A 230,686-nucleotide genomic window follows, 5' to 3' on the forward strand; every position below is an offset into this window, starting at 1 on the left:
GTTAACGGCCTGCCGAGACATTCCTGCGGGTCGAAGGGTGTTCCTCTCGTCGTACCTCGATGGCATCATGCTCAGCGTCATCCCGGTGGCGCGGTGGTACTCCCAGCTGGAGAAGGAGCAGCACCAGCTGACGAGCGAATGGGTGTCGCTCGCCCGGTTCTCCCTGGGCGACGAGTTCTACTACGGCAGTTTTGTCATCCGCCACGACGACCTCGCCGCCGGTCGGCTGAACGAGGCGCTCTCCGTGACCGAGTTCAGTGAGTAGAACAGACCTGCGCTGCCTGCGATCACCCGTCGATCAAGCGGCGGGCTACCCTGACCGGCGGTGCCTCGAACCGCGTGACCAGAGGAGTCGGTGCTGACATGACGGCAGGACGACCGATGCCGACCCAGGACGACGTGCTCGGGTACTTCGACACGCTGTCGAACTGGGGGCGGTGGGGCGACGACGACGAGCGCGGAACGCTGAACCACATCACCGACGATGTCCGGCTCGCGGCGGCGCGGGCCGTGCGGCACGGCAGGAGTGTGTCCTGCGCGTGGGAGGTCGCCGCACCGGCAGACATGGAGCGGTCGACGACGACGTGCCCGTGCACCGCCGACATGCCGGGTGCGGAGAACATGCCGCCCGCCTTCCACGCCGACCGGCGCTGGGGCTTCTCGTCCGAGCGGCTCGGCATCTCGTACCACGGCAACACCATCACCCACCTCGACTCGCCGTGCCACATCTACTGGGACGGCACGATGTACAACGGGCGGTCGCACTCGTTTGTCGACGCCGCGACGGGCTCGGCATGGGCGGCTGTCACGGCGGCCGCGACCGGGATCGTCACGCGTGGTGTCCTGCTGGACGTCGCGGCGGCCCGCGGTGTGCCGTGGCTGGAGCCGGGGGAGGGCGTGTATCCCGACGATCTCGTGGAGGCCGAGCGTCGCCAGGGTGTGCAGGTTCGACCCGGCGACGCGGTACTCCTGCGGACCGGCTATAGCCGTTTCCGGCACGAGAACGGTGCGGCCAGCGGCTTCACGCAGGCCGGCTGGCACGCGTCCTGCCTGCCGTGGCTGCACGAACGGGGCGTGGCGCTGATCGGCGCTGACACGCCCCAGGACGTTCAACCGTCGGGGTACGACGACGTGTTGATGCCGGTCCACGCCGTGAGTCTCGTCGCGATGGGTCTGTGGATGCTCGACAACTGCGACCTGGAGGCGTGCGCGACGACGGCTGCCGAGCTCGGCCAGTGGGACTTTCAGCTGGCGGTCGCACCGGTCCGCTTCTCCGGCACGTCCGGCAGCCCGGTCAACCCGATCGCCACGTTCTGACCGTTGCGGCGGTGCCGAGCGCGTACCAGGTGGTGCAGCACCATCAGGGGAACCACGCCGGCCGGATACCAGGCCAGGTCAACGGGATCGAACTGCACACCCAGCGCCAGCCTCGCGGCCACGCTCCGCGCCGACAGGTCGGCTGGCACCCCGGTCAGCTGCGCGAGTTCGACCACCCAGCAGAAGGCGATGGCGAGAACTCCGGCCGGTGCCGGCGCCACCCGCGGCCACAGGAACAGCACCATTGCCCAGACCATCGACGCGTACAGCGCGGTGCCGGAGTACTGCCGAAGCGCCCCGTCGTCAATGGCGCGGATCAGCAGGGCGAGGCCCAGGAACAGCAGTGCCGCCACCGACATGAGCATCCGCACCGTACGGGCCGTGATCGGTGTTCTCGCCGTGGTAGCCACCGCACCACGGTACGGGCCCCGGTCGGCCGTGGTTCGCGCCGCTCAGCTCAGTTCCACGGCGGGTCGGGTCAGGATCTCGTCGGCGTTACCCGTCGTCAGAGGCGGGCCACTGGCCGAAATCCTTGTCCCGGTAGGCGGTCGCGAGGGCAAGCCACCCCAAGAAGAAGCCGCTGCCGCTGCAGGTGGTGCTGCCGCCGCACACGGTAGTGCGCTCGATGGTTGCCTCGTGCCTGTACGGATCTTGCCCGATCGTCAAACCCCACAGGTTGGTCTCGCGGGGCGTGCCGACTGGCTCACGCCGTCCAGCTGTGCCCTCAGGCCGTACTCCTCGGCGCTGTCGGCGTAGCTGCCAGCTGGTGAGGGGTGGGCCGGAAACGGACCGCGTCGTGACCGAGCGTGGGTCGGCCGCCGGGCACCAGCGCGAACCGCATCCCGTCCCGCTCGAACAACGCCACCCGGTGCGACCGCCCCGCGTACACCGTGTCCTGAAGGCCGACCGGCACGGTCAGACCGTGCCGGTCGGCGATCTCCTCGGAGAGGCGGCGCGCAGCCCCGTCGGCGAGGTCGTTCCACTGCGCGACAGTGAGATCGGCGTACGACGCCGCGCAAGGATAGGACCGGACGCCCCGCTCCCGCAGGGGCGATCCTGGCGGAACCGTTACGACCCGAACGCGTAGCCGCCGGGTCGGACCGGGTAGCGAACGAGGTTGTACGGGGCGGTGTCGATGCAGTACCGCTTGGCGGGTCTGTTCGGATCGCCGCCGGCCTGGAGCGTTTCGATCTGGTCGGCTCGACCCGGACCGCCGTCAATGATCTTGATCGCGAAGACGTGGTTGACCATTGGGCTGCCGCCTTCCGGGACGACAGCGGTTACCAGTGCGGTGTCGCCCACCACGCTGACGCACGTCACCTCGGCGTGTCCCTCGCTCGCCACGCTCCCGTCGGGCCACGCGTGCCGGAATCGGAACACGCCGTGGCCTGTCCCGTGGCGGTCGACCCAGCCCAGGACGCCGAACCGGATCTGATGATCGACCAAGCCGGGCTCGTCGTAGACGAAGCCGCCGACGCCGGCGATCCACGCGCCCGGCGTGGCCGGCACCTCGGGTGGGTCCTGGTCGTCGGCCCGCGCCGATGCCGGGGCACCGACCACCGTCACGACCCCGGCGAGCATGGCGACAAGCAACCTGCGGATTGTCATGGCTTCTCCATTCTTCGAACTATGGCTGCGCGCCGGCCGTAGTCGGCCGCCACGGCGATGACGAGCGGTCCCCACCCGAGCATCGGGGCGTAGTAGCGGAGCACCTCCCAGCCGGGAGCCGGGTGCACCGGTTCGTCGTCGCCGATGCCTACCCAGGTGCTCTGCACGAGGTGGAACCTCTGGTTCAGGAGGAAGTAGACGCAGATGGCGACGAGCGACCAGCCGCCGATCAGCGCGACGCGCACGACCGGACGCGTGGGGACGCGGCGGCCTCCGACGCGGGGTAACCAGTGCGGAAATCGCTGTCCCCACCTGTGCACCAGTCCGAGCGTCAACAGGGCCAGTCCCATCGACAGCGCGGACAGGAAGATCATGTACCACTGTGTGACCGCCTCGTCGGTGAACACCAACGACAGTCGCCAGAGTGCGGACGGCAGGACGCAGATGGGTACGGCGTAGGCGGCCCAGACCGCCCACCGTGGCGGGGCGGCGGTCGAGACGCGGGCAGTGTCGGTGGTGCTCATGGGTGCTCCGATCCTGGAAGGTCGGTCATGGAGGTCTTGGCCGAGGTGGTGAGGGCGTAGCCGGTGGTGGTGACGACCAACGACACTCCCCAGCCGAGGAAGACCAGCAGCGTGGCGGTGACGGCCCATCCGTCCCACACGTCGGACCAGCGGGTGTCACCTGCGAGTAGTTCGCCGACGAGCACCGCGATGCTCAGCACGCCGTAGGTGACCAGCGTGAGCGCCACCACGCCGGCCGGGATCACCGCCAGCCGTCGGGGCACCTGTCGACCGTGGAGTCCCGGCACCCAGTGCGGAAACTGCTGCCCCCACCGCTGTACCAGCCCGAGAACGAGCAGGCCGGCGACCGGCGGAACGAGCGTGATCGCCACCCCCGTCGGCGTGGAGAGGTCCCGCTCGATGTCGTTCAGTGCCCGCTCGGAGATGCCGACCGGCACGCCGAGCACCCACAGCGCGTGGGGCACGGCCCAGCCGACCACGGGCAGCGCGACGGCGACGTACGCCCAGCGGCGTGTCCACCGTGGCACTGGTCGGTAGCCGGCGGCGACCGGTCCGCGCCGGGGCCCGGATGCATTCGCGAGCCCGGCGAACAGGACGCCACCGGCCACCAGTACGAGCCGGGCTCCGAGGTCACGCCAGTCCGAGGGCCGACCCGCCAGCGCCGCCGGGACCTCGAAGACCAGGTGCAGCGGGAACGCGACCACCAGGAGCAGCGCGGCCGCAGCCCAGCTACCGACGGTCGCCCACTTGCCGGGAAACCGGACCGTGCAGCCGAGCACCACCGCGAGGCCGACGCCGACTCCCAGCGCTCCCCACCCCGACCAGAACGGCACCGTCACGACCTGGTCCGCGCCGCACCCGCCGGCCGGATCGACAAGTTCGGTGCGATCGCAGGCGGTGTATCCCCACCGGCCACCCGCGATCCAGTACAGCCGCTGCGCCACCGCGGCGGCGACGAACACGACGCACGCCAGCGCCCACGGTCTGGTACGGCTCGGTTTCTCGACGACAGCCATGGACCAACGATCGCTGGCTGCGGGTCAGCTCTCCTCCCCGACAGATGGGGAAGGGCTCCCTCCGCCGAGGGACGGGTCGACCGGGGGACGGACGCGCGGAGCGGGATCGGCGGCGGTCGCCTCAAGGAATGCTCAAATTCGATCGACGTGAACCGCTGCGGCGCTGATCGCACATACGCTCACCGGACCCGGCCCGCCGGCAATCACCCGTCGTAAGCAGAAGGAGGGGATATGCGGCGTCATCAACGGCGTATCGCGCTTCTCGCACTGTCCACCCTGGTGGGCAGCGTCCTCGTGACGACCGGCCCCGCGGGCGCGGATCCCACGGAGTCGTCAGCCGCCGCCAGCCGATCCCAACCCGAGGATCGTGAATCGGTACGCCTCGTCCACATCCGGCTGACCGGCGCCGACATGCTGGACAAGGTGGCCGCGGCCGGCTTCGACCTGGAGCACGGCCTCCGGCGCGTGCCGAACGGCATCGAGGGCGAGGCGGTGGTGAGCGCCGAGCAGGTCACCGAACTCACGGCGATGGGCGTCGAGGTGCTCGGCGACGACGCCGGCTTCGCCTGGAGCGACGAGGCCGACGGCGGCATCGGCGTGGCCAGCGCGCGGACGGTCCAGCCGGCGAACCACGAGGCGACGGTACGGGTCGTCCGCGCGGACTGGTTCACCACAAAGGGGCAGGGCTTCCTCTACGTCGAGGCGCGGACCACCGAGGGGCAACAGGCGGACCCGATCGTCGGGATGCAGGTGGAGAACGACTCGGGGAAGGGCACGCCGTTCGGCTTCGCCCGGACGATGAGCCGGTTCGTCGACTCCGGGCAATACATGTTCCACCGGAACCTGTTCAAGCTCGACGTGCGCCCCAGCAAGATCCAGGTGACGAGCTCCACCGGTGGCGTCACGACCGGCGTCGTCTCCAACTGGTTGGAGGACGCCCCGCCGCCGCTGACGGCGAACCCGTCCTACAAGTCGGACTTCGTGGACGGCTACCGGCATCCGCAGCAGCTCTACAGCCGCGCCAAGGAGATCGCCCGCCAGTACCCGGACATCGCCGAGATCGTCTACCTGCCGAACCAGACGAACGGGTACCAACGCAAGGCACAGGCCCAGATCGGCGGCACCGGGCAGGCGGCGGTGGTCGTCACCTCGGCGGCGTGGGGTCACCAGGGCGGCAACGACATCACTGTGGACTTCGTGGACCGCCCCGACCCGGATCTCCCGCTGGCGGTGGAGGTCACCGGCACGGCGGTCCGTGTCCTGCTCGCCACTGACGCCTCGGGTGCGCCGACGAGCACGGCCGCCGAGGTGGCCGAGGCGCTGCGGACCCGCTCGGCGGGGCTCATCGACCGTGCGCACCCGTACCGCACCAACGAGGGCACCGGCATCGTCGCACCGACGGCCGGGCCGGTCGCGCTGACCGACTTCCTCGACCAGAAGCGGGTCGGCGCACCAGCGGGGGAGGTGCCGCGTGGCCCGGCCACGATCCCGGTCCTGCGGATCGGCAAGCACCGTGACGGTAAGAAGCCTGGTGTCCTCATCCAGGCGCAGGACCACGCCCGCGAGTGGGTGCCGGCGACGACGAGCCTGGAGTCCGCCGAACGTCTGGTGCACAACTACCGGTCCGACCGGGAGACGAAGAAGATCGTCGAGAACACCGACGTCTTCTTCATCCTGTCGAACAACCCCGACGGGGCGAACTACAGCTTCTACAACTTCGCCTCCCAGCGCCGGAACCTGACCAACCACTGCCCGGACGCCAACGCCGATCCGGGTCGACGCAACTCGTGGGGCGTGGACTTGAACCGGAACTACCGGGTCGGGTCGGGGCACGACGGCTACGCGGGTGCGTCGACCAGTTGCGTCAGCGACACCTACCAGGGCCCGGAGGAGCTGTCCGAGCCCGAGGCGAAGAACATCGTCTGGCTGGTCGAGAAGTACAAGAACATCAAGTTCATGATGTCGGTGCACTCCAACGGCGGTCAGCTCTTCTGGCAGCCCGGCGCCTACATCGCGGACGGCCGGATCACCACGCCGCGCCCGCCGCTGGGTGACGAGGCGTTCTACTGGCAGTCCGCCGCCCGGATCCTGTCGCAGGTCAAGGCGCACCGGGAAACCGTCGTCACGCCGGAGAACGTCGGCGGCTCGTCCGACGTCCTCTACTCCTCGGCGGGCAACGTACGCGAGGACCTGTACCACACCTACGGGATCTACGCGTTCGGCTGGGAGGTCGGCGGCTCCGTCTACAACCCGGCTACCGGTGACTGGCAGGGCGGTTCGTTCCAGCCGGAGTGGGACGGCAACCCCGAGCTTGTCAGTGGTCACGCCGAGACGATGGAGTACGCCAACGGGATCATGGAGATGTTCCGGGTCGCGGCGGACTGGGGCAGGGACAAGAAGGACCCGACATCGCAGCTGGTCCCGGGCGCGGGGCGCTACTCCGGGCCTGTCGACGTGCACTTCGAGACCAGCGAGCCGGCCACCATCTACTACACGACCGACGGCAGCCGACCCACGCTCGAGTCACCCCGCTACGCGGCGACGGAGTTCCGTGAGCCGGGGCAGGTGTTCCACGTGACCGAGACGACGACGTTCCACTGGTTCTCGGTCGACAGCGCCGGCAACATCGAGAAGAACTACGACCCGACGAAGAACGACAGGCGCAACAACTACCGCACCGCGACGATCAGGATCGCCAAGAGGTAGCGCCAGTCCGACAGTCGTTGCCCCGTCGGTGCGGTCGCCCGCGCCGACGGGGCAACTGTCGTCCGCGGTCACCGCTGCCCGGGCAGGTCGCGCCGGTCAGCCTCGTCGGCCGGCCCACAACGGGCTGTCCACGTAGTGGTTGTCGTAGCGGTCCTGGGTTTCGCCGACGTCCTGCCAGGTGGCTTCGCCCCGGTGCACCTTGTCGAGCAGTCGGTAGTAGTCGAACCGGGGCTTTCCGGGGGTGATCACGACGAGGAAGTCGGCGTCCCGGCCGTCGACGGGGGCGAAGGCGTGCGGGGTGTTCGGCGGGACGAAGAGCGCGTCTCCCTGGTGAAGGGTGTGCAGTTCGTCGTCGACGAGCATCTCGAGGGCGCCGTCGAGCACGAAGAACAGCTCACCGGAGTGGATGTGCAGGTGCGGGGGCGCACCGTCAGTGCCGTGCTTGAGCACTGTGCGGTTGCTGGTCAGGGCGCCGCCGGTGTGCTCGGGGTCGAGGAGCAGTGTGATCACGCTGGCCGGGTCGCTGTCGAGAACCTCGGCCTGGGCTGCGCGTACCAAAGTCATTGTCGGCTCCTTCGTCGTCCGTCGATTCCTAGACATTAGATGTCCAGGATCTGTCGCCGCCAGCGATCATGGTGATCGTCACAAATCCTGGACAGGTAGAGTCCAGGAATATGCGGATGAGTCAGGGCGTCGAATGGGCCCTCCACACGTGCCTCAATCTGAGCTGGCTGGACGCCCCGGTGCCGACCAGCACCCTCGCGGCGTTCTACGAGCTGCCGCCGGCGTACCTGAACAAGCAGCTCCAGGCCCTGGCCCGGGCCGGGATCCTCACCTCGACCTCGGGGCCGCGCGGAGGCTTCCAACTGGCCCGGACCCCGGCGGCGATCTCACTCCTGGACATCGTGGCCGCGATCGAGGGCCCGGAGGAGCTGTTCCAGTGCGACCAGATCCTCCGCAAGGGCCCGGGCGAGCACACGGGTGTCGACTATCGACAGTCCTGCGCGTTCGCCCAGGCCATGCGGGGTGCCGACCTGGCCTGGCGGCGAGAGTTGGCCGGCAGGACCGTCGCCGACGTCCGGGCCGACGTCGAACGCGGGCACCCCGAGGCCCCGGCCGACACCCGGGCCAGGATCGCGGAACTGCGCTAGCCGGCGCACGCTCAGCTGCCGTGGACCTCCAGCTTCCACAGCGAGTAGCCGTACGCCGGCAGGGCCCGCTGGGTGCCCTGGACGCGCAGGTAGCGACCGGTGGCCGAGATGGCGATGTCGTCCACACCGCCGTCGCCAGTGGTCGTGGTGTGCACCGGCGTCCAGGTGACGTTGTCCGGAGAGACCTGGATCTGGTACGCCCGCGCGTACGCCGCCTCCCAGGTCAGCCGGACCCGGTCGAGGGTGCGGGACGCGCCGAGGTCCACCGCGATCCACTGCGGGTCGGCGTACGCGCTGCCCCAGCGGGTCGTGGCGTTGCCGTCCACGGCGTTGCCGGCCACGTGTGTGCTGCCCGGCTCCACGCTGGACGCGGTGACCGGCCGGCCCCGGGAGAGCAGGGTGCCGCCGGCGGCGGTGCCGTAGACGTTCAGGTCCCACAGCGAGTAACCCCACTGGGTGGCGCGTTGGGTGCCGTACACCCGCAGGTAACGACCGGTGCCGGTGACCGTGAGGTCGTCGACGCCGCCGTCTCCGGTGGTCGTGGCGTGCACCGGTGACCAGGTGACGTTGTCCGGCGAGACCTGCACCTGGTACGCCCGCGCGTGGGCCGTCTCCCAGGCCAACCGCACCCGGTTGATCGCGTACGTGGCGCCCAGGTCGACGGTGATCCACTGCGGGTCGGCGTACGCGCTGCCCCAGCGGGTGGTCGTGTTGCCGTCCACGGCGTTGCCCGCCACGTGCACGCTGCCCGGCTCGACGCTGGACGCCGTCACCGGCCGGCCCCGGGCCAGGTCGGTGGCGGGTGGCTCACTCGGGCCGTCGGCCTTGATCCGTACGTTGCGGTAGTTGATGTCCATTCCGGCGCCGTCGTTCTGCAACCCGATGTAGCCGTTGGCGATCGCCCGGCTGCTGACGTAGTCGTTGACCTTGACCCCGTTGAGCCAGATCTCGACCCGCTGGCCGTGCACGCCGATCTCGTAGGTGTTCCAGGAGCCGGGTGGCTTGAGCGCCGCAGCGCGGGCGGCCTGGTCAGGTGCCTGGAAGCTGTAGACGCTGCCGGTGGTGCGCGTCGGGTCGCCGTCGGTGGCGTCGATCTGGATCTCGTGACCGGCGGCGACCGGGGCCCAGGGGTCGCCCTGCGGATCGGGGAAGCCGATGAAGACCCCGCCGTTGTCGTCGCCCGGCATCATCCAGTCGACCTTGAGCGAGTAGTTGGCGAAGGTGCGCACCGGGTACCAGAGCAACCCCATGCCGCCATTCGACGTGAGGGTGCCGTCGGTCAGCGTGAAGCCGCCCGGCCCCGCCTGCCGCCACTGCCCGAGGCTGGCCTGGGTGCCGTCGAACAGCGGGGTGTAGCCGGGCTCCGGCCGGCAGTCGGCCGCCACCGCCCCGGCCGCCACCTGGATGCCGCCGAGCAGCATCCGGGTGAAGTTCGGGTCGGTGTAGCTCTGCGCGGTGTGGCCGAGGCCGGTGTACCAGGAGCGTCCGCCGCCGTAGCTGTGGCACCAGGTGATCGGGTGATCGCCGCCCATCGACCCACCGGAGTACGACGACTCGTCGAGGCTGGCCAGCACCTTGACCGCCGAGCGGGGGTTGGCCCGGTAGTTGTACCACTCGTCGGTGCGGGTCCAGGTCGACGGCAGGTGCGCGGTCGAGGCGTTGGCCCGGTCCTCGGCTCGCACTGTCGCCTGCTGGGTGGCCGGATGCGAGGCGAAGTAGGCGCCGACCAGCCCGCCGTACCACTGCCAGTCGTACTCGGTGTCGGCGGCGGCGTGCACTCCGACGAAGCCACCACCGGCGGCCACGTACGCCTCGAACGCGCCCTGCTGGGCGGAGTTGAGCACGTCGCCGGTGGTGCTGAGGAAGACCACCGCCTGGTATTGCGCGAGGTTGGCAGTGGTGAAGGTCGCCGCGTCCTCGGTGGCGGTGACGGTGAAGCCGTTCGCCGCGCCGAGTTGCTGGATGGCGGCGACGCCGTTCGGGATGGAGGAGTGCCGGAAGCCGGCGGTCTTGGAGAAGACCAGGACCTTGCCCAGCGGTGCGGCCTCGGCCGCAGTCGATGCCGTGCGTGCCGCGGTCACTGGTCCAGCCGGTCCGACGGCGACGACGCCACCGGCGAGCAGAACAGCGAGCGCGATTCGTAGCGGCGGCGTCATCTTCATCTTCATCGACACGATCTCCTCTGGATCGTCGCGGATGCAGGTCTCGCACCCCGGGAAGTGCCCCGGTGTGCCCACGTCCGCCGAAACGAGGGCGATGTCGAGACGACGCGGAGCGGTGCCACCGTGCCGGGTTGACGGCTACCGGATGAACATCGATCCACATCGCTGATGTGCAGTTAACATCGGGCTTCGGTGAGGGTCAATCCCTCGGAATTGTCAGCACCGCTTCAGGAGCGGTGAGCAGCCACGTTGATGACGTTGCCGTCCGGGGCGCGGACGAAGAACCTCCGCACGCCCCACGGCTCGGTCGTCAGCGGGTGCACAATCTCGTAGCCGAGCCGCTGTGCCTCGGCATAGGCGCCGTCCACGTCGTCCACCTGCACGCTGATCACCGAATCCTCGGGTGCGGTGGCGTCGCCGGAGACGAGCTGCACGGCCACGTCGGGGTCGGACGAGGTGTAGCGGGCCACCCAACCCAGGTTGAACGCCTCGGTGCTCAAACCGAGAAAGTCGGTGTAGAAGCCCTTCGCGGCGCTGACGTCAGCCACCGGAAGGTTGGGCAGAATGCGGACGACGCGCATGGAGACCTCCAGCTCAGGCGATCGATAGCTCCTGATTATCCCGACCCTCAGGCCCTGATCCGCTCGGCGACCCGTACCGCGACGGCCCTGAGCTGCTCGGCGGAGAGCGGTGGCTCCGGCTGCGCGGCGACTGCCCGCTCGTCGACCCCCACCATGTTGCTGACACTCGCGCTGAGCGCCCGGTTGCCCGGCAGTTGGATCGAGACGATGTGCTGCAGGCTCGCGGTCCGCTTCCCGGTCAGCGTCTCGGTCTTCATCCGGAGGCCCCCGGGGGTCGTCCCGGCCACGCAGACGCGGTGGTAGCGGTTGTCTCCCGCGCCCTCCGGCAGCTCGCACGGCCAGTGGAATCCGGCGGGCCCGTCGGGCGCCGAAGGATCGACGGGCTGGCCGGTCGGTCCCGGTTCGAGGACGTCGGGGTAGATCGACACTCCCAGCGGACCCTTCCGGCCCCGATACGACAGGCCGGATCCGCCGTCGACCATGTCGTCCCGGCCGTTGTGGGTGAACACGGGCGGCCGCCCGTCCGGCTGGCGTGCCTCGCCCACGTGGTTGGGGATCCAGAACCACGTCGACCCGGGCGCCACCGCACTCAGCGCGGCATCGAACTCCGCGCCGAGGCGCTTCGCGCTGGCCTCGGCGCTCTCGTCGGTGTCGAAGACCAGGCGGAAGCCGGTGCCCACGGCGGTGGGGGAGGGCGCGGCCAGCGACCGAGCCGGCTCCTGATCGTGTACGGCGATGCCGACGCCGACCGCCAGCGCCAGGACAGCGGCCAGCGGACCGCCGGCCAGCCGGGCACGGCTCGCGCGCCGCTCGCGCCGGACGATGCCCTCCACGTCCACCTGGGGAGGCGGAGGCGTCCCGATCAACTCATCGAACAACTGGTGACCCATCTGCTGCCTCTTCCTCAGGAGTGGCCGGTGACGACGGCGCGCAGGTTCGCCAGCCCGCGGGCCGACTGACTCTTGACGGTGCCGGTGGAGATGCCGAGGATCTGCGCGGTTTCCTCCACCGAGCAGTCCAGGTAAAAGCGGAGCACGAGCACTGCCCGCTGCTTCGGGCCGAGGGAACGCAGCAGCGCGGCGAGTCCTTCGCGGTCGGTGACCGTCTCCGGGGCCGCCGCGGCCACGTCCGGCAGCGTCGCGCTCGCCTGTTCCCGCCGCTTCCAGGGCCGGCGCCGCTCATCGAGCCAGGCGCGGGTCAGGACCCGCTGGGCGTACGCGTCCCGGTTGTCCGCCCGACCCGCCGTGCGCCAGTTCCGGTAGAGCTTCGCCACGGTCACCGACACGACGTCGTCGGCGGTGTGCCAGTCCTGGCAGAGCAGGAACGCGCTGCGTCGCCAGCGATCCATCCGGCGCGCGACGAAGTCGTGGAAGTCGGTCTCGTCGGCCCGCCTCACCGGGTTCTGTCCTCTCCGGCGACCATCACGGGTCTGTTCTCTGCGCTGACTCTCACGGCCGTACGACGCGGCCCTCCCGCCCGGGGGTTGCACGCCGGTCGGCTGTCATTGCCGCGGAGGATCTGGAGGCGGTCAGTCGGTGCGGATGCCGGCCAGGATCTGCATCGCCTGGCGTTCCCGGTCGGCGAGTTCGCTGAGGATCGCCGAGGCGTGGGTGAGATGGTCCGGGTCGCAGGTCTGTCCGGCTAGCGCGATGTGGTGGGAGACCTCGGTCCACATCGGGGCGATCTCGGCGTACATCTGGTGAGCCAGGCGGAGGTCGCCGTTGTCGACGATCGTGGCGCACTCGGCGAGGAAGTCGCGGTACATGGCGCGGAACAGGGCGCCGCCGGTTCCGCCGTGTTCCATCAGCGTCGCGGCGAGCGGCAGGTCGCGTGACGGGTCGCGGGAGCGGTCCAGCCACCGGGTGACCTGCCGGGCCGCCTTGGCGATGCCCCGGTGGCCGAGGTTGGCGATGGGCGGGTTGAGAAAGGTGTCGGCGTTGCTGCGGATGCTGGCCCGGATGGCGGTGCCCAGGTCCGGCTGGCCGGTCGGGCTGGCGACGGTGTAGGAGAGGTGGCGGGCGGTCATCGGACCGCGTTCGTTGCGGGCCTGCGCCAGGCTCGTCAGTGTGGTCGTCACCGCGCCGCCCTGCTGAGCCGTGTCGATCAGGTAGGCGTGGGTGTCGTCGTAGCCGTACATGGCCACGAAGTGGCCCCCGAAGTGGACCTTCGTGGTGAAGTAGTCCAGGTGGTAGGAGTCCAGTTGCAGGCCGACCGGGCGTCCGGCGGCGAGGGAGGCGGCGACGTTCCGCCACGCCTTGGCGGGTGATGCGGTCTCCTGGATCTGCAATGTCAGGCCCAGCCGGTCGGCCACGGTCCGGGTGATCGTGGTCGGCTTGGTACGGCCACCGAGGAACGGAAAGTCCATGCTCCTGGCATCCCAGTAGACGAAGCCCAGACCTTCGCCGAGGCCGAACAGCATGGGCTCGGACAGGTCCAGGCCCTCGTGGCGCAAAAGGGCACCGAGGGTGGTGGTCTCACAGTGCTGACCGGCGGGGAACGCGACATTCTCGATGATCATCCGGCTTCCTGATCTGGGTGTTCGGGCGGGCCGGCCAGACGGTCTGCCGACTAGACTGCCGGGCCTAGCAGGTAGTGGCGATGCCAGCGGGGGCGACGATGAGCACCGACGATCGGATCGTACGGGCCCGAGAAATCTATGAACGGGCGGTGTTCGGCGGCGACACCAGCGGGCTGATCGACGCCGAGCAGGGCCTGCACGCCGTCGAGGCTGATGCGGCGTTGGCGCGGGGGATGATTCTGCACGCCCGGTTTCAGGGCGCCCCCGCCGACGGTGACTCGTCGCCTACCGAGGATCCCTCCGAACTGCTTCTGTTCGAGCGCGCGCTCGAGCTGTACCGGGCACTGGGGGACCCGCGCGGCGAAGCCGAGGCGTTGTTCTGGATCGGTTGTCTGCACCAGTTCATCCGGCGTGACGACGAGACCGCGGTTCCGTACCTGGAGCGGTCCTGCCGACTGGCGGCGGAGACCGGCGACACGTCGACCCGGTCCGAGGCGCTACGCCACCTGGGCATCGCTGCGCACGCGGCTGGCCGGCTGGACGAGGCGCGCGAGCGGTTGGAGGAGTCGACCCGGCTGCGCCGGGAGGTCGGGGCGCTGCCGGGAGTGGCCTCTAACATGATCGGGCTGGCCTACATCGCCGCCGCCCAGGACCGTCGAGCGGACGCGCTCGCCACCCTCGACGAGGCGGACACCATCGCGCACACACATGGTGCGCACGCCATCAAACGGCACATCGAGCAGGCGAGAACGCAGATCTGAGCCTGCGGCCACGGGCAGGCGAGCGGCGATCAGGTGCCGGCCGGGGGTTGTGGAGGAGTCAGCTCAGCGTGGCCGCCTTGCGCAGCAGCACCGAGCGTTCGCGCTGGTTGGCGCAGAGGCGGGCGGCCAGCTCCAGCTCGGCGCGGGCTTCCGGAAGCCGGCCGAGGCGGGTCAGCAGCTCACCGCGTACGGTCGGCACGAGGTGTGAACCGGGGAGCCGGTTGGAGGCGATCAACTCGTCCACGATGGCCAGAGCCGGCGCCGGTCCGGAGGCCATGGCGACGGCGACGGCCCGGTTGAGGTCGACCACCGGCGAGGGTGCGACCCGGCCGAGCGCCCCGTAGAGCCGGGCGATCCGGGCCCAGTCGGTCTCCTCGACCGAGGGCGCCGACGCGTGGGTGGCCGCGATCGCGGCCTGTAGGCCATAGGGGCCGAGGCACTGCCGCGACGCCCTGGCCAGCGCGGCCAGCCCACGGCGGATCGCCGGGACGTCCCACAACCGGCGGTCCTGGTCCTCGAGGAGGATCGGGGCGCCGTCCGGATCGGTGCGGGCCGGGAAGCGCGCGGCCGTCAGCTCGCACAGGGCGAGCAGACCGTGCACCTCCGGCTCGTCCGGCTGGAGCGCGGCAAGCGTGCGGGCCAGCCGGATCGCCTCGTACGCCACGTCCGGGCGCAGCAGCCGGTCGCCCGACGTGGCCGTCGAGCCCTCCGTGAAGATCACGTAGAGGACGCTGAGCACACCGCCCAGCCGCTCCCGGCGCTCGCCGGCCGGTGGCAGCTCAAAGGGCACTCCGGCCGCCGCGATCGTCTTCTTGCCCCGGGTGATGCGGGCCTGCACGGTCGGCACGGGCACCAGGAACGCGCGGGCGATCTCCTCGCTGGACAGGCCGCCGACCACCCGCAGGGTCAGCGCCACCCGTGCCTCACGGGAGAGCACCGGATGGCAGCTGACGAACATCAACGCCAGCACGTCGTCGTCGATCCGGTCACTGTCGATCTCCTGGTCGGGTGTGGGATCGGCCGCCAACAGGGCGTACCGCTCCTGGAGGGCGACCCGGCGGCGGATCGCGTCGATCGCCCGCCGCCGGGCCGTGGCCATCAGCCACCCGGCCGGGTTGGCCGGAGAGGCACGCGGCCAGGACACCAGCGCCTCGGCCACCGCCTCCTGGGCGGCGTCCTCGGCCAGCCCGAAGTCACCTGTGAACCGGGTCAGCGCGGCGACGATCCGCGCCGACTCGATCCGCCAGACGGCCTCGACGTCCGCCGTACCCATCAGATCTGGCCGCTGCTCTCGCCGCCCTGCGGGACCTCGTCGGCCTCGGCCACCCGCCGGACCTCGATCTTGGACCCGCGGACCGCCGGGACCCGCCTGGCCCACTCGACCGCCTCCTGCTTCGTGGCGACATCGAGCAGGAAGTAGCCCCCGAACAACTCCCTGGTCTCGCCGTACGGGCCGTCGGTGACCACCGGTGCCTCGCCGCCGAAGTCGACCACGACGCCCTGGCGCGGATCGTCCAGCCCTTCGGCCGCGACGAGAACGTCCGCCTTCATCATGTCCTCGATGAACTGGCGGGTGGTGGCCATCATCTCGTCGAGGTTGGCCATCATGGCCGCGTTCGTCTCATCGGTGCCCCGCATGATCAACATGTACTTCGACATCGCGTTCTCCTCATCCGACGGGGCCGCCTCCCGGCCCCAGCATCCCCACGTCGAACGAGCGGCCGACGGATCGACACGGACCCGGAACATTCTCCCTCTGACCGAGGCAGTCAGGGTCAGTCGTCCTGCGGCGGCGCGGTCAGTTCGGCGTGCCGCACTGTGAAGTTGCCACGTGTCACAGTGGCGAACGCGGCCGGCGCGAGGCACGTACCGATTCGGGCCGGGCCCCATTGGCCCGCCTCGTCCTGGTCGAAGCTGGCTGACCAGGTGAAGCCGACCCGGTCGCCGTGGCGCCCGCCGTCCTGCACGCTGAAACCGACACGCTTGCCGACGAAGTCACTTGCCCCCTGGTCGGCGCGGGTGACGATGCCGGTCAGAGTCGCATGGCCAGGGCTGGTGATCATGCAGTCCACCGACGCCTCCCACCGTACGGTGATGTCGGTTGCGGACAGCCAGTGTGAGACTCGCACCGTGCCCGCCGCGTCCGCGGGGCTGCCGTGCCCCCCTCTCGGAATCGGGAGCGGGCGGCTGTACGGCGCCGACCGGGCGTCGAAGGTGAACGACTGCACGTCATCGTCCTGCCCGTACGGTAGGGCGAACTCCCCCGATCCGGTCACCCGCGCCGGTCGGTGCTCTGCCGCCCGGGCCGGCGTCGCCGCTGCAACGAGCATGGCCACTGCGGCCATGCTCCACCCGAGTGTTCTGCGCATCGTCGTCCTCCTCATCCGGCCGCTGCACCGCGGCCCTGCGATGCCTCCAGAGTCGGCGAGGTGGGAGTAGGAGTGATCCCCTCCGAGAGGGGAGTGGCTCCCTCGCACCTGGGACGCCGGGCCTCGATCGCCGGGAAGCACACCCGGCCGGCGACTATTGATTCAATAGGCAATCATCAATAGATTGAGGGTGGGCGCCGCCGGGGTCCGGGCACCGGGCCGTCGGCGACTGACAGGTCCACCTCGAGCCGGGCACTTCGGTCGTACGCACGACCGGCCGCTGTGGCGCACCGCCGCGCCGCATCCAGGGCACGTTGTCACGCCGCGTCCGTCCAGGACGCGCCGCCGTGCCGCCTCCGCTCAGCTCGATGGCAGAAGGACCCTTCATGACGATTTTCCGTGCCCGCCCGGCCGCGACCCTGGTGGTCGCCGCCGCGCTGGCCGCCGCCACGACCACCACCGGAGCGGCAGTGCTGACCGGCCCGGCCGCAGCCGCCCAGGGCTGCCGGGTCGACTACACGCCCAACCAGTGGCCCGGCGGATTCACCGCCACCGTCAAGGTCTCCCCGGGGGACGCGGCCGTCTCCAGTTGGACCGTCACCTGGACGTACGCCGGGGACGAGCGGGTCACCAGCGGCTGGAACGCCACGGTCAGCCAGTCCGGATCGACGGTGACCGCCCGCAACGCGTCGTACAACGGCAGCATCCCGGCCGGCGGCTCCACCGAGTTCGGGTTGCAGGGCACGTACGGCTCCAGTGGCGGCGTGCCGACCGGGTTCAGCCTGAACGGCGTGCCGTGCAACGGCGCCACCCCGCCGCCGACGACGCCTCCGCCCACCACCCCTCCGCCCACGACCCCTCCGCCCACCACGCCTCCGCCGACCACCGAGCCGCCGGTCGGGTGTGCCGGCGCGGTGCTCTGCGACGGCTTCGAGGGCCAGACCGGTTCGACGCCGTCCGGTGACTGGACAGTGGTGAGCCCGGACTGCTCCGGCGCCGGTACCGCCACCATCGACACGGCGACCACGCACAGCGGCAGCCGGTCGGTTCGGATCAACGGTGCCGCCGGATACTGCAACCACGTCTTCATCAAGGCCACGAAGAACCTCAGCAGCGTGGGCAGCGTCCGATACGGCCGGGTCTGGGTCCGGCACACCACCGCCCAACCCACCGAGCACACCACGATGATGGCGATGGCCGACGCTGCCGACGGCAACAAGGACCTGCGGTTGGGTGGCCAGAACGGCGCGTTGCAGTGGAACCGCGCTTCCGACGACGCGACCCTACCCGAGCAGAGCCCGGCCGGGGTCGCGCAGAGCCTGCCGCTACCCACCAACCGGTGGACGTGCGTCGAGTTCATGGTGGACGGCGCGGCCGGTCAGCTGCGTACCTGGGTGGACGGGACCGCAATCCCCGGGCTGACCGCGGACGGCGCACCGACGCACGACATCGACGGCCAGTGGTACAACCGCGCCTGGCGGCCGCAGCTCACCGACCTGAAGCTGGGCTGGGAGAGCTATGGCGGCGGAGCCGACACCCTCTGGTACGACGACGTCACGCTGGGGTCCAGCCGGATCGGCTGCTGACCCGTCGAGGTCGTGGTTGGGGGCCGTCAGCGGTGCCCCGCCGTGGGGATGAATGCGTCGAGGGTGTGACCCAGGTTCCGGGTCACACCCTCGACTGCGCCGGCGTCGGTCTGAGCGGGCGCCGGCCGGAACGCGGGCCGGCGTCCGCCGTCGGCTGATGCACCGCACCCCCGCCTGCCAGGCCGCGCAGGCGCTGTTGATATGTTCCCGCCCATGAAAACCGTTTTCATTAAGGCGGGCCTGTGCCTGGTGCTGGCCGTGGCTGGCTGCTCCGATCGGGGAGCCTCCGCACCGCCCGCGCAGGACCACCTGGCCACCCCCATCCACCTGACCAACTGCGGACTGCCGGTCAGCGTCTCCGCGCCACCCCAGCGAGCGATCGCACTGGAACAGAACGCCACCGAGATCATGCTCAGCCTCGGTCTCGCCGATCGGATGGTCGGCACCAGCTACCAGACCGACCCGGTGCTGCCCGAGCTGCGCCCGGCGTACGAGGAGGTGCCGGTGCTGGCCAAGCTCTACCCCTCACGAGAGGCGGTCCGGGCGGCGACCCCGGACTTCGTCTACTCGACCTACACCTCCGCGTACGCCCCGGACGCCGCTGGCTTGCGCGCTGACCTGGCCACGCTCGGCGTGCCGGCGTACCTCTCCGAGTTCGCCTGCGAGAAGCCGGCGGACGCGACCCAGACGGTCACCTTTGACGGGATCTTCGACGAGATCCGCGACATCGCCAGCGTCTTCGGCGTCCCGGAGCGGGCCGACAAGCTGATCCACGACCAGCAGAGTCGGTTGGACGCCGCCCGAGGTACGGCGCCAACGGCCGCGCCGAGCGCCGGCCCGTCACTCCTCTGGTACTACTCCGGAACGAGCACCCCGTACGTGGCCGGGCACGGCGGGGTACCGGACGCGATCAGCTCGCTGCTGGGCGCCCGCAACACGTTCACCGATGCCAGCCAGAAGTGGCCGGCCGGCAACTGGGAGGAGATCGCCAAACGCAACCCGGAGGTGATCGTGTTGGCCGATCTGACCCGGGGCGGCGACGGCGACAGCGCCCAATCGAAGATCGACTTCCTGCGCCGCAACCCGGTGACGTCGAAGCTGGACGCGGTGGTCGCCGGACGGTTCGTCACAGTGCCCGGCTCGTCGATGGACCCGTCGATCCGCAGCGTCCAGGCGGCGGAACTGGTCGGCGCCCACCTGCACGGGACCGCCCGATGACCCCGCTGGCCGGCGCCGAGGGCGCCGCACTGGACCAGTCGGCCGCCCGCCGCCTGCTCGAACTCTGGAACGACCAGCAGTCCGCCTACGTGGCCCATCGCGACCCGCGGTTCGACGCGATGGCCGACGTGCTGCGGCTGCACTGCCCGAACGACCTCACGATCCTCGATCTGGCCTGCGGTCCCGGCGCGATCAGCGACCGGATGCTGGCGCAGTTCCCCCGCGCCACCGCCGTCGCGGTCGACTACGACCCGATCCTGCTGGAAATCGCGCGGCGTGCCTTGGACCGGTACACCGCACGGGTCGAGGTCCACGACGTCGACCTGGTGGCCGACGGCTGGGAGGAGGCGCTGACCGGACGGCGGGTCGACGCCGTGCTCACCTCGACGGCACTGCACTGGCTCGCGCCGGAGGAACTGCTGCGGGTCTACACCACCGCGGCGCGGCTGCTGCCCCCCGGTGGTGTGCTGCTCAACGCCGACCACCTCCGCTACGACGAATCGGCGTCCACCCTGCGCGACATCGCCGGCCGGCACGACGCGCAGGTGCAGCACGAGACATTCGCCGCCGGGGCGCTCACCTACTCCGCCTGGTACGCCGAGGCGACCCGACACCCGGAACTGGCCGGCCTGGTTGCGCAGCGGGAACGGCGGTTCGCCGACCGACCGCCGCAGGCCCCAGCCTCACTGGCGTTCCACCTGGCTGCCCTTCGCACGGCCGGGTTCGCCGAGGTCGGCACCGTCTGGCAGTACCTGGACGACTACGTGGTGTTCGCCCGCCGATGAACCCGCGAGTCGCACGGTCCCCAGTCTCGGCGAGCGGCCGGCGGGACTCGCCGCCCCCTGCCGGCATCTCGAGAAACGGGCGGTACGTCCTTCCGATGGCCATGCTCCTGCTGCTGGTCACCATCGCGGCGGCGGTCAGCGTGGGTTCGGCCGATCTGCCGGTCGGCAGCGTTCTGCGCGCGGTGGCCAGCCATGTGGGCCTTCCGGTCCAGCCCCTGCCGGCGTTGCCGGACAGCATCGTGTGGGATCTCCGGTTGCCCCGGGTGCTGTTGGCCGCGTTGGTTGGTGCCGGTCTGGCGGTGTGCGGGGCGGTGCTCCAGGCGCTCACCCGTAACCCGCTGGCCGACCCGTTCCTGCTCGGTGTCTCGTCCGGCGCCTCCACCGGAGCGGTGGCGGTGCTGGTACTCGGCATTCGGATCGGCGCCGGCCCGGTCGACCTGACCACCGGCGCGTTCGTCGGCAGCATGGCCGCGTTCGGCGCGGTGCTGCTGCTGGCCGGCCGGAGGGCCGGCGAGCCGACCCGAATCGTTCTCGCCGGGGTGGCCGTCTCGCAGCTCTTCAGCGCGGTGACCAGCCTGATCGTGATCTCCGACGCGCACACCCAGGACACTCGTAGTGTGACGTTCTGGCTGCTCGGTTCGCTGACGGCGGCCTCCTGGCCGTCGGTGGCGCTGAGCGCCGTGGTCGTCGGCGTCGGCGTGCTGGTCTGCTGGGCCAGTGCGACGGCGCTGGACGCGTTCGCGTTCGGCACCGATACCGCCCGCTCGCTCGGCTTCTCTCCCGGGCGTACCCGGCTGCTGCTGTTCACCGTCACCGCTCTGGTGGCAGCCGCGCTGGTCGCGGCGAGCGGCGCCATCGGTTTCGTCGGGTTGACCGTGCCACACGCCGTACGGTTCCTGTTCGGCTCCCGGCACCGCACGTTGCTGCCCGCGTGCGCGGTGATCGGCGCGATCTTCCTGATCTGGGCGGACACCGTGGCGCGGACCGTCTTCTCGCCACAGGAGCTACCGGTGGGCGTGCTCACCGCGCTGCTCGGGGTGCCGGTGTTCGCGCTGGTCATGCGACGCCGGACGGGTACGCCGTGATCGCGCCGGGCACCGCCGACCGGGGAGTGGGCGGCAGTGGTCGGGCGACCGGCGGTGACCCGTACCCGGCGGGAGCGTCGCCGGCGCGGCTGCACGCGGACCGGATCGGGTGGGGCGTGCCCGGCGTACGGATCCTGGCCGGGGTGGCGCTCACCGCCGAACCGGGTGCCACGGTCGGGCTGCTCGGGCCCAACGGCTCCGGCAAGTCGAGCCTGCTGCGGCTACTGGCCGGGCTGGCCCGGCCCGATTCCGGGCGGGTGCTGCTCGACGACGTCGCGGTGGACGCGATACCCCGGCGTGCGCTGGCTCGACGGATCGCGGTGGTCACCCAACAGGTGGCCACCGACGTGGAGATGTCCGCGCTGGAGGTGGTTCTGCTGGGCCGGACTCCGTACCGGCCACGCCTCGCCGGGGTCGGCGCCGCGGATCTGGAGCTGGCGCGGCGCGCGCTCGCCGAGGCCGGCCTGGCCGGCTTCGAGCAGCGCCGCTGGTCCAGCCTCTCCGGTGGTGAGCGGCAGCGGGTAGACCTGGCCCGCGCGTTGGTGCAGGAACCGGATCTGCTGCTGCTCGACGAGCCGACCAACCATCTGGACATCCGGCATCAGCTGGAGTTGCTGCGGTTCCTCGCCGAGTCGGCCAGCACCGTCGTGGTGACCCTGCACGATCTCAATCTGGCCGCGCAGTACTGCGACCGGCTGGTGCTTCTGTACGGCGGGCGGGTGGTCGCGGCGGGTACGCCCGTCGAGGTTCTCACCACCAGCCGGATCGAGCAGGTCTACCAGGTGCGTACGGACGTCGACATCGCCGCTGACGGCCGGCCCCGGATCTGGTACCGCAGCCACGCGCCGTAGGCGCCGACGGAGCTGACGAAGCGCGGGCCGAGACACCGCGACACTCAGTCGCGTACTCCAGGCGGGAGGATGTCTAGCACTGTTTGGTCCGCGCGGTGGCAAGGGGCGGGAAGCGTATTGCCGCGTCCACCCTCGGCGGCGTGCGGTCGGGGACCGAAGAGAGGCGACAATGAACCGCACGTTGACCGACATCCTGGACGCGGCGGCGGATGGGCACTTCCCGCCACCGGACGGCGGGACCACAGTGGTGCCGCAGCCAAGCCGCCGCGACGCCGGAGTCATCGCCTTCACCGGACACTCGGTGGTGTTCACCGACGAGGACCCCCAGTGGGTACGTCATACGCTGGCCGCCCTCGACTGCGACTCCCTGGCGGCTACGATGAATCCGCGTTTCCTGGGTGCGTTGCTCGACCGCACCCGGGGCTCAATGGACAGGCAGCGGGCTTTCGACCGGTGGGTGCCGAAGCGCTTCTACTCCAGACGTGGGCGCCGCACCGGGCGAGCCGCACGTGCCACGTGGGCCGAACTGTGATCAGCAGGAGGTTTCCGAGATCACGCCCGGGGGCATCCCGGCGGATGAAGTCAGCCGCTCGTTACCCCTGATCGAGGAGAGCACCATGTCGGTCCAGGCATTTCTCTACGTTGTCGCCGTAATCCTCATCGTGCTCGCTGCTCTGCCGCTGCCGACGAGGGGTGTCTCGCTCGCGCTTCTGGGTGCCGCCTGCGCCCTGCTCGCCTACGCCTGGCCGGTGATCACCGACTGACCTTTCCGTGAGTCGTCGTTGGTGCGGTCGGTGGCAGGCAGCCAGAGCGTGATCTGGCTGCCGGCCACCGACCGCGATTCTGTTGCCTCATGGGACTGCTGCATCGCCGGCGGCGTGCTGCTGCGGCGCTGCCCACGAGCGGTTGCGGGCGGACACATCGACGCTTGCTGAGTTTCTTTCACAAGCGTAGGAAGGACACCACCCGTCGATCCGCCGTGCAGCGTCGAAGGAGATGCGTGTGACCACCTCCAGAGGGCTCCGTCTCACCGTGTCCGTGCTGGTGACGGCGGGCGCCGTCCTGCTCGGCACGGCGGCCCCCGCCGCGCCGCCACGGACTCCCGCGCCGGCCGGGCACCCGTCCTGCGACCCGATCGACCCGACCGCCTGCCTGCTGCCGTTTCCGAACGACTACTTCACGGTGCCGGACCGGAGCAGCCCCACCGGGAAGCGGGTGCGCTTCGCCGCCGCCGCGATGCCCGCGAACGTGCAGGGAACCCCGATCGACCCGACGGAGTGGAACCGGCAGGACGGGTTCAGTCCGGGCTCGCCGATCCTGGTGCGGGTACCCGGCCTCGACGCCGCGGCGAGCGGGATCGCGCCGGTCACCGACATCGGCCGTTCGCTGGCGCCGAACGCGCCGATCGTTCTGCTCAACACCCGGACGGGGGAGCGCACGCCGTACTGGGCCGAGCTGGACGCGCACGCCACCGGGCAGCCCGACCGGCAGTTGCTGATCATCCGGCCGGCGGTGGCGCTGGCCGAGGGCACCCGCTACGTGGTCGGGCTGCGCGGTCTGCGCGACGGCGACGGGGCGTCGATCCGGGCGCCGAAGGCGTTCACGTCGTATGTGACCGGTGCCGGCGTTCACCAGCGGGACGCCCGGGCGCCGCAGCTGAGGCGGATCCTCACCGAGCTGACCCGGGTCGGCGTCCAGCGGCGCAGCCTTTACCTGGCCTGGGACTTCACAGTGGCCAGCCGGCACGGGCTGACCGGTCGGATGTTGGCGGTCCGGGACGACGCGTTCGCCGGCCTGGGCCGGGCCGCGCCGCCGGTCACCGTCACCCAGGTGACCGACTATTCGCCGGAGCAGGATCCGCTGATCGCCCGGCAGGTGACCGGCGCCATCGGCGTACCGTCCTATCTGACCGGCGACGGCGGGCCCGGCTCCCGGCTGCACTACGGGCCGGCCGGTGGCGCTGGGACGCCGCCCACGCTGAACGCCCTGCCCACGCCGTCCGGGGCGACGGTGGCGGCGGACTTCGTCTGCAACATTCCGCGCAGCGCCTCGGCCGCGCGGCCGGCGCACCTCTCGCTCTACGGCCACGGCCTGCTCGGCCGACCGACCGAGATCAACGCCGGCAACGTCAAGACGATGTCGAACACCCACAACTTCACGTTCTGCGCGACCAGCTGGATCGGCATGGCCGCCGCCGACGTGCCCTACGTGGCCGGCGCCTTCACCGACCTCAGCGCCTTTCCCGCCGTGGCGGACCGGTTGCAGCAGAGCTTCCTGAACTTCCTCTTCCTGGGGCGCGCGATGATCCACCCGGCCGGCTTCGCCGCCCACCCGGCGTTCCGGGACGCCACCGCCCGGCCGCTGATCGACCGCCGTGGCGGACTGCACTACGACGGCAACAGTCAGGGCGGCATCAACGGAGGCGCGCTCACCGCCATCGCCCAGGACTGGACCCGGTCGGTGCTCGGCGTACCGGCGATGAACTACTCCACGCTGCTGCAACGCAGCGTGGACTTCGCACCGTTCCAAACCGTGCTGGACAGCTACTACCCGGACAAGGTCGACCAACAGTTGATCCTCGCGCTGCTGCAGATGTTGTGGGACCGGTCCGAGGCCAACGGGTACGCCCAGCACATGACCGGCCAGCCACTACCGCGCACCCCGGCGCACCAGGTGCTGATGCACGTGGCCTTCGGCGACCAGCAGGTCTCGCCCGCTGCGGCGGAGGTGCAGGCGCGCACCATCGGCGCGCGCCTGCACACCCCCGCGCTCGCCGCCGGCTGGTCACTGGACGTGCGGCCGTACTGGGGCATCACGCCGATCCGCCGTTACCCGTACACCGGCTCGGCGATCGTGATCTGGAACAGCGGCGCGGCCCACGCGCCACCGCCGACCAACCTCGCCCCGGCCGGGCCGGAGTTCGGCGACGATCCGCACGAGTTCCCCCGCGCCCAGGCCGGGGCCCAGAAACAGAAGGCCGTCTTCCTGCTCACCGGCAAGGTCGTCGACGTCTGCGGGCGGACACCCTGCCCATGACGCCGGATCCGCCATCCCGGCGGGCCGGGGCGCGCTACCGAAATGCAGGCTAGTGCGCCGCCCTTCAGGCGGTGGTGAAAGCCCGCGCGGAGGGTCGCCAAGGCCCGAGCGTGCCCCGGAATGTCTCCCGGATCGGCCGTGAACCAATGGCAGACTGTGGTGGTGTTGCTTCGGTTCAACTACCGCGTCTATCCGACGTCGGGCCAGCAGGAAGCGTTGGCGCGGGCGTTCGGGTGTGCGCGGGTGGTGTTCAATGATGGGCTGCGCGTACGTCAGCAGGCGCGGGAGGCTGGCCTGGCGTATGTGACGGACGCGGAACTGTCCCGGCGGGTCACGGCGGCCAAGCTCACCCCGGAGCGTGCGTGGCTGGGTGAGGTGTCGTCGGTGGTGTTGCAGCAGGCCCTCGCGGACCTGAACACCGCGTACCGCAACTTCTTCACCTCAGTTTCCGGCAGGCGTAAGGGCCGCAAGGTGGCTGCGCCTCGGTTCCGGTCGCGTAAGGACAACCGGCAGGCCATCCGGTTCACGGCCAACGCCCGGTTCAAGGTGCTGGACAACGGACGGCTCAGGCTGCCGAAGATCGGCGACGTGCAGGTGCGCTGGTCGCGGACGCTGCCCGCCATGCCGACGTCGGTGACGGTGATCCGGGACGCGGCGGGTCGGTACTTTGCGTCGTTTGTCGTGCAGAGCACGGACGAGCCGCTGCCGTCGGCCGCGTCCGAGGTGGGTATCGACCTGGGCCTGACGCACTTCGCGGTCATGTCCGACGGCACCAAGGTCACCGCGCCGAAGTTCCTGCATCGCGCGGCACGCAAACTGAAGCGGTTGCAGCAGGACCTGTCCCACAAGACCAAGGGCAGCAACCGGCGTAAGAAGACGGTGGTGAAGATCGCCCGCGCCCATGCGCGGGTGGCCGACACCCGGCGAGACTGGCAGCACAAGCTGTCCACGGCAATCATCCGCGACAACCAAGCGGTGTACGTCGAGGACCTGTGCGTGACCGGGCTCGGCCGCACGCGGTTGGCGAAGTCGGTGCACGACGCCGGATGGGCGCAGTTCACCGCCATGCTGGAGTACAAGGCAGCCCGGTACGGGCGCACCTTCGCTCGGGTGGACCGGTTCTTCCCGTCCACCCGGATGTGCTCGGACTGCGGCCGCGTCACCGACAAGATGACGCTCAATGTTCGTACGTGGGTCTGCCCGTGCGGCAGTCACCACGACCGGGACGTGAACGCCGCCAGGAACATCAGGGCCGCCGGACGGGCGGACCTCAACGACCGTCGAGCGCAGATAAGACCGGCACCCGTGCCGGCACCGCGCAGCGAAGCGGTAACCCACCGGAAGCTTGCCCCTTCAGAGGCGTAGCAGACCGGAATCTCCGCCCTCCAAGGCGCAGAGGACGTCAATACTACAACAGCGGCAACGATCGGTCTCGGACTTCACCGACTCACCCGCGCCGCCCGCCGCAGCTCTGCGGCGGGCGGCGCGCTCGTGGGTACGGCACTGGCTACGCCGGCGGCTCGACCGCCTCGACGAGCACCTCGAGCACATGCCGGTACGCCCGGCCGGTGGCCCGGCTCATGCCCATCTCGCAGGTGCGGTTGCAGGAGGCGTATGCGTCGTGGTCGCGCTCGTTGATCTCGGCGGCCTGCGCCGCGGTGGCGCCGGCCGTGACCTCGGGGTGCAGTAGCCCCCGGTCACCGGCGAAGGCGCAGCACCCCCAGCTGTCCGGCACGGTGACGGTGTCGGCGACCGCCCCGGCCACCGCGCGCAGGTCGTCGATGCCGCCCAGGTGCACTGTGGAGCAGGTGGGGTGCAGGGCCAGTGAGCCCAGTCGCCGGGGCTGCGGCAGCGCCGGCAGGAGGTGCTCGGCGGTGAAGGTCACGCTGTCGACGAAGCGCAGCGCGCCGTACCGGGCCTGGTCCTCCTCGGCCAGCGCGGCAGTCAGCTGCGTCAGCCCGTGCGTGCAGGATGACGCGTCGCACACGACGGGCAGGCGACCCTCGTCGCTGGCCACCCAGAGCGCGGTCAGGGTCCGCTCGGCCATCTCGCGGTGGCCGGCGGGGTAGCCCTTGGACTGCCACGGGGTTCCGCAGCACAGACCGGCCGTGCCGGTCGGTACGACGAGCGGCACCCCCGCCAGTTCGCAGAGGCGAAGGAACGCTGCCGCCGAACCGCCGGACGAGCTGTCCTCCGGTGCGAAGAGGCTGCCGACGCAGGCCGCGAAGAACACCGCCTGGGCGTCCGGCGCGCTGCGGGGGTTGGGCCGGGGCGCACCGGCGCGCGGCATGTCGTCGCTCCACAGCGGCACGAGTTCGCTGGCGCCGAGCCCACGGATCACCCCGGTGGCGGCGCGGGTCACCGGCGTCGGTACGGCGTGCGCGGCGGTCAGTCCCACCCGGACGCCCGCGACGGCGGCCTGCCAGTGCCGTGCGGCGGTGCGGGCGGTGCGCTGGGCGCGCGGGGTGTGCCGCTCGGCGCGCAGCCGCTTCATCGCCGCACCGGTGTCGATGCCGACCGGGCAGGCGGTGACGCAGAGGCTGTCCGCGGCGCAGCTGTCCACCGCGGCGTACTCGTAGTCGGCGGTCAGCTCCCGGCGGCGCTCCTCGTCGCCGGCGGCGGTGGCGAGGGCGATCTGCCGTTGCAGAACGATGCGCTGCCGGGGCGTGGTGGTGACGTCGGCGGTGGGGCAGACCGGCTCGCAGTAGCCGCACTCGACGCAGGCGTCCAGCTCGGGGTCGACAGTCGGGACGGCCTTGAGCTGCCGCAGGTGCACTGTCGGGTCGTCGTTGAGCAGCACACCGGGGTTGAGCAGTCCGCTCGGGTCGCACAACCGCTTGAGTTCGCGCATCACGTCGTACAGCTCGTCGCCGTACTGCCGGCGGACGAAGGGCGCCATGGCCCGGCCGGTGCCGTGCTCCGCCTTGAGGGTTCCCCCCTCGGCCAGCACGAGGTCGACCATGTCGTCGGTGAACCGGGCGTAGCGGTCGATCTCGGCCGGGGTGTCGAAGGACTGGGTGAGCATGAAGTGCAGGTTGCCGTCGCGGGCGTGCCCGAAGATCACCGCGTCCGGGTAGCCGTGCCTGTCGAACAGGCGGATCAGCCCGTCGCAGGTGCCGGTCAGGCGCGGCATCGGCACCGCGACGTCCTCCAGCAGGGCCGTGGTGCCGGGCGGGCGGGCCCCGGCGACGGCGGTGTAGAGGCCCTTGCGCAGGTGCCAGAGGTTGGCCCGCTCGCGTGGGTCGCGGGTCAACTCGGTGCCGGTGACGGCCGGCAGTCGGTCGAGCACGGGCCGGGCGTCGGCCAGCGTCGCGGCCAGCCGCTCCGCGCTGTCCTCGGCGAACTCCACAAGCAGCGCGGCGTGGCCGGCGACCGTCAACCCGCGCAGGGCCGGGCTCGCACCCGCGTCGCGCTGACTGACCCGCAGCGCGGCCGCGTCGAGCAGTTCGGCGGTACGGGCGCCGGCGGCGAGCAGGGCCGGCAGCGCGTCGGTGGCGTCGGTGAGACCGGGCAGGATCAGCAGGCCGGTGGCGGCGTGGTCGTGGATCTCGACGGTACGGAAGACGGCCTCGGCCACGAAGCCGAGCGTGCCCTCGCTGCCGATCATCAGGTGGGCGAGCATCTCGACCGGGCTGGTGTGGTCGAGCAGCGAGTTCAGCCCGTACCCCATGGTGTTCTTCATCGCGAACAGCCGCTCGATGGTGGCGCGCGACCCCGGCGCCGATCGCACCCGGTCGCGCAGTCGCAGCAGCCCGGCGTGCAGCTCGGGCTCGTCGACCCGTAGCCGGTCGTCGGCGTCGCGGGCGCCGGAGTCGACGACGGTGCCGGACGGGAGCACGAAGCGCAGCGACTCCATGGTGCGGTACGCGTTGTCGGTGGTGCCGCAGGTCATCCCGCTGGAATTGTTGGCCACCATGCCGCCGACCGTGCACGCGGCCTCGCTGGCCGGGTCCGGGCCGAGCCGGCGCCGGTAGCGGGCCAGCCGGGCGTTGGCCTGCCGGATCGTCAGGCCCGGCTGGAGGCGGATGCGGCGGCCGTCGTCGAGGACCTCGGCGTGCCGCCAGTCGGTGCGGACGTCGACAAGCACGCCCGCGCCACCGGCCTGCCCGGCGAGGCTGGTGCCGCCGCCGCGCAGGGTCAGCGGCACGCCGGCCTCCCGGGCGCCGGCCATCAGCGCCCCCACCTCGGCGGCCGAGGCGGCGCGAACCACTGCCTGCGGCTCGAACAGGTACGGCGAGGCGTCGTGTGCCGCCGCGAGCCTCCGGGGCAGCTCGGCGCTGGCCCGGCTCGGATCATCCAGGCGCGAGCGCAGCAACTCGGCGACCGCGCGGGCGCGAGCGCCGGCCGCGGTTGGTGTGGGTACCACGGTGCTCATGGGCGATCCTCCCTGGAAGGGACGGTCAGTCGGCGACGATCAGCAACCGGTCGGGAGCGGTTCCGACCGGGGCTGGCAGCCGCAGCGGCTGCCGGCCGGGGGTGATGCTGCCGAGCACGGAGGCGTGCCGTGCGCCGGTGCCCGACGGCAGTGTGCCCGGCAGTCCGTGCGCGGTCAGGTAGCCCAGCAGCGCGAAGGCCAGCGCCTCCTTGGCGTCCGACGCGATGCCCAGGTCGTCACTGGAGGACAGCTCGATGCCGGGCAGCTCGTCGGCGATCATGCGCATCAGCGTCGGGTTGTGTGCGCCGCCGCCGGAGACGACGAGCCGGGTGACGCCGTGGTCGCGGCAGGCGTCGGCCACCGTGACCGCCGTCAGTCGGGTGAGTGTGGCCAACACGTCCTGCGGGTCCGGTGTGGGCGCGTCGGCGAGGGCGGCGAGCAGGTAGGGCAGATGGAACAGCTCCTTCCCGGTGCTCTTCGGGCTGGACAGCCGGTAGTACGGCTCGTCGAGCAGCCGGCGCAGCAGGTCCGGGTTCACCTGCCCGGCGGCGGCCCCGCGCCCGTCCCGGTCGTACTCCTCGGTGCCCCCGCTGAAGTGGCGGGCGCCAACGTCGAGGAGCGCGTTGGCCGGCCCGGTGTCGAAGGCGAGCGGGTCCGCGTTCGGCGCGACGACGGTGATGTTGGCGATTCCACCCAGGTTCAGGGCGGCCGGGACGCCGGGCAGGCCACCCAGCAGCAGCGCGTCGAAGAGGGCGACCAGGGGAGCGCCCTGTCCGCCGGCGGCCACGTCGCGGCTGCGCAGGTCGGCCACGACCGGGAGGCCGGTGGCCTCCGCGATCCAGGCCGGCTGGCCCAGCTGGAGAGTGCCCCGAACCGTGCCGGCCTCGACCCAGTGGTGCATGGTCTGCCCGTGCGAGACGACCAGGTCGGCCTGGCCGTCGCACAGCTGGGCGAGGGCCCGTACGCCGGCCTCGGCGAAGGCCTGGCCGATGCCGGTGTCCAGCACGCAGATCGCCTCGGTGGTGGTCGCCGCGGGCGGCAGGGCCGCGGCGATCTGCGTGCGCAACTCGTCGGAGTACGGGTGGCTGAGCCGGCCGAGTGGTCGCATCCGCAGTGTGTCGCCGCTCAGCTCGAACTCGGCCGCGGCGGCTTCGATGCCGTCGTAAGAGGTTCCGGACATCAGGCCGATCACGCGCATCACGTCCTCCTTCACGCCCGGCCGACGGGCGTCGCCGCCGCGTCGTCGTCGACCTCGTCGCTACGTCCATGGTCGTACGGCGTCTCCGGGGCCGGGTGGAACCGGCTGGACACCGCGCCGACGACCAGGGTGATCAGGACGCCGATCGGGACCAGCCACTGGGCGGCGATGGCGGTGGCCGTGGTGGTACCCGCCGTCGTCACATCGATCTTGACATAGCGGACGATGTAGGTCATCACCGCCACTGTGACGAGGAAGGCGATCACCGCGTCGACCTGGTTGGCCCGCTGGACGAGGCGGCCGAGCAGGAAGGCCCCGAGCAGCGCCCCGTAGGTGTAGCCGGCGATGGTCAAACCGGTCAGGTAGACGTTTCCGGTGCTGGAGCTGAACGCACAGGCGAAGACCGCCATCAGCACCGCCCAGACCAGGGTCATCACCCGGGCGAGTCGGAGCATCGCGTCGTCGGACGGGACCTTGCGGAAGAAGCTGTGGATGAAGTCGGCGACGGTGGAGTTCGACATCGAGTTCAACGCCGAGGACAGCGAACCCATCGCGGCGCCGAGGATGCCGGCCACCAGCAGACCCGAGATGCCCACCGGCAGGGCGTGCAGGATGAAGCTCGGGTACAGGTTGTCGCTGCTCGCCAGGCCGAGTTCCTTGAAGGTCTGACCCTTGTTGTACGACCACAGCAGCGCCCCCACCAGGGAGAACGCGGCGAACTGGATCACCACGAAGATGCCCGAGGAGATCATCGCCTTCTGCCCCTCCCGCAGTGTGCGGGTGGACAGGATGCGCTGGACGATCAGCTGGTCCGACCCGTGGCTGGCCATCGCGAAGATCGCGCCACCGATGATCGCGGTCGGCAGGGCGAACGGGCTGGTGAGCACGTGCGCGAGCGTGAAGTTGGTGTCGAAGAGCTGGAACTTGCCGGCGTCCAGCGCCTGTGAGTAGCCGTCGAAGCCGACGGCGTGGCTGAGCACCGCGATGGCCAGGATCGCCCCGCCCAGGTACAGACCCATCTGGATGGCGTCGGTCCAGATGACCGCCTTGATGCCACCGAGGTAGGTGTAGATCACCGTGATGAGCGTGAGCACGATGATGATGGCCTGATAACCGACATTGAGCCCGAACTCGTCGAGAAGGAGCTTGATGGGGATGGCCGAGGCGAACAGCCGTACGCCCTCGGCGAGGAGCCGGGTGAAGACGAACGTCACGGAGGCCAGGCCCTGGAGCTTCAGGCCGAACCGCTCACCGAGGTACTGGTAGGCGCTGACGAACCCACCCCGCTTGTAGAGCGGGATGAGCACCGCGGCCACGACGACCCGACCGATGACGTAGCCCAGGGCCAGCTCGACGTTGCCGAAGCCCTGACCGCTGTAGGCGCCGCCGGGAACACTGATCACGGTCAGGACGCTGGTCTCGGTGGCGACCACGGAGAACGAGACGGTCCACCAGGGCAGTCGACCCTCGCCCACGAAGTAGTCCTTGGCGGACTTCTGTTTACCGGACAGGCGAAGTCCGACGAAGGCGATCACCACGAGGTACAGCACGATCACGACGAGGTCGAGTTGACGCACGGCTCGCTCCCAACCAGCGATTGTCAATAAGTGACGCTGACCCACCCTAACGCGAAACTTTTTGCCACCGCCCGTCCGGGCTGGTTACGCTGTGGTTTCAGCCTGCTGATACGGGGACTGTTCGCGGCTGCGCCCTCAGCCTGGCCGCGGCGGCAGGTCGCGAAGACGCGCTCGACGGCGAGCCGTCGCCGCCGCCGGGCGACCGGAAACCTCTCCCCGCCGGCTGGCGACTGCACACCAGCGAGAGGAACGAGCACCCCGTGGACCTCAGCACCCTCGGCACCGAGACCCGCAACGACAAGACCAGCGACCTCGACCGGATGTCTCCCACCGAGTTGCTTCTCGCGATGAACGACGAGGACCGGACCGTCGCCGACGCCGTCCGCCGGGCCGTGCCGGACATCGCCGCCGCCGTCGACGTCATCGTGGCGTCGCTCCGTCAGGGCGGACGGCTGATCTACCTCGGCGCCGGCACCAGCGGCCGGATCGGCATGCTCGACGCCGCCGAGATCCCACCCACCTTCGGTACGACGCCCGAGCGGGTCGTCGGTCTGCTCGCCGGCGGGGCACGAGCCTTCGGCGTCGCCGTCGAGGGTGCGGAGGACGACCCGACCCGCGCCGTCGCCGACCTCGACGCGGTCGGCCTGACCGCCCGCGACACGGTGGTCGGGCTCGCCGCCAGCGGCCGTACCCCGTACGTGGTCGGTGGGTTGGACCATGCCCGTGCGATTGGCGCGGCTACCGTCTCCGTGGCCTGCAACACCGACGCGGTGACCAGCCGGCACGCCGACGTCGCCATCGAGGTGCCCACCGGCCCCGAGGTGCTCACCGGCTCCACCCGGCTCAAGGCCGGCACCGCCGAGAAGCTGGTCTGCAACATGCTCTCGACCGCCACGATGGCCCGGCTCGGCAAGGTCTACGGCAATTTGATGGTGGACATGAACGCCACCAACGAGAAGCTCGTCGACCGGGCGCGGCGGATCGTCGCCGAGGCCGCCGACACCGACCTCGACACGGCGGCGCGGGCGCTCGCTGCGGCGCACGGGCACGCCAAGACGGCCATCGTCCTGCTGCTGGCGAACTGCACCGCCGAGGAGGCCTCAGCCCGGCTGCGCGCCGCCGACGACGACGTCCGGGCGGCCGTCGCGGCCTGACCCAGGGGGTTCGCGGTGGGGTCGTGACCGGGCAAGGGTGAGCGGTAGCTCGTTGCCCGGTTCGGGTCAGTCCTTCAGGTCGAACGCGAAGGTGCCCGCCTCGATGCGGTCGATGAGCTGACTGACATCGTCGGCCTGCCGGATGGCGGTGTCCCACCCGTCGCTGGCGATGTCGACAAGCAGCACTGGGGCGGGGTCACTGCGCAGATCGAGGACGAGCTGTTCCCTGGAACCGTCACCGCCGATGATCGCGATACCGGGGTGCGTGACGGTGGCCTGGTCCCACGCCTCGTGCACCTCGAGCGTCTCGCGTGGCGAATTGAGCCACACGTAGGCCTCGGTGGTCATCCAACCTCGCCGGAAGCACGACTCGCCCTGGAGGTAGGTGCGCCACGCCTCGGGCAGCGCCCGACCCAGGGCCTCCTCCGCGTCGGTGAACTCCTCGTCGTCGACGGGGCCCCGGTACTCGGCCTCCGCGATGATCGCGCCGACGAGGTGGGCGTTGAAATCGTCAAGCTCCTCGGCCGGGATCCAGTACTCCAGCACATCGCGACCACCGGCCTGCTGAACCTGGTAGCGGTCCAGGTAGGAACGCCGCACGTCGAACCGGGTCACGTAGCCGACGCCTTCGGCGGGGACGTTCCACTCGCGGGCGATCTTCGTGGCGTACCAGCGGTTGAGCACGGGGTAGAAGATCGGCTGGTCGGGCAGGCGTGGTGGCCAGGCCCGCCAGCCGGCCGCCGCCACGAGGTCGAGTTCGGCCTGCCCGGTGGGCCGCCACAGCGTGATCGTGTCGGAGGTGCCGATGGTCTGCTCCCTGTCGGTCCCGGTGATGGCGGCATGATGCCACCGCCCGACATTCTGGTGGTACGGGTTCCCGGGTGGACGCCGCGGCTCGTGCCGGCGACGATCGCCGTGCTGTCGGCACGGATTCGCTGTCGGTCAGCCCGCCTAGAGTGCGCCGCATGTACTTCGTCTGCCGGTGGCGCGAGGAATCGCCGTTCAGCAAGCGGGTGGTCACCGTGCCCGACACGACAGTGCTCGACTGGTTCCGTCGGGGCTGGGGCCGCGACGACCCGCGAGGCTGGATCGAAAGCGAGCTGGGCGAGATCGTCTACGGTCTGGACTCGATCTTCGACGAGGCCCAGGAGCGGCACCTGCCACCGCCGGAGACGGTTGACGATCTGCGCGACCTGCTGAACGAGCACCTCTGGGTGGAGGGCGACGACGACGGCGCGTTCATCCGGCTTGGTGAGCACGCCCTGCGTGTGCGGACCGACGACGACGAGGTGGATCTGGCCTACTACTTCATCGACGAGGACGCCGCCGCCGCGTCGCCTGACCGGCTCGCGTACCTGCTCCACGACACCTGGCCGCTGCCCCCCGACGCCGCCGCGCCCGGTGCGGTCTTCGAGCATGGCGTGCCGGTACGTACCGTCCGCATCGCTCCGTCCGGGCCGGAGGCCGTCTTCTCGGTCCGTCTGTGCTGGGATCCGCCTGGTATCGAGACGAACCTGGATCTGGCTGGCGCCCTCGTCTTCCCCGGCCTCACTCTGTCGGGCTTCGCCGCCCGTCTTCGGGCCGTCGACGCGCCCGGCACCCGGCTCTGGCCGCACGACGCCCGGTTGCTGCGGGCCCTGATCGCGCCGAACGAGGAGGACGTTGGCGTGGCGCTGGCGCGCTACGCCCGGCTGCCCGGATACGACCCGTCGCCCGCCGGCCTTGACCGCGTGTCCGCACACCACGAGATCCACCGGGAGGCACTGGAGATGATGGCCCCGGAGTCTTCCGTCGGGTCGTTGATCCGATTGGACCCGCACATCGTGCAGGTCGCTCGATACATCGACGACTTCTTCGGGTTCGACCAGTGGTTTCTGTTCGACACCAGATGGGCGGCGGCGAACCCGGACCTGGCCCGCTCGCTGCTGCGCTACGCGGCGCACTGGGACCCGTACGACGGCGTCACGCCGAAGTAGCTTCTGCCGTCGTCCACGGCGTCGCGTTGATCAGCACTGTGTCTGCGTCGAGAAGCCAGATCGACGAAGCGCCCCGTCCATAGCGGACGGGGCGCTTCGTGGTGTCAGCCGAACTGCGTGTCCGGAACCGTTCGGTCCCCGTCCGCGTCGATGCCGGGGGAGCTGGCCAGCTCGATCCGGGGGGACCGATCCGGCGGGAGGTGGGCGAAGTCGGCGATGACGACGACATCCACCTCCCCGTCGATCATCGTCTGCTCGACGGTCTCCCACGGGGCCCGCATGATTCCTGCGAATCGGTAGGAGTGTCGGCGAAGGTGGCTGAGACACCTCGCGACGGCGGGCTCCGACGGCTCGATGTGGGCGGGAATCCAGATAACGGCGATTTCCATGAACCTCTCCTGATCAACGTCGTGGACGTGGGTGGGTGATCAGGAGTTGTCGGGGCGGGGGAGGGCCCCGCTCCACGGGACGGCTGGTAGCGCGCCTGTCGACGCTGGTGACGGTGAGCCCTGGGCGCAGCGGCGAGGTGGGCGGCGGAGCGTCGGCTGTCGACGTGGGTGGGTCAGCGCCGCCGGTGCCGGCGCCGGTCGGTGCCGACGCGAGGGCCAGCACGACCGCCGGCGGCCCCGGTGCGGGACGGGCGGGCGGGTTGGGCCGTTGCCCGGTGGCGCTGGTCATCGTCGCCCGCGCCCGCTTCGACGTCCGGCCATCGAACGTGCTGTGGCCGGCGTCCCGGGGCGTCGTCGCCGGCACACGCGTCGACGGCGCCGGCGATGGCCGCGAGGCAACGCGTGCCCCCGAGGCCGACGGTGCCGGTGTGGCCCGCGGCGACGACGATGGCGTACGGGCCGGCCGACGTGGCGGGGCGGTGGAGGGTGCGGCCGACGGCGTCGGCAGCGGAACGGCCGACGGCAGCGGCAGCGGGTCCGTCGACGGTAGCGGCAGGGGCAGGGGAACGACGGCGGTCGGCAGGGGCAGGGGGACGATCGGCTGCGCCTCGACCACGTCGGCCACCGAACCCGTGATGGCCTTCGGCGAGGCGGTGACCTCCATCAGTGGCAGACGCGACGGCGACGGCGTGTCGGCATGGGCGGGGTCGGCACCCAGAGCCGCGCCGAGCGCCACTGCGCCGAGCGCCACCGGGGGCAGGCTGTGCCTCAGCCGCATCAGACGGAGGCCGTCGGCCGCGGGGTCGCCAGCCCTGCCCGGTCCGGCTCACCGATCCGGTGTCGCTGGCCGAGCAGTCGCCCCTCGCACAGTGCTGCTCCCTCCATGCGCGGTTCTTGCCCCGGCAGATCGCGGGCTACACCTTCCGTCGATATCCCGACCGAGCGATGTGGACAGAGGCCGGGAACGCACCCGGCCGGGTCAGACCCGGGCCTCGCTGGGTGTCGGCGCGGGGTCGAGCGGCAGGTCACGCAGCCGACGGATCGGCGTCGACAGGTAGATGATCGGGGACAGCACGGTGAGCGCCCCGAAGATCAGCAGGGTGGTGCGGGCGCCGAGTGGCCCGGCCAGGATGCCGGCGAGGAGACCGCCGACCGGGATGGCACCCCAGGAGACGAACTTGACCGTGGCGATCACCCGGGACAGCAGTTCCGGCGGGCTGGCGAGCATCCGGTAGGTACGGGTGGTCACGCTGAGCACCACAGTGGAGCCGGCGAAGATGAGGTTCCCGACGGCGAAGGCCAGGAACGCGGCGGTGCCGGTGCCCAGCGGGATGATGAGCGCGCCGACCACGCCGACGAAGGCCGAGATGATCAGGCCGCGGGCGGTGCCGAACCGGTCGGTGAAGCGGGTCGTCAGTGCGGCGCCGATGAGCGTGCCGAGGCCGTCCGCGGCGAGCAGCAGCCCGACCATGAATGGCGATGCGTGCAGTTCGCGCACCAGGTAGAACGGGAACAGGGCGAGCATGGCGCCGTTGACGAAGTTCGTCGCGGTGGCGTCCCACATGGCCGGCCCGATGATCGGGTGTCGGAGCACGAAGTGCCAGCCCTCGCGGATCATCGTGACCATCGGTGGCCGCTCGGTCGGTCGCTGCACCCGCCGGGCCGGCAGGGTGCGCAGCAGCACGGCGGAGAGCAGATAGCTGACGGCGTCCACGAACAGCGTCGGGACCGCACCCAGCACCTGCACGGCGAGGCCGCCCACTGACGGTCCGCCCAGCGATGTGGCGGCATGCGTGCCGGAGGTGAGGCTGTTGCGGGCCTGCAACTGCGCGGCCGGCACGATCTCCGGCAGGAAGGTCTGGTTCGCCACGTCGAACAGCACGTTGGCGAAGCTCACCACCAGGGCGACAGCGATCAGTTGGGCCACCGTCAGCATGTCGAACCACCAGGCCAGCGGGACCGACGCGATGGCGAGGGCCCGGACCAGATCCAGGGCGACCTGCATGCCACGCAGCGGCACCCGCTGCACGATCACCCCCGCCGGCAGGCTGATCAGCAGGTACGCCAGGTAGCTGGCCGCCGTGATCAGACCCATCTCGAAGGCCGACGCGTCGAGCACTGTCAGCGCGGTCAGCGGGAGCGCCACCGCGCCGACCGCCGAGCCGAGTTGGCTGGTCGTGCCAGCGACCCACCACCGCCAGAACGTAGTAAGTCCCATAATGGAACTCACTATAGGGGTGCGCGCGAGACGGCGTCGACCCCGCCCATGCGGGCTTATCCCGCTCTGCGCACCATCTCGCCGATCCAGATCGGCGCGAACGGGGACGTGCAGCCGGGGGAGGTGGGGTAATCCTTGAGCACCTCCAGGCGTTCGCCGATGTCGATCGCCCGGGCGCGGTACTCGGCGTGCTCGATGCCGATCTGGGCCAGGCAGTGGTTCATCGCCCACTGCAGGCGATCCGGCGCGTCCCTCATCTCGGTCTCGATCACATCGAGCAGTCCCGGGAGGTCGAGACTCCCGGGATTCTTCGTCACGCGGTCGGTGGTCAACGCCCAGCCGGCACTCGCGACCACGGGATCCGCGTCGGCGAACCAGGCCAGTCGCAGCTCGTCGGAGTGCGGGCTCTTCTTCACCACGTAGTTCACGAGCCAGTCGTGCACCTTCGGGGTGCGCGCCTCGCGCACCATGGCGTCCAACTCGTCCCGCTCGAACGCCCTGGGACGGCAGATCAGGACTGCCAGCAGCCGCGCCGAGGCGTCACCCGTCGCCCAGAGCTGGCGCGCGAGATCGTGCTGCGTCTTCAGCCGCTTCGCGAGCGCCCGAAGCGCGCCGAGGTGCACACCATGATCGTCACCGTGTCTGGCGTTCACCTCCCGTGCCTTCGGGTCCTCCAACTCGGCCAGCTCGGCCATCACGTCGGTCACCGTCGTCGTAGCCATCGCAGCCTCCTGCCACATCGGGACCGGACGTTTCACACTCGCGTAACGGGTATCCAGGCGTACCAGTGCGACCGGCGGTGAACAGCTTCACGGAGTGAGGGGGCACCTATCATGCCTGATCCACAGCCCACCATCGTGCTCGTGCACGGCGCGTTCGCCGAGTCGGCGAGCTGGAACGGTGTGCTCGAGCGGCTGAGCGGCGCGTACGACTTGGTGGCCGTTGCGAACCCGCTGCGGAGCCTCGCCGGCGACGCCGCGTACGTGCGGGATGTGGTCCGTAGCATCGGTGGTCCGGTCGTCCTCGTCGGCCACTCGTACGGCGGCATGGTGATCACCCAGGCCGCAGCCGGCGACACCTCGGTGCGCGCCCTCGTGTACGTGAACGCCTTCGCCCCGGACACCGGTGAGTCGGCGCTTGCGCTGTCCGCGAAGTTCCCCGGCAGCACGCTCGCCGACACGCTGGTGCAGTACCCGGTGTCGACCGGTGGGAACGAGGTGGCGATCGGTCAGGACCAGTACCACGCGCAGTTCTGCGCGGACGCGTCGGACAAGCTGGCCGCGCTGATGGCGCGGACCCAGCGGCCGATCACCGAACAGGCCCTGGGCGACACGCTCACCGGCGACCCCGCCTGGCGATCGCTGGCCAGCTGGTTCGTGTTCGGGGACGCTGACAAGAACATTCCCGCCGAGGTGCACCGCTTCATGGCCGAGCGGGCCAATCCCCGGGGGCAGCGCGAGGTCGTCGGCGGCTCGCACGCGATGGCGGTGGCCCGGCCGGGTGAGGTCGCCGAGACGATCATCGAAGCGGTCCGGGGCGTGAGCTGACGGCCCGGACGGACAGCTGACGGGTGGGCCGACGACGAGAGGTCGCCGGCCCACATGCCTGTTGGTCAGCGAACCCGCAGCTGCTGGTGGACCGCCGCGGTCGGGGCGTGGACCCTGTCGCCGGAGTAGGCGACGTGCACCGGGTACGACCCGGAGGGCAGCCCGTCGGTCGGCAGCGTGACGACGGCCGCGCCATCGCGGAGCGGCACCACCCGGGTGGTGCCGCCGAAGGTGACGGCGACCTCGCCGTTCACCGCCGTGGCAGCTTTCCGGTGCGGATGCTGCGCCCGCACGTCGACGGTCAGCGTGAACGTGTCACCACGGACGACCGAGGCGGGCGTGGCCTTCGTCTTCACCGTGACTCGCGCGGGGCCCGGAGGCGTCAGGGTGACCTGGGCCGAGCGTGATCTGGTCGGGTCGACCACCGACGTCGCCACGACGGTGAGCGACGACGCGGTCTCCGCGGCGGCGACCGAGAGCAGACCCTCCGCAGAGATGGTGGTGCCGGTGGAGGTCGCACCCTGAACCGACCACGTCACCGCCGGGCTCACACCCTCGTTGGTCGTCACCTGCGCGGTGAACTGCCTGGTCCAGTTCCAGCCCGTGGTGAGGTTCACCGTCGCCGGCGTCACCGACACGGAGTCGACCCCCGACCACAGGTGATCCCGGGCGAAGATCGTGAACAGTTGACCCGCCGTCATCCCGTCGTGCGCGCCGGGGACCTGGGTCGTCGCGGCGGAGTACCCCCGGGCCCGGAAGTTGTCGGCGATGGCGTTCTGGGCGTTGAGGTTGCCCTCGAAGACACCGTTGCCGAGAAAGACGGAGAGGTCGTCGTCCCCGACCGCGTTCGCGATGGTGTCGTAGTCCTGGGTGGTGAGGGACGGGTTGCCGGAGAAGTGTCCGTAGAACGCGAAGGTGGTCGGGTAGTTCTTGATGACGACGCCGCCGGTCATTCCGCCGTACGAGAACCCTGCGTAGGCGCGCCCGGACCGCTCGGTCGAGACGTTGTAGCTGCGCTCGATGAGGGGCAGGATCGTCTGGACCAGGTTGTTGGCCGCGTTGGTCTGGTTGTAGGACGCGAAGCCGAGGCCGGTGCCCGTGAAGTGGTTGCCCATGGTGACGACCACCGTCGGCTCGATCTCGCCCCTGGCCGTCATGTTGTCCAGGATGTTCGGGACGTTCGCGGGGACCATGAAGTCGGTCTCGTCGCCGAAGATACCGTGGGCGAGATAGGCGACCTTGTACGGCTCCGCGCGGTTGGCGTCGTAGTTGGCCGGCAGGTAGACGCCGAGGTAGTGGCCGCTGTCACCCAGGATCGTGGTGTACGGGACGTACCGGACGGTTCCCCGCTTCGCGCGGTCGGCCAGCGGCAACTCGTAGTCCGCACGCTCCTTCAGCACCGGGTCGTTCTGCTTCTTGGCGTACGGCACGTACACGGCATCGAGGACGTCGTTGTTCCGGACCCGGAACGAGGACTCGCCCGGCGGCCGAGGGTTCGTCGAGGCGGGATCCCAGATGCGCTTGTTCTCCCAGCCCTGGGTCGGGTCCCAGACGCGGTACCAGTAGCTGAGACCTCCGGCGTGCAGCGGGAGCGAGACCGACCAGTTTCCCTTCGGGTCCCTCGTCATGTCCCGGAGGAACTCGGTGCCGCCGGCGTGGTAGCGCCCCGGCTGCCACTCTTCCGGCTGATAACGCGTGCTGCCGGTGCCGACGTCGAGCAGGGTCAGGTCCCCGGCGAGACGGACCTGGGTGGCATGGGGATTGCGGTAGACGAATGTGACGGTGTAACCGGTCGGTGAGGTGCGGTCCGCCTTGACCGTCGTACCCGGCACGGGCGCGGGCCTGCCGGCGGCGGCAGCCGGCGCGGGGAGGACGGCCCCCGCAGCGAGTGCCGTGAACGCGAGAATCGAGATCGCAAGCCGGAGCCTGCGTCTTCCGGTCGTTTCCCTCATGCGCGAAGACTCCTTTGTGGTGGTCGCTCGTCGCGGTCTGGTCCGGTGGTGGGAGTTGAGGGCTCCGATGGCAGCTAAATCGAATTAGCATCGGGAGTGTGGCTGGCTACACCCGTCGATGTCAAGGGTGTCCGAGGCCCGAGGCTGGCGAGCGCCCCGATGGGTGCGTTACCCGCGGCCTGCGGGTTTTCGCAGCTGGGCGGCCCCCGGATGGCAAGGTGAGGGGCATGGACAGGACGCACGTCGAGGAGTGGCTTGCCACCTACGAGCGGCTCTGGCGGACCCCGGGCACTGACGCGCTGGTCACGCTCTTCACCGAGGACGCGAGCTACCAGCAGGGGCCGTACTGGACGCCCGTCGTCGGCCTGCCGGCCATCGCCCGGATGTGGGAGAAGCAGCGCAAGGGCCCCGACGAGGTGTTCCAGCTGACCACGGAGATCGTCGCGGTCGACGGCGACACCGCCGTGTCGCGCCAGGAGGTCCGCTACGGCGACCCGGTCGACCAGGAGTACCGCGACCTGTGGGTCATGCGGTTCGCCGACGACGGACGGTGCCGCTCATTCGAGGAGTGGCCGTTCTGGCCGGGACAGCAACCCGCCGATCCTCCCGACGGCTCCTGACCGCGAGTGGCTGCGGTGACGCCCCAGCCATCGGGGTAGGAGACCTGACCGACACCACGTCGGACCGGTCGCGCTACCTGCCGAGAGCTGGGGCGTCACAGTGACGACCTCGCCCCGTCAGACCGGGGCGGCCGGACAGCTCGCGCCGACCGGTGGCGTGGTTCTGGTGATGAGGTACCGCTCCACCTGACGACGGGTGCACTCGGTCCGTGGGTAGCTGGCGTGGCCCGACCCCTCGTAGGTGACGAGGTGGCCCCGGCCGCCGAGCTGGCGCACCACCCGCTGGGCCCCGTCGTACGGGGTGGCCGGGTCGTACCGCCCGTTGAGCACCAGCAGCGGCGCGCTCGTCCGTACCCGCAGCTGATGTTGTGGGTTGGTCGCCGTCCACCCCAGGCAGATCGCGCCGAAGCGGACGGCCAACGGGGAGGCCCGCAGGTGCGGTGCCGCGGCGCGGGACAGTTCGAGATACCGGTTCCAGTCGGCGAACCCGTCGATCGGCAGCGACCAGTCCTGGCAGAACGCCGGTAGCGCGTACTCGGTCAGGTCCGTGTCGCCGTCGACCGGCACCATCGGGGACGCGAGTGAGGCGGGCTCGCCCCGCTCCAGGGCGAGCAGCATGTTTGCGAGATCGGCCCAGGTCGCGTCGAAGAAGTTGACGAATGTCGCGAACCCGAGCTCGAACCAGGTCAGCGTGGTGCCGGTGGCCGCGTCGACAAGCGTGCCGGCATCGGCGCGGCGCACCAGTCGGTCGTAGAGCGCCGGCACATCGCGTCCGTGCAGCGCGCAGCCGGGGCTCCGCTGGCACCAGGTCACGAACTCGTGGAACAGCGCCTCGTTGCTGGCCGCCCCGCTGCGGAAGTATTCCCTGACCCCCTGGCTGTGGTCCATCACGCTGTCCATGACCAGTGCGCGGACGCGGTCAGGAAACAGCTCCGCGTAGGACTGCCCGATCAGTGTGCCGTAGGACCACTGGTAGAAGCTGAGCTGCCGCTCGCCGAGTGCGGCCCGGATGGCGTCCGTGTCACGCGCGACGCTCACACTGTCGAGGTGGTCGAACAGCGGGCCACTGTGGGCGCGGCAGTCGTCGCGCAACTGGCTGTTGTAGGTACGGAGCCGCTCGAACTCCGCAGCGTTGGCGGGCGTCAGGGAGGGGTGCCGGCCCAGCAGCGCCGACGAGCAACGCACCGGTTCGCTGCGGACCGTGCCCCGCGGATCGAAGCCGACGATGTCGAAGCGGCGCAGCACGTCCGGCCCGAGCTGGCTGGCGGCCGTCAGCGCCACGTCCACCCCGGACAGGCCGGGACCGCCGGGGTTGAAGACCAGGACACCGATGCGGGCCGCCGGGTCGGTGGCGGGACGCCGGGCCAGGGCCAGTTGGAAGGTCTCCCCGCCCGGACGGGCCCAGTCGACCGGCAGGCGCAGGGTGCCGCACCGCGTACCCGGATCGTCGGGCTGTTCCGGGCACGCCTGCCAGTCGATTCGACCGTTCCCACCGCTGGCGGTGTTCGCGGCGACCGGCCCGGTGCCGCCGCCCGCCGACGTGGTGGTGCCAGCGAGCGACGGTGGAGCGTTGAGCGAGAGGGCGACCAGGACCGCGACGACGGCCGAGAGGCTACCGAGGAGCCGTCGGCGTCGCCGGGCGCCCCCGCGGGGATGCCGGAAGGTGGTGCTCTTCGTGGTCAACATTCGCCCAGCCTGCCGACGCCCGGTCCACGTCTGATCCATGCCGGTCCGGGGACGGTCGGCGAAAGGCATTCACCGGTACGCCTCAAGCCGCTCGGACAGCGCCGTGGCCTGCGGATGACCGACCCGGTCGAGGATCGCCAACGCCTGTCGCCACAGGTCGACCGAGGTGTCGTGGTCGCCCACCGCCTGGTGGGTGTCGCCGAGGCGGACGAGTGTGTCTGCCCTTCCGCACGGGTCCTGGACGTCGGAATAGAGCGCCAGAGCGCGCCGGTAGCAGTCCGCCGCGGTCGGATGTTTCCCGAGGCCCTGATAGGCGAAGCCGAGGCTGTCCCAGGTGTGGGCCGCGCCGAGCCGGTCCTCGGCCTTCTCGTAGAGCGCGAGCGCCTGCTCGCAGTAGGAGATGGCGCGGTCGTGCTCGTCCAGCCGCGCGTGGCTCCAGCCGAGCGCGTTGAGCGCAGCAGCCTCGCCGAGCCGGTCGTCGATGCTGCTGGCCAACGCCAGCGCCTGCCTGGCATGCGGCAGTGCCGCCCGGGCGTCGCCCTCGATGTCGGAGAGCCAGGCGAGATGCAGGTGTGCGCTGGCCTGCCCCGGGCGGTCGCCGGCCTGGTCGTACCGTGCCATCGCGCGTTGAAGGTGATGGTGGGCCGCACCGAACCGGCGGTACTGGATGTGTGCCAGCGCCAGGTCCCGGTGTGCCAGCGCCTCGGCCCGCGGATCACCGAGGCGCTGCGCGACAGTGATCGCATTGGCCTGTACGGCGGCCAGGTCGTGCCACTGTGACAGCCTGCTGAGCAGGGGAGTGAGGGCCTGGGCGAGGTGCCCGGCGTGGGCGTCGAAACGGTGCGCGACCGCGTCGTCGACGGCAGCCAGCAGCACCCGCTGTTCGATGGTGAACCAGGCCAGCGCGGCCCGGTGGTCGGCAAACTCCGGCGGTGACGTGTCGGCGGGCAGGGGCGGCGGATCGAGCGGCTGCCAACCGGTGTCGACCAGCCTCGCCGCGTCACGGGCGACGCGTAGGTAGTGGTCGAGCACGCGCCTCCGGACGGCCCTGTGGTCGGCCGGGCAGTCGAGCGCGTACGTCAGTTCCTCCCCGTACGCCCGGAGGAGATCGTGACAACGGAACCGGTTGGGGGACTCCTCGGCCAGCAGGTTCGCCCGGGTCAACTCGTCCAGCGCCGGCCGGATCAGGTGCGGCGGCGCCCCGGCGAGGCTGGCTGCCGCCGCCGCGCCGACGTCGGCGGCGGGGTGCAGGCTGATCTGCCGGAACAGTCGGGCCGCGTCCGCGCTGAGCAGTCGGTACGACCAGGACAGCACCGTTCGCACGTCGGTGGCGGCATCGTCGGTGGCCAGGGCGGCGAGCCCGCCCCGAGTCGCCGCCAGATCGTCGGCGATGGCCTGGAGCGAGAACGTGGGCCGGGCGGCGGCTCGCGCGGCCACGATGGCCAGGGCCAGGGGCAACCGCGCGGTACGGCTGATCAGCTCGTCCACAGCTGCCGGCTGGGAGGCGGCTCGCTGCGCACCCAGCCGGCGTACGAGCAGCTGGCGCGCTTCGCCGTCGCCGGGCAGGTCCAGCGCGAGGGGATGGGCGCCCTCGGCGGCGACCAGGCCGGGCAGGGTGTGGCGACTCGTCACGAGCACACCGCAGCCTGTCGACCCCGGAAGCAGCGGTCGCACCTGCTCCGCGTCGCGGGCGTTGTCGAGCAGCACGAGCAGCCGCCGGTCCGCGGTCAGGCTGCGGTACAGGGCGAACTGGGCCGCCGACTCGGCGGGGATCTCCAGAGGCTTCACACCCAGGGCGGGCAGGAGCGATCGGACGACGACGGCCGAGGGTGACGCCGCCTGCGTCGCGGTGCCGAATCCGTCCAGGTCGACGTGGAGCTGCCCGTCGGGGAAGTGGTGCAGGTTGTCGTGCGCCCAGCGCAGCGCCAGCCAACTCTTTCCGACGCCGCCCGTACCGGTGATGACGACGGTGCCGGCCGAGCCGGGGTCGCCGAGCAGCAGCGTGGTGAGCCGGGCCAGCTCCCTGGCCCGGCCAGTGAACAGGGTCGGCGGGGCCGGCAGCTGCCGGGGGACGACCCGCGGGGGGCATCGTTCCGGTGACCGCGCCTCGGATGTCAACAGCTCCCGCTCGGCCCGCAGGACGCGGGTGTGCAGGAGTTGGAGATCGGGACCGGGCTCGACTCCCACCTCGTCGGCGAGGAGTTGGCGTAGCTGCCGGTAGGTGGCCAGCGCGTCGGCGCGTCGGCCCGCCCGCGCCAGGGCCACCATCAGTTGCCCCCAGGGGCGCTCGCGCAGCGGATCGGCGTCGACCTGGCTCCGCAGCGGTTCGATCAGCTCCTGGTGCCGTCCGGCGCGCAGCTGCAGGTCCACCACCTCTTCCACCAGGCTCGACCGCTGCTCCTGGAGCCGCGCTCGGACGGAGAGCAGCACCCCCCAGCCGGGAAGGCCCGCGAACGGCTCCCCACGCCAGAGTGCCAACGCGGCCTCGAACGACTCCTGGGCGGCTGACCAGTGACAGTGCCGCAGCGCGGAATATCCGCGCTGGGCCAGGTCGTCGAAGGCCACACTGTCCATCGTCAGCCCGTCGAGGGCGAGGCGGTAGCCGGTGGGCCCGGCGAGGATGGCGGCGTCGGGGGAGCCCGGGGACCGCAACGCCCGGCGCAACGCCCAGACATAGGTCTTCACGTTGCCGGCTGCCGTCTTCGGTGGGCGCCCCTGCCACAGCTCGTCGACGAGTTGGTCGATGGACCACCCGGTGCCCGGCTGCGACATCAGGACGGCCAGGAGGCGCACCTGCATCGGCGTGCCGAGGGCCAGCCGTTCCCCGTCGGCCGACCGCACCTCGACCGGCCCGAGCAGGTGGTACCGCGCCGCCGGTGGCGCCCCAGCGGGGTCCATCGCCTCATCGTAGGGGCCCGAACCGTCCCGCCTCATCGGCTGGACGGCCGCGGCCCGCGCCCGTCTGCCGAGTGGTGTGCTCCGTCACCCGAGTGGGCATCGTCAGGACGTTGGGGTGTCGCGAGGCGGCTGCTACAGTCGAGATTGTTGCGGCCGCAAATTTATCAGCGGCAACTACTTTGGGAAGGATGCCTCCGATGACCAAGCTCTCCGTCATCTACTACTCGTCCACCGGCACTCTCCACGCCATGGCCAAGCGCCTGGCCGAGGCCGGCGAGAAGGCTGGCGCCGAGGTGCGGCTGCGTCAGGTTCCGGAGCTCGCCCCGGCAGAGGCCATCGCCTCCAACGCCGCCTGGAGCCAGCACTTCGACGCCACGAAGAACGAGCCGAAGGCGACCGCCGACGACGTCGTCTGGGCGGACGCGGTGCTGTTCGGCACGCCCACCCGTTACGGCAACGTCGCCAGCCAGCTCAAGCAGTTCATCGACACCCTCGGCCCGCAGTGGGCGCAGGGGCTGCTCGCCGACAAGGTGTACGCCGGCTTCACCGCGTCGATGACCGCGCACGGCGGCCAGGAGTCGACCCTTCTCGCGCTCTACAACACCGTCCACCACTTCGGCGGCCTGGTCGTCGCCCCGGGTTACACCGACCCGCTGAAGTTCGCCGACGGCAACCCGTACGGCGTCTCGCACGTCACCGGCGGCAGCAACGACGCCCCGCTGGGCGACGCGCAGTTCGCTGCCCTCGACCACATGGCCGAGCGGGTCGTCAAGATTGCCGGGAAGCTCAGCGCCTGAGCGCTGCCGCCGTACCGGACGCCCACGTCGATGCGGGTGCCCAGTTGGGCGAGGGCCGGTCTTCCGCTACGGGAGGCCGGCCCTCGGCGTCCTCACACCGCGATCGCCGCGATGGCGGCAAGCGGCCGATGCTCGTCGGTGCCGGGCCGCTGGACGCGTTCGACCTCCCGGAAACCGGCTCGGGCGAGACGCTCGGAGATCTCGTCGGGCGGCCAGCGGTAGGCGGTCAGGACCTTGTGGTCGAAGGCGCCGACCTCCTCGGCGGCGAAGACGCCCAGGACGAAGCGTCCGGCCGGGACCAGCACCCGCCGGAACTCCCTGAGCACGTCGTCGAGCTCCGGCGGCGGAAGATGGATCAACGAGTACCAGGCCAGGATGCCGTCGATGGAGTCCTCGGCGATGTCGAGGCGTTCCATCGAGCCGAGGTGGAACTCGACGCCCGGGTGGGTCGCCCGCGCATGGGCGATGAACTCGGGGACCAGGTCGATCCCCATCGCGTCGACGCCCAGCTCGCGAAGGTAGCCGGTGAGGTGGCCAGGCCCGCACCCCAGATCGAGCACCCGGCCGGACCGGCTGCCCAGGTGTCGTCTGATGAGGGCGAGGTCGTCGGCGTCCACCTGCTGTTTCGTGCCGAACAGCTCGATGTAGAGCTCCGCGACGGACGTGTAAGCCTGCCGTACCGTGTCCGTTTCCATCGCGGAACTATACGGGTCACCGGACCTTGCTCAGGCGGCCTACCGTGATGGCCATGACACGTCGAGCCACGCTGGCCGGCATTTCTGCGGGCCTGCTCCTGCTGGGTTGCTCGGTCGGCGCACCGACGGAGAACGAACCCCAACCCGAATCCGCCCCGGTGTCGGCCGCCAGCGCCGATGCCACCACGACGGCCGAGGCGATCGGCCTGCTGCGTGGGGGCACGGCGTTCGTCAATCAGACGAGTTATCGCAGCGACGTCGACATCGCCAGTCAGATCACGACGCTGTCGCACACCGACAACGTCCACAAGCGCTTGACCGCCAAGGTTTCGGCGCCGGGTGGGGTCATCGAGGTCCGGATGATCGACGACGAGGTCTACATGAAGATCGGTCTACCCATGCGCGGTGTCGGCGACGGATGGATGGTCCTGGACCCGGCCCGGGTGCCGTCGGACTTCGCCCTGAGCTTCGCGCCGGGCAGGAACGACTTCGGCGGCTCCGGCCGCCTCATCGACGCGATCGTCACCGCCCGGGCGAACGGGTCTCAGATCACCGGGACGATCGACGCGACCCGGATTGGCGCCGGCAACGGGATCAGTTTCCGCCCCGCTCCCGGTGCCGTCTTCCCGGACAGTGCGCGCAGGCACGCGTTCCGGGCATCACTGGACACCGAGGGCCGGCTGGTCAGCTTCCTGATGCCGGAGGCGAGCGGATTGCCGAACGCCTCCCTGCGCTACAGCGATTTCGGTGCGACCGTCACTGTCGCTCGGCCTCCCGGAGCGGTCGCTGCCCCCGACGCCCTCTACCCCCAGCTCGGCCTGGGTGGGGGCGGGTAGCGGCGGCGGGCTTGCCCTCCGGGGCTAATGCGGTTAGCCTTTAGCTAATCGCATTAGCTCACTTGGAGGGCGTCATGACCGAACGTCTCGGCATTGCCGGCAACACCATCGCCTACGAGGTGACCGGGCAGGGTCCGCTGGTCGTCCTGGCGCACGGCATGGGCGACAGCCGGCACTCCTACCGGTTCGTCGCTCCGGCCCTGGCCTCGGCCGGATACCGGGTCGCCAACGTCGACATCCGTGGCTGCGGCGACTCCAGCCTCGGCTGGGACGGCTACAGCCGCACCGACATCGCGGGTGATCTCGTCGCCGTGGTGCGTCACCTCGGCGGTCCGGCCGTGATCATCGGTCAGTCGATCAGCGGCGGTGCCGCGACCATCGCGGCCGCCACCGCACCCGACCTGATCACCGGCGTCATCGAGCTGGCGCCCTTCACCCGCGCACAGTCCTTCGACCTGGGTGGGCTCGTGCGGGTGAAGCGCTTCCGGGCCGGCTTCATCCAACTGGCGCAGGTCCTCCTGCGCGGGAGCCTGGCGAACTGGAAGAAGTACCTCGATGTTGCGTACCCCACCAAGCCCGCCGACTGGCACGGCGAGCTGGCGCGCATCGAGGCCACGATGAGTGAACCCGGCCGGATGAAGGTCCTCCAGGCCATGGCCAAGACCAGCCCGGCCGACGCCGGTCGGCAACTGCCCAACGTTACCTGCCCGGTCCTGGTGATCCAGGGCAGCGCCGACCCCGACTGGGTCGACCCGCGAGCCGAGGGCGAGCGCATCATCGCCGACCTGCCGCGAGGGCTCGGCGAGCTGGCAGTCATCGAGGGCGCGGGCCACTACCCGCACGCCCAGACGCCCGACCAGGTACTCGCCCTCGCCCTGCCCTTCCTCGCCCGAACGCTGCCCAATGCCTAAGGCCCGGCTCACCCCAGCAGCGGTCACCGAGGCCGCAGCCGCGCTGGTCGACGAGGTCGGCTTCGACAACCTCAGCATGGGCCTGCTCGCCGAACGGCTCGGGATCAAGACCCCCTCGCTCTACAAGCACGTCAGCAGTCAGGCCGACGTGGCGCACCGGATCGCCACCCTGGCCATGACCGAGGCCGGCGACACCATCCGCGACGCCATTCAGGGCCGGTCCGGCAGCGATGCCCTCGCCGCCGGCGCGCAGGCCATGCGGACCTACGTGCGGGAACACCCGGGCCGGTACGCGGCCGCCAACGCCACCCGCCCGACCGGCCCCGACGATCCGTTCATCCCGGCCAGCGAGCGGGTGCTCGCCTCCTGGGCGGCCATGCTGAGCGGGTACGGGCTGGAACCCGGCCAGGAGATCCACGCCATGCGGACGCTGCGCAGCGTCCTGCACGGGTTCGCGACCCTGGAGGCGGCCGGTGGGTTCCAGATCGACGCGTCAGTCGACGAGAGCTTCGACTGGTTGATCAAATTCATCGACCAGGGCCTTCGTGTCGGCGCCACCAGCGGCAGCGCCGTCACCCACTGACCCACCCGTACGAGCTGCCTCGCCGCGCGGTGCCTACCCCTGGCAGGGAGTGGTTGGGACAGGCGGGGCTCGCAATACTTCGAGTCATGAACGCGAGAGGACAGCTCGGCGATTTCCTCCAGGCCCGGCGCTCCCAGCTACGGCCGGAGGACACCGGCGTGGCGACGTACGGTGAGCGGCGCCGGGTTCGAGGGCTGCGCCGGGAAGAGCTGGCCCTGCTGGCCGGGGTGAGCGTTTCGTACTACACCCGGTTGGAGCAGGGGCAGGCCGTCAACGCCTCACCCGAGGTGCTCGACGCGCTCGCCCGGGCACTGCGACTCGACGACGCGGAACGCCGCCATCTGAACGAGCTGGCGGCCGGTACCCGCCGCCGGCCCGCCGTCCGTCGCCCGGCCCCGGAGCGGCTGAGCCCGGCGGTACGCCAACTCGTCGCGACACTTGGTGACGTACCGGTGGTGGTGCTCGGTCGCCGCGCCGACGTGCTGGCCTGGAACACCGCCGGTCATGCCCTGTTCGCCGGCCACGTGGACCCGGAGATCCCGGAGCGGCCGAACCAGTACCCGAACATGGCACGGCTGGTGTTCCTGGACGCCCACACCCGCGACCTGTACGTGGACTGGCCCGCCAAGGCCCGCGCGGTGGTGGCGACGCTGCGGATGGCTTCCGGGCAGCACCCGGACGACCCGCTGATGACCGCGCTGGTCGGTGAGCTGACGGTGCGGAGTTCGGAGTTCGCCGCCATGTGGGCCGACCACCGGGTGAAGGCCGGCGGCGACGCCGTCTACGAGATGCGTCACCCGCTGGTCGGCACGATGAACGTGACACAGCAGTCCCTGCGTACCGAGGACGGCCAGACCGTCGTCGTCGCCACCACCGAACCCGGCTCGGCATCTCAGGCTGCGATGACGTTGCTCGTGCACGGCGCCGTTACCCGTGCCGTGGCGTCGCAGCCGCTCGTCAGGCGCGAATAGCGCCGTCCCCATCGGCTCGACACGAGGTGCTCCGCAAGGAGCGCCGGACCCGTCGCGCCCATTTCACGCCCACCAACAACGCACTGAGTAAGGACAGAAATGCGCAAGAGAACGATGACCCTCGCAGTCGCTGTCGCAGCAGCGGGGATCGGCGTCACAACGGTCGTACCGTCGAGCGCCGCACCGGCTGCTACCGCGCTGGCCCTCACCGTCGGGCCGCCCCGGGTGTCGGCCGCACCGGTGCCGTCGCGGATCGCTGTCCACTTCGACCTGGCGAAGGGGCAGTTGCCGGAGAACGTCGCGCTCGGCCCGGACGGCACCGCCTACGTCACCTTCGCGGCCGCCCGGCAGGTCGCCGCGGTCAGCCCGTCCGGCGGGACGCGGATCCTGGCGACGCTGCCGGCCCCGGCCGACGGTGGCGTCAACACCCCGGTGCTCGCGTTCGCGCTGACCACGGGCATCGTCCGGATGGCTGACGGCACGCTCTACTTCCTCTACGCGAGCGGCGATGCCGCCACCACGGGGCTGTACCGGCTACGCCCCGGCCGGTCCCCGCACCGCATCGCGGCCCTGCCAGCCGACGGGCTCCCCAACGGCCTGGCGTTCGACGCGGAGACGAGGAGGTTCTACCTCGCGGACTCCGCGCTCGGCACGATCTCGACGGTCGCTCTGGAGGGCGGTCGCGCCGAGGTCTGGTCCTCGGCACCCGAGCTCGCCGCGGCGGGCTTCCTCGGTGCCAACGGCATCAAGGTCCGCGCCGGCGCGGTCTGGGCGACCAACCTCGACCAGGGCACGCTGCTGCGCATTCCGTTGCGGCACGGCCGACCCGGGCCGGTCCGGGTGGCGGCGACCGGCCTGGTCGGCATCGACGACTTCGCCTTCGCCGGTGCCGGTGACCACCAGGTCATCGCCGCGCTGAACGGACCGAACACGGTGGTGAGCATCGACGCGGCCGGCCGTTCGCGAACGCTGATGAACGCCGTCCACGGGTTGCAGAATCCGACCTCGGTGGCCGTGCGCGGCCGCACCGTCTACGTGCTCAGTGCCGCGTACACCACCGGCATCGACCCCAACCTCGCGCTGGCCACCCTGCCGCTCCGCTGATCCGTCACCCTGTGGAGGAACCCATGCACGAGATCCAGCTCGGTGACGTGAGCGTCACCCGCGTCGAGGAGACGCACGGCCCGATCATGCCGACCGGTGCCTTCTTCCCCACCATCCCAGCTGACGCCTGGCGTACGGACCGCGACCTGCTGACTCCGGACCACCTTGGCGCGGACGACGACATGGTGCACGTCGCCATGCAGAGTTGGCTGCTGCGCAGCGAGGGCCGCACCATTCTTGTGGACACCGGAGTCGGCAACGACAAGAACCGGCCCGCGGTCGAACCCTGGCACCAGCAGCAGGTGAACTACCTGGACCGGCTGGCCGAGGTGGGGATCAAGCCCGAGGATGTCGACCTCGTGATCAACACCCACCTGCACGTCGACCACGTCGGCTGGAACACCCGGCTCGTCGACGGCCAGTGGCTCCCGACGTTCCCGAACGCCACCTACCTGATGCCCGCTGTCGACTTCCAGCACTGGAACCCCGCGAACAATCCCGCCATCGCCGGCAGTGTCAACGAGAACGCGTACGACGACAGCATCGTTCCTGTGCACGCCAACGGGCAGGTCCAGCTGTGGGAGGACACGTACCTGATCGACAGCAACCTGCGGCTGGAGGCCGCGCCCGGGCACACGCCCGGCCATGCCGTGATCAAGTTGGAGTCGGCTGGCGAGCGGGCGTTGTTCGCCGGCGACATCCTGCACACCCCGCTCCAGTTGCGCCAGCACGACCACAGCAGCTGCTTCTGTGAGGACCCGATCCAGGCCGCGATCACCCGACGCCGCCTGCTCGGCTGGGCGGCCGACACCCGGGCGTTGGTGCTGCCGGCGCACTTCAGCGGTCACTCCGCCCTTGAGGTCGAGCGGCAGGGCGAGTCGTACGCCGCCAAGCAGTGGGGCCCGTTCCCTCGATACTGAGCGCGCGGATCGCCCGCCGCCGTCGGATGACGGCGACGGGCGATCCGACGCTCTCGCCCAGGCGGGGGAGGAGTGGGCCGGTCACGGCGCGGCCCGGAAGTACGGCCGCCCGCTCGACGACCGGTCGGGCGTGCGCGGGCGCCGACGGCCGAGGTGGAAGGCCGTAGCCGCGGCCAGCGCGGCCACCACGATCAGTGCGGCGAAGGCCGGGTGCATGTCCTTGGACAGGCTCGGGGCGCGGTCGGGCCCGATGGCCCAGAGGATCAGCGGGATGGCGTAGGCGGTGGCGAGAGCGACCGTCCAGCGGCGTAGCCCGCGGAGGTATGCGTGCCGCAGGCTGACGGTCAGCGCAAGGACGACCGGGACGATGGCCAGCATGGCGAACTGGCCAACCACCAGGACCGGGACCGCCCAGATCGAGATGATGACGGTCCGGTCGGCGCGCCTGGGAGGCGAGGCGGAGGGCATGGTCGTCGCCGTCATCGGGTCGGGTTGGTGGTCGCGGGACGCCACGCCAACCAGCCGCGGCACAGCACGTAGGCAGCCGCGACGACGGCGACGAGCCCGAAGTCGATGATGGCCGACGGTCGTGCCTCGGGGACGTCTCCGATCAGCGCGCCGAACACGACGAGAGCGGCTTTGCCGACGAGCACGATCTCCCAGACGCCGGCCGCTTGACGGGGCCTGGCCGCGAGCAGGGCGAAAAGCGCGGCGAAGATGCCGAAGCTGGAGACTCGCCAGCCTTCGATGAACAGGCGGTCGTCGTTGGCGTTGATGGTCAGCAGTACGCCGTTGACGAACGCGACGCCGGTGGCGAGGGACGCGAGAGCCGCCAGCCCCCGGCCGGCGAGGTCTGCGCGGTGGGTGGGGGCGGTGATGTCGATTCGGGTAGCTGTCGTGGCGGTCATGAGAGGCCCCATCTGTAGGAATCAGCCGTAAACTTACGTTCGTTAACTTACGCCCTCGCCTAACGCCTGTAAAGTCAGGGAGTGACCACACCGAGAACACGGGCCCGCAACAAGCGCGGCGAAGGCGCCCAACTGCGCGACGAGATCGTCGACGCCGCGATGACGCTCCTGGAGGACGGCACGGCGCAGAACGTGACCCTGCGGGGGATCGCCCGGCAGGCCGGCATCTCCGCGCCGTCGATCTATTCGCACTTTCCGGACCTGGACTCGATCCTGCTCGCGGTCGCCCAACGCGCGTTCGGCATCCTGGAGCAGGAGTTGGGCGCGCCGGATCACGCGGATCCGGTCGAGCGCCTGCGCGCGATCTGCGCGGCCTACCTGACCTTCGCCGAACGCCGGCCCCACCAGTACCGGGTGATGTTCGGTGCCGTCTGGGACGCCGGACAGGCCCTTGAACGGGCCCCGGCCATGGCGGACGAGCTCACCGTGCTCGGCATGGGAGCCTTCGAGGTCATCCGGCGTACGCTCGCCGACTGCGTTGCGGCGGGACGATCGACCACCGCGGACCCCTTCGGCGACGCGACGGCACTCTGGGTCGGGCTGCACGGATTCGCCCAGCTCCGGGTGGCGGCGCCACTGTTCCCGTGGCCACCGGAGTTGCGCGACTCCATCATCAACCGATTGGCGCAGCTGCGCTGAGCGAAAGGCTCAGGCGTACGCGAGCAGGAAGTCGACGGTGCCCGTGCCGCCAGGCTGGCCGGCCGGGACGGGCAGGCCGGGCTCGCTGTTCAGGACGTAGAACCCGCCGCCGCCGGTCAGGCGGGGCGTCACCGCCAGCATCTGCGCGGCCATTGTCGCGCCGGTCGGCCGTACCACGCTGTCGAGCAGGAGCCGGAAGAGGTTCCCGTTCAGGTTCGCGACGTGCAGCACCCGGTACGAGCGCGGGGCGGGCTGGCCGGTGCCCGTCAAGCCCCAGACCGGAACGATCTGGTTCCGCCACCGCGACGGGTCGTTGCTGATCGCACTGTCGTGGTTGTTCAGTTGCGTCTGGATTCCCGAGTGGATCCCGGCCAGGTGGATGTGCAGCTGGTCCTGCATCCGGATCGTCGGGTCGGCGGAGTTGACGCCCAGCCCGATGTGCGGGTAGACGACGTGCCCCGGCTGCCCCGGCTGCGCGTTGTCCCACGCCTCCAGCCAGTAGTTCGGCGCGTTGGCGGTGGTGATGAACGGACACTCGATGCCGCTGATCCGGCAACTGGGGACGAGCAGGAAGTCGTGGTTCGAGCCCGACCCTCCATTGAGGATGACGTACGTGGGGGTCGTGCGCAGACACTGGGGGAACGGTGGGCCGGTCTTCGTGCCCTCGCAGACCTGGACCCGGTCCCACAGGTCGTACCTGCCCCCGGTGTCGGTGGGGTAACCACACAGGGCCGAGGGTGTGGGGCAGGCCGCAGCGCCGGGGCCGCCGGGTGTCGATGGGGACGGCTCGGGGGTCGGGCCTCCGTCGGCCAACGCCCGGTCCGCGCCGACCAGACCCAGCAGTCCCGTGGCACTGGCGGTCCCGGAGAGTCTGACGAACTGACGCCGTGGCATTCCGCCCATCGTCACCCTCCATGGTTGCCGTGCCGAGGCGAACATGAACGTGTCGAGATTAGGGTTAAAGCGGGCATTCGGCGCGTCGGCCGGCGAACGAGTCGCCTGATCGTGTCGTCGTCGTGCGAGGATTTCCGGCGTGGTAGAGGCTGCGGCGACGTTGACCGAGATCCGTGTTCGGATCGACGAGCTGGATCGGGAGTTGGTCGGGCTGCTCGCCCGGCGGGAGGCGCTGGTCCGGCAGGCCGCCCCGCTCAAGAGCGACGCCCGGCGGTCCGTGCCCCGGACCGGGTGGCGCAGGTGGCCCGGGTCCGGACGTTGGCCAGCGAGGCCGGTGCCGAGCCGGATCTGATCGAACGGATCTACCGGGGCATGATCCAAGCCTTCATCGACATGGAGACCGACGAGCATCACCGCATCACCGGCGGGTCGGCGCCGAGAACGCGGTGATCGCCCGGGACGTGCGCGGTCAGGTCGCTGCGCGGATCTCACTGTCCGCGCTGGCCACGGAGGGCGGCGCGTAGCCCAGCTCGTACGAGATCTTGTTGGCGGTCTCCAGGAGCAGCGGAAGGTTGCTCTTCAGCTGGTCGAGGCTGGCGATGACCTCGATCGCCGTGATCGAGGCGGCGGCGATGACCTGCCCCCGCGAATCCCTGATCGGCGCGGCCACGCACATCACGTAGGCGTCGTGCTCGCCGTTGTCCACGGCCCAGCCGCAGTCGTGGATGCGGGCAAGTTCGGCTTCCAGGGCGTCGTGGTCGGTGAAGGTGGTGTCGGTGAATCTCTCGAAGACGACGTGGGAGAGAAGGCGGTCGCGTTCCTGCCGGGGAAGGTAGGCCAGGATCGTCTTGCCCACGGCACTCGCGTAGATGGACACCGCGCGTCCCACCCGCGACGGCAGCTTGACGGCGTCGAACGCCGGGCTGTCCACCTTGTCGATATAGATGATCTCATCGCCGGTCAGTTGCGCCAGGTGTACGGTGTGGCCGGTCTCGCGTTGCAGCGCGCGCAGGTGTGCGGCGGCGGGTTGGCGGAGGTCCATCGAGCCGAGCGCTAGTTCGGACAACTCGATCAGGCCGCTGCCGAGCACGTAGGTGCCCGCGCCGGTCCGGCGGACGAAGCGCGCGGACTCCAGTGTCTGCAGGATGCGCAGGGCTGTGGACTTGTGGACGCCGAGCACGTCCGCAGCCTCCGTAAGGGACAGCGGGTGCTCCGCGGATCGACGGATGAGGTCGATCGCGCGGCGAATCGATTGCGCCAAGGCTGTGTCTCCCCTCGCGCGACGGCAACACCGTCGCTGTCATTGCACATTATGCAATATAGATGACGCCATGCGCAATCGCCACTTGACACCGTTGCACATGGCGCTACGATCGTTGCAATTTCATCGGCTTGACGTCATCTCGTAACAGTGGAGTAACGATGGGTAATAAGCGCGCTCATTTCGGCATCGCCAGGGCGACATGTGCCCTCGGCCTGGTCGCCACCCTCCTGACCGGTTGCGGTTCGGACGGCGATTCCGGCGACGGCGTCACCAAACTGACCTTCGCCGCCTCGACCTTCGGCGACCCGGGCCGCGGACCCCTGTTGACGAAGTGGCTCGACGAGTTCAACCAGAGCCAGACCAAGGTCCAGGTCTCCGCCGCCGCGGTGCCGTACCCGACCTTCGGCCAGACCGTGCTCACCCAGATGGGCAGCGGCAAGGGCCCCGACCTGATCCGCTTCGACATGCCCGAATTCGAGGCAGCCTCGGACGCCGGCCTCGTCGCGCCGCTGGACAAGGTGATCGACGCCAGCAAGTACGACCTGCTCAAGCAGCCGGACCAGTTCATGGTCCACGACGGTGTCCGGCACGGCGTCATCTTCGAAGCGTCGAACTACGCGATGTTCTACAACGCGGACCTGATCCCGACGCCGCCGACCACCTACGAGCAGTTCACCTCCACCGCGAAGTCGCTGACCAAGGGTGACGTCTTCGGCCTGGCGTTCCGTCAGACGGAGGCCGAGGAGGCCGGTGTCTGGCAGGACATCTTCAACTACGTCTACGGCTTCGGCGGAGCGTGGTCCGACGGGAAGAACCTGACGATCAACTCGCCCGAGAACCTCAAGGGCCTGCAGGCGTTCAAGGACCTGTACGACGCGAACGTGATCCCGCGCGGCGCGGACGCGGCGACGTTCCGGCGGATGTTCGCCGAGGGCAAGGTCGGGATGGAGCTCAACAACGGCGGCTACGTGACTGCCACCCGCGGCCAGAACGCGAAGTTGAACTTCAACGTCGCGCCGATCCCGTTCCCGGTCCGCAAGCAGGGCGCGATCCTCGCACCAATCGTGATCAACGAGGCGAGCGAGGGCAAGGAGGAGGCCGGCACCTTCATCAAGTGGGCGCTGGAGCCGCAGAACCAGGTCAAGCTGCAGGAGATCCTCGGCGCGAGCAGCGTCGCCACCGCCACGCAGCGCAGCGCGGAGGCGCTCAAGGCGACCGCGTTCCTCCCCGTCTTCGACGGGCTCACCGAGACCAGCCTGCCGCAGATCGTGCTGGGGTTCGAGGCGAAGACGCCGGACATCCGCAAGGTGGTCGTGCAGAACGTGGTCGCGGCACTGCAGGGCAAGGCCGACCTCAAGTCGGCACTGGATCGCGCCCAGCAGCAGGCGACCGAACTGGTCCGCTGACCGCTCGACACGGCGACGCTGCCGGCGCGACGTTCCGTGCGCCGGCAGCGTCCTTCCCCCGAAGGACCGAACCCGATGACTGTGGTCGAGCAGACCGGAGCACCGAAGACAACACCCCCAGGCCGGCCCCGGCGTCGGCCCAGCCCGCTGGGTAGCAAGTGGACGCCCTACCTGTTCCTGGCACCCGCCGCCCTGTTCATCCTCGTCTTCCAGGCGGTACCCCTCGTCCAGGAGGTGTACCTCAGCTTCACCAGGACGAGGCTGCTCAACCCCACCCGCAGCGAGTGGGTCGGGCTCGAGAACTTCAACCGGATCTTCGGCGACCCCGAGTTCCACCGCACCCTGCTGATCACCGTCGTCTACGTGATCACCTGTGTGGTCGTCGCGATCGGCGCCGGACTCGTCGTCGCACTCCTGCTCAACAGGAAGTTTCGAGGCCGGGGCGTGGCACGGGCGCTGGTGACCGTCCCCTGGGCCGCCCCGGGCATCGCGGTCGCGCTCATCGCCACCTGGATGCTCAACGCGCAGTACGGCATCGTGAACCGCTTCCTCGACGCCGTGGGACTCGGCGTCCCCGGCGGCGCCATCCTGGACAGCCCGCGCTACGCGCTCCCGGCCGTGCTCGCCACGACCATCTGGCAGCTGTTCCCGTTCACCTCCGTGGTGCTGCTCTCCGCCCTCCAGTCCGTTCCGCAGGACCTCAACGAGGCCGCGACCGTCGACGGCGCGGGGCGATGGGCCACCTTCCGCGCCGTCACCTGGCAGGTCATCAAGCCGACAGTGGGTCTGCTGGCCCTGCTGATGACGATCTGGTCGCTACGGCGGTTCGAGCTGATCTGGTTGATGACCAAGGGCGGACCGGTCGGTGCCACCGAGACGCTCGTCATCGACCTGTACTCGCAGGCGTTCGACTCGAAGGAACTCGGATCGGCGGCGGCCATCGGAATGGTCGGCGTCGTCATCTCGCTCATCGTCATCATCGGCAGCCGCCTGGTCGCCCGTGCCGTGGAGAAGGGGGACGTCCGATGAGGCGCTTCCGTTTCGGTGTCACCGCACGGATCGTCGCCGTGCTCGTCGTGCTGGGCATCGCGGTGTTCCCGCTGTACTGGATGTTCGTCACGGCGCTGTCCAGCAACAGCGACCTCTTCGCCGATCAGCCCCGGCTCACGCCCGACCTCGGCCAGTTCGGGGTCTTCGTGGACGCGCTCGCCGAGGGCAAGGCGGCCGGCTGGCTGCTCAACAGCCTGATCATCGCCGTCGGCACGATGGTCCTCTCCGTCGGCCTGGGCATCCCGCTCGGTTACGCGCTGTCCCGGTTCTCGTTCTGGGGCAAGGCCGTGCTGACCGTCGTACTGCTGTTCACACAGATGCTTCCCGAGGCACTCATGGTCGTCCCGCTGTTCGCGCTGTTCCGCCGTTTCGAACTGCTCGACTCGCTGACCGGCCTCGTCCTGGTGAACTCCGCCTTCGTCCTGCCGATCGTCGCGCTGATCCTCAAGGGCGCCATCGACGGCATCCCGAAGGAACTGGAGGAAGCCGCACGCGCCGACGGCGCCCGGCCCTTCACCACGCTGACCCGCATCAACGTGCCCCTCATCGCACCGTCGATCGCGGCCACCGCTGTCATCGCCTTCTTCCACGCCTGGAACGAGTACGTGTTCGCGGTGACGTTCATCTTCAACCCCGATCTGCAACCCGCCTCCGTCGGCATCGCGAACTTCATCGGCGAACTGGGTACACCGATCCAGACGGTGATGGCCGTCGCCTTCCTGTTCACGCTGCCCGCCGTCGCCTTCTACCTGTTGGTCCAGAAGTACGTGGTGTCCGGCATGACCGCCGGTGCGGTGAAGGGTTGAGCCGAAAGATGAAGATCGTCTCTGTCGACACACTGGTCGTCGACTTCTACCGCACGAACCTCGTCATCGTGCGCGTCCACACCGACGAGGGGATCGTCGGGCTCGGCGAGGCCACCCTGGAGGGCAAGGAACGTGCCGTCCAGGGTGCCATCGCCGAGCTGGCCGAGGCGGTGGTGGGCCTGGATCCCACAAGCATCTCGAAGATCCTCTACGAGACCGCGCGGGACTGGTACTGGCGCGGCGGCCCGGTCATCATGACGGCGTTGAGCTCGCTGGAGATGGCCCTGTGGGACATCTCGGCGCGCCAGCTCGGCGTACCGGTGTCCCGGCTGCTCGGCGGTGCGACCCGGGACCGGGTCCGGGCGTACGCGAACGGTTGGTTCTCCGGCGCCGTCACGCCGGAGGACTACGCGGCCGCCGCGCGCCGGACTGTGGAAGCCGGCTTCCGGGGCCTCAAGTGGGACCCGTTCGAGAACTACGACCTCACCATCACCACCGCGCAGTTGGACCGGGTGCTCGCCCAGATCGACGCCGTGCGCGGGGCAGTGGGCCGCGAGGTGGAGCTGTTCGTCGAGGGCCACGGCCGCTTCGACGTCCGCCACGCCATCAAGGTCGCCAAGGAGATCGCCCAGTTCGACCCGGTGTGGTTCGAAGAGCCCTGCCCACCGGACAATCTCGACGCGCTCGTCGACATCCGTCGCGCGTCGCCGGTGCCGATCGCGGCGGGGGAGCGGTGGTACGGCCGGCAGGGCTTCGCGCCCGCGCTGGCCCGCCAGGCCGTCGACTTCGTCCAGCCCGACGTGACGCACGCCGGCGGGATCGCCGAGCTGGCGTTCATCTCCACGCTCGCCGCGACCAGCTACGTGGGCTTCGCGCCGCACAACCCGAGCGGTCCACTCAGCACGGCCGCGACGCTGCAACTCGGGGCGACGCTGCCCAACTTCCGGTACCTGGAGATCATGGCGACCGACGTGCCCTGGCGTCCCGAGATCACCAACGAGCGGCTGGTGCTGACCGACGAGGGCGACATCCTCATCCCGACCGGGATCGGCCTGGGCATCGAGGTGGATCTCACCGCGATCGAGCAACACCCGTTCACACCGCACCCGCTACGGATGTTCCAGGACGCCGTCTTCGACATCCGTCCCCGCGACGAGCGGTCCTTCTTCAACCTGGAGAGCGACTCATGACCGTGCCACGGCCCCGAGGGCTGGCCGCGGACGCGGACTGGGTCGGTACCGCCGCCGAGGCGTTGCCGGACGACGCCGACAGCATCCTCATCGGCCGGATCTGGGACCCGTCCGGCGACGGCCCCTCGCCGGTGACCGTCCGCGACGGCGAGGTCATCGACATCAGCCACCGGTTCCCGACCGTCCGCGACATCTGCGAGCTGCCCGATCCCGCCGCGACGGTGGCCGGGCTCGACGGGCCGAGGGTGGGCGACTTCGGGGAGATCCTGGCCAACACGGGGGCCGCGACCCGGGACCCTAACCGGCCCTGGTTGCTCGCCCCGGTCGACCTCCAGGCGCTCAAGGCCGCCGGGGTGACCTTCCCGATCTCCATGATCGAACGAGTGATCGAGGAACGGGCACGGGGAGACCTGGCGCTGGCGGCGGACATCCGACACCGCATGCTCGCCGACGTCGGTGTCGACCTGCACAGCCTGGAGGCGGGCTCGCCGGAGGCCGACCGGCTCAAGAGTCTGCTGGTCGCCGAGGGCATGTGGAGTCAGTACCTGGAGGTGGGAATCGGCCCGGACGCCGAGATCTTCACCAAGGGCCAGATCCTCTCCGCCGTCGGCACCGCCGTTCCGGTCGGCGTGCTCGCCGCATCCACCTGGAACAACCCGGAACCCGAGGTCACGCTCATCGTCCAGTCCAGCGGTCGGATCGTCGGCGCCACCCTCGGCAACGACGTGAACCTGCGTGACATCGAGGGCCGCTCGGCGCTCCTGCTTCCTCTGGCGAAGGACAACAACGCCTCCTGCGCCCTCGGCCCCCTGATCCGGCTCTTCGACGACAGGTTCGGCATGGACCGGGTACGCGAACTCGAGGTGCGCCTGGAGGTTCGCGGCGTGGACGGCTTCCACCTGGAGGCGGTCTCCGAGATGACCCAGATGTCGCGTGACCCGGAGGAACTGGTCCGGCAGTTGATCGGGCCGCACCACCACTATCCCGACGGCGCCGCCCTGATGCTCGGCACCATGTTCGCGCCCATCCAGGACCGGGACCGCCCCGGCGAGGGCTTCACCCACAAGGTCGACGACGTGGTACGGATCAGCTGCCCGGCGCTCGGCACCCTGGTCAACCGGGTGCGGCACGCGGAGGAGTGCGAGCCCTGGCACTTCGGTGTCCGCGATCTGATGGGCAATCTGGTGAGGAGAGGACTGCTGTGAACGTGGTCATGACGGTCGATCCGCGCGACGGTCAGCGTCGCGCGACGGAGCTGACCGAGACCGACGAGTCTCGACTGGAGGTGATCGCCGGTCAGACGTCCCCGGCGGCGCAGTGGCTGGCCGCCCGCGGGAGGCTCGGCCGCGCCGAGTTGCTGGACGCGATCGCCACGTCGCTGGAGTCCCGCCGGGTGGACCTGGTCGCCGCCGCCGAGGCGGAGACCGGGCTGAGCCACGCGCGACTCGACGGGGAACTCACCCGGGCGGCGCTGCAGTTCCGGATGTTCGGCGAGGTGCTGCGCGACGGGGCGTACGTCGAGGCGACCATCGACCACGCCGCCGACACACCGCTCGGACGTGGCCCGGACCTGCGGCGGATGCTCGTACCCCTCGGGCCGGTCGCCGTCTTCGGGGCGAGCAACTTCCCGTTCGCCTTCTCGGTCGCCGGCGGTGACACGGCCGCGGCCCTCGCCGCCGGGTGTCCGACGATCCTGAAGGCCCACCCGTCCCACCCGCTGACCTCGCACGCCTCCGCCGCAGCGATCGAGGCGGCCGTCCGCGACCTCGGCGGGCCCGAGGGTGTCGTCGCGACCGTGTACGGGGAGCAGGCCGGTCGGTCGCTGGTGCGCCACCCGGTGATCCGCGCGGCCGCGCTGACCGGCTCGGTGAACGCCGCCCGCGCCATCCAGGCGGCCATCGACGAACGGCCCGACCCCATTCCCCTGTACGCCGAGCTGAGCAGCGTGAACCCGATCGTCGTCCTGTCCGACGCGGCCGCCGGTCGGGGCGACCAGATCGCCGAGGGGCTGTTCGGCTCCTTCACGAACTCGGGCGGTCAGTTGTGCACCAAGCCCGGCCTGGCGTTCATCCCGTCGGACCCGGGTGGTGACGGCCTGGTCGACGCGCTGCGGGCCAGAGTCGACGCGTCCGGTGGCACGGTGCTGCTCAACGAGCGGATCCGGGACGCGTACGAGAACCGGGCCACGGAGTTCGAGCGGGCCGGCGCCCGCGTCTCGGCGCGACCGAAGATCGACCCCGGCGCGGGCTTCACAGTGGCCCCGACCCTCCTGGAGGTCGGCGTCGCCGGCCTGACCGCCGAGATCGCCGACGAGTGCTTCGGTCCGCTCCTGATCGTGGTCCGGTACGACGACGCCGCCGACCTCGACGCCGCGCTGGCCACCGTCCCGCCGTCGCTGACCGGCTCGCTTCACAGCGGACCGGGCGATGACGCCGACGTGGTACGCCGGCTCGTCGACGTGCTCGCCGCCCGCGCGGGTCGCATCGTCTTCGACGGCTACCCCACCGGTGTCCGGGTGTCGTGGGCCCAGCACCACGGTGGACCCTGGCCGTCGACCAACGCCGTGCACACGTCGGTGGGCGCCACGTCGATCCGACGGTTCCTCCGCCCGCTGGCGTGGCAGGACGCCCCGTCCTGGGTCCTCCCCGAGGAGTTGCGCGACGAGTACACGGTCATTTCCCGGCGAGTCGACGGGAGGTTGCAGCCAGCGGCCGAATAGACCGCGTCCGCCGGTCTCCTGGGTGCGTTTCCGGGCCACCTAGACTGGCGCGCGAATTCCTTGACGAATTGACCCGACAGAGAATTCGCGCGCCAGTTGTCCTGGCGCCGATGAAGCGCGCCCCACATTGTTTCGACGCGATTCTCTGCTGCGATTTCCGTCTTGACCGTCAATGCAATTCATGGTTCTGTTTTCGACAGGGAACGATGTTAGCGCTCGCACTGCTGCATCGCTCGTTACTGGTATCCCCTCCACCTCACCATCGAATGGTCGGTCGGCCGCTCGGTGCGGTCTGACCACACGCCGAAGAGGGAGCAGGAACATGCCCGTCGCACTTCCCCGTCCCCTGAGGCCGGCACCGGCACGCCGGCTGATGCTCGCGCTGCTCACCGCCATCACCATCACGGCCGGAACGGCGGCAGCCCCGGCGGCCTCGGCCGCACCGCCCGCGCCGCTGGGCCCGACCGTCACCCGCACCGACAAGCCCCCGACCGGTTACACCGTCACCTTCCGGTACCGGGCGCCCGAGGACGTCCAGCAGGTCCACGTCTACGGCGACTGGTTCTACTCCCGACCGGAGAACCTCCCCTGCCAGGACTGCGGCGACGCGCGGCCGCCCGCCGAGTGGCAGCCCGGAGATGTCGCGGCCACCCCGTGGCACATCCAGGCCATGAGCAAGGGCGCCGACGGGGTGTGGACCTTCACCACCCCGCTGCCGGCGGGCACCTTCCGTTACGCGTTCACCCACGACTGTGCCAACGAGCTCGCCACCGGCTGTGCCCTGCACGACGACCCGGCCAACCGGTGGCAGATCCAGCCGCAGTACCCGGGAGCGCCCGGCGCGGTACGCAGCACCATCTACGTCCCGGCCAGTCGGAAGTTCCCGACGTACGACACCGGTTACCAGGCGCCGGTCGCCAAGGTCGGCCGGCTGGAGTCCCGGCGGTACACCTCGCCGTTGTCCACCAACCCGGCCGGCGTCCACGACATCGTCGTCTACCTGCCGCACGGCTACGACCCCAACCGGGCCACGCCGTACCCGACCCTCTACCTGAGCCACGGCAGTGGCGACCACTCGACCGCCTGGACGATGCAGGGCGTGGCCCACCTCATCCTGGAGAACGCGATCAAGGACCGCGCGGCGCAGCCCATGGTGATCGTGTCCACCGACTTCAACGGCCTCCCCGGTGGCAACGAGGGCTACGTCGACGAGCTGCGGAACAACATCTTCCCGTTCGTCGAGCAGAACTACCACGTCTCGACCCGGCCGCAGGACCGCGCGTTCGCCGGCTTCTCCGCAGGTGGCAGCCGGGCCTACACCATCATGTACAACCACACCGACCTGTTCGGCTACCACGCGGCCTGGAGCGCGGGCGGCCCCACAGCCACCCAGACACAGGTCGACAGCATGAAGTCGGTGGCCGGCGGCATCATGATCGGTACCGGGCTCCAGGACCGCCTGGGCAACATCGCCGAGAACTCGCAGCGCAACGCCGCCGCCCTGCGGGCCGCCGGCGTCCAACTGGACGAGTACAACGTGCCGGGCGTACACACCTGGCACGTCTGGCGCCCGCTGCTGAACCACTACCTGCGCAGCCTGGCCTTCCGGGCCACCACCACCGACCTCGACGTCACCACGTCACCGGCGGGCCTGTCGCACCACACGAAGGTCACCGCCACCGCGACGGTCAGCACGGTCAGCACCAGCACGTCGGCCCCCTCCGGCACTGTCGACTTCTACGCGGGGGACACCCACCTGGGGTCGGCCCCGGTGCACCACGGCGTCGCCCGGCTGAAGAAGACCGTCCACGGTGAGCTGGGCGGGCCGGTGGTCGCCCGCTACCAGGGCGACAAGCTCTTCAACGAGTCCCAGAGCGCACCGGTCGACGCCCGGTAACAGGCTCGACCCCGTACTCCCTGTGGTGGGGAAGCCCCGGCCGCGCAGCCCTGGTGAAGCCAGGGTGTGCGCGGCCGGGGCGCGTCCGGAATCGGCGGGCCGGCGGTTCGTCAGCCGATCACGGGGTCGTGTCGGTGGCGCGGAGCCGCAGCATGGTCCAGGACGCGGGCGGGAGAGTCACCAGGACGCTGGCGTCGGCGCCGCGTGCCGTGCCGTTGGGGCGCGGCGCGGCGTGGTCCGGACCGTCGGCCGTGTTCTTGGCGTGCAGGTCGGTGCCACCGACGCTGACGCACTCGAGGATGTCGCTCACCTGGGCGCCGGCGACGTCGATGGTCACCTCGGCCGGGGTGTCGAGGACGCGGTTGACGAGGAAGATGGTCATCTCCCCGGTGGTGTCGTCCCAGGTGGAGACCGCGTCGACGGCGTCGATCTCACCGTACCGGTCGGTGGTCGTCGTGCTGCTGTCGCGCAGCACGTCGAGCACTGTGCCCTGGGCGTGCCGGGCGGTGCGGGCGAAGGGATGGAAGATGGTCTGGCGCCAGGCCGAGCCGCCCGTCTCGGTCATGATCGGTGCGATGACGTTGACCAGTTGGGCCTGGCAGGCCGCGCTCACGCGGTCGCTGTGTCGGAGCAGGCTGATGAGCAGGCCGCCGACGACGACCGCGTCGGCCACGCTGTAGTGGTCCTCCAGCAGTGGCGGTGCCACCGGCCAGTCCTCGCCGCTCGGCGGCGTGGACGGGGCGGCGGACTGGTACCAGACGTTCCACTCGTCGAACGCGATCATGATCTTCTTCGTCGACCGGCGGATCGCTCCGACCGAGTCGGCGATGGCGGTGACGGCGTCGATGTACCTGTCCATGTCCTCGGCCGAGGCGAGGAAGCTGGCCAGGTCGTCGTCGACCGGCTGGTAGTAGGCGTGCAGCGAGATCAGGTCGACGTCGTCGTACGCCTCGGTCAGCACGTCACGCTCCCAGCTGCCGAAGGTCGGCATGCCGAGGTGCGAGGAGCCGCAGGCGACGAGTTCGAGATCGGGGTCGAAGCGGCGCATGGCCTTCGCGGTCTGCGCCGCGAGCCGCCCGTACTCGGTCGCGCTCCGCTGGCCCACCTGCCACGGGCCGTCCATCTCGTTGCCCAGGCACCACAGCTTGATCCCGTACGGATCGACCGCGCCGTTGTCGCGGCGCTGGTCGGCGAGGTGGCTCCCACCGCGGTGATTGGCGTACTCGAGCAGGTCGACGGCCTCGGCGGTGCCCCGGGTGCCGAGGTTGACCGCCATGATCGGATCCACGCCGGCCTTGCCGACCCAGCGCATGAACTCGTCGAGCCCGAAAGCGTTGGTCTCCAGGCTGTGCCACGCGAGGTCGAGCCTCGCCGGTCGCTTGTCGACCGGGCCCACACCGTCCTCCCAGCGGTAGGAGGAGACGAAGTTGCCGCCCGGATAGCGCACCGTGGTGACGCCCAACTCCCGCACCAGCGCGAGGACGTCGCCCCGGAAGCCGTCGGCGTCGGCCGTTGGGTGCCCCGGTTCGTAGATTCCGTTGTAGACGCAGCGACCCAGGTGCTCCACGAACGAGCCGAAGAGCCGACGCGGCACCGGTGCGACGCGTCGGCGGGGATCCAGGGTCAGGCGGGCCGTGTTCACGACGTTCTCCGGCGCGCTGTCGGGGTGGGTGTTCAGGGCTGGCTCCCTTCGTGCAGGTCCGACGCGGAGGTCTCTGCCCGAGCGCCGGAACCGAGGGGTGGTGGAGGCGGTGTGAGCTCTGGACAACGTGATCGACTTCGATTACGTTCTCGATCTATGTAAACGTTACCGATTACGTTTACGTAAGGGAACACGGCACCTGGATCAATGTCTGGCCGGCACACCCCCGCAGGGCCTGCCGCCCCGGCTGAAAGACCAGCTTGTCGCGGTGATTGGGGTGACCGGGTGACCACTGTTGAGCCGGAGATCGAGGCGACCTACACCGACGCGACCGCGCCCGTCGACGAACGGGTGTCGGATCTGTTGGCCCGGATGACCCGCGAGGAGAAGCTCGCGCAGCTGGGCAGCACGTGGGCGTTCGCCCTCCTGGAGGGCGGTCGGTTCGCCCCGGAGCGGGCCCGCCCGATCCTTCGGCACGGCCTGGGGCACGTGACCCGCGTCGCGGGCGCGACCAGCCTGAAGGCGGCGCAGGTGGCGCGGGTCGCCAACGCTGTCCAGCGCTTCCTGGTGACCGAGACCAGGCTGGGGATCCCGGCGATCGTGCACGAGGAGGTCTGCTCGGGGGTGATGGCCCGCGAGGCGACCATCTTCCCGCAGGCGATCGGCGTCGCGAGCACCTGGGCACCGGAGCTCAACCGGCAGTTGGCGGACGCCGTTCGCGCACAGATGCGCGCCATGGGAAGCCACCAGGGGCTCTCGCCGGTGCTGGACGTGGTGCGCGACCCACGGTGGGGCCGGACGGAGGAGACCTACGGTGAGGATCCGTACCTGGTGTCCCGGATGGGAGTGGCGTTCGTCCGGGGCCTCCAGGGCGCCGACCTGACCGACGGTGTCCTCGCGACCGCCAAGCACTTCGTCGGCTACGGGGCGTCCGAGGGTGGGCTGAACTGGGCGCCGGCCCACCTGCCGCCCCGTCTGCTGCGCGAGGTCTACCTGTATCCGTTCGAGGCGGCGGTCCGCGAGGGCGGGCTGAAGTCGGTGATGGCCGGCTACCACGAGCTCGACGGCGTTCCGTGCCATGCCAACCAGGAACTTCTCGCCGACGTCCTTCGTGCGCAGTGGAGCTTCACCGGCAGCGTGGTGTCCGACTACTTCGCCGTCAACGACCTCCACTCGTACCACCACTTCGCGCAGGACAAGCAGCAGGCCGCGACGGTGGGCCTCGGCGCGGGGGTGGACGTCGAGCTTCCGGCGACGGACGCGTACGCGGACGCCCTCGTCCGCGCCCTGGACGCCGGCGAGGTCAGCGAGGCCCGGCTCGACGAGGCGGTCTCACGGGTCCTTCGGCACAAGGTCGAACTCGGGCTCTTCGAGAACCCGTACGTCGACGAGGATGCGGCCGCGACGTCGGCGAACGCCGAGCGGCACCGGGACGTGGCGCTGGAGATCGCCCGCCGCAGCCTCGTCCTGCTCAAGAACGACGGCGTCCTGCCGCTGCTCGCGGGAGCCGGAACTGTCGCTCTCATCGGCCCGAACGCCGACGACGCCCGACACATGCTCGGTGACTACTCGTTCGCGGCCCACATCGAGGCGTTGGTCGAGGCGCGCAAGCGGCGCGGCCTGCTCGGCGAGATGATGACGATCCCGGACGATCTGGAGATCGACGAGAGCACCGACGGTGTGCCGACGGTGCGGGACGAACTCGCGGCGCGGCTGGGCGACCGGCTGCGCTTCGCCCCGGGCTGCGACGTGCGACGTCGCCGTGCTGGTCCTGGGGGACCGCTCGGGTCTGACGCCCGGGGCCACCACTGGCGAGTCGCGAGACCGGTCCAGTCTGGACCTACCGGGCGTGCAGGAGGATCTCGTCCGTGCCGTCGTCGCCACCGGCACGCCCGTCGTGGCGGTGCTCGTCGCCGGCCGACCCGTGGGCAGTGACTTCCTGCACGACGAGTGCGCCGCGGTGCTGATGGCCTGGTTGCCGGGGGAGACCGGGGCGCAGGCGATCGCCGAGGTGCTGCTCGGTGAGGTGAACCCGAGCGGAAGGCTGCCGATCTCGTATCCCCGTGGCGTGGGCCAGATCCCCGTCTTCTACGGCCACAAGGTGTCTGGAGGGCGGTCGCACTGGCACGGCGACTACGTGGATTCGCCGGTCTCGCCGCGATATGTCTTCGGCCACGGCCTCGGGTACACCTCGTTCGTGATCGAGGACGCCACTGTGGGAAGCGCCGAGGTCCGCGCCGGGGACAGCGTCGGTGTCGAGGTCACCGTCGCCAACACCGGAGACCGGGCGGGGGAGCAGGTCGTGCAGCTCTACGTCCGCGACCCGCAGGCCACCATCACCCGGCCGGTGCTGGAGCTGAAGGCCTTCGCCCGTGTCGAGGCCGCGGCCGGTCAACGGGTAGCGGTGCGGTTCGCGCTCCCCACCGGTCAGCTCGGGTTCTACGACCGGAGCATGGCCTACGCGGTGGAGGCCGGGCAGATCGAGGTGTACGTCGGCTTCTCGGCTGCCGACCATACCCACGCCGGCACCTTTGTCATCAGCGCGGACCCGGACCGACCGGTGTCGAAGGTCTTTACCGGAACCGCCGAAGTTCGACAGCTGTGATCGTTCACCCGGGTCGGAGAATGGTTCTTGACGGAGCGTGCCGTCCCGTTGTCAACGGGTAGCACCAGCGCAGAAATCGTGGCCTCACTCCGGCCGCCGGGAGAGCCGCCGATTGCGTTATTCGCAACGGCATCCAAGGGTCAACCACGCCCTCGTGAGCATCCAGTTAGGACGTTCTTCCCGATGGTCGGGTAAGGACGAAGAGGTCTTGTGTTCGTAATCGTTCTCAGTTACGTTGGCAACATCCTGGAAACGTAACCGATAACGATTGCAGTCCAGAGAGAGCGGCATGATTGAAGTCAATGCGCCGGTAACCATGAGTGATGTCGCCCGAGCGGCCGGCGTTTCCACCGCCACCGTCTCGCGCGTCGTCAACGGGCATTACGGCGTCAGCGCTCGCACTGTCGCTCAGGTGCGCTCCGCCATTGAGCAGCTCGGCTACGAGTCGAGCCTGGTGGCCACGAGCCTTCGGCGCAGCCGCACCAACGTTCTGGGCCTCGTGGCGCACAGCTTCCAGTCGTACACGGCGGAGGTGCTCAAGGGCGTGATGAAGGCGTTGAGCCGCTCGGGCTTCGATCTGATCATCTACGCCAACAGCGACCTCTACGGGTCGTATTCGGAGGGTTGGGAGCAGCGGCACCTGACCCGCCTGTCGGGCACCCTCACCGACGGGTGCATCGTCGTCACGCCCTGGGGTGAGGTCCGGAGCCGGACTCCGGTCGTGGCCATCGACCCGGTGCGCGGTTCGACGGCGCCCTCGGTGACGGCGGACAACCTCGCGGGCGCCACCACCGCTGTCGAGCACCTGCTCAGCCTGGGCCATCGACGCATCGGGTTCATCGCCGGCCGCGACAGCCTGGCCTCGGCCTGGTCGCGGGAGGAGGGCTACCGGGCCGCGCTGACCAACGCCGGCGTTCCGGTCGACCCCACGCTGATCGGCCGGGGCGATTTCAACCCCGAGTCGGCGACTCCCTTGGCGCGCGTCCTGCTGCAACGACCGGACCCGCCGTCGGCGATCTTCGCGGCGAGCGACGGGATGGCCCTCAAGGTGCTGGAGGTCGCCAGGGAGCTGGGGTACTCCGTGCCGGGGGACCTGTCCGTCGTCGGGTTCGACAACATCCCCGAGTCGGCGTTGACCGAACCGGGTCTGACCACAGTGGACCAGTCGATGTACCAGCTCGGGTATGAAGCCGCCCGGATGCTGAAGTCACTGGTGACCGGCGAGTGGGACGAGCCTCGCCAGATCGTGCTTCCGACCAGCCTCGTCGTGCGCAGCTCGACGGCACCACCGACGAGCGCGGCACGACCATGACATCCACCCATGGGCGCGCAGGCCTGATCGCTCCGGACAGAGCGATCAGGTCAGGTGTGGCCGTGGCAGCGGCCTGAAGGAGGTGCACGCACTACACGGCAGATCCACAGTTGAGTTGAGCCGGCCAGTCGGGTCGCATCCGCTGCCGGCACGTGAAAGGAGTGGAGTGTGGCTACCGAACAGTATCACGGGCGTTTACGCCGTCTGGGCGTACGTCGGCGGCTCTCGGCGGCGTTCACCGCCGGGGTCATCGCCACCGCGGCGGTGCTCATCGCGCCGCAACCGGCAGCGGCGGACACGCCGTGGCTGAACGTCTCCGCGGACCGCTACGCCACGTTCGCCGTCCCGGCAGCGTACGTCCAGGAGAACCTGGGCACCGTCTCGCAGGTCGTCGTCGAGGGAAACTTCGGCCCGTCGGCCAGCTGGGCGGAGTTCGGTCTGACCCGCCGGGGTGACGTGTGGTCGGGTGTTCTCGGCGCGCTGGAGCCCGGGCTGTACAACTACCAGCTCACCGCCGACGACACCAAGACCATCAAGGACCCGACGAACAGCACCGGTGTCACGTCCAACCCGCTCCTGAGCACCTTCTTCATCGCGGGTGACTCGGCCCGGTGGCTGGTCGATGCGCCGGCCGGCACCGGCGGGAAGATCGAGACGCTGACCTATCGGACCAGGAACGCACAGCGCTCCGCCCTGGTCTGGACGCCACCGGGTTACGCGGCCAAGGGCTCCAAGGGATACCCGGCGCTCTTCCTGCAGTCGGGTGACGGTGTGGCCGCCACCGACTGGCTCGACCTCGGTCGATCCAAGCAGATCCTCGACAACCTCTCGGCCGCGGGCGCCATGAGCCCGATGGTGGTGGTGATCAACGACGCCGACGCCTCGGACGACAAGGAGCTGAAGGACCTCCGGAAGGCGGTCACCGACAACTACCGGGTCCTTCGCGATCCGGCGCACCAGGCGATCGCGGGTGTGTCCGACGGTGGCACGCAGGCGCTGCGGGCAGCGCTCACCAGGCCGGGTCAGTTCGGCCACGTCGGTTCGTTCTCGGGCACGTCGGCTCCGGAGATCGACCGCAAGGACGCTAAATCGATCAACCGCGGCGTCAAGCTGCTGCGCCTGTACACCGGTAACGTCACCGATCCCGCGTACAACCCCACCTACCGGCTGACGAAGGCGTTGACCCGAGCTGACGTCCGGTTCGAGTTCGACGGGGTCAACCCGGACGGCGGCGCGACCTGGACCACCTGGCAGGAGAACCTCGTCGACTTCGTGCCGCGGGTGTTCCGGCACGTGGCGGACCACGGGCCGAGCCCCGGTCACCAGCCGCTCAAGCGGGAGTTCACCCCGCCACCGGCCGGCACCACCCCGACGCCCTTCATCAGTGAGGACGGGTTCGTCACCTTCGAGACGACCACGGACTTCGCTGACGCCCAGCACGTCACGGTCTGGGCGAACGTCGCGCCGGGCGGCAGTTGGCTGCGACTGCCACTGACGCGCGACGGTGACCGGTGGCGGGCAACAGTGGGTCCGCTGAAGCCCTGGTTCTACTACTACCGGCTGATCGTGGACCGGGTCGCGGTCAAGGACACCTCCAACCCGACGACTGTCACCACCGAGCCGATGTGGAGCACCTTCTTCATCCCCGGGCCCGGCGCCCGACTGCTGTCGGACGTGCCCGCCGGTCGCGGCGGCAAGGTCGAGAGCATGACCTACACCAGCACGGTGGCCGGCCAGGACCGCACCGCGCTGGTGTGGACCCCACCCGGGTACGACCCGGGCCGGGCGCAGCCGTACCCCGTTCTCTACCTCCAGCACGGCGGTGGCCAGAACTACACGGACTGGGTTGAGATGGGCCGCGCCAAGCAGATCCTCGACCACCAGTACCTCGACGGCGATCTCACGCCGATGGTCGTCGTGATGGGCAACGGCAACTCGTCGAACTTCAACCGGGAACTGCGGGAGAACATCGTTCCGACGGCCCGTGCCCGCTACCACATCTCCAGCGACCCGTCCCAGCAGGCCCTCGCCGGCCTGTCGATGGGCGGCGGGCAGGCGTTCGGGGTGCTGCGGGCCTACCCGGGCGAGTTCGCCTACGTCGCGGCCTTCTCGGCCGGGTTCGGGAGTGGCACCGGCGTCGACGTGGAGGCGATCAACAACGGCACCAAGATGCTGCGCCTGTACGTCGGTGACCAGACCGACTTCGTGTACCCGAGCTTCATGACGTCGCTGACCACGTTGGACAACCTCGGTATCCGCTACGAGTTCGACGGGGTCACCCCGGGGCCGCACGGCTGGGACGTGTGGCAGAAGAACCTCATCGACCTGGCGCCGCGTCTGTTCAAGCGCTAGGAGCCTTCGCCGGCGACGCCACCGGGAGCAGGGCTTCCTGCCCCGGTGGCGCCCGCCAGCGTATGGATGCAGTGCACCGCCATCGCCGAAGGGAACCATCTCAATGAAGAGAAGACGGATACTCGCCACGGTAGCCATGCTCGCGGCGGGGACCGGCCTCGTCGCCTGCTCCTCCGATGAGGGCGGCAGCGACGCGAGCAATTGCACGAACACCATCACCAAGCAGAACGTGCCGGTCGTGACGATGTGGGGCTGGTACCCCAACACCCAGCTCGTCGTCGACAACTTCAACAAGCAGCACGACGACGTGCAGGTCTGCTGGACCAACGTCGGCCAGGGCGGCGACGAGTACGACAAGTTCCAGACCGCCATCTCGGCGGGCACCGGCGCGCCTGACGTGATCATGGTCGAGGCGGACCGGATCCCGACCTTCCAGATCCAGGGCGCGCTCGTCGACATCAAGCAGTACGGCTACGACGCGGTCAAGGCCAACTACAGCGAGGGCGCCTGGAAGGACGTGTCGGTCGGCGACGCGGTCTACGGCGTCCCGGTCGACGGTGGCCCGATGGGCATGATCTACCGCAAGGATATCTTCGACAAGTACAAGATCACCCCGCCGAAGACCTGGGCCGAGTACGAGCAGGCCGCGCAGAAGGTGAAGGACGCTGGCGGCCCGCTCTTCGGCGACTTCGGCGCGAACGTCCCGGCGGTCCTGATGGCGCTCCAGATCCAGAAGGGTGCCACGCCCTTCACCTCCGATCCGGCGCAGCCGAACGCTATCGGTGTGAAGCTCAACGACCAGGCGTCCAAGGACGTGCTGGACTACTGGGGTGGCCTCGCCAAGAAGGGCCTGGTCGGCACGCAGAACCAGTTCACCCCGGAGTACATCTCCGGCGTGATCAACGGCAACTACGCGACGTACATCTCGGCGGCGTGGGCACCCGGCTACCTCACCGGCGCGGGCGTCGGCAAGGGCCAGGACACCGGCAAGTTCGCTGTGGCGCCGCTGCCGCAGTGGGATCCGGCCAACCCGGTGCAGGTGAACTGGGGCGGGTCGGCGTTCTCGGTGACCAAGCAGGCGAAGAAGCCGGAGCTGGCCGCGAAGGTTGCCTACGGGCTCTACGCCGACAAGGAGTCGCTCACCGACGGCTGGACCAACCAGATCATCTTCCCGCTGAACCTCACGGCGCTCAAGGATCCCGCGTTCGTCGACCTGAAGGTGGCGTTCTTCGGCGGCCAGCAGGCGAACAAGGAGGTCTACGTCCCCGCCGCCGACGCCTACCAGGGCGTCCAGTACGCCCCCTTCGGCCAGTACTACCTCGACGCCATGGAAAAGCAGGTCAGCGAGGTCATCAAGGGGTCCATCACCGGATCGCAGGCTGCCGACCGGCTCCAGGAGGACGTGGCGAAGTACGCCAAGGAACAAGGCTTCACCGTTCAGTGACCGGCTGGGTGGGCCGCGCCCGCAATGCGCCGGCCGGCCCACCCGCCACCTCTCAGCGTCCACGTCCCGGAGACCAAGATGACATCCCTGACCGAGAAGCGCGCAGCGCGTACACAGCCTGAAACGCGCAAGATCCGTGGCAAGGTACACCTTCGCGAACACCTGATGGGATGGCTCTTCGTCGGGCCGTTCGGGGTCGTGTTCCTGGCGTTCCTCATCGCGCCGCTGGCGTACGCGCTGTATCTCAGCCTCTTCCAGAAGAAGCTGATCGGCGGCACCAGCTTCGTCCTCTTCGACAACTACGTGAAGGCGTTCACCGACCCGAGCTTCCTGTCCGGGGCGTGGTTCGTCATCCGCTTCTCGCTGGTCTCGATCCCGGTGCAGATCATCATCGCGCTCGCGATGGCCCTCATCCTGGACTCGGTGACCACCCTGTTCGCCCGCTTCTCCCGCCTCATGATCTTCCTGCCGTACGCGATCCCGACCGTCATCGGTGCTGTGATGTGGGGGTTCCTCTACAGCCGGGGGTTCGGCCCGCTCACCGACATCTTCGGGCTGTTCGGCGCCAGCGCACCCGACTTCCTGGGCAGCGACCTGATCTTCTACGGCCTGCTCAACGTCGTCACCTGGCAGTGGGCCGGCTACTACATGATCATCCTGTACGCGGCGTTGCAGGGCGTCGACCCGACCCTCTACGAGGCGGCCCGGATGGACGGCGCCGGGCGGTGGCAGATCGCGACGCGGATCAAGATCCCGCTGATCGCGCCCGCCCTGATCCTGATCCTGGTCTTCTCGCTCATCGGCACCCTGCAGTTCTTCAACGAACCGCAGATCCTGCGGTACCTCGCCGCGGGCACGATCGGCTCGGACTTCACCCCGAACATGTACGCGTACCAACAGGCGTTCTCGCTCGCCAACTTCAACTACGGGTCCGCGATCTCCTTCGCCCTCGGCGGGATCGTGTTCATCTGCGTGTACGCCTTCCTGTTCTTCACCCGCAAGCGGAGGAGCTTCCTCTGATGACCGACCACACCAGCGTCCGCGCCGGCGCCCGCCGACCGCAGCGCTATCTCCCCCTTCAGATCCTCCTCGGCTTCCTGGTGATCTACTTCCTCGTACCGTTCTGGTGGGTCATCGTCAACAGCTCCAAGGACGCGCCCGGCCTGTTCGGTGGCGGCAACACCCTCTGGTTCACCGACCAGGTCGACTACCTCGGAAACCTCCGGCAGCTCTTCACCTACGACGGCGGCATCTACCTGCGGTGGATCCTCAACTCCACGCTGTACGCCATCGCCGGCGGAGTCGGCGCCACGATCCTGGCGGTCATGGCCGGCTACGGGTTCGCCAAGTACCGGTTCGCCGCCCGACGCTTCAGCTTCGCCGTCGTGCTCGGCGCGCTGATGGTGCCCGCCACCGCCCTGGTCATCCCGACCTTCATCATGTTCTCCCGGCTCGGCCTGACGAACACGGTGTGGGCGGTGATCCTCCCGTCGCTGCTCAACCCGTTCGGCGTCTACCTGATGCACGTGTACGCACGCGACGCGGTGCCCGACGAACTCCTCGACGCGGCGCGGGTCGACGGCGCGGGGGAGATCCGGACGTTCATCCAGATCGCCCTTCCGCTGATGCGTCCCGCGGTGGTCACCGTGCTGCTCCTGTCGGCGGTGGCGTCCTGGAACAACTACTTCCTGCCCCTGGCCATGCTCTCCGACAACCGGCTCTTCCCGGTCACCGTCGGCCTCGGCCTCTGGCAGGGAATCGCGTCCGCGAACAACGCGGGAACCACCTCGCTGTGGAGCCTCATCATCCTGGGCTCCCTGGTGTCCGTGATCCCACTGATCATCGCGTTCTTCAGCCTGCAACGACACTGGCGCGGCGGCCTGTCCGTCGGAGGCCTCCGGTAGGTCGCGCCGCTACCACCAGCCAATCCACCACACGCGCTTTGATCGCCGCGCAGGACGCGGCCGGACGGATGACAGAGAGGTGTGCTGATGTCGACGACGAATCGACCGCTGCGCAGCGGGGAGTGGTTCGGTGCGGAAGGCCGCAACGGGTTCATCCATCGGTCCTGGATGCGCAACCAGGGGTTCGCGGACGACGTCTTCGACGGTCGCCCGGTGATCGGCATCGCCACCACCTGGTCGGAGCTGACGCCCTGCAACGCCCACCTGCGCGACCTGGCCGAATCGGTGAAGCGGGGCGTGTGGGAGAGCGGGGGCCTGCCGCTGGAGTTCCCGGCGATGAGCCTGGGCGAGCCGCTGATGCGACCCACGACCATGCTCTACCGCAACCTGCTGGCGATGGAGCTGGAGGAGTCGGTCCGCGCCAACCCGCTCGACGGGGTGGTCCTGCTCTCCGGCTGCGACAAGACCACACCCGGCCTGCTGATGGGAGCGGCGAGCGTCGACCTGCCGACCCTCATGCTGACCGGCGGCCCGATGCTCAACGGCAAGTTCCGCGGCCAGGACATCGGCTCCGGCACTGTCGTCTGGCGCTTCACCGAGGAGATGCGGGCCGGCCGGATGACCGCGGCCGACTGCTCCGAGGCGGAGGTCGGCATGTCCCGCAGCCGGGGCCACTGCATGACGATGGGTACGGCGTCCACGATGGCCTGTGTGACCGAGGCGCTGGGCGTGCAACTGCCGGGGGCGGCCGCCGTGCCAGCTGTCGACTCCCGGCGGTACGCGCTCGCGCACGCCGCCGGACGCCGGATCGTCGCCATGGTCGAACAGGACCAACGGTTGTCCTCGGTGCTCACCAGGCAGGCCTTCGAGAACGCCGTTCGGGTCAACGCCGCGATCGGTGGCTCCACCAACGCGGTCGTACACCTGCTCGCGATCGCCGGGCGCCTCGGAGTCCCCCTGTCGTTGGAGGACTTCGACATCCTCACCGCCGACGTGCCCATGCTCGTCAACCTCATGCCGTCCGGGAAGTACCTGATGGAGGACTTCGCCTACGCGGGCGGCCTGCCGGTGGTGATGAAGGAGCTCGCCCCACTGCTGCACATGGACCACGTCACCGTCAGTGGCAGGAGTGTGGCGGAGAACGTCGACGGCGCCCAGTGCTGGAACCGGGACGTCATCGGCACCATGGAGGAGCCGTTCCAGCCCGCCGGCTCGGGCACCGTCGTGCTGCGCGGGTCGCTTGCGCCGTCCGGGGCGGTGTTGAAGGTCTCCGCCGCCTCCGCCCACCTCCTCACGCACACCGGCCCGGCGCTCGTCTTCGACCGGATCGAGGAGTACGTCGTCGCCGCCGACGACCCGGACCTCGACGTCACCCCCGACACGGTGATCGTCGTCCGCAACGCAGGGCCGCGGGGCTACCCCGGCTTCCCCGAGGTGGGCAACGTGCCCATGCCACGACGGTTGCTCGCCGACGGCATCACGGACATGGTGCGGATCTCCGACGCGCGCATGAGCGGCACCGGCTACGGCACCTGCATCCTGCACGTGGCACCGGAGGCGTCCGTGGGCGGCCCTCTCGCACTGGTACGCACCGGCGACCTGGTCTCCGTCGACGTTCCGACGCGCCGCCTGGACCTCCTGGTCGACGACGCGGAACTCGCCCACCGCCGCACCGCCTGGCAGCCCCCGGGACCGGTGGCCGACCGGGGTTGGGTACGGCTCTACAGCGAGCACGTCCTACAGGCGGACAGCGGCGCGGACCTCGACTTCCTCGTCGGTGGCAGCGGCAGCGCGGTGCCCCGTCACTCACACTGACGGCCACGAACGGACGAGGCCCACGAGAAACTGATTCCATGGAAGAACGGACGGCCCGCCAGTGCGAGTTCACGCAAAGGCCGCTGTGACAGCGGCCGACCGGCCACCGGTCATGGCCGACGTCGCTCGCCTGGCGGGCGTGTCACACCAGACGGTGTCCCGGGTCATCAACGGGGCACCCAGCATCAGGCGCGAGACGCGGGAACGGGTCCTCGAGGCCATCCGACGACTCGACTACCGCCCCAACACGGCCGCCCGCGCGTTGGTGCGCGGACGGTCCGGGATGATCGGCATCATCGGCACGGCCAGGACGTTGTTCGGCCCGACGAGCATCCATCGCAGCGTCGAGGACGCCGCCCGCGCCGCCGGCTACTTCGCCACCTCGGTGAGCCTGTCCGAGGTGACGGTACGGGCGCTCAGCGACGCCACCGAACACCTCATGCGCGTCGGCGTGGAGGGCGTCGTGATGATCGCTGGCAACGACGAGGCGCTCGAGGTGGTGCGGATGACGCGCTCGAGTGTCCCCTTCGTCGTCGTGGAGGGCGACCTGTCCAGGGCCAGCGTGACCGTCGGCGTCGACCAGGTGCTCGGCGCCCGGATGGCCACCGACCACCTCCTCGAACTCGGACATCGGGAGATCGTCCACGTGAGCGGCCCGCTCAACTGGGCGGAGGCCCGCGCCCGCCTCGAAGGTTGGCGTCAGGCGATGAGTGCCGCAGGGCTACGCCCGCCGGAGCCGGTCGAGGGCGACTGGAGAGCCCACAGCGGGTACGTCGCCGGGCTGCGGGTCGGTGCGATGCGCGGGACCACCGCAGTGTTCGCTGCCAACGACCAGATGGCCATCGGCGTGCTGCGCGCGCTGCACGAGCGCGGGCGACGGGTGCCAGAGGACATCTCCGTCGTCGGATTCGACGACGTCCCCGAGGCGCCCTACCTCATCCCGCCGTTGACGACGATCCAGCAGGATTTCGACGCTGTCGGTCGACGGGCCATCACCGCCGTCACCCAGGCCATCGACGACACGGTGCCGCAGCGCCTGCCGTTGGTCGTCCCCAAGCTCGTGGTGCGGCAGAGCACGGCGCCGCCGCTGTCGGCCGACAAGTCGAGTGGCCGATAAGTCATTTCACCGACATTCGACCTGCTGTCAGGTTCTGTCCGGTGAGTGCTCAGCTGACCTCGCCAGGCTCAGGACATGACCTGACGGAGGTCACCGCCAGCAGGGTCCTGGCCGACGGCGTGACCCTGACCTAAACCGTGCTGGCCTCGCGTACGATCCGGTTCGCAGTTTCGGGCTCGGAGCCTGTCGCGCGGAGCAGGTCGCTGGCCATCGTGCGTAGCTGGATCACCATCGCGTCGGAGAACGGCTTCCTGCCCTTGCGATAGGCGTGGCCGGCCAGTCGCGCGCCGTCCAACACCGCCGCGTACGTCTGGTCGAAGGGTCGACCCGCCCGAGCCTCCCGCCTGAGCAGGTACACCGCCTCGGCGATCTTCTCCACGGCTGCCGGGAGTTCCTTCGGCACCGGTTCGTCGTACTCCAGTGTCGTGACCGCCCACCGGGCCAACTCGCGGGCCTCGAGACTCACCCGATCGATGTGCGGGATACCTACCTGGTAATGCTCGACATCGTGACGGCGTTGCCAACGCACTGGCGCAATCACTGTGACCTCCTCGGCGCCGCCGAGGGCCTCGTGCATACGACCCAGGTCAGGATCCATGGCACTCAGCTGATCCAGTGCGCGCGTCGCCCGGCCTCGGTCACGCTCGGCCAGTGCGTAGGCAACCTCCCGCAGTTGCGTGCAGAGTGTCGCGACGACGGGTGCGGTGGCGCGTTCGAGGATCCGCATCGGATTGATGGGTAGCAGGATCGCGACCACCACCAGTGCGATGATGCTCCCGACGGCGGCGTCGACGATCCGCGCCCACTGGAGGCCCCGTTCGGCCTGGGCGAACGTGGCGATCAGCACGGCGGTGCCGCCAGCCTGGGCAACCAGTGCCCCGCTGTGCCCGCTCGCCAGCAGGGCGACGGTGATGGCCAGCGCAACCACGAGGCCGATCTGCCACAGCCCGAAGCCGATGACACGCACCAGGAGATCACTGACCACCAGACCGACCCCCACGCCGAGCATCAGTTCGGCGGTGCGTCGAGCCCGCTGTCCCAGGGCGGCGACGATCGTCCCGACGGCCGCGCTGGGCGCGAAGATCGGCGAGGGGCGGTCGAGAAGGTGGTGCGCCACACCCCAGGACAGGGCCGCAGCGAGCCCGCACTGAGCGGCGACGAGCAGGATGATGGAGAACAGCCGCAGCCTCAACCGTCCCGCCTCGCCAGCGCGGCGCCGAGCCTTCGTCGCCGCGCCCCTGGCGAGCCCGGAAGCGGCGGTGGGGCGGGAGACGTCCCCCCGGTCAGCAGCCATGGCGAGAATTACCCGGCCCGGCGGGCATAAACCGGCCGTTCGTTCCTCCCTGACGCCGTCGACGCGATCGGTGGCTCGCTGAACACCTCCGGGCTGATGGGCGCACTCCGGTCCCGACTGTGCACCGTCGCGGCGGCGGCGTCAGACAGGTGGGTGCCCCAGCGCGTGGCTGGGGCACCCGCGACGCCGACCGTGCCAGGGTCGAGCAGAGTTCTCAGAGGGTGAAGACGAGGGTGGAGATGCTGCGGGCGCCGACGTTGATGGTGGCCTGACCGCCGTTCACGGTGGTCGGTTGGCTGGCCGCGTTGGCGTTCTGCGAGGTGAGGTAGTGCTCGGCCCGGCTGACGTTCTGCGGGGCCTGGATCACGGCGTTGTTGACCGCGCTGTTCGAGCGGTTGAGGATCACCAGGGTGATCTTCCCGTCCCCCTGGTAGGCGGTCACCTCCAGCGGCGACGCCTTCGAGCTCTTCGTCAGGGCGACCCGCTGGTAGCCGGGGCGGACGTACTTCGCGTACTGGGAGAAGGCGTACCCGCGCTTGAGCGGAGCGCCGGCGGTGGTGCCGAATGCGGCTTCGCCGTCACCGATGAAGGAGTAGTAGCGCTTGCCGTACCACCAGATGTAGGCGTTCCAGTTGGCCTCCATCGACTTGTGCACGGTGCGCATGATGTCGTCGAGGGTCTCGTTCCAGACCGCCGTGTTGGCGGGGTTGCCCCAGATGTTGGAGCCGCCACCGTCGGCCGCGTGCAGGTTCCACTCGGTCATCCACACCGGCTTGTTGTGCTGCTCCGCCAGGGAGTACGGCCGCAGCCGACCCGACTCCTCGGTGCCGTACAGGTGCCCACCGATGTAGCCGATGTTGTTGCGGGCGGCCGCGTCGTTGAGGGTCGGGTCGGTGAAGTTGTAGTTCATGTTGACGGCCTCGGCCACCATCAGCTTGGTGTTCTGCACCTTGGTGCCCTGGTCGCGGACGAAGGTGCGCAGCTCGGTGCCGCTCCAGTCCATCGAGTCGTAGTCCGGGTGCCAGTCGGGCTCGTTCTGCACCGAGGTGACATCGATGGGTACGCCCTGGCCGCGCATGTACTGCACGTAGCTGTTCAGGTGGTTGGCGTAGTCGTCGTAGTAGTCGGTCTTCAGCTTGCCACCGTTGACCCGACTGTTGTTGGTCTTCCACGCCGCCGGCGCGGTCCACGGTGAGGCGAGGATCTTCACGTTCGACCCGTACGACTTCGCCGTCTTCAACGAGTTCACGTGCGTCGCCCACTCGCTGGATTCCGGCGACAGGCCGGTCCGCACGATGGACAGCCCCAACTGGTTGGCACCCGTCCCGACGAGCGTCTGGGTGTCCGTCGTCGACCAGGCGCTACCCCAGATCGACTGCGCGGCCCCGAAGCCGTCGACCGTCTGGTACCTGGTCGCGCTGTTCACAGTGATGTCCGCCGGCCCGTTGGGCGGCGGGGTGGTGGGCGGCGGGTCGGTCGGCGGCGGGGTCGGCTCGGTGCCACCGGTGCAGCCCACCCCGTTCAACGCGAAGATGGTCGGATCGGGGTTGCTGCCGGTCCACGAGCCGTTGAAACCGAACGAGACGGTCCCGTTGGTCGGGATGGCCCCGTTGTAGCTGACGTTCCTGGCGGTGACGGCAGTGCCGCTCTGGGTCAGTGTCGTGTTCCACGCCTGCGTGACGGTCTGACCGGCGTTGTAGTTCCAGGTCAGCGTCCAACTCGTCAGCGCGTCACCGAGATTGGTGATGGTGACGTTGGCGCCGAAGCCGCCCTGCCACTGTGACGACACGCTGTAGTTCACCTTGCAGCCGGCGGCTGCGGCCCCGGCCGGCACCGCCACGGCCACCGCCGCCGACGCCAACAGGACCGCGCCGGCCGACACCAGGGCGGCGGTGGTCACTCTTCTTTTGCTCATGAAACTCCTCCTGAAGTGGTGGTGGCTTCCACGCCTCGGGAGGGCTCGTCTGCGGCGAGATTCAGCGGTAGTGGGCGGCGGAAGGATTGGGAGCGCTCCCAGGTGGTGATCCCAGAAAGCTAATTCGTATAACGAATCCTGTCAATGCAATCGACCCGGGCGCAGTGGTGCCGTCAACGGCCGCAGGTGCCGCACTGCCTGCGAGTGCGCAGGTGGTAGTCAGTGGACCCGATCACCAGGCCCACCCCCATGACGAGGTACGCCGACATCGCCACCCACAGGAACGCGTCGGAGAACTCACTGTGCGAGCCCGACGACACCTGCACGATCCCCATGCCGAAGTAGGCCACGATGCCCGCGCCGAGCCCGAAGCCGGGCACCAGCAGCAGCGGGCGAGGAATCGTGCGGCCGGCGAGCAGCGGCACCCACCCCGGCCAGACCTCACCCCAGTGGTGCACCAGCGCCAGCGGCAACAGCACTCCGGCCAGCACCAGGCCGATCTCCAACCCGTACAGGGCGGCGCTCTGGTCGACGCGGTCGAACCCCACCACGAACTGGGCCGCGAAACGGGTCACGAGACCGCCCACCGCGGCCCACGCGGCCCAGCGCGCCCACCGCGCCGGTGCCGAGCGTCGCACGCCCGGTGGGACCGTCCGGCAGCAGTCCGAGCAGTCGCCTCTGGTCCGCCGCTGATAGCGCGCGGTGGCCAGAGCGAGCAGGGCTGCTCCGGTGACACAGCCGAGCCGGCTGGCGAACGCCAGCGGGTCGAAGAACGGGCCGACGGTGAACAGCAGGAGGCCCACCAGTTCCGGCAGCAGGATCGCGGCTGCCGCGACCAGCGCTCCGGCGACCGCCCAGGCGAGCCCCGCGAGCGCGGGCCGCCAGGTCGCCACCCGGTCCAGGGCGACCGCCAGCCCGCCGGCGGCCACGCACAAAGCCACCGACCACCAGCCGGTGAAACCGAGCAGGTCCAGCCCGAGCCGCCCGAACTCGGGGGCCTCGCCGACCGTCCACGCCAGACGCACGCCCCCGTATGCCACGGCCCAGCCGAGCACTGCGTACGTCAGGCCGTGGACGCTCCGACCGACGATCGATGCCGATGTCGTCATGCACCCGATCCTGCCGATGGCCCGCAGCTGGCAGGCCCCGCTGGCAGGGGACGGCGCTCCCTCGCGGGAGGGACGTACCGACGGCGCGGGGCGGTGATGCGCGCGGGGCGGCGCCCGCTAGCCGGACTCGGTCGGGTCATCGGACCCGAACAGCACCGAGGTGGGCGGTGCCGGACGCGGCTCAGGGACGGTGCGGTCTTCTGTGGAGTGACCGGGTGTTTGTGGATCCCCGGCCTTCGATACCGTGGCACGGTCAGGGGTGGCCACTTCCTCGACCGGGCTGTCCCGCGACGCCGTCGCGTACGCGTTGGATATGGGGGTTCGCCGTGACCATGGAATCGCCGACGACCGGCCGGCCCGAGGCTGGTGAGGCTGGGGAGCAGCAGAAGATCGACACGTCGGTGCCGCATTCGGCGCGGATCTGGAACTACTGGCTCGGTGGCAAGGACAACTTCGCTGTCGACCGCGAGGCCGGGGACCAGTATCGCCAGGTCTTCCCCGGCGTCGTCGACGTGGCCCGGGCCTCCCGGCAGTTCCTGGTCCGCTCGATCATGTTCCTCGCCGCCGATGCGGGCATCCGCCAGTTCCTCGACGTCGGCACCGGGCTGCCGACCGCCAACAACACCCACGAGGTGGCCCAGCGGATCGCGCCGGACGCGCGGATCGTTTACGTCGACAGCGACCCGCTGGTGCTGGTGCACGCTCGCGCGTTGCTGGTCGGCACGGCCGAGGGCAGGACCGCCTACATCGACGGTGACCTGCACGACCCGGCCGCGGTCATCGCCGAGGCCGGCAAGACGCTCGACTTCACGCAGCCGATCGGTCTCATCCTCAGCGGCGTCATGGGGCACGTGCCCGACTACGAGACGGCCCGCTCGATCACCCGGCAGTTGGTGGCGGCGCTGCCGGGCGGCAGCTACCTCTCACTGAACGACGGCACGAGCCTGATCAGCGCCGAGATGCAGCAGGCGCAGGACGACTACAACGACACCGGAGCGACGCCGTACACCCTGCGCTCGCCCGACCAGATCGCCGGCTTCTTCGACGGCCTGGAGTTGGTCGAGCCCGGCGTCGTGCCGTGCCCGCAGTGGCGACCGGACGACGCGGTCGACACACCGGCCGACATCGACGCCTTCGGCGGGGTGGGCCGCAAGCGCTGACGCTGTCTCCCGGCGGCGTTCGGCACCGGGGCGGGTCGTCCTGGTGCCGAACGCCGCCGACAGGACCGAGGGTCAGCCGGACTGGTCGGCGGGAGGAAGGACGCTCTGCACCGCCACGCAGGGGTCCGTGGCGGGTGCGGCGGCGTGGATCGCTTCGGCGGCCCGGGCGGCGAGGTCGCGGAAGATCGGGCGCTGCTCCTCGGGTAACCCGCCCAGCACGTGGTCCTCGGCGTGGGCGACCCGCCGTTCGGCCTCGGCGAGCGTCTGACGGCCGCGTTCGGTGGCCACGACCCGTCGGGCCCGGCGGTCCTGGGGGTCGGGCCTGCGCTCGATGAGACCGGCGTTCGCCAGGTCGTCGATGACGTACGTCAGCACGCTCCGGTCGATGGCCAGGCGAGCGGCCAGGGCACCCTGCGTGGGCACCTCCTCGTGTACGACGACGGCCAGGATGTGGTAGCCCCGGCTGCCGTGCGGCAGGTCCTTCAGTAGCTCCTCGACGCGCTCGTGCCAGCGGCGCAGCACCATGCCCAGCGACCAACCGAAGGTCGAGCCGCGCTGGCGGTCGGCCGGCAGCTCGCAGGGATCGGTCACGGACATGTCTCGATGCTAGTGGCCGGCACGTTGATCACCAGCGGACATCGCGGCAACCCAGGAATGATTGGCCGAGAAGACAGGTTGCTAGACAAACGATAGGCGCACAACATGATTGGTTGATCAAACGACTGCGTGGATGGTGGAGCAATGTCGGACTACGGGCACGAACTCCGGTTTGGGTCGTTCCTGACGCCGAGCGTGCACGACCCGGATCAGGTGGTGGCGCTGGCCGAGCTGACCGAGGCGGCGGGACTGGACCTGGTCACCTTCCAGGACCACCCGTACAACGCGGAGTTCCTCGACACCTGGACCCTGCTGAGCTGGGTCGCCGCCCGCACGGAACGGCTCCGGATCTCGGGAAACGTCCTCAGCCTGCCGCTGCGCCCGCCGGCCGTGCTGGCCCGGGCCGCGGCGAGCCTGGACCGGCTGTCGCACGGACGTTTCGAACTGGGCCTCGGCGCCGGCGCCTTCTGGGACGGGATCGAGGGCATGGGCGCTCGTCGGCTGACCGCGGGGCAGGGGGTCACGGCTCTGCGGGAGGCGATCGACGTCCTGCGCGGTGTCTGGGACGACACCGCCACCGGACCGCTGCGGCTGGACGGGGAGTACTACCCCGTACCCGGCATGCAGCGCGGCCCGAAGCCGGCGCATGACATCGACATCTGGCTCGGCGCGTACCAGCCGAAGATGCTGGCCCTGACCGGCCAGAAGGCCAACGGCTGGCTGCCGACGCTGGAATACCTGCGATCTCCGGACCGGGTGACCGCCAACCGGCTCATCGACGAGGCGGCCGTCGCCGCGGGCCGCGAGCCGCGGGAGATCCGCCGGCTGCTCAACCTGTTCACCGTCGACGTCTCGTCGCGCAGCCGCGGCTTCCTCCAGGGACCCGTCGAGCAGTGGGTCGAGCAGCTTCTTCCGCTGGTCCTCGAGGAGGGGTTCAGCACCTTCCTGATCGGCCGCGACGACCCACGCCTCATCCAGACCCTCGGGCAGGAGATCGCCCCCGCGCTGCGGGAGGCGGTCGCCAGGGAGCGCGCCGGCGGTGAGGTCGGCACCGGACCGGTCCGCACGACCGTCGCGCTGGCCGAGCGGCACCCCGGCCTCGACTACGACGCGCTGCCCTCGTCGCTGGCCACCAGGTCCGTCGAGCCCGGTGACCCGGAGTACGAGCGGGTACGCCACACCTACAGCAGGCACGGGTCGCCGGCCCTGGTGATCCGTCCGCAGAACGCCGCCGAGGTGGTCGACGCCGTGTCGTACGCCCGGACCCAGGACGTCCCCCTGTCGGTGCGCAGCGGCGGGCACGGCATCAGCGGTCGGTCGACGAACGACGGGGGAGTCGTCATCGACATGTCGAGGATGCACAAGGTCGAGGTGCTCGACCGGGCGACCCGTCGGGTGCGGCTGGAGCCTGGTGCCCGGTGGGGCGACGTGGCCCAGGCGCTCGCCCCGTACGGCCTGGCCATGAGCTCGGGCGACTACGGAGACGTGGGCGTCGGTGGTCTCGCCACCACCGGCGGCGTCGGATACCTGGCGCGCAAGCACGGCCTGACCATCGACCACGTCGTCGCCGCCGAGATCGTCACAGCCGATGGCCGCCTGCTCCGCGTCGACGACGAGCATCACCCCGACCTGTTCTGGGCCATCCGGGGCGCCGGTGGAAACTTCGGTGTGGTCACCGCGCTCGAGTTGGAGGCGTACGAGGTCGACAAGGTCGTCTACGCCCAGCTCGTCGCGGACGCGACCGACACCGCCCCACTGCTGCGCCGGTGGGGCCAGCTCGTCGAGGATGCCCCACGGGAGCTGACGAGCTTCCTCTCCCTCTTCCCGGGCCGCCGTGGCAACCCGCCGGCTGCCCAGGTCACCCTCGTCTACGCCGGTGACGACGTCGAGGCGGCGCAGTCCGCTCTGAGCCCGTTCCTGGAGATCGGGCCGATCCTCGACCAGCAGGCGCAGCTCGCGCCGTACCCGGCGATCGTCGTGCCACCGGGCAACCAACATCGGGGGCAGGGGCTTGAGGACACCCGCAGCGGTCTGTTGCACCACGTCACTCCGCAGGCGGCCGACCTCATGGAGAGCATGATCCATTCCGGCGATGTGATGATCATGCAGTTGCGATCCGTCGGCGGGGCGGTCAACGACGTCGCCCGCGACGCCACCGCCTACCCGCACCGCGAGCAGAACTTCTCGGTGCTGGCCGCCACGGTCCCGGACCGCCGGCCCCAGCTCGACAAGCTGTGGGCCGAGCTGTACCCGCACCTCGACGGCCTGTATCTCAGCTTCGAGAGCGACACCGATCCGGCTCGACTGCTGGATGCCTGGCCCGAACCCACCCTCGGCCGGCTGCGCACCATCAAGGCCAGCTACGACCCGGACAACGTCTTCAACCGGAACTTCCCGATCCCACCGGCCGATCCGGTCGCCTAGAGGGCACCGGCCAGGTAGTCACGGCGACGCTGCGGTTCGAACTTCTCGATCGCGTACCGCAGCATCACCCGTGGCATGACCCGGTAGCGGCGGGCGAGGAACTCCTCCTCCGCCGCTCTGTCCCGGTTGCCCACCTCGCGCAGCATCCAGCCCACCGCCTTCCGAACGAGGTCGTGCGGGTCGTGCAGGAGCCGGTCGCCGAGTCGGAAGGTCCACTCGAAGTCACCGGCCCTGATGAAGGCGAAGGTCGCCATGATGGCGATCCGCCGCTCCCACACGAGGCTCGACTCCGCCAACCGGTCCAGGACGCTCCGGTCCCTGTCGATCAGCCAAGGGCCGACGATGTACGGCGCGGACGAGTCCACCAGGTCCCAGTTGTTGATCCGGTCGGTATTGGCCAGGACGATGTCGAAGACCTGACCTCGTTCCGGCTCGTCGCCCTTGGCGAACTTCCGCACCAGGATGAGCAGCGAGGTCAACCGCTCCTCGTGCGCGCCGTCGATGAGCAGCTTCGCCGTCTCGGCCAGCGAGAGGTCGCGCCAGTACCGGGCGGCCACTGTGCGCTGGTCGGGCACGGAGACACCGAGGGCCCGGTCGCCCTCGCCGTACCCGCCAGGGACCATCTGGAGGAACCGGCTCGACGCCTCGGCTCGACGTGGATCGGCGAGGCTGGCGAGTTCCCGAGACACGTCGACGCTGGTGGCCATGACGCTCCACGTTACCGAGGGCCAGCTGGCGCGGCGGAGGCGTCCGAGCAATGGCCTGCCGCATGCGAACCGACCCGCTTGAGCTGGTCGACGGACACCCGTGCCGCTACCTCCTCAGCAGGGTGTGAGCCGGTGATTCCGGGGGTAGGACCACGATTGCCGACGACCGCCCCGGGGCGGAACTGCCGGGCATCTGGCGAGGTGCCGGCCGCGCCGGAGGTTTCCCATTCCGGCGGACGCCGATCGAGGAGGGCGTACTGCGATGACGCAGCCGACGATGGATCCCGCCGACGCGTTGGCCGAGCTGGGCCGGGTCAGACTCGATGAGGTCAGCCTCGACGACATGCTCCTCCGGATCGCCGAGCTCGCCAAGGGGAGCATTCCCGGGACGAGGGAGGTGACTGTCACCCTGGTTCGGGGTCGGGTCGGTTGGACCGGGGCGTTCACCGGCGAGTTGGCCCGTGAGCTGGACGAGTGGCAGTACGAGCAGCACCGGGGCCCGTGCCTGGATGCCTCCGCCAGCGGTGACACCATCTCGGTGCCGGACATGGCCACCGAAGAGCGCTGGCCCGTATGGGCCGAGAGGGCTCGCGCCGCCGGTGTGGAGAGTTCCCTCTCCATCGGGCTTCCCATCCAGGGGTCGGTGGTCGGCGCGCTCAACGTCTACAGCGATTCGGCGAACGCGTTCGATCCGTCCTCGATCGCCAGCGCGGAGGGCTTCGCCGCGTACGCGGCGGTCGCACTGGCCAACGCGCACCTGTACGAGAACGCCGCCACGCTCGCCGCACAGATGCAGGAGGCGATGCGGAGTCGGGCCGTGATCGAGCAGGCCAAGGGGATCATCATGGGGAGCCGGCGGTGCTCGTCGGAGGAGGCGTTCTCGCTGCTGTCGAAGATCTCCCAGGACACCAACCGGAAGGTGCGCGAGGTCGCGGAGGCCCTGGTCGCCCAGGCGGTGAGTAAGACTCAGGGGTGAGTGTGGGGTGCCTGGGCTGGCGGGACGGCTGCATCATGCTGAAGCGAGCGGTGTGGCAGGGACTGGTTGCGGGCCTGGCCGGGGCGGCGGACGTCGGCCCGCTGCCCCGGGAAGCCGCCCGTCGGGCATAGCCGCCGCGGAGCCGCCGACGGCGAGGAAGCTGCGTGCGGGGCCGCGAAGTGTTTAGCTGCACGGATGATCACACCCGTTCCCCTCGGTACGTGGCCGACGCCGTTGGAGGCCGCACCCCGGCTCGCCGCCCGGCTCGGGCTGGCCGAGCTCTGGTTCAAGCGTGACGATCTGACCGGCCTCGGCGGGGGCGGCAACAAGATCCGCAAGCTGCGGTACGCCTGCGCGCAGGCGATCGCCGCCGGCGCCACCACGGTCATCACCTCGGGGGCGCCGCAGAGCAACCACGCCCGGCTCACCGCGGCCGCGACCGCGCGGCTCGGTCTCTCCTGCGTGCTGGTGCTCGCCGGTCCGCTCCCGGAGCGGCGGCGAGGCAACCTGCTGCTCGACGGGCTCGCCGGCGCGGAGATCGTCTGGGCCGGAGACCGTCCACTCGCCGAGGTGGTGGCGGTGGAGGCGGAGCGACGATCGGCGTACGTCATTCCGTTCGGCGGCACCTCACCCGCGTCGGTCCAGGGTTACGTGGACTGCGCTCGCGAGCTGCGAGCCCAGCTGCCGACCGTCGACGGGGTCGAGGTCGTGACGGCGCTCGGTTCCGGCGGGACGATGGCCGGTCTGGTGCGGGAGTTGGGCCCGCAGCGGGTGATCGGCGTGGATGTCGGTGCCGTGCCGGACCCCCGGGCGACCGTCGCCGGGTTGCTCGTCGGCGAGGTCGAGCCGGACGCGCTGCGGATCGACGGCACCCAGGTGGGTGCGGGGTACCGCACGCTGACCGACGCCGCCCGGACGGCGCTGGAGGTGACCGCGCGTACGGAGGGGGTCTTCCTGGACCCGACGTACACCGGTCGGGCGATGGCGGCGCTGCTGGCCGGCAGCTTCCCGCGCGGCGACCGGGTCGTCTTCCTGCACAGCGGCGGGCTGCCGGGACTCTTCGGCCACCCCGAGCTGTAGGGGCAGCAGCCGGGAGCACGGAGGTGCCCTCCGGGCAGGATCACGCCGGAGGGCACCGTGCCGGGCTGTCGACGGATCAGGCGCTGGCGAAGTGCTCGCGGTGATCGCTGGCGAACTCGGCGAAGGTCCGCGGCTGCCGGCCGACGATTCGCTCGACATGGTCGTTGGTGAAGTCGCCCCACCCAGAGCCGTAGGCGACCCGGTACTCGGCGAGGACCTCGGCCGACCACTGGTCGAGGCCGGACTGGAGCAGGCCGTCGCGTGCCTGCTCCGGGCTCTGCGGCACGTAGCGCACCGGCTGGCCGAGCGTGCGGCCGATCTCGTCGGCGGCCTGGTCCAGCGTGATGCTCTCCGGTCCGGTGGGGGTGTAGATCATGCCCTCGTGCCGCTGCGGCGCGGCGAGGATCGCTGCCCCCGCGGCGGCGATGTCCCGGGCGTCGATCAGGCCGACCCGTGCGTCACCGAAGAGCCCGTAGAGGTGCCCACCGGCCTTGGCGCCGAGCAGGTTCTGCATGAAGTGACTCGGCCGCAGGATGGTCCAGGGGATGCCCGACTCCTGTAGTTCCGCGTCGGAGAGCGCGTGCAGGCGGCCGTTGCGGGTGGGCGCGTCGTGCGCGGCGCCGATCGCGGAGAGCCGGACGATGTGCCGCACGCCGGCCTGCCGGGCCGCCCACACCGCGTTCATGCTCTGGCTCGGTGCCAGTGGGCCCATCGGCATCAGCAGCCAGAGCGTCGTCACACCCTCGAACGCAGAGGTCAGTGTGGCGGGGCGGTCCAGGTCGCCGACGACGTACTCGACCCCGTCGAGCCCTGGCGTGCGCGACGCGTCCCGGACGAGGGCCCGGACCGGCTGCTTGCCGGCCAGCTCCCGCAGCACCTCCCGCGACACAGTGCCATTTGCCCCGGTTATCAGAATGGTCATGGTCATCCTCTCGGTCAGGCGGACCGAGGTCGGACCACGGTCGCCGCCAGTGACGATATAGTCCATAAGTTGTACCGTCCAATGATTGGACCAAATTATGAAGCGCAGCACACTGAAGGAGCAGGACCCCGACCTCGGGATCCTGGCCGTGCAGCTCTCCGCGCGTGTCCAGCGGGAGATCTTCCGACGCTCGGCGGAGCAGGGGTTCGACGACGTCCGACCCCGCCACGGCGCCGTCCTCGCTTACCTGGACGCCGAGGGCACCAGACCCGGCGAACTGGCCCGGCTGGCCGGCCGCAACAAGCAGACGATGGGCGCGATCCTCGACGAGTTGGAACGGCTGGGCTACGTCCGGCGTACGCCCGACCCGGCCGACCGCCGGGCGAAGCTGATCGTGCCGACGGATCGGGGCCTCAGCTTCATGGCGGCCTCCGACGGCTTCGTGCACCTGATCGAGCAGAAACTCGCCGACACGCTCGGCCCCGATCGGTACCGCGACTTCCGGGACGCGCTGGCCCGTGGCGTGGCGAGCCTCCCGGCGACCGGCCAGGACACCGAGGGCTGAGCTGGCATGTGCCGTCGCCAACCGGGTACGCCGCCGTGGCCCCGGGGGTCGGCGGAACGCCCAGGCTGACCGCTTTTCACGCAGCCGAGGAGCACCGACATGCCTAACGCGGGGCGGGCCCGACTCACACCGACGGTCTCCCTGGCGCTGCTGGCGTCGATCCTGGTGTCCTTCCTGGCCGCGTCGGCGGCCCCGACCCCGCTCTACGGCCTGTACCAGGAACGCTGGCACTTCTCGCCGGTCACCACGACAGTGGTGTTCGCCGTCTACGCGCTCGCGGTGCTGGCGTCGCTGCTCACGTTCGGCAGGTTGTCCGATCACGTCGGTCGGCGGCCGGTGCTGGCCGTCGCGATCGCGGTGCAGATGCTCGCGCTGGTCGTCTTCATCTTCGCCAACGGCGTCGCGGCCCTGCTGGTCGCCCGCCTCGTGCAGGGACTGGCTGCCGGCGCCGCCACCGGCGCCGTGGGCGCCGCCATGCTCGACATCGACCGTGCCCGGGGCACGCTCGCGAACTCGATCGCCCCCGGCATCGGAACCGGGAGCGGTGCCCTGCTCTCGGCGCTGCTCATCCAGTTCCTACCCGCACCGACGCGACTGGTGTACGTCGTCCTGCTCGTCATCCTGCTGATCCAGGCCGTCGGGGTCGCGCTGATGCCGGAGACGGTCACCCCGATGGCCGGAGCCCGACGCAGCCTGCGACCGGACGTCACGCTGCCCCGCTCGGTGCGCCAGCCGGTCCTGGTCGTCGTCCCGGTGCTCTTCGCGGTCTGGGCGCTGGCCGGGTTCTTCGGCGCGCTCGGCCCGGCGCTCGTCCGCAGTCTCATGAACACGTCGATCGTGGTCGGCGGTCTGGTCCTCTTCGTCTTCGCCGTCTTCGGGTCGATCGCCGTGCTGGTGCAGCGCAACACCGCCGCGCGGACCGTGATTCTGACCGGGATCGTCGCGCTCATCCTGGGCATGATCGTCACGGTGGTGTCGGTCATGGCGCAGTCCGTCCCGGGCTTCTTCGTCGGCCTCGCGCTGGGGGGCGTGGGCTTCGGCAGCGGCTTCCAGGGCAGCCTCAAGACGGTCATGCCGCTGGTCGAGGCGCACCAACGCGCCAGCGTGCTGTCAGTGCTCTACGTCGTCTGCTACGTCGGGTTCGGTCTCCCCACGGTGATCGCCGGCTTCCTCGTGGTCTACGCCGGCGGCCTGCCGCGGACCGCCGACGAGTACTCCGTCGCCGTCATCCTGCTCGCTTTGGCCGCCCTGTTGGGGGTACGCAGGGCCACCAGGATGGCACCGGGTTGAGGCCGGGAAGCCGGAGCCGAGCACTGACGCCAGCAGTGGCGTGATGATCAGAGAGGGAGGGGCGATGAGCCCGAAGGTGGCCCAGGGCGAGGCGAGCGCGACGTCGCGGATCGAGAGCCTCGACGTCAAACTCGAAGTGATCGTCATCCCGGTGTCGGATGTCGACCGGGCGAAGGCGTTCTACGAGCGCCTCGGGTGGCGGCTCGACCAGACCCCGCCCGGCATCGTGCAGTTGACGCCGCACGGCTCCGCGTGCTCCGTGCAGTTCGGTCCCGGGCTCACGTCGGCGGCACCCGGCTCGGCCATGGCGTACCTGATCGTGTCCGACATCGAGGCGGCCCACGACGCGCTCGTCGCCGCCGGTGTCGAGGTCGGCGACGTCTTCCACGTCAGCCCGGACGGCCCGGTCGACGGGCCGGACCCGCAGCGGCGCAGCTACTTCTCGCGCGCCACGCTGCGCGATCCGGACGGCAACACCTGGCTGATGCAGGAGATCACGACCAGGCTCCCTGGACGCATCGAAGGGGGCCTGACGTCCTTCGGCTCCGCGAGCGACCTGGCCGGGGCGCTTCGACGCGCCGCCGCTGCCCACGGCGAACACGAAGAGCGCACCGGCGAGCATGACGAGAACTGGCCCGACTGGTACGCGGAGTACATGGTCAGCGAGCAGTCGGGGGCCAAGCCGCCCGAGTGAGCCGCAACGGCGCGCGCCGGTCACCGGTGATGCCCTCGGTCCGTAACCGGCGTTGGTGGCCGCTGCTCCGGGGTTGGTGGTCCGGCTCGATGCCCCTGCGCGGCAGGGGCCGGCGCACGGCGCGAGCGCCACCGGCGGATGCCGGTGGCGCTCGCAGGTGGCCGTGATCGCATGTCAGCGGGCGAGGCCGCCGTCGGCCATGATCGTCTGACCGGTGACGAAGGCCGCGTCGTCGCTGGTGAGGAACGCGATGGTCCCGACCAGGTCGTCCGGCTGGCCGCTGCGCTTGATCGCCTGGGCCTGGGCGACCGCCGCGAGGGTTTCCGGCGGGTGGACCTCCCGCACGCCCGGGGTAATCGTCAGGGTCGGGCCGACCGCGTTCACGGTGATACCGAAGGGGGCGAGGTCGTTGGCCAGACCCCGGCTGAACCCGATGTTGCCCATCTTGCTCGCCATGTAGTGCGACAGACCAGGAGCCGCGGTGACGATCGAGTTCGAGGTCAGGTTCACGATCCGACCCCAACCACCCTTCTTCATTCCTGGCAGAACGGCCTTGACCATCAGGAACTGCGAGTCGAGGTTGACCGTGAGCACCCGCCGCCACTTGTCGTAGTCGAGCTCCTCAATGTCCCAGAACGGGAAGATACCGGCGTTGTTCACCAGGATGTCCACCCGGCCAAACCGGCGGATGACCTCGGCGCCGACCGCCGCTGTCTGCTCCGGATCGGAGACGTCGGCCGTGAGACCAATCGCCGTGTGGCCACTACTGGTGAGCAGGTCCACCGTCTCTGCCGGGCTCTTCAGGTCGACCGCGACGACCGTCGCGCCGGCATCGGCGAGACGCTTCGCGATGGCCTGACCGATACCCCGGCCTGCACCGGTAACGACAGCCACCCGGCCTTCATGCGTGGCAAAAACAGACATGGTAAGACTCCTTTGTCTTCGACTTCTTGTGCTCCGGTGCCCCGTCTCGGGCACGTATCCACTGCGATCCGGTGTCGTGGCGGAGCGATGACGGTCATGCCATCGACAACAGGAGAGCTGGTCAGAACCTATTCAGGTCCGGCAGACATGGTTGAGATGGTGCGCATCTCTGCAGGAGATAATGTGCGTGTGTGGAACTGCGAAACCTGCGGCACTTCGTCGCCCTCGCTGAGGAACGGAGCTTCACCCGCGCGGCCGCACGAGAGCTGATCGTGCAGTCCGGGCTGTCCACGTCGATCCGGGCGCTGGAGAGGGATGTCGGGGCGCCGCTGTTCGTACGGGGGACCCGGCCGGTGCGGCTGACCGCAGCGGGTGACGCACTCGTCGGAGCGGCTCGGCGCGCACTGGAGGCGGCAGCCGCAGCCCGGCAGGTCGTCCAGGACGTCGAAGGCACACTCTCGGGACGGCTACGAATCGGAACCATCAACAGTGTCGGGCACACCCTGCCCTTCAACGCCTGGCTGGCCGAATTCGCCCACACCTACCCAGGAGTCACCATCGTCGTCACACAGGATGCGACGCTACGGATGCTGGAGATGGTGCGAAGCGGTGAGTTGGACTGCGCGCTGCTCTCGGCCCCGCAGACCAGCGGATTGTCCGCCGTCCAGCTGATCTCCGATCCAGTGGTGCTGGCCTGCTCCAATGATCATCCGCTGGCGGGTAACAGTACGGTCCGGCTGTCCGACCTGGACGGCGAACGATTCGTGGACACGCCCGTCAACTGGGCGGTCCGGGTGTTGGTCGACGAGGCGTTCCAGGCCGCGAACCTCTCGCGGCGGATCGTCTGTGAGGTCAACGAGTGGACGAGCGTGCTCGACCTGGTCAACGCCGGCGTCGGCGTGTCCCTGGTCCCCGCCGGCTTGGACTTTGGGCACTATCGACGTCAGCTCGGCATCCGGCTGATCCCGCTCGCCGACGTGCGGATGGAGCGCCGCCTGGACTTCGTGTTCCCCACGGGGGAGGCGATCAGCCCCGCCACGCGCCGCTTCGCCGAGTTGCTCAAGCGTCGGTGCCCGCCCGACCCGGGGGAGGGGCCCGCCGGAGGTCAGGGGGACTGACCCACCTCGGGGTCCCCGGAAAGGCGCCCGTAGGGTCCGGTCGATCCGTGGCATGGGCCCCCGGGGCGTGACCGCCGGCCGGTCAGCGCAGTCCGCGGATGAGGTTGTCGACCAGGGTGCGGGCGAAGTCCTCGGTGAGCGGCAGGTCGGCGATGAGGAGCCGGTGGTAGCAGGCGCCCCAGAGTTGGTCGACGACGGATTCGGGATCGATGTCGGCGCGTAGCTGCCCCCGGGCCATGGCCCGGGTGAGGGTTTCGACGGCGAGGGCCCGACGAGGGCCGGAGTAGCGCTCGCGGTAGGCAGCGGCCAGTTCCGGGTCGGTCTGGGCCTGCCCGATGAGCTGGCTGATGACCCGACCGGCGGTGGTGTCCCGCACCAGGTGGACGAAGGCGACGAGCTGGTTGGTCAGGTCGGCGACGATGTCGGCGGTGTCGGGGAAGGCCAGGGTGGGCGCGACGACTGTGAAGTAGCCGTCCAGGGCGAGCGCGCCCTTGGACGGCCACCACTTGTAGATGGTCATCCGGCTGGCTCCGGCGCGGGCCGCGACCTTCTCGATGGTGAAGCCGGCCATGCCCTCGGCCAGCAGGAGTTCACCGGCGGCCGTGAGGATCTCCGCGCGTACCTGGTCGGCGGGGCGACGGCCGCGACCGCGTCGTGCTGGCGTCTGGGCATCCGGCGTGAGCTCGGCCACTGGTCCTCCGGTTATATGGACACGCTGTCTACTTGCTGGTTATATGGACACAGCGTACACAGCGGTGCCCGGACACCACGACGCACCGCGACGACGACCGAAGGAGACGAGCGACATGACGGGTCTACGACGGCGACGGTTGGGTGCCTCCGGGCCGGAGGTGTCGACCATCGGGCTCGGCGCCATGGGCATGTCCGACCTGTACGGGCCGGCCGACGAGGCGGAGAGCGTCGCGACGTTGCATGCGGCGATCGACGCCGGTGTGAACCTGATCGACACCGCGGACTTCTACGGATCGGGTCACAACGAGTTGCTGATCGGCCGGGTGCTGCGCGAGCGTCGCCGCGACGAGGTGGTGCTCAGCGTGAAGTTCGGCGCACGCCGGACACCCGACGGCGGCTTCCAGGCGGCACCGTACGACGTGTCGGCGGCGGCGGTGAAGGACCGGCTGGCGTACTCGCTGCGACGGTTGGGCACCGACCACATCGACATCTACCGGCCGTCGCGGCTGAACCCGCAGGTGCCGATCGAGGAGACCGTGGGCGCGCTGCTCGAGATGCAGCAGGCCGGCTACATCCGGCACATCGGGCTCTCCGAGGTGGGCGCGGACAGCATCCGCAGGGCCGCTGCGGTGGCGCCGATCAGCGACGTCCAGATCGAGTACTCGTTGCTCTCCCGGGGGCCGGAGGCCACCATCCTGCCGGTGCTGCGGGAGTTGGGCATCGGGCTGACCGCCTACGGGGTGCTGTCCCGGGGTCTGCTCAGTGGCCACTGGTCTGCCGACCGTGCGCTGACCGGCACGGACTTCCGGGCGAACAGCCCACGGTTCCAGGGCGAGCACCTGGCCGCGAACCTGCGCCTGGTGGACGCGCTCGGCCGGGTCGCACAACGGCTGGGGGCGACGACGAGCCAGGCGGCGATCGCCTGGGTGGCGGCGCAGGGCGAACAGGTCGTGCCGTTGGTCGGGGCGCGGCGACGCGACCGGCTGGCCGAGTCCCTGGCCGCTGTCGACGTGGTGCTCGACCAGGACGCGCTGGACGAGATCGAACGTGCCGTGCCGGCCGGCGCCGCCTCCGGCCAGCGGTACGCGACCGCGATGATGGCCCTGCTCGACAGCGAGAAGTGAACCCCGGCGGGTGGGTTCAGGACGCTGCTCGCCAGACCCAGTTGCGGCGTTCGTAGAGCGGCACCAGCCCGGCCCGGCGCATGTTGTTCAGCGACGGGTTCTGCTGGCCGGGCGCGGGCTTTCCGGTCTCGGCGAACAGCCACCGGCATCCCGCCTCGGCGGCGGCGCGGGCGCGGGCGGCGATCAGCGCCGACTGCGCCCCGAGGCCGCGGTGGCCGGAAGCCGTCGCGGCGGCGTTGAGCGACGCGGCCTCGCCGTGCAGGAACAGGTTGCCACCCGCTACCAGTTCACCGTCGTCCCAGGCCGCGTACGGTCGCCACGCCGGCTGGCCGACCGTCGCGGCCAGCATGTCGGTGAGCCCACCGCTCGGCATGCCGAACCCGGCGAGCAGTACGTCGGCCCAGCGCCGCGCCTCGGCGGCCGGCACCGGTGCGACGCGCAGACGGGTCTGCGCGCCGGTGACGTCCTCGGGTCGGGCGGCGAGCTTGATCCAGGTGCTTCCCGGCTCAAGCCCGCGCGCGGCGGCGACCTCGTCGAAGCCCGCGGGCAGCACCGATGGGACAAGCTGGAGCACTGCCTGGTCGACGCCCTGCTCCCGGTAGAAGTCGAGGACGCGATCCAGGACCTGCACGGTGAACGGCTCGGTGGTGCCGAAGCCGAGGGCCTTGCTCCAGTACCCGCCAGAGGGATCGTTGCGCATGGCGAGGGCGACACCGCCGCCGACGCGGGTGGTCGCGATCCCGAGATCGGTGTACGTGGGCCCGGGCGCCTGCGACTCGTAGGAGTGCATGAATTCGCACTCCACGGCCTCGGCGAGCGGGGTCAGGTCGGCTGGCGCGGTCATCGGCTGATTATCGTCTGGTCCGTTCCCAGGCCCGTACCAGCTGCATCCGGTTGTGGATGCCCAGCTTGTGGTATATGGAGCGGAGTTGGGTGTCCACGGTGTGGAAGGAGACGAAGAGGCTCCTGGCCGCCTCCTTCTTCGTGGCGCCGGAGGCGAGCATCTCGGCCACCCGCTCCTCGGCGGGGGTGAGCGCGCCGATGCCCTGGCTTGGCTGCTCGTCGATCGACGGCCGGCGCTGTGGGCGGGCGGCGAGGTCGGCGTAGCGCCGGTCCGCGATCGCCTGGTCGCCGGGAGCGCCGATCCGGGCGTAGAGGGCAGCCGCCTCGTGCGCGGCATCGCGCGCCTCCTCGGTTCGCGCCCGGGGGTTGTTCGCGAGGTCGAGCAACGCGTCGGCCAGCGCCGGCCGGGCTGCGGTGGTGCGCAGCTGGTCCACCGCCGACCGGAGGGCGTCCGGGTCGCCGTCGCGCAACCCTCGGCTCTGGTCGGCCAGCGCGTGCCACAGCGGCACCGGCGTACGGGTGGACACCAGCTCGACCAGTTCGGTGACCCGGCGGGCGGCCCGGACGTCGCCTGCGGCCACCGCCGCGCGTACCAGTCGGGGGCCGAAGTGCGGCACGGGCAGGAGCGACCGGACCGACCGGTGCAGGTCGGCGACGACAGTGGTGAGCAGGCCGGCCGGCTCGCTGAGGGCGCTGTCGCGCACCGCCACACAGAACGCGAACGTCCACATCGTACGGTCGGGCCATCGGTCCTCGGCGAGGCTGGCGCGGAGGATGGCGCGGGCGTCGTCGTGTTCGCCACGGCGGTAGCGGACCTCGCCGATCACCGCGACCAACAGGGCACGAATCTCCCTACTGAGGTCCGCCGAGCTGGAGCTGAGCGTCGTGACGGCCAGAGCGGCCGCCTCTGGCAGCTCTCCCACCGCCACCATGCGCAGGCAGTCCAGCGCGGTCAGCCCGGTGAGTGAGACGTCGGGCGCCTGGCGGGTCGCGGCCTGCGCGTCCTGGTGCCGGCCCAGGCCGAGCTGCACGAGGATCCGTTCCGCCCGGATGGACGGGGCGTCGGCGCGTGCCGCCCAGGAGTCCGGGTCCAGGGCCGCCAGCACAGCCTGGGCGCCCGGCAGATCACCGTGCGCGAGCGAGCGGGCGGCTCGGCCGAGGGCGAGGTGGCGAGCGGATGCCTGAGTACCCGAAGCGGCGTGCGCGGTGCCAGCGTCGCGGAGCAGGGCATCGGTGTCCGGATGCCCCGTGCGGGCCGCGATCGTGGCGACCAGCGCGAGCAGGGTGCCGCGGCTGCCGGCGTCCAATCGGAGGTTCAGCGCCTCCCGGAGGCCGGCGAGGGCGATGGTCGGAGGCTCCAGGGCCACGATCTGCGCCAGCCGCCCGAGCAGGTGGGCGCGGTGGCGCTCGCCGTCGCGACTCGTGGCGATCTCCGCCGCCAGGACGTGGAGCGCCTCCATCCCGCGTCCGGCCAGCCGGAGCTGGTCCGCCGTGGCGAACAGCCGATGCCGTCGTTGCTCGGCGTCGGTGGTGAAGCCGCCGGCCGGAAGCGTTCCGGCGTTGAAGGGTGATTCGGACAATGGCGTTCTCCCCGGTTGGTACCAGGCGCGTCGAAATGCCGTCCTGCGACCGAGCCTAGCCATGCCGGCAGGTACGGGCGACTGGATGGACGAACCGGCGGGATTGCGCCGAATGCCCCCGCCGTCCGGGATTTGACCTGCCGTAATGGCGCGATCACGTGATGCGACCTGCGGTGGTCGACGCCGATCATCGAACCATGGCTCAGCTCACCGAACTTCCCGGTCTGCGTCGACTCCGGGTCGTACTGCTGATGTTCGTCCTCTACGCCGGCACCGGGGCCGGTGGTCACGCTCCGGCGTGGACCCGTCTGGTGCTGATGGCGATCGCGGCGGCGGTTCCGGTAGCGATCGCGGTCCAGTACGGCTGGCCCGGAGTGCGTGCCCTGCTGGGGATCACGTCCCGGCTGCGGCTGCGAGGCGGTTCCGTTCCCGCACCGATCCAACCCGAGTGAGGAGACAGCGACCATGGCGAACAGCGATCCCGAGCCGCGGCGCGGCGACCAGGGCGCCGCGCCCTTCGCGGGCCGTAACGTCGAGCTCGAGCGGCAGAACCCGGACCTCCTGGTTCCACCGACGACCGACAGCCGGCTGGTTCCCAACCTCAAGTTCTCGTTCTCGCAGGCGCACACCCGGGTGGAGAAGGGCGGCTGGACCCGGGAGGTCACCAGCCGCGACCTTCCGATCGCCAGTCAGTTGTCCGGCGTCCAGTTCGGTCTCGAGCCCGGCGCGTACCGGGAGATCCACTGGCACCAGCAGTCGGAGTGGGCGTACATGCTCAGCGGCAGCTGCCGGATCAGCGCCGTCGACCACGAGGGCCGCAACTTCATCGAGGACGTGAAGGCGGGCGATCTGTGGTTCTTTCCGCAGGGTGTGCCGCACAACATCCAGGCGTTGGAAGACGGCGCGCAGTTCCTGTTGGTCTTCGACGACGGCGCGTTCTCGGAGAACAACACGTTCCTGCTCAGCGACTTCTTCGCCCACACGCCTCGACACGTCCTTGCCAAGAACTTCGGCTGGACGCTGGAACAGATGGAGAACCTGCCCGAGCGGGAGAAGTACATCTTCCAGGGCGACGTCCCGCCGCCCCTGCAACAGGACCGGGTGGTCAGCCCGACCGGCGACATCCCCCGAAGCTTCAAACACCGGATGCTCGCGCAGACCCCACAGCGTTTCCGCGGCGGAACAGTCCGGATCACCGACTCGACCAACTTCGCCGCCTCGGTGACCACCGCCGCGGCCCTGGTGGAGGTCGAGCCGGGAGGGATGCGCGAGCTCCACTGGCATCCCACCACCGACGAGTGGCAGTACTACATCTCCGGCACCGGGCGGATGGGTGTCTTCGCCTCGCAGGCCGCGGCTCGGACGTTCGACTTCCAGGCCGGCGACGTGGGTTACGTCCCGTTCGCGTACGGCCACTACATCGAGAACACCGGCGACGAGCCACTGGTGTTCCTGGAGATGTTCCGCCATCCCCGGTTCGAGGACATCTCGGTGATGCAGTGGATGGCCAACACCCCCCACGAGGTCATCGCCGACACGATCAACGTGCAGAAGTCGATAGTCGACAGCCTGCCGAACACCAAACAGGTGGTCATCTGAGCGAGGCGTCCGGCCGTCCGCCGGAGGACGGACGGCCGGATCGGTGGATCAGCTCCCCGCGGGTGCCGGGGAGGTGGGAGCCGCGGCAGGTCGTCGGCGTCGAGACACCGCACCCACCACCACGTCGATGACGAGGAAGGCGATCACTGTGAGCCCGAACAGGGGCAGCGCCCAGCCGATGGCCACGGTCACCGGTACGCCGATCAGCAGCGCCCAGAGCGGCAGGCCGCGTACGCCGCCTCGGGCTGGCGGGGTGCCGGCGATCGCCCGGCGGTCGGCGCGGGTGGGTCGGCGTTGCCACCACATGCGGTAGCCCCAGAAGATGACGCAGAGCAGGCCGAGGGCGAGCGCGGCGAGCAGGATCTGGTTGACCAGGCCGAAGAGGATTCCCATGTGGGCCTGGATGCCGAGGCCGCTCATTTTGGCCAGCAGCGGCCAGTCGGCGAAGTCGCTGCGGGCGGTGACCGTGTCGGAGGCCGGGTCGACGGCGATGCGGTCCTTCCTGACCGGCCAGGTGTTGTCGACCTGCGTGACGGTCCAGGCAGAGCCCGGCTCCGGCGCGGGGGTGATCTCGACCGGCCCGGAGAGGCCCGCGCCGCGAGCGACAGCCAGGACCCGATCGAAGGCCGCCGACTCGACGACCCCGCCCGCCCCGGCGGCACCGTGCTCGTGGCCTCCACCGGTCTCGGCGGGGGCGGGGGGACCGGCGGTGAGGCTGGTGGAGATCTCCGGAGTGCGGGCGCTCAGCGCGTCGAGGCCGGCGGCGAAGTTCGCGCCGGCGTAGCGGGACCAGGTCAGGCCGGTGACCGAGAGGAAGAGCAGGCCGACGGTGAGCCAGATGCCCGTGGTGGCATGCCATCCCCGGGTACGGCGGACACCCTTGCCGGTGGACAGGTCCGGCACGAACAGGTGCCGGGCGGCGGCTCGGGCGGCGCCACGTCGACGCCACCAGAGGACGACCCCGCCGAGCGCCATCACCCACAGCCAGCTCGCGGCCAGCTCGGAATAGTGCCGGCCCACCACGCCCAGGTGCAGGTGGCGGTGCAGGTCGTCCAGCCAGGTCGTGGCCGGGGTGGAGCCGAACCAGGTGGTTAGTTGGCCCTGGACCCGAGCGGTGTACGGGTTGATGTAGACGGTGTGCTGGTTCTCGCCGAGTTCGGGAAGGGAGAACACCACAGTGGTGCTCCGGTCGCCGTCGCCGGGTTGCACTGTGGTGATGCTGCCGTCGGGGTGCGCGTTGCGCGCGGCGCCGATCTGCTCGGCGAGCGGCAGCTGACGGTCACCCACCTCGGCGACGGTCAGCTGGTCGCCGTAGAGGATCGTGTCGAGTTGCGGTGTTGTGGTGTAGGCCAGGCCGGTCAGTGCGGCGACCACCAGGAACGGGGCGACGAGGATGCCGGCGTAGAAGTGCAGCCGCAGCAGCAGCGCGCCGAACGGTGACGTGCGCCGGGCCGGCGGGGCCGGTTTCTCAGCGGTCGTGGCGGGCTCCGGCGTCGGCGCGCCGGACAGTTCGGTGAGAGACATGGTGATCCGATCGGAAGAGTCGGGAAGCACGAAGGTGTTTCCCGTACTGGTCTGGTCGCCCGGTGAGGTGTCGCGTCGGCCCTGACTGGTAGTCGGGGGAGCGGCGCCGGTGGTTCCCCGGGAGACGGCAGGTCGGGTCCCCGACGTCAGGGCTGGTCGGGTCGGGCCGCCCGTCGCCACAGCAGCCCAGCCGTCGCCAGGACGAGGAGGGCCAGCGCGGCAGCCGCGACGAGGACACCGGCGCTCGGACCACCGCCCGACTCCACGACGGCGGCGGCGGATGGGGTGGGCGCCGACGTGCTGACGTTGGCGACCGGCGCGGCGGTGGACGTCGGATCGGCCACAGTGAACGGATACGACCCCTGCACCGGGTGCCCGTCGACGGAGACGACCCGGTAGGCGACCGTGTACGTCCCGTTCGGCAGTGTGTCGGTCACCTGGACCGTGCTCTTCGCCCCGGTGACCACCGGCGCGCCGGTGGGAAGCTTCCGCTTGGCGGCGTCGGTGAGCACGATCGTGGTGAACGCGGGGTCGAGTCGCTGCATGAATTCGAGCGTGACGGCGGTCGGTGCGCTCGGCAGCGTCGCGTCCTGAGCGGGCACTGCCGTCTTGAGCGAGTTGTGCGCCCAGGCCGGGCTGGCCGGGATGAGCACCGCCACGAGGACGGCCAGCACCGCCGCGCCGAGCCGGACAGCGGTGGGCCGGGACGACGGTGCGGTCATGACGGTTGGCGTGGTCATCCCAGCACCTGCTCGCCGATCCACCCGCCCGGTTGACATCCGGGCGGGATGGCGAAGACGGCGGAGCCGATCGGCGTGGTCCATTCGTTGAGCAGGTCCCGGTCGGCCAGCCGGCGCTGAATGGGCAGGAACTGCCGGGCGATGTCGGCCTGGTACGAGGTGAAGATCAATCCGCTGTCGGCGTGACCCTCGGCTGTCGGCACCCCGTCGTAGTTGTAGGGCCGGCGCAGGATCTTCAGCCGGTCGTCGGTGACGTGCGCGCGGGTCAGGTGAGAGAAGTCGGGGATGACGGTGAGGCCGTCGGCGTCGGTGGCGGCGAAGTCGGGTTCGTCGTGTTCGGCGGTGCCGGTGAGCGGGGCGCCGGTGTCGAGCCGCCGCCCGACGGCGAGTTCACGGTCGGTCCGGCCGAGCAGGTCCCAGGTTTCCATGTTCATGCTGATCCGCCGGACCACCACTGTGGTGCTGTCGCGCAGCCACGCCGGGCCGTCCGGGACCCAGAGGGCGGTGTCCATGGGCGCGCCGGGTCGGGGGTTGGCGGTGCCGTCGAGCTGACCGAACAGGTTGCGCTGGGTGTGGCCGCCCGGCTCGACGCCCGGGCTGCGCCGGAAGCCCTGCTGGACCCACCGCACTGTGGCGAACGGTCGGCTGTCCTTGATCAGGACCCGCTGGGCATGGGCGACGGAGATCGCGTCGTCGGCGCAGATCTGCAGCAGCAGGTCACCGCCGGACCAGGCCGGCTGGAGCCGGTCGATGCGGAACGACGGCAGGTCGCTGACCGATGCTGGCCGGCGGTCGTCGACGCCGGCCGCCCGGTAGAGGCCGGGCCCGAAGCCGAAGGTCACTGTCAACCGTGCCGGCAGCAGCCCGAGTTCGGCCTCGGTGTCGGCCAGCGCGGGCCGGCCCTGGGTGAGCCGGGCGGCGTCGTCGGTGAGCAACCGCAACATCCGACCCAGCGCGGCCCGGTCGCCGCCGGCCCGCACTGTGAGCGCCACGAACGAGGCGTGCGCCTGCGGTTCGGTGGCCACCCCGGCCTGTCGAGCACCGTGGAACGGCTCGACCAGCCCGCCGACGGTCGCCGCCAGCGTCGTGTCGGCAGCGGTCGCCGACGGCGGCTTGGTCCTCCCCACACGGGTGGCGGCGATCGCGGCGCCGCCGGCCAGGGCCCCGCCGGCCGCCAGGGCTCCGCCGGTGAGAAGGCCACGCCTGCTCACCGGCCGGACGGGTGGCGTCTGCGTCACGACGCCGGGCTCATGCTCATCTCCGGCGTGGCGCTCGTGCCGGTCATCGGCTCGCCGTGCCCGGGGGCGTAGCTCTCCTGCGCGCCGGTGAACGGCTTGGCCACGGCGCGGAACTGCTGGGTCCTGCCGTCGGCGAAGGTCAGGGTGAAGGTCATCTCGTCGCCGGCCTGGACGGGCTTGGTGAGGTTCATCAGCATGAGGTGGTCGCCGCCGGGCTCCAGGGCGTGCGTGCCCTTGGCCTTGATCACGATGCCGCCCTGCTTCTGCTGCATGACCATCTTGCCGTCCTTCATGGTCATCTCGTGCAGTTCCATCGGCGACAGGGAGGTCGTCGCACCAGTCACCGTGACATCGCTGTCGCCGTCGTTGACCAGGGTCCCGAAGGCCGCCGTCATGCCCTTGTCGGCCGCCTTCACCCACGGGTCACGAATGCCGAGCACACCAGCGTCCGGGTTGGCCGAGGCCGACGCGGGCGGGCCCGCCTGCGCTGTCGACGGAGAGTCGGACGAGCCGCAACCGGCGACACCCACAGTCAGGATCGCGGCGGCGAGGATGGCGGCCGACCGGCGGCGTGAAGCGTTCGGGCTGGTGGTGCGCATGTGTTCTTCCTCCGATGGTTGCTGCTGGGAGGGTGGTCGGCCGCAGCTCGGAGAAAGTTCCGGACTCAGGAGATGTTGATCGTGAACTCCCCGGTGTGCACCTTGCCGGCGACCTGGAAGTCGAAGAAGGCCCGGTACCGCCCCGAACTCGGCGCGGTCAGCCAGAACTTGACGGTTCCGTCGACCAACTCCGGCTCCGGGTGCACGTGCACGTAGCCGAGGTCGCCCTCACGAACCACGACCAGGTGCCCGTACGCGCCCAGGTACGGCTCCAACTGCGCCGGTCTGGTCGGATCGGCGCTCACCTGGAAGTGCATCGGCGCCGTCACCCCCACCGTCGGGGTGCCGGTCATCGACACCGCGTACGGACCAGCCGTCGCCTGCGCCTGCGCCGGCGGCAGCGCGGTCGGGCTGTGCGCGCCGGGCACAGTGTGGTCGACGCCCAGCACGAGTGGCTGCTGCCTGCCGTCAGCCGTGGTGACGGAAAAGTCGGCGTAGACGCGGTAGCCTCCGGGTCGGGCCAGCGTCAGGGGAACACTCCAGGTGCCGTCAGGTGCCATCGTCGGATGTAGATGCTGGTAGCCGGACAGGTCGCGGCCCACCACGATCATGTGCAACGGCTTGTCGTGGACGACCGCGAAGCGGGTCGCCGCCTGCCGGTCGGTCCCGACGATCCGGAACCGGTAGTCCGCCCGTACGCCAGGCGATTGGGACCGCTCCAGTGGTTGCAGGGTGTACCCACCGGCGCTGACCGTCGTCCCGGTCGCCAGCGCCTGCCCCGTCCCGCCGTCACCCGGATGTGTGTGCGGACCCGTACCGGCCGGGTGTTGGTGCCCGTCGGTAGCGGAGCCCACCTGCCCCGAGGCGGGCGGTCCGCCAGCTGACGGTCGTGCGTTGCCGGTCGCCGGGCTCTCGTCGGCGGTGGCGATACGAGCCAATCCGAAGCCGGACAGCAGGGCCACCACCAGCCCACCGACGAACAGCGTCAGGTGGGCGTTGCTCAGCCGCGACCCCGGTGTGCCGGCGGCGGCGTCCACGTCGGGCCGCGGTTCGGAGTCGAGAGCGTCCGGCGACGCACCGTCCGTCGTGGCGACGGTCCGTGCGGACGCTACGGTTCTGGGTCGCTGCTTGCCCCCGGCGGCGGGCGCGCCGACACCGCCGCCGGTCCTGGCGCCGACGGTCTTGTTCGTGGAACGGGGACCGGCGCCGCGGCGGGCGGGCGTCGCATGCGAGGTACGGCCCCGGCCGGTGGGTTTGCCGGTGCGAGCAGGTCGGCGACGCCAGCCGACGAACCCGGCCAACCCCACGGCCACCATGATCGCCACCGCCCAGCCGGTCCAGGCCCGTGCTCCGGGGCCGCTCTCACCGGTCGACTCGGCTGGCGGAGCCGCCGCGGCCGTCGGGGTCGACGGGTCGGCGGGCGTGGTCGGCACCGCCGAACCCTGCGCGGACGTCTGGTGCTGCTCGGTGGCGGCCAGCAGCGCCGGGTCCGGCTGGGTCGACGGCGGGGTCCACCCCTGCGGCGCCGCCGTCACCGGTCCGTTGTAGCGGAACGTCATAGTGCCCCGCACGGCGTCGCCGTCGGACGCCATCGACAGGTAGCTCACCGAATACTGGCCCTTGGCGGGCAGATGCGCGACGGCCACGACCGCCGGGAATCCCGTCGTGTACTCGCGTGGCTCGAACTGCCCGTTGACCAGGAAGTACTCACGCACCGGCTTGGCGAGCGGCTTCGGTTCCCCGTACGACCAGCCGTTGTCGACCCGGGTGCCGCCGGGGGCGGTGATGGTGAAGTACGCGTTGGCGGCGGCCTTCTCGGTGAAGAACAGCCGCACCGCCGTCACCGGCTCGCGCACCGTGGCGCCCCCCGCTGGTGTGGACTCGGCGAGGGTCCCGTGAGCTGCGGCGGGCTGAGCGGGTGCGAGCAGAGCGACCGCCGAGGCGAGGAGGAGCGCGAGGAGGCCCGAGACCATCCGCCCAGGAATCTGAGGGTGACGACGCATCTGAATATCCTCACTGTGCCGAGACTTTTTACAAGAGGTGACGATCTTTTTCCTCAGACGGCAAAAGCCGGTCAGCCGTGACCGGTGGCATCCGGGTGGTCGGCCGAGCCGGCCAAAAGTTCCGGCGGGCGCCCGTGCGGGTCACCGAGGAAGCCACCCCGGCCGGCAATCAGGTCCGATAGCGTCCACGTGACGTCTCGACCACGGAGAGTGTGAATCCATGCGTGCTGCGCTGCTGCGGGAGTTCGACGTTCCGCTGACGATCGAGGAGATCGATCAACCGACTCCCGAGGCGGGGCAGGTGCTGGTGCGGGTCGGCGCCAGCGGGGTCAACCCGCTCGACACGAAGATCCAGGCAGGTAAGGCCGCGCACGCGCGCGTCCAGCTGCCCGCGGTGCTCGGCCTGGACCTTGCCGGTGTCGTTGCGGCGGTCGGCGCGGACGTGACCGGCTTCGAGCCGGGGGACGAGGTGTACGGGCTGTGCGGGGGCGTCGGCGACCTGCAGGGCTCGCTGGCCGAGTACGCCGCCGTGGACGCCCGGTTGCTGGCCCACAAGCCGAGGAGCCTCTCGATGCGGGAGGCCGCCGCGTTGCCACTGGCGGCGATCACCTCCTGGGAAGGGCTGGTCGACCGGGCCGGGGTCCGCGCCGGGCAGAAGGTGCTGGTGCACGGCGGCGCCGGAGGCGTCGGGTACGTGGGTGTGCAACTCGCCCAGGCGCGAGGCGCCGAGGCGTACGCCACCGGGGGGCCGGCGAGCATGCGGGTGATCGAGAGCCTGGGCGCCGTGCCGATCGACTACACAGTGAGCAAGGTCGAGGAGTACGTCGAGAGGTACACCGGCGGCGAGGGGTTCGACATCGTCATGGACAACGTCGGTGGCGCGACGCTCGACGCCTCGTTCGCAGCGGTGCGCACCTACCACGGGCACGTCGTCAGCGCGCTGGGCTGGGGCTCACACTCGCTCGCTCCGCTATCGTTCCGTGGCGCGACGTACTCCGGCGTGTTCACTCTGCTGCCGATGCTCACCGGGCGGGGCCGCGAACACCACGGCGCCATCCTGCGCGAGATCGCGGCGCTGGCCGACGCCGGCGCGCTGCGCCCCCGACTGGACGAACGCAGGTTCACGCTCGACATGGTCATGGACGCCCACCACCTGGTTGCCGGCGGCACCGCTGAGGGCAAGGTCGTCGTGGACGTCGCCGGTTGAGCCGACGATGATCAACACCGACGTCGAGCGGTGCGGTGTGACCTCCCAGTACCGTCGTAGGTCAGAGGTAGTTGACGCCGGTCAGACCCGCGGCTGCCGCCCACAGCCGCGTGCCGACGGCCGGGTCGGCGGCCTCCTGGCTGAGCCGCGCCTCGGTGACTCTGCCTCGCGTCTCCCAGAGCCCGGACGGGCCGAAGAACTGGCCACCCCGCACACCGGGCTCGGTCGCAGCGCGCAATTGCGGCAGCGCGCCCTGCGCCACTGGCTGGGTTGCCAGCAGGCCGGCCGACGCGATCAGTCGCCCGAATCGGCCACGGTGTTCCCAGGCACGCGGAGTCAGGTTGGTGCGGGTGAGACCCGGGTGGGCCAGGGCGCTGACGATCGGTGTTCCGGCGGCCCGCAGGCGGCGGTCCAATTCGATGCCGAAGATCGTAGTGGCGAGCTTGGACCGGCCGTAGGCGGTGGCTGCCCGATAGCCGTGTTCGAACATCAGGTCATTGAAGTCCAAGTGTGCGTTCTTGTGGGTGATCGAGCTGAGACTGACCACGCGGGCTTCCCGCGCCGCGGCCAGGTTGCCGAGCAGCAGGCCGGTCAGTGCGAAGTGGCCCAACATGTTGGTGGCGAGGTGCAGTTCGAATCCGTCGGCGGAGGTGCGACGTGGGCCAAGCAGCACCACGCCGGCGTTGTTGACCAGCAGGTCGATCGCCGGGTGGTCGCCAGCCAGCTTCGCCGCGAAGGTCCGCACGGAGGAGAGGGAGGCCAGGTCCAGCTCGCGTACCTCGACGTCGCCACCGATCCGGCGGGCGGCCTCCTCGCCGGCGGGAGTGTGACGAACGGCGAGCACGACGTGGGCGCCGTGGTTGGCCAGTTCGGTGGCGGTGACCAGGCCGAGGCCCGAGTTCGCGCCGGTCACGACGGCAACCCGGCCGTGCTGGTCGGGGATGTGGTCGGTGGTCCATCCGGTCATCTGCTGCTCCTGGAGGTGTCGGTGCGCTGGCCCATCGACGTTAGGAGCGATCCCGATGGGTTCAGTCGTTCTCGGTTGCCTAGGTCTGAGCGACCTACCTTCGGCGGTCCGGGCCGCTGCACACTTGCGGCATGAACAGCCTTCATCCGTATGCTCGTGAGCTCGGCGACTTCCTACGCGCTCGGCGTAGTCGGCTGCGTCCGCACGACGTCGGCTTGGAGCCGGGCGGCCGGCGCAAGGTCACCGGGCTACGGCGCGAGGAGTTGGCCCTGCTGGCCGGGCTGAGCACTGACTACTACCAGCGGATCGAACAGGGCAGGGAGGTACGCCCGTCCGACGACGTCCTGGACGCGCTTGCCGGCGCGCTCGGCCTCGACAACAAGGAACGCCGGCACCTGTTCACCCTGGCCCACGCTGCCCGCCGGTCGATGCCCAGCCGGGTGAACCGCGACCCGGAGCGGGTGCCGGAGGGCACACGGCGCCTGCTGCGGGTGATGGACACTCCTGCGGTCGTACTCGGCCGGCATCTCGACCTGCTCGACTGGAACCCGATGGCGAAGGCGCTGCTCGGCGACCCGGACGCCTACCCTGCCGACCGGCTCAACATGCTCCTACTGCTGTTCGACGACACGCTGACCGGCGAGCGTAGCTGCCCGGACTGGGAGCAGCAGGCTCTGGACTACATCGGCATGATGCGCGCCGCCGTCGCCACCGACCCCACCCACCCACGCGCCGCCGCGATCGTTGGTGAGCTGAGCATCCGCAGCGCCCAGTTTCGGCGGCTGTGGGCCCAGCACGACGTACGTGAGTCGGTCAGCGGTACCAAGACCTTCCGGATTCCCGGTATAGGCGACACCGTCCTGGACTGGGACACCTACCCGCTACCGGGAAACCCCGGCTCCGTCATGCTCGTCTTCACCGCCGAGCCGGGCAGCGCCGACGCGGACCGGCTGCAGCTCCTGGCATCGTTGCACGCGACCCGCTCAGCGCTCACCAACGAGCGCCCCTCCCAGACGGTCTGGACCGCCGCCGGCCCCACCCCTAGCGGGACTTCATGATCGGATGCATGCTGAGGGGCCGAGTCCAACCTTGTCGGCCACGAGCCAGCAGGATAAATCGAGACCAGCAGATGGGACCAGAGGGCATGGACACCCCTGTGATGATCCGACAAGCCACGCTTGCAGATGTCGAGGGCATTGTCGAGGTGCACACTCAAGCGCGCACCGCCTACTACATCGCCGGAGGACTCAGCGCCGACGACCTCGCCGACCCGGCGCAGACGCAGCAACGCCATGACGGGTGGGCCCGCGCCATCCACTCACCGGCCCGGGTGGTGAAGTGCGCCGCTCAAGACGGCAAGATCGTCGGCATCCTGAGCATGGGACGCCCAAACTCGCCGACCATGGACGCCCGCACGGTGGGCCAGCTCTACCAGATCCACGTCATACCCAGCCATTGGGGCAACGGCATCGGCGCACGCCTGCACACCAGCTTCGTCGACTACCTCACGGACTCATCCCTGTCGACAGGGCTGCTCGAGGTGTGGGAACGCAACACCCGCGCACAGTCCTTCTACAGCAAACTCGGCTGGAAGCCCGACGGCGACCGCCGGCCCGGTCCAGATGGCAGCGACTACGTCTTCCTGCGCCTCGCCGCACCTGCCGCGCGCTGACCACCGCACTCAGCCATACGGTGGTCTGGACAATGGACGGACACTGAACCGGCTTCATTTGTCGACGTCAAGCCCCTTCGTGAATGTCCAGAGCTAGCCGTCCGTGCTCTCTCACGGCCAGTACTGCATCGAGATTGCCCGCCGCATCATCAGGCGATGATCGTGGTTGCAGACCTGGCCGCGAGCGCCATGGTCGGCGTGGCTCACCATGATGCTGGACGAATCAGCTGACGGACCTACCCGAGCAGCGCCGCCGCCGCGGCCAGGGTGAACAGCGACAGCGTGGTGGTCACCACCACCGCCCGGTTGGCCACCGCCTCGCCGACGCCGTACTCCTGGCTGAAGATGAACGTGTTCTGCGCTGTCGGCAGGCCCGCGCACAGCACCACGGCGAGCAACTGCGGCGCGGACAGGTGCAGGGCCAGCCCGGCCGCGTACGCGATGACCGGCTGTGCGACGAGCTTCAGCGCGGTGATCACGGCCAGCGCGGCCGGCTCGGCCCGCGACGGCACCGTGCGGTGCATCGACGCGCCGAGCGCGACCAGAGCGGCCGGTACCGCGGCGCCCGACAGCAGGGTGAGCGACGCGCCGGCCGTCGACGGGAGATGCAGGCCGGCAGCCGAGAACGCGACACCGAGCAGCGACGCCAGGATCACAGGGTTGCGTACCGGCAGGGAGGCGATGCGGCGGACCCGTACCCGCCCGGCCGGGTCGCTGTGCCGGTCCAGGGCGACCAGGATCACGGGCGTCACCACCAGCACCTGAAGCAGTACCACCTCCGCCAGGAACGACACGTTGCCGAGAACCTGCGTGGCGATCGGGATGCCCAGGTTCGCCGAGTTCACGTACCCGGCGGCCATGCCCCAGATCGGCCGTTCGCCGGGCTCGCGACCGAACAGCCAGCTCGCGCCGACCCACCCGAACCCGACGACCGCGGCCGTGCTCACCCCAAAGGCGAGCAGCGAGCGGCCGGCGAACCCGGAAAGCGGCATCCGGGACAGGGCTAGGAACAGGGCGGCCGGCATCGCAAGATGGAACACGAACCGGCCGAGCACCGACGCCACCGCCTCGCCCAGCAGGCCCCAACGACAGGCCGCGTAGCCGACCGCGGTAAGGATCCAGATCGGTGCGAACGCCGACACCAAGCTCATACGGGCGTCACCGGCGGGCGGGCGCCGCGCCGGCTCAGGGACTGGCGGGCGTCCAGGGCGGACGAGTCGAGAAACCCGGCGACGATCTCCATCTGGGCGAGGATGTCATCGACCTGCGCAGGGCGAGCAAGCCGCCGGGCAGCCGGGGTTGTCCACATGTACGTCGATCCGGAAGCCACGCGTCCAGCCTCGCATCCGTCGGGACCTAGAACATGGACCGGCAGCTCACGATCGGTCGGCGGCGCGGTGCGAGCCCGACCTACTGGGAGCAGGTTGGGAGCAGCGGGGGCGTGTACGTCTTAACATCGAGAGCAGCGGTCCGTAGCGCGGGTGCGGCGGTCCTCGCGATGACCGGGCGTGCAGTCCTCCGCAGCGGTGGCACGGAGAAGGCGGGACAGTGGCGGTCGAGCAGTTCGGTTCATTGGTGGAGGCTGGCGTCACGATGCGGCGCTATGGGGGTGCCGATGACATTGCCGGCGTCCAGGCCGTCCGTGCCGAGGTGCACCGGGCCGACGGCGATCTCTGGCTGCCCGGCCCCGATACCAGCGACGACCCCAACGGCGTACACCCGTTCTGTCTGATCGCCCAAGCCGACTCGGGGCGAACTGTCGGCTTCACCTGGATGGACTGGTGGTCCGAAGTTGCCGATACCCGGGTCTACCTGCTGAGTGGATGTGTGGAACCAGCATGGCGCCGACGGGGCATCGGCAGCGCCATGCTGCGGTGGCAGGAGGCACAAGCCATCGAGTTCGACGGCAGCAGGCCGGTCGGCGGCCGAAGCGTCTTCGGCGCGAACGTGGGCGAGCACCAACCGGGCAATCTGGCAATGCTGACAGCTCACGGCTACCGGGTCGCGTTCACGGCCGTTGAAATGGACCACGACCTGAACGGTCTACCGGACGGCGACATTCGGCTGCCGGAAGGGCTCACCCAGCGTCCGGTCGAGGCTGCCCACCACCCCCAGATCCACCAGGTGATCGAGGAGTGCTTCGCGGGAACACGCGACGGCTACCGGCCCAGGACCTACGAGGAGTACCTCCGCGACGTCCAGGACATCGACATCTGGTGCGTCGTCTGGGCGGGGAATTACATCGCGGCGGTCGTGGTGAACGAGTTGCAGGCCGACGGCAGCGCCCTGACGCCGTGGGTTGCCGTAGGCACCGCGTGGCGCAGGCGGGGCGTCGGTCTTGCGGTGATGAGGCGCACGCTCCGCATTTTGGCGGAAGCGGGAGTTTCGACGGCCCGACTCAGCACGGTCGCGGAGAATCCGAACAACAGCGTTCGGTTGTATGAGAAGGCGGGATACCGGGTGACCGCTTGGCAACCCCGTTACCGCAAACCAGTCGAGGCGTGCCGGCAGCTTGACCTGGCACTGCCTGCCCCGTTGCGAGAGTGAACCGGTCGGCGCGGGGAAGGCCATGCCAGGGACTGCTACGCGATGCTGGCCGTGCTCGGTGATCAGGCGTCGGTGGTGACGGTCACCGGTGACCGGCTAGGGTTCCGGGATGTTCCGCGCCGTCGTGTTGATCGCTGCTGTGGTGCTCGCCGCGGATCAGCTCACCAAGTACTGGGCCGAGTCCGCGCTCTCCGGCGGGCAGACCATCACCGTTCTCGGTGACCTGCTGCAACTGCGACTCGTGTACAACCCGGGCGCCGCCTTCTCGATCGGGTCCGCGTACACCTGGATCTTCGCGGTGTTCGCGGCGGCGGCGGTGGTCGCGGTGACGGTCGTGGCGCGGCGGGTCACGTCGCGCGCCTGGGCGGTGGCGTTGGGCCTGGTGCTCGGCGGCGCGGCGACGCACCTGCTGGACCGCCTCTTCCGGGAGCCGGGGTTCGCCCGCGGGCACGTGGTGGACTTCATCGACTACGCCGGGTTCTTCGTCGGCAACGTCGCGGACATCGCCCTGGTGGTCGGCGTGGGCATCGTCATGCTGCTCAACGTGCGCGACATTCCGTTGCGCGCGACGGCGGGCGAGACCCGCACTGACGAGCAGGTGCCGTCGTCAGGCTCCTGAGCCGATCAGGACGACCTCCAGCCGGCGCGGGCCGTGCACTCCCTCGACGCGGTTGAGTTCGATGTCGCTGGTTGCGGACGGGCCGGAGATCCAGGTCTGTGGCGCGCGTGGGTCCAGCCGGGTCAACGCCTCCGGCAGCAGACCGACGACCTGGTCGGTGCGGACGACGCAGATGTGCCGGTCGGGCACCAGGGTGAGCGCGCGCCGCCCCTGCGCCGGGCCGGCGTCGAGGATGATGGTGCCGGTGTCGGCCACCGCCACGGCGCAGCCGGTCAGGACCGCGTCCAGGCCGTCGAGCGCGGCCGGTGACAGCGGGGGTGTGTCGCGGTGCAGCTCTCCGGCGTAGCCCGCCAGCCATTCGGCGGGGACGTCGGTGGGGACGGCGAGTCGGTCGATCCCACTGAGCAGGCGGGGTAGGGCGTCGATCCCATTGTGGACGACAGCCCGGTAGTCCTCCAGGCGGTCGATCAGGGCCGCGATCAGGTCGGCGCGGTCGTCGACCCGGCGGTACCGGCGGGGCACCTGCACCGGTGGTGGGCTGTCGGCCAGGGCCGTACGGAGCCGCGCCAGGATCTCGTCACGTGCGCTCACTGCTTACCCCACCATTCCCGGAAGGTCTGCGGCGCGGGCAGCGGCAGGTCTCGCGACCGGGTCCACGCCGACGCGGGCCAGGGCAGTCGCCGCAGCGTCCGAGCGCCGGTGCGCCGCTCACGGTACGCCCCGAGCGGCCCCGCGCCGGTCCGGGCCAGGCGCAGGGCGGCTGCCCAGCGCCGAGGGCTGCGCATCACCCAGGCCAGGACGCGCATGGTAGCCCGTTCGGCCGGCGGGTGCGGTGCCTGCTGGCGGAGGTGGACCAGGATCTCCGGAATGTTGATCTTCACGGGGCACACGTCGTAGCAGGCGCCGCAGAGGGTCGACGCGTACGGCAGCGAGGCATTGTCGGCCACGCCGGTGAGCTGCGGCGACAGGATCGCCCCGATCGGCCCCGGATACACCGAGCCGTACGCGTGCCCGCCGGCCCGCTCGTACACCGGGCAGACGTTGAGGCACGCGGAGCAGCGGATGCAGGACAGTGCCGGCCGCCCGACCGGGTCGGCGAGCACCGCGGAGCGGCCATTGTCGACGAGCACGACGTGCACGTCCTGCGGGCCGTCGCCGGGGGTGACGCCGGTCCACATCGAGGTGTACGGGTTCATCCGCTCCCCGGTCGAGGATCGGGGCAGCAGTTGCAGGAAGACCTCCAGGTCGGTGAAGGTCGGCAGCAGCTTTTCGACGCCGACGACGCTGATCAGCGTCTCGGGGAGGGTGAGGCACATGCGCCCGTTGCCCTCGGACTCCACCACCACGAGCGTGCCGGTGTCGGCGACGGCGAAGTTCGCGCCGGAGACGGCGACCCGGGCCGAGAGGAAACGTCGCCGCAGGTGGGCGCGGGCCGCCTCGGCCAGCGCGGCCGGTTCGTCGCTCAGGTCGGCCGGTGCGTCGGCCATGCGACGCTGGAAGATCTCCCGGATCTGGGCCCGGTTGTAGTGGATCGCCGGCACCAGGATGTGCGAAGGGGTGTCCTCACCGAGCTGCACGATCAGTTCCGCGAGGTCGGTCTCGTACGCGGCGATCCCGGCGGCCTCCAGCGCCTCGTTGAGCTCGATCTCCTGGGTCGCCATCGACTTGACCTTCACGACCTCGTCAGCCCCGGCGGCCCGGGTCAACGCGACAACGATCCGGCACGCCTCGGCCGCGTCACGGGCCCAGTGCACTGTGGCGCCAGCAGCGGTGGCGGACGCCTCGAACTGCTCGAGCAGCTCCGGCAGGCGACGTTGGACGTCCGCCTTGATCGCCGAGCCGGCGTCCCGCAGGGCCTCCCAGTCGGGCACCTCGTCGACGACCCGGGCTCGTTTGGCCCGGATGGTGCGGGTGGCCCGGTGCAGGTTGGCCCGCAGCTGCGTGTCGGCGACGGCCGGCTTGGCGGCGGTGGGGAACGGCAGCGGCGTGCGGATCCGCCCGCTCCCGGTGGCGGGCGCGACCGGTTGGCTCATGAGGTGGCTCCCGTCTCGGCGAGAATCTCGGCGTAGTGCACGGCCCGTACGCCGGAGCGGTGGCGGTCGAGGCCGCCGCCGATGTGCGCCAGGCAGGAGTTGTCGGCCGCGGCGAGCACCCGCGCGCCGGTGTCGCGGACCCGGGCGCACTTGTCGGTGAGCATCGCGGTGGAGACGTCCGGGTTCTTCAGGGCGAACGTGCCGCCGAAACCACAGCACTCCTCGGCGTCGCCCAGCTCGACCAGCTTGATCCCGCGTACCTGGCGCAGCAGGGTCAGCGGCCGGTCGCCGAGGCGCAGCATCCGCAGGCCGTGGCAGGTGGGGTGGTAGGTGACCGTCTCCGGGAACTCGGCGCCGACGTCGGTGACGCCGAGGACGTCGACGAGCAGTTCGGACAGCTCGTACGTGCGGGCGGCCACCGAGGTGGCGGGCGGGTGCAGGCGCGGGTACTGGTCGCGGATCATCGCGGTGCACGACCCGGACGGCGCGACGATGGCGTCGTAGGAGTCGAAGACGTCGACGTAGTTGCGCACCATCGGCATGGCCTCGGCCCGGTAACCAGTGTTGGCGTGCATCTGCCCGCAACAGGTCTGGTCGGCCGGAAAGTCGACGGTGTGGCCGAGTCGCCGCAGGATGCGGGTGACAGCGATGCCGGTGGCCGGGAACGCGAGGTCGTTGACGCAGGTGATGAAGAGGGCGATCCGCATGGCGGCTCCTCGGATCTGTGGGGGTGGGTCACGCCGAGTCGCGCGGTGTTCCGGGGGTGGGGAGCTGGTCGAAGGCGGGCAGGTGGCGCTCCCGGGCGGCGCTGAGGTGGGCGCGCATCGCCTGGGTGGCGGCTGCCGCGTCGCCCGCGACGATGGCGGCGGCGATGCGTTGGTGCTCGGTGTTGGTGTCCGGCGCGCCGGCGACCGGGAAGTACAGCCGGTGCAGGTGCAGGTGTGAGTGCAGCCTCGTGATGGTGTCCCGCAGCAGGGGGCTGCCGGAGACCTCCGCGATCAGGTCGTGGAACTTCGCGTCCAGCGCGGTGAAGGCCGCGTGTCGGCGATAGCCGTCGCCGGCCTCCACGTCGATGCTCGCCGCCGCCTCGATGCTGATCCGTTGGCGCGCTTCGGCGGAGGCGTGCGTGGCGGCCCGTCCGGCGGTGGCGCCCTCCAGCAGTTGGCGGACGTCGAACAGGTCGTCGAACTCGGCGCGGCTCAGCAGCGGTGTGGTGGTGTAGCCGGAGAGCGGGCGTTTACGGACCAGGCCGTCGGCCTCCAGCCGGGCGAGGGCCTCGCGGACCGGGGTGGGGGAGACGTCCAGCTCCCGGGCGAGCGCGTCGATGTTGACCCGTTCGCCCGGGGGAAGGATGTGGTCCATGACGAGCGTCTTTATCGACTCGTAGACGTCCTCGGTGAGGGTGAGTCGACGGGCGGGACGGAGTCGACCCTCGCGAGGTTCCTGCTGGGCCATCTCGTCTCCTCAGCAACCCCTTGACTGTGCCGGTGTGAGCGAGTACACACTAGCAAAGCAACATCCTATAGGAAATAGGTTCCTCCGCCACCGTCTCGCCACCACCACCCCCGAGGAGACGAACATGTCGCGCAGAATGCTGTCCCGAATCGGCTCCGGCCTGACCGTCGTGGCCCTCGCCACGACCACTGTGGCCTGCACGAAGAAGAGCGACACCGCCGACGCCGAAGCCGGTGGCCGGGAACCGGCGCAGGTCAAGGTCGCGCTCGTGCCCGGCGGCTCGCACCCGTACTTCCAGCCCTGGAAGGACGCCGGGGCCAAGGCCAAGACGGAGCTGGCTCTCGGCGACGTCACCTTCAACGAGACCGCGGGCTGGGACCAGACCAAGCAGAACGACGTGCTCAAGTCCCTGGCAGCGCAGGGCTACAACGCCTTCGGCGTCTTCGGCGTCTCACCGGACAACATCAACTCGACCTTCGAGGACCTCAAGCGGCAGGGCTTCCCCGTCGGCTCGCTGGCCTCCTGCCCGGCCGGGGCCAACAAGGCCGACTTCTGCCTCTCCACGGACGTGGAGGTCGCCGCCTACAAGGGCGCCAAGGCCGCCATCGACGCGATGGGCGGTCAGGGCAACCTGGTGCACCTGACCGGGAACAAGGTCGACTCCAACACCCAGCGCCGGATCGCGGGCGTGGAGAAGGCGGTCGCCGAAACCGGTGGCAAGGTAACACTGCTCCAGAGCGTCACCGACATCGACAAGGATCTGCAGAGCGCGCAGAGGGCAGTGGCCGACCTCCTCGCCGCGAAGGGCCGCCAGATCCAGGCGATCGTGAACACCGCCTACAACCCGGCGGTCGCCTCGGCCGAGGGCGTCCGCCAGTCGAAGCTGCCCATCAAGGTCATCGCCATCGACGACGACCCGACGGTCCTCGACGGGCTGCGCGGCGGCTCGGTGGCCGCCACCGTCCTGCAGAACCCGGTCGGTCAGGCCCAGGTCGGCTCGTACGCCCTGATGAAGCTCAGCGGCGGCTGCACCATGGCCGAACCCGGAGTGACAATCGACTCGGGCTCGTTCGTGGTGACCACTGACAACCTGGACGGCTACGAGGCCGACCGCACCTCCGCCACCGAGGCGCTGCGGAAGAAGTTCGACGGCGACCTGCTCAAGTGCAGCTGATGTCGACCATCACCAGGGCCGAGGCGTACCTCGTCGACATTCCCGTCGAGACCGTCCGCACCGACGCGGTACAGGCGTTCCTCAAGCAGGAGACGCTCTTCGTCGAGGTGCGCACGGCCGACGGCGGGCACGGCACGGGGTACGCGTACACGATCGGGACCGGCGGCACGGCGGTGCTCGCACTGCTGCGCGACTACCTGCTGCCGCACCTGGTCGGCCGAGATGCCGCCCGGGTGGAGGCGGTCTGGAGGGACCTGCACGCCGCCACCCGCGCCACAGCGGTCGGAGCCATCACCTCGTTGGCGCTCGCCGCGATCGACACCGCGCTGTGGGACCTGCGCGCCCGTGCCGCCGGCCTGCCGCTGTGGGTGCTCGCCGGCGGCGCGAAGGACCGCATCCCGTTGTACGACACCGAGGGTGGCTGGCTGCACCTCACCGAGGACGAGCTGGTCGCCGGCGCGAAGGCGTCCCAGGCGGCCGGCTGGCCCGGCGTCAAGCTGAAGGTCGGCAAGCCCAACCCGGCCGAGGACGCCGCTCGCATCGGCGCGGTCCGGGCGGCCCTCGGCGACGACTTCGACGTGATGGTCGACGCCAATCAGTCGCTGACCGCCGCCGAGGCGATCCGCCGGGCCCGGCTGCTCGAACCGCACCAGCTCGCCTGGTTCGAGGAGCCGCTGCCCGCCGATGACGTCGCCGGGCACGAGCTGCTGGCCCGCGCCACGAGCATCCCGGTGGCGGTGGGGGAGTCGATGTACTCGATCGGCCAGTTCGCCGAGTACCTACGCCGGCAGGCGGCCGGCGTCGTCCAGGTCGACGTCGCGCGCATCGGTGGCATCACCCCGTGGCTGAAGGTGGCCCACCTGGCCGAGGCGTGCAACGTGGTGGTCTGCCCGCACTTCCTGATGGAACTGCACGTGAGCCTCTGCGCGGCCGTGCCGAACAGCCGCTACGTCGAGCACATCCCGCAACTGCGCGCGATCACCCGGACCGAGATCGCGATCGTCGACGGCCACGCGCTCGCCCCCGCCGAGCCGGGCCTCGGCATCGACTGGGACCGCGACGCGATCGAGGACAGGAGGGTGGCGTGAAGACGGAAACAGCGCCGGAGGCGCCGGCGGTGCCTCCGGCCGCGGAGCCAAGGCCGCCGGCCAGGGCCCTGCCGGTCTGGGCGAACCCCCGGCTCGGGCTGCTCATCGTCATCGCCGTGCTGGTCGGCCTCTTCTCGTCGCTCACCCCCGCGTTCCTCGACCCCCGCCTCACCCTGGCACCGCTACAGGCCGACATCAGCGTGTACGTCGTGGTCGGTCTCGCCCAGCTCGCCGTGCTCTCGCTCGGGCACATGAACATGGCAGTGGGCCGGATGGCCGCGCTGTCCACCTTCGCGATGGGCCTGGCGTACGACCGGCTCGGCGTCCCACTGCTGGTCGGACTGCTCGTGGGTCTCGCCGTCGGGGCGGGCATCGGCGCGCTCGCCGGCCTGCTCATCGCCAAGACCGGTGTGAACTCCTTCGTGGTCACCCTCGCGCTCGACTTCGGGCTGCTGGGCCTGGTCACGATCCTCTACACCTGGGCGACCGGCGGGGTGTCGTTCGCGGTGCAGCCGAGTGGGCTGTCCGCCCTGCGCTTCGACACCTTCGCCGACTACTGCATGGGTGAGGTCTGCGGGCCCCGGATCCCGCTGGTCGTGCCGATCGCGGTCGCCGCGGCGCTCGGTGTCGGGTTGCTGTTCCGGCACGCCCGGCTGGGCCGGGAGATCCTGATGACCGGCTCCAACACGGTCGCCGCCGAGCTGTCCGGCATCCCCACGCACCGCCGGGTCGTCGCCGCGCACGCGTTGAGCGGGCTGCTCGCCGCACTGGCCGGGTTCCTGCTCGCCGCCAACAACGGCGCCTTCTCCGCCAACATCGGGGAGTCGTTCCTGCTGCCGTCGTTCCTGGCCCCGGTGCTCGGTGGGACGCTGCTCGCCGGTGGTGCGGTCAGCGTCCTCGGCACCGCGCTCGGCGCGACCCTCACCCAGGTCATCTACAAGGGCCTCAACCTACTCCAGTTCTCCCTGGAGGAGCTGAAGCTCTACATCGGACTCGTGCTGCTCGCGGCGCTGTCGCTGGACCGGCTACGGGCCGTGCTCGCCGAGCGAAGGGCGGTGTCATCATCATGAGGAGCGTGATCCGGACCAACGAGTTCACCCTCGCGGTGATCGCGGCGCTCGGGTTCGCGGCACTCGCTGTCGCCACCGACTTCAACCTGCTCACCGCCGGCACCCTGGACGCCTTCCTGCGTTTCCTCGCCCTGCCGATCGTCATCGGCCTGGCCCAGATGGTGGTGCTCGCCGTCGGTCAGATGAACCTCTCGGTGGGCGTGCTCACCGGCTTCTGTGCGGTGGCCTCGGGCTGGCTGATGGTCGACGCCGGGCTGCCCGCCCCGGTCGCGGTGCTCGCCGCGCTGGCCCTCGGCGCCGTCGTCGGACTGGTCAACGGCCTGTTGGTGATCTTCACCCGGATCAACGGGTTCATCGTCACCCTCGCCACCATGACGATCCTCGAAGGGCTGCGGTACGGGGTGAACGGCACCGGCACCTATCAGGGCTACTCGCCCGGCCTGCGCGAGTTCGGGCAGGCGTCAGTGGCCGGAGTACCAGTGGTCTTCCTGCTGGCGGTCGCGGTCGCCGTCGCGGTCGCCCTCTTCTTCCGACGCACAGTGCCCGGACGGCACCTGCTCGCCTCCGGCGGCAACCCGTTCGCCGCCCGGCTGTCGGGCATCTCCAACGACCGGGCGCTGGTGCTGGCCCACACCCTGTCGGGGCTGCTGGCCGGCTTCGCCGCGGTGATCGTGGTGGCCGCCTTCGGCTCGGTGAACGCCTCGATCGGCGACGACCTGCTGCTGCCCAGCTTCGCCGCGCCGATCATCGGCGGGGTGGCCCTGGCCGGCGGCATGATCAGCGTGACCGGCACGGTGCTCGCCGCCTTCCTCGTTCGGCTGGTCGACGTCAGCCAGTCGCAGTTCGACATCAACCGACGGTGGGTGGACCTCATCATCGGCGCGGTCGTCCTCGGCGCGGTGCTGCTCGGTCAGTTCCGCGACAAGCTCTCCGGAGGTCCACGATGAGCGTCGTGCTGTCCGCCGAGAAACTGGTCAAGACGTTCCCAGGGGTACGCGCCCTGGACGAGGCGACGCTGACCCTGACCGCCGGCAGCGTGCACGCGCTGCTCGGCGAGAACGGCGCCGGCAAGAGCACCCTGATCAAGATCCTGACCGGGGTGTACCGACCGGACGGTGGGCAGTTGCGGCTGCCCGGGCCCGACGGCGAGCTGCGCGCGGTGCAGCTGGGCAACCCGCAGGACGCCCAGCGGGCCGGCATCGGTGTCGTGCACCAGGAGCGGAACCTGATCCCGGCGTTCAGCGTCGCCGAGAACATCTGCCTGCAACACCTGCCCCGCCGCGCCGGCCTGCTCGACCGGGCGGCGCTGCGTACCGAGGCCCGTCGTTGCCTCGACCTGCTCGACCTTGACCTGGACCCCGACCTGCCGGTGTCGCGGCTGTCGGTGGCCCAGCTGCAACTGGTGGAGATCGCCAAGGCGTTGTCGGCGGACTCGACAGTGCTGCTGCTCGACGAACCGACCGCGTCGCTGACCAACGACGAGGCCGACCGGCTCTACGGCATCGTGCGTCGGCTGTCCGAGCGGGGTCATGCCACCGTGCTGGTCAGCCACAAGCTGGAGGAGGTCTTCGCGGTCGCCGACACGGTGACAGTGCTGCGCGACGGGCGCAGCGTCGCCGAGGCGGAACCCCTCGCCGACCACACCCGCGAGGAGATCGTCGACCTGATGGTCGGCCGGGCGTACCAGCAGGTGCACCTCGCCGCCCGGACCGTCGCGGCGGACGTCGAACCGGCGCTGGCCCTCGATGCCGTCGCCACCACCGCCGGCCACCACGACGTCAGCCTCGCCGTCCGCCCCGGTGAGATCGTCGGCCTGTACGGGTTGGTCGGTGCGGGCCGCAGCGAGCTGGCCAAGGCGCTGCTCGGTCTCGACCGGATCACCGCGGGGGAGGTGCGGGTACACGGCCGTCCGGCTCAGATCCGGGACGTGGGCGATGCCCTGCACCGGTACCGGATCGGCTACGTCACCGAGAACCGCAAGGAGGAGGGCCTCTTCCTCGACCAGACCGTGGCCCGCAACACGGCGGTGACGGTGTGGCGCAAGTTGGCCCGGCTGGGACTGGTCCGCGACCGCTCCGAGCGGCTGCTGGTCGACGAGTACGCCGATCGGCTGGGCATCCGACTCGCCTCGCCCGACCAGCACGCCGGTCAGCTCTCCGGCGGCAACCAGCAGAAGGTCAGCCTGGCCAAGTGGCTGGCGGCCGACTGCGACGTGCTCATCATCGACGAGCCCACCGTCGGCATCGACGTGCGCACCAAGGCCGCCTTCCACGAGTTGATCGCCGGCCTGGCCGCGCGCGGAATGGCTATCCTGCTGATCTCGTCGGACCTGCCGGAGATGGTCACCCTCGCCGACCGGATCGCGGTGATGCGGGAGTTCGCCATTGTTGGTGAACTGGACAACGACCACGACTACGACCGGATGAGTCAGTCGGTGATCCGGTTCATCCATGACGGGCAGGGGGTCGTTGCGTGAAGGCCACCGAACCAGTGACCCTGGGGCGTACCGACGTGGCGGTGACCCGGCTCGGGCTGGGGCTCGCCCCGATCGGTGGAATGTTCGACGCCGTTGGTGACGAGGTGGCCCACGCCACCGTCGAGGCGGCCTGGGATCTCGGGCTCCGATATTTCGACACTGCCCCGCTCTACGGCTGCGGCCTCTCCGAGCGGCGCGCCGGGGCGGTCCTCGCCGGCAAGCCGCGCGACGCGTTCACCCTCTCCACCAAGGTGGGCCGGCTGCTCGTCCCCGACGGTGGTGACCGGCAGGAGTTCTGGGCCGAGCCGGCCGACCTCACGCCGCAGTTCGACTTCTCCGCCTCCGGAGTACGTCGTTCCCACACGGAGAGCCTGGCCCGGTTGGGGCTGGACCGGATCGACATCGCGCACATCCACGACCCCGACGACCACCTCGCCGAGGCGGTCGCCGGGGCGTACCCGGCGTTGGCCCAGTTGCGGGAGGCCGGCGAGATCGGCGCGGTCAGCGCCGGGATGAACCAGGCCCCGGCGCTGGTCGAGCTGGCCCACGCGGGCGACTTCGACTGCTTCATGCTCGCCGGCCGGTACACGCTGCTCGACCAGTCCGGCCTCCACGAGCTGCTGCCGCTGGCTCATGCGAAGGGGATCGCGATCATCGCCGCCGGCATCTACAACTCGGGCCTGCTTGCCGACCCGACACCGGGCGCCCACTACGACTACGCCCCGGCCGCGCAGGGGCTGCTGGACCGGGCCACCGCGATCCGGTCGGTGTGCGAGCGGCACGGCGTGCCACTGCGGGCCGCGGCGATCCAGTTTCCGCTCGGGCACCCGGCCGTCGCCAGCGTGGTGGTCGGCGCCCGGGACCCGGAGCAGATCGCCGACAACGTGGCGATGTTCGAGTGGGACGTGCCCGGCGCCCTCTGGGCCGATCTCAAGGCCGAGGGTCTGCTGCCGAGCGAGGTGCCGACGCCGTGATCATCGACGCGCACCACCACCTGTGGACCGCCGACTACCAGTGGCTGGCCGCACCGGGTCTGGAGGCGATCCGGCGCGACTACACCATCGCCGACCTCGTACCCCAGCTGAACGAGGCCGGGGTGACAGCCACCGTGCTGGTCGAGGCGGGCCGCTGCGACGCCGAGGAGACCGCCGAGTTCCTGGCAAACGCCGCGATCACGCCCCGGATCGCCGGCGTGGTCGGCTGGACGTCGCTCACCGACCCGGCGATCGCCGCCACCCTCGCCGGCTACCGCGAGCTGCCCGGCGCGACGAAGCTGGTCGGGCTCCGCGACCAGGTGCAGGGCGTCGCCGACCCCGGGCACCTGGCCCGCTCCGACGTCCGTGCCGCCCTCGCGGCGATCGGGGCCGCCGGCCTCACCTTCGACCTGGTCGTCCACGTCGGACAGCTGACCGGCTGCGCCGAGGCCGCGCGGGCCACGCCGGGCACCACCTTCGTCCTCGACCACCTGGGCAAGCCGAGGATCGCCGCCGCCGGCCTCGCCGAGTGGCGCACGGCGGTACGCGACCTGGCCGGCTGCGACAACGTCGTCGCGAAGCTCTCCGGGCTGCTCACCGAGGCCGGCCCCGGGTGGCGGGTGGCCGACATCCGGCCGTACGTCGACATCGTGCTGGAGCTGTTCGGCCCGCACCGGCTGATGGCCGGCTCGGACTGGCCCGTCTGCGACCTCGTCGCCTCGTACGCCGAGGCGTGGACGGCGATCGACGCCAGCCTGGGGGAGCTGTCGGCCACCGAGCGGGCAGACGTCCTGGCCGGCACGGCAATTCGTACCTATGCACTGGAGGTTGGTTCGTGAGACTCATGCGTGTCGGGCCCGTGGGGCGGGAACGTCCCGTTCTGTACGTCGATGGGCGGCACTTCGACCTCTCGCCGCTCACCGCCGACATCGACGGCGAGTTCCTCGCCGGCGACGGCGTCCGGCGGGTCCGCGAGGCCACCGACCTGCCCGAGATCGACGTCACCGGTCAGCGGGTCGGCGCACCGATCGCCCGGCCCGGCGTGGTGCTCTGCGTGGGGCAGAACTACGCGGCGCACGCCGCCGAGTCGGGCGCGGCGCCACCGACCGATCCGATCATCTTCTACAAGGCGCCCAACACCGTCGTCGGCCCGTACGACGAGGTCCTGATCCCGCGCGGATCGACGAAGACCGACTGGGAGGTGGAGTTGGCGGTGGTGATCGGCCGGACGGCCCGCTACCTCGCCTCACCGGCCGACGCCCTCGGGCACATCGCCGGGTACGTGCTGTCCAACGACGTCTCCGAGCGGGACTTCCAACTCGCGGTCTCCGGCGGCCAGTGGTCGAAGGGCAAGTCCTGCGAGACGTTCCAACCGCTCGGCCCGTGGCTGGTCACCGCCGACGAGATCGGCGACCCGCAGGCACTGCGGCTGCGCTCCTGGGTCAACGGCGAGCCCCGCCAGGATTCCAGCACCAAAGACATGATCTTCGACGTGGCGTACCTGATCTGGCACCTGTCCCAGTACACGGTCCTGGACCCGGGTGACGTCATCAACACCGGCACCCCGCAGGGGGTGGCGCTCTCCGGCCGGTTCCCGTACCTGGCCGTCGGCGACGTGATGGAGGTCGAGATCGACGGCCTCGGCCGGCAGCGCAACACGCTCCGGGACGCCTGATGGCGGTGATCACCTCGGTCGACACGTACGACGTCCGGTTCCCGACCTCGCGGGACCTCGACGGCTCCGACGCGATGAACCCCGACCCCGACTACTCGGCCGCGTACCTGGTGTTGAGCACCGACGACGGCCCGGACGGGCACGGATTCACCTTCACCATCGGGCGGGGCAACGACGTCTGCCGGGCGGCCATCGACGCGCTGGTGCCGTACGTGGTCGGCCTCGACCCGGACACCGTGGACCTCGGTGCGTTCGCCCGCTCGCTCACCCAGGACTCGCAGCTGCGCTGGCTCGGCCCGGAGAAGGGCGTGATGCACCTGGCTGCCGCAGCGGTCATCAACGCGATGTGGGACCTGGTCGCCAAGAGAGCGGGCAAGCCGGTCTGGCGCTACCTGGCTGACCTCAGCCCCGAGCAGATCGTCGACCTGGTCGACTGGCGATACCTCACCGACGCCCTCACTCCCGACGAGGCGCTGGAGATCCTGCGCGCCGCCGAGCCGGGCCGGGCCGACCGGATCGCCCGGCTGACCGAGCAGGGCTACCCCGCGTACACCACGTCACCCGGCTGGCTCGGCTACTCCGACGACAAGGTGGTCCGGCTGGCCCGGCAGGCCGTGGCCGACGGGTTCACGCAGATCAAGCTGAAGGTGGGCGCGGACGCCGCCGACGACGTGCGCCGCCTGAAGATCGCCCGCGAGGCGGTCGGCCCGCAGATCCGGATCGCGCTCGACGCCAACCAGCGCTGGGACGTCGCCGAGGCGGTCGAGCGGATGCGGGAGCTGGCGCCGTACGACCCGTGGTGGATCGAGGAGCCGACCAGCCCCGACGACGTGCTCGCCCACGCGGCGATCCGTTCCGCCCTGGCCACCAGCGCACCCGACGGCGGGCCGATCCGGGTCGCCACCGGCGAGCACGTCGCGAACCGGGTCGTGTTCAAACAGCTGCTCCAGGCCGACGCCGTCGACGTCGTGCAGATCGACGCGTGCCGGGTGGCGGGCGTGAACGAGAACGTCGCCATCCTGCTGCTGGCCGTGAAGTACGGGGTGCCGGTATGCCCGCACGCCGGGGGAGTCGGCCTGTGCGAGCTGGTGCAACACCTGTCGATGTTCGACTTCGTGGCGGTGTCCGGTTCGATGCGACACCGGGTCGTCGAGTACGTCGACCACCTGCACGAGCACTTCGTCGACCCGGTGGTGATCAAGGACGGGCACTACATGGTGCCCAGCGCCCCGGGGTTCTCCGCCGCGATGCGTCCGGAGAGCCTCGCCAACTACGCGTACCCGGACGGGCCGGCATGGGTCTGACGAACCTCGACACGCACTACCGCACGGCCTCGTCGACGGCGGTGCGTCACCTCAGCGGACCACTCGGAAGGGGAAAGCAGCATGCGGTGTGACGGCCTCGTGGCGGTGGTGACCGGAGGCGGGTCGGGGATCGGGCTTGCCTGCGTGCGGGCGTTCGCCGCCGCCGGTGCCCGGGTGGGTGTCCTGGACCTGGAACTGGCCGGGTTGCCGGAGGATCCCGGCGTACTCGGCGTCCGGGCGGACGTGGCCGAACGGTCCTCCCTCAGCGCGGCCGTCGCCTCGGTCGCGGAGGCGTTTGGCGGCATCGACATCCTGGTGAACAACGCCGGCATCTCGGCCGTGGGCACCGTGGAGGAGGACGACGACGAGCAGTGGAGCCGGGTACTCGACGTCAACGTCTCCGGCGTGGCCCGAACCAGCGCCGTCGCCCTGCCGTACCTGCGCCGGTCGTCGTCCGCCGCGATCGTCAACATCTCCTCGATCGCGGCGACCGTCGGCCTGCCCAAACGCGCCCTGTACTCGGCCTCGAAGGGCGCCGTGCACGCCCTCACCCTCGCCATGGCCGCCGACCTGGTGACCGAGGGTGTCCGGGTCAACTGTGTCGCCCCCGGCACCGTCGACACGCCCTGGGTGGCCCGCCTGCTCGCCGGCGCGGCCGACCCGACCGCCGAGAAGCGGCAGTTGGCCGCCCGGCAGCCGACCGGCCGCCTGGTGACCGCCGACGAGGTGGCCGCCGCCGTCGTCTACCTCGCCTCGCCCGCGACCGGGTCGGTGACCGGTTCGTCGCTGCCGGTGGACGGCGGCATGTCCGGCCTGCGCCTACCCGCCCGGGTCCCGCCCGCGGTCGATACTGCCGAACCGGGCGCGTGACATGATTGCGCCATGGGGAAACAGCAGGACGTCGGCGAGGCCGACAGTCACAGCGGGTCCGGCACCACCGCCCACCGTCCGATCGGTGGCAGCGCTGACGCTCGGCTCGCGCTCGCTCAGGACCCCACAACGCCACAAATGACCCTTATCGACCTGGCGTCCGATCCGTCGGCCCTGGTCCGCAAGGCGGTCGCCGCACGGGCCGACGCACCCGCCCAGGCCCTGCGACCGCTCACCCGCGACCATGATCGTCAGGTCCGGGAGGCCGTGGCGCGAAACCCCTCCACCTCGATCGCCAACCTCATGCGCCTGGTCAAGGATGCCGACCGGTGGGTCCGCTGGGCGGTCGCCGGCAACCCGGCCTGTGACGAGTCGATCCGCCAGGTCATGTCGCAGACCTCGGACAAGGAGCTTCGCGGTCTCCTCGCGGAGAGTCGTGAGCTGGAGCCGGAGTTGGCCGCCAGGCTCATCGACGACGTGTCACCCGAGGTACGGGAACGACTCGCCACGCACACCCACGACCCCGACGTGATCACCGCCCTGCTGGCCGATCGCACCGCGCGCGTACGCAAGGGGGTTGCCCGCAACCCGCGGACCACCGCCGAGCAGCGCAGCGCGCTCGCCGCGGACCCGGTGGTCGACGTTCGTGCCGCGCTGGTGCGGGCCGTCGAGCTGAACGAGGCGGACCTGGCCCTGCTGGTCGACGACCGCGCGGTGCAGGTCCGACTGGCTATGGCGACGTCCGAGTTCGTTCCGCCGCACATCCGGCAGGCGCTCGCCCGCGACGCCGACGAGATGGTGGCCAGCGCGGCACGGGACTACCGCCCCGGCGCCGGCAACGCCTCTGCCGTGCGGGCGCCCCGCATCGCGCACCGGCCCTCCGCCGCCGGCGCGGGCCGATCGGGCGGCACCGCCCAGTAGGACCACGCTCGCGCGTGGGACCACGCTCGCGCGTCACCGCTCCGCCGAGCGGCGGATGCGCCCGCGAGCGTGATGACTCATAGGCATCATGATGCCTGTGAGTCATCACGCTGGTCGCGGGGCGTCCGCCCCACGACGACGACTGTGCGGGTTGGTGAGGCCAGCTGCCGTCGGTGGCTGTCGGATCAGTACGGCCGCCGGATCCCTCGCTCCGAAAGCGTCGCTTGGTAGAAGGCTCCTCGCTCATCTGAGCATGATCCCAGCACCGCTCACCACCTCGATCAGATCCGAGTGATGAGTTGTCGCGTCCGCGCCCGTCATACCTACGACAGGACATGACGAGGCGGAAGGATGACGTGATGAGTGCGGACACGCGGCTGGAGGAGCTGGGCGTGAGCGGTCTGGGCGAGGTCGACGAGCCGGAGTTCTCGGGGCTGGCGCAACGGCACCGGCGGGAACTGCACGTGCACTGCTACCGGATGCTCGGGTCGTTCGAGGACGCCGAGGACACCGTGCAGGAGACGTTCCTGCGGGCCTGGCGGCGGCGGGAGACGTTCGAGGGGCGGTCGACGTTCCGGGCCTGGCTGTACCGGATCGCCACCAACGCCTGCCTGGACCTGCTCGCCAAGCGCCGCCCGGAGCCGGCGAGCGGTGGCGAGGTGCTGTGGTTGCAGCCCTACCCGGATCGGCTGCTCGACGAGCTGCCCGCGGGCGACGCGGACGAGCCGGAGACCGTCGCCGTCGCGCGGGAGACGATCGAGCTGGCGTACCTGGTCGCGGTCCAGCACCTCGCGCCGCGTCCGCGGGCCGTGCTGATCCTGCGGGACGTGCTCGGCTGGCCGGCGAAGGACGTCGCGGAGCTGCTCGGGGACTCGGTCAACTCGGTCAACAGCGCCCTGCAGCGGGCTCGCGCCGGCATGCGGGAGCACCTGCCCGCCGAGCGGCAGGACTGGACCGGCGGCGAGGAGGACGCCGGCACGCGCGAGCTGGTGCGCCGCTTCACCGACGCCAGCGTGGCCACGAACGTCGACGTGCTCGCCGGCATGCTGCGGGACGACGTCCGCTACTCGATGCCGCCCACGCCGGGCCTGTACGTCGGCCGCGACGCTGTGGTGAACAGCTGGGTCGAGGATGGCTTCGATGGCATGACGGGCCTGCGCGCGGTCCCCACCTCGGTGAACCGCCAGCCCGCCGTCGCCTTCTACCACTGGCGCAAGCAGGAGGGCGCGTACCTGCCGTTGACGATCGACGTCCTGCGCATCACCGGCGGCAAAATCACCGAGGTCTTCATCTTCCACGACGACCAGTTCCCGCGGCTCGGGCTGCCGGAGCGCCTGCCGGCGGACGGCACGGAGTAGTCCAATGTGGACGCTCACGCTGCGCGGTGGCGCGCGTGCCGCGGTGGTTCCGGCGGAGTGGTACGACGCGTTTGGAGTGGTCACCCGTGGGCGGGTGCAGCTGGAGCTGCGCGACGGGGAGCCCGGGCCGGTCCTCGGACGCGATGCCGGGTTCTGGCTGCGCGGCACCGGCGTCCGCGCGCTGCGCAACCCCGGCCGTCGCACGGCGAGAGTGCGTGTCTTCACGCCCGGGGCCGTCACACACCAGTCAACACATCCGGTACGCCAGCCTCACGATGAGGGAGACGCCATGAACAGCACGAAGGACACCGAGATCGTCGCCGGCCCGGCATCGGGCCGACGGGGCTCCACCCACCGATTCCGCGGACTCGCCGGCACCGGCGTGATCGCCACGCTCGCGGCGAGCATGTCCACCACCGTCGCCGCGGCGCTGGCCCGGGTCGCTGGCGTCGACTTCGAGATCCCCGATGGTGGCGAGACAATTCCGTTGTCCGGGGTCGCCGTGGTGACCGGCTTCTTCTCGGTCGTGGGCGTGGTCATCGCCGTGGCTCTTCTCCGGTGGAGTGCTCGGCCCGCCGACCGGTTCGTCTGGACCGCGGTGGCGCTGACCGCGCTCTCACTGGTCCCGGCCCTCGTCTCCGGGGCGAACGCGGCCACCATCGCCGCTCTCCTCGGGCTGCACCTCGTCGCCGCAGCGGTGATGATCCCCGTCCTGGCACGGAGCCTGCGTACCAGGACCGACTGACGGATGACGACAGGAGGGCCGGCCCGACGGGCCGGCCCTCCTGGGGACTACGGGACCTACTCGGCTTTGCTTCGGTCGGGTAGAGCGGTCTGCTCCCACAGCGACTTCATCTCGTCGAAGGCCTGCTCCATCAGCTGCACCATCGCCTGCCGGGCCCGCTCACCGTCGCGCCGCTGGATCGCCTGGGCGACGTCGGCGTGCATCTGGAGGGCCTGCTCATGCGGGTGGTGCGGCATGAGGTGGTGCTTGTGCCGGCCGGTGAGCACCTCCGCGACCAGTTCCTGGAGACGGACGAACATCTCGTTGCCGGAGGCGAGCAGGACGCGCCGGTGAAACTCGATGTCGAGGTGCAGGAACCGCTCCTCGTCGCCGGCCTCGCCGGCGGCCCACATCTTCGCCGCCAGCCCGACGAGGTCGCTCGCCTCGTCACGGCCGATCCGGCTGGCGGCCAGGTAGGCCGCGTGCGGCTCGACGGCGGTGCGCAGCTCGGTGATCGAGCGGAGCTGGGCCATCCGGCCGGCCGAGGCGAGGCGCCAGCGGATCACCTGCGGGTCGAACACGTTCCACGCGCTCGCCGGTCGGATCAGCACACCTACCCGTCGGCGCGCCTCGATGAATCCGATCGAGGCCAGCACCCGTAGCACCTCGCGGACGACCGAGCGGGACACGGCGTACCGGTCGACCAGCTCGTCGATGTTGAGGACCGATCCGGGTGGCAGCTCACCGCCGCAGATGGCGGTGCCGAGGTGTTCGAGGACGCGCGCGTGCAGCCCGGATTCGGCGGGGGAGGCCGGAACGGCTGCAACCTCTGTTGAGGACGGTTCCACTCAAAGATCATATCATTTGCATCTACCTCTTGAAGTAGTCAGCTTTTTCGGCCTAGCATCCCGATGTTAAGCGGATGTAACGCCGAGGTAGCGGCTCTCTCGGGGGCGGCGGCCACGACAGAAGGAGAGACAAGCGTGCGACGTCGACCGATAATCGGCACTTCTCTGGCTGTGGTCGTCGCCATGAGCCTGGCCGCCTGCGGCGGCGATGGCGGCGGCGAGGACTCGAAGACCGTCCGCGTGACACTGGTCAACCACGTGTGGACAGAGAACATCAAGAAGGTCCTGCCGGAGTTCGAGAAGCAGTCCGGCCTCACTGTCGAAGTCACCCAGCTCGGTGAGGACCAGCTCTCCGACCAGTACAACGTCAAGCTGAACGCCGGGTCCGACGACCTCGACGTGATGATGTACCGGCCCCTGCAGGAGGGGAAGCTGTTCGGCAAGAACAAGTACCTCGCCGACCTGAGCGAGAGGGTCAAGTCCGACAGCGCCTTCGAGATCGGCGACTTCCAGGCCGGGCCGATGCAGGCGACGACCTATGAGGACAACATTGTCGGGCTGCCGATCATCACCGAGCAGGAGGTTCTGTACTACCGCAAGGACCTGCTGACGAAGTCCGGCTTCACCGCGCCGCCCAAGACCCTCGACGAGCTCAAGGCGCAGGCCGCGAAGATCGAGGCCGACAACCCGGGCGTCGCCGGCTTCGTCGCTCGTACCGGCAAGGCCGCCGCCGTCACGCAGTTCTCCAGCTTCCTCTTCAGTTTCGGCGGCGACTTCGTGGACGCCAGCGGAAAGGCCACTGTCAACACCGAGCAGGCCAAGCAGGCGTACGCCTACTACGGCGGGCTGCTCAGGGACCACGGCCCGGAGAACATCAGCACCGACATGAGCTGGTCGGAGGCGATGGCGATCTTCACGCAGGGCAAGGCCGCCTTCTACACCGAGGCCAACTCGCTCTACAAGAACGCCACAGACCCGACCAAGTCCAAGGTCGTCGACTCCGTCGGCTTCGCCGCCTTCCCGGCCGGCCCGGCCGGATCGAAGCCGTACAACATCCCGTCCTGGGCGCTCGGTGTGAACGACAGCTCGGAGAACAAGGACAACGCCTGGAAGTTCATCCAGTGGGCCGCCGGCAAGGAGCAGGCGCTGGCGCAGCAGACGGCCGGCGTACCCGGTGCCCGCACCTCGGTCTGGGCGAACCCGGCGGGTACCGCCTCCTACCCGAAGGACCTCGCCGAGGCCAACACGGTCAGCACCGCCAACGGGGTCGGGCACGACCGTCCGCTGGTGGTCAAGGTGGCCCAGGCACGGGAGATCGTCGGCCAGCCGATCGTGGACGCGATCACCGGCAAGGACGCGGCCAGCTCGGCGGACACGGCGAACGCGGCGTTCCAGAAGTTCCTCGACGACGAGGCGAAGTAACCCACGCGCCGGGCGGCGGGGCCGACCGGCTCCGCCGCCTCGCCGGGACCTGACCCCTCCAACCCGGAGATCTCAATGTCAGCCGTTCTCACCCCCCGTACCGATTCGCCCGAGGCCCCCGCGGCGTCAGTGGATACGACGTCGGCCTGGTCGCGTTGGGCCAACGACCACCGCAAGTGGCTCTTCGCGGCACCCGCCATGGCGTTTGTCGCCGTGCTGATCATCTTTCCGGTGGCGTGGACCGGCTACCTGAGCCTGACCGACGCCGAGGGTTCGGTGCGTGCCGAATCCGAGTTCATCGGCTTCCAGAACTACCTCGATGTGCTCACCGACACCGACCGGTTCTGGCCGGCGGTCTGGCGGACGGTCCTCTTCACCGGCGTCGTGTTGTTCTTCGAGGTCATTCTCGGCATGGCGATCGCCCTGCTGCTGTGGCGGCCCTTCCGCGGTGAGAAGTGGGTCCGGGTCGCGATCCTCCTGCCGCTGGTGGCCACGCCGGTGGCGGTCGGCATGATGTGGCGCCTGATCTTCGACCCCAACATCGGGATGGCGAACCAACTGCTCGGCTGGATCGGGATCGGCCCCCAACCCTGGCTGGCCGGGCAGCACTCGGCCCTGCCGACGACGATGTTCATCGACATCTGGCAGTGGACGCCGATGGTCGTGCTGATCCTGCTCGCCGGGCTCACCTCGCTCTCCGACGAGCCCCAGGAGGCGGCCCGGATCGACGGTGCCAGTAGCTGGCAGCGGTTCCGGCACGTCACCCTCCCGCTGCTGATGCCCACGGTGATCGTCGCCGTCCTGCTGCGTGGCATCGACGCGCTGAAGACGTTCGACATCCTCTACGCCACCAAGGGGCGGGGCGGCGGGTCCTTCCACGAGGTCGAGACCCTCAACGTGTACGCGTACGGCCTCAGCTTCGACTACAACGACTACGGCGTCTCGTCGACAGTCCTCATCATCTTCTTCCTGATCATCATCGGGGTGATGTGGGCCCTCACCTATCGCAAGAAGGGGCTGGGCCGATGAAGCCGAGCAAGCCGTACCGGGTGTTCCGCAACTCGGCTCTCGTCGTCGTGGTGTTCGCGCTGATGGCGCCCCTGCTCTGGATGATCGCCGCGTCGTTCAAGACCAACGTGGACATCTACGACACGGCCAAGGCGTTCGCCTTCTCGCCCAGCCTGAAGAACTACGAGACCGTCCTCCGGCAGGCGAACTATCTGGAGTTCATCGGCAACAGCCTCTGGGTGGCGTTCGCTGCCACCACGCTGTCGCTCCTGCTCGGGGTGCCGGCGGCGTACTCGATGAGCCGATTCAGCATGAAGAAGTCCGCGCTCGTCGTGCTCATGGCCCGGGTGATCCCTGGCGTCTCACTGTTGGTGCCCTGGTACTACGTCTTCTCGAACCTGAAGATGGTCGGTGGCTTCACAGTGCTGATCCTGAGCCACATGTTCGTGTCGCTGCCGCTGATCGTCTACATCATGATGGGCTACTTCGACGGCCTGCCGACCGAGTTGGAAGAGGCCGCGCTGGTCGACGGGCTGACCCACATCGGCGCGTTCCGGCGGATCACCCTGCCGCTGTCGGTGCCCGGCGTCGCGACCGCCGGCATCCTCTCGTTCATCTTCTCCTGGAACAACTTCATGTTCGCCCTGGTGCTCTCCGGCTCCGACACGAAGACGCTCCCCGTCGCGATCTTCGACTTCGTCGGCTACGCCAGCATCGACTGGGGCGGCCTGATGGCCGCCGCGACGGTGGTCACTCTGCCGATCATGCTGATCGCCCTGTTCGTGCAGAAGTACGTCGTCTCCGGCCTCACCGCCGGTGCCACGAAGGGCTGACCGGGTCATGACGACTATCGCAACTGTGGAGACCTTCCTGGTCGCGCCGCGCTGGCTGTTCGTCCGAATCGAGACGGAGTCCGGCATCGTGGGTTGGGGCGAGGCGACCTGCGAGGGCCGGTCCGAGACGGTGCGCACGGCCGTCCACCAGCTCAGCGAGGTGCTCATCGGTCGGGACGCGCTGCGCATCGAGGACCACTGGCAGGTGATGACCAAGGGGTCCTTCTACCGGGGCGGCCCGATCCTGGCCAGCGCGGTCTCCGGTCTGGACCAGGCGCTCTGGGACATCGCCGGAAAGCACTACGGCGCCCCCGTGCACCAACTCCTCGGCGGGCCGGTCCGGGACCGGATCCGGGTCTACGGCTGGATCGGCGGTGACGAGCCCGCCGAGATCCGCGACCAGGTCAGCGCCCGGATCGAGGCGGGCCTGACCGCGGTCAAGATGAACGCGTCCGGGCGGATGGGCGCACTCGCCTCGGTCGCCGACCTCGACGCGGTGGTGCAGCGGGTGGCCGTCGCCCGCGAGGTCCTCGGCGACCACCGCGACGTCGCTGTCGACTTCCACGGCCGGTTCACCCTCGCCAACGTCCGGCGGGTCGCCCCGCTGCTGGAGCCGTACCGGCCGTTCTTCCTGGAAGAACCGGTGGTGCCGGAGAACTCGCACCTCATCGGTGAGGTCGTCCGCTGCACCACCACCCCCATCTCGACCGGGGAGCGGCTCTACAGCCGGCAGGAGTTCCTGCCCGTGTTGCAGGCCGGCATCGCAGTGGCCCAGCCGGACCTCGCGCACGCCGGCGGGATCACCGAGGTACGCAAGATCGCCACGCTGGCCGAGGTGTACGACGTGCAGCTCGCCCCGCACTGCCCGCTCGGGCCGATCGCCCTCGCCGCCTGCCTCCAGGTCGGCTTCGCCACACCCAACTTCCTGATCCAGGAGCAGAGCATCGGCATCCACTACAACCAGGGTGCCGAGGTGCTCGACTACTGCCTCGACCAGACCCCGCTGACCTTCGTCGACGGGTACGTGCAGCGGTTGACCGCGCCCGGTCTCGGCATCGAGATCGACGAACACGCGGTGCGGACCGCGGACAAGCGCGGGCACGCCTGGCGCAGCCCGACCTGGCGGCACCCCGACGGCTCCTACGCGGAGTGGTGAGACCCCGACCGGCAAGAACGAAAGGCACCCCGTGAAGATCGTCGCAGCAGACGTCATCGTGTCCAGCCCCGACCGGAACTTCGTCACCCTGAAGATCACCACCGACGAGGGCATCACCGGCCTGGGCGACGCCACGCTCAACGGCCGTGAGCTCTCCGTCGCCTCGTACCTGCGCGACCACGTCGCCCCACTGCTGATGGGTCGGGACCCGCACCGGATCGAGGACACCTGGCAGTTCCTGTACCGGTCGGCGTACTGGCGGCGCGGCCCGGTCACCATGGCGGCCATCGCCGCGGTGGACGTCGCGCTCTGGGACATCAAGGCCAAGGCCGCCGGCATGCCGCTGTACCAACTGCTGGGCGGCGCGTCCCGCACCGGCATCATGGCGTACGGGCACGCGTCGGGGCGGGACCTCCCCGAACTGTTCGACTCGATCCGCCGCCACCTCGACGAGGGCTTCCGGTCGATCCGGGTGCAGACCTCGGTGCCGGGGATCAACGCGGTCTACGGGGTGGCCGCGCAGCCCAGCGCCACCGGCCAGCGCTACGACTACGAGCCCGCGCAGCGCACCCCGTTGCCCGCCGAGGAGGACTGGGACACCCGCGCGTACCTGCGCCACCTCCCGTCGGTCTTCGAGGCGGTGCGCAACGAGTTCGGCCCGGAACTGCCGCTGCTGCACGACGGTCACCACCGGATGACCCCGATCCAGGCCGCCAAGCTCGGCAAGGCCCTCGAACCGTACGACCTGTTCTGGCTGGAGGACTGCACCCCGGCGGAGAACCAGGAGGCGCTGCGGCTGGTCCGCCAGCACACCACCACCCCACTGGCCATCGGTGAGGTCTTCAACACCGTCTGGGACTACCAGACCCTGATCCGGGAGCAGTTGATCGACTACGTCCGGTCCGCTGTCACCCACACCGGCGGCATCACCGCCATGCGTAAGCTGCTCGACTTCGCCGCCCAGTACCAGATCAAGTCGGGCATCCACGGACCCACCGACATCTCCCCGGTGGGCATGGCCGCGGCGCTGCACCTGGACCTGGCCATCCACAACTTCGGAATCCAGGAGTACATGAAGCACACCCCGCTGGCCAACGAGGTGTTCCGGCAGTCGTTCACCTTCACCGACGGCTACCTGCACCCCGGCGACCAACCGGGGCTCGGGGTGGAGCTCGACGAGGAGGCGGCGGCCCGGTTCCCGTACGAGCCGGCGTACCTGCCGTTCAACCGGCTCCAGGACGGCACGGTTCATGACTGGTGAGCGGCGCGGCGCGCGGCCTACCCGGCACGTCGTGGTGATGGGCGTCTCCGGGGCCGGCAAGACCACTGTGGCGCGCGGGATCGGCGCGGCGACCGGGCTGACGTTCGCCGAGGCGGACGAGTTCCACTCCCCGCAGAACGTGGCACGGATGCGCTCCGGCGTACCGCTGGACGACACCAGCCGGCGGCCCTGGCTGCGGGACGTCGCCGGGTGGATCGCCGATCGCGCCGCGGAGGGCCGCTCGACGGTGCTGGCCTGCTCGGCCTTGAAGCGGTCGTACCGGGACGTGCTCCGCCAGGGACCGCTCCGGGTGGACTTCGTGCACCTGGACGGGCCGGCGGAGGTCATCCGAGCCCGGTTGGCCCGGCGCGAGGGGCACTACATGCCGGCCAGTCTGCTGGAGTCGCAGCTGGCCACGCTGGAACCGGCCGAGCCGGACGAGTCGGTGCTCGTCCTCGATGTCTCGTTGGCCCCGGACGCCCTGGTCGCGGCGGCCGTCAACGGCCTCCGCCTGCCCCGTTCGGCCCCGGCGGGGGAGGACCAGGACCGCGCATCCCACTCCGCTTCGGGGGCATGTTAGGTTAGCCTGCCCTAATCGTAAGTGGAGTCCGTCGCCGTGCCCTCATCGATCCGAGCATGACAGTCGCCGAGACCACCGGCGGTGTGGTGCTCCGTCGCGCACTGCGTCGACAGCGCACCCGGGTGGCCGCCGGCATCGCGTTGCTCTGCACCCACCAGGCCACCGAAGCTCTCGTCCCGGTGGCCATCGGCGTGGTCATCGACCGTGCGGTGGCCACCGGGGACGTCCGCGCCCTGCTGCTCTCGCTGGCCGGCCTGGCCGCCCTGTTCACAGTGCTCGCCTTCGCCTACCGGGCCGGCGCGCGACTGGCGTTCGCCGCCGTCGAACACGAGGCGCACGCCACCCGGGTCGAGATCGTCCGCAGCGCCCTCGACCCGCGCGGACGCCGGTCGGGGATGCGCGACGGCGAACTGCTGTCCGTGACGGCCTCAGACGCCGAGCTGTCCGCGCTCGTCGTGCGGGTCGCGGGACTCACCGCCGCGGCGCTCACCGCCATCGTCGTCGCCGCCGTCGCGCTGCTCGTCGTCGACGTCCCGCTCGGCCTCGGTGTGCTCGTCGGCGTACCAGTGCTGGTCGTCGCCCTCCAGCGGATGGCGCCGCTGCTCACCCGGCGCAGCACGTCGCAGCAGGAGGCGCTCGCCGCCACGACCGCCCTCGCCGTCGACCTCGTCACCGGCCTGCGCGTGCTGCGCGGCATCGGCGCACAGGACCACGCAGCCCGCCGGTACGCGGGAGCCAGCCGCCACGCGCTCGACGTCACCCTGCGCGCCGCCACCACCAAGGGCCTGCACCTCGGGCTCACCACCACCGTCAACGGTCTCTTCCTCGCAGCTGTCGCCGGAGCCGCCGGCTGGCTCGCGCTGCAGGGCCGGCTCACCATCGGCGAACTCGTCGCCGTGGTCGGGCTGGCCCAGTTCATCGCCGAGCCGGTGCAGACGCTCGGGTACTGCGTCCAGTTGTTCGCCATGGCCCGAGCCTCCGCGGGGCGGGTCGCCCGGGTCCTCGGCGCCGCGCCGGTCGTCCAGCAAGGTGACGCCGGGCCGCCCGCCCCGAGCCCGTCCCGGCTCGCCCTCGACGGGGTCTCGTACGCGGGCCTCGACGACATCAGCCTGCGCGTCCACGCCGGTGAGATCCTGGGCGTGCTCGCCTACGACCCGAGCGAGGCCGAGGCGCTGGTCACGCTGCTGGCCGGCCGGGTGCCCCGCGCCGACCACCGGGGGACGGTCCGCGTCGACGACGTGCCCGCCGACGAGCTGCACATCGACGCCGCGCGCGCCGTGGTCCTGGTCGAGCAGCACGACGTGGCGCTGTTCGAGGGGACACTGCGCGCCAACCTCAGCGCCGGCGCCCCCGTCGACGACGAGGTGCTGCGGGCCGCAGTGCGGGCCGCTGCGGCGGAGGACGTGCTCGCCGCCCACCCGCACGGGTTGGACCGTCTGCTCACCGAACGCGGGGCGAACCTCTCCGGCGGGCAGCGGCAACGGATCGGGCTGGCGAGGGCGCTCGTCGCCGACCCGCCGGTGCTGGTGCTGCACAACCCCACCACTGCTGTCGACGCGGTGACCGAGGGGTTGCTCGCCACCAGGCTCGCCGAGGCTCGCGGGGCGGGCACCCGCGGCACGGTGCTGATCACCACCAGCCCGGCGCTGCTGCGGATCACCGACCGGGTCACGGTGATCGATCGGGGACGGATCGTCGCCGAGGGGCCGCACGAGCGGCTGCTTGCCAGCGACGCCCGCTACCGGGAGGAGACCCTGCGATGACGTCCGAGCCGATCACCCGGCACCTGCTGCCGACGGCCACCGGCCGGCAGACCTGGGCCGCCCTCCGTACCGAGCTGGCCCTCCTGCCGGGGCTCAGCGCCATCGCCGGCACGTTGCTGGTCGCCGCCGCCGCGACCGGGCTGGTCGCCCCCTGGGTCCTCGGCCGTCTCGTCGACGACGTCATCGCCGGGACCGACACGCCTCGGGTGATCGCCTGGGCCGCAGTGATCGCGGGCGCCGCCGTACTCGCGGGGCTCCTCACCGCTGTCGGAGCGGCGGTCGCGGCGCGTCTCGGCGAGACCGTGCTGGCCCGACTTCGGGAGCGGGTCCTCGACCGGGCCCTGCACCTTCCCTCGGCCACCCTGGAACGGGCCGGGACCGGGGACCTGGTGGCCCGTGCCGGCGACGACGTGGCGGTCGTGACGAATGTGATCGCCACCAGCGGCCCCGCCTTCCTCGGTGCGCTGCTGTCCGTCGTGCTCACCGCGGCGGGGCTCTTCGCCCTCGACTGGCGGCTCGGCATCGCCGGGTTGGTCGCGGCCCCGGCGTACGCGGTGGCGCTGCGCTGGTACCTCAAGCGTTCGGTGCCGTACTACGCCCGGGAGCGGGTGGCGACGGGCGAGCGCGCGCAGGCGACGGCCGAGGCGCTGCGGGGCGCGGCGACAGTGCGCGCCTACCGGATGGAGGACGCCCACGTCGCCCGGATCGCGGAGCGCTCCGGCGTCGCCCGCGACCTGTCGCTGGAGATCTTCGGTCTCTACACCCGCTTCGGGCTGCGCATCAACCGCTCCGAGTTCGTGGGGCTCGCCGCCGTACTGCTCGCCGGCTTCCTGCTGGTACGCGGCGACCTGGCCACCGTCGGCGCCGCCACCACTGCCGCGCTCTACTTCCACCGCCTCTTCAACCCGATCGGCCTGCTGCTGTTCGAGTCGGACTCGGTGTTGCAGGCCGGGGCCAGCCTGGCCCGACTCGTCGGCGTCACCACCCTGCCGGACACCGCGGCCCCCGCCGGCACCGAGCCCACCCGCCACGATCGTGGCGTACCGGCGGCACTGGAGGTGACAGTCGCCCAGCATCGCTACGACGACGGGCCGGTGGTCCTGCGGGACATCGCCCTGCGTCTCGCACCGGGGGAGCGCGTCGCCCTGGTCGGCGCGAGTGGCGCGGGCAAGAGCACCCTCGCCGGCATCATCGCCGGCATCATCGCGCCCACCCATGGTGCGGTGACCCTGCGCGGCGTACCGCTGGAACAACTCGACGAGCACCGCCTCCGTCGCGAGATCGCCCTGATCAGCCAGGAGGTGCACGTCTTCGCCGGACCGCTCGCCGACGACCTGCGCCTGGCCGACCCGGACGCCACCGACGCCGAGATCGCCACCGCCCTCGACCTCGTCGGTGCCACCGAGTGGGTGCGGACCCTGCCGGACGGTCTCGCCACCGCCGTGGGGGAGGGTGGGCGGCAGCTCACCTCGGCCCAGGCGCAGCAGCTCGCGCTGGCCCGCCTCATCCTCGCCGATCCGGCCGTCGCGGTCCTCGACGAGGCCACCGCCGAGGCGGGCAGTGCGGGCGCGCGCGGCCTCGACCGCGCCGCAGTGGCGGCCACCGAGGGCCGCACCACGCTGATCGTCGCCCACCGACTCAGCCAGGCGGCCACCGCGGACCGCATCGTCGTCCTCGACCGGGGGCGCATCGCCGAGCACGGCACGCACGCCGAGCTGCTCAGGGCCGGAGGCGGGTACAGCCAACTGTGGCGCTCGTGGAGCATGCCCGACCTGGTGGTCCCGAGGGAACGCGAGAGCGCGGACCAGCCCGTCCCGAGCTGAACGGACCCCGGTTCCCGTCACCTCGGACATCCGCGAGATCAGTCGAACGGGGGAACCCCGGGAACTTTTCCGGACCGGCCGGCGACCACCAGAGTGCGCGGCCGACCGGCGGCGTTCCGACGACGGCATCTCGGCATGAAGGAGCGCCCGTGGCACACAGGACGGTGGTCTGTGCGGAACGGCGTCGCTGACGACGACCAGGTGACCCGGTGGGCGCGGGAGGCGGGCCAGGGTGACCGGCAGGCCGCCACGGCGTTCGTCCGGGCACTACAGGACCAGGTCTGGCGGTTCCTGTCGCACCTGGCCGGGCCGGGGGAGGCCGACGACCTGACCCAGGAGACGTTCCTGCGGGCAATTCGCAACCTGCCCGGCTTCGCCGGCCGCTCGTCCGCCCGTACCTGGGTGTTCACGATCGCCCGCCGCGTTGCCGTGGACCACGTCCGGACGGCGGTGGCCCGCCCGAGGATGGCGTCGGTGCCGGACTGGCAGGCGGCGGCCGAGGCCGCGGGTGCGATCACCGCCGGCGCCGACGAGGGCGTGACCCTGCACCAGATGATCGCCGGCCTGACCCGGGAGCGCCGCGAGGCGTTCGTCGCCACCCAGGTCCTCGGCCTGTCCTACGCCGAGGCGGCGGACGTCTGCCAGTGCCCCGTCGGCACCATCCGTTCCCGGGTCGCCCGGGCGCGCGAGGATCTCGTCGCCGCCTGGCAGGCCGACACCGACCCTAGCCGCAAGCGACGAACCGGCTGACGGTGGATACTGGCTCCCCTCTGTGTCAAGACAACGCTGGGCGCGGAGTTCTAAGCTGGGTCTTGGCGGGTCCGGGAAGTGACTTCTCCGAAGAGCCGGCTTGGGGATGCGAGCTGGTCACGCTGGAGTCAGTGGTCGTTCCCCGTTGTCCTCCCGGGCCCGCTGCCGTGGCGGCCACGGCGTCGTTGATCATGCACCGGTAGACGATGTCGGACAGGCGTCGTTTCAGCGCGCGCAACGCTTCCATTGACGTCTTGCCGGAGGCTTTCTTGCGGTCGAAGTAGGCGCGTCCTTCGGTGGGGTTGCGGAGCTGGACGGTGGCCATGATGTGCAGCACTCGGTTGATCTGCCGGTTTCCGGCGCGGGAGAGCCGGTGTCGCACCTGCTCGCCGGAGGATGCGTCGATGGGGGCGGTGCCGTTCCAGGAGGCGAAGTGGGCCCGGTTCGGGAACCGGGTGATGTCTCCGACCTCGACCAGGAGCCGGGCGGCGCCGGATGGTCCGATGCCGTGCAGGTCCATGAGGGTGGTGCCGGTGGAGGCGACGAGTTCTTTCAGTTCCTTGTCGGCGTCCTTGGTGCGTTGGTAGACCCGTTCGAGGTCGCTGATCAGCTCCGCGGCGACCCGGCGTCGGGCTTTGCCGACCGTGTCGCGGGGTCGGACCTTGGCCAGCAGTGCCTTGGCCTGGGCGGCGGACAGGCTCTTCTTCGCCCCACCGGGAATCAGTTCCAGCAGCAGTTGGTGCAGCTGGGAGACTATTCGGGTGTGGTCGACACCGAGGGAACGGCGCCTGTCGATCAGGATCCGCAGCAGGGCGAGCTGTTCGTCGTTGACCACTGGGCGCAGTCCGGCCATGCGGGTGCCGACCAGCGCGATGGAGTGAGCGTCGGTGGCGTCGGTCTTGCGGCCTTGGCCGGTGGCGAACACCCGCGCCCTGGCGGACAGCTTCGGCGGGACGTCGACGACCTGTTCGCCGTCGGCGAGTAGCCGGTTGGCGATGTGCCGGCCGATGCCCTGGCAGCCCTCGATCGCCCAGACCCGGTTCGGCCACTGCTTGGCGTACTTTGTCATCGCCGCATAGCCGTCCCGGTCGGTGTCGAACCGGCCGCCGCCGACGATGGTCTCGTCGCTGGTCATGACCTCGATCGTGGCGGAGCGTTTGTGCGGGTCCATCCCGATGACCACACGATCTGACATGCCACTCACCGCGCTCTCCGATGCTCGATCCGCTTGGGTTGTCGAGCCGGGAGGGCAACGCTACTTCGAGCCGAGCAAACCCCTCTTGAGCCTCTCCCCGCCCTGGGGCGGCGCCCGGGCCGCGCAGGCCAAATGAGAGCCACACGACCAGCGTGGGCAGCCGCAATGAGAGCGACAGCCCGGGCGCCTCGACCGAAGCCTGGCCGGGCCACGGTCGCAGGTCAATGAAACAAGTAGCCGCAATGAGTGTGCGGCGTTCCCTGTTTCTGCACTCGGATCTGCGCCGTCGGCCGTACGACCTGCTGCGGTCGATGCTGGCCCAGGTCGATCCGGCCACGCCGCCGCACGGACCGGACGGGCCGGTGGCCACCCTCGAACGGCGCGTGGCATCCCTGCTCGGCACTGACGAAGCCCTGTTCTTCCCGTCCGGGACGATGGCGCAGCAGGTGGCAGTGCGCATCCACGCCGACCGCCGTGGCCGGCGGGCCTTCGCCGCCCATCCGCAGTGTCACCTGGAGGTCTGGGAGCAGCAGGGGTACGCCGTCGTGCACGGGCTGCGGTTCCAGCCCGTCGGCGACCGCCACCGGCTGATCACCCTTGCCGATCTCGCCGCCGTCGCCGAACCGCTCGCGGCGGCGGTCTGGGAGCTGCCGCAACGGGACATCGGGGGAGTGCTGCCGGAGTGGGACGACCTCGTCGCGCAGACCACGGCGATGCGTGAGCGTGGCGCCGCCGTCCACCTCGACGGCGCCCGCCTGTGGGAGGCCCAGACGTACTACCAGCGGCCGTTCGCCGAGATCGTCGCGCTGTTCGACACCGCGTACGTCTCGTTCTACAAGGGACTACAGGGCGTCGGTGGTGCCGCGCTCGCCGGAGACGCCGCACTGATGGCCGAGGCACGGGTGTGGCGCCGCCGGCTCGGCGGCGACGTCTACGACGCGTGGCCGCTGGCGCTCACCGCACTGCACGGCCTGGACACAGTGCTGTCCCGGCTGCCGGCACACCGGGAGCACGGGGTGGCGATCGCGGCGGCCATCAACGCCGACGGGGTGGCCCGCGCGTTTCCGGACCCACCGCAGACGCCGATCTTCCACGTCCACCTCCCGATCGGCCCGGACGCCGCGATGCGGGCCGCCGACGCCCTGCTCGCCGCCGACGGGGTGGAGTTGTTCGGCCGGGTCCGGTCCGCCCCAGATCCGGACCGGTGTTCGTTCGAGGTCAGCGTCGGTGAGAACGCCATGGACCTCGCCCCCGACGAGGTCGTCACGTTCCTCCATGAGCTGCTGCGGCGCGCCACCTGAGTCAGGGCCGGGCTGCTGCATACAGGATGTCCCGCATGCCAGGCAACGCCTCCTGGTCTTCTCGCCAGATCAGCCGCAGGCAGAGATCCGGGAGGGGAAGGTCGAGTTGGACCAGGGTGCCGGAGCGGAGGCTGTCGGCGACCGCGAAGCGGGGTAGCAGCGAGATTCCGAGCCCGTGCTCGGCCCACGCGCGCATCACCGGGACTCCTCCGGCTCTGATCCGCTGAGGCCCGGAGCCGAGGATCCTGTCTCCGGCCATCCAGAACGAACACTCCGGCACGTTGACCAGGAGCCGCTCGTGCGTGAGGTCATCGGGGGTCAGCGCGGCACGGGCCGCGAGCGGGTGCCCGGGCGCGGATACCAGGGCGAGGGGGACCGGGTCGAGGTCGATGAAGGTGAGCGGTTCGGCGGGGGCCGGGAACCCGAGTCCGCCGACATCGTCGCCGGAATCCAGCAGCAGGGCGGCCTCGAGTCGTCCCTTGATCACATCGGCGAGGAGACCGTCGCGGGCGCGTTCGGTGTGGATCTCGAGGTCGATGTCCGGTCGACGTTCGGCAAATCGGGTGATCACCGCAGGCAGGTAGGAGCCGGCGAGGGTTTCCAGCGCACCGAGCCGGAGCTGGCGCCGTTCGCGTCTGACGTCGCGGGTGGCCTGCTCGGCCTGGTCGAGCAGCGCCCGTGCCCATCCCTGCAACCGTTCTCCGGCGGGGGTCAGCCGCATTCCCTTGGGACCGCGCACGAACAGGGCCACGCCGAGTGCTTCTTCCAGAGTCCGGATCTGCTGGGAGACGGACGAGGGGGCGAAGCCGAGCGCGACGGCGGCATCGGTCACGGTTCGGTAGCGGACGACGGCTTCGAAGGTGCTGAGTTGGCGTAACTCCACGTGCTCAGCAACCGCCCGGAGCGTTCGGAAATTCCGAACGCGTCGTTCGGCTACGGCGGTGGAGCCGCTGGTCTGCCGAAACGCACAGTGGTGGCGTCCTTCCACAGTCGTCTTCGGGGAGCTTCGCCAGTCATGACCCTTTTGAGTTCGTCCGCACCAGCACGTGCGGATCTTCGGCAGCGGCGGAGGCACTCCACCGCCCTGACCGGCATTTCGCTGGGCTACTTCATGGTGCTGCTGGACATGACGGTGCTGTCGGTCGCCGAGCCTGCTCTGGCATCGTCACTCGACACCACAATGGCCGGGTTGCAGTGGGCGACCGTCGGCTACACAGTGGCGTTCGCCGCGCTGCTGCTGTCGGCGGGAGCGGCGGCGGACCGTTTCGGTGCCGAGCGGCTCTTCCGGGCCGGCATAGCGGTCTTCACACTCGCGTCACTGCTCAGCGCGTTCGCCCCGGGGCTGTGGGCCCTGGTCCTCCTGCGCGCGATCTCGGGGGTCGCCGCGGCGCTGTGCGTGCCAGCCTCGATGGCGATGATCGCCCAGCTCTACCCGGAACCGGCGGCGCGGGCGCGAGCGGTCTCGGCGTGGGCCGCGATCAGCGGTGCGGCCGTGGCAGCCGGTCCGATCGCCGGCGGCGCACTGGTCGGCGCGGCCGGGTGGCGGTCGATTTTCCTGGTCAACGTGCCCATCGGCCTGGCGGTGCTGGCGCTGACGTACGGCCCGGCGGTGACCTGCCCGCGCGGTTACCGCCGGATCGACTGGCCCGCCCAGTTGGCGGCCGTTGCCGTGCTGGCTCTCGTTACGGACGCGTTGATCGCTGCCGGTTCGCAGGCGTGGGCCCACGCCGTGTGGTCCTCGGTGGGGTGCGGAGTCTCGATGCTGGTCTTCTTCGGCCTGGAGCGCCACAGCCGGGCGCCGGTCCTGAACCGGGCGCTGCTGCGGTCCAGCCGGGTGCGGGCCGGGCTGCTGGCCGCTGCGGCGGTGAACTTCGCACTGACGGGGGCCCTGTTCGTGCTGCCGCTGCTGCTGCAGCAGCAGCGGCATTTGAACCCGCTGCAGACCGGGCTGGCGTTCCTGCCGCTGACGGTGCCCTTCGCGGCCAATCCGCCGATCACCGGCCGGATCGTGGCACGGGTGGGTCCGCGCCGACCGATCCTGGCCGGTCTGGCCCTGCTGACCGCCGGAGGCGCGGCGCTCGCCGGGGTGGTCTTCGCCGACGGCGGCTACCAGTGGCTCGCGGTCGGCCTCCTGATGACCGGCTTCGGTGTCTCCTACGCCCTGCCGGCGCTGGTCGCGGCCCTCGTCGGCGCCGCCCCGGCGGGCACGGCCGGTGCCGTGGGCGGCCTGCTCAACGCCGTGCGGCAAGTCGGTGCGACCCTGGGTGTCGTCGTCATGGGCGCTGCTGCCGCCGCCGGCACGGGGTGGGCTCTGCTGATCTCGGCCGCGGTCTGCACCATCGCCTGGTTCGTGTTCGCTGTCGCGCGCCCCGCCGATACCACCGGATGAGACCGGGGCGGGGCGGTGCCCGGTTCCTCGCTTCTCAGGATCCGAGCACTGCCCCGCCCGTCTCGTCGCGTTATCCCAGGTGGGCTTCGATGGCCTCGATGATGCGCGGACGCAGCTCGGCGGCGCGGATGACGGCGTCCACCGAGCCGACCTCGACGGCGCGGTGGATGTTGTGCACCCGGTCGAACTCCGAGGCCACCTCGCTGAGTTTCTCCGCGCGTACCGACGAGCGCAGCTCGTCGAGCTCCGCGGTCAGCGCGGCGCGTTCGGTGCCAGCCGAGGCGGCGGTGCGGGCCTCCAGGTCGCGCACCCGCGGGTCGGCCGCGGTACGGGAGTTGACGTCGGCGGAGAACACCACAGCGGCGGCGGGTGCGCCACCGAGCACCGAGGCGAACGAGCCCTCCAGCGCCAGCACCGTCATGTTCGGGTTCAGCGCCTTCGAGAACACCACGAACGCGCCGCCGTGGTAGCGCGAGATCACGCAGAAGACGATGGGTCCCCGGAAGTTCACGATCGCCCGGCCGATCTCGGCGCCGTACTCCAGTTGCAGCTTGCGCATCGACTCCGGTGAGCCGTCGAAGCCGGACAGGTTCGCCAGCACGACGAGCGGCCGGTTGCCGCTGGCCGCGTTGATCGCCCGCGCGGCCTTCTTCGACGAGCTGGGGAACAGCGTGCCCGCCGTGTAGGTGTCCGGACCGTCGGTGGGCGGGAAGCCGTGCCGCGGCACCGACCGGGACTCGATGCCGAGCAGGCAGACCGGGATGCCGCCGAGGTGGACGTCCTGCACGACGGCGGTGTCCGCATCCGCCATGCCGGCCCAGCGCTCCAGCACCGGGTGGTCCTGGTCGGAGAGGGCCCGCATCACCGTACGGATGTCGAAGGGCTTCTTGCGGTCCGGGTTGGACTCGACGGAGAAGATCTCACCGACGGTGGCGAAGGCGCTGCCCGCCACGTCGTGCGGGAAGGCGGAGATGTCGCGGTCGGCCGGGTCGGTGGTGACCGCCCGCCGGGGCGCGTCCTCGCCGGGCGCGACGTACGTGTGGTCGTAGTGCGCCATCACCACGTCCCGCGCGGCCGTCAGGTTCGGCGCCCAGTACTGCGCCTGCCCGTTCGGCCCCATCACCCGGTCGTAGCCGCCGATGCCGAAGTTGTCCTCAGCCGACACACCGCCGGAGAAGTCGAGCGACTGCTTGCCGGTGAGCACCATCGCCGAGTCGGGCGTCATCACCAGGATGCCCTTGGTGTGCATGAGCATCGTCGCCTCGGCGTTCCAGTACGGCTGCGCGCCGACGTTGATGCCCGCGACCACGATGTTGATCTCACCGCCGGCCTGGGTGAACTCGACGATCCGCTTGAGCGCGGCGGCCACCCAGTCCATGTTCTCCGTACCGGAGCTCATCGAGATCCGGGCCCCGGCGGACAGCGCCCACCACTCCAGCGGCACCTGCATCCGCTCGGCCAGGTCCAGTGCGGCGATCACGCGCCGGCACTCCGGCTCCGACAGGGCGCCCAGCGACTTCGTCGGGTCGCCGAGCAGCACCACCCGGGTGACGCCCTGGGGGTAGCGCCCGGTCGGCGTGGTGACCACTCCGGCGACGATGGCGGCGCTGTTGCGCCCCTTCGGCCGGTCCACCGGTACCAACACGTGGTCGTCGTCGAGGTCGTGCTCGACGAAATCGCCGAGCCGGCCGGTCAGCTCGTACGGGTACACGGTGTTGCGGCTGCTGGCCCGCAGCACCTTGAGCCGGTACTCGTCGAGCGGCTCGATCGGCTCGACCGGCGGCTCCCCGACGGCCAGCTCGGCGCCACCCGCGGCGTCGAACGAGATCCGTACGGCGATCCTGGTCAGCTCGCCGGTCCGGCGGTCGCGCTGGCGCGCGATGAACAGGATCTCCTCCAGGCCGGCGCCCGCTGTCGTCGGGCGGACCCGCCCGGCGATCATCTCCATCTCCTCGCGGGTCAGCTCGCTCGGCGGCCACACGTAGACCACGATGCGGTTGGTGTTGAATCGCGTCTTCGACGGCCGCCGCGACTGGGCGCGGCGGATCGAGTCGAGGCAGGCGGCGATGGCGTCCTCGGTCGTGGGCAGCGCGACCAGGCGGCCGTCCTGCTCGCGAAGCTCGGTCAGGTCACGTACCTGCGCGAACGCGACGAGGCGCTCGTCGGCCCGGTTCTCCCGCGCCACGCACTGGAAGAGGTAGACCTCCTCGTCCGACGACGGCAGCCGGGTCAGGTCGAACTTGTGCAGCCGCTCCAGCTGCATCCGCTGCGCGATGTACGGGTGCAGCCCGCGGATCAGCCGGTCCTCGGCCAACTGGGCACCGGCCGGGCGGAAGGTGAAGTGGTGGTGCATCACCGCGCCGCCGCGACCCGCGACGGTGGTGGTGACCCGACGTACCTGGGGCGGCAGCGGGTGCGCGGCGATGACCTCGGCCAGCGCCGCCGCCATCGCGTCGAAGTCCTCCGGCTGGTTCTCCCAGCCGAGGTAGATGTCGGCGTCCACGGCGTCCTCGCCGGTGGCCAGCTCGGCCAGCCCGCGCAGGGCGCTGCCCAGCGCGTCGAAGCTCACCGCGGCGGAGACCACGCTCGAGTCGGCGCGCTCGGCGACCACGAACGTGCAGTCGGCGACCCCCTGGGTGCGCACGCTGGTGAGTGACCGGTTGCCGTAGTACCGGCGGGTCAGCACCTCCAACATGACCGCGTTGTCGAGGTGGTCGCGAACGAGCCGCTGGCCGAGGAGCCGGACCAGCGGCTCGGTGCTACGCACCATCTCGGCGATGCGCTCGGCGCGGTCCGGTGCGTCCGGGTGCGCGTCCAGGTGCCGCAGGTGACCACGGACCTCGGCATAGACGCGGGCGCGGTTGCGGCGCAGCAGCGGCTGGGCGAACCAGGCGAACACCACGCCGCGCGCGAGGTCCGCGACCACGGGGAAGCGGACCTGCGTCGCGGCGATCAACCGCTCCAGCGCGAGGCCGGCCGGCTCGCGCAGCGTCTCGTCCGGCGGGGTCTCCCGCAGCCAGGCGCGCAGCAGCGCCGCGACGACCTGCGCGTCCGCGGAGGCGCGCTGCTGGGCGAGGAAGATCCGGAAGACGGCGGCTTCGAGGGCGGGGGTGCGGTCCAGGTCGGTGACGCCGTAGCGGCCGAGCGCCTTGCCGAGCCTGGTCTGGAAGGCGTCCGGCAGCCCGGCCCGCTCGACGTCGAGGCTCTGCAGGTAGGTGTGGAAGTACTCCCGGGCGCTGTGCACGTGCGCGGCGCCGCCGTCCTCGCCCGTCGGACGGTTGCGGCTCAGCTCGGCGAGGTCGGCGAACACCTCGATGAGGTCGAGTTCGGCGGCCAGGGGTCGCTGACCGGCTTCGGTGGCCGCCCGCCGTGCGGTGAGGTAGTCGTCGAGCACCCGGCGGTCGTCGTGCGGGTCGACGTCGAAGCCGAGCAGCAGACCCCGCAGGTCCTCCTGACCGCGCCGGCTGCGCTCGTCCGCCGGGACGTCGGCGGCGGCGGTGGGCAGGTCCAGTTCGACGGCCTCGGTGCTCGGGTCGTCAGTGGTCTCCTCGGCGTCGTCCGCGAGCGGCTCCAGGCGCAGCAGCGGCGCACCCGCCTCGACCTGACTGCCCACCGAGACGGCGCACTCCTTCAGCCGCGCCTTGAACGGCGCCCGCAGCACCGTCTCCATCTTCATGGCTTCGAGCACGAGCACCGGCGCGCCCGCCTCGACCTCCGCGCCGACCTCCAGTGGCGTGGCGACGACCAGCGCGGGCATGGGCGAGCGCAGGACACCGCCCTCGTCCCGGCTGACCCGGTGCGTCACACCGTCCACCTCGACCAGGTGGGTCGGCCCGTACGTGCCGGTGAGCAGGCGGTAGCGGATGCCGTTGACGACGATCTGACCGGTGTGCCGGTCGAAGCGGTCGAGCTCGACGTCGGCGGTGCGCACGACGGGGCCGCTCTCGATGCCGACCCGGAACCGGTGCGCGCCGACACGCGCCACCCGCGTGCGGTAACCGACGCCGCGCAGCTTGAGGTCCAACGGTCGGCCGCTGGCGTGCTGCACCTGCGGGCGCCCGCCGGCCGCCGTCGACAGCAGCCGCTGCCGCTCGACGCGCTCCTCCTCCTCGTACGCCTCGATGGCGGCGGCGGCCAGGGCGACAGCGGAGTGGCGGTGCGTGACGAGCCGGCCCTCGCTGCGGACGCGGTCGATCCAGCCGGTGTCCGCGCTGGCGTCGATCACCTCGGGCTGGTCGAGCAGGTCGAGCACGAAGCTCTTGTTCGTCGCCCCACCCTCGATGATCACGGTGGTGTTCGCCATCGCCCGGCGCAGCTTGCCGAGCGCCTCGTCGCGGTCGCGGCCGTACGCGATGATCTTCGCGATCATCGAGTCGAAGTCGGCCGGGATGGTGTCGCCCTCGCTGACGCCGGTGTCCACCCGGATGCCGGGGCCGCTGGGCAGGTCCAGCCGGGCGATGCGGCCGGGCGACGGCGCGAAGTCGCGGTCGGGGTCCTCGGCGTTGAGCCGCGCCTCGATGGCGTGCCCACGCTCGGACGGCGGCGCACCTTCGAGTCGCCCGCCGGAGGCGACGTGCAGCTGCGCCTTGACCAGGTCGAACCCGGTGGTCAGCTCGGTGATCGGGTGCTCGACCTGGAGGCGGGTGTTGACCTCGAGGAACGCGAACAACCGGTCGCCGGGGTGGTAGAGGAACTCGACGGTCGCCGCGCCGCGGTAACCGACAGCCACGGCCAGCCGCTCGGCCGACGTCTTCAGCTCGGCGGCCTGCGCCGGGTCGAGCACCGGCGACGCCGACTCCTCGATGACCTTCTGGTTGCGTCGTTGCACGGAGCAGTCGCGCACGCCGAGCGCCCACGCGGTGCCCTGCCCGTCGGCGATCACCTGGACCTCGACGTGCCGCGCCCCGGTGACCAGGCGTTCCAGGAACACGATGCCGCTGCCGAAGGCCCGTGCCGCCTCCTGGCTGGTGCGCTCGTACGCGTCGACAAGCTCGGCCTCGTTCCTGACCACGCGGATGCCGCGCCCGCCGCCGCCCGCTGTCGCCTTCAGCATCAGGGGGTAGCCGACCTCGGCCGCCGAGGCACGTGCGGCGTCCAGGGTCTCGACGGCGCCGCGGCTCCACGGCGCGACCGGCACGCCGACCTTCTCGGCGATCAGCTTCGAGCCGATCTTGTCGCCGAGTTGGCGCATGGCGTCCGGGCTCGGCCCGACGAAGGTGACGCCGATCTTCTCGCACAGCTCGGCGAACGCCGGATCCTCGGCGACGAAGCCCCAGCCGACCCAGGCGGCGTCGGCCCCGGTCTCGGTCAGGGCGCGCTCCAGCACCGCCAGGTTGAGGTACGGGCGGGCGGACGCCGGGCCGAGATCGTAGGCGATGTCCGCTTCGCGAACGAACGTGGCGTTGCGGTCGACATCGGTGTAGAGAGCCACGGTTTCGAGTTGGATGCCGGTCTCCGCGGCCAGCTCGCGGACCGCGTGGATGAGCCGCATGGCGGCTTCACCACGGTTGACGATGGCGACACGGTTGAACACCCGAAGAACCCCTTAGCTAGACCTCGACCTGCGTGCCGGGAGACGACGGCTCCCAGCAGTGATCACCTTTCCGGGTGGCGGCGGCCAGCGCTATGGCGCAACCACCGAACCCACCGTCCCTCAGTTGTAGGAAGTGCACAAAACTTTTTGGCACCCCCGGGGATCGTGCCCACCTGGGTCGGCCCGTCCCGCCGCTCCGGCAGTTGATCGAGACGGTGCGGGCGGTTCACATCCGCAGCCTCCCGTGTTCACCCCCGGGTGATCGGCTGACCAGGAAGATCATCGCCGGTCCGGTCAACCGCCGGCCCGGCTCGACCATCCCGGCCCAGGCCAGGAACGCACCAGGAAAGGAGCGGCAATGAGGTCACCACACCTCGTACGCCCACGTCTGGCGCTGCTGCTCGCGGCGGGGCTGACCACGCTCGTGACGCCGGCCGGCGTCGCCCACGCCGCGACCGCCACGGTACCCGCGACGGCCACCCCGATCACCATCACCTCGACCGAGCAGCTCGCCCCGGGCGTCACATACGGCTCGTTCCAGGTGACCACACCCCGAGGCGTCACAGTCGGTTACCTGCTCACCGCCGACCTGAAGAAGAACAAGGTCTCCCTGGACCTGCTGCACCCCGACGCGGTGGCGCAGCGCACTGTCGTCTCGGCGATGACGAACGAGCAGGGCGCCGTGGCCGGCGTCAACGGCGACTTCTTCAACAACAGTGAGACGCACGCGGGCGTGACCCCGACCTACTCGTCGTCCGGTCCGGAGATCGCCGACGGCGAGGAGTTGAAGTTCGCGGTGCCGACCGCCCAGCGTTTCGGCCCCGGCCTGGCCCCGGGCACCTCGACCCGGGACGTGTTCGGCGTCGGCGTGAACGGCAAGGCGCGCGTGGACACCCTGAGCTTGGACGGCGAGGTGCGCAGCGCGAAGGGCACCGTCGCGCTGGGCGGCCTGAACCAGTACGCGCTGCCGGTCGACGGCGTCGGCCTGTTCACCGCCGACTGGGGGACCGCCTCCCGGGTCCGGTCCACCTGCGGCACCGACACCAGCCGCAGCGACCCGTGCAGCACCCACACCTACGAGGTGACCGTACGCGACGGCGTGGTGACCGCGGTCGGCCCGACGCCCGGTGCGGGCGCGATCCCGGCCGACACCCAGGTGCTGGTCGGCCGGGAGGGCGGCGCGGACGCGCTCGACGACCTCGCCGTCGGCGACCGGGTGCAGGTGCGCGAGAAGCTCGTCTCCGTCGGCAAGCCGAAGCTGACCTTCGCGGTCGGTGGCGCGCCGATCCTGCGCGACGGCGCGCCGCTGGCCGGCCTGGACACCAAGACCGCCGCGGTACGCAGCGCGGCCGGTGTCAGCCCCGACGGTCGAACCGTGTACCTGGTCGCCCTGGCCGGCCGCGCCCCGGCCAGCGCCGGGTTCACGATCGCCGAACTGGCCGACCTGATGCGCTCACTCGGCGCGGACGCCGCAGTGAACCTGGACGGCGGTGGTTCGAGCACTGTCGCCGTCCGCGAGCCGGGCCAGGCCGCGGCCACCGCCCGCAACAGCCCATCCGACGGTACGGAGCGAATGGTCGCCAACGGCATCGGGATCTTCGTGGGCAGGCACTGATCGGTGCACCCGCTCGAATCCGCCCCGCCCGGTGCCGCCGGACGGGGCGGTTTCGCGTATCTGAGGCGGTCGGGCGCCCAGACTGTCGGCTCCGGGTCAGATAATGACGCCGGCCGAAAGGACCCTATGACCATTCTCGACACCCGGGCGCTCAACCGCGCGACGCTCGCCCGGCAGTTGCTGCTGGACCGCGCCGACCTGCCGGCGCTCGACGCCGTCGCCCACCTCGGTGGCCTCCAGGCCCAGGAGCCGCAGGAGCCCTTCATCGGGCTGTGGTCGCGGCTGCGCGCGTTCGACCCGACGGTGCTCTCGACCCTGCTGACCGAACGGCACGTGGTGCGTACCCACCTCATGCGCCGCACCGTCCACCTGCTCGTCGCCGACGACGCCGTGGCCTGGCGTCCGCGTCACGACGCCATGCTGCGCCAACGTGTGCTCGGGGTCTACCGGAGCGAGCTCGACGGGGTTGACCTCGACGACCTCGCCGCTGCCGCACGGGCCGTGGTGTCCGACGGTGAGCCCCGCTCGATGCCCGAGATCGGGCGGGCGCTCGGCGAGCGCTGGCCGACGGCGGGGGTGCAGGCGCTGGGCGAGATGGCGATCGCGCTGCTCCCGATGACACAGCTGCCGCCGCGCGGGGTGTGGCGGGCGAAGGGGGGCGTGCGCTACGCCCTGGTCTCCGCCTGGCTCGACCGGGAAATCGCCCCCCCGACCGCAGAAGGCGCCGACCAGGTCGGCCAGCTGCTCGTGCGCCGCTACCTGGCCGCGTTCGGCCCGGCGGCCACGGCCGACCTGCGGGCCTGGTGCGGCCTCGCCGGGCTGCCGGCCGTGGTGACCGCGATGCGGGACGAGTTGGTGACCTTCCGCGACGAACGTGGTCGGAAGCTGATCGACCTCCCCGACGCGCCGCGCCCCGACCCGGACACCCCCGCCCCGGTGCGGTTCCTGCCGGCGTTCGACAACGCGATCCTCGGCTACGACGACCGCACCCGGATCATCGACGACGCCCACCGTGGCCTGTCGGTGGCCGGCGAACGCGTGGTGCTCGTCGACGGCCGGGTCGCGGCGACCTGGAGCGTCGAGTCGGGCACGGTGACCGTCAACCCACTACGCGGCTTCTCCCGAGCGGACCGGGCCGCCGTCACCGAGCAGGGGCAGGCGCTGGCGGCCTTTCTCTCCGACGACGAGAGCGACCGGGTACGGGTCGGTTCGTCTCCCCGGTGACGGACCGGGACGGTCCGACCCCGGGGAGACGAAGAGATCAGTCGACGGTCGGTGGAGCCGTCCTCGCCGCCTCGGCGAGCGCCGCAGCCGCACCGGCGTACGGGTTGTAGCTGTAGGTGCGGGCCAGCCCGGTCGGCACTGTGAAGTACGCGGCCGACAGTTTCGCCGGGTCGCTGGCGATCTCGCCACGCGCGGGGGCGTCGTTGCCGTCGTCCCAGCCCCAGGGCGCGTTGGCGGAGTTGGTCGAACAGCTCCAGGTGCCGACGCCGCAGTCGCCGGACGTGTCACCGGCGAACGTGCCCAGGCTGGCGAACAGGCTCGCGTTGGACCGCTGCGCCCACAGGCCGCCAGCGGCGAAGATGTCGATCAGTTGGTACCGCACGTCGCGGTCGTTGCTGCTGCTGGGCGTCTCGGCGACGGTCGACGGGTAGTAGACCAGGCCGTCGCCGTTGATGTCGTACTGCGGGTGTGCCTTGAGGCCGTGGCCCTGTGCCTCCTGCGCCGTCACCGGGTGCTGGAACGTGTCGTGCGGTGACGCCTGGAACCGCAGGGTGCCGTCGATGCTCTCCCCGCCGTTGGTCCAGGTGCTGCCGGTCGGCGTGTAGGAGAAGAAGTCGCTGTGCGCGACAGTGACGGCCGAGCGGAGAACGCCGTACGTGGAGCCGTCCCGCTCGATCGCGAACAGCGCGCCCTCACCGTCGTTCTCGTGTTCGGTCTCGAAGAACGGGTGGTCGGTCCAGTCGCGAGGGTGGAAGAAGAAGTACGTGATGTACCAGTGGGTGCTCGTCTCCACGACGGAGTAGTACACGTGCGCGGCGAACGAGGCGCCTGCCTGGCCGGCCCGGTCCCAGTTGTTGCGTCCGTCCAGGTCGCCGTCGAAGTCGACCCGGGTGAGGTGGTCCGACTGGCCGCTCAGGGCGTGGCTGCCGGTGGCGTCCACGTCCTGGTAGTGGATGGGCGCCCAGCGGAGGGCCAGCTCGGCCCGGCTGACGGCGGCGTCGGCGGGGGCCGGTGCGGCCAGCGCGGCGGCCGTCAGCAGTGCCGCAGCGCCTGCCGCGATCAGTGCCCGCACTCCCCGGGGTCGCCGGGTCGTGCTGCTTGCGTCGAGCATGGTGTGCTCCCGTGTCCGAATGGATAGATGCCAATAGATCATTCGGGGTTCGGGCGCCCAGCGGGTGTCAGTGCGGCGACGAGGAAGCGGACGATGTTCGACGAGATCGGGATCAGGTTGTATCGATGTCCATCGCCTGCCATGCTGTGGTTCGGTGGTGCTCGGGGAGCCAGCGCGCACCAGATCTCCTCCGGTCCACGGGGCGCACGAGGTGACCATGTCACCCGTGCCGGGCAGCCCTCGTCGTCGACCGGAACCCGAGTGCGGCACCGGCTACCACCTCGGTCATCGGTGCCTGGTAACCACGGAGGTACCGATGCTTCGCATGTTCCTCGCCGTCACGGCCATGGCGCTGGCCACCTGGACCGGGACGACCACCACCGCCGAAGCGACAGCCACGCCGACGCCAACGCCGTCGGCGACACCGACGCCGGCCTGCCCACCGGCATTGCCGATCACTGCGAACATGACCGGAGCCACCACCACGAGCCTGACCATCTCGTACTTCATCTTCTTCCGCCCACCCTGCGGCTACGACCCGCCGATGACAGTCAGCCTCTTCACCAGCCGCGAGGACGCCCAGCAGTGGCGGGCCGCTGTCGCCGAGGGCGTCTCCGGGCCGGAGCGCAACGGCGCGGTGACCATCGACCGGCTGACTCCTGACACGGAGTACTGGTACCGGTTCACCGACGTCGACGGCCGACGGGACCCGTACGTGATCGCCTCGGCCCGCACCGCCTCACCGACCTCGTGCCGCGCGACGGCCACGATCGACACCCACTGGGGCGGCGGCTTCGTGGCGACGGTCACGGTCCGCAACACCGGGACGCTGCCGCTGGACCGGTGGCGCGTCTCCTGGCGGTGGTCCGGTGACGAGCGGATCCAGGCGGCCTGGGGTGGGGTGGCCGAGACGGCCGGCGCCGACGCCACAGTGCGCAACGCCTCCTACAACGGGACGCTGGCGCTGGACGGAGCGACGACGTTCGGTCTGCTCGTGTCGACCAGCGCGGTGCCCGACGGCCTGACCCTGACCTGCGCGCGGTGAACGACGTCCGCCCCGCTCTGCCGAGACGGCGTGAGCGGGGCGGACGTCGTGTCGGTCAGGGCTTGCGGGCCACCGCGCCGTAGGCGTCGATCCCGACGGTGTCGGGATCCTCCGCTCGCCACAGCGGGATCGGCACCAGGCCCGGCTCCACCATCGTCAGCCCGTCGAAGCAGCTCTCGAGCTCCTCCGGGCTGCGCAGGATGTACGGAACTCCGCCGCTCTGCGCCAGCCGCTCGGCGCCGGAAACCACCGCCGGGCTGGTGTTGGTGCCGTCCCAGAGCACCAGGTGTGAGCCGGACGGCACCGCGTCCATGGTGCGCCCGACGATCGAGCGCACCACGTCCAGGTCGGGCTCGTAGCCCATCACGCCCATGTACATCACGGCGATGGGCTGGTCGAAGTCGAGCGTCTGCGCCGCCTCGGCGAGGATCTTCTCCGGGTCGTGGTAATCGGCCGGGACGTAGGTGGTGACACCCTCCGACGTGGTGCTGGCCAGCAGCGCCCGCGCGTGCACCAGCACCATCGGGTCGTTGTCCACGTAGACGATCCGCGAGTCGGGCGCCACACCCTGGGCGACCGCGTGCGTGTTCTGCATGGTGGGCAGGCCGGTGCCGATGTCCAGGAACTGCCGGATGCCCGCCTCGGCCGCGAGGTAACGCACGGCCCGCACCAGGAACACGCGCGACTGCTGCGCCATGAGGACGATCTCCGGGTAGACCTCGGCGACAGCGTCGCCGGCCGCCCGGTCGGACTGGAAGTTGTCCTTGCCACCCATCCAGTAGTTCCAGATCCGTGCCGCGTGCGGCACGTCGGGCTGAAGCTTCGCGGCGAGTTCGGGGTCCGGGCCGGCCATGCCTGGCTCCTATCGAGGGGTCGTCAGCTGGAGGTAACCACAGCGGTACGAGCGGGATCGTACTCCCGCAATGTCCACTCTCGACCGGGGGTGGACCGCGCACGGAGAGTGGGGTGGCTGTCACCGGTGGACGTGTCCGGAGCAGGTCCGTACGGCGTCACCCGATGCCTTGGAACAAGCCTGTTCGAGCGATCGCCCCGAACCATCTGGCGCGGGACGGCACTACGCCTACGACCTGAGGAGGAGGAAAGGGGTGCACCGATGGTGGGCAGAGATGCCGCTCCGGTCACGTGAACCACCGCCCGTACCGGTGCATCAAACCCTGTGACAGACCCGCGAAGGAAGGATCACCCATGCGCGGTAACCTGCTCGTCGGTGCGATGCTCACCGTTGCGTTCGTCGCCGGCTGCACGTCAGCGGTGGAACGGGTCGGTGGTGACGCCGGGCCCGCCGGCTCTCCGTCCACCAGCGCGAGCCCGCCGAGCCCGTCGGCGTCGCGCGCTCCGGCGACCGGCAGCACCAGCCCGAGCGCTCCGGCCACCCGCAGCGCCACCCCGGGTGCCCCGGCCACCCGCACCTCCCGGCCGGCCGCGCCGGTGAGCGAGATCAGGCGGACCGACTGGCCCAATGCCACGATCCGCAACCTGGGCTTTTGCGGGGAGTCCGACTCCGTGGTGTTCCGGAACGGGTCGAACGGCCTCGACATCCCGTGCCGGATCCTGCCCAACGGCGCGCGGCCGGTCTACGCCGAGTTCATCACCGAGGAGCCGGCGAACGCGCCGTCGACCGAGGACGCGCTCGTCCTCGTCGAACTGGGCAACAGCGACGCCGCGCGACGGCAGGCCCTCGTGCCGGTTCAGCTCGCCGACGGCGGAGGACGGTACGCGTGGCCGGTCATCCTGGGCGACGATTCCAGCCCGTCCGGCGACCGGGTGATGACGTTCGTCTCGTACCGGGTGGTGGGCGAGGACGTGCAGGCCACCGTCCGCAAGCTCGACGGCGGCACCGAGACCCGTCGGTGGCGCAAGGCCGACGGAAGCGGAAACTGGAAGCGGTACTAGCGTTGCGCGACCATCGAAGCGTCCACCCGCAGCGTGCCGAGGATCTCGTCGGTGCGGTCGAGGCCGTCGGTCTGCTTGACCTGGACGTACACCCCGAAGGTGGTGGCGGCGGCGACCAGGGTGACCTCGCTGAAGGACGTCTGCGCGCCACCGCATCGCGCCCAGTGCCGGACGGTCCCACTGAAAGTGGCGACGGTGACCGCCCGAGCGGCGGCGGGTGTGCATCCACTGTGATCGGGCAGTGCCGGCTGCTCCGCTCCGCGCAGCGCACGGCTCACACCCACGAAGACTCCCGGTGTCGCGCTGTCGACATCGGACCACACTGTGAGGTCCGTCCCGACGAGCAGGCCGGGGCCACGCCCCTCGGCGAGGCCGATCACCGTCGGGTCCCAGCCACCGTCGCGCAGCTGCCGCGCCCAGCCGCCGGGAACGGCCACCGAGACAGCGCCGGTCGTGTCACCCACCCGGATCCAGCCGTGCGGCGCGGTGGCGGCGGTGGCGGATCCGGCCATGACCAGCGTCGCGGCCACGGCGCCGACGGCGGCCAGGAACCGGCGGAGCCGCCGCCGTGGCGGCGGGCGGGCCGTGAGCTGCCGGCCGGCGAGCAGACCCTCCAACGCGGAGGCGTACGCGGCCGCCGTGGGCCAGCGGCGGTCCGGATCGCGGTGCAGCGCCCGGCGGACGACCCGCTCGACGGCGGCGGGTGCGCGGGCTGCCGCCACCGGCTGCCCCGGCGGTACGCCGGTCAACATGTGCTGCGTCAGCGCGCCGATCGCATACACGTCGGCGCGCACGTCGATCCCTCTGCCGGGGACGAGTTGCTCGGGCGCCATGTAGGCGGGCGTGCCGGCGACCACTGTGAACCCGGACGCGTGCGCGAGTGTCTTGGCCAGCCCCAGGTCGGCGACCAACACCCGGTCACCGGCCGGGGTGGGGTCGAACAGCACGTTGGAGGGCTTGAGGTCGCGGTGCAGCACGCCGCTGTCGTGCAGGACGGCCACCGCCCTGGCGATGTCGGCGGCGATCCGCAACGCCGCGCGCACCGGTATCGGCCCGCCGGTCAGCCGGTCGGCGAGCGTGCCGCCAGCGGCGTACGTCATCACCAGGTACGGCCGGCCGTCGGGCAGCTCGCCGATGTCCAACACCCGGACCAGGTGATCGGAGTCGACCTGCCGCATGAAGCGGGCCTCCTGGCGGAAGCGTCCCCGGATGTCGGCCCGCTGCGACCAGTTGTCGGCGAGCACCTTCACCGCCACCGGCGAGCGCAGCTCGTCGTCGTACGCCAGCCACACGGTGGCGAACGCACCGGCGCCGACGGGGTGCGCGATGCGGTACCGGCCAACCTGTGGCGGGATGGACACGACCGTATTATCCGGCGACCGGGACTCCGGTGACGCCCACGAGCGGGGGAGCGCGGGTGGCGAAGGAATCTGACACCGAGGAACTGGCGAGGCGGGCTGCGGCAGGCGACAGCGCCGCACTCGATGCGCTGCTGGCCGCGATCGGTCCGCGGGTGCTGGAGCAGTGCGGGCGGTTCCTGCCCTGCCGGCAGGACGCGGAGGAGGCGGCACAGGACGCGTTGTTGCAGGTGGCCCGGCACATCCAACGGTTCGAGGGCCGGTCGCTGTTCTCCACCTGGTTGTACACAGTGGTCGCCAACTGCGCCCGCCAGACGTACCGGTCACTGCGGAGACGAGCGGCCGAGCGGCCCAGCGCGCTGCTGCCCGTCGAGGTGGCCGATCCCCGCACGACGAGCGTCATCGCCGGTTCCCGCCTCGACCTCCTGGACGCGCTGGACCGGTTGGAGGCGCACCGGCCGGAGCTGGCGACGGCCCTCGTGCTCCGCGACCTGTGTCAGCTCGACTATCAGGAGATCGCCGGGCAACTGGGCATCCCGATGGGCACGCTGAAGTCGCGGATCCATCATGCCCGCCGGTACGTCCGGGAGACGTTGCTCGGCAGCTGACCGAAGCGTACGCCGATCTGCGGTTTTGCCCCCCGATCGAGGGACATCGTTTGACATGGGCGCCGCACACATCTTTGATGGTCGATGTGCATGTTCGGCGTGGTCGGGCGCTTCGTCGTCTGGGCGGGCCGGTCGATGCCCTGATCCTGGAGGACGGATGCGAGTCGTCGCGCTGAGAAACCCACACCCACGACGGCGGCTGTTGCCGGCGGCGATGGTGGCGGTGACGCTGCTGAGCCTGGCCGTTGGTGTGCCGGCGGCCGCCGCAGCACCGTCGACAGTCGTGGGCATGGCCAGCGGTCGTTGCCTGGACGTGGTCGGCAACGTCAGGACCGCCGGTGCCGGCATCAACATCTACGACTGCAACGGCCAGGCCAACCAGGCGTGGACCTTCACCTCGAGTGGTGAGCTGCGGGTATACGACGACACGATGTGCCTCGACGTGGTCGGACAGGACACCACCGCCCCGGCCGCGCTGCAGATCAACGGCTGCACCGGCGGCGCCAACCAACGCTGGCGGATCACCACCTCCGGGACCATCGTCGGGGTCCAGTCCGGCCTGTGCCTGGACGTGTCCGGCGCGGGCACCGCCAACAGCACCACAGTCGGTCTCTGGACCTGCAACGGGCAGTCCAACCAGCGGTGGACGACGTCCCTCGGCAGTGCCGACAGCCAGCCGCCGACGGCGCCGGGCAACCCACGGGTGAGCGGTCTGACGTGCAACTCGGTGACGTTCGCGTGGAACGCCTCGACGGACAACGTCGCTGTGGCCTTCTACGACATCTACCACGACGGCCAGCTGATGACGTCGGTGAGCGGCACGACGCTCTCCACCAACCTGACGGTGGTGGCCGGGGCGACCTGGGGTCTGTACGTCAACGCCCGCGACGCCGCCGGCAACGTGTCACAGGCGAGTGCCACCGTCTCCATCACTCCGCCGCCCTGCCAGGCCGACAGCCAGCCGCCGACCGCGCCGCAACAGCTCACCGGCACCGCGTCGGGCACCACTGTGACGCTGCGCTGGACCGCGTCGACCGACAACATCGGGGTGCGGGCGTACGACATTCACCGGGCCGGCGCGAAGGTGGGCACTGTCACCGGTGCGCCGCCGGCGACCACGTTCACCGACAGCGGCCTGGCGGCGAACACCCCCTACCAGTACTACGTGGTGGCTCGGGACGCGCAGGACAACGCCTCGTCGCGCAGCGGCACCGCGACGGTGACCACCGGTGCGGCGTGCGCCAACCCGGTGTGCGGGGTGCGGCAGGTCACCACCGACACCGACATCCCGTGGGGTCTGGTGACGTTGCCCGACGGCAGCGTGCTCTACAACCGCCGCGACGCGCACGACATCATCCAGCTCAACCCGACAACCGGGGCCAAGACCAACCTGGGCACAGTGCCGAACGTGCAGAGCACTGACGGTGAGGGTGGCCTGCTGGGCCTGGCCATCTCGGCCAGCTACGCCAGCGACCGCTGGCTGTACATCATGCACACCTCGCCGAGCGACAACCGCATCGTCCGGATCAGGTTGGAGAACGGGCGACTCAACACCGCCAGCGAACAGGTCCTTCTCAGCGGCATCCGGCGGAACAAGTACCACGACGGTGGTCGCCTGCGTTTCGGCCCGGACGGGAAGCTGTATGCCAGCACCGGAGACGCCCAGAACGGCAACTACGCCCAGGACCGGTCCAGCCTCGAGGGCAAGATCCTGCGACTCAACCCGGACGGAACAGTCCCCTCGGACAACCCGTTCGGCAACTACGTGTGGAGCTACGGCCACCGCAACCCGCAGGGGCTGGCGTTCGACTCGCAGGGCCGGCTGTGGGAGCAGGAGTTCGGCAACTCGGTGATGGACGAGACCAACCTGATCACCAAGGGCGGAAACTACGGCTGGCCGGCGTGCGAGGGCACCAGTGGCAGCTGCGGCACGGCCGGGTTCATCGCGCCGGCCCGCACCTATCCGACCGCCGAGGGGTCCTGCTCCGGCATCACGATCGTGCGCGACGCGCTCTACGTTGCCTGCGCCCGAGGCGCTCGGATGTACCGCGCGGTGATCAGCGGCAGCAGCCTGACGAACGTGCAGACGTACTTCAGTGGTACCTACGGTCGGTTGCGGACCGTGGAGCCGGCTCCCGACGGGGGGCTGTGGCTGACCACCACGAATGTCGGCGACAAGGACAGCACCCCGAACAACAGCAACGAGAGGATCCTGCACGTCACGCTCGGCAACTAGTTCCGACGCCCCGCAGGGCCGCCTCCGGGCGGTCCTGCGGGGCGTGGGGTGCCCCCGAACCCGGCCGGGCGGCACGCCCTCACCCGCTGGTCAAAAGCACGAGTTGCTGGGTTGCCCGGGTCATCGCGACGTAGCGGTCGACCGCCCCTGAGACGCCGGTGCCGAAGGCTTCCGGGTCGACGAGGACGACCAGGTCGAACTCCAGGCCCTTGGCCTGCTCGGGGCTGAGCGACCGGACCCGGGCCGTGGGCGGGAACGTCGGGTCACCGATGACGCACGCGATTCCGTCGGCGTGCGCGGCGAGCCACGTGTCGAGGATCGACAGCAGGTCGGCGACCGATCCGTGCACGACGGGGAGCCCGTTGCCGCGGATGGAGGTCGGCACGTTCGCGTCCGGGAGCACGGCCCGGATGACCGGCTCGGCCTCCGCCATGACCTCTGCCGGCGTCCGGTAGTTGATGCTCAGCGAGGCGACCGTGACCCGGTCCAGCCCGACCCGCTTGAGGCGTTCCTGCCAGGACTCGGTGAACCCGTGCCGGGCCTGGGCGCGGTCGCCCACGATGGTGAAGCTGCGCGACGGGCAGCGCGCCAACAGCATCTGCCACTGCGCGTCGGTCAGCTCCTGCGCCTCGTCCACGACGATGTGCGCGAACGGGCCGGCCAGCAGGTCCGGATCGGCGTCCGGCAGCCCGGCCTCGTCGGCCAGGACGTCGCGCAGGTCGGGTTGGCGCAACATCCCCAGCAGGCCCTCGCCGTCGTCGTAGGTGTCGGCCGCGAGCAGTTCGTCGACGACCCTGGCCATGTGCTCGCGCTCCACGGCGGCGGCCGGGTCGCGCCGACGGGTGCGCCCCGACCTCTCCGCGTCGCCGAGCCGCTGCCGTGCCGCGTCGAGCAGCGGCAGGTCGGACACGGTCCAGGCCTGGGGCTCGTCGCGTTGCAGCTTGCGGACCTCCGCCGGGCTGAGCCACGGCGCGCACCTGCGCAGGTACGCGGGCACCGACCACAGGTCACCCACGAGATCGGCCGCGTCGAGCAACGGCCAGGCGCGGTTGACCGCAGCCCGTAGCTCCCGGTTACGCAGCAGGGAGTCGCGGAGCACGTCCTCCGGCTCGTCGCCGTCGTACCGGTCGACGAGGACGGTGAGCAACTCCTCCCAGATCTCCTCGCGCGCCTCGTTGTGCGGGGTGCCCGGGCCTGGCGCCTGGAACGCGTCGGCCCAGTCGTCGGCGCTCAGCCGGACGTCGGAGTCGCCGACCGTGATCGTCATCGGGGCGGTCGGCGGGTCCTCGTAGAACCGCACTGCGGCGTCGACGGCCCGGATCAGCTCGGCCGAGGACTTCAGCCGGGCCACCTCCGGGTCCGTGTCGGCGGTTGCCGTGGCCCCCTCGGGGACGAGGTCGCGCAGGGTGCAGGTCTGCACGTCCTCCTCTCCGAGGCTGGGCAGGACATCGGCGACGTAGGCCAGGTAGGGCTGGTGCGGTCCCACGAAGAGCACCCCACCCCGGCGCTGACCGAGGCGCGGGTCGGAGTAGAGCAGGTACGCGGTGCGGTGCAGGGCGACGACTGTCTTACCGGTGCCCGGACCGCCGTCGACCACGAGGGCGCCGGCCGAGCCCGCCCGGATGATGGCGTCCTGGTCGGCCTGGATCGTGCTGAGCACGTCGCGCATTCGGGCCGACCGGGCGCTGCCCAGGCTGGCGATGAACGCGGACTGGTCGTCGAGCGCGACGGCGTGCCCCACGAACCCGTCCGCTGTGAACACCTCGTCCCAGTAGTCGCTGATCCGGCTGCGGGTCCAGCGGTACCGGCGGCGGCTCGCCAGGCCCATCGGGTTGGCGTGGGTCGCGCCGAAGAACGGCTCGGCGGCGGGTGAGCGCCAGTCGAGCAGCAGCCGCCGACCCGTGCTGTCGGTGAGGCCCCGACGTCCGACGTACACGGGCTCGGGGTGGTCCGCCTCGACCACGTGGCCCAGGCACAGGTCCAGCCCGTAGCGGCTCAGCGAGCGCAGGCGGGCGGTCAACCGGCGGACCTCCTCGTCCCGGTCGACGGCTTGGCGGCCCTTGCCGCCGGGCGCCCGGCGCGCGGCGTCCAGGCGGTCGGACAGCTCGGCGTTCAGCTGCGCGAGGCTCTGCGCCATGGCCGCGAAGTGCCGCTCGTCCTGGGCGATGAGCGCCGGGTCGCCCTTGAGGGCGAGGTGGTCGGGAAGTTCGAACACGGAGGTAGGCAAGGAATCCAATTCATGACTTCCATTTCGGCAGAATCTGGCCTCGGCCGACGATTCTGCGTCATAAATGGGGTCTTGCCGCAAGCCCCCCAGTGCGGTATAAGTTAGAGGTGGCGGGAGGCCGGGTGTCTCCCGTTTTCCGTGTTCAGGGCACGTCAACGACCTCGCGGCCGAGGGGCCAGAACGCGGCCGGCACGAGCTTGAAGTTGGCGATGCCGAACGGAATCCCGATGATCGTGACGCAGAGGGCGATGCCCGCGAGGATGTGGGAGAGCGCCAGCCACCACCCGGCCAGCACCACCCAGAGGATGTTCGCCAGGCCGGAGCCGACGCCCGCGCCCGGCTTGGGCACCAGGGTGCGGCCGAAGGGCCACAGCGAGTAGACCGCGAGGCGCAGCGACGCGACGCCGAACGGGATGGTGATGACCAGGACGAAGCAGATCAGCGCGGCGATGCCGTAGCCGACCGCCAGCACGAGGCCACCGCCGAAGATGAGCCACAGCACATTCAGTACGAAACGAATCACCACTCCAGCATGAAACACCCTCGCCACCGATCGCTGTAAGGTACGCGAAAACCCTTCCGCGGTGTGCTCCGGAGTGCGGGTAGCCCGGTCCCGGAAGCTCAGGAGGATCGCGTGTCGTCCGACGACGTTTGGCTACTCGACACCCCGATCGCGCACCGCGGGCTGACCGGCCACAATCGACCCGCCAACTCGCTCGCGGCGTTCGAGGCAGCCGCTGACGCCGGCTACGCCTGCGAGCTGGACGTGCAGCTCACCCGCTCCGGCGAGCTCGTCGTCGTGCACGACTACGACCTCACGGCGCTCACCGGTGCGGCGATCGCCACCGCGGAGCTGACCCCGGCCGATCGGCAGCGGCTCCGGTTGCAGGGCACCGACCAGTGGTTGCCCACGCTGTCGGAGGTACTGGACCGGGTCGCCGGACGGGTGCCCCTGCTGATCGAGTTGAAACGGCCGACGCTCGCCCTCAACTTCGATCTCGTCGACGAGGTGCTGCGGCAGACCGCCGACTACCCGGGGCGGTACGCGGTCGAATCCTTCGACCCGTTACTCGTGGCGGCGTTGCGGGTGGCGGTGCGGAAACTACCGCCGCACCGCCGAGTGCCGGTGGGGCGCATCTGCGGGCTGCTGCGCACCGCCGGGCCACTGACCCGGATGGTGGGTCGCAGTATGGTCAGCAACCTGGTCACTCGACCCGATTTTCTGGCCTACGAGGTCGACGCATTTCCGTCCACTGTGACGGCGTGGTGGCGTCGCCACGGGGTTCCGGTGATTGCCTGGCCGGTCGCCTCACCGGAGCGGGAGATGTTCGCCCGTCAATACTCCGACAACATCGTGTTCTCGGGCTATAGACCGTCGCATGGGCAGCATCTAGCATCGTGACGTGTCTGTTGACCAAGGACAGAGCGGGATGCTCGCCGTGTCGCAGAAAAGCCCTCCCGGTGATCCGTTGCAGGTCTACCGCGCCTTGGCGGAAGACAGCGTCAACAAGCTCAGAGACCATTACGACTGGCGGGCCAAATGGCACCGTCGACTGTTTCGTTCCACCGGCATACTGGTCATCGTCGTCAGTGCGTCGCTGCCACTGCTCGCCGGCTTCAGCTACCCGGGCAAGAATCTCGTAATCGCGGTCTCGGGCGTGGTCATCGCCACCGCCACCGCACTACGCACCTTTTATCAGTGGGATCAGATGTGGGCGCTGCTGCGGCGTACCCATTTCGGTCTCATCGAGGCGAGCAACCAGTGGCGACTCGCTTTCGGTCGCGCCGAGGCGACAGCTGATCCGGCCGAGCGGGAGCAGCGCGCCTACGCGGCGACGGAGGCGCTGCTGGCGAAGATCGAGGGCATCCGGAGTGCCGAGACGGAGAAGTTCTTCAGCTCGCTGGCGTTTCCGGAGGAATCCGCGCTGACTGGCAAGCCATTCCGTCCCTGACCGGCGGTTGACGGGTCTCGGGGTTGGTCGGTGGAAGACCTGAGACGGAATCCAGGGCTAGCCGAGGGAAGCTCCCGGAGGTCGGCAGGCTCCGGCGGCCACATGCTGGCTGGCATGAAACGCGCTGCGCTCTACGTGATCGCCGGACCGGTCGGCATCGTGGCCTACGGCCTGGTCCGGTTGTGGGCAAGATCCGACGGGGTGTACGGCCCCGGGTTCGACTGGCAGGCCGCGCACCTGGTCGCTCTCGCCGGCATGGTGTGCTTCGTCCCGGGTGTGCTCGCGCTGTCCCGCCTGCTGCCCCGCAGTCCGTGGCGCACCGGGGTGCTGGCCGGCACGTTTGTCGGCCTCGCCGCGACGATGGTGCAGTTCGGCGCGGACATCGTGGAGGGGCTGCTGGCCGAGGACCGGGCGGAGATGTCGAGGCTCAGCGCGGACTTCAAGGACCTCCCTGGCGTGGAGGTGGCCTTCTACGACGTCGTACCCCAGCTCTTCTTTGTCGGCCTGTTCGTTCTCACGGGCATGCTCGCCGCCCGACGGCGGCTGCCGTGGTGGAGTGTGCCGCTGCTCCTCGTCGGCACCGTCCTCCCGGCGATCACCCTCGACCTGCTCCCCATCGGCGGCCTGTGCATGGGGCTGGCGTTGGCGCCAGCGCTGCCGTTGGTGCGAGAGCGGGGCGAGCGGGCCGCATCGCCCGCTGCCGTCCACTGAGGACTCTGGGTGGCGCGGTCCGAGGGCCGCGCCACCCGGAGAGCCACTACTTCAGCGCGAGGGTGCGGGCGTCGGCGGCGATGACGCTGGCGACCTCGGCCGGCACCAGCTTGCCGGCCTGCCGGTCGGCGTAGGTGGCCAGCTCGGCGTACTGGGCGTGGGCCAGCTTGGTGGTCATCGCGGTGACGGCGGCCGGGTCTGCGCTCGAGGTGAGGATCAGATAGCCGAGGCCAGCCTGGCTCACCGTCACGGTGAAGGTGCTGGTCGCGGTGGCGGTGCCCTCGGGCCCGGTCACCTCGGTGGAGATGGTGTGCCGGCCGGCGGTCAGCTTGGCCAGGTCGAGCTTGCGCCCGGCGGCCGACTTCCTACCGTCCAGCGTGACGGTGACGGCGTCCGCGTTGGTCGCGGCGACCGCGATCACCGGGGACTGCGCCCGGTCCAGCCGGGACCCGTTGGCCGGTGAGGTGATCTGCACGGTCGGGTCGCCCGAGGCCCGCTGGACGAACGCCGAGTTCCACCCGACCAGCTCGGCCGCGCGGTTGGTGATGATCGCGTCGGTGCCGATCCGCTCCAGCCGCTGCCACAGGCCGGCGGAGTCCATCGTCCAGGCCATCACGGCGACCCCGGCGGCGTGTAGCGGGGCGACGACCTCCGGCTTGGCCAGCAGCGCGTTGCCGTCCGGGTTGTACGCGGTCAGGTGCAGCTCCTTCGCGAGCGCCACCGGGTCGGCGTCGAGGGTGCTGCGCAGCAGGCCGAGCGGCAGCTCGGGGGCGATCTCGTGGGTGTACTTCAGGGCGTCGACCTCGAAGCTCTGAATGAAGACGCGGCCCATCATCTGCTCGTCTCGGATCACCTGGATGATGGTGGCCACCTCGTCGCGGGTGTGCTTGCCCTTGATTTCCACGAGCAGGTTGCCGCCCCGGGTCCGCAGGTCGGCGAGCTGCTCGGCAAGGGTGGGCACCCGCTCGCCGACGTACTGCGGGCCGAACCAGGAGCCGGCGTCGAGTGCCTTGATCTGCGCGGCGGTCAGGTCCCGGATGTTGCCGGTGCCGTCGGTGGTCCGGTCGACGGTGCCGTCGTGCAGGATGAACGGGATGCCGTCCTTGCTCGGCTGGACGTCGTTCTCGATCCAGTCGGCGCCGCCCCTACGGGCGATCTCCTGGGCGACGAGGGTGTTCTCCGGTGCGGCGGCGGACGCGCCGCGGTGGGCGATCACTGTGAACGGGCTGCCCTCGGGGCGGAGGTAGCCGTTCGGCGCCAGCTCGGTGACGGTGACGTCGTCGTACGACACGGTCGCCCCGTTGACGAAGAGCCCCTGGACTCCATCGGCGGAGCGCTGGAGGCTGCTGGTCCGCATCGCCTCCCGCCCGTCGAAGATCCAACGGGCCTGATTGCCGTGCACCTCGACGGCGACGCGGACGTCCCGGCCGGTGCCGGCGGCGGACGGGGCGGAGGCGGTGTTCGTCACGACCCAGGCGTTGGCAGTGGTCCGCTGGGCGAATTCGAGCCCGTTGGCGGCGGTGGTGCCGCTGCGCATGGTGGCGATCCACCAGGGGGTCGCGCCGCTGGCGGGGACGTCGATGCCGAGTGACGCCCAGCGGGTGGCGGCCGAGACCGACTCGAAGCGCATTGTCGCCTCGAGGCGGAAGTCGTTGAGGTGCCGACCAAAAGTGATCTTGTTGTTCTCGCTGGAGCTGGCGGAGGTTCCGTACAGTCGGCCGTTCTCGACCTTCCAGGCGCCGTCGACCGCGTGCCAACCGGCGGGCAGCGACCCGGCCGAGAAGTTCTCCGAGACGACGACGCTGCCCGGCTCGGCGGTGGCTGGCGACGAGGTCGCGACGGCGACCGCGGCGGCAGCGCCGGTGACGGCGAGGGCGGCGGCGACGGCGGCGGCCCGGGTGCGCAGGGCGCCGAGGCGCGATCCGGCGCGGCGAAGCGTCGGTGATGCGGGTAGGACAGTCATGGCCGGAACGGTACGAAGCAGGCCCGAACTGATGATCAATCAAGCATGGCGGTCGCCGGAACGTCGGGTGTACGCGCTCGATCGCTGTGTACCCGGTTGGTCAGTTCGACAGGCCCGAGCAGGCGACTCCGTCGATGGTGCACGCCTTCGGGGCGGAACCGGTCAACGATCCATTGACCCGGAACGTCACCCGGACCGAGGCGTTGACGGGCACCTGGCCGGTGTTCGGGTCCGGCACGAACGTCCACACCGCGCCGTCCCGGCTGGCCTGTGCACCCTCGACCCCGCTGACCCCCAGCGACTCCCGCGGCAGTGTGACGACAAGCGTCCACCCTGGCGCCGGGACCGAGCCAGGATTGCTGATCGTCACTGTCGCACCGTAGCTGAGCAGGGCGTTGTCAGTGATGGCGAAGTCGGCGCCCAGGGCCGCCGGGGTGGGCTCGGCGGTCGCACCGGTCGGCGTGGGTCGGGTCGACGAGGCGACGGCCGGCGGGACCGCGGAGGCGGAGGCGGATGGGGGAGCGGTCACCGCCGGGCTGGTGAGCGCCGGTCGCGCCTGCGCGCGGGGGGTAGCGGACGGCGACGCGCCCACCTGCTCCACGGACGGTGGCGGGTCGAGGGTCACCGGCGTCAGCTTCTCCGGCGTACGCAGCACCCCGACGACGGACACGACCGTCGCGACCAGCACCCCGAGCGCCGCGACGACGGCCACCCAGGTGGCCCGCGAGACGTCCTCCCGACCGGTGAGCACCCGCCGTGCGGCCGCGACGATGGCCACGACCCGATCCAGCAGGATGATCGCCACGGTACGGCGTGGCTGGGGTGGTGTTGCCGGCACTGCCTGTCTCTCCTTCAGTTCGTCGCCGGGTGCGCGCCCGCGATCCGTCCGGGTCGCGGGTGGCACCTGACCGGTCACAGCGCGCGAAGCCCGACGAGTATCGCCTCGAGCAGATCCTCGGTCGGCAGCTCCGACAGCATCGGCGGTTCGTGCGTCTCGATCAGCCCGGCCGCCAGCAGGTCGCCGAGCAGCACCCGGACGGTCCCCAGCGGAAGGTCCAACTCGGCACCGACCTCGGCCACCGACACTGGATGGTGACACAGCTCGACGATCCGCGCCTGTTCAGGGAAGAGCGGTGTGGGGGGCGTGACCCCCCGCCGGGCGACGACCAGCGAGATCAGGTCGAACTGGCCGCGTGCGGGCGCCGTGCGCCCCCCGGTCATCGTGTAGGGCCGGGCGACCGGGCCCGCGTCGTCGTCGTACCACGCCTCGTCAGTGGCGCCGCTGGTGTGCACCAGTGTCCCCGATCGTCACCGAGGAGGCCGGGCCCAGCGTGATCGGCAGGTGCTGCTCGGCCTGCCCCACGAAGAGCGCCACCTCGTACGCCATGTCACCGACCTCGACGTCGTCACCGGCGATCCGCACGGTGAGGATGGTCCCGTTCGGGATGGTGGCGATGAACAGGAACGCCCGCGACATCTGCACCACGACCTGGCGCAGCCGCCCCGCGTCGCAGGTCCGGGTGGCGGCCAGCCCCAACGCGATCAGGCCGGCGACCACACCGGAGATCTGCTCGGCCAGCTTTTCCCCCACCCGGCGCGAGCCGCCGAGGGGCAGCCCGTCCGGTGAGAGCACCACGGCGAACTCCGCGCCGTGCACCCGGTCGACCAGGTTGTTCAGGGCGTCGGTCAAGCCGTCCTCGGTGACCACTGCAGACGTCATTGATGTCTCCTTGCTGTTCTCGCGACTGGCAACTCGACAGTGTCGAGGCTGGTCCTGCCGTGGTCCGGGCCGGTCGGGCCGGGGTGGCGGACCCGCGTCGGCAGCGCGCCGTCGCCGTTCGGGTCGGGTAGGTCGGTGCCGGTGCGGGCCGGTGGGTACGGGGTGTCGGGTGGTGCGTTGGCCGGTGTGCGGCCGGTGTCGGTGACGGTGACCAGCCGGGAGGGGAGGAGCACGACGGCGGCCGTTCCACCGCGCCGGCTGGGGCGCAGCGAGATTTGGGCGCCGCAGTGGCCGGCCAGTACGGCGGCGGCGTACCAGCCGGCGAGGCCCGCGGGCGGGCCGTCCGGTGGCGGGTTGCCGAGGAGGTGGTTCGCCTCGGCCAGCGTGGCGGCGTCCAGGCCGGGCCCGTCATCGACGACGAGGACGGCGCACCCCTGCTGTCGCTGTTCACCGCTGACCCGCACTGTGGTGTCCGCCCCGGAGAAGGCCAGGGCGTTCTCGATCAGCTCCGCCAGCAGGTGGATGACGTCCGTGACGGCCGGCCCCGCGAGCGACCACGGCCAGTGCGGTGCGATCAGAACCCGGTGGTAGTCAGGCACCTCGGCGACAGCGCCACGGGCCACGTCGAGCAGCGGCACCGGGCGTCGCCAGCGGCGGGCGGGTGTCGCGCCGGCCAGCGTGATCAGTTTCTCCACGTTGCGGCGGATCCGGGTGGTGAGGTGGTCGAGTTGGAACAGCTCCCCGGTCTCCTCGGTGGACCGCTCCCGACGTTGCATCCCGTCCAGCAGGCTGAGTTGGTCGCGCAGCAGGACCTGGTTGCGTCGGGTCAACCCCAGGAACAGCTCCCGCTCGGCGTCACCCCCCGGTGCCGCCGGTTCCTGGGCTGGGGCCGGCGCGTCCGGCACCGGGGCCGGAAGGTCGGCGTCGGTCCTGGTCAGCTCGTCGGTCAGTCGGCGGACAGTGCCCGCCCAGCTCAACAGCAGCACGAGCACGACGATGAGGCCGAGCCCCACCACCGCCCCGGTTTGCGCGATGAGCACGGCGGCACCGGGTGTGGCCCGCTCGACGCTGCTGCGGGCGGTGGTCGTCACCAGCGTCTGCAGCGCGCCGAGGGCGGCGTCCGCCGCGGCCCGCCAGCCCTGGACGGTGAGGCCGGCCAGGGCATTTGTGGTGCCCGCCTGGAGCAACAGCCGGTCCTCCAGGGCGAGCAGGGCCGCGAACTCGGGGCCGGCGGCGAGGCGCTGGTGCGCGCCCTGGCCGTCGGGTGGAAGCCCGGCCACGGCCTCGGTGCGCGCGTACCGCTGGATGTTGACCAGCGCGGCCAGCCGGCGCCACTCGTCGACGCCGAGCCGCGCACCGGTCAGGGCCGCGCTGACCACTGTGTCCTCCCGGGCGAGCACCTCCCGGGCGCGGGCCAGCGCGATCACCGCGCGGGTGTCGGCGGCCAACCCGCTCTCGTACGCGCCCCACTCCGGGCCGTACACCCGGAAGGCCACGTCGATGACCTCGTCGTACCCGGCGATCGTCGCGCCCTGGTCGAGCCGCCCGGTGTCCACCCGGGATCGGGTCGTGCCCAGGCCGTCGAGTCGTCGGACCAGCTCGCCGGCCCGATCACGGACGGTGCCGGCGCTGAGCAGCCGAAGGTCGCGGCCCTTGGTGAACTCGCGGATCTCGGCGGCGGCCCGGTCGGTGCCTTCGCGGGCCCCGACCAGTGCGGGTGTCGGCTGCCCCGCCCCGGCGAGCGTCTCGGCGGTGATCCGGCGTTCCGTCTGCAGGCTCAGGATCAGACGGTCGATGGGTTGGCCCAGCGTGTCCGCCAGCGCCCGGACGCGCAGCAGGTCGACGGCGTCCTGGCTGGACACGTACGCCGCGTACGACCAGAGGGTGATCAGCACGGCGGCCAGCACGGCCAGCCTGGTCCGGATCAGCCGAACATCGTTACGGGTCATCGGCCGGCCCGCTGCGGCCACGGTTGCCCGGCCGTGTCACTGGCCCGGTCGGCGACGAGGGTGCGCAGCAGCGCCAGCAGCTCGGTGCGGTTGGCGCAGTTGAGCCGGTTGCGCATCCGGGCCACGTGGTGTTCGACGGTCTTGGCCGAAATGAAGAGCCGGTCGCCGATCTCCCGGTAGGTCAGGCCGGCCAGCACCAGCTCGGCGACCTCGTACTCGCGGTCGCTGAGCCCGTGCTGGGTGGGACCGGCGACCCGTGCCGTGCTCGCGCCGGTCGTCGGTGGCTGCCCGCCGGACCCGCCGGACGGCCGTCCCTGCAACGCTCGGGCGCACTCCAGCAGGCTCGTCATCGCCCGCCGGTCCGCGGTGCGGATGGCGGCCTGCCCGGCCAGGCGGGCACCGTCCCAGCACAACCCGGTGTCGTGCAGCCCCCGGGCGGCGGCCTCCACCCGGATCGGATCGACGACCCCGCGGAGCACCTCCACCCAGCTCTCCGCTGCGGCGGCGACCACTGCCGCGTACCGGCTGTGGTCAGCGGCGGCGAGCAACGCCGTGACGTGTTCGTCGGCGACCGTCGGCTCGCTGGTCAGGATGGCGGCGTGCAGCCCGCTCCAGTGCAACGGCACACTCCACAGTGGTGGGCTGCCGAGGCGGTCGAGCAGTGAACGTCCCTGGTGCAGGTACGGCTCCAGCCGGGCCAGGTCACCCAGCCGCGCGCCCGCGATGGCCAGCTCACCCAGCGGCAGCACTGTGAACAGGTCGACGGGGTGCCGCACCACGGCCTCCAGCGCCTGCCCCCAACCTCGCTTCAGCGCCCCGAGGTCACTGTTGCGCCGGCCGATGCCCATCCGGATCGCGGCGGCGAAGAGCTGGTCGCGTGACTCCAGTGGCCGCCCGTCGAGCGTCACAGTGGCGAGGCGCTCCCCGGCGGCGTGGATCTCGCCACGGACCATCAGGATCCAGGCCTGCAGCAGCCGGTGGCGGCGGGCCATCAGTGGGCCGCCGACACCGGCGCCCAGGGCGCGGTGCAGCACCCGCTCGGCGATCTCCAGCTCACCGCAGTGCACCGCCGTCAACGCGGCGAGGGCCGCCGGGCTGTCCGGCAGCAGCGCGGCTCGTCCGTCCGGCTCCAACAGCGCGGCGGCCTGCACGAGCGCGGACAGCGCGGCGGTCGGCGGGCCGGTGACGCTCTCCCGTACACCGTTGGCCATCAGCCGGGCGGCGCTGGCGTGCAGGGTGGGCGGTTCACCCGCCGGGTCGCCCGCCGGTGACTCGGTGGTGGCGGCCAGGTCTCCGGTGGCGAGCCCGCCGACGATGGCGAACGCCGCCGCCGAGGCGGTGCCCGACCACCGGAACAGCTCGACGCTGCGACCGACGTGACCACGGTGGGCCAGGGCGGTGGCGGCGACCACGGCCGCCTCGAAGCGGTCCGGGGGAGCGGCGGTGGCCAGCAGCCGGTCCGCCAGCCGGAGCGCGTCGTCGAGGTCACCGGCGAGCGCGGCGGCGAGCGCCTGCCGCGCGTTGGGCGGCTGCCCGGCCGCCGTGGCCGCCGCGAACAGTTCGGCGGCGAACGCCGGTTCGTCGGCCAGCGCCTCGTCCGCCGCGGCGGCCAGGGTCGCGGCCGGGCAGTCGCCGAGCGCGCCGACCGCCAGCAGGGAGCGGACCAGCGGTAGCACCGCGCCACCCCGGGCGAGCTGCAACTCGGTGAGCCGACGCCAGACCGCCGTCCGCTCGGTGGTGGGGCTGAGCGTCGCGACGGCCCGCCGGACGATCGGCGCGAGCCGGCCGTCGGCGCCGAGCAGCCCGGCCGCCCTGGTCGTGGCGATCAGTTCGTCCACCCCGGCCGGGTCCCGACCCAGCAGCGCGCCGAGCATGCTCACCGGCAGCGCACCGCCGGCCGCGACGGCGAGCAGCAGTCGTCGTACCGCGGTGGGCTGGACGTCCAGGTCCAGCCCGAATTCGAGGATGACGGACCGGGGTGGCTCGACCATCGCGCCGGTCCGGGCCTCCGCGCCGGCCAGGGCGCGGGCCAGCCGTTCCACATCCCGGGGTACGCCGGCGGTCTGCGTGTGGACGAAGTCGACCAGGTCGGCGGGGCGGCCCAGCTCGGGTGTGGCGGCGAGATAGGCGGCGGTCTGCTCCCGGGTGAACGGGGTGAGCAGCACGGCCTGTCCGTCGCGTCGCAGCGCGTCGACAAGCTCGCTGAACGCCGCTGACCGGGGCCACGGGCGGTGGGCGACCACCAACCGGTGTCGACGGCCGGCGACCAGACGCACCAGCGCGCCGATCCGCGCGTCGTCGAGCAGGTGCGCGTCGTCGACCAGCACCACAGTGTCGGGGTCGACCGGCTCATCCGGCTCCGGGGCGCCCGTGCGTACGGCGATCCCGGCGCGCTGGTGAACGCGCTCCAACTCGGCGAGGAGTGCGGTCTTTCCGTGACCGGCCGGGCCGGCGATGCCGACGGTCAGTGGACCGGTCGGATCCTGCGCGACCGAATCCAGCAGCGCCTGCAACCCCTTGTCCACTGTCAACCCTGGTACCGCCAGGTCATTCATGATCATTGGGCTCATCGAATCGGTCCCGAGAAACCCCCGGCGTTAGCCGCCGGCAGGCAACGGATGCTGTCAAGCGTTGCGCTGGTTCTCGACATTGCGCTTGATGACCTCCAACGTTGCACCGCCAACTGAGGCGACGAAGTATCTGTTGGTCCACCGGTTCGGTAACCGGGGACTTGAGATGCCAAGCGCTTCATGCGGCAGCCGCGACGACCGCTCCTTGATGCGCTTAACGAGGCGGTGGATGCCGCATTGCGGATCGCAGGCGACCAGCAGGTGTACGTGGTCGGACATCGTTTCGATTGCCTCGATGGGGGCATCTCGATCGGCGTACACCTCGCGGATGATTTGCGCGAGCCGGTGGTCAACTCAACCGGTGAGCACGGTCCTACGGAACTTGTGGCACCACACGACGCGGCAGTTGCATAGTGGTGGATGTGGTGGAGACAGTGCGATACACCTACCGGCTGCGCCCCGGCGCGACCGCAGCGGCCGCACTGCTTGCCGAGTGGGGTCGCTGTCGGTGGCTGTGGAACGAAGCCGTGCATCAGCAGAAGATCGGCGCAAAGCCCACCTTTTGCAAGCTGTCGAAACTGCTCACCGAAGCGCGCAGCAGGAACACGTGGCTGCGCGAGGGCTCCCAGGTCGTCCAGCAGCAGACGCTGCGCACCTACGCTTCGGCCTTGCAGGCTTCGTTCAAGATCAAGGGCCGAGGTCGGCCAACGATCAAGAAGCTCAAGAAGACCCTCCCCAGCCTCGAATACACGCTGCGCGGATTTACCATCCGTGATCGCCGCCTGCGGCTGGCGGGTGGCGTCGAGATCCCAGTGGTGTGGTCCCGCGAACTTGCGTCCGACCCGACCAGCGTGCGCATTTACCAGGACAGCCTCGGCCACTGGTACACCTCGTTCGTCGTCCGCCGCGAGGCGTTCGCCGCACCCGAGGCGTCCGGGGCGATCGGCGTTGACTGGGGTGTGAGGACCACCGCCACCACCACCGATGCCCGATTCGATTTGCCGCACCTCGGGCATCGCAAGCGGTGCGCCACCGAGTTGGCCAGGGCACAGCGGAAGATGGCCCGCCGACGCCGCCCAAAGGGTCAGGCGCAGTCGAACGGCTACCGCAGAGCGAAGCATGCTGCGGCGAGGCTGCACAAGAAGGCAGCCCGGCAGAACAGCCACGATTCCCGCCAGTGGGCGAAATCCATCGTTGACAACCATCAGGTAATTGCCGTCGAGGACTTCAAGCCGAAGTTCCTTGCCAAGTCCGCGATGGCGCGCAGGGTCGCCGATGCGGCGATTGGTGCAGCGAAGCGAGAGCTGATCGAACGTGGCATGCGGGCGGGTCGGAGGGTGGTGTTGGTGCCGCCCGCCTACACGACCATGACGTGCTCTGAGTGCGCGGTGAGAGCCAAGCAGCGTATCGGGTTGAGCGTCAGAGTTTTCGAGTGTGCGGCCTGCGGGTTCACCGCCTGTCGCGACCTCAACGCCGCGAGGACGATCCTCGCCACGGTAGAGCGCGACCGTGCCGGTGGTGACGACGTGAGACATGTGATCACCTCCCTTCGGGGAGTGGGGTTGAATGCGGTCTGAGCCGGAAATCTCCGGATTCATCCATGGGGAAGCGTTAACCTTCGCGTCCTCGGCCGCGGGCCAGCGCCAGGCGGGACGGCTTCGGCAGTTCCAGTGGGAGGACCCGGACCGGGGGCCGCGGTGGCGGATCACCCGGAACGGTGTGGTGGGGGCGGCGTGGTGCCGGGATGGTGGCCTGCCCGGCGCCGCTGACCGGGGCCGGAACGCGGGCCGGCGGCGGCTGGCGGGGGCGTGGTGACACCACCTGGCAGGCGGCCATCGCCGCCCCGGTGGCGGCGGTCAACTGTGCGTCCGGCTCCACCTCGACGGGCACCGGGAGGGCCGCGCTGATCAGTTCGGTCACCAGCGGGACCCGGGTGGAGCCGCCGGCCAGCAGGACGCCGTCGAGCTGCGCCGGAGTCAGGTCGGCACTGCGCACGGCGCGGAGCAGGAGGTCGACGGTGGCCTGCACCGTCGGGCGGATCATGGCCTCGAACTGCGCCCGGGTCACCGGCACCCGGGCCGGGCCGCTCGGCAGGGTCAGCACCACGTCGGCAGTGAGGTCGACGGTCAGTACCCGCTTGACCCGGTCACACTCCGCGCGCAGCCCGCGCAGCGCGGCCTGGGCCCCGCGGCGGCCGGTCGCCGCCAACTCCCGGGCCAGCACGGTACGAGCATGCTCGGCGAGCGCCTCGTCGAAGTCAGCGCCACCGATCGGGTCGAGACCCTGCGGGGTGCCGAACGTCTCGTAGGTGCCGCGTGGGGTGCGGCGTACCAGAGCCGCCTCGAAGCTGTTGCCGCCCAGGGCGTAGACCACGGCGGTGCTGCCCGCGAACCCGCGAGCGGCGTGGCTCTCGGCGACGGTGACTGTGCGGGGCAGCAACGTCACGTGCCGTAGGCCGAGGTCGGACAGTGCCCGGTGCAGCACCTCCCGTCGGTAGGGGCGCCACCCGGCCGGGTGGCTGAGCACGATCGCCTCGGCCGCCCCACCCTCCTGGGCGTGGACCCGCTCCACCACCCACGCCGCCAGTTCGGCGGTCAGCGTCTGCGGCGCGCACGGCTCGCCGCCGAGCAGCACCGGCACGTCGTCGCCGATCCGGTGGACGAAGTCCCGGGTGGTGCGGCTGCCGTCGTCGGTCGCGGGCTCGCCGACGTGCAGCGAACCGTCCTCCGCCAGGCACAACACCGAGGGCATGAGAGGTGCGCCGGCGCTCAGCGGGACGGCCTCGGGACGGGTCCAGGTCGCGCCGCGTCGCCGTGCGACGGCGGCGGCCGTGTTACTGCTTCCGATGTCTATCCCCAGGACGTACGGCATCGTCTCTGTCTCTCCCCGTGAGTCGGCCGGTCGGTGGCGATGGCGTCGGCTGCCCGACGACGCACCCCCGGCGAACCCCGCGGGCTCCTACGTTCGTACCAGAGATCAGTCCCTGGTCGGGACCCTAATCTCGTCGGGACGGTTTCCCCCTGTCCCCCTAACGTACGAGGTGGCGCAGCCCCTAGTTCAACCGCCCCGGATTCGGGCTCAGCCCCGATGCCCGGGGGTGACCCCCGGCAATAGCGTCGTCACCGTCGACGTACGACACCCCGCCAATGCCACATCCGAGGAGAACCGGCACATGGACTCGCAGCAGACGCTCCACGACTTCGTGCTCGACCTACTGACGAACCCGGACGCGCGGTCGGCCTTCGACCTCGACCCCGAGGGCGCGTTGCGGGGCGCCGGGCTCACCGACATCACCGCCGCTGACGTGCAGGACGTCGTGCCGCTGGTCGTCGACTACGCGCCGGGGGCGGGCCTCGCGCCGTTGGCCTCGCCGGTCGAGCAGCTCGGGCTGGACCCGCTGCTCACCGACACCACCGACGTGGTGGGTCAGTTGCAGAGCGTGGCACAGCAGATCAGCATCACCAGTTCGCCCAGTGGCGTGGACGTCAAGGCCGGCGTGCTCGGCGCCATCGCTGTCGACCCGTCGACCGCCGCCGCCGGGGTCACCGTGCTGCCGGGCATCGGTCTGGGTGTCGGCCCGTCCGGCCTCGACACCGACCTGGCCGGCGTCTCCGACGTGGCGCACACCCTCGACGCCGATGTGGTGCAGCCGGTGGACGCGATCGCGGACCCGGTGCTCGGTGACGTGACCGGCACCGTCGGCGACCCGACCGGTCTGCTCGGCGTCACTGACTCGAACCTGATCGGCGGCGACCTGACCGGTGGTGTCCTCTCCGGCACCCACGGTCAGCTCGGCGGGGTCGTCAGCTCGCTGGGTGTCGACGACACCCTCAACGGGCTGGGCCTCGGGCACGGCGACGGTGTCGTCGGCGGGGTCCCGCCGCTCGACGTGCCGTCGACGGTGGGCGGCGTGACGCACCAGGTGGACAGCCTCCTCCCCGGTGTCACCGACACTGTCGGTGACGTGACCGGTGGGGTCACCGATGGTGTGCTCGGCGACTCGCACGCCTCGTCCGATCACGGGCTGCTGGGTGTCACCGGCGGTCTGCTCTGACCCGGATCTCCGGTCGGAGCGGAGGGCCGGATCGTCTCGGGCGGTCCGGCCCTTCCCGGTTCCACATCCGGTCCCTCTTGATAATTAACCTGAAATCCGCACACTTGGTGCGGTGATGGCCGGGATCTGGTTGGACGTGCTGGACGAGATCGCCCGCACCTGCGCTGCACACGGTCGTGGTGACCTACTCCAGACGGTGCGGCAGAAGCGGGCGCAACTGCTGGATCCGACGCTGCGTGTCCTGGTCATCGGTGAGCCGAACCAGGGCAAGAGTCAGCTGATCAACGCGATCATCAACGCTCCGGCCTGCCCGGTCGGCGACGGCCGGACGACTGTCCTGCCCACAGTGGTGCAGCACGCCGAGGCCCCCACCGCTGCGGTGGCGCAGGCACCGCCACCGGCGCCGGGCCACCCCACTGGCACTGCCGCCGCGGCGACCGTCGAGCGGACCCCGGTGGCGCTCAACCAGGTCGCGGCGGGCGTGGCCGGCCTGGTCGGGCGTCGGCCGGGCGGCGGCCCGGCGTACGTCGAGATCGGACTGCCCCGCGCCCTGCTCGGTGCCGGGTTGGTGCTGGTGGACACTCCCGGCGCCGACGAGGTCGCCGGTATCGGCGCCTCCGCCCCGGTCGCCTCGCCGGCCCGCGCGGACACCGTGGTGCTGGTCTCCGACTCCACTCGGGAGTTGTCGGTCGCCGAGCTGAACATGCTGCTGCACATCATGCGTTCGCACCCGAACGTGGTGGTGGTGCAGAGCAAGACCGATCTGGTGGCGGACTGGCGTACGGTCGCTGAGCGCAACCGGCAGCACCTGGCCGAGGCGGGCGTCCCGGCGACGCTGATCCCGGTCTCCGCGGCGCTGCGACTGCGCGCCGCCGCGGCCGACGACCGTGGTCTCAACGCCGAGTCCGGGTTTCCCGCGCTGATCGCCCGTCTGCAACGCGACCTGGCCGGCAAGGCCGACCACCTGGCCCGGGCGGCGGTGCAGACGGTGGCCCGGACGGTGGTGGAGCAGTTGGCGGCGCCGCTGCGCGCCGAGTTGGCGACCCAGGAGGCGGAGGAGCAGTCCGGGCCGATCTCCCGGCTGCACGCGGCGCAGCGCGAGGTCGACGAGCTGCGCCGGTGCTCCACCCGGTGGCAGAACACGCTGACCGACGAGATCACCGACCTGCTGGCCGACCTCGAGTACGACCTGCGCGACCGGACCCGACAGATCCTGCGCGCGGTGGACGAGGCGTTCGACACCGCCGATCCGTTGGTCGCCTGGGACACCTTCCAGGACTGGTTGGAGCGGAGCCTTGTGGAGGCGGCGGAGGCGAACCACGAGTGGCTGATCCAGCGCTGCGACTGGATCGCCCGGCGGGTGGCCGCCAACTTCGACCGGTACGGCTACGACGTGCTTCCGCCCTGGTCGATGACGATGCCGGACGACATCGGCGAGCGACTGCCCGAGCTGCAACGGCCGACGATCGACCGGTTCACGACCGGCCAGAAGTTGTTCACCGGCATGAAGGGCTCGTACGGCGGCATGCTGATGTTCGGTCTGGCGACCACGCTGGCCGGGATGCCGATGATCAATCCGGTTTCGGTCGGCATCGGGGCGCTCTTCGGCGGCAAGAGCATCCGCGACGAGAGCAAGCAGTTGCTCCGTCGCCGGCAGGCGACCGTCAAGACGGCCATCCAGCGGCATGTCGACGACTTCTTCGTCCGGATCATTCGCGACTGCCGGGACGCCGCCCGGCAGGTGCAGCGGATGCTGCGGGACCACTTCACCGGGCTGACCGAGGAGCTTCAGGAGGCCATCGTGCAGTCGTTCCGCAGCGCGAAGCAGGAGGCCGACACCGATGCCTCCCTGCGCGAGCAGCGGCAGCGCGAGATCCGGTTGAAGATGACCCGCCTGGCGGCGGTGTACGAGCAGGCTCAGCAGTTGACCGGTGCCCGTTCCGCCCCGCTGCTGCTGGAGCCGCAGCCGTGACGGTGGGGGTGCGCCTGGATGAGGCGGCGTGGGGGTTGCTGCACCAGGCCATCGAGCTGTACCAGGACAATCCCCGGGCCGTGGCGGAGCTTCGGCAACAGGTGGCCCGACTGGAGCAGCCGCTGCGGATCGCCATCGTCGGCCCGTGGCGGTCGGGCAAGTCGACGGTGCTCAACGCGTTGATGGGCGAGGAGGTGGCGCCGGTCGAGCGGGCGGACGGCGCCTTCACCTGGTACGAGGACGGGGCCGCGCCGCACGCCACCGCCTACCCGGTCGGGCAGCCGCCGCAGGAGTTGGCAGTGGTGAAGTCGGCGACCGGGCTGCGGGTGGATCTGGGCTGGGGTGCGGGGGACGTGCGGGACATCGTGGTGCGGTGGCCGACGCGGGCGCTGCGGCAGATCACGCTGATCGACACCCCGGCGGTCACCGGCGGCGCGGAGCAGGGCCGGGCGCCGGTGTTGGAGCGGGTGCTGCGCGATTCGGACGCGGTGTTGTACCTGACCCGCGACAGTCGCGACAGTGATCTGCGGGTGCTGGAGTCCGCACGGGACAGTGCTGTCGGCCAGTCCGCTCCGGTCAACGTGATCATGGTGCTGTCCCGCGCCGACGAGACCGGTGGAGGCCGGATCGACGGCCTGCTCACGGCACGCCAGCTCGCTCGACGGCACTACCGCGACCCGAGGGTGAACGCGCTCAGCGTCAACGTCGTGGCGTGCAGTGGGATGATCGGGCTGGCCGGCCGGATGCTCGGTGAGTCGGACTTCGCCGCGCTCGCGACCCTGGCCCAGGTGCCCCGGGCGGAGTTGGACGCCCACCTCATCTCCGCCGATCGCTTCCTCCGCGGCGAGCTGCCGGTGCGGCTGGACACCGAGGTACGCGCTGCGCTGCTCGGTCGGTTCGGGGTCTTCGGTGTCCGGCTGGCGGCCACGTTGGTGCGCAGCGGGTTCGACAGCCGGGTGAAGCTCTCCGCCGAGTTGATTCGGCGCAGCGGTCTCACCGAGCTGCGTGAGTCGGTGACGCGCTGTTTCATCGATCGCCGCGATGCGCTGAAGGCCCGGTCCGCGCTGGCCGCGGTGGAGGCGCTGTCGCGGGCCGAGCCCACCCGGGGCTCCGCCGAGTTGGTCGGCGCGGTGGAGCAGATCCTCGCGGGTGCGCACGAGTTCCGGGAGCTGCGCCTGCTGGTGGCGTTGCGGAACACCCGGCTGGGGTTCGACGCGGAGTTGGCCGCCGAGGCGCAGCGGCTGGTCGGCGGCGACGGGGTGGGCCTCGCGGCCCGGCTCGGTGTCGAGCACGAGGCCGACGTGCGGCGGCTCTGGGAGGTCGCCTCCGACGCGCAGTGGCGGTGGCGGGATCGGGCGGAGGATCTGCTGCTCCCGCTGGCGCAGCGGCGCGGCGCTCAGGTGGTGGTCCGTAGTTGCGAGGGGATGATCGCCGAGCTGGTCGCGGGCGGTCGCTGAACGCCGACGATCGCCGGCACGCCGATTGTCGTTCCCGCGGAGACCGCCTCGGACGCCGATGAGGGACGGCGGGGCGGCCGTCCCTCATGCGCGTCACGCCGGGGTCAGCGCGGCTGGTACGTCTGGCAGTCCGCGATGTCCTGACCCGGACCGACCCGGATGGACGGCGCGTGGCACTCCAGTTCGGCGTTGTGCTGGCAGTCGGACCGCTTGCAGGCACCGACCTGGGCGATGACGCGGTCCAGCCCGCCCTTCGCGGAGGTGTCGATGAACGTGGCGCAGTTGGCGTTCTGCTGCCCGATGGTGATGGCGAACGCGTGGCAGCCGTCATGGTTGTAGCCGCAGTCGGTGACAGTGCACTCGTGTACCCGCGGCATCTCCAGCATGTCGGTCATGGCGATCTCGCTTCCGTCGGTGGTGCCGGGTCACCGTCATACCCGGCCTCGACGGGACAAGTCCCTCTCAGCCGTCTCTTTCGGGGATGTTCCGCATAGGCCAGCCTTGCCTAAGCGCTGAATGTGGCGGTCGTCAGCGGGCGTGTCGGGCCCGGCAGCCGTGCGGGTGCCGAAGCAGTGCCTCGATCCGAGCGCCGAGTTCGTCCGGGTGCCGCAGCGGCGCGCGGAAGTGCAGCCGGACGTCCCGGTCGCCAGTGCTCCGCTCCAACCGGAGTACGACACCGTGGCGGTCCAGTCGTACCGGCCGGACCTGGCGGACACCCTGAAGGTGGCGGGCGGGTACCAGTCGGCTCAACCCCTCGACCGTGTGCGGGTGGTGGTGGTCGAGGTGACACAACAGATCGGCCTCGACGGCGGCCAGCGGGTCGGGTTGGGCGGTCGCGAACTCGTCCGCGTCGATACCGGTGGTGCGGCCATCGGCGGTCAGTTCGGCGGTGGCGAGGTCGAGGACCGTCACCAGGTCCTGATCGCTCCCGGTCGGGGCGGCCTCGGCCACCAGCCAGCCGGTGAGCCTGGCGCGTCCGCGCACCCGTTCGCGTACCGGGGTGGGCGCCAGATCCGTCACCTCGACCATCGCGACGGTCTCCCTCTGGTGCGCGAGATGCTCGGCCAGGTGGCAGCCGGCCGGTAGGTCGACCCGCAGCCGCCCGTCGCTCGTCACGACGTGCCGTCCGACGACGTACGCCTCGACGCCCGGGATGTGCAGGGTGAGGGAATCGGCGGCGACGAGCATCGATCGGAGCCGGACGGCCGCGTCGTCCGGGGAGTCCGCCGTGCTGGTCGGGAGCTTGCTCAAGGCGATCATCTCCTAATAAGGTTAGGCTTACCTTACTTGAGAGGCGAAGCATGAATCAGACCCGTCCCAAGGTCAAGCGCTCCCGAGCCCTGGGCATCGCGCTGACCCCGAAGTGCGTGCGCTACTTCGAACGCCGCCCGTTCCCGCCCGGGCAGCACGGCCGGGCCCGACGCACCACCAGCGACTACAAGGTCCGGCTATTGGAGAAGCAGCGGCTCAAGGCGCAGTACGACCTGCACGAGGGGCAGCTCCGGCGCGCGTTCGACCGCGCCGTGCGCCGGCCGGGCAAGACCGGTGACGAACTGATCGTCGAACTGGAGAGCCGGCTGGACGCACTGGTGCTGCGAGCCGGTTTCGCCCGCACCATCTACCAGGCCCGCCAGGTCGTCACCCACCAGCACGTCACTGTGAACGGCCGTCGCCTGGATCGGCCGTCCGCACGGCTGCAACCCGGTGACGTCATCGCCGTGGCGGAACGCAGTCGGGGCAAGGCGCCGTTCGTCGTGGCGGCGGCCGGGGCGCATGCCCCGGAACGTCTCGCCCCCTACCTTGAGGTGAGCCTGCCCGGCCTGGCAGCTCGGCTGACCCGGCTCCCGCTCCGCTCGGAGGTCCCGGTGGTCTGCGACGAGCAACTCGTCGTCGAGTACTACTCACGCTGACCGGGTTGGGAAGGGCCCCGAGTGCGGGCGTGTGCGCCGGGGCCCTCCGTGGATGGATCGCGGCCCGAAAACCGTTATTCGATCTCGCTTCGCACGGTCGTCCCTGACCTGCGGAGATAACGCTCTCACGGATGGTGGGAGAGTGCTTGACGCGCCCGTGATCCGGGCGCAACGATGCATTCACATATCTCGTCCCACCACCGCCAGGCGTGATCGGCGCACGCCGTCCCTCGCACCGCGAAAGGACCCCACCGTGCGCAGATCCCTGAGATCGTGGCTCGGCCTCGCGCTGAGCGCGATCCTCGTGGCGGGCGGCATCGTCGCCGCGCCACCCACGGCAAGCGCCGCACCGTTCACCGTGCTGGTCTTCAGCAAGACCGCCGGATTCCGGCACGGATCCATCACCCCGGGCATCGCCGCGATCCAGCAACTCGGCGCGGCCAACGGCTTCACCGTCGAGGCCACCGAGGACGCCGCCCAGTTCACCGACGCCAACCTGGACCGGTTCGCCGCGGTGATCTGGCTCTCCACCACCGGCGACGTGCTCAACGCCGCCCAGCAGGCCGCGTTCGAGCGCTACATCCAGGGCGGCGGCGGGTACGTGGGCGTGCACTCCGCCTCCGACACCGAGTACGACTGGCAGTGGTACGGGGGACTGGTCGGGGCGTACTTCGCCTCCCACCCGGCCGAGCAGAACGTCACAGTGAAGGTCGCCGACCAGGTGCACCCCTCGACCGCGACGCTGCCGCAGCGGTGGAACCGGTTCGACGAGCTGTACAACTACCGCACCAACCCCCGGGGCAACGCGCACGTGCTGGCCACCCTGGACGAGACCACCTACACCGGCGGGAGCATGGGCGCCGACCACCCGATCTCCTGGTGCCAGAACTACTCCGGCGGCCGAGCCTGGTACACGGGCCTGGGGCACACCGACGCGTCGTACACCGAGGCCAACTTCCGCCAGCACCTGCTCGGCGGCATCCGGACGGCCGCCGGCGCGGTCGACGCCGACTGTGGTCCCACAGTCACCAGCAGCTTCCAGCAGGTGGAGCTGGCCAAGGGCGCGGCCGAGACCGGCGAGCCGATGAGCCTCACCGTCCTACCGGACCGGGGCGTGCTGCACACCTCCCGCAACGGCGTGATCCGGCACACCGACGCCGCCGGCAACACCAAGATCGCCGCCACCCTGCCGGTCTACACCGGCGACGAAGAGGGCCTGCAGGGTATCAAGGCCGACCCGAACTTCGCCACCAACCGCTGGGTCTACGCCTACTTCGCCCCACCACTGAGCACCCCCGGCGGCGGTGCGCCGGCCACCGGCACCCCGGCCGACTTCGCCGTCTGGGACGGCGTCAACCGACTGGCCCGGTTCACAGTGAACGCGGACAACACCATCAACCTGGCCAGCGAGACGTTGATCCTCAACGTGCCGACCAGCCGGGGCATGTGCTGCCACGTCGGCGGTGACATGGACTTCGACGCGGCCGGCAACCTGTACCTGTCCACCGGTGACGACACCAACCCGTTCGACTCGGCCGGCTTCACCCCGATCGACGAGCGGGCCGGGCGCAACCCTGCGTTCGACGCGCAGCGCACCTCGGCGAACAGCAACGACCTGCGCGGCAAGGTCCTCCGGATCAAGCCGAGCGCGGCCGGTGGCTACACCATCCCCGCCGGCAACATGTTCGCCCCGGGCACCGCGCGGACCCGCCCGGAGGTCTACGCGATGGGCTTCCGCAACCCGTTCCGGATGAGCGTGGACAAGGCCACCGGCATCGTCTACCTCGGTGACTACGGCCCCGACGCGGGCACCGCCGACCCGAACCGGGGGCCGGCGGGCAACGTCGAGTTCGCCCGGATCGACCGGCCCGGCTTCTACGGCTGGCCGTACTGCACCGCCCGCAACGACGCCTACAACGACTACACCTTCCCGTCCGGGCCGTCCGGGGCGAAGTTCAACTGCGCTGGCGGGCCGGTCAACAACTCGCCCAACAACACCGGCATCACGCAGCTGCCGCCGGCCGTCCCGGCCTGGTTGCCGTACGGAGGCTCCGGCTCGCCGCCGGAGTTCACCGGCGGTGGACTGTCGCCGATGGGCGGCCCGGTCTACCGGTACGACCCGAACAACACCTCGCCCGTGGCGTTCCCCGAGTACTACGACGGGACCTACTTCGCCGGTGAGTTCGGTCGCCGCTGGATCAAGAACATCAAACTCGACGCGTCCGGCCAACCTCTGAAGATCAACCCGTTCCCGTGGACCGGCACCCAGGTCATGGACATGGAGTTCGGCCCGGACGGCGCGCTCTACGTGCTCGACTACGGCACCGGCTGGTTCAACGGCGACGCCAACTCGGCGCTCTACCGCATCGAGTACGCCCGCGAGGGCAGAGCGCCCGTCGCCAAGGTGTCCGCCACCCCGACCAGTGGCACCGCGCCGCTGACAGTGGCCTTCTCCTCGGCCGGCACCCTCGACCCGGACGGCGACCCGTTCACCTACGCCTGGGACTTCGACAACAACGGCACCACCGACTCGACAGCGGCGAACCCGAGTTTCACGTACACCACCAACGGGACCCGCAGCCCGACACTGACGGTCCGGGACACCACCGGCAAGACGGCCACCGCGAGCGTGGTCGTCACCGTCGGCAACAGCGCCCCGGTGGTCACCGTGAACACCCCGCTGAACGGGCAGACCTTCAACTTCGGGGACGCGGTGCCGTTCTCCGTCACCGTCACCGACGCCCAGGACGGTGCGATCAACTGCGCCCGGGTCAAGGTGAACTACGTCCTCGGCCACGACTCGCACGGACACCAACTGGGCAGCGTGCAGGGCTGCACCGGGGTCATCCAGACCTCGGCCGACGGCGAGCACGACACGGCGGCGAACATCTTCGGCATCATCGACGCCGAGTACACCGACCTGGGCGGGGGCGGCCAGCCGGCGCTGACCACGCACACCCAGGCCGTCCTGCAACCTCGGGTACGCCAGGCCGAGCACTTCGGTGACTCGTCCGGCGTCCAGATCGTCGCCGGGGCAGCCGGGCACGGCGGCGCCGCGGTCGGCTACGTCGACAACAACGACTGGATCTCGTTCCGCCCCTACAACCTGACCGGCGTCCAGTCGTTCAGCGCCCGGGTGGGCGCACCGGCCGGCGGTGGCGGCACGTTGGAGCTGCGGGTCGACTCACCCACCGGGCCGCTGGTCGGTTCGGCCACCGTCGTGCCCACCGGCGGGTACGCGAACTTCGCCACTGTCACCGGCGGGGTCACCGCCCCGACCGGCACCCGGACGCTGTTCCTGGTCTTCAAGGGCACCGGCCCGTACTTCGACATCGACGAGTTCACCCTCTCCACCAGCCCCGGCGGTCCCGGACCGGACCCGGACCCCGATCCCGAGCCGGGCGCCAACCTGGCCCGGGGCAAGCCGGCGCGCGCGTCCAGCTTCGAGGGCGCGTTCGGCGCGGCCAACGCGTTCGACGGCGTGGCCGGCACCCGGTGGGGCAGCGCCTTCGGTGACCCACAGTGGATCGACGTGGACCTCGGCGCCACGTACGCCATCAACCGGGTCAAGCTGACCTGGGAGGCGGCGTACGGCAGCGGCTACCAGATCCAGACCTCGCCGGACGGTGTCAACTTCACCACGATCCGTACGGTGACCGGTGGCGACGGCGGGGTGGATGACCTGACCGGGCTCAGCGGGTCCGGCCGGTACATTCGGCTGCTCGGCACCACCCGGGGGACCGCCTGGGGCTACTCGCTGTTCGAGTTCGAGGTGTACGGCGGCACCGGTAGCCCGACCGGCGGCAACCTGCTGCTGAACAAGCCGACGTCGACGTCCAGCAACGAGGGGGCCGACGTGTCCGGCGCCCAGGCCGTCGACGGGAGCCTCACCACCCGCTGGTCGAGCACGTTCTCCGATCCCCAGTGGATCAGGGTCGACCTCGGCAGTGCCACCGCGATCGGCCGGGTCAAGCTGAGCTGGGAGGCGGCGTACAGCAGCGCGTACCAGATCCAGACCTCGAATGACGGCACCACCTGGACCACAGTGAAGACGGTGACCGGGGCCGACGGCGGCGTGGACGAGCACTCCGCCCTCGGTGCCAACGGCCGTTACCTGCGGATCTACGGCACCGCCCGGGGCACCGGATATGGCCATTCGCTCTGGGAGTTGGAGGCGTACGCGAGCTGAACCACCACCGATGACGTGGCCGGCGCGGTGATCCGTGCCGGCCACGTCCGTCACTGCACGCACGTCGTCCTTGCATATACCGCCTATCGGTATATGCTCTCTGGCATGGCTGAGGCTCCACTTCGGGAACCGACGTTCCTGGTGCTCACCGCGCTGGCGGAGGCGCCTATGCACGGGTACGCCGTCATCGAGGACGTGCTGCGCATCTCCGACGGCCGGGTACGCCTGCGCGCCGGCACCCTCTACTCCGTCCTCGATCGACTCCGCGCCGACGGTCTCATCGAGGTCGAGCGCGAAGAGGTGGTCCAGTCCCGACTGCGCCGCTACTACCGCCTCACCGCCCTGGGCGCGCGGCGGCTCACCGAAGAGGCGTCCCGCCTGCGACACAACGCGGACGCCGCCCGGGTGCGGCTGCGCCGCAGCGGCCTGCTGACCGACGGGGGTGCGGCGTGAGGAGCGACGACCTGGAGCGCCGCTACCGGCGGCTGCTGGCCGTCTATCCGTGGCAACACCGTCGGGTGTATGAGGACGAGATGCTGGCCGTGCTCCTCGCCGGCGCGCGGCCGGGCCAGCGGCGCCCCGGCGCCGCGGACGTGCGGAATCTGGTCGGCGCCGGATTGCGGGCGCGGTTGCGGGTGGGCGCACGGGGGTTCACCGAGCCGAGCTGGGCGGACGCGGCGACGGTGACCGGCCTGCTGGTCGGGGTCGTCCTGCTGGCCCTCGCCGGAAAGGCGCTGCTCGACCAGCTCGTCCTCGCGCCGAAGATGCCGCCCGGGTTCGGGTCGAGCAGCCCGGATCTCGTCGACTGGTTGCGCGTCGCCGGTTGGGCGGGGGTCTGTGCCGCGGTGCTGGTCGGGTGGCGCTGGGTCGCCGCCGGTCTGGCCTGGGCCGGGGTGCTCGGCTGGGGCGCGCTCGTCGCCCCGCAGACCAGCGACAACCCCACATACGTGGTGGACACGTTGCCGCAGTTCGCCCTCGCCGTGGTGGCTGCCGCCGCGCTCACCGTACCGGCGCCGCGTCGCCGGGCGATCACGCTGCTGGGCGTACGCCGACTGCTGACTCTGCTGCTCGCACCGGCCGCGATCGTCGCGCTGCTGGTGACAAACCGGGTGACCAGTCCCGCGTTCGTATTCGTCGGCGGAGCGTCCTATCAGGTCTTCTACGACATCGAGGCGAGCAGTGAGCTGGTCCTCTGGCTCTACGTCGCGGGCCTGGCGGCCGCCGCATCGGCCATGGTGATCGCGGTAGCCACGCTCACTCCGGAGGTACGCCGACGGGTCGTCGTCATGCTCCTGCCCGTGGCAGCCCTCGCCCTGGTGATCGACAGCGCCCTCGCCGGTTGGGTCACCTCGACCATGAACATGGGACACACGATCCCCCTGGTGCCGGCGCAGTGGGCGATGCTGGTGCTCGTCGCGCCGGTGACCTTCCTGGCCGGGGCGCTGCTCGTCCGCCGCCGGGAGGAGACCCTGCGCATGGTCGCGCTGGGCCGGAACGCCGACCGCGAGCAGCCAACGGGTCAGTGAGGCGGCCGGCTGCTCACCCGACGCCCGGCGGCTGTCCATCATCGGCGCGGAACACCGCTCGGCTCACATAGTGCCGGGACTGCCTGTCGAAGCGCCCGAGCAGGTCACGGGCCGCGGGCGGGACAACGGAGGCGGACGGATCGCCGCCGGTGAAGGCCGACACCGCGGCGAGGTCGGTGAATGTCATGGCGGTGAGAAATTCGCTGCCCTCGGCGGGGTCCAGCTCCTGCGGGGAACGACGCAGAACCCGAAGCTCCCGAAGCCCGTCGACGCGCCGGGCGAGGATCGCGGGCGCGATGTCCTGCGTCAACAGCCGGTCGTAGGCGTCAGCGAGAGCGGGCTCGGTCCACCCGCTCCACAGTCGAAGAATCATGACAGCATGCTGTCATTCCAGTAATAGGCTGTCAACGTGCGCTAGCATCCCGGCGATGACCGAACAGAAGCAGGACCGGGTCGACGCGTATCGGCTGCTGATGGCAGACGTGTACGAACTGGCAGGCGAGTCTCGGCGCTCAAGCGAGGAGCTGGCCCGAGAAGCCGGACAAACTGCCGCCCGATGGCACGTGATGAGCGTGCTCTCCGACGGCGCCCGCACCGTCGCGAGCGCGGCGCGCAGACTCGGCCTCGCTCGACAGAGTGTGCAGCGAGTGGTCGACGACCTGGCCCGAGCCGGGATGGTGGAGTTGCACGACAACCCCGATCACCGCCGTGCGCCACTGGTGACACTCACGACAGAAGGGCTGGGCACGCTCACCGGCCTCCTGGAACGCTCGGACGCCGACCGCCGGGACGCCGTCGAGCGAGCGGGTCTCAGCCTCAGCGATCTCGAGAATGCGCGCGCGACGCTCCGAAGGTTGGTGGACGCTCTGCAGAGCCGCTGAACCGCCGCGACACCCACCTCACCTGCTCCCAGGTCGTCAGTCGTCGGCGACGGCCACCGGCTCCGAGCCGATGCAGCGCACCTTCAACTCGTACTCCCGGGCCGCACCCTGGAACGTGACCTCGACGTCGTCGTCCGGGCCTCGGTCCACGTCGCGGACCCGGTAACCCTGCGCGGGCGCCCAGGAGACGAGGCGTACGCCGCCAACGCCGCACTCGGCGACGGCCGTGCCGCCGTCGGTGGCGAACCCCCGGCGGGCCCCGGAGCTGGCGCTCGGCGCGGGCCCCGTCGTGCCCGGCCCGGCCGATGCGGTGCCCGTGGTGCCGGTGGGCACCGGCTCCGGTGAGGCGAGCGCCCGCTCGATCTCGGCCTCGCTGCGCACCCCACCCGGCGTGCCGGTGAGGCTCTCGCCCACCAACCGGATCGCGCCCAGCCCGATCAGGGTCGCGATGGCGGCGGTGGCCACCCATCCGGTGGCGACGAGGATCGAACGACGGCCCATCCCCTGACTATCCCCGATCCGTCCTTGTCGTTGGCACAACCGAACGCTAAGGCGTGGTTAACGTGCGCCTCACCACCGGCGGCAGCGGTTAGCCTGCCAGCTGTGGCCCGCCTGTTGCTCATCGAGGACGACCTGACGATCCGTACCCCGCTGATCCGGGCCCTGCGCGAACGCGGCCACGCGGTGGCCGCGGCCTCGACCGCGATGGCCGGGCTCCGCGACGCGCTGGACGACCGACCCGACCTCGTCGTGCTCGACCTGGGCCTGCCCGACCTGGACGGCCGCGAGCTGCTGAGGATGCTGCGCGCGGTCAGCGCGGTGCCGGTCATCGTGGCCACCGCGCGCGACGACGAGACCGAGATCGTCCGGGTACTCGACGCGGGCGCCGACGACTACGTGGTCAAGCCGTTCACCGCGGCCCAGCTCGACGCCCGCGTCCGGGCGGTGCTGCGGCGGGGCCCCTCCGGTGCCGACGGGCTGGACCTCACGCTCGTCGTCGGCGGGCTCCGCGTCGACCCCCGGGCCCGGCAGGTCACCCTCGACGGTGCCGCGGTCGAGTTGACGCCCCGCGAGTTCGATCTGCTGCACCACCTCGCCGGCCGACCCGGCCAGGTGGTCACCAAACGTGAGCTGCTCACGGAGGTGTGGCAGATCCCGTACGGCGGTGCCGACAAGACCGTCGACGTGCACCTGTCCTGGTTGCGTCGCAAGTTGGGGGAGAACGCCCAACAGCCCCGCTATCTGCACACCGTGCGGGGTGTCGGGGTGCGTCTCGAAGCCCCGGCGGCGCAGCCGTGAGGGCGCGTCTCGCGCTGCTGGTCGCCGCGGTCAGCGTCCTCACCCTCATCGCGTTCCTGGTGCCGTTGGCGCTGCTGGTGCGCACCGTCGCCGAGGACCGGGCCACCGTCCGGGCCACCGCCGACGCGCAGAGCCTGGTGCCGGTGGTCGGCACCGCCGATGCGGCGACCATCCGGCTCACCGTCGAGCAACTCGCCGCGGAGTCCGGGCGGCCGGTGAGCGTCTTCCTGCCGGACGGCACGGTGCTCGGCGCCCAGACACCGCGTACGCCCGCGGTTGCCCTCGCCGCGCGCGGACAGAGCCTCACCGGGGAGTCGGCGGCCGGCCGGGAGGTGGTGATCGCCGTGCAGGGTCGGGCGGACGGCACCGGGGTGATCCGGATCGCGGTGCCGCAGCGCGAGCTGACCGCCGGGGTCACCCGTGCCTGGCTGGTGCTGGCCCTGCTCGGCGTGATCCTCGTGCTGATCGGGCTGCTGGTCGCCGACCGGCTGGCGCGCACCCTGGTCCGGCCCATCAGCGACCTCTCGGCCGTCTCACACCGGCTGGCCAACGCCGAGCTGGACGCCCGGGTCACGCCGGCCGGCCCACCCGAACTGCGGGAGGTGGCCGGCGCGCTCAACCATCTCGCCACCCGGATCCAGGTGCTCCTGGTGCAGGAGCGCGAACAGGTCGCCGACCTGTCGCACCAGCTGCGTACGCCGCTGACGGCGTTGCGGCTGGAGGCGGAGTCGTTGCGGGACCCGGACGACGCCGCCCGGATCACCGCCGCCGCCGACGGGCTCGAACGCGCGGTCACCGGGCTGATCCGCCAGGCCCGGTGGCGGCACGCACCGGCGCAGCCGGCCGTCTCGGACGCGGCGGCGATCGTCGCCGACCGGGTCGCGTTCTGGTCGGTGCTGGCCGAGGACACCGGCCGGGCCGTCACCCTCGATCTGACGCCCGGCCCCCTTCCCGTCGGCGTGGCCGCCGACAACCTGACGGCGGCGGTGGACGCCCTGCTCGGCAACGTCTTCGCGCACACCCCCGACGGGACGCCGTTCGCCGTCCGGCTGGCCCGGGAGGTGGGCGAGGTGGTCCTCACTGTCGCCGACGAGGGCCCGGGCATGCCCACCGGGGCGATCCGGCGGGGAGCCAGCGCGGCCGGGTCCACCGGCCTCGGCCTGGACATCGCCCGACGTGCCGCGCAGGCCGCCGGCGGTCGACTGGAGTTGCGGGCCGGCCCGGGCGGCGGCGCGCAGGTGCTCCTCCGGCTCGGGCCTCCGGCGTCGCCGCCGGACGCATAGGCGCTGCGGCGCCGGGTAGCTGCCAGTCATGGCGCGGTACACGAAACCCGAGCTCAGAGAGCAGATCAAGGAAGAGGTCAAGGCCTCCGACAAGGGCGGCCGACCGGGACAGTGGTCGGCACGCAAGTCGCAGCTGGTCACTCAGGAGTACAAGAAGCGCGGCGGCGGATTCCTGGGCGAAAGGGACGAGCGGCAGAAGTCTCTCCAGCGCTGGGGCAACGAGAAATGGCAGACGAAAGAGGGTGACACCCGGGCGCGCAAGGGCGGCACGACGAGTCGCTACCTGCCCAAGAAGGCCTGGGAGGAGATGTCGGAGAACCAGAAGCGCGCGACCGACACGAAGAAGCGCGAAGCGTCCCGCTCCGGCAAGCAGTACGTCGCCAACACCGGGCCGGCCAAACGCGCGCGTCGGGACGCCACCACCGCCGGACGGATGTCGGAGATGTCGGTCGCGGAGGCGGCCAAGCTGGTCCGTGGCCTCGACACGCGACAGCTCAAGACCGCGTTGCGGAACGAGCGCGCCAGCAAGGACCGCAAGACGCTCGTCCAGCGGCTGGAAGCCGAACTCAACCGGCGCGGCTGACCCAGCCGGTACGGCAGGTGGCGCAGCGGGCAGCTCAGGAAGCCTGCCCCGCGGCCTCGAAGCCCGTCGAGGTGATCCGGTCGTCCTGTCGGCGGCGCAGGATCTGCACCTCGGTGGTGGCCTCGGTGCCGGTCAACGGCAGCACTCCCACCGAAGCGGGCACCACGGCGGAGATGCTCGCCGGGGCGATCGTCACCCCGAGGCCGGCCGCGACCAGATGCGCCACTGTGGCCCAACTGGTGGCGTCCTGGACGATGTTCGGTGTGTAGCCGGCTTCCAGGCACGGCCGAAGATTGCGCTGGTAGGCCCGCTCGCCGGCCACCGGGGGAAGAAGACGAACGGGTCGTCGCGCAGCACCGCAGCGTCGATCGCGAGGTCTCCGGCGTGCGGATGATCGGCCGGCAGGACGGCGACGAAGGACTCGGTGGCGAACGTGGTGCCGACCAGGTCGTCGCGGTCGTCCGCGTCCCGAACCACGCCGAGATCGACCTCGCCGTTCAACAACCGGTCGACGATGTGCGCCGTGTACGCCTCGTGCAGGCGTAGGTGGACGGCCGGATGGCGCTCGCGGAATCGACGGATCGGCCCAGCCAGCCCGAGTTGAATCGCCGAACTGACGAAACCGATGTCGAAGCGCCCCTGCTCCCCGCGCCCGATCCGACCCGCCTCGTGCACGTCGTCGGCCACGGTGGCCAGCACCCGCCGGCACCGGTCCAGATACGCCTCGCCCGCGGGCGTCAGCGCCACCGACCGGGAGGTACGAACGAACAGCGGCGTGCCGATCATCGCCTCGAGCTGGCGGATCTGCTGTGACAGCGGCGGCTGGGCCATCCGCAGCCGCACCGCGGCCCGGCCGAAATGGAGCTCCTCGGCGACCGCGACGAAGTAGCGCAGGTGGCGCAACTCGGGTTCCATATCTCTAGGATACGGATGGCCCCGAACAAGATATTGGACGTTCGAATGGCGATGGTCGGAGAATCCAACCATGAAGCCGAGCACGCTGACCATCACGTCCATGACGACCACTGCGGAGGCCGAGGCCTTCCGGACGCTGAACGAAGAATGGATCTCCCACTTCTTCACCATCGAGGAGTCGGACCGCAAGACGCTCAACGACCCGTTCACCGCCATCGTCGGCCCGGGTGGCGACGTGCTGATCGTCCGCGACGGCGAGGAGATCATCGGCTGTGTCGCCCTGGTCCGCAGCTCGGACGACGTCTTCGAACTGTCGAAGATGACGGTGCTCCCGACGGTGCGCGGCCGGGGCATCGGCCGCCAGCTCATCGAGGCGGCGATCGCGCGCGCCCGCGAGCTCGGCGCGACCACCCTGTTCCTGGGCAGCAACACCAGGCTCGCGAACGCGGTGCACCTCTACGAGACCACCGGTTTCCAGCACGTGAGTCCGGATCAGATCCCGCTGCCGCCGTACGCCCGCGCCGACGTCTTCATGAAGATGGCGCTCTGACCAGCCCAGGCCGAGGGCCCGGCCGCAGGGTCGACACCACCGCCGGCTTAACCCGGCCTTAGCGTTCGGACAGCGCGGTGCTATCCCAGTTCAGCGGATCCTCGGAGCCGACAACCAAGGAGTTGACATCCGAGGAAAGGTAGACACCACGATGAAGCGCACCAATCTGCTTCTGGCGACGGTCGGCGGTTCGGCGGTGCTGGCGGTGGCCGGGGTCGCGCTGGGCGTCGACGCCGCGAACGACTCGCGGACCGGCGGCACGGCACTCGCCGCGGCGACCGTCGCCCCGACGGCCACGGACGCGCCGGACGGCAGCGCCACCAGCGCCGCGCCGGGCGGCAGCGGCACGCCGTCGGCAGGCACCCCATCGGGTACGCCGTCGGCGGGCACCTCGCCAGCGGGCAGCGCGGTCGACGAGAAGCGCGCCGGTGAGATCGCGCTCGCCAAGGCCGGTGGTGGTCAGATCGTCGAGGTCGAAGCCGAGCAGGAAAACGGCCGACCGGTGTGGAGCGTCGAGATCGTCGCGGGCGACACCGAGCACGAGGTGGACGTCGACCGGGACAACGGCTCCGTGGTCAAGGCCGAGCAGGAGCCGGTCGACGACGATGATGACGACGACTCTGACGACAACGACAACGACAACGACAACGACGACAAGGACGACAAGGACGACGACGACAACGACTGACCGCCGTCGCTGCCCACCCCGGTGCTTCCACGGGGGTGGGCGGCGGCGCGTTGTGACGCGGTGGTCGGACCGTCCTTCCTGGGCGGACCGACCACCGCGTGCGTTATATGGCGACGCGTTGCTCCTGGACCGTCGGCTTCTCCTGGGCGAACTGGGTGCGGTACAACTCGTGGTAGCGGCCGCCCGCCGCGAGCAGGTCATTGTGTCGCCCGCGTTCGACGATGCGCCCGGCCTCCACGACGAGGATCTGGTCGGCCGCCCGGATGGTGGAGAGCCGGTGCGCGATGACCACGCTCGTCCGGCCGGTCAACGCCTCGGCGAGGGCGTCCTGCACCGCCGCCTCCGAGGTGGAGTCGAGATGCGCGGTGGCTTCGTCGAGGATGACCACGCGCGGACGGGCCAGCAGCAGTCGCGCGATGGTGAGCCGTTGCCGTTCCCCACCGGACAGGCGGTATCCGCGCTCGCCGACGACGGTGTCCAGCCCATCGGGAAGGCTGCGGATCAGGTCGTCGAGTCGGGCCCGCTGGAGCACCTCCCACATCTCGTCCTCGGTCGCGTCGGGCTGGGCGAACGCCAGGTTGGCGCGGATGCTCTCGTGGAACAGGTGCCCGTCCTGGGTCACCACACCCAACGCGGTCCGGATCGACTCGGCGGACAGCTCACGTACGTCGACGTCGGCGAGCTTCACCGCGCCGTCCTCGACGTCGTACAAGCGAGGCACGAGCTGCGCGATCGTCGACTTGCCCGCACCGGAGGAGCCGACGAGCGCCACCATCTGCCCCGCTTCGGCGCGGAACGACACCCCGTGCAGCACCTCCTCGCCGCCGCGCGTATCGAGCTTCGCCACGTCCTCCAGGGACGCGAGCGACACCTTGTCCGCCGAGGGGTAGCCGAACCGGACCCCCGAGAACTCGACAGCGACCGGCCCTTCCGGAAGAGGGCGAGCGTCCGGCTTGTCGAGGATCAGCGGCTTGAGGTCGAGGACCTCGAACACCCGCTCGAAGCTCACCAGTGCGCTCATCACCTCGACCCGAGCACTGGCCAACGAGGTCAACGGTGCGTAGAGACGCGACAGGAGCAGCGCGAGGGCGACCACCGTCCCGGCGTCGAGGCTGCCCCGTAGGGCGTAGAGACCACCGAGCCCGTAGACCAGGGCCAGCGCCAGCGAGCCGACGACCGTGAGCGCGGTGATGAAGACCCACTGCAGCATCGCCGCACGGATGCCGATGTCCCGGACCCGACGTGCCCGCGCCGCGAACTCGGCGGACTCCTCGGCCGGCCGCCCGTACAGCTTGACCAGCGTGGCGCCGGGTGCGGAGAACCGTTCCGTCATCCGAGTGCTCATGGCCGCGTTGTGCTCGGCCGCTTCCCGCTGCAGCTGAGCGAGCCTCGAACCCATCCGGCGGGCCGGGAGAACGAAGATGGGCAGCAGGACGAGCGCCAGCAGCGTGATCTGCCAGGAGAAGGTGAGCATCACGGCCAACGTCAGCATGAGCGTGACGGCGTTGCCGACCACACTCGACAGGGTGTCGCTGAAGGCCCGCTGCGCACCGATCACGTCGTTGTTCAGGCGGCTGACCAGCGCACCCGTGCGGGTACGCGTGAAGAACGCCACCGGCATGCGCTGGACGTGGTCGAAGACAGCCGTCCGCAGTTGGACGATCAGCCCCTCACCGATGCTGGCGGAGAGGAACCGCGTGACCAGCCCCAGCCCGGCCTCGGCGAGGGCGATCACGGCGATCAGTACGGCCAACCGGATCACCACGCCGCTGTCGGCGCCGTCGACGATCGCGTCGACCACCCGACCGGCGAGAACGGGCGCCGCCACAGTGAGAACCGCCGTCACCACACTCAACAACAGGAACCTGACGATCAGGGCGCGGTGTGGCCGTGCGAACTGCGCGATCCGCTTCAAGGTGGCGCGGGACAGCGGTCGCTCATCCTGCGCGTTCATCGCGTGGTGCAAGGACATCCACGCCGTAACTTCCATGCTCATGCGTAACCTCCGATACCGGAGGCTAGGACCTAACCCGAGCTTGAGGTCAAGTCGCCACGCGATACTGGCGATGTGGACTTGCGCGTGCGCGACGACGACTGCCGCCTGTGGGCGGAACAGGCCGGCGCCGGGCCGCCTCTGGTGCTCTGTCACGGAGGTCCGGGTCTCTGGGACTATCTCGCCCCGGTAACCCGGCTGCTCGAGCAGCATGCCCGCACCATCCGGTGGGATCAGCGCGGTTGTGGGCGCTCGCAGCGGCGCGGACCGTACGGCATCGCCCGCTTCGTGGCCGATCTCGACGCGGTACGGGACCAGTTGGCCGGGCCACGGACGGCCCTGTTGGGCCATTCGTGGGGTGCACACCTGGCATTGCGGTACGCCATCGAACACCCCGAACGGGTCAGCCATCTGATCTACGTGTCCGGGACCGGCATTGATCCCGATCGCGGCTGGCACCCGCACTACAAGCGGAATCTGAGGCTGCGGCTCGGGCCTCATCTGGACCGATGGGAGGCCCTCAGCGCGCGCGACCGCACCCCAGCAGAGGAACGTGAATGGGCGGTGCTGCAGTGGTCGGCCGACTTCGCCGACCACGGTGCGGCACTGCATCACGCCGATCGCATGGCCACGCCGTGGCTGGGCATCAACCACGACTGCAGCCAGGCCGTCAACGCCGAGGTCAAGCAAGAGCTCAGCAGATCCGACATGGCCACGCAGTGCCGAGCGCTCGACCTGCCCGTGCTGATCATCGACGGCACCGAGGACATCCGGCCCCGCTGGGCCGTCGACTCGCTGCACCGCGCGTTGGCCACCAGCCAGCGGGTGAGCCTCACCGGGGCCGGCCACCTTCCGTGGGTCGAGAATCCGCACGACTTCCGTCGGGCGGTGGCCACCTTCCTGAGGCAATAGGGTCGCCAGATCTCCAGCCGGCTTCACCGCGATCTCCCGGAATCGCGACAGCGCCACTGCCCAGCGGCGATGTCTCCGACGGACTGGCTGCTGGCTGCTCCTATGTTCGTCGGTGGTAGTGGTTGCGGCGGGGGAGCTGTTCGGGGTCGAGCCAGGCGGGTGGAATGAACTCCGGATGTCCGTCGTCGCCGAGCCGGACGACCCAGTCGGTCTGGTGGACGTGCCGATGGTGGTGGCCACAGAGCAGTACGGCGTTTGTCAGGCTGGTGGTGCCGCCGTCGGCCCAGTGGTGGATGTGGTGGGCGTCGCACCAGCGCGGTGGGCGGTCGCAGCCGGGGAACGCGCAGCCGCGGTCGCGAAGCACCAGGGCGCGGCGCAGCGGCCCGGTGATGAGGCGGCGTTGTCGACCGACGTCGAGGACCTGGCCGGTGCCGCCGAGGACGGCGGGCAGGATGGTGGCGTCGCAGGCGAGTCGACGCACCGTGTCCGGGGTGAGCTCTAGGCCGATGTCGAGCGCGCCGGTGGACAGCTGCCGGGTCAGCCCGTCGTAGCTGGTGGTGACGACGATCTGCGCGGAATCGCCACCGCTGTAGGGCAACTGACCGGTGCGCAGGGTGAGTCGGCAGATGTCGGCGAGGGCGTCGTGGCGGCGTTGCCCGGGGGAGCGCGTGTCGTCGGGGCCGGACGGTGCGCTCAGTGGGTCGATGGCGGCGCGGAGCAGGCCGGCGGTTTCGGCATCGAGGGTGCCGGTGAGCCGCAGTCGGCCGTCGGTCTGCTCGGACAGGGTGAGGTGGCGGTCGTGGGTGGCGCGGCGTGCTTCGGCGTCGAGGGCGGCTCGGGCGGCGGCGTCGGCGATGTCGGGGGCGACGTGGTCGAGGATGCGGGTGCCGAGTTTGCGGAGGTGGGTGGGGTCGAACTGTGCGGCCCAGCCGACGAGCACACCGACCGCCTTGTCGGCGGTCTCGGTGCCAGCGGTGGCCTGGACAGTGTCGACGGTGTCGGCGATGACCCGGGCCTGGTCCAGGCTGATGGTGCCATCAGCCAACGCTTGTCGGATGCCGGAGTTGCCGGTGTCCAGGGCGGTGGCGAGGTCGATCAGGCGGCGGGCGGCCGGGACGGTGAGCCGCAGGCGTTCGCGGAGCCAGACCGCGGTGCAGGAGGCTCCCTGCGTGCGGGGCGTGCCGCGGCCGTCGACCTCGCGGACCAGAGCGAGTTTGACGGCGGCGAGCCGTTGCTCCAAGCGGTGCGCGGCGTCGAGTGCGGCGATCAGGTCCTGTTCCGGGAGGGCCCAGGCAGCAGCATCGACACACGCGGCGACCGCGTCGTCTGCCAGCGCCAACTCCTCGAGCATGCCCCGACACTAGAACAGGTGTACGACAGTTCCAGTCACCATGATCGATTCGCTTGGCCACTCGCCGGAGGGTTCGTCGGTGCCGAACTCCTCCCAGGCCAGGATGGGCCTGCTGCCCGGCGATGCCGAGAGCTGGTGTCGACAGCGCCGGCTGGTGCCCTGGCATGAGCGAGGGCTGGGGCGTCGCTAGCTATTCGCCGACGGGCTGCTGAAGAGCCTTGGCCCAGGCCATGACGTGATCGATGGAGCTACGGGTCAGACCGACCGACGGGTCGGCGGTGATCAACAGGGTGGGGCTGCTGCGTGCTGCGGCCCAGATGTGGGCTTGCGGCGTGTGGAGGTCGTCGATCCATGCCGTTGGCCGTTGCTGGGCGTAGGCGGCGATGACGGGAATCTTGTCGCTCGGGTGGAACGGCGCGGGTGGCATGGTGATCACGGGCAGGGGAGCGATGCGCAGAAGCGGGGCGAGGAGTTGGTTGGCCTCGTCGTTCCAGCTCGTGGCCCAGGCGATGTCCAGGATGGCGCTCGCCTCGGTGATCCAGGTGCCGTGGGTGGGGTTGACGCGGACGGGCTCCTCGCCGGGGAACAGGTGGTGCTCGGTGTAACCGGCGGGTGGTTGAGGAGTCCCGTAGGGACTGAGAACGCCGTCGATGTCGAGCAGGAGCAGGGGCCGGTTCACCCGGAGGATCCTGCCGCAAAAACGGTCCGCCCGGTGTCACGCGATGAACGTGAAGATCTCGCCGTTGGTGGCCAGCGGCTGCGGGGTGCCGGCGAAGCGGTGAACGCCGACGGAAAACAGCACGCCGTCGGGGGCGTGGAAGACCCGTTCGGCAAACCCGGCGTCGGTCAACCACGTTCGGATCCTTGGTGTGCGGTCAGGCGCGCGTCGGGTCCTCGTCCAGATCACCGTGGCGTCAGCGGCGCAGAGCTGCGGCAGTGCGTTGATGGTGGCGTGGGCGTCGGCGGCGCTGATGTTGCCCAGGACTCCCGCCATGATGACGAGGTCGGCAGGCACCGCCTGTCGGTAGGAGGCGAGGTCACCCGCGTCGGCCTGCATGACGGTCACGGTTTCGAGGTTCTCGGTGACTGCTTTGGCTCGGGCTGCGGCGACGTTGCGCGGGTCAGACTCGATCAGGGTGACATCGGCCCGTGTGGCGTCGGGGCGCGAGGCCAGCACGTCCAGAACGTCGTGACCTTGGCCGGCACACATGCTGACCACCGACACAGGCTTGCCCGGTCGCTCATCGAACCAGGCGGCGATGTGCTGCTGAACCAGCCGTAGCCAGCGTGCCAGCGGCGAGTCGTCATCGGCGTACGGGCTGTGCCAGGCGAACCAATCCTTGCCGTCGAACACGGAGACTGAGCCTGCCAGTTCCACGCGTGCCGGCGGTGTGGGCACGCCGATCGTGAGAAGAGCCTTGGCAGGTAAGTGGTTCAGGCAGCCGAGAGGGCCAGGCGGCGAGGTCGTCGGCGAACGAACGACGACCCCGCCACCATCCAGCGACCTAGGGCCTGTTTCATAAGAACTGGCCGGCCTGCGGCGGGCCCGGACGACGACCGGCGGCGTTGCGGTTTCGTCCGGATACGACACCGGTATCCGGACGAAACCGCGCCTTGCCGGATCGCCGCCCGGACTCCGCCTCGGCTCGACCGCCCTTATGAAACAGGCCCTAGCCGATGCGGAACTGGTCGCCGTAGACGGCGAACACCAGCGGTGTGTTCAGGTTGAAGTTGCCGTTGTTGAGGAACACCCGCTGGGCGGTGTCGACGCGTGAGGTGTCCGAGTGGGCCTCCTCCTTCTTCATCTCGATGACCCGCTCGTCGAGGAACGCGTTGAGCCAGGTCCGCTCGTCGCCGCCCTGGGCCGGTGGCTTGGCCCGGTTCAGGGCGCGGTTGCGGATCTGGCGCATGCCTTCGTACCCGTGCATGACCGCCGCGTCGTAGTAGGCGAACTGACCGAGGGCCCGGACCTGGTCGTTCTTGCCGTCGCGTACCGACGGGTTGAAGTAGACCCGGTCGCGTTCGGCCTCCTGGGCGGCCTGGAACACCGAGTCGGTGGCCGCGGTCCGCCAGTCGCGCGGGAAGTTGGGGTCGAGGCCTGCGTGCGACGAGGTGCCGTTGACGTTACGCAGCGCCGGCAGGTAGCCGGCGAGCACGTTGCCGGGCTTGGTGCGGGTGTACGCCTCGACCAGTTCGAGCATGTCGCCGGTGCCGGAGCAGAAGCCGATGATGCCGGCGGTGTAGCCGCGCCCGTCGCCGATGTCCTCGATGTAGGAGAACTGCGCGCGCCAGTCGAGCGAGGAGTTCTCCGCGGCCGAGACGAGTTGCATGGCGACGTTCTTCTTCGCCGGGTCGTCGAGGTTGGTCCCGCTCGGGGTGGTGGGTGTGGGGGTGGGGGTGCTGCCGCCGCCCGGCAGGGTCCACAGCTGGTTCGTGGTGCCGCCGCAGGTCCAGATCTGCAACCGGGCGCCGTTCGCGGTGCTCCGGTCGGTGACGTCGAGGCACTTGCCGGAGCCGGAGTTGACGAGCGCGCCGTTGCTGGCGGTCCACTTCTGCGCGCCGGTGTTGTTGCAGTCGTACAGCTGCACCTTGGCGCCGTTGGCGGTCGACGCGGCGGTGACGTCGAGGCACTTGCCGAGTGCCCGGATGGAGTTGTCGGTGTTGCCGACGGTCCACGTCTGGGCCGCGCTGCCGTTGCAGTCGTAGAGCTGGACGGGCGTGCCGTTGGCCGAGCTGGCGCCTGCCACGTCGACGCACTTGCCGCCGAGGCCGGTGATCGGGCCGGCGGTCGCGGCGCTCGCCGAGGGCAGGCCGTAGCCGACTGCGGCGACGCCGACCAGCAGGGTGCCCACGACGTAGGCGGCTGTTCTCTTGTGAACCATGGTGTTCCTCGGGGAAGGGGCGGCGTGCCGCCGGCCGGTCGGTTCGCGGTGCCCGTCGGGGCCGAACTGCCGCGCCGGGGCCAAGCATCAGGAAACTGTATTAACAGATACCAGTACGTCGATTCCTCGTCAATCGGCGACCGCGAGGCGTGACGGCACCTGTTCATCCCGTCGTTGGCGGGACGTACCTGCCGGTGGCTATCGTCGGGCCGTAACTGATCAACGGGCCGGTCCGTCGGAACCAGCACCGTCCGACGGACAGAAGATGGTCATGGAGTCGAGTCTGCGCGCTCGGGTGCGAGCCGGTGACCCCGGCGCGTTCGCCGAGCTGTTCGACCAGTACGCGCGCTCGGTGTACAACCACGCGTTCCGGCTGACCGCCGACTGGGCCACGGCGGAGGACGTCATGGCCGCCACGTACCTGCAAGCCTGGCGTTCCCGGGAGCGGGTCACCGAGGAGGGCGGGTCGCTGCGTCCCTGGCTGCTCGGCATCGCCACCAACGAGGCCCGCAACCACATCCGCAGCAACCGCCGCTACCGTCGGATGGCCGCCGCGCTGCTCGCCTCCGACGTCACAGTGCCCGACCACGCCGACGAGGTCGCCGGTCGACTCGACGACAGCCGACGTATCGCCGCCGCGATCGACGCCCTGGCCCGGCTGCGACGACCCGAGCGCGAGGTGCTGACACTGTGCCTGTGGGAGGGCCTCGACTACGAGTCCGCGGCGGAGGCGCTGGGCGTCCCGGTCGGCACGGTGCGGTCCCGGCTGTCGCGGGCCCGCGCCCGGCTCCGTACCCTCGTCGACGCCCCACCGCGCGCCGCCCGGCCTGCGGTCGTGGACGCCTCGCTCGTGCGGGAGGGCAGCCAGTGAGCGCGCCGGACCCGGCTGAGTGGGCGCAGATCGCCCCCCATCCCGGTGACCACGACCTGCCGGCGGGCCGGCACGAGCTGCACCGCACGCGCCTGCTGACGGCGATCGCGCAGCGGCCGCGTACCCGAAGAAGGGCTTTTGTGCCGCTGCGGCCCGCGCTCGCGGCGGCCGCTTTGGTAGTGGTCGCGGCGGGCGGAGGACTCGCGGTACGGTCCGGCGACGCGCCCCCGGCGGCGCTCCCGTCCCCCGAGGCGAGCCGCCCGACCGCTCGGCAGGCACCGCCGGGCACGGCCGCCAAGAATCGTGGGTACGGCACGGTGCGTCAACTCACCGACGCGGCTGAGCTGGTGGTCCGTGGCGAGGTGACGTCGGTGACGGACGGGCGGGCGGTCTACCGGGTGGCGGAGGTGCTCTACCGCGCCCCGGACGCCTCGGTGCCCACCGAGATCTCGGTTGCGGCGGAGTTGTTCGGAACGACCGGCCGGCCGACCGTCCTGTACCTGGGCCTCGCGGACCCGGGTGCGCGTCTCTACCGTCCGCTCGGCGGCGAATTCGGGATCTTCGACCTCGCTGGGGAGACGGCCACCAGCCGGTCACCGGGGATGTCGGTGACCGGTCTGCGCACCGAGGACGCCGCCGGGGCGGGCCGCGCGTTCGTCACCACGGTGGCCGAGCTCCGTCAGCTCGCCCGCGAGCGGCGCTGAGCCCGCAAGCGCCGAGCTGAGCCCGCAAGAGCCGAGCCCGAAACAACTGAGGCCGAGAAAAAAAGATGGAACTCGGTGCCCGGGACGCACAGATAGAGGGCGTAAGAAGTGCCGCGTTCCGAGCGAGACGACCCGGGACGGCACCGAGACGCGAGGAGCGTTCCATGGCAGTCGACAGTCGCCGTACCCGGGCTCTGTGGGCCACGGCCGCCGCTGTGCTCGCCGCCGCGGCGTTGTCCGCCTGCGGCAGCGGCGGCGCAGATCCGGCGGCCGCGCCCGCCCCGACCAGCACCGCCCCGACCAGCGCGGCCACACCGACCGACGTCGCGCCCCCGCCGATCAAGGGCAAGCTGCGCGGGTACGGCACAGTGCGGCAGCTCAGCGAAACCGCGGACCTGGTGGTACGCGGTGAGGTCGAGGCGGCCGGATTCCGGGTCGACGAGGTGCTGCGCGCGACGAGCGGGTCGAGCGTACGGGCCGGGACGCGGATCACGCTCGCCCCGCTGCCCGCCGGTGTGCCGGACATGGCACACATGTCGACGCTCGAGGCCGGCCAGGTCGTGGTCCTCTACCTCGCCCAGGACCCGGCGGCCCCGACGTTCCGGACGCTCAGCGGCGACTTCGGCGTGTTCGACCTGAGCGGATCCGGCGCGGAGACCGCCGCCACGACCCGCTCGCAGACCATGGCGGTCAGCGGCCTGCTCGCCGAGGACCCGGCCGCGTCCGGCCACGGTTTCCGCACCACCCTCGGTCAGCTGCGCGCCGTCGCCGCCCAGGTCAGGTAGGACGAGTGGGAACGCGGACGGCACCCGCCGAGTGCCGTCCGCGTGGTCACTGCTCCCGGTAGGTGGCCAGGTCGAAGTCGGCGTGCACGCCGTCGCCGCCCAAATCCTGCACCCACAGGCCGAGGAAGGCGCCGGTGAATCCCCACGCCGCCGGCTCACCGTCGATGATCAGCGCGGCGTGTTCGTCGGACAGGATTGTCGCGTCCAGCTCGACCGGCAGTCCCTGCCAACCGGCGCCGAGGTCGTAGTCGAAGCGCACCGCCGGCCCGTCGAAGACGGCCCGCAGGCCGACCCGGGTGACGCCGCCGACGTCGACGGTCAGATCGGGGTACGCGGTGCGTCGCCCGTTGTCGGAGCTGAGCAGTTCCAGCACCGTCCGCCCGTCGTCGGCACGGGTCAGGTAGAGGTGGTGCCAGTTGAGGGTGTTGTAGTAGGCGGTGATCCCGGCGAGCTGACGGTGGTCGGCCGGTGCGAACTCCACCACTGTCTCCAGCGAGCATCCCATCGCGCCGACGCGTCGCCCGACCAGGCTGGGTGCCTGGCGACCGACCGGCGACTGCCCGCCGTGGACCCGCAGGTACGACGGGCGGGTGTGCAGGTCCACCCAGTCCGGGGTGGCCGGCCGACGCAGCGTGGACCAGCACCGGCCCAGCTCGGGGGAGTCGAAGTGGTCGGTCTCGGGCTCTGCCGGCCACGGGTGCGCGGGCAGGTCGGGTGCGACAACGTCGTCCGCGGGCACCCCTCCGGCGACCCGCGGCCAGCCGTCCGACGGCCACTCGACCCGCTGGATCGCGGTCTCCCGACCCAGCACGCAGTTGCCCAGCGGAGAGTACGGGCGGCCCACCAGGTGGGCCAGGTACCACTCGCCGTTCTGCGTGCGAACCAGGCTGCCGTGACCCGCCTTCTGCAACCGCAGTTCGGGTCGCCCGAAGGAGGTGAGCAGCGGCCCGTCCGGGTCCACCTCGTACGGCCCGAACAGCTCCCGCGACCGCGCCACGGTGACCTGGTGCTCCCAGCTGGTGCCGCCCTCGGCGGTGATCAGCCAGTACCAGCCGTCGTGGCGGTACAGGTGCGGGCCCTCGGTGACCCCGACCGGTGAGCCGGTGAACAGGATGCGGGGGCTGCCGACCAGGCGGCGTGCGGCACTGTCGTACTGCTGGATCTCGATACCGCCGAAGCGGTCGCGGCCGGGTCGCCAGTCCGCGCTCATGCCCAGCAGCCAGGTGGTGCCGTCGTCGTCGTGGAACAGCGACGCGTCGAACCCACGCCCGTGCAGTTTCACCGGATCGGACCAGGGGCCGGTGATGTCCTCGGCGGTGACCAGGAAGTTCTGCGGATCCCAGTAGCCGCTGGCGAAGCTGGCCACGTCGCTGTAGACGAGGTGGAACTGACCGTCGTGATACGTCAGGTCGGGCGCCCACACCCCGTTGGAGTCGCCGCATCCGCGCAGGTCGAGCAGGCGCCGGTCGGTGATGATCCCACCGAGGCTGCGCCAGTTCACCAGATCACGCGAGTGGTGCACGAGCACGCCCGGATACCACTCGAAGGTCGAGGTGGCCAGGTAGTAGTCGTCGCCGACGCGCAGGATCGACGGGTCCGGGTGGAACCCGGCAAGGATGGGATTGCGGATCGACCGGGTAGCGGTCGCCACGGTAGCGATGTCGGTCGACACGAGCGCTCCTCTGGGCGGGCTGGCTGCAACTTCCGGAAACTCGCGGTCTCCGGCCATTGAAGGTTGTGCCTACGCTAGCCGGTCTTTTCGCAATAGGACAGAGGTCTTGACCGTTGCGACGTCAGCTCGTAGCGTGCCGGCCATCGATCGGTATTACCGGCGAAGCATTGAAAGTTTCGGAGATCCGTAGATCCCCACCCCCGCCCGCTCAGCCGGCGTCCGAGCACCCCGGAAGTCCCCGAAGGGATCGATCATGACCACGCACCTCTCCCGCCGAACGCTGCTCGGCCTCGCCGGTGCCGGCGCCGGTGCCTTCCTGCTGAGCGCCTGCGGCGACGACGAGCCCAGCGACCCGAACGCCCCACAGACCATCAACTGGTGGCACATCCAGAACACCGAGCCGATGCTGCCGGTCTGGGCGGCGCTGGCCAACGAGTACAAGGCCGCGCACTCGAACGTCACCCTCGACATCCAGCCCCTGGAGAACGAGGCGTTCAAGGCCAAGCTCACCACCGCCACCCAGGCCGGTGACCCGCCCGACCTCTTCCAGTCCTGGGGTGGTGGCGTGCTCAAGCAACAGGTGGACGCGGGCCTGGTCAAGGACATCACCGACGACGTGAAGCCGTGGATCGGGGGCCTGCTGCCCGCCGCCATGGAGCCGTACACGATCGACGGCAAGATCTACGGCGTTCCGTTCGACATCGGCATGGTCGGTTTCTGGTACAACAAGGACCTCTTCGCCCGCGCCGGCATCACCGCCGCGCCCACCACCTGGGCGGGCGTGCTCGACGTGGTCCGCCAGCTCAAGACCGCAGGCATCACCCCGATCGCCCTGGCGGGCAAGGACAAGTGGCCGGCCCACTTCTACTGGTCCTACCTCGCGATGCGCATCGGTGGGGTGGGCGCGTTGCAGAAGGCCGTCGACGACAAGAACTTCGACGCCCCTGACCTCGTCGCCGCCGGTGACCGGCTCAAGGAACTCGTCGACCTGCAGCCGTTCCAGAAGGGGTTCCTGGGCGCGGCGTACGGCACGCCCGACGGGCAGGCCGCCACCATGGGCAACGGCGGGGCGGCCATGGAGCTGATGGGGCAGTGGGCGCCGGCGGTGCAGGCGTCCAGCTCCACCAGCAAGAAGGGCCTCGGCGACAAGCTCGGCTTCTTCCCCTTCCCCACCGTCGAGGGTGGAAAGGGCGCCACGACCGAGGTGTTCGGCGGCGGCAACGGCTTCGCCATCGGCAAGGACGCCCCCGCGGCCACCGTGGACTTCCTGAAGTTCCTGCTCAGCGCGGACAACCAGCGCAAGTCCGCGCAGACCGGCGCGGTGCTACCGACCGTGAAGGAGGCCGCGACGGCCATCCCCGACGCCAACGGCAAGCTCGTCGCGGAGACGCTCGCCGGCTACACCGGCTTCCAGCTCTACCTCGACCAGGCGTACGCGCCGGCGCTCGGGTCGCAGATCAACGACAGCGTCGCCGAGTTGGTCGCCGGCAACAAGTCGCCCGCCCAGATCGTCAAGGACATCACCCAGGTGGCGAAGACCGTCTGACCGTGACCACCCACCCATCCGTAGCCGGCGAACCCCCTGTGGAGTAGGAATGACCAGCCCATCGACCGTGTCGGACACCAGGCGCGGCGACCCGGCGACGGACCCGCCGGCACCGGGGCCGGGCACCGCGCGACAGCGTGGCCGCCAGCCCCGGCCGGGCCGCGGTGGCGTCCTCGCCATCTTCCTCACACCAGCCCTGGTGCTGTTCCTGCTGCTGGTCGTCGCCCCCATCCTGGTGGCCAGCTACGCCAGCCTCTACAAGTGGAACGGCTTCGGGCTGCCGGAGAACTTCGTCGGGCTGGACAACTACACCCGCGCCTTCCAGGACCCGACCTTCCGTGGTGACCTGTGGCGTGGCTTGGTGCTGGTGCTGCTGTCCCTGGTCGTCCAGCTGCCCGCGGCGTTGGCCCTGGCCATGCTGCTCAATCAGCCACTACGGGGTCGTGCCGCCTACCGGCTGATCTTCTTCGCACCGTACGTGCTCTCCGAGGTCACCACCGCCGTCCTGTTCGACCTGGTGTTCTCACCCAACCGGGGCCTGGGCGACGCGATCGCGACGTGGTTGAGCGCCGACGCCGGCGCGGTCTTCGCCGACCCGGACACCGTGCTGTACGCCGTGTTCCTCGTGGTGTCCTGGAAGTATTTCGGCCTCTACATGATGCTCTTCCTGGCCGCGCGTCAGGGCATTCCCAAGGAGTTGTCGGAGGCCGCGGTCACCGACGGCGCCACCGCCTGGCAGGCGTTCCGGCACGTCACCCTGCCCCTGCTCGGGCCGACCATCCGCATCAGCGTCTTCCTGTCGGTCATCGGCACCATCCAACTGTTCGACATGGTCTGGGTGCTCACCCGGGGCGGCCCGATCCACTCGTCGGAGACCATGGCCGTGACGATGTACGAGTACGGCTTCCGCCGTTTCGAGGTCGGCTACGCCAGCGCCATCAGCATCATCATGTTCCTGCTGAGCCTCGTCTTCGCCCTCTTCTACCAGCGCATCGTCCTGCGTCGTGACACCGCGGGAGCGATCACCAACCAGGGAGGCCAGCGATGACCGGCACGGTGAACCGCGCCCAGCGGACCCGCAGCCTCGTGCTGCACCTCGTCTGCGTCGTCGTCGGAGCGCTCATCGTCGTACCGGTCTGGTTCGGTGTGCTGGGCGGCTTCAAGGACAACGGTCAGCTCTCCACCAACCCGCTGGGGTGGCCCGACCCCTGGACGCCGTCGAACTACACCGACATCCTGACGTCCGGGGTGTTCTGGCGGCAGCTCGGCAACAGCCTTCTCATCGCCGTGAGCAGCACCTTCATCGTCGTCGCCGCGGCGGCGATGGCCGCGTTCGTCTTCGCGCGGTACGCCTTCCGGGGTCGCGAGTTCCTGGTGACCCTGTTCGCGATCGGCCTGATGTTCCCGTTCGCGGTGGCCATCCTGCCGCTGTTCGTCCTGCTGCGCGGCATGGGCCTGCTGGACAACCCGCTCGGCGTCATCCTGCCCCAGGCCGCTTTCGGGCTGCCGATCACCATCATCATCCTGCGTCAGTTCTTCCGTACCATCCCGGCCGAGGTCGAGGAGGCCGCCGTCCTCGACGGCTGCGGCTCGTTCGGGTTCTTCTGGCGGGTCCTGCTGCCGATGGCCCGTCCCGCCCTGGCCACCGTGTCGGTGCTGGCGGTGGTGACCAGTTGGAACAACTTCATGCTCCCGCTGGTCGTCTTCACCGACCAGAGCTGGTGGACCCTACCCGTCGGAGTCCAGGCGTTCCAGGGCCAGTACACCGCCGAGACCGCACGGGTGCTCGCCTACGTCGTGCTGTCCATGGTGCCGGCCCTGGGCTTCTACGCCGTTGCCGAACGTCAACTCATCGGCGGTCTGACCGGCAGTGTCAAGGGATGACAGGGGGGACCGTGGGCACGGAGAACGGCCGAAACGTCACCATCGCCATGATCGCGCGGTTGGCCGGTGTCTCCGTGCCCACCGTCTCCCGGGTCATCAACGGCCGCTCCGACGTCGCCCCCGACACCCGCGAACGCGTCGAGGCCCTGCTCAACCGGCATGGCTACCGCCGCCGGTCACCGGCCAGGCGCACCGACGCCGCCCTCATCGACCTGGTCTTCAACGACCTGGACAGCCCGTGGGCCGTGGAGATCATCCGTGGGGTGGAGGACGTTGGCCAGACCAGCGGAGTCGGCACCGTCGTGTCGGCCATCCACTGGCGCATCTCCTCGGCCAAGCAGTGGCTCGACAACATGCGTACCCGCTCCACCGAGGGAATCATCTTCGTGACCTCGATGGTGAACCCACCGTTGCAGGCCGAGCTGCGACGGCTCCACCTGCCGGTCGTCATCATCGACCCGGCCGGGGTCGACCCGCAGGAGTCACCCACCATCGGCGCCACCAACTGGGCGGGCAGTCTCAGCGCCAACCAGTACCTGATCAGCCTCGGCCACCGCCGCATCGGCTTCATCGCCGGCCCGCCGCACCTGATGTGCAGCCGGGCCCGGATGGACGGCTACCGCGCGGCTCTGAGCGCCGCCGGCATCCCCATCGACGACGCCCTGATCCGCCCGGGCAACTTCTACCACGAGGCCGGCTTCACAGCGGGTACGCAGCTGCTGGCCCTGCCCGACCCGCCCACCGCCATCTGCGCCTCCAGCGATCAGATGGCGCTCGGTGTCTACGAGGCGGTCCGCAAACGGGGCCTGCGGGTGCCCGACGACGTGAGCGTGGTCGGCTTCGACGACCTGCCGGAGGTGCGGTGGTGCTCCCCGCCGCTGACCACAGTCCGGCAACCCCTGGCCGAGATGGGCATGCTGGCCGCGCGTACCGTGCTGCGCCTCGCCGGCGGCGAGAGGACCGAGAGCCCTCGGGTCGAACTCGCCACCGAGCTCATCGTCCGCGACAGCGCCGCACCACCACGGTCGTGACCTCAGTCAGCCGGCGCGCAACGCGTCGTCGACGCCCGTCTCCCGGCGGCCGAGGTGCGCCGGATCCCGCCCGGAGAGCAGATCCAGCGCGGCCTTCAGGCAGGCGCCGTTCTCCCGGGACGAACTGAACCACCACGTCTGGGCGTACCGCTTCGCGCTGTCGTCACCCACGCCGTTGGCGTCGATGCCGAGGCGTCGGCACAGCGCCACGGCACGCGGAAGATGGAAGGTCTGCGTCACCACAGTGGCTTGCCGCACCCCGAAGATCCGCTCAGCGCGCGCACATGAGTCGTACGTGTCGAAACCGGCGTGGTCCGGAACCACCTTGTGCGCTGGTACACCCCGCTCCACCAGCCAGTTCCGCATGGCGGCGGGTTCGTTGTAGTCGGCGTTCATGTTGTCGCCCGACACGAGGATCGCCCGCACCTTGCCGGCGTCGAACAGCCGCCGCGCGATCTCCAGCCGGGCCGTGAGGACGGGTGAGGGCGTGCCGTCGGCGTCCACCTTGGTGCCCAGGACCAGGGCGACCGGCGCGTCCGGCACCTCGGCCTCGCCGTAGAGGTGGCCCTCCGCTGTGTCGCGGATCCACGTCACGCTGGCCACAGTGCCCCCGGCCAGCGCCACCGCTCCCACCGTGAGCGCGAGGACCGTCCGGCGGACCAACCGCCGGTGCTCCCCGTACCACCGCCTGGCCGCACCGAATAGTCCCCGCATGCCGCAAGGCTATTCCGCCCGCGCTCACGACTGTCGTCGGCGTGCACGCGAACCACCCGGCGGCAGTAAACAGAGAACATTGTCTATGGACAATCGCTCGCTGTTAGCGCTAACGTGACGGACAGTCGTCGATGCTCGAACGACCTCGGGCCGCGTGACGGAGCTGTCGCCACTGGTTCAAGGCGTGACGGACGACGATCGTGGCGTGGGGCGGGTGGCACGTGGCCGGCGCGAGACGGCCCGGGACCACCATCGGGCGACCCGCGCGCCACGCGGCCGAGGCATGAACGGCCACCGGGATTCCAGGGCACCGCAGCAACCGGAACAGTCGTGCGACGACAACCCGTCCGCTCACCTGCCCAGCGCACACCGCTGAGCAGCGGCCCGCACCCGGGCCGCCCTGATGACGACCGTCGGTTTCGACCCTGGCCGCCGGGTCGCGTCCCGCTGTTCGGAGTCCGGGCCCGAGCAGCGGGACGCCACCCGGCCCGGCTCGGAAGGATCCCGAGCCGGGCCACACGCCGCACGAGCAACCGACGGGGTACGCCGACGTCGGTCACCGCGTCAGCTGCGGGTCCACCGCTGACTGTTCGTGCCGTTGCAGCTCGACAGGACCGCAGGGGTGCCGTTGGCGGTCCCGGCGGCGTTGGGCGTCAGACACAGCCCGGACTGCACGCCGGTGACAGTGCCGTCGGTGTTGACGTTCCACTGCTGGTTGGTGCCGCCATTGCAGTCCCAGATGATCACCCGGGTGCCCGGTGAGGTCCCGGCGCCCTCGGCATCCAGGCACTTCGTGCCGTACACCTGGAGTTGTTTCGTGGCGGTCGACGTCCACTGCTGGTTGGTGCCGCCGTTGCAGTCCCACAACGCCAGCTGCGTGCCGTTGGTCTGCGACCGGGACGGGACGTCCAGGCAGCGGTTGGCGCCGGTGTTGCGCAGCGGTGCCGCCGTACCGCCGGGCGGCGGGGTGGTCGGGCTCGTGGTGTCGAGGCCGAGGAACCGGACGGCCTGCGCGGCGTCGAACGGGATGGAGTGGCCGTACCCCTGGAAGCTGATCGCTTCCACGGGGGCCGTGCCGCCGGTGCCCCCGTACCGGGTACGGGTGGCGCTGGTCTGCGGGGAGTCGGTGAAGCTGGGGATCTGCGACACACCCTGCACGTTGGTCCACTGCTTGATCTGCTCGCCGAAGTTGACGTAGCTCAGGGTGGTGTCAGTGGTGCCGTGCCAGATCTGGAACCGGGGACGCTTGCCCGAGTAGCCGGGGTAGGCGTTGCGGACCAGGTCGCCCCACTGCTGCCCGGTCCTGACGATCCGTCCGCCGGAGCACTCGCTGTTCCACTCCGCGCCGTTGGTGGTGGCGAAGCACCCGAACGGGACCCCGGAGGAGCTGAACCCGGCGTTGAACAGGTCCGGGTAGAGGCCCACCATCACGTTGGTCATCATGGCGCCGGAGGAGAACCCGCCCACGGAGATCCGGGTCGCATCGACCGGGTAGCGGCTTCGGACGTGGTCGACCATGGACTTCAGCCCGACCGGGTCGCTGCCACCGTCGCGGCGCAGGGCCTGCGGCGACGAGACGTCCCAACATTTGCTGCTCCGGGTCACCGACGGGTAGATCACGATGAAGCCGTAGCGATCGGCGAGGGTGCTGAGCCCGAAGCCGCTGTGCACCGCCGGACCACTGCCGGTGCAGTAGTGCAGGGCCAGGAGCAGTGCCGGCTGGGCCGCGACCCGGTCCGGCACGTACAGGTGCATCTGGAGGTTCGTGGGGTTGGTGCCGAAGTTGGTCACCTGGGTGAGCGTCGCGGCCGACGCCGGGGTGGCGACAGTGACCACGGCCGTCATCGTCGCCAGGGCCGTCGCCAGCGCGGCGGCCAGCAGTGCGATCCTTGATCTCATCGGCGGTTCCTCTTGTCGTGAGTCGGGGACCCGGCCACGGACGCTGGTCGCCTCGCATCGACTGTGAGCGATAACATGCCGTTCGTCAAGGCGTAACGTATGACGTCTGTCGATCCCGTGCGCTGCGGTCCGAGTGCCGCGCACCTTGAGATTGTCGAGCCGACAGTGCCATTGTGGTACGTCGATGAAGAGCCGCGCGCGGGGCTGACACCCGTCCACTGGGCAGCCGGGATCCAGATGTGATCTCCGGGGGACGGTGACACAAGCGATGGACCACCGAGAGTCATCCCTCCATGGGCTCGCTCGTCACCGCGTCGCACCCTGACCGGGCGGGCGACTCATCTGCGCGAAGGAACCCCCGCCCATGCGTACACCGAAGACCCGCGCAACACTCCTGGCGGGCCTGCTGCTCGCCGCGAGCGCGCTCGCGGGCGTCAACCCACCGACCGCCAGCGCGGCGGCCGACCCGGTCACCGTCACCGTCAACACCCGCGCGGGTCTGGCGACCGTGCCGGACACCGCCCTCGGCGTCAACCACGCCATCTGGGACTCGAACCTCGGCACCGCCGAGACATCGGACCTGCTCAGAGATGCCGGCGTGCAGATGATGCGCTACCCCGGCGGCTCGTACGCCGACATCTACCACTGGAAGGACCACACCGCGCCCGGCGGTTACGTCGCGCCGGGAACCGACTTCGACACCTTCATGGCGGCGGCCCGGCGCGTCGGCGCGCAACCGATGATCATTGCGAACTACGGCACCGGCACGCCCGCCGAGGCCGCCGACTGGGTGCGGTACGCCAACGTGACAAAGGGATACGACGCGCGCTACTGGACCGTCGGCAACGAGAACTACGGCAACGGCCACTACGGGTCCGCGTGGGAGGCGGACGACCACCCCGACAAGAGCGCGACACAGTACGCGAGGCTGGTCGTCGAGTACGCCGACGCGATGAAGGCTGTCGACCCGAGCATCAAGGTCGGGGCGGTGCTGACCATGCCGGGCAACTGGCCGGACGGGATCACCGCCGGCAGCGACCCGGGCCCGTGGAACCAGACAGTGCTCTCCATCGCCGGTCCGAAAATCGACTTCGTGGACGTGCACTGGTACCCGGGCGGCACCGCCGCCGAGTCGCTGGCCCGCGTCGACCACCTTCCCGACGCCACCTACCTGCTGCGGCAGCAACTCGCCCGGTACGCCGGCGCGGACGCCGACCGGATCGGTATCAGCTTCACCGAGCTGAACGTCGACGCTGGCCGGAACACCCAGCCGGCGGCGCTCTTCCTGGCCGACGTCTACAGCGGACTGCTGGAGAACGGTGTCTTCACCGCCCACTGGTGGAACGTGCACAACGGCATGGGCGCCGTGACGCAGGTGGCCGGCCAGACCGACTACGGCGACTTCGGGATGCTCTCCAGCGGCGCCTGCACCGAGGACGGCTCGGTGTGCCAACCGCCGCTGAACACACCGTTCGCGCCGTACCACGGTCTGAGCATGATGAAGCTCTTCGCGAAGACCGGCGACCAGTTCGTTCGCGCCGGCACCGACGAGCCCCTGGTCACCGCCCACGCGGTCCGCCGCAGCAACGGTGACCTCGCCGTGCTGCTGGTGAACAAGGACCCGGACAACGACCACCCGGTCACCATCGACTACGCCGGGTTCGCCCCGTCGGCCGGCGCGCCGACGGTCTCCACCCTCATCAACGGCGCCACCGGCATCGCCACCAGCCAGTCCGGCTCGGCGACCAGCCGGACGTTGCCGGCGTACTCGTTGACCACGCTCGTACTGCGCCCGGCCGGCGCGACCGCTGGACGCCCGACCGCACCGGGCCAGCCGACCGCGAGTGGCGTCACCGACCGCGCCGCGACGATCAGCTGGCCGGCGGCCACCCCCGGCGGCAGTCCGATCGCGAAGTACGAGGTGCACCGGCAGCACGGCGCGGTCAGCGAGCAGCTCGGCGAGACGACGACCACCTCGTTCACTGTCGACAACCTCGTGCCGGGCAGCAGGTACACGGTCAACGTGCTGGCCCGCGACACCGCCGGACGGGTCTCCTGGGCCTCACCGCCGCTCACCTTCGCCACCGGCAGCCCCGCCGCCAGTACGTGCACCGTCCGCTTCACCAGCAACAACGACTGGGGCAACGGCTACATCGGTGGCGTCGAGATCATCAACAACAGGACCAGCCCGATAAACGGCTGGACGCTCACCTGGACCTGGCCCACCGGCTGGCAGCAGGTGAGCAGCGGTTGGAGCGCCACCTGGGAGCAGGTCGGCACCGCGGTGCGGGTCACGCCCACCGCCGACAACCGGCAGATCGCCGCCGGCGGCACCGTGAGCGCCGGCTTCGTCGGCGCGTACGGCGGGCCGAACGTGCTGCCCACGGCATTCACGCTCAACGGCACCGTCTGCGCCACCGGCTGACCGATCGGCCAGGGGCGTCGATGGTCGGAGCGGCTCGGGTTGCCCCCTGACGTACTCCCCGAAGTGTGTGATGCCTGTGGGTCATCAAGATGACTCACAGGCATCACGCTCATCCGGGAAGGGCCGTCCCCCCACAACAGCCGCCGCAGTCAGCGACCCTGGCGCAGGGTGACCGTGCCCGAGCCGGTGTCGTCCGCCCACGGGTCCAGCACGAGGGTGTACGTGCCGCCCTTCGGCAGCGGACCCGTCTCGAACCGCCCCGTCCCGCCGATGACGCAGCCGCTTCCCACCGTGTCGCCGGCCGGGCCATTCAGGAGCAGAATCCCGCACCGGTCCGGCAGGCTGGCGGCGGTCACCTCGACGGTGATGCGACGACCGGCGTCGGCGGGGAACCGCAACCGGCTCACCGCACCGGGTCGGCTGACCGTCAGTGTGGCGGCCCGGCCGTCCGCCACCGTGTCGGCCTGCTCGTCGTGAGCGTCGCGCAGCCGCACGTCCGCCGCGCCGGTGTCGGTGGAGGTCCCGTCGACTTCCAGCACGTACCGGCCGCTGGCCGGTAGGACGAACCCGTCGACGTGGCCCTTGCCGCCGATCACGCAGCCGCTGGTCACCTGTTCGCCGGCCGGGTCCCGCAGGCGCAGCAGGTTGCACCGGTCCGGCACCGTGGCGTCGGTGACCTGGAGGAAGACCTTCTGGCCGGCGCGTCCGTCGAAGGACAGGCGGCTGATCGCGCCCGGTTGGGCGAGCGTCGCCCGGACCGCGGGCCCGTCCAGCGTGAGGGTCTTCTCCTCGTCGGTCACCGCAACGACCCGTACCGTCGCCCGACCGAGGTCGGCATCCCACGGGTCGAGTACCACCTCATGGTCGCCGGTGGCGGTCAACGTGGTCGTGTCGATGAAGCCGACACCGGAGATGACGCAGCCGGTAGCCAGCTGACGGCCCTGCGGGTCGAGCAGCAGCAACACGCCGCACCGATCCGGCACGGTGGCGGCGGGCACCTCCACGAAGATTTTCTGACCGGCCCGGCCCGGCACCTTCATCGCGGCCGTGGCGCCGGCCCGGGTCACCGCTAGGTCGACATCACCGGCAGCGGGCACGTCGCGCTGGGAGCGGGCGGCGTCCTCGGCGAACGCCACCTGCCCGGTGAGACCGACGTCGAGCACACAGTCGGCGAAGATCTGCGGATCGGTGACACCGGCTCGCCGGCAGATGAGTTCGGCGGTGGCCCGGTTGGGCAGGTCCCGGACGGTGAGCAGCCGCTCCGGGAAGCGCCGGTCGGTGAACGTGTCGGTGTTCTGCCCCGGCTCGTAGTCGAACAGCGACCGTTGCGCCTCGACGCGCCAACTGTCGGCGAAGCCGGGGTACAGCGCCTCGAACGTGGGCGGCTGCGGCACCCGCTTCCCGTTGCGCACGGTCAGGTCGTCGCCGGGGTCACCGTCGTGGTCGCCGAGCAGACCCTCCAGCGTTCCGGCCCGGGCGGTGGGCGCGCTGACGCTCACGCTCAGCCCCCACACGCCGATCGGCTGCGCGGTCAGCCGGGTGCCGTCCGGCCATTCCACCGTCACCGTGCCGTCTCCCCAGGTGGTGACGGTGCCGCCGCGCGGAAGCTTCACCCCGTCTGGCGCGGACACCGGGGCGGCGCCGTTCACCCGGACCGCAGGGCCGTCGGGTGTGACGTACACGCCGACCCGGTCACCGGCCACCCGAGCGGCGACGGCCGAGTTGACGGCCACCACCGAACTGGCCGGGAACATCGTCTGTCGTACCTGGACCTCGAAGTCGTCGGCTGTCGAGCGGGTCAGCACGAACTCCCCGGCGGCCTGGAAGCCGTACCGCAGACCGTCGTAGGTGAGCAGGTGCGGGTCGCCGTTGCTGTTCGCGCACCGGTAACCCTTGCCGATCACCGAGATCGAACAACCACCACCACCCGGTGGTCGGGGCTTGGGCTTGTCGCAGTCCTTGCCGTTCGACGGCAGCTTCATTCCGCTGTATGTCGTGCGCAGCGGCACCCCCACGGCCTTGCGGTACGCGTTCTCCGCCAACACCGCGTGCACCTCGGCGGGGTCCACGGTGCTCGCCTGTTGACCGCCCTGCGTGCAGAACTGGCCCCGGTCGGTGTCGTTCACCTCATCGAGGGCGTGGTTCATCTCGTGGATCAAGGTGGCGCACTGGTCCTCGGTGAAGCCTGCCCCCTCCTCCGGCAGCGCCCGCCCGTCGTTCTCCGGCACCCAGTTGATCTGCACGTCACTGCCGGGGACGTACGTCGTGGTGCTGCTCTCCGAGCCGAGGATGGGTCTGCGTATCTTGATCTTCTTGCCGGAGCGTTCCAGCTCGTCGAGCACGGCGCCGTTGCCGGAGCCGCGGATCTGTCCGACGCAGCCCGCGTACTCCGCTTGCAGGTCGCTGTTGACGCTGACCACGGCGGACGCCGCCTGTGGGGCGAGGAGCACCAGCGCTCCTGCAAGAACCAGACCCGTCCGGATCGCGCGCATCCCGGTCATCCGCCCCTCACCTCGAACGCGACAGTGCCCTGCTCTGCCGTCGCGGCGCAGGCATCCGCCGGCACACCCCGCAGCGGCGCTCGCAGATAGCCCAGCACCAGCCGGTACGCCCCCGGCTGGTCGACCGGCCACCAGGTGACGGCGGCCCCACCCCGTCCGTCCGGCGCGGAGGTGGTCAACGCCGCGCCGACCGGGCTCTGCGGGTCGCTGCGCAGCGTCAGCTCCACCGACCCGCGCGGCGGCACCCGCACCAGGTTCTCGACCAGGTACGTGGTGAAGTCCCGGTAGTAGGCGGCGCCGCCGACCGCTGGCGCCACCGCCGTGCCGTCGCGGGTCAACGACAGGACCGTCACCGCCCCGTCCGGCACCCGACTGAGCTGGCACTCGGCGTCGCGGTTGTTGACCAGCTTCAGCCGCAGGCTGATCTGTTCACCCACCCGATACGACTGTTGGCCGGCGCTGACGGTCAGGCCGACAGTCGCCGTGCCGCTGGACGGCGTCGGCGACGGACGCGACCGTCTGCACCCGACAGTGGTGACCATCAGCAGTAGGGCGAGACCACCGGCCAGCACCGCCGTCCCTGCGCGGGATACGCCCATGGGCCGCGTGCCTCCTCCGGGTGTCGACCGTCGCCGATCCCGGCCAGCCTGCGCCGCGGGTGTCGGGAGCGCTGTCGTGATCCGGCCCGGTGGATGTCCGCTAGCCGACCCGAGGGGTGCCGAGCCGCCGGCCACCGAGGACTCGCAGGTCGCCTGCACCGGCTACAGCGGCGTCGCCCGCAAACCCTGGGCCGGCTTGGTCCGCTCGGGCCGAACCACCGATGCGGCCTGTTCCGCACAACGCCGATGTCGGCCCTGGCCAACGGCATTGTCCAGTTTGTCCCGAACGGACAATCCGGCTCGCCCGTCACCGCATGCGCCGGACGGATTCCGCCGTCGAGCCCCGCCTGATCGCCAGATCTTGGACAGTTTCCGTTAGGCCGTAACTGTGCTGTCCCGAGTCATGTGTCAAGGGGAAGTCCCGATAGATGTGTCAGGTGTTGTTGATCAGGCTGCTCGGGTGAGGCTGATGTAGGTCCGGTCGGGGGTGAGGTGGAAGTGGCCGAGGGGTTGGCCGTCTTGGTGGTAGATGGTGATCCGGCTCTGGTCGCGGATGGCGGTGATGGTGGCGCCGGCGTGGGTGGTGCCGACGCTGGTGCGGTGTCCGGCGACGGTGATGGCGCCGGTGCTGCCCACGAGGCAGCGGTGCAGGGTGGCGTCGGTTTGCATCGGTAGGCTGGCCGGCCCGCCGAGGCTGGGCGCGTGTGTCCATGCCTGGGCGGGGGTGGCGCGTCGCGGCAGGGCGCTGTGGCGTCGTTGGGTGTTGTAGTAGCGGCGGTAGACGTCGAGGAGGTTCTGCAGTTCCGCGCGGGTTGCGGGGGCGGGGTGGGTGCTCAACCAATTTTTGAGGGTTTGGTGGTGGCGTTCGACCTTGCCGCAGGTCTGCGGATGGTAGGGGCTGGAGTTGATCGGCCGGACATTGTGGTCCAAGAGGCACTGGACGAACGTGGAGATCGATCCGGGCCGGGTCAATCGGCTGGTGAACGCGGTCCCGTTGTCGGACAACACGATCGCCGGGGTGCCGTACTCGTCGAATGCCTGCCTGATCGCGGTGACCGCGCCTTCGGCGGTCTCCGCGCTCGTTGCGTGACAGCCGACGAGGGTTCGGGTGCAGTCGTCCAGGACGTCGAAGACCGCGGCGAGGCTGCCGTCGGCGAGCCGGACGTTCGTGGCGTCAATTTGGTAGCAGTCGCGGGGCCGGGCGTAGACGAACCGCCGAAACGAGCTGCGCGGCCGTTTCGCCGGGTTCCGTTCGAGCAGGTCATGCCGGGCCAGGACCCGGTTGATCGTCGATCGCGACGGCACCCGCCACGGCGCACCGGTAGCGGCGTGCACCTCGATCAGCGCGTCGCGAATGAAGTCAGCCCCGTTATCCACGCCGAGTTCGACGCGCAGCTTGCAGATCCAGGCGTCCAACTCCGGTGGCGTCGTCCGCGGACTGCTACGCGGCCGCCGGGACCGCTCATGCCACTCGCCCTCATCCCTGATCCGTGCCTGATGCCGGTAAACGGTACGGACCGAAACCCCATGCTCACGCGCGAACTCGGCGGCGTTGATCCGCACCCAGCAGCCAACTGGGCATCGAGCAGATTCATGACACGCCGCCGAGAAGCCATACCCGGCACCATGGACCAGCACACCCAAGGCCCCTGCCAAGTGACACATGTATCGAGACTTCAACACTGACAGATGTCATGGGACTGAATAGTTAGGCCGTAACGGAAACTGTCCAAGATCTGCATGGGTTCGAGGGAAAACGCGGTCAGCTAGCGCGGTCAGTTGGCGCGCCGCGCGCCGACGGTGACACTCCGCAGATGAGGCCGCTACGCTCAGGCAGCGGCTCACCGGATCGGATCGAGCTGGCGAAGCGTTCCACGTCGGATAGCGGCGTGAGTAGTTGTGGGGGAGTACCGAGTGGCCGACTTACCGCACCCCCTCGCCGCGTTCATCGTCGCCGAAATTCGCCGCGCCCGAGGGGCCTCCGGGATGACCCAGGATTCCTTCGGTCGGGGCGCCGGCTTCAGCGCCTCGCACGTCAGCGCGGTGGAGAGCGAGACGCGGGCGCTGACGATGGACTTCCTCAAGGGCGCCGACCGGGCGTTCAAGAACGGCGGGCTGTTCGAGCGCATGGTGGGCAAGCTCGGCGCCCCGTCGTGGTTTCTGCCGTGGTTGGACGCGGAGCGCACGGCGACGCAGCTCAGGTGCTTCCAGCCGAGCCTCGTTCCGGGCCTGCTTCAGACGGAGAGCTACGGCCGCGCCGTCATCCGCTGCGACGACACGCTGAGCGACGACGAGGTCGAGAAGCGGCTCGCCCACCGACTCGACCGGCAGGCGGTCCTCACGAAGGCGAACGCGCCCCAGTTCATCGCTGTCATCGCCGAGGCGGTGCTCCGCCGCGCCAGCGCGGACTTCCGCGACATCATGGCGGGGCAGATCAAGCAGTTGACCACTCTCGCCGAACGGCCGAACGTCAGCGTTCACGTGTTGCCGGACGAGGTCAGCATGCACGTCGGCCTGACCGGACCATTCAGCCTGGCCCGGCTGCCCGACCACAAGTGGGTGGGGCAGATGGAGAACCAGCTCGGTGGCGTCGTCATCGACCAGGACGATGATGTGGATACTCTGATGTCGAGGTGGGAGACCGTTCGCAACGAGGCGTTACCCCGCCGGCAGTCACTGGATCTGATGAAGGAAGTGGTGACGTCATGGACCTGACCGGCGCTACGTGGCGCAAGTCCACCCGCAGCGGTTCCGGCGGTGGCGACTGTGTCGAGGTCGCGGACAACCTGCCCGGCATTGTGGGCGTGCGGGACTCAAAGGACCCCGATGGGCCGGCGCTGGTCTTCGGGCCGGTGGCCTGGCGGGCGTTCGTCACCGAAGTCCCCCGGCGGTCATAGCCCTAGCACGAACGGAAGCGCCCGCCCCAGCCGAGGGGACGGGCGCTTCGCTGTGCGGGATGCGTCAGCCGACCACGGACCGCAGCGGCACCTTGGCGGCGTTCAGCGCGCGTACCAGATCTCTTGCGAACGGGTGTTCGTCCACCTGGAGCCCTTGCGGGTTCGGGATCACGACGTACGCCGAGCCGTTCTTCTCGGACGCCTGCGCGTCGGTGGTGAAGCGTTCGACGATCGCCCGGGTGCGGGTTAGATCGCCGGCCGCCACCTGGATGGTGATCGGCCGCCACCCGCCGCCCAGGTCCGGCGTCACCGGCGCGGCGGCGGCGCTGGCGCGCGCCGCGTCAACGCCGGCCGGGCGCCGGGCGTCCGACGCGGCGGTCGCCGGGTAGAGCAACGCGTTGGCGACCAGGTGCAGACCATTTTCGTTGTACGCGCGGAAGAGCGGATTGAACGCGAACAGCACCGCCCGACCGGCGCCGGTCGGCTCGTCGACGACGGCCGCAGTGCCCTTCAGTGTCTCTGCCCCGACGGTGTAACCGTTGGCCCAGAAGGTGTCACCCGTCGGGTAGGTGAGCACGTTCGTCCCGGTGGTGCTCGGGGTCAGGATCGGGTCGCTGTTGTTGAACTCGAAGTCCTCCGCCGGGCGACCCGACGCCACCGGGCTGTCCCGGTCGACGTCGACGCGCAGGTGCGAGCCGATCACCAGGTAGTCCGCCGGCTTGGTCTTCTCAGTGGTCGAGGTGAGCCCGGCGGCGCGGGCGACCCGGGTGCCCTCGTTGCGCAGCCCGAGGTAGGTGTGGCCCTGGCCGATCCAGTCGCGCAGGTTGGCCTGTCCGGCGGCGGTGAGACCGCCGGTGGCGCTGCTGCCGTCCGGCACCAGCAGCACGGTGCGCCCGGTGAACGCCTCGGTGTTGTCGTTGATGTCGGCAGTGGTGACCGGTGTGAGGTCGAGCCCCCACCGCTTGCCGAGCACGTAGCGGGCCTCGCCGTGCGAGCCGGAGGTGGTGGAGATGCCGGTGCCCTGGAACAGCCCCACGTCGGGCAGGTCGAGGCGGGTGCCGGACGGCCGGCCGCCCGGGGTGAGGGTGACCCCGAGGGATTCGGCCAACTGGTCGACCGTCCGGCTCAGCTTGGCGGCCGGGATGGCGACAGTGCTGGTCGTGAGGTCACGGACCAGGGGTACGCCACGGCCGAGCAGGTCGAAGGTGAGCTCCGCGGCGGCGGCCGAGTCGAGCGGGTACGTGTACGAGCCCCAGGGCCACGCCGCGCCGGTGCGACCGCCGGTGACCTTGCGGACCAGGTCGGCCCTCGGCCGGACGGTGTCTCCGGTGTAGATGGTGTTGATGCCCATCAGCAGCGGGTTGCTCCAGGACGACACGTCGTAGAAGTACGGGAACGGGACGTACGGGTCCTCGCCCATGACGGCCTGGATCCAGTGTTTCTGCGGCTGGTCCATCGGGATCCAGTACGCGCCCTTGGGCACTGTCACGTTGGTGGCGCTGCGCCCGCCGAAGACCCGCGCGGTGGGCACCCGGGTCGCCTTCTGCACCTCGTACACCTCGACGTCCATCCGGCGCAGCCGCTCGACGAGTTGGCGGACGTCGGCGAGCTGCCGGTCGGGCAGCAGGAAGTACGAGCGGATGGTGAGGTCCGGCACCGGGAACTGCACCTCGTTGGTGGGCTGCACCACCTCGTTCGGCTCTAGCGTGCCCGCCCGGCCCTGGGCGAGCGCGTCGGTCCAGATGTCGAAGTAACCGTCCAGCACTTCGCGTTTGTTCGCGGCGGCCCAGCCGAGCGTCGACCACTGGGTGTGGAACTGCTGCTGGACCCTGTCGGCCACGGCCGACGCGCTGCCCTTCTCGTACGTCATGCCGGCCGCGCCGAAGCCGGTGGTCGGCACCGTGTCGCCGTAGCCCATGAAGAACATGTCGTACGTGTCGTAGTTGAAGTAGCACTCGGTGAAGGCGGTGTCGTCGCAGGCGCCGTTGAAGCCGAAGCCGGCCTTGTTGGCCTCGCCGATGCGGTTGATCCAGTCCACCGCCTCACCGGCGATCTCGTGGTGGATCGGGTCGGCGTTGGGTGGGAAGAAGTACTGCCGGCCGCCCATCTCGTGCGCGTCGATGAAGACCTGCGGCGGGTAGCGGCGCAGCAGTTCGAGCTTGCCGTCGGTCTCCTGCTGGGTGCGGGCGAACCAGTCCCGGTTCAAATCGAAGCCGAACTCGTTCTGCCGGCGGGTCGCGTCGCGGCCGTCCGGGTTCTGGGTGGGGACGATGATGGTGACCAGGTTGTCGTTGCGCTGGGCGACCGCGCAGGACAGGCCCGCCGCCAACTCGTACAGCGTCTTGAGCGCCGCGTCGGCGCCGCTCTTCTCGCCGCCGTGCACGTTCGCGGTGACCCAGACGATGGCCGGGCTGTCCTTCGCCGTCCGGGCGGCGGTTCGCGCGCTGGTCCGGCGCGGGTCGCGCAGGTCCCGGACGTCGTCGGCGATCTCGCGTAGCGCGGCGGGGCGCACGTGGCGCTCGTTGGACACCACCGCGTACGGCAACGGCTGGCCGAGCACACTGGTGGTCATCACGCCGGTGACGACCCGGTTCGAGGCGCGATCGACGGCCCCGAGGTAGGTTCGGACCTCGTCGTTGGTGACGACCCGCTCCTGCCCCGCGCCGAGCGGGAAGCCGAGCACGTTCTCCGGAGTGGGCACCGTGCTCAGCCGTGCGGTCGGGTCGTCGCTGCACCGGGTGGGCTGGGCGGCGCTCGCGGACGGCGTGCCGCCGAACAGGGGAACCATACCGAGCAGGAGCGTGATCGTGGCGGCACGTGCCAGCCGCCGGGCGGGGACCATCCGGAACGGACGCATCGATGGGGCCATGAGTCGTGTTTCCCCTCTTGGGAACAACCTCGCAGTGGCCGGAGCCTATGAACCGTCGATACGACGGTCAAGGGTTGATCGATATTGCCGACTACTCGGCGTGCCGGTCCCGACGCGGACTGGCAGGATGGTGGCGTGGGCTTGTCGTCGTCTGGGAGGGGGAGACGTGCCGGAGATGATCACGCTTTCGGTCCATCCGGATCTTCCGTCCGCCGATGCGCG

General features: G+C 70.5%; 203 protein-coding genes and 4 pseudogenes (1 of these 207 running past the window's edge). 119 read left to right on the plus strand and 88 right to left on the minus strand.

Annotated elements, in window-relative coordinates; translation table 11 throughout:
* Positions 1-37: 37 nt before the first annotated feature.
* Together OH804_RS07275 and OH804_RS07280 are read left to right on the plus strand one after the other, a co-directional pair.
* The gene (locus tag OH804_RS07275) at positions 38-265 is read left to right on the plus strand and encodes a hypothetical protein (RefSeq protein WP_406063732.1); all 228 of its coding nucleotides are present in this window, start codon (positions 38-40) and stop codon (positions 263-265) included.
* A 98-nt stretch (positions 266-363) separates the two neighbouring features.
* Positions 364-1,317 (plus strand): cyclase family protein, encoded by a 954-nt coding sequence (locus OH804_RS07280; RefSeq protein WP_406063734.1) that lies wholly within the window; start codon positions 364-366, stop codon positions 1,315-1,317.
* On the opposite strand, the gene OH804_RS07285 is transcribed toward OH804_RS07280, so the two are convergent.
* The 5 genes from OH804_RS07285 to OH804_RS07305 form a co-directional block, all read right to left on the minus strand.
* Complete coding sequence (locus OH804_RS07285) at positions 1,245-1,727, minus strand: DUF2809 domain-containing protein (RefSeq protein WP_406063736.1); 483 nt, start codon at positions 1,725-1,727, stop codon at positions 1,245-1,247. The genes OH804_RS07280 and OH804_RS07285 overlap by 73 nt on opposite strands.
* 314 nt (positions 1,728-2,041) lie before the next feature.
* Positions 2,042-2,230 carry a hypothetical protein gene (locus OH804_RS07290; protein WP_406063738.1) on the minus strand — a complete coding sequence of 63 codons (189 nt, stop codon included), beginning with the start codon at positions 2,228-2,230 and terminating at the stop codon, positions 2,042-2,044.
* A gap of 155 nt (positions 2,231-2,385) precedes the next feature.
* The gene (locus OH804_RS07295) at positions 2,386-2,925 is read right to left on the minus strand and encodes a hypothetical protein (RefSeq protein ID WP_406063740.1); all 540 of its coding nucleotides are present in this window, start codon (positions 2,923-2,925) and stop codon (positions 2,386-2,388) included.
* Entirely contained in the window at positions 2,922-3,449 is a 528-nt protein-coding gene (locus OH804_RS07300; protein ID WP_406063742.1) for a hypothetical protein, read from the minus strand. Before OH804_RS07300 ends, OH804_RS07295 begins: the two co-directional genes overlap by 4 nt.
* Complete coding sequence (locus tag OH804_RS07305; RefSeq protein WP_406063744.1) at positions 3,446-4,465, minus strand: hypothetical protein; 1,020 nt, start codon at positions 4,463-4,465, stop codon at positions 3,446-3,448. Before OH804_RS07305 ends, OH804_RS07300 begins: the two co-directional genes overlap by 4 nt.
* 231 nt (positions 4,466-4,696) lie before the next feature.
* On the opposite strand from OH804_RS07305, the gene OH804_RS07310 reads away from it, so the two are divergent.
* A complete protein-coding gene (locus OH804_RS07310) occupies positions 4,697-7,171 on the plus strand; it encodes a M14 family metallopeptidase (RefSeq protein WP_406063746.1) in 2,475 nt (824 codons plus the stop codon).
* Positions 7,172-7,267: 96 nt separating this feature from the next.
* On the opposite strand, the gene OH804_RS07315 is transcribed toward OH804_RS07310, so the two are convergent.
* On the minus strand, positions 7,268-7,735 hold the full coding sequence (locus tag OH804_RS07315; protein WP_406063748.1) for a cupin domain-containing protein: 468 nt from the start codon (positions 7,733-7,735) through the stop codon (positions 7,268-7,270).
* A 110-nt stretch (positions 7,736-7,845) separates the two neighbouring features.
* On the opposite strand from OH804_RS07315, the gene OH804_RS07320 reads away from it, so the two are divergent.
* Positions 7,846-8,322 (plus strand): Rrf2 family transcriptional regulator, encoded by a 477-nt coding sequence (locus OH804_RS07320; RefSeq protein WP_231392704.1) that lies wholly within the window; start codon positions 7,846-7,848, stop codon positions 8,320-8,322.
* 11 nt (positions 8,323-8,333) lie between these two features.
* Here the strand turns inward: OH804_RS07320 and OH804_RS07325 are convergent, their stop codons facing one another.
* The 5 genes from OH804_RS07325 to OH804_RS07345 all read right to left on the minus strand — a co-directional run bounded on the left by OH804_RS07325 (position 8,334) and on the right by OH804_RS07345 (position 13,583).
* Positions 8,334-10,484, minus strand: a complete 2,151-nt coding sequence (locus OH804_RS07325) for a ThuA domain-containing protein (protein ID WP_406066470.1) — start codon at positions 10,482-10,484, stop codon at positions 8,334-8,336.
* A gap of 227 nt (positions 10,485-10,711) precedes the next feature.
* Positions 10,712-11,065 carry a VOC family protein gene (locus tag OH804_RS07330; protein WP_406063750.1) on the minus strand — a complete coding sequence of 118 codons (354 nt, stop codon included), beginning with the start codon at positions 11,063-11,065 and terminating at the stop codon, positions 10,712-10,714.
* 47 nt (positions 11,066-11,112) lie between these two features.
* Positions 11,113-11,955 carry a hypothetical protein gene (locus OH804_RS07335; protein WP_196923842.1) on the minus strand — a complete coding sequence of 281 codons (843 nt, stop codon included), beginning with the start codon at positions 11,953-11,955 and terminating at the stop codon, positions 11,113-11,115.
* 14 nt (positions 11,956-11,969) lie between these two features.
* Positions 11,970-12,461 (minus strand): sigma-70 family RNA polymerase sigma factor, encoded by a 492-nt coding sequence (locus OH804_RS07340; protein WP_307788752.1) that lies wholly within the window; start codon positions 12,459-12,461, stop codon positions 11,970-11,972.
* Positions 12,462-12,593: 132 nt separating this feature from the next.
* Positions 12,594-13,583: a BtrH N-terminal domain-containing protein gene (locus tag OH804_RS07345; RefSeq protein ID WP_406063752.1), complete on the minus strand. Its 990-nt coding sequence runs from the start codon at positions 13,581-13,583 to the stop codon at positions 12,594-12,596.
* A 98-nt stretch (positions 13,584-13,681) separates the two neighbouring features.
* On the opposite strand from OH804_RS07345, the gene OH804_RS07350 reads away from it, so the two are divergent.
* Complete coding sequence (locus OH804_RS07350) at positions 13,682-14,344, plus strand: tol-pal system YbgF family protein (RefSeq protein WP_196923840.1); 663 nt, start codon at positions 13,682-13,684, stop codon at positions 14,342-14,344.
* Positions 14,345-14,402: 58 nt separating this feature from the next.
* Here the strand turns inward: OH804_RS07350 and OH804_RS07355 are convergent, their stop codons facing one another.
* From OH804_RS07355 to OH804_RS07365, 3 genes are all read right to left on the minus strand, one after another.
* Positions 14,403-15,617 carry an RNA polymerase sigma factor gene (locus tag OH804_RS07355; RefSeq protein WP_406063755.1) on the minus strand — a complete coding sequence of 405 codons (1,215 nt, stop codon included), beginning with the start codon at positions 15,615-15,617 and terminating at the stop codon, positions 14,403-14,405.
* Positions 15,617-16,003 carry a YciI family protein gene (locus OH804_RS07360; protein WP_196923838.1) on the minus strand — a complete coding sequence of 129 codons (387 nt, stop codon included), beginning with the start codon at positions 16,001-16,003 and terminating at the stop codon, positions 15,617-15,619. The genes OH804_RS07355 and OH804_RS07360 overlap by 1 nt, the downstream gene beginning before the upstream one ends.
* Positions 16,004-16,119: 116 nt before the next feature.
* Positions 16,120-16,713, minus strand: a complete 594-nt coding sequence (locus OH804_RS07365) for a hypothetical protein (RefSeq protein WP_406063757.1) — start codon at positions 16,711-16,713, stop codon at positions 16,120-16,122.
* A gap of 386 nt (positions 16,714-17,099) precedes the next feature.
* On the opposite strand from OH804_RS07365, the gene OH804_RS07370 reads away from it, so the two are divergent.
* The 9 genes and pseudogenes from OH804_RS07370 to OH804_RS07410 all read left to right on the plus strand — a co-directional run bounded on the left by OH804_RS07370 (position 17,100) and on the right by OH804_RS07410 (position 26,639).
* The gene (locus OH804_RS07370; protein ID WP_406063759.1) at positions 17,100-18,299 is read left to right on the plus strand and encodes a cellulose-binding domain-containing protein; all 1,200 of its coding nucleotides are present in this window, start codon (positions 17,100-17,102) and stop codon (positions 18,297-18,299) included.
* A 213-nt stretch (positions 18,300-18,512) separates the two neighbouring features.
* On the plus strand, positions 18,513-19,517 hold the full coding sequence (locus tag OH804_RS07375; protein WP_196923835.1) for an ABC transporter substrate-binding protein: 1,005 nt from the start codon (positions 18,513-18,515) through the stop codon (positions 19,515-19,517).
* Positions 19,514-20,302 (plus strand): class I SAM-dependent methyltransferase, encoded by a 789-nt coding sequence (locus tag OH804_RS07380; protein ID WP_406063761.1) that lies wholly within the window; start codon positions 19,514-19,516, stop codon positions 20,300-20,302. The genes OH804_RS07375 and OH804_RS07380 overlap by 4 nt, the downstream gene beginning before the upstream one ends.
* Before the next feature lie 95 nt (positions 20,303-20,397).
* Entirely contained in the window at positions 20,398-21,387 is a 990-nt protein-coding gene (locus OH804_RS07385) for a FecCD family ABC transporter permease (RefSeq protein ID WP_406063762.1), read from the plus strand.
* Positions 21,384-22,238, plus strand: coding sequence for an ABC transporter ATP-binding protein (locus OH804_RS07390; RefSeq protein WP_406063764.1), 855 nt, complete (start codon positions 21,384-21,386; stop codon positions 22,236-22,238). Before OH804_RS07385 ends, OH804_RS07390 begins: the two co-directional genes overlap by 4 nt.
* A gap of 169 nt (positions 22,239-22,407) precedes the next feature.
* A pseudogene (locus OH804_RS07395) lies at positions 22,408-22,671 on the plus strand (GNAT family N-acetyltransferase); the annotation flags it as partial.
* Positions 22,672-22,855: 184 nt separating this feature from the next.
* Positions 22,856-23,002, plus strand: coding sequence for a hypothetical protein (locus OH804_RS07400; protein WP_167337290.1), 147 nt, complete (start codon positions 22,856-22,858; stop codon positions 23,000-23,002).
* A 232-nt stretch (positions 23,003-23,234) separates the two neighbouring features.
* Positions 23,235-25,274, plus strand: a complete 2,040-nt coding sequence (locus OH804_RS07405; RefSeq protein WP_406063767.1) for a hypothetical protein — start codon at positions 23,235-23,237, stop codon at positions 25,272-25,274.
* Between the two features lie 138 nt (positions 25,275-25,412).
* The gene (locus OH804_RS07410) at positions 25,413-26,639 is read left to right on the plus strand and encodes an RNA-guided endonuclease InsQ/TnpB family protein (protein ID WP_406063769.1); all 1,227 of its coding nucleotides are present in this window, start codon (positions 25,413-25,415) and stop codon (positions 26,637-26,639) included.
* Between the two features lie 142 nt (positions 26,640-26,781).
* On the opposite strand, the gene OH804_RS07415 is transcribed toward OH804_RS07410, so the two are convergent.
* From OH804_RS07415 to OH804_RS07425, 3 genes are read right to left on the minus strand one after another with little or no spacing between them, the layout of a single operon-like run.
* The gene (locus OH804_RS07415; RefSeq protein ID WP_406063771.1) at positions 26,782-29,649 is read right to left on the minus strand and encodes an FAD-binding and (Fe-S)-binding domain-containing protein; all 2,868 of its coding nucleotides are present in this window, start codon (positions 29,647-29,649) and stop codon (positions 26,782-26,784) included.
* A 25-nt stretch (positions 29,650-29,674) separates the two neighbouring features.
* On the minus strand, positions 29,675-30,847 hold the full coding sequence (locus OH804_RS07420; protein ID WP_406063773.1) for an anhydro-N-acetylmuramic acid kinase: 1,173 nt from the start codon (positions 30,845-30,847) through the stop codon (positions 29,675-29,677).
* Positions 30,848-30,858: 11 nt separating this feature from the next.
* Positions 30,859-32,424: a sodium:solute symporter gene (locus OH804_RS07425; protein WP_406063775.1), complete on the minus strand. Its 1,566-nt coding sequence runs from the start codon at positions 32,422-32,424 to the stop codon at positions 30,859-30,861.
* Between the two features lie 260 nt (positions 32,425-32,684).
* Between OH804_RS07425 and murQ the strand changes: the two genes are divergently transcribed.
* Positions 32,685-33,578: an N-acetylmuramic acid 6-phosphate etherase gene (murQ, locus tag OH804_RS07430; protein WP_406063777.1), complete on the plus strand. Its 894-nt coding sequence runs from the start codon at positions 32,685-32,687 to the stop codon at positions 33,576-33,578.
* Positions 33,579-34,037: 459 nt separating this feature from the next.
* On the opposite strand, the pseudogene OH804_RS07435 reads toward murQ, so the two are convergent.
* A pseudogene (locus tag OH804_RS07435) lies at positions 34,038-34,385 on the minus strand (ADP-ribosylation/crystallin J1); the annotation flags it as partial.
* A 158-nt stretch (positions 34,386-34,543) separates the two neighbouring features.
* Here OH804_RS07435 and OH804_RS07440 point away from each other — a divergent pair.
* Entirely contained in the window at positions 34,544-35,554 is a 1,011-nt protein-coding gene (locus OH804_RS07440; RefSeq protein WP_406063779.1) for a hypothetical protein, read from the plus strand.
* A 104-nt stretch (positions 35,555-35,658) separates the two neighbouring features.
* Here OH804_RS07440 and OH804_RS07445 read toward each other — a convergent pair whose 3' ends face one another.
* From OH804_RS07445 to OH804_RS07460, 4 genes are all read right to left on the minus strand, one after another.
* Positions 35,659-35,943 (minus strand): hypothetical protein, encoded by a 285-nt coding sequence (locus tag OH804_RS07445; protein ID WP_406063781.1) that lies wholly within the window; start codon positions 35,941-35,943, stop codon positions 35,659-35,661.
* 13 nt (positions 35,944-35,956) lie between these two features.
* Complete coding sequence (locus OH804_RS07450; protein WP_406063783.1) at positions 35,957-36,694, minus strand: hypothetical protein; 738 nt, start codon at positions 36,692-36,694, stop codon at positions 35,957-35,959.
* A 228-nt stretch (positions 36,695-36,922) separates the two neighbouring features.
* Complete coding sequence (locus OH804_RS07455; RefSeq protein ID WP_196923820.1) at positions 36,923-38,161, minus strand: MFS transporter; 1,239 nt, start codon at positions 38,159-38,161, stop codon at positions 36,923-36,925.
* A 56-nt stretch (positions 38,162-38,217) separates the two neighbouring features.
* Positions 38,218-38,883: a DNA alkylation repair protein gene (locus tag OH804_RS07460; RefSeq protein WP_406063785.1), complete on the minus strand. Its 666-nt coding sequence runs from the start codon at positions 38,881-38,883 to the stop codon at positions 38,218-38,220.
* A 111-nt stretch (positions 38,884-38,994) separates the two neighbouring features.
* Here OH804_RS07460 and OH804_RS07465 point away from each other — a divergent pair, with 111 nt between their 5' ends.
* Positions 38,995-39,708, plus strand: coding sequence for an alpha/beta fold hydrolase (locus OH804_RS07465; protein WP_196923818.1), 714 nt, complete (start codon positions 38,995-38,997; stop codon positions 39,706-39,708).
* 65 nt (positions 39,709-39,773) lie between these two features.
* Here the strand turns inward: OH804_RS07465 and OH804_RS07470 are convergent, their stop codons facing one another.
* Complete coding sequence (locus OH804_RS07470) at positions 39,774-41,540, minus strand: alpha/beta hydrolase-fold protein (protein ID WP_406063787.1); 1,767 nt, start codon at positions 41,538-41,540, stop codon at positions 39,774-39,776.
* A 347-nt stretch (positions 41,541-41,887) separates the two neighbouring features.
* Here OH804_RS07470 and OH804_RS07475 point away from each other — a divergent pair, with 347 nt between their 5' ends.
* The gene (locus OH804_RS07475) at positions 41,888-42,280 is read left to right on the plus strand and encodes a nuclear transport factor 2 family protein (protein WP_196923816.1); all 393 of its coding nucleotides are present in this window, start codon (positions 41,888-41,890) and stop codon (positions 42,278-42,280) included.
* Between the two features lie 117 nt (positions 42,281-42,397).
* On the opposite strand, the gene OH804_RS07480 is transcribed toward OH804_RS07475, so the two are convergent.
* Positions 42,398-43,966: an alpha/beta hydrolase gene (locus OH804_RS07480; RefSeq protein ID WP_406063789.1), complete on the minus strand. Its 1,569-nt coding sequence runs from the start codon at positions 43,964-43,966 to the stop codon at positions 42,398-42,400.
* Positions 43,967-44,035: 69 nt separating this feature from the next.
* Positions 44,036-46,864, minus strand: a complete 2,829-nt coding sequence (locus tag OH804_RS07485) for a BTAD domain-containing putative transcriptional regulator (protein ID WP_406063791.1) — start codon at positions 46,862-46,864, stop codon at positions 44,036-44,038.
* 188 nt (positions 46,865-47,052) lie between these two features.
* Here OH804_RS07485 and wrbA point away from each other — a divergent pair, with 188 nt between their 5' ends.
* Positions 47,053-47,661, plus strand: coding sequence for an NAD(P)H:quinone oxidoreductase (wrbA, locus tag OH804_RS07490; protein WP_091399821.1), 609 nt, complete (start codon positions 47,053-47,055; stop codon positions 47,659-47,661).
* Positions 47,662-47,753: 92 nt separating this feature from the next.
* On the opposite strand, the gene OH804_RS07495 is transcribed toward wrbA, so the two are convergent.
* The gene (locus tag OH804_RS07495; protein ID WP_406063793.1) at positions 47,754-48,356 is read right to left on the minus strand and encodes a class I SAM-dependent DNA methyltransferase; all 603 of its coding nucleotides are present in this window, start codon (positions 48,354-48,356) and stop codon (positions 47,754-47,756) included.
* Between the two features lie 53 nt (positions 48,357-48,409).
* On the opposite strand from OH804_RS07495, the gene OH804_RS07500 reads away from it, so the two are divergent.
* The 6 genes from OH804_RS07500 to OH804_RS07525 all read left to right on the plus strand — a co-directional run bounded on the left by OH804_RS07500 (position 48,410) and on the right by OH804_RS07525 (position 53,681).
* Positions 48,410-49,192, plus strand: a complete 783-nt coding sequence (locus tag OH804_RS07500) for a hypothetical protein (protein ID WP_406063795.1) — start codon at positions 48,410-48,412, stop codon at positions 49,190-49,192.
* 74 nt (positions 49,193-49,266) lie between these two features.
* Positions 49,267-50,103 (plus strand): alpha/beta fold hydrolase, encoded by an 837-nt coding sequence (locus OH804_RS07505; protein ID WP_196923810.1) that lies wholly within the window; start codon positions 49,267-49,269, stop codon positions 50,101-50,103.
* Complete coding sequence (locus OH804_RS07510) at positions 50,096-50,686, plus strand: WHG domain-containing protein (RefSeq protein WP_406063798.1); 591 nt, start codon at positions 50,096-50,098, stop codon at positions 50,684-50,686. The genes OH804_RS07505 and OH804_RS07510 overlap by 8 nt, the downstream gene beginning before the upstream one ends.
* Before the next feature lie 86 nt (positions 50,687-50,772).
* Positions 50,773-51,657 carry a helix-turn-helix transcriptional regulator gene (locus OH804_RS07515; protein WP_406063800.1) on the plus strand — a complete coding sequence of 295 codons (885 nt, stop codon included), beginning with the start codon at positions 50,773-50,775 and terminating at the stop codon, positions 51,655-51,657.
* Positions 51,658-51,756: 99 nt separating this feature from the next.
* The gene (locus OH804_RS07520) at positions 51,757-52,761 is read left to right on the plus strand and encodes an SMP-30/gluconolactonase/LRE family protein (RefSeq protein ID WP_406063802.1); all 1,005 of its coding nucleotides are present in this window, start codon (positions 51,757-51,759) and stop codon (positions 52,759-52,761) included.
* 23 nt (positions 52,762-52,784) lie between these two features.
* Positions 52,785-53,681, plus strand: a complete 897-nt coding sequence (locus OH804_RS07525; RefSeq protein ID WP_406063804.1) for an MBL fold metallo-hydrolase — start codon at positions 52,785-52,787, stop codon at positions 53,679-53,681.
* 81 nt (positions 53,682-53,762) lie between these two features.
* On the opposite strand, the gene OH804_RS07530 is transcribed toward OH804_RS07525, so the two are convergent.
* A complete protein-coding gene (locus tag OH804_RS07530) occupies positions 53,763-54,164 on the minus strand; it encodes a hypothetical protein (protein WP_406063805.1) in 402 nt (133 codons plus the stop codon).
* Complete coding sequence (locus tag OH804_RS07535; RefSeq protein ID WP_406063807.1) at positions 54,161-54,589, minus strand: hypothetical protein; 429 nt, start codon at positions 54,587-54,589, stop codon at positions 54,161-54,163. The genes OH804_RS07530 and OH804_RS07535 overlap by 4 nt, the downstream gene beginning before the upstream one ends.
* A gap of 81 nt (positions 54,590-54,670) precedes the next feature.
* Here OH804_RS07535 and OH804_RS07540 point away from each other — a divergent pair, with 81 nt between their 5' ends.
* Positions 54,671-55,288: a TetR/AcrR family transcriptional regulator gene (locus OH804_RS07540; RefSeq protein WP_406063809.1), complete on the plus strand. Its 618-nt coding sequence runs from the start codon at positions 54,671-54,673 to the stop codon at positions 55,286-55,288.
* 9 nt (positions 55,289-55,297) lie between these two features.
* Here the strand turns inward: OH804_RS07540 and OH804_RS07545 are convergent, their stop codons facing one another.
* A complete protein-coding gene (locus tag OH804_RS07545) occupies positions 55,298-56,182 on the minus strand; it encodes a CDP-diacylglycerol diphosphatase (protein WP_406063811.1) in 885 nt (294 codons plus the stop codon).
* Positions 56,183-56,321: 139 nt separating this feature from the next.
* Here OH804_RS07545 and OH804_RS07550 point away from each other — a divergent pair, with 139 nt between their 5' ends.
* The gene (locus OH804_RS07550) at positions 56,322-56,534 is read left to right on the plus strand and encodes a chorismate mutase (RefSeq protein WP_406063813.1); all 213 of its coding nucleotides are present in this window, start codon (positions 56,322-56,324) and stop codon (positions 56,532-56,534) included.
* Entirely contained in the window at positions 56,483-56,632 is a 150-nt protein-coding gene (locus tag OH804_RS07555) for a hypothetical protein (protein ID WP_406066793.1), read from the plus strand. Before OH804_RS07550 ends, OH804_RS07555 begins: the two co-directional genes overlap by 52 nt.
* Positions 56,633-56,651: 19 nt before the next feature.
* On the opposite strand, the gene OH804_RS07560 is transcribed toward OH804_RS07555, so the two are convergent.
* Positions 56,652-57,443, minus strand: a complete 792-nt coding sequence (locus OH804_RS07560; RefSeq protein ID WP_406063815.1) for an IclR family transcriptional regulator — start codon at positions 57,441-57,443, stop codon at positions 56,652-56,654.
* 161 nt (positions 57,444-57,604) lie between these two features.
* Between OH804_RS07560 and OH804_RS07565 the strand changes: the two genes are divergently transcribed.
* The 7 genes from OH804_RS07565 to OH804_RS07595 all read left to right on the plus strand — a co-directional run bounded on the left by OH804_RS07565 (position 57,605) and on the right by OH804_RS07595 (position 66,514).
* On the plus strand, positions 57,605-58,852 hold the full coding sequence (locus OH804_RS07565; RefSeq protein ID WP_196923803.1) for a sugar ABC transporter substrate-binding protein: 1,248 nt from the start codon (positions 57,605-57,607) through the stop codon (positions 58,850-58,852).
* Positions 58,853-58,927: 75 nt separating this feature from the next.
* Positions 58,928-59,881: a carbohydrate ABC transporter permease gene (locus OH804_RS07570; RefSeq protein ID WP_196923802.1), complete on the plus strand. Its 954-nt coding sequence runs from the start codon at positions 58,928-58,930 to the stop codon at positions 59,879-59,881.
* Positions 59,878-60,708: a carbohydrate ABC transporter permease gene (locus OH804_RS07575; RefSeq protein ID WP_196923801.1), complete on the plus strand. Its 831-nt coding sequence runs from the start codon at positions 59,878-59,880 to the stop codon at positions 60,706-60,708. Before OH804_RS07570 ends, OH804_RS07575 begins: the two co-directional genes overlap by 4 nt.
* An 8-nt stretch (positions 60,709-60,716) precedes the next feature.
* The gene (locus tag OH804_RS07580) at positions 60,717-61,898 is read left to right on the plus strand and encodes a mandelate racemase/muconate lactonizing enzyme family protein (RefSeq protein WP_406063818.1); all 1,182 of its coding nucleotides are present in this window, start codon (positions 60,717-60,719) and stop codon (positions 61,896-61,898) included.
* The gene (locus OH804_RS07585) at positions 61,895-63,103 is read left to right on the plus strand and encodes a fumarylacetoacetate hydrolase family protein (protein ID WP_406063820.1); all 1,209 of its coding nucleotides are present in this window, start codon (positions 61,895-61,897) and stop codon (positions 63,101-63,103) included. The genes OH804_RS07580 and OH804_RS07585 overlap by 4 nt, the downstream gene beginning before the upstream one ends.
* Entirely contained in the window at positions 63,100-64,617 is a 1,518-nt protein-coding gene (locus tag OH804_RS07590) for an aldehyde dehydrogenase family protein (RefSeq protein WP_406063822.1), read from the plus strand. The genes OH804_RS07585 and OH804_RS07590 overlap by 4 nt, the downstream gene beginning before the upstream one ends.
* 322 nt (positions 64,618-64,939) lie before the next feature.
* Positions 64,940-66,514, plus strand: coding sequence for an alpha/beta hydrolase-fold protein (locus tag OH804_RS07595; RefSeq protein WP_406063824.1), 1,575 nt, complete (start codon positions 64,940-64,942; stop codon positions 66,512-66,514).
* Positions 66,515-66,632: 118 nt separating this feature from the next.
* Here the strand turns inward: OH804_RS07595 and OH804_RS07600 are convergent, their stop codons facing one another.
* Positions 66,633-68,156: an alpha-N-arabinofuranosidase gene (locus OH804_RS07600; RefSeq protein ID WP_406063826.1), complete on the minus strand. Its 1,524-nt coding sequence runs from the start codon at positions 68,154-68,156 to the stop codon at positions 66,633-66,635.
* 372 nt (positions 68,157-68,528) lie between these two features.
* Between OH804_RS07600 and OH804_RS07605 the strand changes: the two are divergent.
* The 9 genes and pseudogenes from OH804_RS07605 to OH804_RS07645 form a co-directional block, all read left to right on the plus strand.
* Positions 68,529-69,491 (plus strand): annotated as a pseudogene (locus OH804_RS07605) (glycoside hydrolase family 3 protein); the annotation flags it as partial.
* A 427-nt stretch (positions 69,492-69,918) separates the two neighbouring features.
* Positions 69,919-70,761 (plus strand): glycoside hydrolase family 3 C-terminal domain-containing protein, encoded by an 843-nt coding sequence (locus tag OH804_RS07610; RefSeq protein ID WP_406063828.1) that lies wholly within the window; start codon positions 69,919-69,921, stop codon positions 70,759-70,761.
* Between the two features lie 316 nt (positions 70,762-71,077).
* Positions 71,078-72,073, plus strand: a complete 996-nt coding sequence (locus tag OH804_RS07615) for a LacI family DNA-binding transcriptional regulator (RefSeq protein ID WP_406066472.1) — start codon at positions 71,078-71,080, stop codon at positions 72,071-72,073.
* Between the two features lie 168 nt (positions 72,074-72,241).
* Positions 72,242-74,425 carry an alpha/beta hydrolase-fold protein gene (locus tag OH804_RS07620; RefSeq protein ID WP_406063830.1) on the plus strand — a complete coding sequence of 728 codons (2,184 nt, stop codon included), beginning with the start codon at positions 72,242-72,244 and terminating at the stop codon, positions 74,423-74,425.
* A 103-nt stretch (positions 74,426-74,528) separates the two neighbouring features.
* Entirely contained in the window at positions 74,529-75,869 is a 1,341-nt protein-coding gene (locus tag OH804_RS07625; RefSeq protein WP_406063832.1) for an ABC transporter substrate-binding protein, read from the plus strand.
* Positions 75,870-75,947: 78 nt separating this feature from the next.
* Positions 75,948-76,889, plus strand: a complete 942-nt coding sequence (locus tag OH804_RS07630) for a carbohydrate ABC transporter permease (protein ID WP_406063834.1) — start codon at positions 75,948-75,950, stop codon at positions 76,887-76,889.
* Complete coding sequence (locus OH804_RS07635; protein ID WP_406063836.1) at positions 76,889-77,773, plus strand: carbohydrate ABC transporter permease; 885 nt, start codon at positions 76,889-76,891, stop codon at positions 77,771-77,773. The genes OH804_RS07630 and OH804_RS07635 overlap by 1 nt, the downstream gene beginning before the upstream one ends.
* An 87-nt stretch (positions 77,774-77,860) precedes the next feature.
* A complete protein-coding gene (locus OH804_RS07640) occupies positions 77,861-79,588 on the plus strand; it encodes an IlvD/Edd family dehydratase (RefSeq protein ID WP_196923788.1) in 1,728 nt (575 codons plus the stop codon).
* Between the two features lie 112 nt (positions 79,589-79,700).
* Entirely contained in the window at positions 79,701-80,705 is a 1,005-nt protein-coding gene (locus OH804_RS07645; protein WP_196925010.1) for a LacI family DNA-binding transcriptional regulator, read from the plus strand.
* 130 nt (positions 80,706-80,835) lie between these two features.
* On the opposite strand, the gene OH804_RS07650 is transcribed toward OH804_RS07645, so the two are convergent.
* From OH804_RS07650 to OH804_RS07660, 3 genes are all read right to left on the minus strand, one after another.
* The gene (locus tag OH804_RS07650; RefSeq protein ID WP_231392700.1) at positions 80,836-81,999 is read right to left on the minus strand and encodes an aromatic acid exporter family protein; all 1,164 of its coding nucleotides are present in this window, start codon (positions 81,997-81,999) and stop codon (positions 80,836-80,838) included.
* A 214-nt stretch (positions 82,000-82,213) separates the two neighbouring features.
* On the minus strand, positions 82,214-83,914 hold the full coding sequence (locus OH804_RS07655) for a cellulose binding domain-containing protein (RefSeq protein ID WP_406063839.1): 1,701 nt from the start codon (positions 83,912-83,914) through the stop codon (positions 82,214-82,216).
* 173 nt (positions 83,915-84,087) lie between these two features.
* On the minus strand, positions 84,088-85,023 hold the full coding sequence (locus tag OH804_RS07660; RefSeq protein WP_406063841.1) for a hypothetical protein: 936 nt from the start codon (positions 85,021-85,023) through the stop codon (positions 84,088-84,090).
* A gap of 332 nt (positions 85,024-85,355) precedes the next feature.
* On the opposite strand from OH804_RS07660, the gene OH804_RS07665 reads away from it, so the two are divergent.
* A complete protein-coding gene (locus OH804_RS07665; RefSeq protein WP_406066474.1) occupies positions 85,356-86,183 on the plus strand; it encodes an SAM-dependent methyltransferase in 828 nt (275 codons plus the stop codon).
* Positions 86,184-86,255: 72 nt separating this feature from the next.
* Here OH804_RS07665 and OH804_RS07670 read toward each other — a convergent pair whose 3' ends face one another.
* A complete protein-coding gene (locus OH804_RS07670) occupies positions 86,256-86,780 on the minus strand; it encodes a MarR family winged helix-turn-helix transcriptional regulator (protein ID WP_406063843.1) in 525 nt (174 codons plus the stop codon).
* 144 nt (positions 86,781-86,924) lie between these two features.
* Here OH804_RS07670 and OH804_RS07675 point away from each other — a divergent pair, with 144 nt between their 5' ends.
* Positions 86,925-89,204: an LLM class flavin-dependent oxidoreductase gene (locus OH804_RS07675; RefSeq protein ID WP_406063845.1), complete on the plus strand. Its 2,280-nt coding sequence runs from the start codon at positions 86,925-86,927 to the stop codon at positions 89,202-89,204.
* Here OH804_RS07675 and OH804_RS07680 read toward each other — a convergent pair.
* On the minus strand, positions 89,201-89,911 hold the full coding sequence (locus OH804_RS07680) for a DNA alkylation repair protein (protein ID WP_406063847.1): 711 nt from the start codon (positions 89,909-89,911) through the stop codon (positions 89,201-89,203). The genes OH804_RS07675 and OH804_RS07680 overlap by 4 nt on opposite strands.
* A gap of 262 nt (positions 89,912-90,173) precedes the next feature.
* Between OH804_RS07680 and OH804_RS07685 the strand changes: the two genes are divergently transcribed.
* Positions 90,174-90,887, plus strand: coding sequence for an ANTAR domain-containing protein (locus OH804_RS07685; RefSeq protein WP_406063849.1), 714 nt, complete (start codon positions 90,174-90,176; stop codon positions 90,885-90,887).
* A gap of 195 nt (positions 90,888-91,082) precedes the next feature.
* Positions 91,083-91,967 (plus strand): pyridoxal-phosphate dependent enzyme, encoded by an 885-nt coding sequence (locus OH804_RS07690; protein ID WP_406063851.1) that lies wholly within the window; start codon positions 91,083-91,085, stop codon positions 91,965-91,967.
* 76 nt (positions 91,968-92,043) lie between these two features.
* Here the strand turns inward: OH804_RS07690 and OH804_RS07695 are convergent, their stop codons facing one another.
* A complete protein-coding gene (locus tag OH804_RS07695) occupies positions 92,044-92,889 on the minus strand; it encodes an NAD(P)H-binding protein (RefSeq protein WP_196923779.1) in 846 nt (281 codons plus the stop codon).
* A gap of 97 nt (positions 92,890-92,986) precedes the next feature.
* Between OH804_RS07695 and OH804_RS07700 the strand changes: the two genes are divergently transcribed.
* From OH804_RS07700 to OH804_RS07710, 3 genes are all read left to right on the plus strand, one after another.
* Positions 92,987-93,454: a MarR family winged helix-turn-helix transcriptional regulator gene (locus OH804_RS07700; protein ID WP_196923778.1), complete on the plus strand. Its 468-nt coding sequence runs from the start codon at positions 92,987-92,989 to the stop codon at positions 93,452-93,454.
* A 99-nt stretch (positions 93,455-93,553) separates the two neighbouring features.
* Entirely contained in the window at positions 93,554-94,744 is a 1,191-nt protein-coding gene (locus tag OH804_RS07705) for an MFS transporter (RefSeq protein ID WP_406063854.1), read from the plus strand.
* Positions 94,745-94,808: 64 nt separating this feature from the next.
* A complete protein-coding gene (locus OH804_RS07710) occupies positions 94,809-95,438 on the plus strand; it encodes a VOC family protein (protein ID WP_196923776.1) in 630 nt (209 codons plus the stop codon).
* A gap of 174 nt (positions 95,439-95,612) precedes the next feature.
* Here OH804_RS07710 and OH804_RS07715 read toward each other — a convergent pair whose 3' ends face one another.
* Positions 95,613-96,416, minus strand: a complete 804-nt coding sequence (locus OH804_RS07715) for an SDR family NAD(P)-dependent oxidoreductase (RefSeq protein ID WP_196923775.1) — start codon at positions 96,414-96,416, stop codon at positions 95,613-95,615.
* Positions 96,417-96,553: 137 nt separating this feature from the next.
* Here OH804_RS07715 and OH804_RS07720 point away from each other — a divergent pair, with 137 nt between their 5' ends.
* Positions 96,554-97,480 carry a LysR substrate-binding domain-containing protein gene (locus tag OH804_RS07720; RefSeq protein ID WP_406063857.1) on the plus strand — a complete coding sequence of 309 codons (927 nt, stop codon included), beginning with the start codon at positions 96,554-96,556 and terminating at the stop codon, positions 97,478-97,480.
* A gap of 82 nt (positions 97,481-97,562) precedes the next feature.
* On the opposite strand, the gene OH804_RS07725 is transcribed toward OH804_RS07720, so the two are convergent.
* Complete coding sequence (locus tag OH804_RS07725; RefSeq protein WP_307788749.1) at positions 97,563-98,171, minus strand: TetR/AcrR family transcriptional regulator; 609 nt, start codon at positions 98,169-98,171, stop codon at positions 97,563-97,565.
* A gap of 115 nt (positions 98,172-98,286) precedes the next feature.
* Here OH804_RS07725 and OH804_RS07730 point away from each other — a divergent pair, with 115 nt between their 5' ends.
* Positions 98,287-99,297, plus strand: coding sequence for an aldo/keto reductase (locus OH804_RS07730; protein WP_406063859.1), 1,011 nt, complete (start codon positions 98,287-98,289; stop codon positions 99,295-99,297).
* 16 nt (positions 99,298-99,313) lie between these two features.
* On the opposite strand, the gene OH804_RS07735 is transcribed toward OH804_RS07730, so the two are convergent.
* Positions 99,314-100,141: a GNAT family N-acetyltransferase gene (locus tag OH804_RS07735; protein WP_406063861.1), complete on the minus strand. Its 828-nt coding sequence runs from the start codon at positions 100,139-100,141 to the stop codon at positions 99,314-99,316.
* A gap of 7 nt (positions 100,142-100,148) precedes the next feature.
* Positions 100,149-101,720, minus strand: a complete 1,572-nt coding sequence (locus tag OH804_RS07740) for a LuxR C-terminal-related transcriptional regulator (protein WP_406063863.1) — start codon at positions 101,718-101,720, stop codon at positions 100,149-100,151.
* Positions 101,721-101,917: 197 nt separating this feature from the next.
* On the opposite strand from OH804_RS07740, the gene OH804_RS07745 reads away from it, so the two are divergent.
* Both OH804_RS07745 and OH804_RS07750 read left to right on the plus strand, forming a co-directional pair.
* Positions 101,918-102,172 (plus strand): hypothetical protein, encoded by a 255-nt coding sequence (locus OH804_RS07745; protein WP_406063865.1) that lies wholly within the window; start codon positions 101,918-101,920, stop codon positions 102,170-102,172.
* A 13-nt stretch (positions 102,173-102,185) separates the two neighbouring features.
* Positions 102,186-103,319, plus strand: coding sequence for a cupin domain-containing protein (locus OH804_RS07750; RefSeq protein ID WP_112588791.1), 1,134 nt, complete (start codon positions 102,186-102,188; stop codon positions 103,317-103,319).
* A 48-nt stretch (positions 103,320-103,367) separates the two neighbouring features.
* On the opposite strand, the gene OH804_RS07755 is transcribed toward OH804_RS07750, so the two are convergent.
* The 5 genes from OH804_RS07755 to OH804_RS07775 form a co-directional block, all read right to left on the minus strand.
* Positions 103,368-104,843: a PepSY-associated TM helix domain-containing protein gene (locus OH804_RS07755; protein WP_406063868.1), complete on the minus strand. Its 1,476-nt coding sequence runs from the start codon at positions 104,841-104,843 to the stop codon at positions 103,368-103,370.
* 146 nt (positions 104,844-104,989) lie between these two features.
* Positions 104,990-105,583: a copper resistance protein CopC gene (locus OH804_RS07760; protein WP_406063870.1), complete on the minus strand. Its 594-nt coding sequence runs from the start codon at positions 105,581-105,583 to the stop codon at positions 104,990-104,992.
* The gene (locus OH804_RS07765) at positions 105,580-106,794 is read right to left on the minus strand and encodes a Dyp-type peroxidase (RefSeq protein ID WP_406063872.1); all 1,215 of its coding nucleotides are present in this window, start codon (positions 106,792-106,794) and stop codon (positions 105,580-105,582) included. Before OH804_RS07765 ends, OH804_RS07760 begins: the two co-directional genes overlap by 4 nt.
* Positions 106,795-106,817: 23 nt before the next feature.
* Positions 106,818-107,420 (minus strand): copper chaperone PCu(A)C, encoded by a 603-nt coding sequence (locus OH804_RS07770; protein ID WP_406063874.1) that lies wholly within the window; start codon positions 107,418-107,420, stop codon positions 106,818-106,820.
* A gap of 65 nt (positions 107,421-107,485) precedes the next feature.
* Entirely contained in the window at positions 107,486-109,423 is a 1,938-nt protein-coding gene (locus OH804_RS07775; protein WP_406063876.1) for a copper resistance protein CopC, read from the minus strand.
* A 220-nt stretch (positions 109,424-109,643) separates the two neighbouring features.
* Between OH804_RS07775 and OH804_RS07780 the strand changes: the two genes are divergently transcribed.
* The gene (locus tag OH804_RS07780) at positions 109,644-110,630 is read left to right on the plus strand and encodes a zinc-dependent alcohol dehydrogenase family protein (protein ID WP_406063878.1); all 987 of its coding nucleotides are present in this window, start codon (positions 109,644-109,646) and stop codon (positions 110,628-110,630) included.
* Between the two features lie 61 nt (positions 110,631-110,691).
* Here the strand turns inward: OH804_RS07780 and OH804_RS07785 are convergent, their stop codons facing one another.
* Positions 110,692-111,597, minus strand: coding sequence for an oxidoreductase (locus OH804_RS07785; RefSeq protein WP_406063880.1), 906 nt, complete (start codon positions 111,595-111,597; stop codon positions 110,692-110,694).
* A 131-nt stretch (positions 111,598-111,728) separates the two neighbouring features.
* On the opposite strand from OH804_RS07785, the gene OH804_RS07790 reads away from it, so the two are divergent.
* Both OH804_RS07790 and OH804_RS07795 read left to right on the plus strand, forming a co-directional pair.
* Entirely contained in the window at positions 111,729-112,655 is a 927-nt protein-coding gene (locus OH804_RS07790) for a helix-turn-helix transcriptional regulator (protein ID WP_406063882.1), read from the plus strand.
* Between the two features lie 86 nt (positions 112,656-112,741).
* Positions 112,742-113,269 carry a GNAT family N-acetyltransferase gene (locus OH804_RS07795; RefSeq protein ID WP_406063884.1) on the plus strand — a complete coding sequence of 176 codons (528 nt, stop codon included), beginning with the start codon at positions 112,742-112,744 and terminating at the stop codon, positions 113,267-113,269.
* 236 nt (positions 113,270-113,505) lie between these two features.
* On the opposite strand, the gene OH804_RS07800 is transcribed toward OH804_RS07795, so the two are convergent.
* Together OH804_RS07800 and OH804_RS07805 are read right to left on the minus strand one after the other, a co-directional pair.
* Complete coding sequence (locus tag OH804_RS07800) at positions 113,506-114,420, minus strand: AEC family transporter (protein ID WP_406063886.1); 915 nt, start codon at positions 114,418-114,420, stop codon at positions 113,506-113,508.
* Positions 114,417-114,599: a hypothetical protein gene (locus OH804_RS07805; RefSeq protein ID WP_406063888.1), complete on the minus strand. Its 183-nt coding sequence runs from the start codon at positions 114,597-114,599 to the stop codon at positions 114,417-114,419. Before OH804_RS07805 ends, OH804_RS07800 begins: the two co-directional genes overlap by 4 nt.
* A 218-nt stretch (positions 114,600-114,817) precedes the next feature.
* Between OH804_RS07805 and OH804_RS07810 the strand changes: the two genes are divergently transcribed.
* Together OH804_RS07810 and OH804_RS07815 are read left to right on the plus strand one after the other, a co-directional pair.
* On the plus strand, positions 114,818-115,816 hold the full coding sequence (locus OH804_RS07810) for a GNAT family N-acetyltransferase (RefSeq protein WP_406063890.1): 999 nt from the start codon (positions 114,818-114,820) through the stop codon (positions 115,814-115,816).
* Between the two features lie 109 nt (positions 115,817-115,925).
* Positions 115,926-116,435 (plus strand): signal peptidase II, encoded by a 510-nt coding sequence (locus OH804_RS07815; RefSeq protein WP_231392698.1) that lies wholly within the window; start codon positions 115,926-115,928, stop codon positions 116,433-116,435.
* On the opposite strand, the gene OH804_RS07820 is transcribed toward OH804_RS07815, so the two are convergent.
* Genes OH804_RS07820 through OH804_RS07835 form a run of 4 tightly spaced genes read right to left on the minus strand, consistent with a single transcriptional unit; the run spans position 116,424 to position 119,923 of the window.
* Positions 116,424-117,026 carry a lactate utilization protein C gene (locus OH804_RS07820; RefSeq protein ID WP_406063892.1) on the minus strand — a complete coding sequence of 201 codons (603 nt, stop codon included), beginning with the start codon at positions 117,024-117,026 and terminating at the stop codon, positions 116,424-116,426. The two genes, OH804_RS07815 and OH804_RS07820, sit on opposite strands and share 12 nt — an antisense overlap.
* Positions 117,023-118,468, minus strand: a complete 1,446-nt coding sequence (locus tag OH804_RS07825) for a LutB/LldF family L-lactate oxidation iron-sulfur protein (RefSeq protein ID WP_406063894.1) — start codon at positions 118,466-118,468, stop codon at positions 117,023-117,025. The genes OH804_RS07820 and OH804_RS07825 overlap by 4 nt, the downstream gene beginning before the upstream one ends.
* On the minus strand, positions 118,465-119,175 hold the full coding sequence (locus OH804_RS07830; protein ID WP_406063896.1) for a (Fe-S)-binding protein: 711 nt from the start codon (positions 119,173-119,175) through the stop codon (positions 118,465-118,467). Before OH804_RS07830 ends, OH804_RS07825 begins: the two co-directional genes overlap by 4 nt.
* A gap of 28 nt (positions 119,176-119,203) precedes the next feature.
* Positions 119,204-119,923 carry a GntR family transcriptional regulator gene (locus OH804_RS07835; protein ID WP_196923756.1) on the minus strand — a complete coding sequence of 240 codons (720 nt, stop codon included), beginning with the start codon at positions 119,921-119,923 and terminating at the stop codon, positions 119,204-119,206.
* A 124-nt stretch (positions 119,924-120,047) separates the two neighbouring features.
* On the opposite strand from OH804_RS07835, the gene OH804_RS07840 reads away from it, so the two are divergent.
* The 13 genes from OH804_RS07840 to OH804_RS07900 all read left to right on the plus strand — a co-directional run bounded on the left by OH804_RS07840 (position 120,048) and on the right by OH804_RS07900 (position 133,578).
* Entirely contained in the window at positions 120,048-121,097 is a 1,050-nt protein-coding gene (locus OH804_RS07840) for a sugar ABC transporter substrate-binding protein (protein WP_196923755.1), read from the plus strand.
* Positions 121,097-122,185, plus strand: a complete 1,089-nt coding sequence (locus tag OH804_RS07845; protein ID WP_196923754.1) for a mandelate racemase/muconate lactonizing enzyme family protein — start codon at positions 121,097-121,099, stop codon at positions 122,183-122,185. Before OH804_RS07840 ends, OH804_RS07845 begins: the two co-directional genes overlap by 1 nt.
* A complete protein-coding gene (locus OH804_RS07850; protein ID WP_406063899.1) occupies positions 122,182-123,255 on the plus strand; it encodes an ABC transporter permease in 1,074 nt (357 codons plus the stop codon). Before OH804_RS07845 ends, OH804_RS07850 begins: the two co-directional genes overlap by 4 nt.
* 5 nt (positions 123,256-123,260) lie before the next feature.
* The gene (locus OH804_RS07855; RefSeq protein WP_196923752.1) at positions 123,261-124,202 is read left to right on the plus strand and encodes an ABC transporter permease; all 942 of its coding nucleotides are present in this window, start codon (positions 123,261-123,263) and stop codon (positions 124,200-124,202) included.
* Positions 124,199-125,731, plus strand: coding sequence for a sugar ABC transporter ATP-binding protein (locus OH804_RS07860; protein WP_196923751.1), 1,533 nt, complete (start codon positions 124,199-124,201; stop codon positions 125,729-125,731). Before OH804_RS07855 ends, OH804_RS07860 begins: the two co-directional genes overlap by 4 nt.
* The gene (locus tag OH804_RS07865) at positions 125,728-126,705 is read left to right on the plus strand and encodes an aldo/keto reductase (protein ID WP_406063902.1); all 978 of its coding nucleotides are present in this window, start codon (positions 125,728-125,730) and stop codon (positions 126,703-126,705) included. The genes OH804_RS07860 and OH804_RS07865 overlap by 4 nt, the downstream gene beginning before the upstream one ends.
* The gene (locus OH804_RS07870; protein ID WP_406063904.1) at positions 126,702-127,544 is read left to right on the plus strand and encodes an amidohydrolase family protein; all 843 of its coding nucleotides are present in this window, start codon (positions 126,702-126,704) and stop codon (positions 127,542-127,544) included. The genes OH804_RS07865 and OH804_RS07870 overlap by 4 nt, the downstream gene beginning before the upstream one ends.
* Positions 127,541-128,380, plus strand: a complete 840-nt coding sequence (locus tag OH804_RS07875) for a fumarylacetoacetate hydrolase family protein (protein WP_406063906.1) — start codon at positions 127,541-127,543, stop codon at positions 128,378-128,380. Before OH804_RS07870 ends, OH804_RS07875 begins: the two co-directional genes overlap by 4 nt.
* The gene (locus OH804_RS07880) at positions 128,380-129,684 is read left to right on the plus strand and encodes an L-fuconate dehydratase (protein ID WP_406063908.1); all 1,305 of its coding nucleotides are present in this window, start codon (positions 128,380-128,382) and stop codon (positions 129,682-129,684) included. The genes OH804_RS07875 and OH804_RS07880 overlap by 1 nt, the downstream gene beginning before the upstream one ends.
* Positions 129,685-129,765: 81 nt before the next feature.
* Positions 129,766-130,554: an SDR family NAD(P)-dependent oxidoreductase gene (locus OH804_RS07885; protein ID WP_196923746.1), complete on the plus strand. Its 789-nt coding sequence runs from the start codon at positions 129,766-129,768 to the stop codon at positions 130,552-130,554.
* Positions 130,555-130,566: 12 nt separating this feature from the next.
* On the plus strand, positions 130,567-131,475 hold the full coding sequence (locus tag OH804_RS07890; RefSeq protein ID WP_406063910.1) for a hypothetical protein: 909 nt from the start codon (positions 130,567-130,569) through the stop codon (positions 131,473-131,475).
* A gap of 359 nt (positions 131,476-131,834) precedes the next feature.
* Positions 131,835-132,833, plus strand: coding sequence for an RNA polymerase subunit sigma-70 (locus tag OH804_RS07895; protein ID WP_196923743.1), 999 nt, complete (start codon positions 131,835-131,837; stop codon positions 132,831-132,833).
* A gap of 4 nt (positions 132,834-132,837) precedes the next feature.
* Entirely contained in the window at positions 132,838-133,578 is a 741-nt protein-coding gene (locus OH804_RS07900) for a DUF6069 family protein (RefSeq protein WP_406063913.1), read from the plus strand.
* Positions 133,579-133,634: 56 nt separating this feature from the next.
* On the opposite strand, the gene OH804_RS07905 is transcribed toward OH804_RS07900, so the two are convergent.
* On the minus strand, positions 133,635-134,405 hold the full coding sequence (locus OH804_RS07905; protein ID WP_406063915.1) for a FadR/GntR family transcriptional regulator: 771 nt from the start codon (positions 134,403-134,405) through the stop codon (positions 133,635-133,637).
* Between the two features lie 135 nt (positions 134,406-134,540).
* Here OH804_RS07905 and OH804_RS07910 point away from each other — a divergent pair, with 135 nt between their 5' ends.
* The 9 genes from OH804_RS07910 (at position 134,541) to OH804_RS07950 (ending at position 145,001) form a co-directional block, all read left to right on the plus strand.
* Complete coding sequence (locus tag OH804_RS07910; RefSeq protein ID WP_406063917.1) at positions 134,541-135,827, plus strand: ABC transporter substrate-binding protein; 1,287 nt, start codon at positions 134,541-134,543, stop codon at positions 135,825-135,827.
* Positions 135,828-135,902: 75 nt separating this feature from the next.
* Entirely contained in the window at positions 135,903-136,856 is a 954-nt protein-coding gene (locus OH804_RS07915) for a carbohydrate ABC transporter permease (RefSeq protein ID WP_196923740.1), read from the plus strand.
* Positions 136,853-137,668 (plus strand): carbohydrate ABC transporter permease, encoded by an 816-nt coding sequence (locus OH804_RS07920; protein ID WP_406063919.1) that lies wholly within the window; start codon positions 136,853-136,855, stop codon positions 137,666-137,668. The genes OH804_RS07915 and OH804_RS07920 overlap by 4 nt, the downstream gene beginning before the upstream one ends.
* A gap of 7 nt (positions 137,669-137,675) precedes the next feature.
* Positions 137,676-138,824, plus strand: a complete 1,149-nt coding sequence (dgoD, locus tag OH804_RS07925) for a galactonate dehydratase (protein ID WP_406063921.1) — start codon at positions 137,676-137,678, stop codon at positions 138,822-138,824.
* A 31-nt stretch (positions 138,825-138,855) separates the two neighbouring features.
* On the plus strand, positions 138,856-140,085 hold the full coding sequence (gene manD / locus OH804_RS07930) for a D-mannonate dehydratase ManD (protein ID WP_196923737.1): 1,230 nt from the start codon (positions 138,856-138,858) through the stop codon (positions 140,083-140,085).
* Positions 140,075-140,665 carry a gluconokinase gene (locus OH804_RS07935; protein ID WP_406063923.1) on the plus strand — a complete coding sequence of 197 codons (591 nt, stop codon included), beginning with the start codon at positions 140,075-140,077 and terminating at the stop codon, positions 140,663-140,665. The genes manD and OH804_RS07935 overlap by 11 nt, the downstream gene beginning before the upstream one ends.
* Before the next feature lie 56 nt (positions 140,666-140,721).
* Entirely contained in the window at positions 140,722-142,428 is a 1,707-nt protein-coding gene (locus tag OH804_RS07940; protein WP_406063925.1) for an ABC transporter transmembrane domain-containing protein, read from the plus strand.
* A complete protein-coding gene (locus OH804_RS07945) occupies positions 142,425-144,251 on the plus strand; it encodes an ABC transporter ATP-binding protein (protein ID WP_406063927.1) in 1,827 nt (608 codons plus the stop codon). Before OH804_RS07940 ends, OH804_RS07945 begins: the two co-directional genes overlap by 4 nt.
* A gap of 171 nt (positions 144,252-144,422) precedes the next feature.
* On the plus strand, positions 144,423-145,001 hold the full coding sequence (locus OH804_RS07950; protein ID WP_307788747.1) for a sigma-70 family RNA polymerase sigma factor: 579 nt from the start codon (positions 144,423-144,425) through the stop codon (positions 144,999-145,001).
* Positions 145,002-145,026: 25 nt separating this feature from the next.
* Here OH804_RS07950 and OH804_RS07955 read toward each other — a convergent pair whose 3' ends face one another.
* Entirely contained in the window at positions 145,027-146,196 is a 1,170-nt protein-coding gene (locus OH804_RS07955) for an IS110 family transposase (RefSeq protein WP_406063625.1), read from the minus strand.
* A gap of 242 nt (positions 146,197-146,438) precedes the next feature.
* Between OH804_RS07955 and OH804_RS07960 the strand changes: the two genes are divergently transcribed.
* Positions 146,439-147,497 (plus strand): threonine aldolase family protein, encoded by a 1,059-nt coding sequence (locus tag OH804_RS07960; protein WP_406063929.1) that lies wholly within the window; start codon positions 146,439-146,441, stop codon positions 147,495-147,497.
* Position 147,498: 1 nt separating this feature from the next.
* On the opposite strand, the gene OH804_RS07965 is transcribed toward OH804_RS07960, so the two are convergent.
* Complete coding sequence (locus OH804_RS07965) at positions 147,499-148,380, minus strand: LysR family transcriptional regulator (protein WP_196923731.1); 882 nt, start codon at positions 148,378-148,380, stop codon at positions 147,499-147,501.
* A 132-nt stretch (positions 148,381-148,512) separates the two neighbouring features.
* On the opposite strand from OH804_RS07965, the gene OH804_RS07970 reads away from it, so the two are divergent.
* On the plus strand, positions 148,513-149,886 hold the full coding sequence (locus tag OH804_RS07970) for an MFS transporter (protein ID WP_406063931.1): 1,374 nt from the start codon (positions 148,513-148,515) through the stop codon (positions 149,884-149,886).
* Positions 149,887-149,956: 70 nt separating this feature from the next.
* On the opposite strand, the gene OH804_RS07975 is transcribed toward OH804_RS07970, so the two are convergent.
* The gene (locus OH804_RS07975) at positions 149,957-155,419 is read right to left on the minus strand and encodes a carboxyl transferase domain-containing protein (RefSeq protein WP_406063933.1); all 5,463 of its coding nucleotides are present in this window, start codon (positions 155,417-155,419) and stop codon (positions 149,957-149,959) included.
* Between the two features lie 358 nt (positions 155,420-155,777).
* On the opposite strand from OH804_RS07975, the gene OH804_RS07980 reads away from it, so the two are divergent.
* The gene (locus OH804_RS07980) at positions 155,778-157,034 is read left to right on the plus strand and encodes a phosphodiester glycosidase family protein (RefSeq protein WP_196923728.1); all 1,257 of its coding nucleotides are present in this window, start codon (positions 155,778-155,780) and stop codon (positions 157,032-157,034) included.
* A gap of 126 nt (positions 157,035-157,160) precedes the next feature.
* Entirely contained in the window at positions 157,161-158,258 is a 1,098-nt protein-coding gene (locus OH804_RS07985; protein WP_196923727.1) for a winged helix DNA-binding domain-containing protein, read from the plus strand.
* A 37-nt stretch (positions 158,259-158,295) separates the two neighbouring features.
* Here the strand turns inward: OH804_RS07985 and OH804_RS07990 are convergent, their stop codons facing one another.
* Positions 158,296-159,369, minus strand: a complete 1,074-nt coding sequence (locus OH804_RS07990; RefSeq protein WP_406063936.1) for a hypothetical protein — start codon at positions 159,367-159,369, stop codon at positions 158,296-158,298.
* Positions 159,370-159,685: 316 nt separating this feature from the next.
* Here OH804_RS07990 and OH804_RS07995 point away from each other — a divergent pair, with 316 nt between their 5' ends.
* On the plus strand, positions 159,686-160,414 hold the full coding sequence (locus OH804_RS07995) for a cellulose binding domain-containing protein (RefSeq protein WP_406063938.1): 729 nt from the start codon (positions 159,686-159,688) through the stop codon (positions 160,412-160,414).
* Positions 160,415-160,469: 55 nt separating this feature from the next.
* Here the strand turns inward: OH804_RS07995 and OH804_RS08000 are convergent, their stop codons facing one another.
* A complete protein-coding gene (locus OH804_RS08000) occupies positions 160,470-161,267 on the minus strand; it encodes an SAM-dependent methyltransferase (protein ID WP_196923724.1) in 798 nt (265 codons plus the stop codon).
* A gap of 353 nt (positions 161,268-161,620) precedes the next feature.
* Between OH804_RS08000 and OH804_RS08005 the strand changes: the two genes are divergently transcribed.
* Entirely contained in the window at positions 161,621-162,328 is a 708-nt protein-coding gene (locus tag OH804_RS08005; RefSeq protein WP_196923723.1) for a hypothetical protein, read from the plus strand.
* On the opposite strand, the gene OH804_RS08010 is transcribed toward OH804_RS08005, so the two are convergent.
* A complete protein-coding gene (locus OH804_RS08010; protein ID WP_406063941.1) occupies positions 162,325-163,689 on the minus strand; it encodes a serine/threonine-protein kinase in 1,365 nt (454 codons plus the stop codon). The two genes, OH804_RS08005 and OH804_RS08010, sit on opposite strands and share 4 nt — an antisense overlap.
* Before the next feature lie 56 nt (positions 163,690-163,745).
* Here OH804_RS08010 and OH804_RS08015 point away from each other — a divergent pair, with 56 nt between their 5' ends.
* Positions 163,746-164,294 carry an RNA polymerase sigma factor gene (locus OH804_RS08015; RefSeq protein ID WP_196923721.1) on the plus strand — a complete coding sequence of 183 codons (549 nt, stop codon included), beginning with the start codon at positions 163,746-163,748 and terminating at the stop codon, positions 164,292-164,294.
* 157 nt (positions 164,295-164,451) lie between these two features.
* Positions 164,452-166,530 (plus strand): PQQ-dependent sugar dehydrogenase, encoded by a 2,079-nt coding sequence (locus OH804_RS08020; protein ID WP_406063943.1) that lies wholly within the window; start codon positions 164,452-164,454, stop codon positions 166,528-166,530.
* A gap of 79 nt (positions 166,531-166,609) precedes the next feature.
* On the opposite strand, the gene helR is transcribed toward OH804_RS08020, so the two are convergent.
* On the minus strand, positions 166,610-168,745 hold the full coding sequence (gene helR, locus OH804_RS08025; RefSeq protein ID WP_406063945.1) for an RNA polymerase recycling motor ATPase HelR: 2,136 nt from the start codon (positions 168,743-168,745) through the stop codon (positions 166,610-166,612).
* A gap of 154 nt (positions 168,746-168,899) precedes the next feature.
* The gene (locus OH804_RS08030) at positions 168,900-169,280 is read right to left on the minus strand and encodes a YccF domain-containing protein (RefSeq protein WP_406063947.1); all 381 of its coding nucleotides are present in this window, start codon (positions 169,278-169,280) and stop codon (positions 168,900-168,902) included.
* Positions 169,281-169,391: 111 nt separating this feature from the next.
* Here OH804_RS08030 and OH804_RS08035 point away from each other — a divergent pair, with 111 nt between their 5' ends.
* The 3 genes from OH804_RS08035 (at position 169,392) to OH804_RS08045 (ending at position 171,420) form a co-directional block, all read left to right on the plus strand.
* The gene (locus OH804_RS08035) at positions 169,392-170,159 is read left to right on the plus strand and encodes a glycerophosphodiester phosphodiesterase family protein (protein WP_406063949.1); all 768 of its coding nucleotides are present in this window, start codon (positions 169,392-169,394) and stop codon (positions 170,157-170,159) included.
* Between the two features lies 1 nt (position 170,160).
* Positions 170,161-170,709 carry an SLATT domain-containing protein gene (locus OH804_RS08040; RefSeq protein ID WP_406063951.1) on the plus strand — a complete coding sequence of 183 codons (549 nt, stop codon included), beginning with the start codon at positions 170,161-170,163 and terminating at the stop codon, positions 170,707-170,709.
* A 114-nt stretch (positions 170,710-170,823) separates the two neighbouring features.
* A complete protein-coding gene (locus tag OH804_RS08045) occupies positions 170,824-171,420 on the plus strand; it encodes a hypothetical protein (protein WP_406063953.1) in 597 nt (198 codons plus the stop codon).
* Positions 171,421-171,466: 46 nt separating this feature from the next.
* Here OH804_RS08045 and OH804_RS08050 read toward each other — a convergent pair whose 3' ends face one another.
* From OH804_RS08050 to tnpA, 7 genes and pseudogenes are all read right to left on the minus strand, one after another.
* The gene (locus tag OH804_RS08050; protein ID WP_406063955.1) at positions 171,467-173,383 is read right to left on the minus strand and encodes a glycerophosphodiester phosphodiesterase; all 1,917 of its coding nucleotides are present in this window, start codon (positions 173,381-173,383) and stop codon (positions 171,467-171,469) included.
* 100 nt (positions 173,384-173,483) lie between these two features.
* Positions 173,484-174,221: a cellulose binding domain-containing protein gene (locus OH804_RS08055; RefSeq protein ID WP_406063957.1), complete on the minus strand. Its 738-nt coding sequence runs from the start codon at positions 174,219-174,221 to the stop codon at positions 173,484-173,486.
* A gap of 74 nt (positions 174,222-174,295) precedes the next feature.
* A complete protein-coding gene (locus OH804_RS08060) occupies positions 174,296-174,676 on the minus strand; it encodes a DUF742 domain-containing protein (protein WP_196923712.1) in 381 nt (126 codons plus the stop codon).
* A complete protein-coding gene (locus OH804_RS08065; RefSeq protein ID WP_196923711.1) occupies positions 174,654-175,103 on the minus strand; it encodes a roadblock/LC7 domain-containing protein in 450 nt (149 codons plus the stop codon). The genes OH804_RS08060 and OH804_RS08065 overlap by 23 nt, the downstream gene beginning before the upstream one ends.
* A complete protein-coding gene (locus OH804_RS08070) occupies positions 175,100-177,052 on the minus strand; it encodes a nitrate- and nitrite sensing domain-containing protein (protein WP_406063960.1) in 1,953 nt (650 codons plus the stop codon). The genes OH804_RS08065 and OH804_RS08070 overlap by 4 nt, the downstream gene beginning before the upstream one ends.
* Positions 177,049-179,613, minus strand: coding sequence for a LuxR C-terminal-related transcriptional regulator (locus OH804_RS08075; RefSeq protein ID WP_406063962.1), 2,565 nt, complete (start codon positions 179,611-179,613; stop codon positions 177,049-177,051). Before OH804_RS08075 ends, OH804_RS08070 begins: the two co-directional genes overlap by 4 nt.
* A 63-nt stretch (positions 179,614-179,676) precedes the next feature.
* Positions 179,677-180,063 (minus strand): annotated as a pseudogene (tnpA, locus tag OH804_RS08080) (IS200/IS605 family transposase).
* Here tnpA and OH804_RS08085 point away from each other — a divergent pair.
* On the plus strand, positions 180,057-181,199 hold the full coding sequence (locus OH804_RS08085) for an RNA-guided endonuclease InsQ/TnpB family protein (RefSeq protein ID WP_406063964.1): 1,143 nt from the start codon (positions 180,057-180,059) through the stop codon (positions 181,197-181,199). The pseudogene tnpA and the gene OH804_RS08085 overlap by 7 nt on opposite strands.
* A gap of 34 nt (positions 181,200-181,233) precedes the next feature.
* On the opposite strand, the gene OH804_RS08090 is transcribed toward OH804_RS08085, so the two are convergent.
* Positions 181,234-182,493: an Hsp70 family protein gene (locus tag OH804_RS08090; protein ID WP_406063966.1), complete on the minus strand. Its 1,260-nt coding sequence runs from the start codon at positions 182,491-182,493 to the stop codon at positions 181,234-181,236.
* Between the two features lie 301 nt (positions 182,494-182,794).
* On the opposite strand from OH804_RS08090, the gene OH804_RS08095 reads away from it, so the two are divergent.
* The 3 genes from OH804_RS08095 to OH804_RS08105 all read left to right on the plus strand — a co-directional run bounded on the left by OH804_RS08095 (position 182,795) and on the right by OH804_RS08105 (position 187,105).
* Positions 182,795-183,676: an IniB N-terminal domain-containing protein gene (locus OH804_RS08095; protein ID WP_406063968.1), complete on the plus strand. Its 882-nt coding sequence runs from the start codon at positions 182,795-182,797 to the stop codon at positions 183,674-183,676.
* Positions 183,677-183,791: 115 nt separating this feature from the next.
* Entirely contained in the window at positions 183,792-185,648 is a 1,857-nt protein-coding gene (locus OH804_RS08100) for a dynamin family protein (protein WP_406063970.1), read from the plus strand.
* Positions 185,645-187,105, plus strand: a complete 1,461-nt coding sequence (locus tag OH804_RS08105) for a hypothetical protein (RefSeq protein ID WP_406063972.1) — start codon at positions 185,645-185,647, stop codon at positions 187,103-187,105. Before OH804_RS08100 ends, OH804_RS08105 begins: the two co-directional genes overlap by 4 nt.
* Before the next feature lie 104 nt (positions 187,106-187,209).
* Here OH804_RS08105 and OH804_RS08110 read toward each other — a convergent pair whose 3' ends face one another.
* Entirely contained in the window at positions 187,210-187,500 is a 291-nt protein-coding gene (locus OH804_RS08110; protein WP_088991595.1) for a DUF1540 domain-containing protein, read from the minus strand.
* A gap of 133 nt (positions 187,501-187,633) precedes the next feature.
* On the minus strand, positions 187,634-188,365 hold the full coding sequence (locus tag OH804_RS08115; RefSeq protein WP_406063974.1) for a DUF2470 domain-containing protein: 732 nt from the start codon (positions 188,363-188,365) through the stop codon (positions 187,634-187,636).
* A 41-nt stretch (positions 188,366-188,406) separates the two neighbouring features.
* Between OH804_RS08115 and rpsD the strand changes: the two genes are divergently transcribed.
* From rpsD to OH804_RS08135, 4 genes are all read left to right on the plus strand, one after another.
* Positions 188,407-189,015, plus strand: coding sequence for a 30S ribosomal protein S4 (rpsD, locus tag OH804_RS08120; RefSeq protein WP_406063976.1), 609 nt, complete (start codon positions 188,407-188,409; stop codon positions 189,013-189,015).
* Positions 189,016-189,268: 253 nt separating this feature from the next.
* Positions 189,269-193,204, plus strand: coding sequence for a ThuA domain-containing protein (locus OH804_RS08125; RefSeq protein ID WP_406063978.1), 3,936 nt, complete (start codon positions 189,269-189,271; stop codon positions 193,202-193,204).
* A gap of 105 nt (positions 193,205-193,309) precedes the next feature.
* Positions 193,310-193,657 (plus strand): PadR family transcriptional regulator, encoded by a 348-nt coding sequence (locus OH804_RS08130; RefSeq protein ID WP_406063980.1) that lies wholly within the window; start codon positions 193,310-193,312, stop codon positions 193,655-193,657.
* The gene (locus OH804_RS08135; protein ID WP_406063982.1) at positions 193,654-194,730 is read left to right on the plus strand and encodes a hypothetical protein; all 1,077 of its coding nucleotides are present in this window, start codon (positions 193,654-193,656) and stop codon (positions 194,728-194,730) included. The genes OH804_RS08130 and OH804_RS08135 overlap by 4 nt, the downstream gene beginning before the upstream one ends.
* Positions 194,731-194,743: 13 nt before the next feature.
* Here OH804_RS08135 and OH804_RS08140 read toward each other — a convergent pair whose 3' ends face one another.
* The gene (locus tag OH804_RS08140; RefSeq protein ID WP_406063984.1) at positions 194,744-195,103 is read right to left on the minus strand and encodes a hypothetical protein; all 360 of its coding nucleotides are present in this window, start codon (positions 195,101-195,103) and stop codon (positions 194,744-194,746) included.
* 55 nt (positions 195,104-195,158) lie between these two features.
* Here OH804_RS08140 and OH804_RS08145 point away from each other — a divergent pair, with 55 nt between their 5' ends.
* Positions 195,159-195,611 (plus strand): MarR family winged helix-turn-helix transcriptional regulator, encoded by a 453-nt coding sequence (locus OH804_RS08145; RefSeq protein WP_196923697.1) that lies wholly within the window; start codon positions 195,159-195,161, stop codon positions 195,609-195,611.
* A 36-nt stretch (positions 195,612-195,647) separates the two neighbouring features.
* Here OH804_RS08145 and OH804_RS08150 read toward each other — a convergent pair whose 3' ends face one another.
* Positions 195,648-196,112: a septum formation initiator gene (locus OH804_RS08150; RefSeq protein ID WP_406063987.1), complete on the minus strand. Its 465-nt coding sequence runs from the start codon at positions 196,110-196,112 to the stop codon at positions 195,648-195,650.
* Positions 196,113-196,214: 102 nt separating this feature from the next.
* Between OH804_RS08150 and OH804_RS08155 the strand changes: the two genes are divergently transcribed.
* From OH804_RS08155 to OH804_RS08165, 3 genes are read left to right on the plus strand one after another with little or no spacing between them, the layout of a single operon-like run.
* Positions 196,215-196,910, plus strand: coding sequence for a response regulator transcription factor (locus OH804_RS08155; protein ID WP_406063988.1), 696 nt, complete (start codon positions 196,215-196,217; stop codon positions 196,908-196,910).
* Positions 196,907-198,193 (plus strand): ATP-binding protein, encoded by a 1,287-nt coding sequence (locus tag OH804_RS08160; RefSeq protein ID WP_406063990.1) that lies wholly within the window; start codon positions 196,907-196,909, stop codon positions 198,191-198,193. The genes OH804_RS08155 and OH804_RS08160 overlap by 4 nt, the downstream gene beginning before the upstream one ends.
* Before the next feature lie 28 nt (positions 198,194-198,221).
* Entirely contained in the window at positions 198,222-198,776 is a 555-nt protein-coding gene (locus OH804_RS08165; protein ID WP_406063992.1) for a DUF5872 domain-containing protein, read from the plus strand.
* Positions 198,777-198,810: 34 nt separating this feature from the next.
* Here the strand turns inward: OH804_RS08165 and OH804_RS08170 are convergent, their stop codons facing one another.
* Together OH804_RS08170 and OH804_RS08175 are read right to left on the minus strand one after the other, a co-directional pair.
* Positions 198,811-199,056, minus strand: coding sequence for a LysR substrate-binding domain-containing protein (locus tag OH804_RS08170; RefSeq protein WP_406066476.1), 246 nt, complete (start codon positions 199,054-199,056; stop codon positions 198,811-198,813).
* Positions 198,969-199,793: a LysR family transcriptional regulator gene (locus tag OH804_RS08175; RefSeq protein ID WP_406063994.1), complete on the minus strand. Its 825-nt coding sequence runs from the start codon at positions 199,791-199,793 to the stop codon at positions 198,969-198,971. The genes OH804_RS08170 and OH804_RS08175 overlap by 88 nt, the downstream gene beginning before the upstream one ends.
* Between OH804_RS08175 and OH804_RS08180 the strand changes: the two genes are divergently transcribed.
* Both OH804_RS08180 and OH804_RS08185 read left to right on the plus strand, forming a co-directional pair.
* Positions 199,792-200,241, plus strand: coding sequence for a GNAT family N-acetyltransferase (locus OH804_RS08180; RefSeq protein WP_231392694.1), 450 nt, complete (start codon positions 199,792-199,794; stop codon positions 200,239-200,241). The genes OH804_RS08175 and OH804_RS08180 overlap by 2 nt on opposite strands.
* 151 nt (positions 200,242-200,392) lie before the next feature.
* Positions 200,393-200,929, plus strand: coding sequence for a PepSY domain-containing protein (locus tag OH804_RS08185; protein WP_406063997.1), 537 nt, complete (start codon positions 200,393-200,395; stop codon positions 200,927-200,929).
* Positions 200,930-201,032: 103 nt separating this feature from the next.
* On the opposite strand, the gene OH804_RS08190 is transcribed toward OH804_RS08185, so the two are convergent.
* Positions 201,033-202,925 carry an ABC transporter ATP-binding protein gene (locus OH804_RS08190; protein ID WP_406063999.1) on the minus strand — a complete coding sequence of 631 codons (1,893 nt, stop codon included), beginning with the start codon at positions 202,923-202,925 and terminating at the stop codon, positions 201,033-201,035.
* 84 nt (positions 202,926-203,009) lie between these two features.
* On the opposite strand from OH804_RS08190, the gene OH804_RS08195 reads away from it, so the two are divergent.
* A complete protein-coding gene (locus OH804_RS08195) occupies positions 203,010-203,834 on the plus strand; it encodes an alpha/beta fold hydrolase (protein WP_406064001.1) in 825 nt (274 codons plus the stop codon).
* 100 nt (positions 203,835-203,934) lie between these two features.
* On the opposite strand, the gene OH804_RS08200 is transcribed toward OH804_RS08195, so the two are convergent.
* From OH804_RS08200 to OH804_RS08215, 4 genes are all read right to left on the minus strand, one after another.
* Positions 203,935-205,185, minus strand: a complete 1,251-nt coding sequence (locus tag OH804_RS08200; protein WP_406064003.1) for a DUF222 domain-containing protein — start codon at positions 205,183-205,185, stop codon at positions 203,935-203,937.
* A 190-nt stretch (positions 205,186-205,375) separates the two neighbouring features.
* Positions 205,376-205,864, minus strand: coding sequence for an HAD domain-containing protein (locus tag OH804_RS08205; RefSeq protein WP_406064005.1), 489 nt, complete (start codon positions 205,862-205,864; stop codon positions 205,376-205,378).
* Between the two features lie 36 nt (positions 205,865-205,900).
* The gene (locus tag OH804_RS08210) at positions 205,901-206,539 is read right to left on the minus strand and encodes a class I SAM-dependent methyltransferase family protein (RefSeq protein ID WP_406064007.1); all 639 of its coding nucleotides are present in this window, start codon (positions 206,537-206,539) and stop codon (positions 205,901-205,903) included.
* Between the two features lie 316 nt (positions 206,540-206,855).
* Complete coding sequence (locus OH804_RS08215) at positions 206,856-208,067, minus strand: chitosanase (RefSeq protein WP_196923681.1); 1,212 nt, start codon at positions 208,065-208,067, stop codon at positions 206,856-206,858.
* Positions 208,068-208,338: 271 nt separating this feature from the next.
* Between OH804_RS08215 and OH804_RS08220 the strand changes: the two genes are divergently transcribed.
* The 3 genes from OH804_RS08220 to OH804_RS08230 all read left to right on the plus strand — a co-directional run bounded on the left by OH804_RS08220 (position 208,339) and on the right by OH804_RS08230 (position 210,427).
* Complete coding sequence (locus OH804_RS08220) at positions 208,339-208,938, plus strand: RNA polymerase sigma factor (protein ID WP_406064010.1); 600 nt, start codon at positions 208,339-208,341, stop codon at positions 208,936-208,938.
* Positions 208,935-209,642 (plus strand): hypothetical protein, encoded by a 708-nt coding sequence (locus OH804_RS08225; protein ID WP_406064012.1) that lies wholly within the window; start codon positions 208,935-208,937, stop codon positions 209,640-209,642. Before OH804_RS08220 ends, OH804_RS08225 begins: the two co-directional genes overlap by 4 nt.
* Before the next feature lie 164 nt (positions 209,643-209,806).
* Positions 209,807-210,427: a hypothetical protein gene (locus OH804_RS08230; protein ID WP_406064014.1), complete on the plus strand. Its 621-nt coding sequence runs from the start codon at positions 209,807-209,809 to the stop codon at positions 210,425-210,427.
* A 46-nt stretch (positions 210,428-210,473) separates the two neighbouring features.
* Here the strand turns inward: OH804_RS08230 and OH804_RS08235 are convergent, their stop codons facing one another.
* Positions 210,474-212,099 (minus strand): glycoside hydrolase family 43 protein, encoded by a 1,626-nt coding sequence (locus OH804_RS08235; RefSeq protein ID WP_307788743.1) that lies wholly within the window; start codon positions 212,097-212,099, stop codon positions 210,474-210,476.
* 253 nt (positions 212,100-212,352) lie between these two features.
* On the opposite strand from OH804_RS08235, the gene OH804_RS08240 reads away from it, so the two are divergent.
* Genes OH804_RS08240 through OH804_RS08255 form a run of 4 tightly spaced genes read left to right on the plus strand, consistent with a single transcriptional unit; the run spans position 212,353 to position 216,560 of the window.
* Positions 212,353-213,645 (plus strand): extracellular solute-binding protein, encoded by a 1,293-nt coding sequence (locus OH804_RS08240; protein ID WP_406064016.1) that lies wholly within the window; start codon positions 212,353-212,355, stop codon positions 213,643-213,645.
* A 49-nt stretch (positions 213,646-213,694) separates the two neighbouring features.
* On the plus strand, positions 213,695-214,693 hold the full coding sequence (locus tag OH804_RS08245; protein ID WP_406064018.1) for a carbohydrate ABC transporter permease: 999 nt from the start codon (positions 213,695-213,697) through the stop codon (positions 214,691-214,693).
* Positions 214,690-215,529 (plus strand): carbohydrate ABC transporter permease, encoded by an 840-nt coding sequence (locus OH804_RS08250; protein ID WP_196923674.1) that lies wholly within the window; start codon positions 214,690-214,692, stop codon positions 215,527-215,529. The genes OH804_RS08245 and OH804_RS08250 overlap by 4 nt, the downstream gene beginning before the upstream one ends.
* Complete coding sequence (locus tag OH804_RS08255; protein WP_231392693.1) at positions 215,526-216,560, plus strand: LacI family DNA-binding transcriptional regulator; 1,035 nt, start codon at positions 215,526-215,528, stop codon at positions 216,558-216,560. Before OH804_RS08250 ends, OH804_RS08255 begins: the two co-directional genes overlap by 4 nt.
* A gap of 6 nt (positions 216,561-216,566) precedes the next feature.
* Here the strand turns inward: OH804_RS08255 and OH804_RS08260 are convergent, their stop codons facing one another.
* Entirely contained in the window at positions 216,567-217,274 is a 708-nt protein-coding gene (locus OH804_RS08260; RefSeq protein WP_406064021.1) for a vancomycin high temperature exclusion protein, read from the minus strand.
* Positions 217,275-217,838: 564 nt separating this feature from the next.
* Entirely contained in the window at positions 217,839-219,173 is a 1,335-nt protein-coding gene (locus OH804_RS08265) for a PHB depolymerase family esterase (RefSeq protein WP_406064023.1), read from the minus strand.
* Positions 219,174-219,537: 364 nt separating this feature from the next.
* Between OH804_RS08265 and OH804_RS08270 the strand changes: the two genes are divergently transcribed.
* A complete protein-coding gene (locus OH804_RS08270) occupies positions 219,538-221,598 on the plus strand; it encodes a cellulose binding domain-containing protein (RefSeq protein ID WP_406064025.1) in 2,061 nt (686 codons plus the stop codon).
* Positions 221,599-221,747: 149 nt separating this feature from the next.
* On the opposite strand, the gene OH804_RS08275 is transcribed toward OH804_RS08270, so the two are convergent.
* The 3 genes from OH804_RS08275 to OH804_RS08285 all read right to left on the minus strand — a co-directional run bounded on the left by OH804_RS08275 (position 221,748) and on the right by OH804_RS08285 (position 226,261).
* Positions 221,748-224,099: a VWD domain-containing protein gene (locus tag OH804_RS08275; protein ID WP_406064027.1), complete on the minus strand. Its 2,352-nt coding sequence runs from the start codon at positions 224,097-224,099 to the stop codon at positions 221,748-221,750.
* Complete coding sequence (locus tag OH804_RS08280) at positions 224,096-224,698, minus strand: hypothetical protein (protein WP_406064029.1); 603 nt, start codon at positions 224,696-224,698, stop codon at positions 224,096-224,098. Before OH804_RS08280 ends, OH804_RS08275 begins: the two co-directional genes overlap by 4 nt.
* A gap of 447 nt (positions 224,699-225,145) precedes the next feature.
* Positions 225,146-226,261: a DDE-type integrase/transposase/recombinase gene (locus OH804_RS08285; RefSeq protein WP_406064031.1), complete on the minus strand. Its 1,116-nt coding sequence runs from the start codon at positions 226,259-226,261 to the stop codon at positions 225,146-225,148.
* Between the two features lie 351 nt (positions 226,262-226,612).
* Between OH804_RS08285 and OH804_RS08290 the strand changes: the two genes are divergently transcribed.
* Positions 226,613-227,413, plus strand: a complete 801-nt coding sequence (locus tag OH804_RS08290; protein WP_406064033.1) for a helix-turn-helix transcriptional regulator — start codon at positions 226,613-226,615, stop codon at positions 227,411-227,413.
* The gene (locus tag OH804_RS08295; RefSeq protein ID WP_406064034.1) at positions 227,404-227,595 is read left to right on the plus strand and encodes a DUF397 domain-containing protein; all 192 of its coding nucleotides are present in this window, start codon (positions 227,404-227,406) and stop codon (positions 227,593-227,595) included. Before OH804_RS08290 ends, OH804_RS08295 begins: the two co-directional genes overlap by 10 nt.
* 64 nt (positions 227,596-227,659) lie before the next feature.
* On the opposite strand, the gene OH804_RS08300 is transcribed toward OH804_RS08295, so the two are convergent.
* Complete coding sequence (locus OH804_RS08300) at positions 227,660-230,452, minus strand: M14 family zinc carboxypeptidase (RefSeq protein WP_406064036.1); 2,793 nt, start codon at positions 230,450-230,452, stop codon at positions 227,660-227,662.
* Positions 230,453-230,639: 187 nt separating this feature from the next.
* Here OH804_RS08300 and OH804_RS08305 point away from each other — a divergent pair, with 187 nt between their 5' ends.
* Positions 230,640-230,686 carry the beginning of an effector-associated constant component EACC1 gene (locus OH804_RS08305; RefSeq protein ID WP_231392690.1) on the plus strand. The gene runs 331 nt beyond the window's last position, so only the first 47 of its 378 coding nucleotides appear in the window; the start codon lies at positions 230,640-230,642; its stop codon lies beyond the right edge, outside the window.

Origin of the sequence: Micromonospora sp. NBC_00860, from assembly GCF_045207375.1 — a bacterium.
Lineage (GTDB): Bacteria > Actinomycetota > Actinomycetes > Mycobacteriales > Micromonosporaceae > Micromonospora > Micromonospora vinacea.

Coding starts and splice junctions, on each gene's coding strand:
- OH804_RS07280 (WP_406063734.1), top strand. CDS start 364: ATGACGGCAGGACGACCGATGCCGACCCAGGACGACGTGCTCGGGTAC.
- OH804_RS07295 (WP_406063740.1), bottom strand. CDS start 2,925: ATGACAATCCGCAGGTTGCTTGTCGCCATGCTCGCCGGGGTCGTGACG.
- OH804_RS07300 (WP_406063742.1), bottom strand. CDS start 3,449: ATGAGCACCACCGACACTGCCCGCGTCTCGACCGCCGCCCCGCCACGG.
- OH804_RS07305 (WP_406063744.1), bottom strand. CDS start 4,465: ATGGCTGTCGTCGAGAAACCGAGCCGTACCAGACCGTGGGCGCTGGCG.
- OH804_RS07310 (WP_406063746.1), top strand. CDS start 4,697: ATGCGGCGTCATCAACGGCGTATCGCGCTTCTCGCACTGTCCACCCTG.
- OH804_RS07315 (WP_406063748.1), bottom strand. CDS start 7,735: ATGACTTTGGTACGCGCAGCCCAGGCCGAGGTTCTCGACAGCGACCCG.
- OH804_RS07320 (WP_231392704.1), top strand. CDS start 7,846: ATGCGGATGAGTCAGGGCGTCGAATGGGCCCTCCACACGTGCCTCAAT.
- OH804_RS07325 (WP_406066470.1), bottom strand. CDS start 10,484: ATGAAGATGACGCCGCCGCTACGAATCGCGCTCGCTGTTCTGCTCGCC.
- OH804_RS07330 (WP_406063750.1), bottom strand. CDS start 11,065: ATGCGCGTCGTCCGCATTCTGCCCAACCTTCCGGTGGCTGACGTCAGC.
- OH804_RS07335 (WP_196923842.1), bottom strand. CDS start 11,955: ATGGGTCACCAGTTGTTCGATGAGTTGATCGGGACGCCTCCGCCTCCC.
- OH804_RS07345 (WP_406063752.1), bottom strand. CDS start 13,583: ATGATCATCGAGAATGTCGCGTTCCCCGCCGGTCAGCACTGTGAGACC.
- OH804_RS07350 (WP_196923840.1), top strand. CDS start 13,682: ATGAGCACCGACGATCGGATCGTACGGGCCCGAGAAATCTATGAACGG.
- OH804_RS07355 (WP_406063755.1), bottom strand. CDS start 15,617: ATGGGTACGGCGGACGTCGAGGCCGTCTGGCGGATCGAGTCGGCGCGG.
- OH804_RS07360 (WP_196923838.1), bottom strand. CDS start 16,003: ATGTCGAAGTACATGTTGATCATGCGGGGCACCGATGAGACGAACGCG.
- OH804_RS07365 (WP_406063757.1), bottom strand. CDS start 16,713: ATGCGCAGAACACTCGGGTGGAGCATGGCCGCAGTGGCCATGCTCGTT.
- OH804_RS07370 (WP_406063759.1), top strand. CDS start 17,100: ATGACGATTTTCCGTGCCCGCCCGGCCGCGACCCTGGTGGTCGCCGCC.
- OH804_RS07375 (WP_196923835.1), top strand. CDS start 18,513: ATGAAAACCGTTTTCATTAAGGCGGGCCTGTGCCTGGTGCTGGCCGTG.
- OH804_RS07380 (WP_406063761.1), top strand. CDS start 19,514: ATGACCCCGCTGGCCGGCGCCGAGGGCGCCGCACTGGACCAGTCGGCC.
- OH804_RS07385 (WP_406063762.1), top strand. CDS start 20,398: ATGGCCATGCTCCTGCTGCTGGTCACCATCGCGGCGGCGGTCAGCGTG.
- OH804_RS07400 (WP_167337290.1), top strand. CDS start 22,856: ATGTCGGTCCAGGCATTTCTCTACGTTGTCGCCGTAATCCTCATCGTG.
- OH804_RS07405 (WP_406063767.1), top strand. CDS start 23,235: ATGCGTGTGACCACCTCCAGAGGGCTCCGTCTCACCGTGTCCGTGCTG.
- OH804_RS07415 (WP_406063771.1), bottom strand. CDS start 29,649: ATGAGCACCGTGGTACCCACACCAACCGCGGCCGGCGCTCGCGCCCGC.
- OH804_RS07420 (WP_406063773.1), bottom strand. CDS start 30,847: ATGCGCGTGATCGGCCTGATGTCCGGAACCTCTTACGACGGCATCGAA.
- OH804_RS07440 (WP_406063779.1), top strand. CDS start 34,544: ATGTACTTCGTCTGCCGGTGGCGCGAGGAATCGCCGTTCAGCAAGCGG.
- OH804_RS07445 (WP_406063781.1), bottom strand. CDS start 35,943: ATGGAAATCGCCGTTATCTGGATTCCCGCCCACATCGAGCCGTCGGAG.
- OH804_RS07455 (WP_196923820.1), bottom strand. CDS start 38,161: ATGGGACTTACTACGTTCTGGCGGTGGTGGGTCGCTGGCACGACCAGC.
- OH804_RS07460 (WP_406063785.1), bottom strand. CDS start 38,883: ATGGCTACGACGACGGTGACCGACGTGATGGCCGAGCTGGCCGAGTTG.
- OH804_RS07465 (WP_196923818.1), top strand. CDS start 38,995: ATGCCTGATCCACAGCCCACCATCGTGCTCGTGCACGGCGCGTTCGCC.
- OH804_RS07475 (WP_196923816.1), top strand. CDS start 41,888: ATGGACAGGACGCACGTCGAGGAGTGGCTTGCCACCTACGAGCGGCTC.
- OH804_RS07480 (WP_406063789.1), bottom strand. CDS start 43,966: ATGTTGACCACGAAGAGCACCACCTTCCGGCATCCCCGCGGGGGCGCC.
- OH804_RS07485 (WP_406063791.1), bottom strand. CDS start 46,864: ATGGACCCCGCTGGGGCGCCACCGGCGGCGCGGTACCACCTGCTCGGG.
- wrbA (WP_091399821.1), top strand. CDS start 47,053: ATGCCTCCGATGACCAAGCTCTCCGTCATCTACTACTCGTCCACCGGC.
- OH804_RS07495 (WP_406063793.1), bottom strand. CDS start 48,356: ATGGAAACGGACACGGTACGGCAGGCTTACACGTCCGTCGCGGAGCTC.
- OH804_RS07500 (WP_406063795.1), top strand. CDS start 48,410: ATGACACGTCGAGCCACGCTGGCCGGCATTTCTGCGGGCCTGCTCCTG.
- OH804_RS07505 (WP_196923810.1), top strand. CDS start 49,267: ATGACCGAACGTCTCGGCATTGCCGGCAACACCATCGCCTACGAGGTG.
- OH804_RS07510 (WP_406063798.1), top strand. CDS start 50,096: ATGCCTAAGGCCCGGCTCACCCCAGCAGCGGTCACCGAGGCCGCAGCC.
- OH804_RS07515 (WP_406063800.1), top strand. CDS start 50,773: ATGAACGCGAGAGGACAGCTCGGCGATTTCCTCCAGGCCCGGCGCTCC.
- OH804_RS07520 (WP_406063802.1), top strand. CDS start 51,757: ATGCGCAAGAGAACGATGACCCTCGCAGTCGCTGTCGCAGCAGCGGGG.
- OH804_RS07525 (WP_406063804.1), top strand. CDS start 52,785: ATGCACGAGATCCAGCTCGGTGACGTGAGCGTCACCCGCGTCGAGGAG.
- OH804_RS07530 (WP_406063805.1), bottom strand. CDS start 54,164: ATGACGGCGACGACCATGCCCTCCGCCTCGCCTCCCAGGCGCGCCGAC.
- OH804_RS07535 (WP_406063807.1), bottom strand. CDS start 54,589: ATGACCGCCACGACAGCTACCCGAATCGACATCACCGCCCCCACCCAC.
- OH804_RS07545 (WP_406063811.1), bottom strand. CDS start 56,182: ATGCCACGGCGTCAGTTCGTCAGACTCTCCGGGACCGCCAGTGCCACG.
- OH804_RS07565 (WP_196923803.1), top strand. CDS start 57,605: ATGGGTAATAAGCGCGCTCATTTCGGCATCGCCAGGGCGACATGTGCC.
- OH804_RS07570 (WP_196923802.1), top strand. CDS start 58,928: ATGACTGTGGTCGAGCAGACCGGAGCACCGAAGACAACACCCCCAGGC.
- OH804_RS07575 (WP_196923801.1), top strand. CDS start 59,878: ATGAGGCGCTTCCGTTTCGGTGTCACCGCACGGATCGTCGCCGTGCTC.
- OH804_RS07580 (WP_406063818.1), top strand. CDS start 60,717: ATGAAGATCGTCTCTGTCGACACACTGGTCGTCGACTTCTACCGCACG.
- OH804_RS07585 (WP_406063820.1), top strand. CDS start 61,895: ATGACCGTGCCACGGCCCCGAGGGCTGGCCGCGGACGCGGACTGGGTC.
- OH804_RS07595 (WP_406063824.1), top strand. CDS start 64,940: ATGCCCGTCGCACTTCCCCGTCCCCTGAGGCCGGCACCGGCACGCCGG.
- OH804_RS07615 (WP_406066472.1), top strand. CDS start 71,078: ATGAGTGATGTCGCCCGAGCGGCCGGCGTTTCCACCGCCACCGTCTCG.
- OH804_RS07625 (WP_406063832.1), top strand. CDS start 74,529: ATGAAGAGAAGACGGATACTCGCCACGGTAGCCATGCTCGCGGCGGGG.
- OH804_RS07630 (WP_406063834.1), top strand. CDS start 75,948: ATGACATCCCTGACCGAGAAGCGCGCAGCGCGTACACAGCCTGAAACG.
- OH804_RS07635 (WP_406063836.1), top strand. CDS start 76,889: ATGACCGACCACACCAGCGTCCGCGCCGGCGCCCGCCGACCGCAGCGC.
- OH804_RS07640 (WP_196923788.1), top strand. CDS start 77,861: ATGTCGACGACGAATCGACCGCTGCGCAGCGGGGAGTGGTTCGGTGCG.
- OH804_RS07645 (WP_196925010.1), top strand. CDS start 79,701: ATGGCCGACGTCGCTCGCCTGGCGGGCGTGTCACACCAGACGGTGTCC.
- OH804_RS07650 (WP_231392700.1), bottom strand. CDS start 81,999: ATGGCTGCTGACCGGGGGGACGTCTCCCGCCCCACCGCCGCTTCCGGG.
- OH804_RS07655 (WP_406063839.1), bottom strand. CDS start 83,914: ATGAGCAAAAGAAGAGTGACCACCGCCGCCCTGGTGTCGGCCGGCGCG.
- OH804_RS07660 (WP_406063841.1), bottom strand. CDS start 85,023: ATGACGACATCGGCATCGATCGTCGGTCGGAGCGTCCACGGCCTGACG.
- OH804_RS07665 (WP_406066474.1), top strand. CDS start 85,356: ATGGAATCGCCGACGACCGGCCGGCCCGAGGCTGGTGAGGCTGGGGAG.
- OH804_RS07670 (WP_406063843.1), bottom strand. CDS start 86,780: ATGTCCGTGACCGATCCCTGCGAGCTGCCGGCCGACCGCCAGCGCGGC.
- OH804_RS07675 (WP_406063845.1), top strand. CDS start 86,925: ATGTCGGACTACGGGCACGAACTCCGGTTTGGGTCGTTCCTGACGCCG.
- OH804_RS07680 (WP_406063847.1), bottom strand. CDS start 89,911: ATGGCCACCAGCGTCGACGTGTCTCGGGAACTCGCCAGCCTCGCCGAT.
- OH804_RS07685 (WP_406063849.1), top strand. CDS start 90,174: ATGACGCAGCCGACGATGGATCCCGCCGACGCGTTGGCCGAGCTGGGC.
- OH804_RS07690 (WP_406063851.1), top strand. CDS start 91,083: ATGATCACACCCGTTCCCCTCGGTACGTGGCCGACGCCGTTGGAGGCC.
- OH804_RS07695 (WP_196923779.1), bottom strand. CDS start 92,889: ATGACCATTCTGATAACCGGGGCAAATGGCACTGTGTCGCGGGAGGTG.
- OH804_RS07700 (WP_196923778.1), top strand. CDS start 92,987: ATGAAGCGCAGCACACTGAAGGAGCAGGACCCCGACCTCGGGATCCTG.
- OH804_RS07705 (WP_406063854.1), top strand. CDS start 93,554: ATGCCTAACGCGGGGCGGGCCCGACTCACACCGACGGTCTCCCTGGCG.
- OH804_RS07710 (WP_196923776.1), top strand. CDS start 94,809: ATGAGCCCGAAGGTGGCCCAGGGCGAGGCGAGCGCGACGTCGCGGATC.
- OH804_RS07730 (WP_406063859.1), top strand. CDS start 98,287: ATGACGGGTCTACGACGGCGACGGTTGGGTGCCTCCGGGCCGGAGGTG.
- OH804_RS07735 (WP_406063861.1), bottom strand. CDS start 100,141: ATGACCGCGCCAGCCGACCTGACCCCGCTCGCCGAGGCCGTGGAGTGC.
- OH804_RS07745 (WP_406063865.1), top strand. CDS start 101,918: ATGGCTCAGCTCACCGAACTTCCCGGTCTGCGTCGACTCCGGGTCGTA.
- OH804_RS07750 (WP_112588791.1), top strand. CDS start 102,186: ATGGCGAACAGCGATCCCGAGCCGCGGCGCGGCGACCAGGGCGCCGCG.
- OH804_RS07755 (WP_406063868.1), bottom strand. CDS start 104,843: ATGTCTCTCACCGAACTGTCCGGCGCGCCGACGCCGGAGCCCGCCACG.
- OH804_RS07760 (WP_406063870.1), bottom strand. CDS start 105,583: ATGACCACGCCAACCGTCATGACCGCACCGTCGTCCCGGCCCACCGCT.
- OH804_RS07770 (WP_406063874.1), bottom strand. CDS start 107,420: ATGCGCACCACCAGCCCGAACGCTTCACGCCGCCGGTCGGCCGCCATC.
- OH804_RS07775 (WP_406063876.1), bottom strand. CDS start 109,423: ATGCGTCGTCACCCTCAGATTCCTGGGCGGATGGTCTCGGGCCTCCTC.
- OH804_RS07780 (WP_406063878.1), top strand. CDS start 109,644: ATGCGTGCTGCGCTGCTGCGGGAGTTCGACGTTCCGCTGACGATCGAG.
- OH804_RS07785 (WP_406063880.1), bottom strand. CDS start 111,597: ATGACCGGATGGACCACCGACCACATCCCCGACCAGCACGGCCGGGTT.
- OH804_RS07790 (WP_406063882.1), top strand. CDS start 111,729: ATGAACAGCCTTCATCCGTATGCTCGTGAGCTCGGCGACTTCCTACGC.
- OH804_RS07795 (WP_406063884.1), top strand. CDS start 112,742: ATGGACACCCCTGTGATGATCCGACAAGCCACGCTTGCAGATGTCGAG.
- OH804_RS07800 (WP_406063886.1), bottom strand. CDS start 114,420: ATGAGCTTGGTGTCGGCGTTCGCACCGATCTGGATCCTTACCGCGGTC.
- OH804_RS07815 (WP_231392698.1), top strand. CDS start 115,926: ATGTTCCGCGCCGTCGTGTTGATCGCTGCTGTGGTGCTCGCCGCGGAT.
- OH804_RS07825 (WP_406063894.1), bottom strand. CDS start 118,468: ATGAGCCAACCGGTCGCGCCCGCCACCGGGAGCGGGCGGATCCGCACG.
- OH804_RS07830 (WP_406063896.1), bottom strand. CDS start 119,175: ATGCGGATCGCCCTCTTCATCACCTGCGTCAACGACCTCGCGTTCCCG.
- OH804_RS07835 (WP_196923756.1), bottom strand. CDS start 119,923: ATGGCCCAGCAGGAACCTCGCGAGGGTCGACTCCGTCCCGCCCGTCGA.
- OH804_RS07840 (WP_196923755.1), top strand. CDS start 120,048: ATGTCGCGCAGAATGCTGTCCCGAATCGGCTCCGGCCTGACCGTCGTG.
- OH804_RS07845 (WP_196923754.1), top strand. CDS start 121,097: ATGTCGACCATCACCAGGGCCGAGGCGTACCTCGTCGACATTCCCGTC.
- OH804_RS07860 (WP_196923751.1), top strand. CDS start 124,199: ATGAGCGTCGTGCTGTCCGCCGAGAAACTGGTCAAGACGTTCCCAGGG.
- OH804_RS07880 (WP_406063908.1), top strand. CDS start 128,380: ATGGCGGTGATCACCTCGGTCGACACGTACGACGTCCGGTTCCCGACC.
- OH804_RS07885 (WP_196923746.1), top strand. CDS start 129,766: ATGCGGTGTGACGGCCTCGTGGCGGTGGTGACCGGAGGCGGGTCGGGG.
- OH804_RS07890 (WP_406063910.1), top strand. CDS start 130,567: ATGGGGAAACAGCAGGACGTCGGCGAGGCCGACAGTCACAGCGGGTCC.
- OH804_RS07895 (WP_196923743.1), top strand. CDS start 131,835: ATGAGTGCGGACACGCGGCTGGAGGAGCTGGGCGTGAGCGGTCTGGGC.
- OH804_RS07900 (WP_406063913.1), top strand. CDS start 132,838: ATGTGGACGCTCACGCTGCGCGGTGGCGCGCGTGCCGCGGTGGTTCCG.
- OH804_RS07915 (WP_196923740.1), top strand. CDS start 135,903: ATGTCAGCCGTTCTCACCCCCCGTACCGATTCGCCCGAGGCCCCCGCG.
- OH804_RS07920 (WP_406063919.1), top strand. CDS start 136,853: ATGAAGCCGAGCAAGCCGTACCGGGTGTTCCGCAACTCGGCTCTCGTC.
- dgoD (WP_406063921.1), top strand. CDS start 137,676: ATGACGACTATCGCAACTGTGGAGACCTTCCTGGTCGCGCCGCGCTGG.
- OH804_RS07935 (WP_406063923.1), top strand. CDS start 140,075: ATGACTGGTGAGCGGCGCGGCGCGCGGCCTACCCGGCACGTCGTGGTG.
- OH804_RS07940 (WP_406063925.1), top strand. CDS start 140,722: ATGACAGTCGCCGAGACCACCGGCGGTGTGGTGCTCCGTCGCGCACTG.
- OH804_RS07945 (WP_406063927.1), top strand. CDS start 142,425: ATGACGTCCGAGCCGATCACCCGGCACCTGCTGCCGACGGCCACCGGC.
- OH804_RS07955 (WP_406063625.1), bottom strand. CDS start 146,196: ATGTCAGATCGTGTGGTCATCGGGATGGACCCGCACAAACGCTCCGCC.
- OH804_RS07960 (WP_406063929.1), top strand. CDS start 146,439: ATGAGTGTGCGGCGTTCCCTGTTTCTGCACTCGGATCTGCGCCGTCGG.
- OH804_RS07970 (WP_406063931.1), top strand. CDS start 148,513: ATGACCCTTTTGAGTTCGTCCGCACCAGCACGTGCGGATCTTCGGCAG.
- OH804_RS07980 (WP_196923728.1), top strand. CDS start 155,778: ATGAGGTCACCACACCTCGTACGCCCACGTCTGGCGCTGCTGCTCGCG.
- OH804_RS07985 (WP_196923727.1), top strand. CDS start 157,161: ATGACCATTCTCGACACCCGGGCGCTCAACCGCGCGACGCTCGCCCGG.
- OH804_RS07990 (WP_406063936.1), bottom strand. CDS start 159,369: ATGCTCGACGCAAGCAGCACGACCCGGCGACCCCGGGGAGTGCGGGCA.
- OH804_RS07995 (WP_406063938.1), top strand. CDS start 159,686: ATGCTTCGCATGTTCCTCGCCGTCACGGCCATGGCGCTGGCCACCTGG.
- OH804_RS08000 (WP_196923724.1), bottom strand. CDS start 161,267: ATGGCCGGCCCGGACCCCGAACTCGCCGCGAAGCTTCAGCCCGACGTG.
- OH804_RS08005 (WP_196923723.1), top strand. CDS start 161,621: ATGCGCGGTAACCTGCTCGTCGGTGCGATGCTCACCGTTGCGTTCGTC.
- OH804_RS08020 (WP_406063943.1), top strand. CDS start 164,452: ATGCGAGTCGTCGCGCTGAGAAACCCACACCCACGACGGCGGCTGTTG.
- OH804_RS08045 (WP_406063953.1), top strand. CDS start 170,824: ATGAAACGCGCTGCGCTCTACGTGATCGCCGGACCGGTCGGCATCGTG.
- OH804_RS08050 (WP_406063955.1), bottom strand. CDS start 173,383: ATGACTGTCCTACCCGCATCACCGACGCTTCGCCGCGCCGGATCGCGC.
- OH804_RS08065 (WP_196923711.1), bottom strand. CDS start 175,103: ATGACGTCTGCAGTGGTCACCGAGGACGGCTTGACCGACGCCCTGAAC.
- OH804_RS08070 (WP_406063960.1), bottom strand. CDS start 177,052: ATGACCCGTAACGATGTTCGGCTGATCCGGACCAGGCTGGCCGTGCTG.
- OH804_RS08075 (WP_406063962.1), bottom strand. CDS start 179,613: ATGATCATGAATGACCTGGCGGTACCAGGGTTGACAGTGGACAAGGGG.
- OH804_RS08090 (WP_406063966.1), bottom strand. CDS start 182,493: ATGCCGTACGTCCTGGGGATAGACATCGGAAGCAGTAACACGGCCGCC.
- OH804_RS08095 (WP_406063968.1), top strand. CDS start 182,795: ATGGACTCGCAGCAGACGCTCCACGACTTCGTGCTCGACCTACTGACG.
- OH804_RS08100 (WP_406063970.1), top strand. CDS start 183,792: ATGGCCGGGATCTGGTTGGACGTGCTGGACGAGATCGCCCGCACCTGC.
- OH804_RS08110 (WP_088991595.1), bottom strand. CDS start 187,500: ATGACCGACATGCTGGAGATGCCGCGGGTACACGAGTGCACTGTCACC.
- OH804_RS08115 (WP_406063974.1), bottom strand. CDS start 188,365: ATGATCGCCTTGAGCAAGCTCCCGACCAGCACGGCGGACTCCCCGGAC.
- rpsD (WP_406063976.1), top strand. CDS start 188,407: ATGAATCAGACCCGTCCCAAGGTCAAGCGCTCCCGAGCCCTGGGCATC.
- OH804_RS08130 (WP_406063980.1), top strand. CDS start 193,310: ATGGCTGAGGCTCCACTTCGGGAACCGACGTTCCTGGTGCTCACCGCG.
- OH804_RS08140 (WP_406063984.1), bottom strand. CDS start 195,103: ATGATTCTTCGACTGTGGAGCGGGTGGACCGAGCCCGCTCTCGCTGAC.
- OH804_RS08145 (WP_196923697.1), top strand. CDS start 195,159: ATGACCGAACAGAAGCAGGACCGGGTCGACGCGTATCGGCTGCTGATG.
- OH804_RS08150 (WP_406063987.1), bottom strand. CDS start 196,112: ATGGGCCGTCGTTCGATCCTCGTCGCCACCGGATGGGTGGCCACCGCC.
- OH804_RS08165 (WP_406063992.1), top strand. CDS start 198,222: ATGGCGCGGTACACGAAACCCGAGCTCAGAGAGCAGATCAAGGAAGAG.
- OH804_RS08180 (WP_231392694.1), top strand. CDS start 199,792: ATGACGACCACTGCGGAGGCCGAGGCCTTCCGGACGCTGAACGAAGAA.
- OH804_RS08175 (WP_406063994.1), bottom strand. CDS start 199,793: ATGGACGTGATGGTCAGCGTGCTCGGCTTCATGGTTGGATTCTCCGAC.
- OH804_RS08185 (WP_406063997.1), top strand. CDS start 200,393: ATGAAGCGCACCAATCTGCTTCTGGCGACGGTCGGCGGTTCGGCGGTG.
- OH804_RS08190 (WP_406063999.1), bottom strand. CDS start 202,925: ATGAGCATGGAAGTTACGGCGTGGATGTCCTTGCACCACGCGATGAAC.
- OH804_RS08200 (WP_406064003.1), bottom strand. CDS start 205,185: ATGCTCGAGGAGTTGGCGCTGGCAGACGACGCGGTCGCCGCGTGTGTC.
- OH804_RS08215 (WP_196923681.1), bottom strand. CDS start 208,067: ATGGTTCACAAGAGAACAGCCGCCTACGTCGTGGGCACCCTGCTGGTC.
- OH804_RS08220 (WP_406064010.1), top strand. CDS start 208,339: ATGGAGTCGAGTCTGCGCGCTCGGGTGCGAGCCGGTGACCCCGGCGCG.
- OH804_RS08230 (WP_406064014.1), top strand. CDS start 209,807: ATGGCAGTCGACAGTCGCCGTACCCGGGCTCTGTGGGCCACGGCCGCC.
- OH804_RS08240 (WP_406064016.1), top strand. CDS start 212,353: ATGACCACGCACCTCTCCCGCCGAACGCTGCTCGGCCTCGCCGGTGCC.
- OH804_RS08245 (WP_406064018.1), top strand. CDS start 213,695: ATGACCAGCCCATCGACCGTGTCGGACACCAGGCGCGGCGACCCGGCG.
- OH804_RS08250 (WP_196923674.1), top strand. CDS start 214,690: ATGACCGGCACGGTGAACCGCGCCCAGCGGACCCGCAGCCTCGTGCTG.
- OH804_RS08255 (WP_231392693.1), top strand. CDS start 215,526: ATGACAGGGGGGACCGTGGGCACGGAGAACGGCCGAAACGTCACCATC.
- OH804_RS08260 (WP_406064021.1), bottom strand. CDS start 217,274: ATGCGGGGACTATTCGGTGCGGCCAGGCGGTGGTACGGGGAGCACCGG.
- OH804_RS08265 (WP_406064023.1), bottom strand. CDS start 219,173: ATGAGATCAAGGATCGCACTGCTGGCCGCCGCGCTGGCGACGGCCCTG.
- OH804_RS08270 (WP_406064025.1), top strand. CDS start 219,538: ATGCGTACACCGAAGACCCGCGCAACACTCCTGGCGGGCCTGCTGCTC.
- OH804_RS08275 (WP_406064027.1), bottom strand. CDS start 224,099: ATGACCGGGATGCGCGCGATCCGGACGGGTCTGGTTCTTGCAGGAGCG.
- OH804_RS08280 (WP_406064029.1), bottom strand. CDS start 224,698: ATGGGCGTATCCCGCGCAGGGACGGCGGTGCTGGCCGGTGGTCTCGCC.
- OH804_RS08295 (WP_406064034.1), top strand. CDS start 227,404: ATGGACCTGACCGGCGCTACGTGGCGCAAGTCCACCCGCAGCGGTTCC.
- OH804_RS08300 (WP_406064036.1), bottom strand. CDS start 230,452: ATGCGTCCGTTCCGGATGGTCCCCGCCCGGCGGCTGGCACGTGCCGCC.